We start from the raw sequence: 228562 nt of genomic DNA, 5'->3' as shown, positions 1-228562 counted from the left end.
AGCCGTGGTGTTCCTGCTGGCCATCGCCGTAGGCGCGAAGATCACGTCCGTCGTCAACGAGCAGCTCGCCAAGATCAAATGAACGGGCGTGAGCGAGGATCAGCGACGCTGGAGGCCGCGCTGGTCTATCCCGCGCTCCTCCTGCTGGTCCTGCTCGCGATCAACGCCGCGTTGTGGTTCCACGCCCGGAACCTCGCATTGGCGGCGGCTCAGGAAGGACTGCGAGCCGGGCGCGCGTATGGCTCCAGCCTTTCCGCCGGGCAGGCGACAGCCGAACGCTTCATCCGGCAGGTCGGCGGGTCGTTCCTCACCTCCGCCAGGGTCAGCGTCGAGCGCACCGCGGACAGCCTCAGCGTGGCGGTCAGCGGCCAGGCGATCAGCCTGATTCCGCTGCTGCCCCTCGATGTCGAGCAGGTCGCCCGGGCCCCGGTGGAGAAGTGGACATCCGAATGACGGACCTGCGTGAGCGCGGCTCGATGGCCTTGGAGACGGCGATCATCGCGCCCGCTCTGGTTGCTGTGCTGCTGATGGTGGTCGGGCTGGGCCGTGTGACGCTCACCCATGGCGCCATCGACGCCGCGGCGCGGGACGCGGCCCGCCAGGCTTCCATGGCCCGCGATCCAGCCGCGGCACGATCCGCCGGGCTGTCCAGTGCGCGGGCGGCGCTCGACCGTGAAGGACTGGCGTGCTCGCCATCGGTAACGGTCGACACGACAGGGTTCTCCACTCCGCTGGGGAGGCCTGCCGTCGTGGTCGCTCGTGTCACTTGTGACGTGGACCTGGCCGACCTCGCCGTGCCCGGAGTTCCCGGATCCAAGCGCCTGACCAGCAGCTTCAGCAGCCCGATCGACCCGCACCGCGCAAGGAGCGGACAACCGTGACCCGGACCAAGGAGCGAGGTTCCGTCACCGCGTTCACCGCGGTGCTCGGCCTGGCGCTGCTGATCTGCGCCGGACTCGTCGTGGACGGCGGAGCCAAGATCCAGGCATACCGCGAGGCGTACGCCGTGGCCGAGGAGGCCGCCCGCGCCGGAGCTGGACAGGTGGACATCGACCACGCCTACGCCGGCGGCCGATTCGAGATCGACACTTCCAAGGCGTTGGCCGCCGCCCGGGCCTACCTGTCCTCCAGCGGGCACTCGGGCAACGCCTCCCTATCCGGCAACCGCACTGTCCAGGTGACCGTCACGGTCTCCCGGCCGACCATGCTGATCTCCCTGATCGGGATCGGCAGCGTGACCGCCACAGCCAGCGCCTCAGCGCGCATGTTCCAGGGCATCGAGCAAGGAAGATCATGACGATGTACGGGCTGCGTCACCCCATCCTCGCCAAGGCGGCGGCGGTCGCGGTGCTCACTGGACTGCTCGCCGGAATCCCCGCCATCCTGCTTACCTTCTTCTGGCCGGTGGACCTGCCCACTCTCGACGACCTGGCCACGCCCGCCGAACCCGTTGTGATCAAGACGGTCCTGCTCGCGACCGTATGGACGTGCTGGGCCCTGTTCGCCGGGGCAGTGATCGCCGAGGTGGTGGCAACGGCCCGCGCCCGGCGCGGAAGGGTACGCATGCCGTTCCAGCGACTGGCGGCTTACCTGATCACCACGATCACCGTGGCGACCACAGCTCCGGTTGCCGCATCCCGCGGAACCATCCCAGCAGCAGCGGTGACAGTCACACCAGTGGCCTTGCCCTCGCACCACCTCATGGCGGCCGAGCCGAAGACCTCTGAGCCGGCCAAGCCGTACGCGACCTACGTGGTCCAGCCGAGAGACACCCTCTGGACGATCGCCGACAAGCAGCTCGGAGACCCGATGCGCTATCGGGAGATCGTCGCGCTGAACCAGGGACGCACCATGGACGACGGGCAGACCTTCACCCGAGGAGACTGGCTGAGGCCCGGATGGACCCTACGTCTGCCCGGTGACGCCGCCAGGAAGGAACCTCGCTCATCCCAACGCACCCATACCGTCAGGCCGGGCGAGAGTCTGTGGGAGATCGCCGAACAACACCTCGGAGACGGCAAGCGATACAAAGAGATCTTCAGGCTGAACAGGGATCGGCCGCAGCCAGACGGCGCCCGGCTGACCGATCCTGACGTGCTGGAATCCGGATGGCACCTCATCCTGCCCGAACGCGAACGGGACACCAGGAAAGCCGATCCGATCCGCCACCAAGCCCCTTCGCCTCTTCCCACGACTACAACGCGGCAACCCGCTCACCACGAAGACGCCTCACCTCGTCCCACGGCGGGCTTCTCGACGCAGCCAAGGAGATTGGCCGTCGGCTCCAGCGTGGTCGTACTGCCCGAAGGCGGCATGATGGCGATCTCCTTCGCCGCCGGCGTGGCCGTCGCGCTCGCCTCCGCCCGGCTCCGCCATCGGCGACGCCTACCCGTCCCGGCCGTCGACGAGCCGCTCACCGTGCCTGCCCCCGAACCGCAGGCGCCCGCCGTACGCGCGCTGGAGCAGTCACACCGCCGCAGCTTCGCCGAATCGGAAGATGGTCCGCCGGACGATTTTGAGCTGGTCACCTCCGCGTTCTCCATCGACCCACCGCTCATGCTCAAAGCCGGGATCCGTGGCGAGGAGCCCGTCTCCCTGGAGCTGTCCGGGCTGAATCTGGCGCTGACTGGTCCGGGTGCCGACGACTGCGTACGAGCGATCGTGCTCGACCTCCTCACCCAGGCCGACCAGCACCGCGCCGAGATCGTCATCCCCTCTCAGGACGCCGTACGGTGGTTCGGCGAGACCATCACCACGCTGACCGGCCACCTGCCGGGCCTCCGGCTGGTCGCCACCCTGGACGAGGCCATCGACCACCTGGAGGAACAGTTCGTCGCCCGCCGCCGGATCCTCCGCGACCACGTCACCGACGACATCCCCCAGCTCCGCGAGGCCGAGCCCGGCGAGCCGCTGCCCGCGTTGCTGTTGACCGCCTGTGCTGCGGACGGCCATGCGTACCTGGACACCCTCATGAGCTTGGGGTCCACCTTCGGCGTCGGGTCCGTCCTGATAGGGCGATCGTCGTCCGGAACCACCTGCGAGGTCGACCAGGACCACCGAGCGGCCGAGACGACCGGCCCTCTGGTGAAGGAACTCCGCGACGTCACGCTGTTCCACATGTCGGCCAATGCGGCGGCGACAGTGCTCCACACACTCGCCGTGGGGAACGGCATGCCGGCCGAGCGGCCCGAAAAGCCGGCGGAACTCGAGGTCCCACCGCCCAGCACCGCAGCCCAACCGGTCCGGTTCACCATCCTTGGCGCACCGGTCATCGAGGTGAACGGCACGCCGGTGGACATCTCCGGCCGCGCCAAAGCTCTGGAGCTGTTCGTCCTCCTGGCCGTCCACCCCAAGGGCCTGGATCGCGAGGAGATCTGCGAGCATCTCTGGCTGGACCTGGAGGAAACACTGGCCGGGTATCGCTTTCACGCCGCTCTCAAGGACCTACGCGCCGCCCTGCGCGGAGCCTCCGGCCTGGGCGAGAAGGAAGCCAGTTTCGTCGAAAGAAGCGGCAAGACGTACCGCATCGAGGCGCAGCGCGTCGACGTGGATCTATGGGCCTTCCACCGCGCGCTCGCCGACGCGCGTACCGCCGGGGACGAGGAGGCCAAGACGGTCGCACTGGAAGTGGTCGCAAGGCTGTGCCAGGGACGCCTGTGCCAGGGCCTCAGGTACGACTGGCTCGATCAGGACCACCGCTGGCCGCTGACCGTGACCAGCGTGAAGGCCCTCCTTCAGCTCGGAGTGCTCCACGAACGCGCAGGGCGGAACGAGCGCGCGTTGGAGGTTTACGACCAGGCGTGCGCTCTCGACCCGGACATGGAGAGCGCAGCCAGGTCGGCCATCCGGCTCCTGATCGACCTCGGCCGCGCTGACGAAGCCCGCATGCGCGCTCGCCATCTGAAGGCCCGCCTCGATGCCCTCGGGGTGGCCTGTTCCTCCGAAACCCAAGCCCTCCTGGACCGGATGAACTCAGCTCCAAAGTCGCCGGTCAGGCTTCAGACCCCACGGGCTTAGGGTTCGCTGTCGGTCGCGCCAGATTAGAGGGCGTTCCACCTGCGCGTGCTGTCTCCTGTCATGAGGGAGGACAGTCGGTTGAGCAGCTCCGTGCGGGCGGCGGGGTTGTGTTTGGCGCCGCGGATGAAGGCGCTGAGGCTGCGAACCTCACGAATCTGTGCCAGCAGGTTCAGGTCGCCGTCCTCCACTGGGTCGGTTCCGTAGGCCGTACAGAAGTCGTGCCATAAGGACTGCGGATAGCCGAAGCGGCGGGGGCGCAGGTAGATGGGCATGAAGTCGTACGCGGGCGGGCCGACGCCGACAGAGTCCCAGTCGATGAGCACCCAGCCGCCTTCGTGATGAGGGAGAAGGTTGTTGGTGTGGGCGTCGCCGTGCACGATCCCCCACGGCAGCGTGGCCGCGAGCCGCGCGAAGCCCTCCTCCAGCTCCTCGCAACGCGCGACCAGCCAGTGGCGCTCGCTCTGGGACAGGACGGTGGACGCCCTCGCCTCCGCTGCGGTGCTCCCCACTGGGCGAATGGAGGGAAGCAGTAACGGAGGCAGCGGATGACGGTGCAGCACGCGCAGCAGGCCGGCGAGATGAGTGACGTCGGCCGACCGTCCGTCGAGGGGCGGCAGGTACTCCCAGAAGGTCGCCAAGTGGTTGCCGACGATCACGGGCTGTGTCACGTCGAGCGGCCTTAGCGTGGGAAAGCCCTTCTCGGCGAGCCAGGCAGCGGTCTGAACGGCGATGCGCATCCGCTCCAGCGCCGAGGCGTTGCGGACGCGCGCGACGGCGTTCTCCCGGGGCAAGTGGTAGATCGCGTTGGCGTGAACGCGCAGCAGCCGAGCACCGTCACAGTCGAGCCCGGCCTGTCGACAGGCGCCTACCAGGGCTGTCCTGTAAGGGGCGTCGACCGGCTGCGTACTCATCGTGAGAGTTGGCGCTCCCCGTGTTGCCCAGCTCACCAGACGGCACCTTGTCGTCTGATCCCCGGAGCTCTACGCAACTCCGGCCAATTCATCATGCACGCGTTCATTGAACGCGACAACGCGAGGCTCCTTGGCCGGTAGCGATCGGCGGAAGCTCCGAAACCGGCTTCGGACCCGGGTGGAGGCGATGGTTCCTGCGGTGGGGAGGGCCTGTTCCGCAACGGCCAGGGCGGCGTCGAGGTCGTCGGTCTTGAGATGGGCTACTGCCAGGTTGAGCTGGCAGAACAGCCTGTCGCGAGCGCGGTCGCTGCTCTTGCCAGTGAGTGCTGCGTCGAGGTGGGGCAACGCGGCGGTGGTGTCGCCGATCACCACCAGCGAGTGCGCTACCTCCGCAGCGAGTTCGGGCGGGTCGAAGTAGCCGATCCATGCAGGCTCCCCGTCGAGATCTCCGACGTCGAGTTCACGTTCGGCGGCGAGGAGGGCCTGACGGCAGGCCGTGGCCGCGTGGGCGTCGCCTTTCTCGTACAGCCGAGCGCACGCCCGAGCCTCTGCGGCGTAGGCGAGTGCCCGTACGGCCGGCGTCGTGGCGGACGGGGCGACGTCGTCGTGGGCGGCACGCGCGAGGTAGAGGGCTTCGTCGGCGTGGTCGCGGTTGAGTGCCTGCTGGCTGAGTCGTACCAGTACGAAGGCGTCGAAGCCCCGCGACTCCACGCCGGACGCCTTGGCCAGACGCAACGCCTGGATGTAGTAGCGCTGGGCCAGGCCGTGCCGTTCGAGGTCGTAGGCCATCCATCCGGCCAGTTGCAGCATCTCGGCCGCTACGGCGAACAGGCTGCGGCCCACGGCATCGGTGTAGCTGCCGCGCAGCAGAGGGGCCAGGTGATCGTGCAGGTAGGTTGTCACCGCGCTGCGTACCAGTCCGCCGCCTCGGGCGTGGTCGAGCCCGGAGAACCATGCGCACGTCTCTCGGATCTGGGTGACCTGGCGGTGCGTCACATCCCGGCTTTCCGTCTGCCTGCCGGTCACCGAGTCGACCAGACCGTACCGCCAGCCGGTGATGGCCTCGGAAACAGCGGGAGGGGCGAAGTCCAACGCCGCCAGGGCCTGGGCGCGCGCATGGTCCACCTCACACGCCAGCAGCTCGGCGACGCATTCAACGGTGACGGGAAGAGACCGCTCGTATCGCAGGGCGAGATCGGAGACCGCCGGGGCGAAGGCCACCGGCCACACGTCGTTCAGCGTGACCGGCCGACCCAGGCGAGCGGCGAGCACGGCCACGATAACGCGGCCCACCGCCAAATCCGGCACGGTCGTCCCGGACAGGTAGCGCCCGATGCTCACCCGGCTCACGCTCACGCCCGATTCCCGGGCGAGCGGATGGGCGTTGACCGCCGCGGCGAAGCTTTCGTGCTTGCCGAAGCCGGCCTCCGCGTACAGGCGCGCAAGTCCAATCATTTCGTCCTTCCCTTCCTGATGAGGAGGACAACGGGGCCCGCAGGATAACAGGCTGCAATCGCCCCATCACTGTCATGTTCACCGTGTCAACGTCGCTCGAATGTGAGACCAGGGGCGACGCGCGAATCTGGACCCGTTTGTTGATCTAGTCGTTGGTCTTGGCCGCGGGCACGCGGCCCAGGTCACGGTCTTTGAGCCGGTAGCTGTCTCCTTTCAGCGAGACCACCTCGGCGTGATGGACGAGACGGTCGATCATGGCGGCGGCGACGACATCGTCGCCGAAGACTTCGCCCCAGCGGCCGAAGGGCTTGTTGCTGGTCACGATCAGGCTCGCCCGCTCGTAGCGAGAGGAGACGAGCTGGAAGAACAGGTTGGCGGCTTCGGCTTCGAACGGGATGTAACCGACCTCGTCCACGATCAGCAGCGGGATCCGGCCGAGCTTGACGAGCTCGTCTTGCAAGCGCCCGGCATGGTGCGCCTCGGCCAGACGGCCGACCCATTGGGCCGCGGTGGCGAACAGCACGCGGTGACCGGCCTGGCAGGCGCGGATGCCCAGCCCGATGGACAGGTGAGTCTTGCCGGTGCCGGGCGGGCCGAGGAAGACCACGTTCTCCCGGGCGGCCACGAAGTCCAGGGTGCCCAGATGGGTGATGACCTCGCGTTTGAGGGAGCGCTGGTGGTCGTAGTCGAACTCCTCCAGCGACTTGCGGGCGGGAAAGCGGGCCAGCCGGATGCGGCCTTCCCCGCCGTGGGCCTCGCGGGCGGCGACTTCTCGTTGCAGGCAGGCGGCCAGGAACTCCTCATGGCTCCAGTCTTCGGCGCGGGCGCGTTCGGCCAGCCGCTCAACGGCTGCGGCCAGGGAGGGTGCCTTCAGCACGCGGGTCAGGTAGGCGATCTCGGCGGTGGCGTCACGGCTGCCGGTGGCGTTCTTGGCGGTCATCGCGTCACCACCTGGTGCTCGCCCAGGCCGAACAGGCGGTCGTAGTCGGTGAGTTTGCGCTGCTCGACGTCGGCGTCCGCCGGCGGAGGCGGCGATGGCCGGTGGGCGAGTGCGCGCAATGCGCGGGCGGCCTGGTCGTGTTCGGGTGCGGTGATGGTCTGGTGGGCTGCCCAGCACCGCTGATGGGAGGCGACCAGCCGTCCCTCACAGGTGGCCCGCACCTGGTCCAGGTCGGCGGTGACTTCGATGCGGCGGCCGATGACCGAGGGATGCACCGAGTAGTCGTTGGAGTCCAGGCGCACGTAGTAGTCCCGCCCCAGACGGGTGGTCAGGTGCCAGCCGGTGACCGGCGGCAGCGGCGGAAGTTCCAGCATCGCGGCGAGGTCGGCGGCCAGCCGGTCGGCGGGCCGGCACTCGATGCGGCGGTGATGACGCTGGTTGGCTCGCTGCAGCCAGGCGGCCATCTGGGCATTGAAGTCGGCCGGGCCGGTGAAGGACCTGCCCGGCAAGAAGGAGGTCTCCAGGTAGCCGTTGGCGCGTTCGACCAGTCCTTTGGCCTCCGGGTCACCGGGGCGGCACTGGATGACCTTGATGCCCAGGCAGCCGCGGAAGGCGTTCATCGCCTCAGTCAGCTGCGGGCGCCCGCCCCGCCACTGGCCGATCGCCGCCTCGTTGTCCCACACCAGCGCCTTGGGAACGCGGCCCAGCTGCCGCAACAGCACCCAATGACCCGTGATCAGGTCCGCCGACTGGCGCGAGGGCAGCATCCGCGCGCTGATCCAGCGCGAGTATCCGCTGACCATGACCAGCACCGGCCGTCGCCCCTGTTGCCCGCATCCCAGCGGCACATCCACCGGCGGGAACCACAGATCACATTGGGCCAGCTCACCGGGAAGATAGCTGGTCCGCGACGCCGGGTCCGGCGGCGCATACAGCGGCCGCAACTCCCGGATGCGCTTCTTCAGCACGGTCAGCCCGCGCTGCCAGCCGATCCGCTCGGCGATCACCGTCGCCGGCATGTCCGGCCATGCCTGCAGCAGCTCCCGAATCTGCGGTTCCACCGCGTCCACGATCGATCCGGACGGCTTGCGCACGTATTTGGGTGGTCCTTGCGACTCCAACGCCCGCCGCACCGTGTTGCGACCCACACCCAGCTTGCGGGCGATCGCCCGGATCGGCATCTGCTCGGCTCTATACAGCCTGCGTATCTCCGCCCAGTCCTCCACGCTCAGCACCTTCCCGATCTAGGCCCATGAGGCCGGTAGATGGGTCCGTTTTCGAGCGTCGACACTGGTCCAGTATTGGAGCGCCGCCGTCACACCGATGAACACGGCGAACTTTCTGAACCTGCAGCAGACGCGAAACGCCTGGTCAGGGCGCTGCGGATGAGATTTCCTTGGGCCTCGGCAACCGAGCGGGAGTGCGGTTGGCCCTTCATTCCGAGGAGACAGCAATGACCCCTGGCTGGTGCCAGCGCGCCTTTCGCGGCGAGGCGCGCCAACTCCAGGAGGTACGCCGGTATGTCGGCGGCCTGCTGACGGACTGCCCGGACCGCGACGCCGTCATCACCTGCGTGGCCGAGCTGGCCTCGAACGCCATCATGCACACCCGCTCCGGAAACGGCGGCACCTTCGTTGTCCACGTGCAGCGCAGCACCAACGAGCTGCGCATCGCCGTCGCGGACGCAGGAGCCCCGACGCAGCCGGCCATCCGGGTCGCCCAGGCCGAGAACCTCCTTGAAGGCGGCCGCGGCCTTGCGATCGTGGCGGCCCTCAGCGAGCAGATGGGCGTCGACGGGGATGCGCGAGGCCGCACCGTGTGGGCCGAGTTCCGCTGGCCAGAGCAGCAGTCCGTCGCTCGGTTGTCGCCGGAGGTCGAGCCCGCCCGAGCCCTCGTCGAGCTGGGCACGAAGTTCGGTGCCTGGGTCTGCTGGTTCGGCAACCAGACGCGCCAGTGGTGGGCCATGCCCCGGAGGCCCAAACCGCTTCTGATCTCCGCTTCGTCCGCGCGCGACCTTGCACACCGAATCGCCGCCCTGGAGCAGAGCGGCACATAGACCGCCGCGTGGCCGGAGAATTGTCCACCCCCGGGACGTGCCCCCCGACTCCGGCCACGCGGCCACTCCGCGCTCTGCTGAGTGCCGTAATCGAGAGTTGGCCTGCACCTGCGGCAACGCTGAGGCAAGGCCCCAACAACCTCCATAGGTCTCTTGGTGCCACTTCCGCAATACACGAACTATGGGATCAGCTTAGCTTGAGCGAGCCGGGGGCTGTCCGGGTTGGGCAAGCCGCTCTGGCGCGTCATGGGGCAGCATGCTGGCTGGGTCAATCAACGGGATGATAGCCAGATATAAGTCGTCTCCAGCTAATGTAGGCTCGCCTTCGTGGCGCTTTGCCACAGCGAAGCCAGCACCCGAAATTAGATCGGCGAGCTGGAGAGAGGGATGGGACTTCGACTGCCCGCGGACCAGTTCCCCCAGCTGTACTCCCGTCATGAGATAGCGGAAATCTGGGTGCCCCAGGCCGCGTAGTTCGGCACTCATGAGATCGAGTTGGTCGTCCGTCAGAGCTCTCTGATCGTCAGCCAGGACGTTCAATTTCCCGATCCGCTCGGACCAGTTCCTAATTGCGGCGACTATGCAGGGAACGAGGGGTTCGAGCGCTTCGGCCATTCTGCCTTCCTGAAGGTCCCGCAAATAGGCGCTCGCCTCAGATCGGGTCGAACGGAGCAGTCCCAGCACGTCGGTTACCTTGCGCCGATAGGAGCGGGCCCAGGCTGCGTCCACGACGTCGAAGAACTCCTCGACCGTCACCTTCTGCCCGTCACGGTTCTTTTTTGAGGCAAAGGCAACGGTGGTCGTGAGGAGATGGGCGAAGCTGGAGGAGCCCAGTGCGCGTGGACCTTCTTCGAACAGGGTCCTCGCAAGCTGTCGGACAACGCCGGTGTTGCGGATGTCGACACTATTTGCATGGGCCCGCTCCTCCACGAATAGGTCGATCAGCTTGCTCACCACAAAGTAGTGCTTGTCGACGACGTAGACAGAAGCCCGACCTTCCAAAGGGCCTTTTGGTGCTAGTAGCTCCTTGAGTGCCTGACGCCGTGAAGCATGGCTCTGGGCGGTGAAGGACTTTGCAAACTTGAGCTCAGGGGCTTGAATTCGCGCCTCGCGGCGTAGTGTCTCGACGATGCCTGCGGCGTCATTGTCGCTGATAGCCACGGATCCGATGACTAAGTAGCGGCTTCGGTCACCGCCATGCAATTGATCGCCATCCCAGCCAGATTCGTCCAAGGCTATCCAGCGCCCCGGCGGGTTTCCGTCTTGGGTATGGCTAGGGTAGTTGCGACGACTGTAGCGGTCGCCGAGTAGTGCTGTGCCGTCGTTCGGTTGGTGAGAAGTATCAGGTACGTCACTCATACTAGAAAATCGGCTGCCAATCGGTAAATCTTTGAGTCAGCCAGTGCCGGCGGAATGGCTTCAGTGCTGCCAAAATGTTATATTAAATGGCCCTCGCAAACAAGGTCTGGTCGTTCGCTGTCTCGTCGGCGAGAAGCGCTCCAGACGCTTACGGCGACGGTGCCGACTGTGCCATTGCCAGTCACGGAGATGTCGGGGCGGATCGCTGTCAGCGCCTGCCGAGCGAAAGTGGCGCAGCAAGGCGGTCTGCTCGACGACTCAGCGTTGTCTGCCTAGGCCGGGGCGTGCTCGGTGTCGTGGCAAACGATCTTTGGACAGACGCCCGTCGCCCCGACAAGCTTGCGATATTCAGATCCGCGCGCCTTCCCCAAGGCGTGAAACGATCAAGGCGGCGTCCATATTGTTCGCGCCGCAGTGACTTATGAATGGCCCCGGGAGCGCGGCGCATTGTGCGGAGATCATGTGGTCGCGACTTGGCTCAGGGCGATCAAGCTATGCCTATTCGACGCTAGTTACGGGGAAGGGAATGAGTTCGTCGGTCCAGGTTGGCTCTTCCAGGGCGGGGAGTTGAGAGAGCGGCAGGGCCTGGTCCCGTGCGTGGTTCATCATCTCGTGCCAGGCGTGTATGGTGCCCGAAACCATGAACGGGCCGACGGCGATCTCGACAATATCCCCTTCTACGCGCACCGGGACGGACTGGCCGGCGATGTCGATGCCACTGTCGAGGCCGTTGTTCGCAGCGTCAATCGCTGTCTCCAGGTCGGCGAAGCTGAAGGAACCGATCCATGAGGCATCGTCGGCCTTCGCGATGGCTACGATCCGGCCGATGTCCCAGTGGCTCTGATAGAGGACGAACTCCAGTGTGCAACCTGGCCTGACCTCGACAGGCGCGCTGGCTTGGCTGAGCCAGGCAGGGCGGAAGCTGTCGAGGAGCTTAGTCATGGCCGCCGCGAGCAGCCGACGCCGTTCGACAAGGAACTCACGGTAATTGGCGGCGTCACGAAGCGGTTCGTCGTACGGGACGAAGTGTGCCGCAAGATCTTCCTGCGTCAGCGGCGGCAGTGCTGGGTCGACAAAGTAGACACTTGGCGACCGATCGCTGATCTTGCGGTTGGCCTTAGCGGAGATGAAAGCGAGGTTCGCGAGGTCGTTAATCTCGCCCTTGCTGTACTTTTTGGCGTGGTTCTTCAGGGTCGCCTGCGGGTGCACGTGGTGGTGTTCGAGCTTGATCTGGTCTTCTCCGATCGCGGAGATCTCCGTGCCGAACCACCAGTCCTGGGCGCCCGCCTTCTTGGCCACGAGGTAGCTCAGAGTGAAGTAGGCGCTCTCCCTAGACTTGCCAGCCAGGTCCTGCGGGGTGATGGCGATCCTGGTCCCGATCACGCCTAGGTTCGCGAGCAGCTTCTTGACCGGCTCCTGCTCGCGGGCCGCAGGGATATCGCGGCCGAGCATGGTGTCGGTCGAATTGTTGTACCGGTTCCGCAGGTTCGCCAGGAGGAACCAGTAGAGGATCCCGTCGCGGGTCTCCGCATCGAGCGGTGCGTCGGGTCGCTCGCCCAGGAGAATGGTCACCGGGAGCAGTGTCGCATGGGACGGAATGAGCGCGCTGCTGGTGATCTTCAGGTTCTCCGTAAGCAGCGGAACGAGGTGGCGCAGCCCACGTCGGACCGTCTCCCACCCCTGTTCAAGGTCACCGTCCGATCGGCCGATGACCGCCTTATTCAGAGCAAGAGCGAGGAACTGGACGTTTATGTCCGAGTAATGCCGGTCCGCCCAATGGGCGGCCTCTTCTTCAATTTTCTTAAGAATTCCCGGCCAGTGGACGGAAAGCATGGCAAGGGCGAGATCGACAGTCTTGAGTGGACGACCACTGTTAACGCGTTCGAAGATCTCAACGATCTCCTCATAGTCGCACCCCGTCACGATCTTCATGTCAATACTATGGGATTTGATTGAGGCCAGTCGGCTCAGCCTGCGTCCAATTTCTCGCGACCCAACCTGGAGCCCCAAATTCAATAAATCGTCTCGTATCTCGAATAGGTCAACATCATCCCGGAGTATGTCATAAACCTTGATCCATCGAGGGTCGTTCTTGCTCTCTGCAGTCTGATTTTTAAACTCCTCGGTTTCGATATTGAAGGCGATTTGTGCATCCTTGTGATCATTCAGGACACGGTGCAGCGAGGTTAATCGCTGTTGTCCGTCCAGCAGGTAAAGTGGTGGGACAGTCGGCTTCTTTGGGGTCATTCCGATCGCCAACTGTCGACTCCGTGGCGCTTCAGCGGGCTTCCACATCACCAATGTGCCCGAGGGATACTTTCGATAGAGCGAGTCGATCAGCTTGGCGACGTTCCATGTGTTCCACACATAGCCCCGTTGGATCTCCGGCAGCTTGATTTCGCCGCAAGAGATCTGGTGAACCAACATAGCGATAGGGCGCTCGGTCTTCTCCACGAGCATGGAGGGCGTTGCCTCGTTCCGAATGAATTAGGAGTGAACGTGGATAGATGAAATCTGAGTACGGCTACCGCCAGGCGAGCGGCAGCCGTACGGCCCTCAGATGTCTTCGAACTTGCCCTCAACCTTGAGGTGCCCGAGGTTCTCCATCACTTTCATGATGGTGTCGTCGGAAAAGCCCTCGGCACGCCGTGCAGTGATCTGAACCTCCACCTCAAGCTCAACACCGTCAGGCGCGGTGAGGAGCGCAAGCAGATCCTTGCTGAGGTTGTTAAGATCCCGAGAAAACCGCTCAGGATTGACTCGGTGGAAGCCCCAGAACCGAGTGTTCTTCACCGCCGACGGCAAGGGAGTCGGGTCCGGGTTGGGCGAGCCACCTGTATTCGTGTTTGCAGTCGGGCTGGATCTCTGGCTTGAGCCCGTTGTCGTGTTGTCCATAGGGTCGGTACCCTCGCCCGGCCCCGGGTCGGGCTGGCGCTGCTGCTCCTCGCGGAGGCGCTGCGCCTTGGCTCGGTCCAGCTCAACGAGCAGGGTCCGGTCGGTCAACTGACTGATGTACTCGCCGCTACCGGGAATGACGAGTTCGACGTAGCGACCATCCTGCTCGTCGTATCCGGCGGCTATGGCGAAGCCTTCAAACTCGCCCGTCGTCTCCTCTAGGACGTTGTAGATGCCCTCTTCCAGAACCCGTCGGTTACGTAGGCGGCTCAGGTACGGGAAGCGGCAGTAGTACTGCCACAGGTCACCCAGGGAGACGTGCCCGTTGGCCCAAACCTTAGAGAGCTTCTTCTCCAGGTCATGGCGGATCAGCCGGGAGCCCATGACCACACGGAGCTGGTCGAGGTTGCGAAGCTTGACGCCAACCCGGGCGGGGATGACATCGCCCTCGTCGTCGAGGGTGGCAGCACGCAGGCCGACACGGCCGGTCCTGTCGTCCCAGATCGGGTAGATCACCGTGTTGTATGCCTGAGTGAGTCGGAGCCAAACCGTGTCGTCGGCGGTCTTGCGGCGCTTGCGCGCCATGGCCATCTGATCGGGCACCAGCGGCAGGTCCCGGTCCTCGACGATGGAGTCCCAGGCGAGGTAGTCCCGGACGGCGTCCATGAGGTAGCCCAGCAGTTCCCGGTCCGCGGCGGCGAAGACCAGCATGTTTTGGTTGAGGCGGGGAGTTTCGCCGCGCGATTCCAGAGTCTTCGTTGCCCAGTCTCGCGCTGGGTTGACGGAGGTTGCCGCGGAGTAGTGGTAGCGCGGGTGGATCAGGGCCAGCGAGACCTCGGTGGTCTCGGTGATATCCCCGCTCTCCATCCCGGCGAAGACCCTGCCGAAGACGTCCTTGTGCTTCTTGTCGGCATCGCGCTTTCTCAGACGATCCACGATCTCGACGTAGATGTCCTCAGGATGGCTGCGGTACTCCTCGGCACGATCCCGAGCGAGGCGATTGACCGACTGCTGGGTGTCGTACCAGTAGGAGCTGCCGTCCACGTAGAAGTAGAGCGCCTGTTCACTGAGCAAGTGGATGGCCGAGGCGAAGTTGCCAACGACATCGCCGGGTAGCGCGGTGCCAAGCCAGATCCGCTTACGCTCGACCCCCTTCTGCTGCGCGCCGCTCCGGGCCGCTGAGGCCAGGAATGCGGCACGGGCCAGGCGTCGTGTGAGGTGGCGCTGGGAGAACGCGGGACGACTCTTGTCGATCTGCTCGGGCGTGGAGTTCGGCGCGTCCACGTCGGCCTCGATGACAGCCTTCCAACTGTCGGACAGGTAGTGGGTGACCTCGCCAAGCACCCACTCGTCACTCACTGGCACCGATCCCGGCATGATCAGCGGAGCAGGGTCCTGCTCCTGCCAGAGCCGGAAAATGACGGCACTCATCAGACGGAGCACGCCGCGGGTACGTTGGAAGCGTTCCAACGTCGACCAGTCCTCATAGAGCCGGTGGAACAGCTCGGGGTGGATGGGGTAGGCCCGCTTGATCTCGTCCTCGTAGTTCCGGTCGGTCACCGCGTGCGGGAACTCACCGGTGTGCTCTCGATAGAAGCTGATCATCGCCTTCGCGATGACGTCCCGGTCACGCTGGCCCTGCGGCGTCAGGTCCTCAAAGAGGCGCCGCCGCACAATCTCGAACGACTCGTCCGAAGAGGCCGGCCGCCAGTGCTTGGCCACCCGGCCGACCACGTTCTGCAGACGCTCCAGCGCCTCCTGCCCGCGGACGCCGCCTACCTCAGCCTCGTCGGCGCGGGCGTGCTTGTCCTTGGGATCATGAGAGGCTGGAACGGACACTACCAGTATGACGCCGGGGACGGCCTTGGCGACCTCGGTCAGCGTCTGGGCGAACGTGAACTGCCCCTCAAATGTGCCGCCAGGCAAGTCGCTGCGGCCGTGCAGCAACCGCGCGTAGGCCACCCATTCGTCGATGAGGATCACGCAGGGTGCGTACTTCTCCAGCAGGTCCTGTAGAGAGTCGCCCGGCGGGGTGCGTGCATGGTCGGCCGCGGCGATGATGTCGTAAGCATCCTGGCCGCCGAGCTGCCACGCCAGCTCGCCCCAAAGCGTGTTAATCCCCGGGCGGCCGTCCTTGAAGGAAGGCTTCGCCGCCTCGATGCGGTTGCCCACCAGCGCAACTCGACGCACCCCGGATCGGAGTGGGATGTCGCCAAGCATGTCCTGCACCGGCTGCGGGAAGTCGTGGACCGTAAGTCCCGGCGCGTACAGGTGCCACAGCGACAGCATGGAGTGCGTCTTGCCGCCACCGAAGTTGGTCTGCAGGTTGAATACCGGTTCGGCGTTACCGTCGCCGGCGATGCGTCGGGCCGCGTTGGTCAGCAGTTCCTTGATGCCCTCGGTGAGGTACGTCCGGTTGAAGAACTGGATGGGGTCGGAGTACTCCTCACTCGTACTCTTGCCGGTCGCCACCTGATGTAGGTCGGCGGCGAACTCGGCAGAGGCATACTGACCCGTGCGTACATCGGGATGGGGAATGACAACCTCGCGCCAGGACTTCAGCCCGTGGCCGTCCACGGAGAGCGCGACAGGTGACGACTTGCGGATTTTGTCGCGGGCCCGCTTGTCGTCGGTCTGGCTGCGGTGCTCTTCCCGCTGGGCGAGGACCTGCTCAGCAGCGTCGACTGCGCCGGCGGCGCGGAGCAGCCGCTCCATGGTGTCGAGCGCCCGGTCGGCGTCGTAGAAGGTGAACTTGTCGTTGTGAGCCCAGGCATTACGCACTTCCCGCAGCTCACTTGCGTAGCGGTAGCCATTGTGACCGATCAGCTCATGGAAGACGTTCTTATGATCGGTTATGACCTTGAGCTGGAGCTGCGGGTCGTGCTTGGACAGCTTCATCCCGCCGCCGTGCTTGGCGGCTTCCTTGGCTGCGATGAGGTCGAGCCAGTCCTTCCCCGCCGGGGCCGCAGCCTGCATCAGCCGCTCCACGACCGGCTCCAGCCCCTCGGCTAGGAGCTCGAAGCCTTTGCCTACCCGCTGAGCACGTGACAGTGCCATTGCGTCCTTGCCTAACCCCTCGTCACCCATGTCCGCCTACGTATCCGATCGTCAGTCGTCATCGTCGTCCAACCTCTCCTCCACATTGGAGAAGAGGCCATCGATCTCATCCGTAACGTATCGGGCGGGCGTGACATTTTGTGCCGCCGTCATGATGTCCGGCCAGGCGGTACCCAACTGATTGAACATGGCCGCGGTCCTCTGGAAGCGGCGATCGGAAACCTTAAAAAGCCGGTGAACGAGACGGTTAACCCGGTCTAGGCTGATTGCGGCGTCTGTACGGCTACGCACTCCGGCAGCTAACTGGGCCGCGCCGTCGATCCCCTGCTCGTTGAAGCGTTTGGCGAGGTGCATCGCGACCTCCCAGTGGGAGATCCGCTCGTCCTTGGCCGGGTCATAGTTGGCCGGCAGTTCATCGAAGTCGAGCAAACAGACCGTGCTCCGCGGGGTGTTGCTAACGATCCCGGCCTCAACGAGGTCACGGATCGCGGTGCCGGTCTGACGGAGCACGACGTCAGCATCGCCATATGCACCCCGGTCGAACGCGAACTGGCGGAACCACTTCAACGCGAATCTCGTCGGGGCGTCGAACTCGGCCTCCTCGCCGTCGATGATGGCAGTGGCGGCCTTGTCGATCTCGATCAGTGCCTCGCGTACGGTCATGGGCTTGCCGTCCGGCTGGAGGACTTCCTTATAACCCGAAAAGATCCGCATCCCCGGCCCGATGGCCGCCTGACCCATATCGAGCGGTGACACGCCGCCCTTGCGGAGCGCCTCGATGGCTTCAGGTAGTTCCTCCTGCAACCGAGCAAGGAAGCCCGACTTGTCGACGATCTCCTCGGCCTGTCGAGGACGGCAGATCAGGATGATGTAGGAAGCGAGCGCATTTGCACCCTGACTGACCTGACGAGTCGCCACCGTTGATTCGATCGGCATCGTGCCTACGACCGAAAGTCCCGAGGCAAGAACAGCTTGCAGCATAGAAACCCATGCCGAGGACACAGCTCCGGCGCCATCGGAATCGTCCTGTTTGGCGGCGTATGCAACGACAATCGGCAGATCCGGTCTTGATGCCTTCTGCAACGAGGTGAAGACTTCAGTAAATCCTTCGATGAAGTACTGCTGCGCGCCTTCTTTATTTCCACCATGGCGAGCGGGATTCGCCACTAACTCGACGGATTTCGGAGTTGCGATCGTTCCGAACAGGTCTGGGTGAACATTGCGAAGTGCGCGGCGTAGCCATAGATAGAAGTAATCGCTCAGGTCCGCGTAGTTGATCTGCCCGAAGTAAGGGGGATCTGTCACGATCAACGCAGTGCCAGGTTCGACGAGATCACCCGCACGGCGCGCGTCGACCTGAGCCACCCTCCCTGGCTTGGCATCGCGCGGCAGTTCTCTCAGAACGTACAACAGCCCATCGATCTGCGATTGCCAGCTACCACGGGAATGGCCAAATGGATAAGATTCCGCGAAATCCCACAGCATGGGCATTGCCTGCGTGCCGAAAGCCGGCTCGGTCTTGGAGGGGCCAACCCGTGTCCGCCAGCGAACCAGCGTTGAGTTGGACTGAGCCATCTTGCTTACGCAGATGCCAAGGAGCGTAGCGATTGCGCGGGCCTGCTCCAAGCTGCCCCCGTCCTCGATGACCCTGTCGTAGACCTCGGCCACCTCGTCGGCAAATGCCGCAAGCATGGCCAACTGGCGAGGCGTGTAGAGGTCTTCGTGCCGGGACAAGCCATAGAGCGGAGGGGCGAAGTTCTTTGTGTTGCCTCCGATTTCGAGCTCGTCCAGGTCGTCCGGCACCTCTACATCGAGAACCTGTTGGAGATCAGCGGAAGGACTTACGAAAGTCCGGCCGCTCTTCGTGTCCATACAGTAAGCCATGAGCTGGAGACCAAGCTCTCCTGACCGACCCAAGGCGCGTAGTTCCTTTTCACCCAAAGGAGACGAACACTTCGGGCATGCGAACTGGGCGCGCCCACTGCCCTTGGTCGCCTTAGCAGGACCGTTCTTGCCCTGGTGGACTATGAACCGAACCTCGTCACCCTCCACGAGGGGCTCCACCGTGGCCTCACGGCCAGGCTGCTTACTCACCCACGGTGAGCCAAATAGGGGGATGCGAACCGCGCACATAGGGTTCGAACAGGGCGCAGTTCTCGCCCAAAGCCAGGCAACCGGCTCCCCTCCAGGCGGAACCGGGTAATAGTGGCCAATTCTTTCCTTCACTGCTTCTTGTACTAGGGCACCATAATGACGGAGATCGTCACCGAGGCCGTCGTATGGCATGTCGCGCATGCGGGCCGCGTCATTACTCTTGGAGACGGCGGGCATCAGAGCGACGGCGGGAAGCAACTCGCCAAGAGCGCGGGTTACGAGTGCTGCGACCGGGTTCAAGTCTGAACTCACCGCTGGAAGTCCCAGCCGAAGGGCCTCCACGATGGTGGAGCCGCCTCCCGCGAAGGGGTCTATCACGATCGGTAGCTCCGGATTGGACTTCGCGATCAGCTCGCGTGCCATGCGGAGCACGTCACCTGACGGGGCCGTCCCCCCGGTTGGTACCAAGTCCTTGATGAGCTGGATGAGCCTGTCGCGCTCGGGACCTTGTCCTGGATCGTCCACGAGGGAAGCAAAGATCAGGGCCCGGAGCGCAGGGGTCGGCATGGGAGCAAACCACTTGTGAAGGTTCTTGACCGTCCCGACACTCCGCTTTTTCTCCGCGATGCTTGCATAGCTGATCTGTGTGAGAGGCAGCGTCACATCGATCAGCTTGCGCCGGTACTCACCGCTGGTTCCCTGGCTCATACCGGGGCTCCTCCTCGCTTCCAAGACTTCTTCCAGTCGCCACCCAGCTCGGTAGCGTCGAACTTGCCAAAATCCACGTCTCTAAAGGGGTCGACGATGTAACGCACATCATCGTGCTCAGGCCCCTCGGGATGCACGCTGACCAACGCCAGCCGGAAGCTCTGCCCCGAGTTCTTGCCGGTGAGGACCTCGGTCCGGGTGACGTGGAAAGCGTCCGCCCCGGCGATCCGGCCCTTAACCTCGATGAACACCCAGTGGTCATCCACCGTACGTGACCGAATGTCGTAGCCGGGGTTGTTGTGCGCCATCTCCTCCGGGATCCGGCCCAGCCTCCGCTCCTCCTGCAGCACCCGGTCAACCGCCCGCCGTTCCACTGCCTCGGTCTCTCTTGCGTATGCCTCCATCGGCTGGTCACGGAGCCCGGCCAGCCGGTCGAGCAACCCTTGTGGGACGACCAGAGCCGCCCCGCTGATCCGCGGCGGCCGGACCTGGAGTCGGGCGTCGCGGTCGAGCTCATCCATGCGACGCTCCAACCGCTGCTCCAGATTCCGGGCTTGCCGACCGGCGAACTCGGACTTCATCTTCACCGACTTGCCGGACGCCTCAGCATCCAGGAGGTCGGCATGGCGTGAGTCCCAATAATTGATCTCCTGGAGCAGGCGCTGTCGTACCAGCTTGCGGGTCCGTTCCGTCTCGCGGTCGACCCGCTTCTGCAGGTCGGCGACATGCGCGCTTAGTCCGTTCTGGACGGCCCAGCCGATCGCGATGTCCTCGACCCCGCTGGCCAGCCAGGGTTCCCTGAGTACAACCTGAACGAGTTCCCGCTCTTCCTTCGTCGCTGGGGCGTAGTCCAGATATGGCGCTGAACCGGCCATTCGCGTCGAGGTTAGACCGATCTCGACGAAGTCGAACCGCTTGCTGATGATCCGCGGTTTCTCGTGCCCGTCGGCGATCTCCTGGGCAACGGCGACCAGTAGCCGCGGCTCCTCACCGACGTCGCGCCGGTTGACCAGGATCGCGCCCTGCTTCAACTGCGTGCCGTACCGATCAACGATCAAGGCGATCACCGCATCGAGGAGCGGATGCCCCGGAGCGAGAAGGTCAGCGCGGGGCGCGCCGGGCTGGCGGACAAGCTCGCGATCGAAGGTGACCCGCTCATAGCGGTGCAGCACTGGGGCGCCGACTTTGATCAGTCGCTCGAACTGGCGCACGTCCGCCGGAACGTGGGTGATCTCATACCGGCCCTGCTCGCGTTCGGAGATCCGGCCACCGAGCAGCTTGAACGCGGCGATGAAGAACGCCTTGATGTAATGCGGCTGTAGGCGCCGTGCCCGTGCCTCCTCCATCCGCAGTCGCCACTCGGCGACATCCGCCTCGGCCAGCTTCTGGTGCGCGAGCGCGCGCTCAGCAAGCAGCTTCTCCAGGCCGTCGCCCACTGACGAGTCGATGACCTTGTTGAGCCGATTGCGTACCTCGGGACGGTCGCCGTACTGAATCGCCTCCATGAGCAGCGTCCGCAGCGGCCGGTCCTGGAACGCCTCGCCGAGGACGTCAAAGACCTTGCCCTTGTATGCCTTCCGCTGTTCCTCGATCTTGTCGAGAAGACGGATGAACACCGCACCTTCCCGGGTGTCCTGGGCGACCAAGTTCCACAGGTGGCAGACCTCGGTCTGGCCGATGCGGTGAATACGGCCGAAGCGCTGCTCAATCCGGTTCGGGTTCCACGGCAGGTCGTAGTTGACCATGAGGTTAGCGCGCTGGAGGTTGAGACCTTCGCCGGCGGCATCCGTTGCGATCAGGATGCGGCAGTCCTTGTCCTGGGTAAACAACTCTTTGATCTTTCGGCGGTTGTCGCGGGAGACACCGCCGTGGATCGTGACCACGGCTTCCTCGCTGCCGAGCAGGCCACTGATCCGGCCTCGGAGGTACTCCAGGGTGTCCTTGTGCTCTGTGAAGATGATCAGCTTGCGTGGGCTGCCGTCATTGTCGCGGACCATGGGGTTGCTCAGCAGGAGCTCGCGCAGCTCGGTCCACTTTTTGTCGGTGCCACTATGCCTCACCTGCCGAGCCACCTCGACCAGGTCGGCGAGGATAAGGATCTCCTTGTCCAGCTCGGCGATAGTCTGCGCAGTGGTGGCCGCGTCAACGACGTCGTCCTCCAGCTCCTCGAGTTCGGCGCTGGGCAGATCATCCAGGGCCTCGTCGTAGTCCGCCGGGCCCTTGCCGAGCATCGCGGCCAGCCGGTCGCGAAACTTGGCTTCCATAGGGCTGCGGCCGGCGGCCATCTCCTGGCGGAGCAGTTGTAGGCGCTTGTGGCGCCGGATGAGCGATTGCAGGATCGCCTCGGGGCTGGAGGCCAGGCGCCGCTGCAGGACCGTCAAGGCGAAGCCGACGGTGTTGCCACGCTTGCCGTCCGCCATCGCCTGCGCCTTGCCCATCTGGTCGCGAACGTAATCGGTCACGACCTCATACAGCTCACGCTCGGCGTCGGACAGAAGGTAGGGGACCGTGTAAGCGCGCCGTTCAGGGAAGAGAGGCTTGCCTTCGAAGGTGAGCAGATCCTCCTTGACCATCCGGCGCATGAGGCCGTCGGTGTCGGTCGAACTGACGCCCTCGCGGTACTTGCCCTCGAATCGGTCGGAGTCGAGCAGGCCCATGAAGAGCTGGAAGTTGGCCTCACTACCCGCATGCGGAGTCGCGGTCATCAACAGCAGGTGCCTGGTGTGCTTGCCGAGGACCTCGCCGAGCTGGTAGCGCTTGGTCTTCTTCAGCTCGTCCCCGAAGTAGCTGGCCGACATCCGGTGGGCTTCATCGACCACGACGAGGTCCCAGTCGGACTGCTTGAGCTGCTCTTGAAGCTCCTCAGAGCGGGAAAGCTGGTCCATCCGGGCGATGAGCAGCGGGAACTTCTCGAAGACGGTTTGGTCGAGCTGGGCGTTAATGAGGTCGCGGGTGAGCACATCGAAGCGGAGGCCGAACTTGTCAAGGAGCTCTTCCTGCCACTGGTCAACCAGACCGCCGGGGGCGACAATCAGACAGCGCTCCAGGTCACCGCGGAGCATCAGCTCCTTGACGTAGAGGCCGGCCATGATGGTCTTGCCCGCGCCGGGGTCGTCGGCCAAGACGAAGCGGAGCGGGCTGCGGTCGAGTAGTTCGCCGTAGACTGCCTGGATCTGGTGCGGAAGCGGCTCCAGGTCGCTGGTCGTAACCGCGAGCATGGGGTCGAAGCGCGCCGCCATGCGAATCCGGAGCGCCTCGGCGGCCAGCTTGAACAGCGCCCCATCGCCGTCGAAGCTGTAGGCGGCCGAGGCGGCGCGGATGGTGAGCCTGGCTTCCCAATCGCGATAGAGGAGTTGGTCTGCGACACTGCCATCCTCGGCGCGGTAGGTGAGATTCAGGGCGTTCTGGCCGTACCACTTCACCGCTACCACCGTGACCACACCACTGGTAGTCACGCCGCCCACGATGGCCCCAGGGGTCAAGTCCTCCAGCCTTACGCCTGCCATCTGCGCCTCTCCTGAGAGTCACGCTCGCGCTTCACGTTCACCCACAACCCTTCCGGCAAGTCGAGAGGAACGTATCGGGCAGGACTGACAAAAGCTCTCGGTCCTGCCTGAGCCATTCAACGCGACTCTCCGAAACTCTCTCATAGCGCACAGTGGTTGATCTGGTGATTTCGGGCTCAGCCTCTCCAACGAGGTGCCGACTGACTTGCATCGCCGCCACCATAGCGGCGTACGCGGATCGCGAACGACGGTCAGTCATCACTCAGTTCGAAGATCGAATTGATGCGGCGCAGGAGTGCTTCCCACTCTGTGCGGAGCATCTCCTCGAGGCGGTCCTCAAGGTCTTGCCGGTCACTCGCTCCGAACCACTCCTGGGTGTGCTCAAGAACGCGATCTCGGTAGCCGGGTCCGCGCCCCCACTCGCTTGTGCACTGCCCCCACAAGGTAGATTCCTGTTGGAGTTCGGACCCGAATAGGCTCACGCCAGCCTGCTGCATCTTCCGCAGCAGTTCTTCGTATCCCGATGCGATTAGGCGAGCGGTCTGCAGCAGCAATTCTTCGGCCTCGGAGCGAACCGTGCTCTCAGTGTTGCAGTAGTCCGTGATAGCCGCGACCTTGTCCTGAAGGACATCAACGGCCATCTTCCGGGCGCCGAATCCGAGGTGGTGCGAATAGCTGAGCGAGTGCCATTCCCCTTTCCTGCGCGCTGCGGCATGCACACTGCTGGCATATGCGCGACGGATCTCCGCGAAGAGCGGATCCGGGATGTTTGCGCGGATCCGACCAAGGTCCGACTTTTGGTCGATCCAAGCAGAGACGTACCGACCCACCGCTCGCTGAATCTCCCTGACCTGTTCCTTCTCCGCGTTTTCTAGGAGAGATTCAGCTCGATTCAGCACGTCTCTCAGCTTTTGCTGGAATCTGGCACGAGTCGCGTTGACGCAGTGGTGGACAAACTTCTTGAGATCCTCCGGGTCATCTTCTAGGGCATTAAAGAAATGTACGGGCAGGTGGGCGAGTTGGTACTGCGTGAGAGCGGCGGTAATCTGCTCGGCCTTAATCTCATAACCATCCTCGCTCGACTCGACCCGCAGCCCCGATTCGTCCTTTACTGCAAGCGCCTCCCCTGGGCGGGGCAGAACGAGAATACCGGCATGGGAATCAATCTGAGAGTTGCTGATCTCGCGCGCGCGACGGAGTAGATCCTGGACGTTCTGATCCGGAGCCGCATTGAACCCCGAGCACAGGATCGACACGGTGTGCGGGTTCTCAAGTTGCGCTTCGAGGTCAGCCCGAACGCCGGGACCGTCGATACCCCTGGTGTCCACCACGCTCACGTTAAGCCCGGCTACGGGGAGGAGTTCCGGTACGACCAGTTCGATCCGCGCAGGCAGGGAGAAGGCTGGGTGTCGACCATTGTTGATGTCTTCGAAAGTGGTTTTCAGCCATTCCAGGGGGCTCTCGGACTTGGAGGGCCCCCACCACTCAGCCCGAAGGTCTCTGCGGGGAAGATTCATCCGGGTGAGCACTTCCACGACGAAGTCGCGCTTCTCCGTATACTCTTCGGCCAGTACTTTTGCGGGGTCGGGCGTCTTGATCCTTTTACCATCCGGGCCCTTGGTGGCCGGCGGCCGCACGAGGCCTGCCATATTGCGAATGGCGCGAGCGAGTTCGCGTGAGACTCCTTCGCTCGGGTCGTTGGCGTCTTCCGGCTGATCCGATTTGAAGAAGAGGTCGGCGAAGTCCTCGACGCAAGCGCGGATCTCCTGCTCGGTACGCGGCTCAATACGGATGCCATGACCAGGCCCGACCTTCAGGTGAACCTCGCAGAGCGTGGTGCCGCCTCCGGCAGTCTCGAGCACGGTATGGCGTCCAGCCTGGTCCTCGATCTCGAGTCCCGTCACACGGCAGATGGCCGTGGACTTGCCGATGCCGATCGCTCCGATGAAGGCGATGAGGTGATCGCGCCGGAGAAGCAGTTCTGCCAGGTGACGAATCTCGTTGATGTACTCACCTAGGCGGGTCTGGAAGGCAGGATGTGCATGAGGCTTTCGAGCCAGATCGTCCAGCTCACGTGCTCGCTGCTCGGCCTCCCACAGCAGCTGCTGATCTGGGTGATCGAGCGCCGGCCTGGGCAGCATCGTCCACTTACGGGAAAGGATGTGGGCCAAACCAGCCGCCTCCTCAGTGCCGATGGCCTTGAGGATCGCCTGCAGTTCCTCAGCAGATACCGCTCTCTCACCTGCCTCAACACGGGACAGGACGGCCTGGCTCCACGTAATACTTCGAGCCAGCTCCGCCTGCTTGATCCCGGCCTGATCACGTAGCTGAGCCAGACGGTGGCCCAGCTGCGAGGGGCTTACTTCATCGGAAACCATGCGACTCTCCGTCCTCAAGCTTCCGACAAGCATTCAGCAACGTTTCTGCAAGGTCAAGAACTTTTGGGGAACCGACATCTCTGTCACCCGTCGCTCCGACGGCCGCCACCTTCAGTAGGAGCGACCCGCCACCATCCGCCGACGGCGACGACGACGGCGACGGCGACGGCGACGGCGACGGCGACGGCGACGGCGACGGCAATCTTTCTGGGGCACGACCGCCTGCCGCACTTCTACCGAGTAGGCCATCGATCTGGCTCAGACCTCTCCGAGATCAAGGCCGCCTCCGACCACGGGACATCGACACCTCGGGAAACGTCCCGTGGGCCGCAGCGTGCTCACCGAACAGAACCCGCCGGCACTGCGCGGACAGTAGCCGCAAACCGGACAGGCGGCGGGTCTCATCGAAGTGTTGCCGAGCTGACTCACCCTCCACCGGACAGATCCTCACGACTAAGCGAGCGGGGCGTGGACGATGTTGGCGCGGGTCTCAGCCGAGGCAGTTCGCGCGTCGTGGGTGACAAGGTCGAGGGTAAGAATGTCATGCCCAGGACCACCGTGGAGTTCTCGGACGGCTTCGGCGACGGTGAGGCAGGCGGCGATGGCACCGACGTAGGCGGCTCCGACGGCCTTACCTGCGAGTTCGACGACGCCACAGCGTCCGAGGCGGGACTCCGCGTCTTTGAAGGCGGGTTGATCGGGGACGGTGACCGTAAGAGTTGTGGAGTCGGCCCATGCCGGGACGCCTGTACTGGGGAAAGCTCCGGGGAAGCGGTGAATTGCGATCGCCGAAAAATCCCGAGGCCCAGCACCGAGGCCGGCGTCGATGGCAGTGCGCCATCCGATTGAGGAGATCAGCCTGCGGGCAGGGAGGTTGTCGACGCCGATCAGCGCCACGTGCGAGTCTGTAGGAGCTGCGATGGTGTGCGGCGTCAGTGGCCGTTCGACGAGGCGGGTCCGGTAGGACTGTCGATCGAGAACCGCCGCGACGAGCCTTGTCTTGGGCATGCCGTCGGAGTTTGCAGGGGTGAGCAGGCCGGTGCTGTGGTTGGCAGGGGTGGTGAGATCGGTGTCCTGGAGGATGATCTCGATGTCCCTGGGATTCCGATAAGGAAGCCAGGAGATTGCCCAGGCATTGGCCTGGCCGAGGTGGCCGAGTCCGACGAGCCACCAGGCGCACGGGGCGTAGCGCAGAAGCGGCGCGGGGGCCGCGACCTGTCGTCCGAGTGACCAGAGGTCCAGAGCGACATCGCGGAATCCGGCGTCGTTACCGGGCAGGCTCCGGCTGAAGGTGAAAGCCTCAGCCACGCCGAGCGCGCCAGCGGCGATCGGGGCGAGAACACATGTGTCGTCGCACAGGGCACCTTCGGTCCGGTCGCCAGCAGCCTGGATACGGGCGGTCCAGCCGCTCCAAGATGCCCGCACTACAGGAGCGTCGGGATGAGGCGCGGGCGGAGGCGTCTGAGCACCGATCAGAAGGACCGGCCACGCTGGGCAATCGTTGTCTGAGGGAACCGCTCCGATCTCCGTCAGGGCATGGCTGAGTGACACGCCGCAGAACGGGCCAGATTTGAGCTGTTCATCGGGTCCGTCGACGGCGACGAAGACGGTACCGAATGCACGCACGGCCGTTGCCACCGCGGTGAGCAGGGCCGCTTGACCGGCCACATCACCGCACGTCGTAGCGTCAGCGCAGATCGTGATACCTGTTCGCGCGTGGGCGTCGAGCGCGGCCCGTATGGTCGGCTGGGAACCGTCGTGCGCGGAAAGGAGTGCGGTCCGGTGGACGGCGTCGGAGCGGAGTTGCTCAATCATCGGCGGTGACCCCTGCTGAAGAGACGACGGATGAAGCGAAGAGGCGAGAACGAACCGCCGCCGATGGGTTCTAGTGAGACGACCTCGGTGACTGCGTGGCCGTACGAGGAGGTCCAGTTGCCGGCTCCGGCGAAGACGTGGACGCCGAGGTCCGTCGGTTCAATCACGCCTTGGGCGAAGCGGGGCGCGATGATCGCTACGTGTCCAGGGAGGGCGATCATCGGGTTGCTGCGGTCAAGGTGGCTCTGCCGCACCAACGTCCCGGGATGGGTGTGAATGTCGGCCGCCACCTGCAGGCCGTGGCGGCGGCAGTGTTCGTTCAACGCGCTGTAGCCGATCGCACCGAAGGTGATGCCACCGGTGAGGCAGGCGGGATCGAGATCGTCGTAGTAGGTGATTCCGGTGATGGGCCGAGATCCACACTGGGTCGCCGCGTCGAGGGGGGTCAGAAGGAAGGCGCCGGACTCTTGGACGCCTCCGCCGCGACGGGCGAGTTCTCGGAGCAGGGTCTCGTAACGGTCGACTCGGATGGTCAGCATTGGTCGGCTCGACGTCATTGGTGACCGTCCGGGAGGGAAGCGTTGCGAAGCTCACGGTGGATCTCGGACAGGTAGAAGGTGATCGTCCGGGTGGGGTTCCAGGCTCGGTCGGGACGCTCGGTGATCCAGTTCCCGTGGGTCAGCAGTCCCTGGCGATCGCAAGCCAGGTAGGGAGCGTTGCCCTGCGAGAGAGACCAGTCACTGCGAAAGACCAGCCCCGCGGTCCCGCCCACCGGCCACCGGTCGATGGACAGCGGGGCGTCCTTGTCGAGGTCCCACGGCTGCCCGCCAGGGGCGGTCGCGGGATACCCCTCGACGTTGAGGCACATGCCGAGCTCCCGTCCGTCGCCCGCGGTGACGGCGACGACGAGCGTGGGCCAGTCTAGTCGCACGAGGCGCCAAAGGCCGGCGTCGACCCCGCTGTCGAACTCTGCGGAGGCGAGGTCGCACTCGAGACGCACCAGCCCCGGATCGTGGACGGGGCCCGGCATGGCCGTCACCCCTGCGCCCGGACGTGCGGGGCCAGGTCGAGCGCCACCGAGCAGGTGCCCTCTGCGGCGTAGCCACCGATCGGATCCGTCTCAGGCAGTTCCTCACCGGACCCGGGCAGGCGCAAGACCAACTCCGCAGCCGAAGCCTCGTCGATCTGGAACGCGTTGATCGCCTCCCGGCGGACCTTGGCGACCCTCCACCCGGGCTTGGCCTGAACGATCCGCGACGAGCCGCCGTAAGTGACGGTGACGCGGACCTCCCGGCAGGAGTGGACGATCACGTGCACGTTGCCGCCACCGAACAGCTCCTCAACGGTCTTCGTGACGTCGAGCGCTTCGTCCTGGTCGAACCCATAGGCCAGGGAGCCGCTCCCGACCGCCACGATCTCGTTCAGCGGCGTGCCGGGCGCGATGTCAGTGTGTGTACGCGGCGTGACATCCGCCGCGACGTAGGTGTGGATGCGGGACATGAGGAACCCTCCCTCTCTGGATCTAGATGGCGTGATCGGTTTAGATCACGTCCTTGATCGAGGATATTGAAGCACAGAAAATCGCGGACATGGTTAAGGAATCATCATCGGCGTGTCGTGGAGCAGGCTTGGATCCTCAACCACCTGCGGGAATAATGTGCACATGACCCTGACGTTCCCGGACCCTGCTCTTGCGCAAGTCGTCAGTTCGTACCACCTGCTCAGCCAGACGTGGCCTGTCGCCATCGGCGAGGTGATGCTGCTGCTCCACGTGCTGCGTATGGCCACGCCCTGCCTGTCCAGCGCCCTTGCCACCGGTCTGGTCAGCGTCATCGCGCCGGGAAAGGTCGAGGCGTCCAGTCGGATCGTGCTCGCCCACAAGACCGTCATCCTTGACGCCGTGGCCATGGGAGAGAACGACGCAGAGGTGCTGAGCCCTCACCTCTTCCCGGCGAGCGTCTCCAAGCTTGAGGTCGCCGAGCTGGTTGTCGCCGGACGGTCCGAACTGCAGAGGGCGGCAGGATGACAACGCCAGCGAACATCCAGGAGTTCGCGCCGGACTGGTCGCTCCACCCTGGAGCGATCCTGCAAGCGATTCTCGACGAGCGGGGTCTCAAGCAGGCGGACCTCGCCGACCGCACCGGCCTGACGCCGAAGCACATCAACCAAATCGTCAAACAGAGCATCGGCATCTCCGGCGACGTCGCCCAAGTGCTCGAGCGTGCTCTTGGCCTGGATGCCCTGTTCTGGCTGCGTGCGGACGCCGATTACCAGGCTCACGTCAGCAGGCAGAGAGCCGTCAGCCGCCTGCCGGAATACGCGGAGTGGTTCAAGGCCTTTGACCGGCCGACGCTCGTCCGCCATGGAATCATCGCCCCTAGAGAGGTCAAGGAGTCCGCCGTCGAGAAGGTGTTGAAGCTCTTTGGGGTCGCGAGCCCTGCGGCGTTCGAGCAGACCTGGCAACGACCACGGGTTTCTTTCCGAAGAAGCCAGGCTTTCGAAGTCGTCGAGCAGAACATCGCGTTGTGGCTCCGCCTGGTTGACCTCGCTGGTCATGCGCAAGACGCCGCCCCGTTCAAGATCGGCGCGTTGCGCGCCCTTACGAAACAACTGCCCGCGATGACGAACCTGAGCGTTGTAGACGGCTTCACCGTGGCGCGCAACGCCCTGGCAGAGGTGGGGGTGAGACTGGTGTTCGTGCGGCAGGTGGCCGGATCTCGGTTGTCCGCCGCAACTTGGTGGCTCACGGTGGACCAACCGGTGATCGGCGTTACCGAGCGGCACCGCAGGCCAGACATTCTCTGGTTCAGCCTCATTCACGAGATCGGGCACATCTTGCTACATCCCAAGCGGACGACCCTGCTTAGTCTCGAGGGCGAGCGCTCCGAAAAGGATCCCGCGGAGCAGGAGGCTGACGCCTTCGCCGAAAGCGTTCTCTTCCCCGAAGACGCCTCCGCTGCTATCGCCCGGGCCACAACCAGAGAGCAGCTCTTGATGCTCTCGACACGATTGGGCATCAGTCCGGCGATCGTCGCGGGCAGGCACGGCCGAATAACCGATCGCTGGCAAATCGGCTCCGACCTGCGCGGCAAGATCACGGACTCGGATATCGAGGCTTTGGAAGATATCAGTGGCGCCAGGAGACTGGGTGGCCTCCTTCCCGGGCACAGGCTGTGAGACCGGTCCCGGGACCCGCCTCGCGACGGGTCCCTTCTATCCCTCGCGTCAACTCAGCTCGCCAGTAAGTCCTGCCTTCTTGACCAGACGCCCCCAACGAGGGCTACGAGCAAAGGCCCGGGCGATCGCGATCCCGCTGGGCAGACCTCCGTCTGCCTGGCGGTTCTGCTGTGCCCATCGCCACGCCTCTCGCTGCAACGCCCGGCCGTTCCCAGTGGGCTCAGCAGGCAAGCCCGCCTCTTCTTCTGGCGGGTCCTGCTGCTCCACGTGGTCAGCATCTGTGTCGGCGACAGGACCCATTCGGCCAGGGCTAAGAGCAAACAGACCCGGAGCTTCTGGCCGTCTTCCGGCGCACTGGCGTAGCTGGGACATCAAGAGCTCGTAGCTACCGACCAATGCCGCGCTCGGCCACGCCGCGATAATTCGGCCGATCACGCTGGGTTCGGCGACAGCGACGTTGGCCGCGAGGCTGACGAGGCTCCCGACCACGAGCAGGCTCCACGCCAGGATGCCGCCGCGGGAGCCGTTCCGGTTGGCCAGCAGGATGGACATCGAGGCGACGACGATTAGGCCGTCGACGGCGAGCGGGATGAGCACCGCCGCCAGGTGGTCCTCGCCGTAGCGCAGGCAGAGCTCGTGCATGTGCCGGAATGAGACGACCGCTGCGATCAGCGCCAGTAGCGCAACGCCTGCGATCGTCGTCCGCTGGATTCGGCGTACGGCGACAAGCTCTGGAGTCATCAGCGCCTCCTCGTCAGGAGGGCGCCAGTGTCGATGAACCACGAGCGCGTCCGAACGTCCTGGATTCTCTTTCTCCGCTACTTCCTTCACCTTGCGGACCGATTCCGGATCTTCGAGAAGGCGTCCAGAGCTGTCTCGTCGGCGTCATCGAGGGTGTGCAGGTACTTCTCGGTGGTGGCGATAGAGGCGTGGCCGAGCCGTTCCTTGACCACCTGAAGGTCGGCGCCGCCGGCCAGCAGCCATGAGGCGTGGGCATGCCGCATGTCGTGGATCCGCACGTGGATCCCCAGGTCGGCTTCCTTCAGTGCGGGCTTCCAGACCTGGCGCCGAAACCAGTCAGCCGGGATGTGGCCGTCGGTCTCCCGCTGTCGCGGCTCGCGCGGGCTGTCCTTACCTGAGGACCGCCGACCGGCGCGGTATATGGCGAACGCGGCACGGCAGTGCTCGCAACGGCACTTGCCCGCGGTGTAGGCACTGAGCGTCCCGTGCCGGTAACTCCGCCCCTTCTCGTTCGGCTCGGTGAGGCCCAGTTCGAGAGGATCGGGAGCGAGCCTGAGCTTCGGCTTGCCCTTGGGTTCGTGCCGCCAGACGAAGAAGAGGTCGTTCGACCCGAGTTTCTCCGCCTCGATGTGCGCCTCGATCTTCGCTGCGATCTGTGCCGTGAGCTTGAAGCGTCGGAACTCCCCGTCCTTCGGATAGTCCTTCACGATGAACCGCTCACCGTCGGGATGGAACTTGGGGTTGACCTCGACAACCGCGCGGGAAACGGTCAGGATTCTCGACCTTGGCGCCAGATCCTTGACCCGCAGCTCGGTCAGTTCTCCCCACCTCAGTCCGGTCTCGATCGCCGTCTCCACGAGCAGCTGCGAATCGGCATCGGGAAGCGCCCGATAGAGCACGTCGAACTGCTCCGGCGTGATGATCGTGCGCGGCTTCCTCGGTACGGTTGGCGTCTTCACCCCGCGGCAGGGATGCAGATACGTCACCTGGTCGTTGAGGGCGGTCGTGAAAATCGCGCTCAGCAGGACCTTGGCGTACTTGATGGTCGCCGGGCTGACGCCGTTCTTCTTCATGCTCGCGACCCAGGCGCGGACGTGCTCGGGAAGGATGTCGATCATCCGCATCGCGCCGAACTCGGGGATCAGATGCCGGTGGATCGTGTAGGTGTAGCTCTGCCGTGTGGTGGCCTCGATCTCGTGGTTCGGCAGCCAGGTGTCCAGCACGTACCGCTCGAAGGTCTGCCGGCCCCGCCGTGGGTCGCCCACTCGCCCCTGCGCGACCAGACTCTCGGCGTCCCGCCACGCCCTGTCGGCCTCTTTCTTGCTGGAGAACGTACCGGCGGATTTCTCCATCCCCTTGAGGTCCATGTAGTAGGCCGTGTACCGGGGCTTGCCGTCCCTGCCGACCCGCTTCCGGGAGTATCCCAACCTGTCGATCCCCTCCTTGATCGTTTGACCGTCGTTTGACCGTGAGACCCTTCGTCATCCGTGGGCACTCATGGTCACCACTGGGCACTGCAAAAGTGGCTTCTACCTGGGATTTTACGCGCCGAAAGCGATCTGACCAGGGGCTCGAATGAACGTGTCGTGCCCGTTCGGGACGAAGAGGCCGTGGGTTCAAATCCCGCCACCCCGACCAGGTAGTTGCAGGTCAAGGGCCTGATCGCTGGAGACAGCGGTCAGGCCCTTGATCGTTCGTTAGCGTGGCGTTAGTGGTTTGAACCCGATCACGTAGCCGTTAGCAACCCCAGGCAGCCCTAAAAACCATCCGATCCCGCGCCCGGTTGAACCTCGACCCCCAGGTCTCCGATACCCGTCCGCCAGCTTCACGGGCTCACTCTGCCGCTCAGCGCGGGGCCAGGACGTCCTGCTGGCGCCGTGGACCGAGCGGAGAGGATGAGCGTCGTAATTCATCGGCAGCGGCACAGCCGGGGCCGCCGCCACGGAGATGGCGGCTTCGTTCGGCACGAACCTCACGGTGCTGACACGGAGACCACGCGTCAGGAGGCGCGCGGAGAGCCAACTTGGGCTAGCGCAAGAAGTGTCGGCCGTCTCGGAGTGTGTCTGAACCGCGCCGAGTTTCGTGGAGGCCGGGTTAGCTGGCTGGGGTGAGGATAGCCGGGGCGGTTTGGGTTCGGTAGTGGGTCTCGAATTCGGCTGGTGGAAGGTCGTTGCAGGCGCTGTGGAGGCGCCGGTTGTTGTACCAGTCGACCCATTCCATGGTGGCGATCTCGACGTCGTCCAGGCCGTTCCACGGGCCGCGCCGGTGGATCAGCTCGGTCTTGTACAGCCCGATGGTGCTTTCGGCCAGGGCGTTGTCATAGCTGTCCCCTCGAGATCCGACCGAGCAGACCGCCCCGGCACCCGACAGGCGCTCGGTGTAGCGAATCGACAGATACTGGCAGCCGCGGTCGGAGTGGTGCACCAGGCCCTCCAGCCGCCGTCCGTCTCCGCGACGCCAGATGGCCATCTCCAGCGCGTCCAGCGCCAGGTCGGTGCGCAGATGATCGGCCAGACGCCACCCGACGATCATCCGCGAGAACGCGTCGATCACCAGCGCCGCGTACACGAACCCCGACGCGGTGGGGATGTAGGTCAGGTCGGCGACCCACAACCGGTTGGGGGAGGGGGCGGTGAAGTCGCGTTTGACCAGGTCGGCGGGCCGGTCAATGAGAGCATCGGGGATCGTGGTCGGTCGCTTGTGGTCCCCGCGAACCGCCCCGGCCAGCCCCAGGCGCTTCATCAGCCGGGCCACGGTACAGCGGGCCACGCGGGTGCCGCGCCGGTTGAGCTCCTTCCACATCTTGCGCACGCCATACACCTCGAAGTTCTCGTTCCACACCGTGGTGATCTCGGCCATGAGCTGGGCGTCCCGCACCTGCCGGGCTGAGGGCGGACGGGACTTGGCCGCGTAGTACGTCGACGTCGCCACCTGCAACACCTGGCAGATCGGCTCGACGCCGAAAGCGCCGCGGTGAGCGTCGATGAAGGCGACTACCTGGGCGGCCGGGGGTCGAGTTCGGCCGCGAAAAAAGCGGCCGCGGCCTTGAGGATCTCGTTGGCGCGGCGCAGCTCGCGCACCTCGCGCTCCAGCTCGGCGATCCGCTGGGCGTCGGTGGTCGAGGTGCCCGGCCGCTGCCCCTCGTCGATCTCGGCCTGGCGCACCCACCCGCGCAATGCCTCGCGGTGAACACCGAGCTGATCGGCCACCCGGGCGATCGCGCCGGGGGCACCGCCGGTCTGCCGGCGGACCTCAAAGACCATGCGCACCGCGCGCTCTCGAAGCTCTTGGGGATACTTCCTCGGGGCTGGCATCGTGACGTGATTCTCCCTTCCGCCAGCAGATGATGCTGGCTTCAGGGCCTCCACGAAAGTCGGAGTGGTTCAGGGATTTGGACCGACGCCGTTGACCCCGCTGCAACGTCCGTAGCCGATCCCGTCCAAATCTGGCCACTCCCCTGGGAGGTCACCTCGGGGTCGTGCTCGGCTTGGAACTCAACCGTCATCGCACGACCGTCGGCGTCATCCGCCCGAGCCTGCAGCGTGGGCGTAGTGGACGCCGTCGTCGGCGTAGGGCCGGCGGTGCCGGGCGGAAGGGCGGAAAGCTGCGAGACCACCGGTGTCGACGGAAGCGGAGGATGTCCCGACGTTCGTGGAACTTGATCGGCGGTCCCGCGGTCAGGCGACGTTCTCGTTGTAGCAGTTTGAGGTCGGGTTCTGGGCTGCGACGTGCCGGTCAAGCGCGCTGCGGAGTGTGGGCAGGTGCAGGAAGCCGTTGACGCGGCGGAACTGCTTGGTGGCTTCGGTCATGCCGGCCGCGCACCAGCGCAGCGCCATCTGCCCGTCCTTCCAGTTCTTGACGTTGGCGGCGTGGTCGCGGCAGATGGAGATCATCGATTCGATGGGGTTGGTCGAGCGCAGCGAGCGCGCGAGTGTCGGTGGCACGTCCAGCCGCAGGATGGTCAGCGTCTCGTCCATTCCCTCTCGCAGCGAGGCCGCGGCTCCGGGATACTTCTTGTCCAGTTCAGCGGCCAGCGTGGTCAGCTTGGCTTCGGCGGCGAGCGGGGTATCGGCGTGGTAGGCGTCGCGCATCCGCTTCTCGGCCACAGCGCGTAGCTTCTCAGGGAGCTTGTCCCGGACATTCCTGATCTTGTGGAGCTGACAGCGCTGAATCACCGGGTGGTCGAACACATCCAGTGAACGTTTTTCATCCGCCGGGCGGCTAAGCCGGTCACAGCATGATCGCGATGCTCGGGTTTTCCTCATGATGTGGCGAAGCTCCTGGTAGACGGGTTGATCACCACAACCATCACCGTCATCGCCAGGAGCTTCGGGTGCTGTTCTATCGTGCTGCCGTCGATTTGTCGCGTTCAACGCTGAACTACGTGGCCGGACTGATCCGCAGGCGGCGCAAGGCCATCGGATCGACGTGGCGGCGGCTCTACCCCGGGCAGCAGGCGCTCCTGGTGCTGGTCTATCTGCGCAAGGGCGAGACATTCGCCGAGGTCGGAGCGGGTTTCGGAGTGTCGGCGGCCACCGCGTGGCGGTATGTGGAGGAAACCGTCGCCCTGCTGTCGGCTCGATCACCGAAACTGGCGACGGCGCTGCGGAAGGCCACGAAGGACGGCCTGCACTACCTGGTCTTGGACGGCACGCTCATCCGCACCGACCGAGTGAAGGCCGACCGGCCCTACTACTCGGGCAAGCATCGCGTGCATGGGATGAACGTGCAGGTCATCGCGGGACCGGACGGGACCATCGTGTGGACCTCCGGTGCGCTGCCAGGCAAGACCCACGACCTGACCGCCGCCCGGATCTGGGGCATCCTGCGCGCGCTCGACCAAGCCGGGATCATCACCCTGGCCGACAAGGCCTATCAGGGCGCCGGGGCCGAGGTGCTGATCACGCCGTACAAGGGCAGGAACAAGCCCGAGTCTCAAAAGCAGGCCAACCGGTCACACGCCAAGCTCCGCGGGCCTGGTGAGCGCGCGAACGCCCAGCTCAAGAGTTGGCGCATCCTGCGCAAGCTGCGATGTAGCCCGAGCAAGACCGGCCACCTGGTCAAAGCCATCGCGGTCCTTCAGAACCATCGGGTAGCACACGCCTCCCGAGGATGAAATTGGCTCAGTACCGCCCGGCGCAGCGCTTTGGAGCCGTCGAGCACGACCAGGATCGGGCGGGTGACGTTCAGGCCGCGTTCACGCAGGCCGACGATCAACTCGCGGGCCAGGGTGGCGTTCTCGGTGGAGCCCTCCACCAACGCAAGAGGGTGCTTGGTGCCGTCGATGCCGATCCCCAGCGCCACGATGCAGGTGTGCTCGCCGAAGTGCACCCCGTCCAGCATGAGGGCGGCCAGATCCAGCCCGGACAGGTCGGCCGACATCAACTCCGCCAGGGCGCGCTCGGTGGCGACGACGAAGCGTCGCGAGATCGCCGACTTGGACGTGCCGGTGGAGGAGCGCTCGACGGCGCCGCCGACCGGCTCAAGCCCGAGCCGGTAGCGGCGGGTGGAGAGCTTGCCGAGCATCTTGCCGAGCGCCATCTCATCGAGGATCTCAGTGGAGGAGAACAGTTCATAGGCCGGGATGGCGACCTCGCCTGCGCCGTCTGCGGTGCGCACCCGGGGGCGGCGGATCGGCAGCCTGCGGCCGCCCAGCACCACCGATCCGGCGTCGCTGCCATGCCGGACCGCGAGGCGGTCGGGGTTGTGCTTGCCCCGGGGACCGCACAGCGCGGTGACGTCTTCCTCCAGCATCGCGAACATCACGGCCAGGCCGGACTGCACAGCCAGCGCGAGCAGGCCGTCCTTCATCGAGGCGGCGATCTGCTCCATGGCCACGCTCACGGTATGCGGAACGGCCACGTCTTCGGCGGCTTGCTGGGCGCGTCGGCGGTTGTTCTGGTAGGTCTTGCTCACGGTCCCCGTCTCCTTACTCGGAGTGATTTGGCGATTGCTCGAGACCTACCACCAGGTAGGGCCCGAGGCGGGGACCGCCACTTCAAGTTCTACGAGCTACGGGACAACCTCATAGTTACCCCACAACACCTCATGAAAGAAAAATTCCGCAACGCTCCTGTGCGTGAACGATGCGGTGCATCAATCTTTCGAATTCCAGAAAGACGCAGACCGAGAAGACGGCCCGACCGATTTATGAGACGACAAGAGTCTTGTTGATACTCAGTTATTTACACACTGGCCGACCAGGAGCACAACCGATCACCAGCGGATCGCCGATACTCCAGCGGCACTCGTCCCCCGTCCGCCGCCGACAACCTTCTCGCATAACAGCCCTCGAGTCGACGCTAACTGCCGTTAATCGGTTCCCAAGATGCATGATCGCCGCCATGATAAGCAGATGTCAATGAGTCATTCTCGGTAAGCAAAGATCACGTTGTGTGATTTCGTGAGGGTCCAGTTGCGCTGTAAGCATTCATCAGTTCTGCGACGCTTTGTGATGCTTGCTGGTCAATCGGTCGGGGTATGCATTCAGCAGTTCGTGATCACGCTGGTGTGAGCACCGCCTGGGTGGTGGATGATCTTTGGGTGCCGAAGACCCCGGATCGCCGCCCGTCGTATGACGAGCTGGCCTCGCTGGTGGTCCGGCAGATGGCCACGATCGAGGCCCAGCGGGAGACGATCGCGCAGCTGGAAGCGACCGTCGAGCGGTTGGGCGCGCGGGTCGCCGAGCTGGAACGCAGGCAGAGCCGCAACTCGGGGAACTCGTCGTTACCGCCGTCCAGCGACACCTTTGTCCGCCCCGACAAGAAGCCGCCGGCCAAGAGCGGGCGCAAACGGGGACCGCGCCGGGAAGCGGTCTGGCGATGGCAGACGACCCGGACGAGGTCGAAGACCACGTCCCGGCCGCGTGCGGCGGATGCGGGAAGGACCTGTCGGCCGGCGGCAGTGTCGACTACTCGCGCCGGCAGGTCCGCGATATCCCCCTGGTGACGGTCACGGTGACCGAGCATCGGGCGCATCGCTGCCGATGTCGCGGATGCGGCCGCCTCACCAGCGCGGACATGCCCGTCGGGGTGGCGGGCGCACCGTCGGTGATGATTTCTGCCAGAGCTTCTACACAGCCCCACCTCCTGATGGGGCCTACGGTCCCGGGCACCGTTGCGTACCGCTGATCCCCAAGAAGGGTGACCTGATCCTAGACGTTGTACGTAACCGAATCATGTATGTCGAGGTGTTGTACTACCCCAGTCTCCGGGGCGCGACGAGCCGGAGCACCGGCCCGGATGGGGCCTAGGACTGAGTGACGAACTGAGTGACAACGGCCGCGGACGGCCCCGGACACCGGTGGATCATCACCATGGAGCAAAACAGCAGGTCACCGACGCGGTAGGCCCATGTGCCAGCCTGATCTTGATTGCTTCGGGACGAAGGCCGTGGGTTCAAATCCCGCCACCCCGACCAGGTAGTACCAGCCAAGAGGCCGGTTCCGAAGATCGGAGCCGGCCTTCTGCATTGCCGGGCGACTATCAGAGGTTGCAACTTGACGTCCACCTCAAGGCGCTGATCGCCCACGGCAGCGTAGATCCCATCGAGCGCGGCAGCGTCAAAAAGCTCCCGTCGCTACGGAGGATGCCCACGGGACGAGCCGGAGCGACGAACGTTGGTTATAGTGCTTGCATATACCACCCGGCTCCTTGTGGGCCGGGTTTTCCATGTCCAGCTCACACGTACAGCCCGGCCAGGCGACCACGACCATCTCGCTGGCCGCGATCGCCAGATCATGGCGGATCGAGGCGGCCGTCATGGTGCGGGGTTGTCACGGGTTTGTGCTGGAGTAGGCGCGCCTGTCGCAGCACCTGCCGCACCGTCGCCTCCAGTGGGCTGTCCTCGCCGATGACCGTCTCGCACGCGTCCGGGAGCAGGTCGCGCTCGCGATACCACTCCCGCATCTCGTCGGGGGTGAACTCCGACCTCAGGGGGCGGCTGTCATGTCGCCGGAGCGTCTCCGGAAGGGACACGTCCAGGTAGAAGAAGGCGCTGGTCCCGGCATGGTCACGGTGTAGGGACTGCAGCATCTCCCCGTACCGGCTGGCGGTGAGGATGCCTTCGAGCAGGACGTGATACCCGTGATCGAGGGAATACCGGACGATCGTGTCGATGAGGCCGATGTTCACGCCGCCGTGTACGTCCCGCTCCCGCAGCAGCTCCCGCCGTACGACGTCCTGGCCGACCAGCGCCAGGCCACGGCCGTAGGCGGCCCGCACGGCCCGGGCGACGCTGGTCTTCCCGGAGCCGGAGTTCCCGCGAAGAACGATCAAACAGGTGTCCAGAGAGCCCGTACGCATCCGCTCAGGGTACGAGCAGTCCGCGGGCGACACGCTGCCTTTCCCTGCCGGCTGCTGACGTCCCGCCCGCCGGAGTATTCCAGGGCGGCCTGAAATTTCAGCGCCGGTCCGGCCGGGATGCGACCGCACTAGCACGGCGATTCAGCTCTTTCCGAGGCTCCCTTAACACGCAGCGCATTACATCTTTGACAAAGGTACTCACTACGAGATACCTGTGTGCGTAGAGCAGCAGGGACGCGGATCCCCTCTCCGAATTCGGACCGATACGGCGTTGGTTTTTGCCGATTTTCGAAACGTCGCGGCCATATTGGCCGGCCGCATTGACCCTGGTAACCGGGGAGGAAAGATGGGTTGCGAAAGAAGAGCCACCGAGAAAGCCGGTTTACGCGCCCTGCGGCGCATAACGGCGTGGCTGACCGCCGTGGTCGCGCTGCTGACAAGCCTGGTGGTGACGAATTCGCCGGCTATGGCGGCCGACCTTCCGTACGGGCCGTACACCTGCGCGAACGGGTACGTGTGGCGGGATGCCTACGCGGGCGATCAGGTCTGCGTGACGCCGGCGATCCGCACGCAGACCGCGACGGAGAACGCGCTGGGCCCGTCGCGCCGCGAGCCGGGCGGTGGCCCCTATGGGCCGGACACCTGCAAGCAGGGCTACGTCTGGCGTGAGACGCGGCCCTCGGACCACGTCTGCGTGCCGCAGTCGAGCCGCGACCAGGCCTACAGCGACAACTCCAGCGCCCACCTGCGGCTGGCGGACCCGGGCGCGACCCCGCGCGGCGGGGTGAGCATCTCCACCACGCTCAACCAGTTGGGCGGCCGCCTGTTCGCCAACGGCAGCGGGCTCACGCCCTACGGCGCGGTGACGTTCTCCGCGGTCGGGATCGGCACGACCGGGCCGTACGGGCTGGGCACGCTGTACGCCGACGCCTACGGCAATCTGCCGGGATGGCAGCACGTCGCGGACGTCTGGTGCCGCAGCTACCAGACGGGGCCGGCCACCATCGTGGTCCTCGACGTGAGGACGGGCCTCGTCACCACCGCGGGCACCACGACCGCGTTCCTTCACTGCGGCTGAGCTCCACGTCATCGACAAGGGCCGTACGGGGGGCATGGCATCTTTAACGGTGCCGCGTCCGCCGCGCGACGCCGTGCCCGGTGGGGCGAATTGAACCCCGCGCGTCCGGGGTGCCGGCGGGCTAACGTCGAAATCCCGAACGCGGAGCCGCCGATGACCTACCCTGCGCCGCCCTGCCGTCTCTATGTGCTCCCCGCCACCGCCGCGCCCGTCGCGCTGATCATGCGCCGAGGCCCGGCCGGCTGGTGGCACCTGATGAAATGGGACCTCCTCCGTTGCGAGGTGACCCCCGGCGCCTGGCTCCGGGGAACTCTTTATCCACGCCGGTGTGCCGTTTCCCCCGACGGCACGCTTCTCGGTTATTTCGCACTCGGGCGCGGGAAGTCGCCGTGGGACACCTATTTCGCGGTGTCGAAAACGCCGTGGCTGACCGCGCTCACGGCTTGGCAGACGCACGGCACGTGGACCGGCGGCTGCGAATTCGCCCCGGACAACAGCCTGACGATCTCCGCTTCGATGGACAAGAAGCCCTTCCACGGCAGCTATCCCTATCGGGTGACGGTGCGGGATCTCGACCACGACTGGGTGCGCCGGGCAGGGCCCAAGCGTTCTCGGCTGGTGAGATGGGCGCAGCCCTGGGACGGACGGGTAGTTGAGGGCGCCCCGGTGCGGAGATGACAAACGCGACCCCTCATGATCGTCGGTGTCTAGCCAGTCGATCAAGAACAGGGGTCGCGTTCGCGTGCCATCATCCCCGATCGACGTGCTCTCCCGCCACCTGGAGCGCGTCACCATCTGCGATCCGCTGTCCGACCTGCCCACCCTTGCCGAGGTGCTGGATGCCATACCGGACCCTCGCAGCCGCCGCGGGCGCCGCTACCGACTCGGCCCGCTGCTCGCGTTAGCCCTGCTCGCCGTGCTCGGCGGAGCGACTTCCCTGGCGAAGATCACCCGGTTCATCGCCGGATACGATCCCGAGCTACGCGCCCGGATCGGTCTCCCGGGCCCCGTACGGCTGGCCGCCTCCACCCTGGGACGGCTGCTGGCCCGCCTGGACGGCGACGACTTCGACGCTGCGACCTGCGCCTACCTGGCCAGGCTGGCCGCCGCGCCACCAGCGACCGGCACGAACGGCACGAACGGCACGAACGGCAGAACAGCGCTACTCGGCCTGGCCGTGGACGGCAAAACCCTGCGCGGCAGCCGCACCGGCGACCGTGTGACCCACCTGCTGGCCGCCACCCGCCACGACACCCAGACGGTGATGGCTCAAGCCCAGGTCGCAGCCAAAAGCAACGAGATCCCCGCGTTCACGCCCCTGCTGTCCGGGCTCGACCTCACCAGCGTGGTCATCACCGCCGACGCCCTGCACACCCAGCACGAGCACGCCAGGCAGATCGTCGCGGCCGGAGGGCACTACGTGTTCATCGTCAAGGGCAACCAGCCCACCCTGCTGCGCCGGCTCAAGGCCCTGCCCTGGCGCGAGGCCATCCTCAACGACCGCACCGACGAGACCCGGCACGGACGCCGCGAGATCCGCCGCATGAAGATCTGCACCGTCCGCCCAGGCCTGCCCTTCCCCCACGCCGCCCAGGCCATCCAGGTCAAACGACGCCGCACCAACAACGCCACCGGGAAGACCACCATCGTCACCATCTACGCCATCACCAGCCTGCACCCCGGCCAGATCACCCATGCCCACCTCGCCGGACTGATCCGCGGCCACTGGAGCATCGAAGCCCTGCACCACATCCGCGACGTCACCTACCGCGAAGACGCCTGCACGATGAGGACCGGGGCCGCACCCCGGATCATGGCGAGCCTCCGCAATCTGGCCATCGGCCTGGCCCGCCTGATCGGCTGGACCAACATCGCCGCCGCCACCGACCACTACCGCAGCCACCCCACCGATGCACTTCAGCTACTCGGTCTCACAACCTGAGAACGCTTCAGCCCTGGTGCGCCGGGACCTCCTGAACGAGCTCAATCGCGGCTGGCGCCCCCTGCCCCAGGAAGCGGCCAAGCGGCTGCCCCCGGAACTGCGTCAAGCCGTGCTCATCGAGCGCACCCGCCGGTGTGACGACCACGCCCTGGTATTGGCCCACACCGGCACCGACTTTCAGCGGCACGGCATCGAGGGCGTCCAGGTGAGCTATCTGCGGAGGGAGGCCGACGGTGCCTTCACTCCGCTGCCCGAGGCCGTCTGGGCCGATTGGGACAGTAAGGGAAGACTGCTCATGGCCACCCGCGACGGCCTCGTGACGATCACCGATCGGCAATCGGGCTCGTGGACGCGAACATGGTCCCAGGACCTGCGCGATTTCACTCCGGCCCCTGCGCCCTCCCCTCATTGGGCGCGGGAATGGTAGCCGCTTCCCCCAGGCATTGGTTCCGCTGGTAGCACAGGCCCCGACCGGTGACGCAACGGCGATATCCCGGAACGTGGAGGGAGTGCTGGCACCCCCAAGATCCTCAAGCTGACATCATCGACCCGTAAACCCCTCCGTCCTTATCTTTTTGAACGTCGGAAGGAATCACCGAAAAAGAAAAGGAAGGACGGGATTTCCATGAACAGGATTCGCCGGACGGCGGGCGCGGTCTCGATTCTCGCCACCCTGGCCGCGGGTATGACACTGCCCACCGCTGGATTGGCCAGCGCGTCCACGAGCGCGGTCAAGACGATCGTCTGGGACTACGACATCCACCGGGGCGACTGCACACTGTTCCACGAGGCCAAGCTGGTGCTGACCTCGGACGGCAAGGCCCGATTCGAGGGTGTGGTCACGAGCGGCGACGACAACGACGCCTGGCTCATGTGGCTGACGCTCAAGGACCGCGACGGGGCCGTGCTCGCATCCGTCTACAACGACGACCCGGTCCCCGGCGACAGCACCAAGTTCGTCAAGAACCTGCCCAACCACCGGAACCGGTACCGCTGGTTCGCGTACGGCACGTTCGACCGCGGCCTCTACCCGCTCATCAAGAGGGTGGGGATGCGCGCATCGTGCTGAGCCGGTCGGCACTCGCCGGATCGTGTTCCGGGGTCTGCGAGCCGTACGGCGACCTGCGCTTGCGGAGGCGGGCCCACATGATCAGCGCGATTTTCACCACGACGAGCACGATGTCGGCGGCAGCGGCGGTCCAGCGTGACTCCGCGACGGCCGTGCCGGCCAGGCCGACGTGCAGGCCGATGACGAGGAGGAGGGCCGACGCCAGGAGGACGGTCCGCAGGCGCGGACGGGAAATCCTCCGCCGGGGCGTGGCCGGGGTCGCACCGCCGACGGAGGCGTCCGGGGGTTCCTGCCGCTGCCAGGTCACGACCAGTGGCTCGCGGCGGCTGAACCGCTCGAAGTCGCGGGTGACGACGTCACGTATCCGGTCCAGGCCCTCCTCGTCCGGTGCGTCGATGCGAACCGTGAGGACGCCGGCCCCGGCGGTGAGTGTGCATTCGCCCCAGGGGATGAAGGTGACGGTTCCGCTGGTGTCCGACCATTCGGCCGTCACCCGCACGTCGCGGCGGGCGGCCGATCCGTGCGGATGTAGCCGGGCGGTGTGGCCGCCGCCACCCATGGCGGCCGCGTGCTTGCAGAACTGGGCGAGGTAGCGCCCGGCCCGTTCGGTCTGGATGCGAGCGTGCAGATGGGGCATCGGGGACTCGTCTCTGGTGAAGGGATCAGGCGATGCGGCCCTGTTCGTCGTTGGCGAGCGATCGAATTTATCGATACATAGTGTCTACGGCAACAGCACTATGTCGCGCAAGCGGACGTTCTGTATGATCTGGGCGTGCCCAAGCTGTGGACAGAGACGATCGACGCGCATCGCGCGGCGGTCCGGGATGCCGCCCTGAACGCCATGGCGGCGCTGGTGGCCGAGCGCGGACTGGTCGCGCTGACGATGTCGCAGATCGCCGAACGCGCCGGTGTCGGGCGCGCGACGCTGTACAAGTACTTTCCCGACGCCCAGGCCGTCCTCACCGCGTGGCACGAACGCCAGATCACCGACCATCTCGACCGGCTCACCGCCGCGGCCGACCCGGCCGAGCCCGCCGTCGTACGCCTGCGGGCCGCGCTGCGGGCCTTCGCCGAGATCCAGCACCACTCCGCGCGCCATCACGGCGGTGAGCTCGCCGCGCTGCTGCATCGCGGTGAGCACGTCGACCGCGCGCGGCATCGGCTACGGGAGTTCGTGGAGAACCTGATCACCGAGGCCGCACGGGACGGGGATGTCCGCGACGACGTGGCAGCCGGGGAACTGGCCGGCTACTGCCTGCACGCCCTCACCGCGGCCGGCACGGCCGACAGCCCCGACGCGGTCCACCGCCTGGTCACCGTCACCCTGGCCGGGCTGAGCGCCCCGCCTCCCCGGCCGTGATCCGACGGGGTTCCTGATCCGGATTCGGCCCGCGGGTCACGGCCGCCCGTACGGCCCGGTGGGCCAGGGTCTCGGGTTTGCCCAGGTCACAGCCTGACATCAATGTCTCCCGTCGTCGTGGCTTGGGCGGCCGGAGGTGGTGACCATGTGGTCATGACTTCCTCGCCACGCCCGCCGCACGTCGATGGCGGATCGGCTCCGGCGAGCGGGACTACCGCGCTCGGTGGACAGCCCGCTTCCGCCCGCGGTTACCTGCTGGACAACGCGCGCGCCGAGGCGGGCGAGCGATTCGTTTGGCTGGCCGAACTGTTCGACGGTGTGACGCGGGGGCACTTGGATCGGCTGGGGGTCGGGGCCGGCTCGCGGTGCTGGGAGGTGGGGGCCGGCGGCCCCAGTATCCCGGAGGCGCTCGCGGCGGCCGTCGGTCCTACCGGGTATGTGCTGGCCACGGACATCGACCCGTCGTGGCTGGAGGCAGGCGACGGGTACGAGGTGCGCCGGCACGACGTCGCCGCTGATCCGCCCCCGGAGCCGGGAACGTTCGATCTGGTGCACGCCCGGCTCGTGCTGGTCCATGTACCCGACCGGGCTCGGGCGTTGGCCACGATGGTCGCGGCGCTGCGGCCCGGCGGCCGGCTGCTGGTCGAGGACGCCGATACCGCCCTGCAGCCACTGGCATGCCTGGATGACAGCGGCCCGGCGCAGCGGCGGGCCAACCGGCTGCGCGACGCGGTCCGGGAGCTGCTGACGCGCCGCGGAGCGGACCTGCGCTACGGCCGGACACTGCCGCGGGCATTGCGCGAGGCCGGCTTGGTGGATGTCGGCGCGGCGGGCTTTTTCCCGGTCGGCGGACCGGCCTGCGACCGGCTGGAGGCGGCGACCATCCGGCACGTGCGCGGCGAGCTGCTCGCGGCCGGCCTGGCCGACGACGCCGAGATCGACGCGCACCTGGCCGCCATCCACGCGGGCGAACTCGACCTGACACTCGCGCCGCTGATCTCGGCCTGGGGACGCCGTCCAGATGAGGACCCGCCGGCACTCGGTTAGGCGCGGCTCCGGGCGTTGTCCGATCTGCCCGCAGCGCTGTTCATCGAGGGAGCGTAGAACGCCGCTGTCCGGATCCCCGGCACCGAGCGCGCAGCACGAGATCGGCACCGGGGAGGGGGATGCATCGCGGACTCGCGGTCACGTCGAGACGACCGTCAGACGGGCGTACGCGACCACTGCTGGTTGGCGCCGGTGTTGCACGAATACTGCTTGAGGATTACGCCGTCCGCCGTCGATGCGGCCGGTACGTCCACGCATTTGCCGCTGTGCCGTGCCCGGAGCTGGAAGTATCCACCGTTGGCGACCATCTGGAACTGCTGGTTGGCGCCGGTGCCACAGGTGTACTGGATGAGCTCGGCGCCGTCGGCGGTTGAAGCGCTCACCACATCAAGGCACTTTCCGCTGTGGCGGCTGACGATGCGCCAGTAGCCGCCGCCGGCGTCCTCGAACCGCCACTGCTGCCACGGGTTGCCGTTGTAGGGGTACTGGCCCACGCGCGCGCCGTTGGCGGTGCTCGCCTGCAGGACGTCCATGGTCTTGCCGCTGTGGCGTACGTCGATCCGGTAGAAGGGTTCGGTCTGCGGCGGAGACGAGGGTGAAGGTGAGGGGGTGGAGCCGCCGATGGTGTCACCCCAGGCGTAGCGGATCCGGTCGGCGCCGGATTGGTTGCGGACGCTCAAGGTGAGATTGGTGCCACTGCCGCCGAGGGCGTACATCGAGTACCAGTCGTAGCCGATGTCGCCCGGCTTGCCGCCGAGGGCGGGCCAGTAGGTGCCGCCCATCTGGTTGTCACGCATGACCTGGGCCACGGCGCGGAGGTAGCGCACGAAGTTGTCGGTGCTGTTCGCGTCGGCGTAGTTGAGGCCGGTGGACATCGGCGCGCCGAATTCCGTCACGACCGCGCGGGAGGCGCAGTTGCCCAGAAGCGTCTGGATGTGGCTCCGGAAAGCGTCGTAGGTCATCGCGCTGTAGAAGAAGGCGTAGTAGTGGAAGGACAGCAGCGTCGAGTTGAAACGGCTGTCGTTGCAGATGTCCCGGAGGTCCTGGCTGAATCCGGTGCCGCCGATGAGCACCCGGCCGGGCACCGCCGAGGTGTGAGTGTTGAGCCAGTTCGCTGCCACGTTGCGCCAGTCCGCCGACGAGTAGCCGTGCGGCTCGTTCATGGGCTCGAAGTAGACGTTGCCGTTGGAGCCGTACGTGTTGGTCACGGTGGACCACATCGAGTTCCACGCGGCGAGGTTCGTGATCCTGCCACCGGAGGCCGCGCCGTCCTCCCAATAGGCCAGGATGACCTTGAATCCACGCTCGGTGGCGGCGTCGATGGCGCCGCGATAGGAGTTCCACCAGGTCGTGTTGGCCACAGTGTGAGTGTTGATAGGCAACCGGACGGTGTTGACCCCCATGGTGGATTCCATGTAGTCGTAGAGCGCGTTGGCCTTGGCTCGCACTGTCGCGTTGCTGTCGGACTGGCTCAGTCCCTGCAGGACGAGCGTGCCGGTGCTGAAGTTGTCACCCAGCACGGCCCAGTTCATGCCTCGGAACTGGCTGGTGGCGGCGTTGGCCGACGGCGCGGGGATGAGGGCTGCCACTGCAGCGAGCATGGTCACCACAAGGGCGATCAGCAATCGGCGCAACGACCGGATGGTCCGCGTTGGTCCTGATAAGTAATCATCAGACGCCATGCTCAGTGCCATGAAATGTCCCATCACGAGATCCGAATTGCTGGGTCGAACTTTCACTTGCGCACAGTGTTAGCGATAACATAACCACAGAGGCCTCACGCTAGAGAGGAGGCGGGAGTGCGTCAACAGAAAGGGAGACGACGCGCTCGAACCGCTGGTCCCCCATGGGCGCCGCTGTAATTTTCAGGCCGGCTTCCTTCGTCGCGCCGACGCCCCGACGGCGCCGATGCGACTCCACCGCGCCGCCGTACGGCACCGCATCGAGCTCGCCACCCACCTGGTCGTACGCGGGAGCACCGCCTCACCCCGCTGACCGGCGGCGGCCGGGCACGACTCGACGGATCGATCTTGCCCGCCGGGGCGGACCGGAAGGGGCCGGGACGGGACAACGCGTCTCGTCCCGGCCCTCCAGTGGGTTCAGGCGAGCAGCGGATGCCAGCCGTCGCGATAGCGGACACCCCCGCGCCGCAGCCGGACCTCGTCGTGCCAGGTGCCGGGCACGGGTTCGACGCGGACCATTTCGGGCCGGTCCACGACGACGCACACCTCCTCGCCCGGCCACCACCAGCCGCCGGAGCGCACCAGTGTGGCCCAGTGGCCGAGGTGTTCCAGTTGGTCCGGCCCGTAGGAGGCCAGCCCGAGCCGGTGCAGGGCGTCGTAGTAGGCGACCCACGCCGCGTCCTGCTGCCCGTACCAGCAGGCCGGTAAGGGGCTGCTGCCGGTCAGGGCGCTGCGGATCGGGATGCGGTATCCGTGCGCGAGGCTCCGGTGCAGTGCCGTACGGATGCCCTGATGCAGCACCACACCCAGGGGAACGCCGGTGTCGAGCGCCCTCAGCGGTGGCAGTTCGGGCCAGGGCTCGCCCCGTTTGCCCCTTCGCATCGAGGACAGCTCAGGGTCGGTGTGGGAGACACCGGCGCTGAGCGCGCCACGCAGCTGGGATTCGAGCATGGCCAGATCGCCGGCCAGTGGCGGTGTCCCCTGCGGATGAGGATCGCGGATCCACCCGTAGAGCCGGTCGAGAGTGGGCAGACCGGCGACGAGCGGGATCGCCCGTGCCGGTGAGTCGACCCATTCGAACCGGGGCTTCGGGCGAGAGATCCTCGCGTAGATGGCGGTGAGGCTGTGTTCGACGGCCCGCCGGTCGGCCGGCTGTGTGGAAAGACCGTGGTCCAGCCACTCCTGTCGGATCTTGACTGCTTCCTGCCACCGGTCGTGAGCGCTCGTGCTCCGTACGCCGGCCACAGGTTCGGCGGCGGCATAGCGCCGCGTGAGCGCGGTCACCGCGCGTGGGCGTCGCCGCCCTTTCGGTTGGAGATCATGCCTTGATGATGACCTGTGATCCGCGATGCGCGCAACCGCTCGTACGGCCGGTCCCCGCCCCGGCCGCCGTTCGCTCCGCAGTGGACGGGCCGGTCGCGGCGGCCCGGAAAACACCCGCGAAAGCCGCACCATCGAAATCGATCGGGCGGCTTCGAGAAGGTGACCGGACGTCACTTGCGGCGTAAATTCGGCACGTGACCGACGACGAACTGCGGGCGGAACCGCTGAGTTTCCCGGAAGGAGGCGAAGCCCGCGCATCTCGCATATCTCGAAGATCGCATTCGAATGGGTTCCGGCCGTCCCCAGCTCTATGGAACGCAATTTTTCAGCGACGGCAACGGTTTCAGGCCATACCCGATCGAGGACGCGGATCACCTGGACGACCGCCGTGCCGCAATGGGCCTGGAGCCGTTCGAGCAGTATGAAGCGGAAATGCGGCGCCTGTACGAGGGCTCCGTCTGACGCCGTACCGGAAAAGTGCGCACCGGGCGGGGGCCCGGCGCCGAAGCGGATCTCTTAGGTGCACGCCTCAGGTGAGGACGCCGGCGCGGGCCGCCGCCAGGGCGGCCGCCGCGGCCCGATCGGCCGCCGCCTCGTCCAGTAGTTCTCCGGTGTTGAGCAGGGCGTAGTAGAGGGGTGCGGAGACGGCGGCGATCACCCGGCCAGGGTCGGTGCCGGGAGGCAGCTCGCCGCGTTCGATCGCGTCGGTGACGCAGCCGGCCCATTCGTCGATGCGTACGGCGTAGAAGCGGCGCAACGCCTGCGCGGCCTGGTCGTTGCAGAGCGAGGCGGCGATCAGCGCCTTGAACAGCCGTCCCTGGCGGGGATCGGTGAGGGTCTTGAGCACCAGGCGGGCGTTGTCGCGCAGGTCCTGGTCGATGTCGCCGTTGCGCGAGCGGGGCAGGGATCGCTCGGCCATGTCCTGGAGGAGGTCGGCGGCGAGCGCTGCGGGCGTGCCCCAGCGGCGATAGAGGGTGGTCTTCCCGACCCCCGCGATACGGGCGATCTCACCGAGGTCGAGCCCGTCGAAGCCCTTCTCGGCAAGGGTGTCGGCGGCGGCTTCGAGGACGGCCTCGCGGACGCGGGCAGTGCGTCCACCCGGGCGGACGGCACCGGGCGGTGGAGTTGCTGCCATGACGGCTCCTTCCCAAGGCCCACTATCGGGACCACTGTTCCCTTAAGGCGGCGCGTGGTGCTAGTGTCCCCCTCAGTTTAACGGGACGACAGACCCGTTAAGTCGCTTCCCTGGAGGGGTGTCCCCTGTCATGTCCACCACGAATTCCCTACCGGCCGCCGCTCACGAGGCGCCACGCCTGGCCGGCCGCTTGAAGGTCGTCCTCGCGGTGCTGCTGGTCGCCCAGTTCATGCTGGCCGTCGACTTCTCGATCCTGAACGTGGCGCTGCCCGCGATCGGCGACGACCTCGGGTTCTCCCTCGCCGATCTGCAGTGGGTCGCCACGGCCTTCGCCCTGTGCGCTGCCGGTTTCACCCTCTTCTTCGGCCGCATCGGCGACCTGATCGGCCGCAAGCGCATCTTCCTCGGCAGCCTCGCGCTCCTGGGCGCGGCCTCGCTCGCCGGTGGGCTCGCCCCCGGCCCCGAGGTGCTCATCGTCGCCCGCGTCGCCCAGGGGCTCGCCACCGCCGCAGCCACCCCGGCCGGGCTCGCCCTGCTCACCACGTCGTTCCCGGAGGGCCCGCTGCGCGAGAAGGCACTCGGCCTGAACGGCGCGCTCATGTCCGCCGGGTTCACCGCCGGCGCGGTCCTCGGCGGCGTGCTCACCGACCTGCTGTCGTGGCGGTGGGCCTTCTTCGTCAACGTCCCCGTCGCCGTGGCCGTGCTGCTCGTCGCCCCTGCCGTCATCGCCGAGTCGCGCCCCGCCGCCCGTCCCACGATCGATCTGCCCGGCGCGCTGTCGGTCACGCTCGGGCTGCTCGGCGTCGTCTACGGCCTGACGCGGGCGGGCGAACACGGCTGGGCCGATCCCCTCGCACTCACGGGCCTCCTTGCCGGGGCCGTCCTGCTGGTCGTCTTCTACCTCGTCGAGCGCCGGGCCGCCCAGCCGCTGGTGCCGGTACGCGTCCTGCGCAAGCGCACGGTGGCCTGGGGAAACGTGCTCGGGCTGCTCGCCTTCGTCACCGAGACGTCCCTGGTCTATCTGCTCACCCTCTACATGCAGAAGACCCTCGGCTTCTCGGCCCTCGCCGCCGGGCTCTCCTTCGGCGTCCTGGGAGCCGGCACCGTGACCGGCGGCGTGCTCGCCCCGAAGGCCATCGCCCGTACGTCCACGACGGCCGTCCTGGTCGGCGGCGGGCTGCTCCAGGCCGTCTTCACCGCCGTCCTGATCTTCCTGGGTGACACGCCGGCCTCGGTGGGGCTGCTGCTGCCCGCCACCTTCCTGGGCGGCGTGGGCAACATGCTCGTCATCGTCGGCTTCATGGTCACCGCCACCACCGGCCTCCCCGACCACGAGCAGGGCCTGGCCACCGGCCTGGCGTCGATGTCCCAGCAGGTCGGCATCACCATGGGCACCCCGATCATGTCGGCGGTCGCCACCGCCGCCGCCGGGGGCGTGGCGTCCGCCGGGGCGATCCTGCACGGGGTCACGACCGCGATCAGCGTCAACGCCGTCCTCGTCCTGCTGGGCGTCCTGCTCGCCGCGGTCTTCCTGCGGCGCGACCGCGCGTACGCGTGACCGGCCCCGGCCGCAGCCTCACCGGGAGGCGAGCCACCGCCAGCGGGGCAGTTCGAGCACCACGGTGACCACGGCCAGCACGGTCACCAGTACGGCGGCGAGCGTGGGCCAGGCGACCCACGCCGCCACGACCGCCGCGACGAGCTGAAGAAGGACCAGCGCGATGGTCACCGTGCCGGGCACCGCGACGATCACGTTCCGCTTGTCCCCCGGAGTGGAGAACAGCGTCGGCAGCCCGATCAGCACCACGACCGACAGCACCGCCAGCGGAACGGACCACGACGCGAGGGCCCACGGGGTCGCGACCCAGGCGACCAGCTCGCTGGCGAACCGGAACACGGACGCGAGACGGTCGTCCGGCCGCGAAGTGGAAGACATGCGGGCAATCTACCGTTTCGCCCCCATCGGCCGGTTCAGGCCGGGTACGCGTGTGTCTCGGTGGCCTTGACGGCGGCCCAGACGTCCCGGCCCGGGGTGAGGTCGAGATCGGCGGCGGCCGCCGGGGTGACGTCGGCGAGCAGCGGGATGGGCCCGCGCAGGTGCACCCGGACGTGGTCGCCGTGGCGTTCGATGCCGTCGATGACGGCCTGCCACAGGTTGCGGGGGCTGCCGTCGGGGCGGCTCCGATAGAGGGCGACGGCGGACGGCGGGAAGGCGACGAAGGCGGGCCCCGTCAGGCGTTCGGCGCTGCTGAAGCGCACCTCGCCCACGACGACCTGATCGCCGTCGGCCTGCCCCCGATAGAGGTTGAGGCCGACGAGGCGGGCGACGTAGTCCGTACGCGGATGACGGGCGATCTCGCTCGGCGTGCCGGTCTGCACGACGGCGCCGTTCTCGATCACCACGAGCCGGTGGGCCAGGACCATCGCGTCGAGCGCGTCGTGGGTGACCAGGATGGTCGCGCCGTCGAAGTCGGCCAGGTGGCGGCGCAGCTCGGCCCGGATCTCCAGCCGGGTGTGCGCGTCGAGGGCGGCCAGCGGCTCGTCCAGCAGCAGCAGGCGGGGCCGTACGGCAAGAGCGCGGGCGAGCGCGACGCGCTGCGCCTGGCCTCCGGACAGCCGCCCGGGACGGACGTGGGCGTGGCCGGCGAGCCCGACGCGATCGAGCAGCTCGGCGGCGACCCGGCGGGCCGCGGCCTTGCCGAGCCCCTGGCAGCGGGGCCCGAAGGCGACGTTGTCGAGGGCGGACAGGTGCGGGAACAGCAGGTAGTCCTGGAAGACCACGCCGATCCCGCGGCGTTCCGGCGGCAGGTGGTGCACCTCGGCGCCGTCCAGCTCGACGCGCCCGCCGTTCAGGGCGGTGAGCCCGGCGAGGGCGCGCAGCGCGGTCGTCTTGCCCGCGCCGTTGGGGCCGAGCAGCGCCACCACCTCACCGGCCGCCGCGCTGATCCGCAGATCCAGCCGGAAGGCGGGACGTTCGACGACCAGATGGGCCTTCACGCTCATGCCGCGCCCACCCAGCGGTCGCGCAGCCCGGCCAGCACGATCACCGAGACCGCGAGCAGCACCAGGCTGAGCACGATGGCTGCGTCCGGATCGGTCTCCAGCGCCAGATAGACGGCCAGCGGCATGGTCTGCGTGCGGCCCGGGAAGTTCCCGGCGAAGGTGATGGTCGCCCCGAACTCGCCGAGCGCGCGGGCCCAGCACAGCACGGCGCCGGCCAGCACGCCGGGGGCGACCATGGGCAGGGTGACCCGGCGGAAGACCGTCCAGCGGGAGGCCCCCAGCGTCGCGGCGGCCTCCTCATAACGCTGGTCGGCCGCGCGCAGCGCCCCCTCCACGGCGATGACGAGGAACGGCATGGCGACGAACGCCTCCGCGACGACGACTCCGGTGGTGGTGAACGGCAGGGAGACGCCGAAGGCGTCGTACAGCCACTGGCCGACGAGCCCGCGGCGGCCGAGCACCAGCAGCAGTGCGACGCCGCCGACGACCGGCGGCAGCACGAGCGGCACGGTGACCAGCGCGCGCAGCACCCGCCTCCCCGGCAGCGTCGTACGGGCCAGGAGCCAGGCGAGGGGCACGCCGAGCAGCAGGCAGACGACGGTCGCGATGGTCGCGGTCACCAGGGAGAGCCGCAGGGCCTCCAGCACCCGGGGCTCGGCCAGCCGCCCCGGCAGGGTCGCCCACGGGGCGCGGACCAGCAGCCCGGCCAGCGGGAGGACGAGGAAGGCCAGCCCCGCGAGCGCGGGCACCAGCAGCGGCCACGGCATGCGCGCCCGCGGGGCCCGCGCGCGTACGGACCTGGTCACGGCGCCTGGAAACCGGCCTTCGTCAGCACGTCCCTGCCCTGCTGCGACAGCACGAGATCGACGAACTGCTCGGCCAGATCGGGTGCGGGCGCCGTGGCGAGCGCCGCGATCGGATAGTCGTTGACGGCCTGGGCGGCTTCGGGGAAGTCGATGCCCCTGACCTTCCCGCCGGAGGCGATCACGTCGGTGCGGTAGACGAGCGCCGCGTCGACCTCGCCGAGCTGCACCTTGGTGAGCGTCGCCTTGACGTCCTGCTCCAAGGTGACGGGAGTGACCTTGAGGCCCGCCGCGTCGAGCGCCTTGACCGCCGCCGCGCCGCAGGGCACCTGCTCGGCGCACAGGGCGATCTTGACCTTCGGGTCGGTCAGGTCCTTGAGCGACTCGACCTTGGCCGGGTTGTCCTCGGGGACGGCGATCTGGAGCGTGTTCTTGACGAACACGGTGGGCGCGGAGGCCAGCCCCGCGTCGGTGACCGTCTTCATGGTGGCCGGGCTCGCGGCGGCGAAGACGTCGGCGGGGGCGCCCTGCGTGATCTGCTGCGCCAGCGTCGCGCTCGACCCGAAGTTGAAGGTGACCTTCGTGCCGGAGTGGGTGCTCTCGAACTGTTTGCCCAGCTCGGTGAACGTCTCGGTCAGGGACGCCGCGGCGAACACCGTCAGCGATTTCCCGGCGGCGGCGGAGGAGGCGGGAGCGGCCGTGTCCGAGGAGGACGAGCCGCACGCCGCCACGCTCAGCACCGAGGCGAGGACGGCGACCAGGCAGAGACGTCCGAGCACCACAGCTCCTTCTACTGACTCGCGACGCGCGCGTGGCCGGGGATCTCGACGACGACGTTGGTGGACTTGACGACGGCCACCGCCATCACCCCCGGCTCAAGGCCGAGCTCGTCGGCCGCCTGGCGGCTCATCAGCGAGACCACGCGGAACGGCCCGGCGGCGATCTCCACCTGGGCCATCACCGCGTCCCTGATCACCTCGGTCACGATCCCGCGCAAGCGGTTGCGCGCCGATGAGATGCCGGTGCGCTCGTCCGCCTCGGTCTGCGCCCGCGCGTACGCGGCGAGATCGGTGCCGGCGATCAGGCGATGGCCGTTCTCGTCGCGGTGCGCGGCGAGCCGGCCCCCGTCGACGAGACGCCGCACGGTGTCGGCGCTGACGCCGAGCACCGCGGCCGCCTCGCTGATCCGGAACGTCGTCACGGGCACCACCTTACGCCGCAATTGCGGGGTATTCGACACTCAGCCCCTTGCAGAAACATTACCGATTCCTTTCTTCGTATCTCATCTGCGAGCCAGTGCCAGATACCGCTCGTCGGTGTCGTGGTAGTCGAGCAGCGTCCAGCCGGCGGCCTCCAGCAGGGGACGGATGTTGTGCTCGGCCCGGATGTCGTCGGGGGTCAGGGTGCGGCCACGCCGGGCCGCGAGCACCGCACGGCCCACGGGGTGGAACAGCGCCAGCCGCCCGCCGGGGCGGGTCACCCGGGCCAGCTCGGCCAGCACGGCCGCCGGCCGCGGAACGTGGGAGATCAGCCCGGAGGCCAGCACGCCGTCGGCCACACCGTCACCGAGCGGGAGCCGTTCGACGTCGGCGATCAGCAGCAGTCCGAACTCGGCACGTCCCCGGTCGCGGGCCGACCGGATCATCTCCGGGGTGACGTCCATGCCCACCACCCGCCCGGCGGGCCCGACGGCGTCGCGCAGCAGGGGGAACGCGCGGCCGGTGCCGCATCCGGCGTCGAGGACCAGGCCCCCGGACGGCAGGGCCATCTCGGCGATCGCGGCGGCGAAGACCGGGCCGTCGTCGGGATACTTCTCCTCCCAGGTGGCCGCCTTCGCGGCGAAGAACTCCCGGGTCTCGCGGAGGGATCGTTCGTTCATCATCTCGGCTCCTCTGGAATGCGGCCGTCGGGGATCATAGGGGGTGGCAGGTTCCAGGGCAGGAAGGCGGGCTTATGGACTTCCGCGATGACGTCGACCTCGACGCGTCTCAGGTGGAGGAGGGCGGCGGCGGGTTCCCGGGCGGCGGGCTCGCGATCGGCGGCGGCGCCATCGGTGTCGTCGCCCTGGTCGTCGCCCTGCTCCTGGGCGTCAACCCGGCCGATCTTCTCAGCGGTGGAGGCTCCTCGTCAGGCGGGTCCACGGGCGCGCGCCCGGCCTCGGACCTGAGCGCCCAGTGCAAGAAGGGCAGCGACGCGGACCAGTCGGAGAAGTGCCGCGTGGTGGGTGTGGTCAACAGCGTCCAGGCATACTGGCGCGACGCCTTCGCCGAGCGGGGCAAGGAGCCGTACCGCATCGCGCGCACCGTGCTGTTCACCAACGCCGTGAGCACCGGTTGCGGCCAGGCGAGCTCGGCCGTCGGCCCCTTCTACTGCCCGGCCGACAGCAAGGTCTATCTCGACCTCGGCTTCTTCGCGGAGCTGGAGAGCCAGTTCGGCGCCAAGGGCGGGCCGTTCGCGCAGGCGTACGTGATCGGGCACGAGTACGGCCACCACGTGCAGAACCTCCTCGGCACCACCCGGCGGGTCGGCGGCGGCAGCCAGGGCGCCGGCAGCGCCTCCGTACGGCTGGAGCTTCAGGCCGACTGCTACGCGGGAGTGTGGGCGAAGAACGCGGTCGACACGGGGTTCTACGCGAGCCCGTTCACCGCGGCGGACATCAAGGAGGCGCTGGACGCCGCGGCGGCCGTCGGCGACGACAGGATCCAGCAGCGCACCCGCGGCAGGGTGGACCCCGAGGGGTGGACACACGGTAGCTCCCAGCAGCGGGTGAAGTGGTTCACCACGGGATACGAGACGGGCTCCCCCGCCCGATGTGACACGTTCTCCGGCGCCATCTGACGCTTGCTGAGGTTTTCCCGTCGCCGGCCGCACTGCGGTGAGGTGCCGGGGTGAGGTGCCGCGGTGAGGTGCCGGGGTGAGGTGCCGCGGTGAGGTGCCGGGGTGAGGTGCCGCGCTCACGACCGTGGGCGCGTGGTCAGCGACCAGATGCCCCAGGCGAACCAGCCGACGGGGATCTCGATCAGATGGGCGAAGAACCAGAACAGCAGCACCGCCGCCGCGGCCGCCCCCGGTGCGACGCCGAAGCCGATCAACGCGAGCGCGGTCGCCGACTCACTGATCCCCGACCCGCCGGGCGTGATGACCGCGGTGGTCAGCACCCGGTTGATCGCGAACGCCGCGACCGCCTCGGGGACGGCGACCTCGGCGCCGGTCACGTGCAGACACCCGACGAACAGAACGCACTGCAGCGCCATGTAGCCGACCATGCCGAGCGTGAGCCGGGGCCAGCGCGTACGAGTGATCTCGATGGTGGAGTGACGCAGGTCGAGCAGGAAGTCGCGGACGCACGGCTCACGCCTGAGCCGAAGGAATCGGACCAGCCGGTCCAGGCCCCGCCCCAGCAGGTCGGCCACCGCCTCCCGGCGGAGTGCGGCCGACATGGCGACGACCACGCCGATGAGCAGCACGCCGCCGACCCCGGCGGCCGCCGCCAGTTGACGGTCCGGCATGTATCCCGCGCCGAGCAGGCAGACGAGCCCCACGGCGGGGAGCAGGAAGCGGGACAGCAGGTTCCACACCCCGGTCACTACCGCGGAGGCCGCCACCGGCCGCCGTCCGAAGCCCCACCTGGTCATCATGGCGACGGTCATGGCCACGCCCACGGCCCCGCCGAACGGCAGCACATTGCTGGCGCCGCTGCCGACGCAGTTGACCAGCAGCGCCCGGCGCCTGCTCAACCCGGGCAGCGACTCGCTCACGACGTTCGAGTACGCCCACAGCCCGGCCAGCCACACCCCCGTGAGCACCGCCATCGCGCCCCAGCCGACCCGCACCAGGCGCTCGTCGAGCTGCCCCCAGGTGACTCCGGTGAGGTGAGGGAGGAACGAGATGAGCCCGGCCGCCAGCGCCAGGGAGATCAGCGACATGACGACCCTGCTCAGGGACGCGCGACCCGTCGCCATCTCCGTCTCCGCCGCGATGGTCTCCACGCCGGTTCGCCGCCTCCCTCTCGTTCGTCGCTTGTTCGTCGGTGAGCCAAGTCGGTGAGCCAAAGGGAGAACAAATCCGAACCGCCTGTTTGGGTAAACGGGCGGCAAATTCGCGGCAGCGTCGTGCCGGATCGCTCGCGGAGCCTCCGTACGGGCCGGGGTCGATCATCCCGAGGACGATCTCTGCCCCCGGCCGGAACCCGGCCACACCACTTGATCGTTCAGGTGGGCGGCTGACACCTCATCGACCGTCGACAGGGGAGAAACACGTGGTCTTCAAGCGGATGCTGGGCGCCCTCGGGGCGGGCGCCCCCTCGGTGGACACCGTACTGGCCACCCCGCGAGTCCGGCCGGGCGGCGTGCTCACGGGTGAGGTGAGACTGTCCGGAGGCGACTTCGACGCCGAGATCGAGAACATCACGCTCGGCCTGGTCGCCGGGGTGGAGATCGAGCACGGCGACGGCGAGAGCGCGGGGCTCGGCGAGCTCTCCCGCACCCGGGTGTCCGGCCCGTTCACCCTGCGCCAGGGCGAGAACCGGAGCATCCCCTTCCAGATCCCGGTGCCGTGGGAGGCCCCGATCAGCGAGATCGACGGGCAGCACCTGACCGGCATGGCGCTCGGCGTACGCACCGAGGTGGCCATCGCGAAGGCCGTCGACAAGGGCGACCTCGACCCGATCTCCGTCGAGCCGCTTCCCTCTCAGATGCGCGTCCTGGAGGCGTTCCTCCAGCTCGGTTTCGCCTTCAAGTCTGCCGACCTGGAGGCCGGCCGCCTGTACGGCGTACGCCAGGAGCTGCCGTTCTACCAGGAGATCGAGTTCTACCCGCCCCCGCGGCACGCCGATGTGGTGGGGGAGGTCGAGCTCACCTTCGTGGCCGACCCCGCGGGCCTGGAGGTGATCCTGGAGGCCGACAAGCGTGCCGGACGGTACTCCGGCGATGCCATCGGCCGCTTCCGCGTCGGCCACGAGGACGCGGTGCGCATGGACTGGCCCGGGGAGATCGATCGCTGGCTGAGCGGGCTCGCCCAGTACGGCGGCTACGAGCACGGCTACGGCCACGGGTACCACGGCCACGGCTATGGGCACGGCTATGGGCACGACTACGGGCCTGACCAGGGGTTCGGGCACGGCTATGGGCACGGTTATGGGCACGGCGGTCACCACGGGCACCACGACGGCCCCGGCTGGGGCGCGGTGGCCGCGGCCGGTGCGGCGGGCATCGTCGGCGGCCTGGTGGCAGGCGAGATCATCGAAGAGATCTTCGAAGGCGACGAGGGCGGGGACGGCGACTGGTGACCCCCCGCCCGGTGCCTCTCGGCCTTGAGGTAGATCCCTCGCACAGGACCGAGCGCCGGCGATGGTGTTCACGGCCCAGGCGGGCCGGGGACCGAGCCGGCGCCCGGCACATCATCGCGCTCGGCGTAACAGCGCGCCCGGCATCTCAGCGCCGCGTCATCGTCGCCGGAGTCGGGCGCGCGTCGAGCGGCACGGTGTCGAGCGGCACGGTGGAGTAGGCGTTGGCCGGCTCCAGGCCCTCCATGGCCTCTTCCTCGCCCCGGCGTATCAGCGCGCCCGGTGTATCAGTGCGGCAGTTGTGTCGGTTCGGCGGCTTTGTAGGTGCGGCAGCGCCGCCTGCGACATTGCCATCGCTTGGAGTGTCGCCGTCCACGTGCGTGATCAGAGGAGTTGTAGCGTGACAGCGGTCACAACCAGTGACTTCACGCATACAGGAGGTTACGCATGATCCGTCGACTGCTCCTGGCCGGCGCTGCCTGCGCCGCCGGAATCGTCGTCATGGCGCCGATCGCCGCCTCGGCGGAGACGGCGGCCCCGCGGCAGGCGGCCGCAACCGCACACGCCGGCGACTGGGGTAACGGCGGGTGGGGTCACCACTCGGGTCGTCCCTGGCACGGTGGCTACTGGGGCAGCCCCTACGGCTACTGGAACCGTCCCCTCGGCTACTGGAGCCGCCCGCTCGGCTACTGGACCACTCCCGTGGTCACCACGCCGGTAATCACCGCGCCGGTGGTCACCGCACCGGTGGTCCTGGTGGACAACAGTCTCGCCAGCAGCTGCGGGGCCGCCGATGACGCCGCCGCCACCGTCGCCGCCACGTCCTGCGGCTGACCCACGGTGATCGGGGATCTCGTCAGAGATCCCGCCTGAGGATCGGACGCATCACCCTCGATCGAGCACGGACTCGACGAGGGATTTAAAAACCCCAGGTTGTCAGCAGATTTTGCTGACAACCTGGGGCCAAAGCCGGTCGCGACCCTCAGATCTTCGGATACCGTTCGTAGCCATCCCCTCTCCCTCAGTGATGGCACGAACAATCTTCGATCCGGAGTGCGTGATGAACGGCCACGACAGACCTCGCTCTCCCCGGCGCATCGGGCGAGCCCCCTACGGCCCCGCCCGCACGGCGCAGCCCAAGCAGCCGCCGTACGCGTCCGTCCCCGGGCGGCGCGACAACCTCGGCGGCCGGCCTCATGGCCGATCCGAGCCGGAACCCGAGCCCTCCCCGATAGCGAAGTCCCGACGCCATCGCTCCTTCACGCGGCCGAAGCTGATCCGCGCCGCGATCCTGACCGGAGCTGTGGCCTTGACCGCGGTGGGCGTCTGGGCGAGCAGCGGCGCCTCGGGCCCGGCGCCGGGCCCGCCCCCACCCGCCGGCACAGTGGCCACGACGGCTCCCGGCACCACAGGTCCTGACGGCGCAGTCGAGCCCGACATCACGGCTCCTGACGGCGCAGTCCAGCCCAACGCCACGGCTCCTGAGGGCACGGTCCAGCCCGGCACCGCTCCGTCGAAGCCCGCGCGATCGCCGTCCGAGCACCGCGCCCGCTCGAAGAGGGGCAAGAAGGGCCTGCCGGCGGGAGCCCGCCGGCATCATGGCCCCGCTCACCCGTCAAAGCGCACCCGGCCTCCCACCGATCGCCCCCGCCCGCACGACTCCTGAACCACTGGCGTGACAAGCGCCCGCACCCCCCGCATGCCCCCTGACCGTGGACGCCGCGAGCGACCGTGCACACAGGACTCGCACCCCGCCTGCATCAGCCCTGCCCCCGAGCGTGACGAGCGGCCCACACACGCAAGCCACCCACCCCCCGAGTGAGTCCCGACCGTGGACGCCGCGAACGGCTCGCCCGTGCCGCACCCCTGCCCGCGCCCCGACCGTGAGCGCGGCAAGCGGCCGCCCACACTGCGCCCCCCGCCTGCACGAGTCCTGACCGTGGACGCCGCGAACGACTCGCCCGTGCCGCACCCCTGCCCGCGCCCCGACCGTGGGCGCCGCGAGCGGCCGCCCACAAGGCGTCCCCCCGCATGATTCTGATCATGGGCGCGACGCGCGGCTGCGCGCGGCGGCTGCCACCCTCCCCGCGTGAACCCTGACTTTCGCCGCCTCCTCCCCTCACTCCTCCGGCCTGCTCGCAGAGCCGCACTCCCTTCCTGACGCCGCCCGCGATCCCCGCGCCGCCGGGCGGCACGCCGTTCTGGCACGTTCCAGAACGACATTCACGTCGTCCGCCGGACAAAGGCGCGGGTGACCGTGGTGCCCGCCTCACCCAGGACGGCGGCCAGTTCCTCGGTGATGAGAGTCTTCTCGACAGCTACCGTGAGTTCCTCTGTCGCGTACTCGGCCACGACGAGCTCGTGGCCGAGATCTCCACTTCTTCTGATGCGGATGCGCAGCGCCGGCGTCGGGCGTGCGTCCTCGACGGGCTCAAGCCGCCTCAGCGTCGCCGCGCCGAGCTCGTCCATGGGGGCGATCAGCTCGGGAGCGAACTGGCTCTCGTCGACGAAGGCGATGATCCTGTTCTCGCCAAGTGCGTGGTGGATTACCACCGGGGAGCTATGCAGCAAGTGGGCGCGACGGAATTCCACTGATGGTTGCGACGGTGATGACACGAATCATCCACCATATCCTTTCTGTGCAATCACGTCCCCGATCGTTTCGCTGCTCGATGCCAGGAAAGTTTGACGCATCAGCACCCGCTAAGGCGACCGTGCATCCGGAAAATCACCTTTCTTCCCTTTCTGTCTCGGCTTCTGTCTCGGCCGCGCTATTGATCACCTGCATGAGTTCGTCGGCGAGGCGTGCGCACTGTTCAGTTGTATAACCCGCCGGCACGCGGAAGATCAGGCGTTCTCCGGGACCGGTCCGCACATCGGCGATGTCCCATCCGATCCACTGACTGATGGCCAGCGCCTTGACGCTGTCCGGATCCATCTCGAGCCCGGCCGCGAGAGCCTCCAGACGCCACAAATCAGGCATCCTCGACACCCGGCCGCTCAGCACGTCGGTAATCCACTGGGCAGTGAGGCCCTGACCTGTGCTTTCGCTCACCGACCTAAGGGCGAGCGTGCGGATGCTCATTCCCTTGTCCGCCACGTAGTCGCGGATGCAGTCGCTCAGGGGGGTGGGGGGCTGGGGTGTCACGCGCTGCGACGGCATTCGGTTGTCAGCTCCTCGACTCTTTCTGGCCGCGATCACCCCCATCATGCCCGCTAGATCCTGACGACAGGGAGCAAACCCCGACGAAGACGGGGACCAGTTGTGTCAACAAGATGCGTCACAAAAGGCCGGCCCCTACAAGATTTATTCGCGGAAACCTTGCGTTTTCACGTGCGGCCGCGCTCGGCCGGATTAGAGTGCGACCTGCAGTCGGGACGTCAGCAGAATCTGATGATGAAGTTTCCATCGGAGAGGTTCGCAATGGCGGGAAAGCCGCAGATGCACCTTCGGAGCGTGGCGCTCTTGCGCGCCTTGATGGTCGGTCGCAGTGAGAGCGTGGCCGATTTCGCTCGCCGGGCAGCCCTTACCAGGCAGTGCATCGACGGTCTGCTCAAGCGAGGCACATGCCGCCGCACCACGGCGGACGCCATCGCGGCAGCGGCGGGGGTGCGGACTCTCGACCTGTTCCGGCCCTCCGTGTCGTCAAAATCTGCTGACACGAGCGAGGACGCGTAATGGCGTCATGTGTTTCCGGTCCGGGGTCACTCCCGATCCCGGCGGAGACTCTCGCGGCGAGTCCGGCCGGAACCGCCTCGACTGCGGTCCTGCGCATCCCTCCTCGCCGTCGCCGCACCGCCGGCTTACGGGATGCGCATTCGATCCGACAGCAGCACACCTCAGGAAAGGATCGTCTCTTGACGATGAAGAAGGCCCTCCTCACGGGGGCACTCACCACCGCTGCCCTGGTCACTCCCATGGTGGTGGCCGCCGAAGCCGCGAGCGCGGCGAGCACCGCCTCGCAGGCCTCAGGCAGCGTTGTCCGTCCGGTCGACACCGCCAGACACGTTCCGGCGCCGCGCTCGGACATCCGCGTCCACCAGTTCATCCTCAAGGGCAAGACGTACATCCTCCCCAGCTGCCAGTACGTCGTCAACGGCGGGGTCCTCGTCTCGCCGTCCTGCGGGGCCGGGCTGACCCGGCCGGTGTACGTCCTGTCCGGCCGCACCTATGCCCTGCCGGGCGTCTGGCGCGACCAGATCGTCACCGGCCTGCCCGGCCGCTGGTACGGCCTCCCCGGCTACGAGCTCGGCACCGGCGTCCACGAGTACGTCGTCGGCACCCAGACCTACGTGCTCCCCAGCTGCCAGTCCGTGGTCAACGGCGGGATCTACGTCTCGCCGTCCTGCGGGGCTGGGATGACCACGCCGGTCTACGTCGTCGAGGACCGCTACGTCCCGCTGCCCGGCAGCTGGGGCTGCGACACGACCCTCGGCCTGCCCGGCCGCTGGTACGGCCTGCCCGGCCGCGGCTACTGGAACCCGGGCCACAACTGGGGCGGCAACCACTGGGGCGGCCACTGGGGCCGTGGCACCTGGGGCGGCTGGGGCAACGGCAACCACGGCGGCCCCGGCGGCTGGGGCAACGGCAACCACGGTGGTCCGCGGGGCGGCTCGAACAGCGGCGGTCCGCGGGGCGGCTCGAACCACTTCGGTCCGGGCGGCTTCGGCAGCCACTTCGGCTCTTCCAGCCACGGCGGGGGCCGGTAGCTGGGGCGGCCACGGCGCCGGGCGGCGCGGCTAACCGCTCGCCCTGGTGTCAGCCGGCGCGGTGAACCGACATCCCACCGCGCCGGCGACGACAGCACCGAAATGCTCTCGGCGATGCGCGCCACCGCCGAGAAAGACGAGGGACGTGGGGGTTACTAGTGGACGTCCCTCGTCCGGTTCGCGGCGGAGTTGCCATCTGGAGCACCGGATGATCGTTTCCATTCGCGCCCCGCTACCTGGGGCAGGGTCGCGGATGGAAACGCGCCGCGAGAGAGCGGCTGCGACCGGCATCGTCGCAGCCGCTCTCCTTGTTTCGTCTCACCTCCTGGACCGCACCCGCGTCCCGATTCCGACATCCCGCGACACGACAGAAGCAAGGCGGTGTGCGCGGTCGGGCTTCGCCCGGGGACGAATGCCGGTGCGGCCTCCGACGAAGGGAACCCCTCCGATGACTTTGGACTGGTGCATCGAGGTGGCACTGCTCAGCCTGCTCGCGTTCTCGTCCTGGCCCCCGCCCCGAGCCCACCTGATCCTGCGGCAGCCACGCCTGCTCAGCGACATGGTCGAAGCCGAATTCGACCAGCACACGCGCCTGTACGTTGTGACGCACGTCCGCGCCGGAGGATCCACCACCACCACACCGCTCGTCGCGAACTGGCACCAGATCGCGACGTACGCCGCGCAGTGCTCCAGCGAGATCGGCACTCTCTATGTGTGCGTGCTGCACGGCGTGCAGAAGTGGTACTGGCAGTGGGGCCTCATGACCGACGCACCCGCCGACGCGGCCCGGAACAGGCGGGACGGGCGCCTGCGGCACACGAAGCCGTATGACTGCCGGCAGCGGATCGACGCGGTGCTGGAAGCACTGGAAGATCGGCGCACGCCGTCGCCCTGCCGCTTCCGCCGTCGCCCCAGAACCACCAGCTGAGCCCCCCACCGGCTGGGAAATCCCACCGGCGAAGACCCGAGCACGACAGGCCCCGCACGGCACGCCCCGCACGACAGGCCCCGCACGGCACGCCCCGCATGACAGGCCCCGCATGACAGGCCCCGCACGACAGGCCCGGCATGACGGGCCAAACCGACTCGCACGCACCCCCGGTTGGAGCACCACCCGCACCCACCGCCCGGCCGGGCCGCCACGCGCACGAGCCACCAGGCCCGGCCTCCACGCGTACGAACCACCGGGCCTGAGTGTCACCCGCACGTGCCGCCGGGCACCGGGCCGGTCGGCGGCGACTGCGGGGTGGAGGCGGAGCCGGTGTAGGGGGCACCGCCGTCTATATCCACATCGACCTCGACGTACTCGACCCCGAGGAGTTCGGGTCGCTCAGCTACCCGGAGGCGGGCGGCCTGTCCGTCGCGACGCTGCGAGACGCCGTACGCGCGCTGACGGCCCGCTTTCCCCTGGCCGGTTCGGGGATCACCGAGTATGCCCCTCGGCGTGAGGAGGACCGGGCCGTCCTCGCCTCGCTCGTCCCCGCCCTGCTCGCCGACGCCACCACTGAGTGATCGCGGACCACTGAGTGAGCGCGGGCGTCACCGGCGGAGCAGGGCCGCGACCGCGCCGGTCGTCGCCGGGTGCCGGGTGAGCAGGGCCCGCACCTCGCCGTGCTCCGAACGGTGCTCCGAACCCCGCTCCGCACCGTGTTCCGAACCCGGCTCCGGCCCGGCGCTCCCCCACTCCGCCGTACAGCCGAGCAGCGCGGCCATGGCGTCGCACGCCTGCGGATGCCGGGTGAGCAGCGCGGGCACCGGACCTCTCGGCGCGGGCGCTGTCCGGGGCTTCCGGGCCGGCGCGGCCGGCCGTTCCCAGGGCGGGGTCCAGGCGTCCAGCTCGGCCAGCGTGCCGGGGAAGGTCCGCCCGGCCTCGCGGACGAGCACGGGGACCAGCTCCGGCGCGTGCCTGCGCAACGTGGTGATCAGCTTCGGCAGCCACGGCAGCAGGACGGGGTCGGGCAGCCGCGCGAACGCCTTCGAGAGCGCCTCGACCACGAACGGCGCGAGGCCGGGGACGGGTTCGAGCGCCTGGACGAACCCGCTCACATAGAGCGGATAGGCCGGGACGACGAGCGGGTTGGCCAGCAGCTCGTCGCAGCGGGCGCGCAGCTCCTCCCGGGTGAGCAGGCCGAGCTGCGTCTGCGCCGCCCACAGCAGCGCGACCTTGGCCGGGGCTCGCGGGTGCGACTGCCGTACGGCGAGTTCGAGCTGGGCGCGGTCGCAGCCCAGCGACAGCGCGAGGCTCTCCAGTGTGAACAGGAAGCCGAGCATCGCGCCGACCTGGCGCACGCCCGTGTCGTCGTCGGCGAAGGCGGTGGGCAGCAGCGTGCAGTAGTGGGCGTATCCGGCCGTGACGAAGTCCTCGCACCAGGCGGGCAGCTCGGGTTCGCTCGACCGGTAGTAGGTCAGCAGCCGCCTGATCCGGCGCAGCACCTCGGGTGCGTCGTCCACCGTGCGTTCGGCGGCCAGCAGCTCGACGGCGCGGGTGCCGAGCTCGCCGGCGAGGCGGCGGCCGCCCAGGTAGAGGATGGCGTCCTCGACGGCCGCGAGTGCGACCCCCGCCGTGGCCTGGGGGTCCCACGCCGTGCGGCGCAGCCGCTGCTCCAGCACCTGTTCGACCGTGACGCCCTCGTAGCCCAGTTCGATGATCTCCCGCTGGTGCTTGCCGAGCGCGACGTCCCAGCTCTCCTGGATCGGACGCTCGCCGAGGCGGCGTGCCCCCATGATCGGCCGGACCGCGCCCTCGGGCAGCAGGTAACGCAGCGTCCACAGCAGATCGGAGCACGGCTCCAGCTCGGGATCCGCTTTGAGGTCGAGCAGCACCCGTTGCTGGGTGCGCCTGGTCAGGTCGAGCCCGAGAGGCTCCAGCCGGTCGTACACGTCGCGGACCAGCGGGGGCAGCGCCTCGTAGCCGACCATCCCGATCTTGTCGCCGCCCAGGAGGATCTCGCACAGGCGGCGGACGTCCCGGCGGCCCGGCACGGCGTCCTTCTCGATGCAGGTGACGGCCGCGTCGGCGAAGTCGTACGGCGTGGGCCTGGCCCGCCCACGCAACCCCGCCAGCAGGATCGACGTCTCGAACACGGCGATGGCGTCGGCCGTGCTGGCCAGATAGCCGTTGCGGCGGGCCAGCCGCACGATGTCGACGCACCATCCGCGCAGTTCGTCCTCATCCAGGCCGTCGAGCGCTGGCGGGCCGGCGAGGAATCCCGACAGCCGGTCGTCCACCGGCTCGGCGACGGCCGGTGTGGCCGTGGCCGAGCCGGTTTCGGCGGCTCCCGCACCGGTTCCCGTACCGGCTCTCGCAGCGGCTCTGACACCGGACTTGGCGGCCTGGGTGGTTTTGCCGGCCCGTTTCCCCGGCCCGTCCTGCTGCCCGGCCAGCCGGTGGGGCGTGAGGCCGCCGCGCTTGACCGCCTTGGCCCAGGTGGCGGCGGCGATGGACACCGAGCCTTGGGCCAGGCCGAACTGCGCCTCGATCGCGGAGTGGCTGGAGGGGATCAGCCCGTAGAGCCAGCGCGTGCCCGTACGCGGACCGATCTCGTACGGCACCGCCTCGGAGCGCAGGCCGAACTCGGCGACGTCGCTGACGGCGTGGAAGGCCCCGCACACGTACAGGCAGTCGGCGGGGTCGGCACCCGACGCGGCGAGGTGCTCGCGGATCCGCGTCCACATGTAGCGCTCGCGTTCCTCGTCGACGGCCACACGCCCGTCCCCGTCGGGCCGCAGCCGCCGGAACAGGCTGCCGACCAGCGCCATCGCCTGACGGTAGGTGGCGTAGTCGGCCCCGGTCAGCGTCTGCTCGACGTACTGGTCCCACCACTCCGACCAGTGCCGCACCTTGCCGTGGTGCAGCAGGTGCCTTTCCAGCTCGGCGAAGCGCGGCCGCAGGTCACCGATCTCGACGCCCACGGCGTCGCCGTGCAGCGCCGCCTCGTCGCCCTGCCCGTCTCCGGCCTCACCGGGCTCCTGCTGGGGAGCCGAACCGTCGCCTTCCTTGGGCAGCCATTGGAAGACGTGGTCCACCGAGCGGTCGACCAGCACGATCTCGACGCCGGGGGTGTCGAGCGCGTACGCGATGGCCTGATACTCCGCCGACGCTTCGGTGACCGGCGCGATCACGCTGAGCGGCCCGGAGCCGGGCGGGAATCCGTCGAGATCGGTCGCGAACGCCTGCAACGCCACCGGCAGCCGGCAGTTGCGCAGCTCGTCGAGCAGCGGACGCAGGTCTTCGCACAGCTCCAGGTAGACGACCTTGGGCCGCTTGTCGCGCAGCCTCCGGGTCATGGCCAGGGCGGAGGCCGGTGAGTGGTGGCAGACCGGGAAGATCTCCAGCTCCTCGCGCAGCATGCGGTCGACGTCGTCGACCATGCCGGACAGGATGCCCGCCAGCGTCCGGGCAGGCGGCGCGTCCCCGCCACCCGAGAAGGCCGCGGCGGCGTCGAGGAGCTGCTCCCGAAGGGCGTCGAAGGTGCTCATGACAGCGTCGAGATCGCCTGGCGGCCACCGTCGAGGAACCGTGTCCACTCCCCGCCGTCGTTCTTGCTGCGGGGTTCGACCACGCCGTGCCAATACTTGTTGAGGATGGCCAGGTCCTCCGGAGAGCGCCTGGCCAGCGAGCCCACCAGGGCACCCGCCAGCGTCTCGGCGCGCAGCGTCCGGTCGCCGAAGAAGTGGCTGTGCAGGATGGCGTCCTCCAGCACGCCGATCTGCTCGGCGGTGGACAGGGCCGACTCCAGCTTCTCGTCCTCGCTCGTGGCCGACGCCGCCGCGGCGCGCAGGTCGGCGAAGCTCTGCAGCAGGATGTCCAGGAGCGAGGGCGGCACGTCCAGCTCGATGCGGTGCCGGCGCAGCAGTTCGGTGGTGCGGAAGCGGACGATCTCCGCCTCGCTGGTCTTGCTCGTCACCACCGGGATGCGGACGAAGTTGAAACGCCGTTTCAACGCCGAGGACAGGTCGTTGACGCCACGGTCGCGGCTGTTGGCGGTGGCGATGATCGAGAACCCGGGCCTGGCGAACACCGTGTTGTCGGTGTCCAGCTCGGGGATCGAGACGTACTTCTCCGACAGGATCGAGATCAGGGCGTCCTGCACGTCGCTGGTGGCGCGGGTCAGCTCCTCGAACCGGCCGATCATGCCCTGCTCCATGGCCGTCATGATCGGCGAGGGGATCATCGACTCGCGGGACTGGCCCTTGGCGATCACCATCGAGACGTTCCACGAATACTTGATGTGGTCTTCGGTGGTGCCCGCCGTTCCCTGCACCACCAGGGTGGAGTCGCGGCAGATGGCGGCCGACAGCAGCTCGGCCAGCCAGCTCTTGCCGGTGCCCGGGTCGCCGATCAGCAGCAGGCCGCGGTCGGAGGCGAGCGTCACGATGCTGCGCTCGACGAAGCCCCGGTCGCCGAACCACTTCTGCGGGATCTCACGGTCCAGGCCGTCCGACCGCTCGCTGCCGAGCACGAACAGCCGCACCATTCGGGGGCTGAGCCGCCAGGAGAACGGCTTGGGGCCGTCGTCGATCGACTCCAGCCAGTCGAGCTCCTCGGCGTACTTCACCTCGGCGGGCGCGCGGAGCATCTCGTTGGTCATGTGAGGGGGTCTCCTAGGCGAGGAAGTTCTTGAGTTCGAACACGAGCTTGCGGATGTGGCCCGAGATCACCGGCGTGCCCAGGTCTTTGAGCTTCTGCCGGAACCACGGGTTGACGCTCTGCTGGCCGCCGCTGTCCACCGAGCCCACCGGGATGAGCCGTACGCCGGACCGGTGCAGCGCCTCCATCCCGGCGAAGACGGCGGGACTGTTCCATTCGTAGAAGTCCGAGATCCACACGACCACCGTGTTGCGGGGGTCGGCGACCTTCGGCTGGGCGAGTGCCAGGGCGGCGGTGCCGTCCGTGCCGCCGCCGAGCTGGGTGCGCAGCAGCACCTCGAACGGATCGTGCACCCACGGGGTGAGGTCGAGCGCGCGGGTGTCGTACGCCACCAGGTGCACGTCGACCTTGGGCAGCCCGGCGAAGATGGACGCCAGGATGGTGCAGTTGACCATCGCGTCGACCATCGAACCCGACTGGTCGACCACCACGATCATCCTGGCCGGCGTCGTACGCCTCGCGGTGCGCCGGTAGTAGAGCCGGTCGACGTAGAGCCGCTGGTCTTCGGGGCTGTAGTTGGTGAGGTTCTTCCAGATCGTGCGGTCGAGGTCCAGGTTGCGGAACACCCGCTTCGGCGGCACCGACCGGTCGATCGCGCCCACGCTGGCCTTCTCGACCTGGGTGCGCAGCACTTCGGCGACCTCGTCGACGAACCTGCGGATCAGCGCCTTGGCGTTGGCCAGCGCCACCCCCGACAGGTTGGCCTTGTCGCGCAGCAACTGCTCGACCAGCGACATGCTGGGCGTGAGCTGCCGCGCCAGGGCCGGATCGGCCAGGACCTCGCGCAGCCGCATGCGGCTGACAAGTTCGGCCTCGATGCCGGCCAGCGCCTTGGCCAGGTCGTCGTCGCCGATCCTGAACCCGGCACCCGGCCCGTGCCCCGCCGTGGGCCCGGCCCCCGGACCGCTCTCGGCCTCCGCTCCCGAGTCGCCGCCCGCCGCTCCCGGCGCGGTGCCTGGCCCTGCGCCCGGTCCGGCGCCTGATCCCGGTCCGGGCACCTGCCCCGCGCACAGGGCCCGCTTGAGCCAGGCGGCGTCCTTCTGCCAGGTCGCGAGCCGGGTGGCGCTGACGTCACCCGAACCGGTGGCGAAGACGTTGAGCAGCAGCTTCGACACCAGCGCCGCCCGGCGCACCTCGCCGCCCGGCACGTGCTCGCCCGGCGTGAGCAGGGTCTCGAACTCGGCGGCCAGTTCGGGGAAGCGCTGCACCAGCGAGTCGACCGAAACGGCCGGGTCGAGCAACCCGGCGGGCAGGCCCAGGTCGCCGACGACCGCGACGTTGGCGGTCTCGAGCGCGGGCTGCTCGTCGTGGTCGAACAGCCGCGCGAGCAGCCGCCAGTAGAGCACCTGACGCCGGTTGCGCTCGGCGCCCGTCAGACCGCCTTCGCCTGCCACGGAGATGCCGCCGCTCGTCAGGTCGCTTTCCCCGGCGGTGGGGACGCCGGTCGCAGAGCCGCTGGTCGCGGGAACGCCAGTCGCGGAGACGCCTGCGGCGGGGATGTCGCTCGTGGAGCTGCCGGCGCTCGGCAGTCCCTCTTCACCGGCCGTGGGGACGCCGGTCGTGAGGGCACCGGCTGCGGGGATGCCGGTCGTGGGGGTGTCGTCGCTCATCGTCGCAGCAACCGTCCGGCTCGTTCCTGCAGTACGGCGACCGCGTCGGCGGCCCTGGCCTCGGCCTTGGCCGCCTTGGGGTCGGTGGGGCCGAGCGCCCAGTCGCCGGTGGCGACCACGACCGCCTCGCGCTTGACCTTGGCCTGTACGGCGAGCGGCTGCAGCGTCCATCGGCCGCCGTCCCACCGCATGAGTCCCACGCACACCGACGAGGCCGCCACCAGCTTGGGCGTGAGCGGGCCGCAGTCGGGCAGCCGTTCCGTGTCCACGGCGAGCAGGGTGCCGTCCAGGTCGAAGGAGCCGTCCTTGGTGACCTTGTAGCCCTCCACCAGCACGGGTTCGGCGATCCGTACGGGAACGCGATCGAGGGGCGGCACCGCCGGGGCGAGCGCGCCGGGCAGGCACAGCCGGGCGGTCGCCAACGGGTCGGCGGGCTTGCTCACGAAGGCGCGGTCGTCGTGCCAGACGAGGTCGCCGCTGTCGAGCAGGGGCACGTCGGCGATCTCGATGCTGCGGCGGTCGGCCAGCGCGGCCAGCAGCACCTTGTGGCGCTGCGGCAGCTTCCACAGCGCGGTCCCGACGATGGTGTCGACCTTCGCGGCCGTGACCGAGGTGCGCACAAGCCGGGGCGTGCCGCCGTCGGCGGGCTCCAGAACGGCGTGCACCTGGAACTGTACGGCGGTGCCGTGCTCGTGCACGTCGACGCCGAGCACCAGCAGCCGTCCCGACACCATGGCGGCGGGCCCGGGTTCACCGGTCGGCTCTCCGGTCAGCACGCCGTCCTGCGACAGCAGCAGGGCGCGGGTCCACAGATCCGCCCAGCGCCGCACCGGCAGGTGCTCCGCGGAGCCGATCGGGCAGGAGGCGCGCAGCTCGGCGGCGAAGCCGTCGATCAGCACCGCGAGCCTGCGCAGACCCGGCGCGGCGAGCAGGGCCTCGATGACCTGGTCAGCCGCGGAGACGAGGTCGTGGTCGACGCCGCGCCAGCCGGTGATGGCCAGCTCGCGCAGCCAGGACCGGACGCCGCCGAGCACGTTCCCGGCAGGCTGAGCGGCCGGCCGACCAGCCGGTTGAGCGACCTGTTGACCGGCCGGTTGCGCGGCAGGCTGAGCGGCCGACTCGCTGGCGGGTGGCGCGGCAGGCTGAGCGGCCGGTTGCGCAGCCGGCTCAGCGGCCGGCCGACCAGCCGGTTGCGTGGACGGCTCAGCGGCCGGCCGACCAGCCGGTTGGGCGCCGGAGTCGCTCGCCGCCTCAGGGATGCCGGGCGTCGGCGGCCATTCCGCTCGCTCCCGTCCTAGGGCCGTGTCCAGGCTTTCGAGCAGGGCGTCGTGTACGGCGCCGGACAACGCGACCCGGCCGCCCGCCAGCGCCGTCAGGTGCTCCTGCGTGATCGAACCGGACACGACCGCGTCGGCGGCCTCCGCCAGCCGGTCGCCGAGAGGCGTGGCGGCGAACGCCGCGGCCAGCGCGGCCACCGCTTCGGCGCGCTCGTCGGCGAGCCGGGCCAGGCCGTGCACCAGGACGTCGTCGAAGCCGTCGAGCAGCGCGAGCGCCTCCTCCGTCCCCTCACCGGCGTTTCCCTGGTCGCCGCCGAGCAGGGCGGCGAGCTGTACGGCGAGCATCAGCCCACCGTCCCCGTGGCCGGGAACCAGTGCAGCTCCGGGATCGGCAGGGTCGTGCCGGGCACCTCCAGATAGGCAAGGTGGCGCAGGAACCGGCTGAACACGACCGCGGCGGGGGCGGGCTCGTGGACGCCGCCCAGGCAGTCGGCCAGATCCGCGCCCTCGGGGACCTCGACCCGCAGATAACGGGACACCCGGTCGGCGCCGTACTGCACGACGGCCTCGGCGACCAGGGCCCGCAGGTGTTTGCACGGCGAGCCGTACAGGCCGCCGCAGGGGCGGTTGTTGTTGGTGCTGCAGTTGTAGTTGTGAGTGCCGGCGGCGATGGAGGAGACGTAGACCCGGCCGATGTCCGAGCCGCTCGACACCACGCCCTGCAGCCTGCCGTCCGCCAGCTCGACGAAGGGGACCTTCGCCAGCTTGCGCGGCTGGACCTGCGGCACCACCCGCAGCCTGCTGTGTCGCGCCCACACGGCGGCGCTGTTGGGGGAGCCGTTGGGGGAACGGTCTGTCATGATCCGGAACGTAGCCGAGCCCTACGACATTTAGCCGCGCACGTGGGGCTGCCAGGCATTATGCGGTCACGTACGTGTCCGGGCCGGTCCTTCCACGTACGGCTCCCGCACCGGCCGGCGGCCCTGACCTGCTCGGGCCGGACGAATCGACCTCGTCGCCGCCGTACGCAGAGGGCATGCTGCTTCGGCATTCGTCTTGACATATCTGGTCAATTCCAGAAAGATCCATCTGTCGATTACTGTCCCGGTCGCGATGCCGAGAGGTCGCCTTGCGGTTGCCCCGTGTGAGAACCCAGCACCGCCCCCACCGGTACGGCAACGACCGGATCCGGATCGGCGGCACCACCCGGGAGATCAACGACCCGGAAGGGCACGTCTGGGCGGCTCTGAACGCGATGGACGGCACCAGGACTCCGCAGGAGGTCGTCGCCCGCCTGCGCCGTGCGTACCCTCGGCTCACGGAGGCCGAGGCGACCGGCATCGTCGATCGCCTGCTCACCTCCGGATATGTGGAGGACGCCGCCGGCTCGCGGCCCGAGGAGCTCAGCCCGCGGGAGCTGGAACGCTACTCGCGTAACGCGGCGTTCTTCCACGGCAGCGGCCTCGCGCCACGCGATCACGGCTGGGATGCCCAGGTGCGCCTCAAACGCTCGCGCGTGCTCGTTCTCGGGCTCGGCGGCACCGGCAGCCACACGGCCTGGGCACTCGCCGCGTGCGGCGTCGGCGCGATCCACTGCGTGGACCGCGACCTGGTCGAGCTGTCCAACCTGACGAGGCAGGCCCTCTATCGGGAGGCCGACATCGGCAGTCCCAAGGTGGACGTGGCCGTCGCCCGGCTGGCCGAGGTCAACTCCTCCGTCCGCGTCACCGGTGAGACCCGCGCGGTCGAATGCGAGGAGGACATGCTCGACCTCGTACACGGGTTCGACGCGGTGGCGATGTGCGCCGACGAACCGGCAGGCCGGGGCGGCATCCGCATCTGGGTCAACCGGGCCTGCCTGACGGAGAAGATCCCGTGGGCGCTCGGCGGTTACAACGGCCCGCTGGTGAGCGTGGCGGCGTTCACACCCGAGGGCCCGTGCTACGAGTGCCTGACCGCGAGCGTCGACGCCCCGCTCGCGCCGGGAATCCCCCTCGACCTCGGCGGGCCGGACGTCATCGCGCCCTCCGCCGGGGTCTCGGGTCACCTGACCGCCCAGGCGGTCATCGCGTTCCTGACCGGGATGCCCACGACCTCGGGGAGCTACGTCACGGGCGTCAACCTCGTCGCGCCGGACCAGCACGTCTACACACGCCATCCGGCGGCGCCCGACTGCCCGGCCTGCGCGCCGGACGCGCTCCGCACGGGCCCCCTCGGCGCCGGGCCCCTCGGCAGCATGATCGGGTGACCCGGCCCCAGGCGGCCGGTGCGGACAACCGGCCGCCGACAAGGCGGGCACGCCTCGGCCGGGCGCGCCGTGCCACCCCGGCCGGTTCAGGGACCGCGCCCGATCAGGGGACCACGCCCGATCAGGGGGCCACGCCGCCCGGCCGATCACCCGAGCGGCGTCCCCGATCGGACGACCGCGCCCCGGATCAGGCGGGCCGCACGATCCGGCCGGTCAGGCGCACTCACGATCAGATGACCGAGCGCATGGTCAGGCGAGCGGGATGGCCGCCCCGCGTTCGGACTCGGGGCGCGGGCCGTGGATGCGCCGCTCGCTCTCCTCGATCGGCACGTCGTTGATGCTCGCCTCCCTGCGGCTCATCAGGCCGTCTGCGGTGAACCCCCACAACTCGTTGCCGTAGCTGCGCCACCACCGGCCCTCGGCGTCGTGCCACTCGTACTGGAACCGTACGGCGATGCGGTCGCCGCCGAAGGTCCACAGGTCCTTGCGCAGGGCGTAGTCACGCTCGCGCTCCCACTTGCGGCGCAGGAAGGCGACGATCTCCTCTCGCCCGGTCAGGAACTCCGAGCGGTTGCGCCACACCGAGTCCTCCGTGTACGCGAGCGCGACGCGTTCGGGATCTCTGGTGTTCCAGGCGTCCTCGGCGGCCTGCACCTTCTGCCTGGCGGTCTCCTCGGTGAACGGCGGAAGCGGGGGACGTGTACTCATCAGGCTCTCCTTCCCAAGCTGGAGAACGATCGTTCTCCATACGTATCCTAGAGAACGACCGTTTTCGCGGGCGAGGAGGGGGTCGGTGGCACCACAGAGCGCGGGCACCGCTCGGGGCGGGTCGGCGGACACCCAAGGCACGGACACCGCTCGCGGCGGTCCGGTGCACGACCGAGGCACGGACCCCGCTCGGGGCGGGTCGAAGGTCGTACGGCACGCGGACGCCGGCCGGGGCGGGTCGGGGGACACCGATGGCACGGGCACCGCTCGGCGCGGGCGGATCGACGGCGACGAGGCGCGCCGCCGCATCCTCGACGCCGCCGAGCGGCTGTTCTACGCCCAGGGCATCCAGGCCGTGGGCATGGACCAGATCCGCGACGCGGCCGGGGTCTCGCTCAAGCGGCTCTACCAGAGCTACCCCTCGAAGGACGCGCTGGTGGAGGCCTACCTGGAGCATCGCGACCGGCGGTGGATGCGGTCCCTGGACGAGCACGTCGCCCGCGCCGCCGCACCCGGCGACCGGGTGACGGCCGTCTTCGGCTTCCTCGCCGAGTGGTTCGGCACGGCGGACTTCCGCGGCTGCTCGTTCATCAACGCCTTCGGCGAGCTCGGCCCGACGTCACCGCCCGTCGCCGCGGCGGCGCGGGCGCACAAGAACGGGCTGCGGGAACGGCTCGGCACGCTCGCGGCGGAGGCGGGCGCCGCCGACCCGGACGCGCTCGCCGACCAGCTCCTGCTGCTGGTGGAGGGGGCCATCGTCGCCGCCGCCATGGGCACGGCCACCGGCCCCGCCGAGCGGGCCCGGTCCGCGGCGCTTGCCCTGCTGTCGGCGGCCCGCCGACCGGCCCCATCCCGCCGCTGACCTGTCCCGCCGCTGACCTGTCCCGCGGCTGACCCGTCCCGCGGCCGACCCGTCCCGTATCCGCCCCCCTGCCCGCCTCCGGGTCTCGCAGCCGGCCGCGTACGGCCCGTGCCCGGAAAACGGCGCGGAGGACTACAGGTCGGAGGACTACAGGGAGGCGTCGCCGTGGCCGGAGGTGGTCGCCTCGGGCGTTCGGTTCGTCTCGCCGTGCGCCTGCTGGGGCAGGAGGACCCGGGCGAGACGCGGCGCGGGGTCCGGCGCCGCCCGGGGGAGGCGGATGGTGAAGGCGGCCCCGGCTCCCGGCCGCCCGTCCACCTCGATCGTGCCGCCGTGGGCGTCCATCACCTCGCTCACGAGGGCCAGGCCGATGCCGAGACCTCCGGCGTGGGGCAATCCGGCATGCCTGCCGAACAGGCGCTCGCCGTCACGCGGGTCCAGACCCACGCCGTCGTCCCGGACGCTGAGCCGTACGGTCTGTTCCTCCGAAGACACGGTCACCTTGATGTGGCCGCCCGCCGAGGTGTGGCGGAGCGCGTTGTCGAGGAGCGCGGAGATCACCCGGCGCAGCGCGGACGGCGCTCCGCGCACGACATGGTCACCCGGACCCCGCCGCACGTCGATCGTCACCCCGCGCTGCCCGGCGCGGGCCGCCTCGGCGTCGGCCGACTCCTCGGCCAGCGCGCCCAGGTCCACCGGCTCGAACGGCCGGCGGCGCTGCCTGAGCTGGGCCGACAGCAACAGGTCGTCGATCACCTCGCCGAGTTGCCCGATGCCGGTGACCAGCCGGTCGACGTCGCCTGCGACGAGATCGGGATCGGGCTCGCGCCGCAGGCGCCGGGCGGCGAGCTGCGCGCGGACGTGCAGCCGGGCCAGCGGGCTGCGCAGCTCGTGACTGACGTCGGCGGTGAACCGGCGCTGCCGGTCGAGTGCCTCGCCCAGCGGCGCGATCGCCCGGCGGGCGAGGACCTGGCCGATCAGCAACGCCGCCAGCAGAGCCGCGATCTCGGCCGCGCAGAGCGTGCGCAGCAGCCGCTCCCGCTCGGTGACGGGGTAGTACAGGTCCATCACCGCCTGCTGCAGCGCGTCGCCGCGCCACTGCGTACGGACCAGGTAGGTCGCGCCGCCGATCTCCGCGACCTCGACCCGGGTGCGGCCGTCGGCGGCGACCCGGTCGAGCTCCTCGCGCACCGGCAGGTTCTCCGGCGCCCCCGGGGTGCTCCGCAGGGTGCCCGCCCGGAGCTCGAACAGCCATACGCAGGGCGGCGGGTGGTCCATCGGGGCCGACATCGCGGCCACGGCCAGATCACGCCGGGCGGTGGCGTCCTGCTCGTCCACCACCACGCAGTAGACCAGCGTGCCCAGGAGGGCGATCGCCAGCGAGAACACGGCCGCCACCTGCGCGGTGATCCGGCGGCGTGTCCGGGTCAGCAGGCGCCGCTCGGGGTCGTAGGACCGCAGGGCCGTCACAGCTCACCCAGGCGATACCCCACGCCCCGCACCGTACGGACGACGTTGTGCCCCAGTTTGGCGCGCAGGTAGTAGACGTAGGTGTCCACGATGGCCTCGGTCCTGGCGCCGTCGAAGATCCGCTGCCGCAGCGACGTACGCGTGTGCACCTGCCGGGGGCGGGCCGCCAGCGCGTGGAGCAGCCGGCACTCCCGGCCGGACAGCGGCACCTGCTCGCCGGACGGCAGCCGTACGGTGCAGGACGCGGAGTCGAGCCAGCCGTCGCCGAGCGGCAGCAGCGCGGCCTGGTCCAGGTTTCTGCGGTGCAGGGCGCGCACCCTGGCCAGCAGCTCCTCGATCTCGAACGGCTTGACCAGATAGTCTTCGGCGCCCGCGTCGAGTCCGGTGACCCGGTCGGCGAGGGCGCCGAAGGCGGTGAGCATCAGCACCGGAGCGGTGACGGCCTGCTTGCGCAGCCGCCGCAGCAGATCGAGCCCGTCGACCACTGGCAGCCCACGGTCGATGATCATCACGTCGTAGCCGCGGCTCAGCGCCAGATGCAGGCCCCGCTGGCCCTCCAGCGCCAGGTCGACCGTGTAGCCCTGGTCGGCGAACACCTCGACCAGCATGTCTCCCAGCTCGCGGTCGTCCTCCACGAGCAGCAGGCGCATGGAGCGCGGTTCGGATGTCCCCGATATCCGTGCCACCGGACCACCGTGGCACCACAATTGGGAAATTTCCAGACTTCGGAACGCCTTCCCCGGAAACCTCCCTCCGTGTTCTGCGAATGTCCGAATTCACACATGAAATTAGTTGAAACCGGTTTCGCCGGCCGCCGCGCCCACCGGGGTCGCGCTCCCCGTGGTCGCCGCGCCTGCCCGCTCGTGGCGCTCCGGCAGCGCGAGCTTGTACAGGGGCATGGCCCCCGCGGTGGTGAGCACCGCCACGAGGACGAGCATGGCGAAGAGCTCCTGCGTGATCATGCCCTGTGCCAGGCCGATGTTGATGAAGATGAGGATCATCAGTCCGCGGGCGTTCATCATCGCGCCCATGGCCCAGGATTCACGCCAGCCGAATCCCAACGCCCGCGTCGCCAGCGAACAGCCGAAATACTTCCCGGAGAAGGCCAGGGCCAGAATAAGCGCGAACGTCAGGAGCGCGGAGCTTCCGGCGATGCCGCCGAGATGGGTGTTCAGCCCCGAGAACGCGAAGAAGACGGGCAGCAGCAGGGTCGATACGACGTCCATCATCCGGCCGTGCAGAACGGCGCGGAACGCCGGATCGCGCGGCATCGACAACCCGGCGATGAAGCCGCCGAAGACCGAGTAGACGCCGATCGCGTCGGTGATCCATCCGGCCGTGAGCGGCACCAGCACGATCACGTACACGGCTCCGGCGCTGAGGCTCCCGGTCCGCGCGACGCGGCGGCCGAGGGGGCGCAGCAGCGGGGCCACCACCCCGAGCATCACCACCGCGAACAGCGCCGCCAGGGCGATGGTGCGCAGCGTGTCACCGGTGCCGCCGCCCAGGTGCACCGCCGACAGCGCCGCGAGCAGGCACCACGCCGCGGCGTCGTCGATCGAGGCGGCCAGCAGGGCGACCCGGCCGATACGGGAGTTCTGCAGCCCGCGCTCGTACAGGATCCTGGCGAGCATGGGGAACGCGGTCAGCGACAGCGCTCCCCCGAGGAACAGGGCGAACTCGATCCGGCCGACGTCCGGGCGGGAGAGGCTGTCCCACAGGGCGAGACCGGCGGCGCCGCCGAGCACCACCGGAGAGAGGATGCCCGCCGCCGCGAGCACGCCCGCCTTGCGCAGCTCGCCCGGCTCCCGGGCGTCGTGGTCGATCCCCGCCCCGACCAGGAACATGTACAACGTCAGGCCGAGGGTGCTGAGCACGTACAGGACCGGCCTGACCTCGTCGGGGAACAGTGCCTCCTGCGCGTCGGGAAACACCGCGCCGAGCAGCGTCGGCCCGAGCAGGACGCCGGCGACCATCTCGCCGACGACACGCGGCTGCAGCACCATGTTGGCCAGCCGGCCGCACACCGCGGCGGTCAGCAGGATGACGGCCAGGGCAGGCAGCACCCTGAGGACCAGCTCCAGGTTGGGATCGACCGCTTGGGCCTGCTCGGCAAGGGCGGCGAGGGCGGGGGGAGAATCAGGGGCGGAAACGGAGAGAAGGGCCGGAACGGGCATGGCAAGTGCCTCCGCTCGTGGTCGGAACCTGTGACTCGTTCGGAACCTGTGACTCGTTCGGGGCCTGAAATCGGCGGGCCGGAGCCGGAGATCCGGCGGGGCCTGAGATCTTGACCGGAGCCGGAGATCGGCGGGTCGTCTACGTGCCCTCGGGACGGGCGTGGCCGGAGAAGTGGCGCTCGCACAGCCGCAGCCGCCGCGCGTCCCACACCATGTACGTGCCGAGGACGAGCTGGACCAGGCTGCGCCAGACGTCCTCCCAGCCGTCCTTGAGCCGCATGTACAGCAGCGTCAGGCGGCGTCCCGGCCCGTGCCGCGCCGCCGCCGAGCCTGCTGGATCCAGGGGGGTGAGCAGGCACGGTCCCCGGTTGGGCAGCGACCGGGTGTGCGCGGCGGTGGAGTCGAGCTCGTACGCCCGCAGGATCTCCCGGACCGCGACCCGCAGGGCGAGCGGCGCGAGCCGCCACGCCGGGCAGGGACGGTTCGCCGGCATGCCGAACGGGATGTGGTTGAGCTCCCTGACCGGGGCGTGCCCGGGGGCGAAGCGGCCGGGATCGAAACGCCCGGGGTCGGGGAAGCCCGCGCGGTGGAAGGCGGGGTAGTCGAAGCACAGCACCGAACCGGCCGGGATGACGACGTCCTCGCCGAGGGGGATGTCGCCTGTGGTGATCCGGTGGGCGATGCCGAAGAGCGGATAGAGCCGCAGCGTCTCCGCGATCACCTGGTCGAGGTAGCGGTCGTCTCCGGCCCGCGCCCTGGCCTGTACGTCCGGGTGCCGGGCGAGCGCCATCAGCACATGGGCCGTGGCCTCCGACATCTGCACGACGGCCGTGTTGAAGAAGGCGCCCTGGAGATACAGCGCGCACTCCCGGGTGGTCAGGCCCGCGGGCAGCTCGTGTTTCACGCGGGGCAGCGACTCGACGAGATAGGCGGTCAGCCGGTCGCGCCGGTCCATGTGCCGCAGGCCGCAGCACTTGAGCGCGGTCACGACGTCGTCCGCGTTGCCGACGATGAGATCACGGGCATGCGGCGGGCACGGCTCGCCGAAGACGAGCTCGTAGGAGAACTCCGCCCAGACCGGCATCATCAGGTCGCGCAGCCGGACCACCCGACGTCTGTCCCCGCGCCCGCCCTCCAGTGCCCGTACGACGCACGATCGGGTCAGCTCCTCCACCCGCGCCCGCGGCACGGACAGGATGCGGCGCGTGGCGAGGGCGACGGCGTCGTACCGCTCCCCGGCCTCCAGGTGCTCCTGGTGCATCTCGGGCCCCGGCGACAGCCAATACCAGAACAGGTCCGACAGGGCGGCGCCCTCGCTCCGGCCGGAGGCGGCCGGATGGGAGTAGACCTCCCTGAACCGGTCGACGCCGACGAGGTCGCCGGGCACCGTGATGCTCTCCTCGCCGTTGATCCTCGTGAACACCCAGCCGCGCAGCGCGACGACCCGCCCGGGCAGCCACCGGGGCAGGCTGATCACGACCACGACGGCCGCGGCCGCCCACACCGCCGTCAGCATCGCCGCACCAATCCCGGTTCGAGGTCACGGACCGAGGCGAGGCCGCACAGGGTGAGCGCGTGCTCGACCTCGTCCCGCAGCATTTCGAGCACGCGGGCCACGCCGCACTCGCCGCCCGCCGCCAGGCCCCAGATCACCGGACGGCCGACCGCGACGGCGGACGCGCCCAGCGCCAGCGCCTTGACCACGTCGGTGCCGCGCCGGATCCCGCCGTCCACCAGCACCGGGACGGCCCCGCCGACGGCGGCCACGATCTCCGGCAGCAGATCGACGGTGGCGGGAACGGTGTCGAGCTGCCGTCCGCCGTGATTGGAGACGTACAGCGCCGAGACGCCGTGGTCGAGGGCGAGGCGCGCGTCGGCGGGATGCGTGACGCCCTTGAGCACGATCGGCAGCCGGGTCATCCGCCGCAGCAGATCGACATGCTCCCAGGAGATCGCCGGTGACATGACGATCGGCCGCACCGGGCCCCGGTCGCCGTCACCGTCAGCGTCGTGGTCGCCGTCGCCGTCGCGCAGGTTCTCGCAGTGCATGCCCTCGGGCAGGTCGTCGAAGCCGTTGCGTACGTCCTGGTCCCGGCGTCCCCGGGCAGGCGAGTCCACGGTGACGACCAGCGCCGCGCAGCCGGCCTTCTCGGCACGCCGGACGATCGCCTCGGTGAACGCCATGTCGGGCTGCACGTAGAGCTGGAACCACAGGGTGGCGCCCGGCGCCGCCGCCGCGACGTCCTCGACCGCGACCGTGGCGGCCATGCTCACGATCATGATGGTCTCCGCGGCGGCCACCGCGCGGGCCGTGGCCTTCTCCCCCTCCGGGTCGGCGAGCCGGTGGAACGCGGTCGGCGCCACCAGCACCGGCATGGCCATGCGGCTGCCCAGCAGGGTGACCCCGATCTGCGGGGTTCCCGCGCCGCGCAGGACACGCGGCAGCAGCCCGAGCCGGGCGAACGCCGCCTCGTTGGCCTTCACCGTGACCTCGTCGCCGGCCCCACCGGCGAAATAGTCGTAGTGGGCGGGGTCCAGCCGGGCGCGGGCCGCCGCCTCGAAGTCCCGGATCGTCGCCAGCACGGCCGTCACACCGAAACAGGGAGGCTCTGACGCTGGAAGAAGTCCCGGAGCGGGCGCAGGTGCACCTCTTCCGAGGTCCAGTCGTTCTCCAGGTTCTCGGTCACGTGGTGGACGGCCTCCACCACGCCGCCTCTGTAGCGGCGTACGACCGGGTGGAGATAGTGGCCCTCGTCCGCCCGCTCCGCGTCGCTCTGCCTGATCCGCCCCACGCTGATGTCGAAGGGGTCGATCTTGTCATGGTGCGGGCCGTACTCCAGGGTGATCGCGTAGTGGCCCGCGTCGCCGAGCGGCGGGCCCTGCAGGTCGAGCGGCAGCTCCTCCAGGTAGCGCATGCCGCCGTTCCCGTCCGGGACGATCATGTCGGCGAGCACTCCGAACTGCTGCCACAGCGCCGAGCTGCGGTTGACCCGTTCGAGCACGGCCGCCGCGAGGGCGTCCGGGTCGGCGGGCAGGTCGCGGCCCGGCCAGGGGACGCCGTGATTCCGGTGCTCCAGCAAGCGGTGCAGGGCGCGCACGCCGTAGCGGAAACCGTGGATGAACGCGTTGGTGCCGCGCTTGAAGTCGAGCGACTGGGTGAGCGTGCCGGCGAAGTGGAGACCGGGCACGTTGACCGACTCGTACGCCGGGGTCAGCGCGGGGAACCGGTCCCCGATCGTCAGCTCGGGACGGCACTCGGGCGAGAAGATGGCGGCGTCGAACCGGAATCCGGTGCAGACGATCACCTTGTCGTACGGGATGTCCTTGGTGACCTCGTCGGCCCGGACGAAGGCCACCGTGACCAGGTAGGAGCCGTCGGCCCGGCGCTCGATGCGCCTGACGTCGCCGTCCAGCACGGCGTTCTGCAACTTGAGCTGATAGGTGTCGAGGAAGTTGGCGTTGAACGCGCGCAGGTGACCCACGAAGTGGGTCCGCCAGGCCAGGCGCACCGAGCGCGGCCCGGCCACGTGGATGACCGCGGCCGTCTCGACGAGGTTGTCGGCGGTCTCGAAGGCCGAGTTGCCCTTGCCGATGATCAGCACCCGCAGGTTCGTGTAGTCCGCGGGGTCGGTCGAGTGCGTGCCGTACGGCTCGGCCGTCTCGATGCCGGGGATGGGCGGGACGTTGGGCCGGGTGACCCCCGTCGCGACGATCACCCGCCGCGCCCGGTAGGTCCGGCCGTGCTCGTCGGTCACCGTGAACGGCCCCGCGGCGTCCGGGCGCGTGATCTCCGCGACCCGGGCGTCGTACGTGACGTGCAGGCCGTGGAAGGCGGCGAAGTCCTCCAGATAGCGGAGGAGGTCCTCGGCGGCGGGGAAATACCGGTCGCTGTAGTGCGTGAACAGGAGACGGGGGTCGTCCGACAGCAGCGAGTTCCAGTCCATCCGGAGGTTGAGCTCCGGGTCGTCCCATCCGGTGTACTTCTTGTTGACGGAGATGAGCGTGCGATGGCGGGGAAAGGTCCGGAAGAACGCGCCGGGCTCGGGCGCCGCCTCGAGAATCCGGTAGCTGCGCCCCGCCCGGTGCAGGAAGTGGCCCATCTGCAGGCCCGCCGGTCCGGCACCGATCACCAGGTAGTCCAGGATGTTGTCCGGCACTGACGCCTCCCTCACTGGGGTGCTTGAAGTTTCACCAGTGTTGGCGGGTGATTCTCAGAGACGGATCAGAGCGCAGACGACAGATGCCGCTCCAGCAGGGCACGCTTGTCCGGTTTTCCGCTCGGCGCGACCGGCACGGAGGACACCGTCGTGATCGTCCGGGGCACGCTGTCGGCGCCGAGCTCGGCGCGCACCAGCTCCGTCAGGGCGGCGTGGTCCGGGGCGCGGCCCGGAGCGGGCACGACGAACGCGTGGACGGCCTCCCCGGTCCGCTCGTCCGGCGCGCCGGTCACGTACGCCTCGGCCACGTCGGGGTGACCGGCCAGCACCTTCTCGATGGGACCGGCGTAGACGACGATCGCGTTCACCATGATCACGTCTCTGGTGCGGCCGGCCAGGTGCAGCAGGCCGGTCTCGTCGAGATGCCCGAGATCGCGGGTGCGCAGCCAGCCGTCCCGCAGCACGTCGCCGGTCTCCTCCGGCAGGTTCCAGTAGCCCGCCATCAGGAAGGGACTGCGCACGTGGATCTCGCCGGGGCGTCCCGTGCCGACCGGGCGGCCCTCCTCGTCGCGCACGCTGATCTCCACGCTGGGGTGCGGGCGGCCTACCGAGGTGAGCGCGTCGCGGCCTTCCCCTGGCGTGAGCAGGGAGATGATCCCGGCCTCGGTCGCGCCGTACGCGACATGGACGACCGGGCCCAGCCGGTCGAGCGCCTCCAGCAGCCGGTGCGGGCTGAAGGGCGACCCCGAGACCGTCAGCGCGCGCAGGCTGCCGACGTCCACCCGCTCCTCGCGGAGCAGGTCGAGCATCTGGCACACCCGGGGCACGGTCACGATCGCGCCGGTGATCCGGTGCCGCTCGATCGCGTACGGGAACAGGGGACGGCCGTCCTCCTCGGGGATCACCGCGGTGCCGCCGGACAGCAGGCACGGCGCCAGGAACTCCAGCACCACCAGGCTCGACAGGGTGCCGAAGAGCAGGTAGCGCTCGAAGGACTCCGCGAAACCGGGCGCGATCGACGACCAGCCGCGATAACTGGACCAGTGCGCCGCCATGGCCCGATAGGTGAGCACGCAGCCCTTCGGCCGGCCCGTGCTGCCGCTGGTGAAGGTCAGCAGGGCCACGTCGTCCGGGCGTGCCGTCACGCCGGGGAAGCGGCCGTCGCCGGGATGAGCCACCAGGTCTTCTGCGCCGGGAACGGGCCCCAGCGACAGCACCGTGGCCGGTCCGGCGGCGTGGAGCAGGTCCGGCGTCGCCGTCGATCGATCAAGGATCACCGCGTCAACGCCCACGCCGAGGACGTCGGCGAGCTGCCCGGGCGTATACCCGGGCCGTACGCTGACGACGCGGCAGCCCAGCACGTGCGCGGCCGTCTGGGCGGCGAACGCCTCCGGTGACAGCCCGGTGCGGATCGCGACGCCCGTGCCGGGGCCGAGCCCCGCCTCGCGCATCGCACCGGCCATGCGTCCGATGAGGTCCAGCAGCTCGCCCCGGGAGACGATCCTGTCGCCATGTTCGAAGGCGGGGGTGCCGGGCGCGCCGCGCAGCGCCTCCAGCAGCAGGCGCGGGAAGGCATCCGCGGCCTGCTCGTACGGCCCACCGGAGTCCGGCGGCACGGCATCCGGTACGGCATCCGGTACGGCATCCGGCGCAGCAAGTGACGCAGCGCGGGGCCCGGCGTCCGGCGCAGCAAGTGACGCAGTGCGGGGCCCGGCGTCCGGCGCAGTGTGCGGCAGGGCCTGCGGCGCGGTGGGTGGTGCGGTGTGCGGCGCGGTGGGTGGTGCGGTGTGCGGCAGGGTGTGCGGCGCGGTGGGTGGCGCAATGCGCGGCTCGGCGCGTTCCGGGTGCGTGGCGTGGATGACGGGATCGTTCACGTCCGGCTCCTTCGTCTCGCGAGGCACCCGCCCGCGGCGACGACACGACCCGCCGCGGCGCGGGCGCCGGTGTGCCACCGGCTGTCGCGACGGTAGGCGGCCCAGATCAGAGCCGGATCAGAGCCGCCCAGACCAGAGCCGCCCAGACCAGGGCCGCCCGGATCAGGGCCGCCCGACTCAGAGCCGCGTCGCGCCCGCGCCGCCCGCTGGCAACGGCCCAGGTGGGGGCGGCCCGGCGAGAGCAACCAGGGGAAGCGGCTCCGTGGGAGCGGCTTCCCGGAGGCGGCGGCGGGAGCAGCCCGGCCGGAACGGCGATCGGAGCGGCCCGATCGGAGCGGCCCGATGAGGATCGACCGAGGTCAGCCCATCGCGAGCATCATCGGGGCGAACATGCGGGCGCGGTCGCCGGGCATCGGCCTGCCGCCGCGGACCATGAAGCACGTCGAGAACGCCTCTGAAAGGCCCCGCTCGCCGAGCCGGTGCAGCAGGCTCGGCCGGGAGCGGTCGGCGTCGATCCGCACCAGCCCGTCGGCCCGGCGTGCGAGGTCGATCACGAGCGCGTGGGCGGCCTCCTCGTCGTCGGCGACCACCGGCCCGATGAACAGGGTGCCGCCGTTGCGCCACGACACGGCGTAACCGGTGAGCCCCGTCTCGTCCTCGGTGACCCTTACCTCCTCGGCGAAGGCGAACAGCCGCGCCAGCAACTCGGCCCGGTCGGCGCCGAAGACCTCCCCGTCGAGCGCCAGCAGGGCGCCGAGATCGGCGTCGAGGTCGGCGTCGAGGTCGGCCGGCCTCGTCCGTACGGGGTCGTCCCCGACGCGCAGGCGCCCCACGCGCGCCTCGGTCACGCCCACGGTCTCGAAGCCGAGCTTCTCGTACAGCGGCCGGCCGAACTCGGTGGCCCAGAGGAAGACGGTCGCGTCACCGGCCGTGTCGAGCACGTGCGTCATCAGCCGGCGGCCCAGGCCGCGTCCGCCATACCGCGTGGCGACGAGCATCATGCCGATGCCCGCCGCTGTCGTGCCATATCGGGTGAGCGTGACCGTGCCCGCGAGATCTCCCGAAGGGGCGTCGATCGCGTAGACCTCGGCGTTCTCCAGGAGGAACAGCCACTTGCGCTCCTCCGGGGCCCAGTGCCTGTCCACGCTCAGGGCGACGCATCGATCCAGGTCCCCGGGTCCGAGCCGGCGTACGGGAAGCTCGGCGGCCGGCGTGTTGAGCGGGTCGGGCATGCGGTTTCTCGTCCCCGGTTTCTGTCCGCGTTCTTCGTTCTTCGTCCGCGTTCTCCGTCCGCGTTCTCCGTCCGCGTTCTTGGTCGGCGCTCTTGGTCGGCGCTCTTGGTCGGCGCCGGGCTCGTCGGCCCCGGCGCTCAGGGCGGCACCAGAGACTAGCCGCACCCCCGGACCGGCGGAAACCGATTATTTCGGCAAAAACCGCTGTCCAGCGGGCGGCCGATCTTGTCACGATCGTGCCATGCGACACTGGCCGCTCCTGGCACTACGACTGACCACCCCACGGCTGGAGCTGCGCCTGCCCGGCCTCGACGACCTGGACGCGCTCGCCGATCGGGCCGCCGAGGGGGTGCACGACTCGGGCGAGATGCCGTTCGGCGAGCCGTGGACGGACGCCCCGCCGCACGAACGCGCCCGCTCCACCGTCCAGGTCCACTTCCGGCAGTGGGGCACCTGGTCTCCCGGCCACTGGGCGTGCTCGTTCGTGACGGTGTGGGAGAGCCAGGTGGTCGGCGTACAGGAGATGCGGGCCGTCGACTTCGCCGTCACCCGGGAGGTCGCCACCGGCTCGTGGCTCGGCAGGCGCTTCCACGGCAAGGGCATCGGCACCGAGATGCGCGCGGCCGTCCTGCACCTCGCCTTCGCCGGGCTCGGCGCGCGGTACGCCCGGTCGTCCGCCTTCGCCGACAACGCCGCCTCGCTGGCGGTCTCCCGCAAGCTCGGCTATCGGGAGGACGGGATCGGGGTCTTCAACCGCAGGGGCGAGGCCGTCGTCCAGCAGCGGGTGCGCCTGTCACGCGACGAGTGGAGGACGCCGGACGGGTTCGAGATCCACAACCTCGCACCCTGCCTCCCCCTGTTCGGAGTCGCGGAGGGGATCACGGATGCAGGGGGAGCCCCTTGAGCGTCTTGTCCACGGCGTTCCTGGGACCGTAGACGGCCAGCCCGACGAGCGGCATCTCCTCGGCCGTGACGGCCCGTACGGCGGCGCGGTTGTCCACGTCGTTGCCGGTCTTGAACATCTCCTCGATGTAGACGGCCGCGGCGAGCCCGCGTTCGACGGCACGGGCGCGCACGCGGGCCAGCCCGGCGGGGTCGGCGGCGTAGACGAGCACGGGCTGGCGGAACATCGGCAGATAAGAGGTGCCCGAGCCGTCCTCGTACCGCTCCCCGATCACCTCGGGGGCTCCCCCCGCGACCGCGCTCGCCAGGAACGCCGTCACGTTCAGCTTCTGCCACACGGCGAGGTCCTCCCGGACCACGATCCCGATCTTGGTGTCGAAACGCATGCGCCCCAGCCTGCCCGCACGCACCCGGGCGGTCTTGTACGCTCGTGCGCCCCGCACAATGGTGGGGTGGCACAGGATTGGTCCCGCTACTGGCGCTCTCCCGACCGGTCGCTGGAAGCCATGCACGCCCACTTCGCGCAGCACGTCTATCACCGGCACAGCCACGAGACCTATTCCTTCGGCGTCACCGAGGAGGGCCACCAGGCGTTCACCTGCCGTGGAGCCGCGCACACGAGCGTGACGGGCATGGTCATGGCGTTCAACCCGGACGACCCGCACGACGGGCACGCCGCCGACGCCCTCGGGTTCACCTATCGGATCGTCCACATCGGGCCCGAGCTGGTCACCGGCGTGCTGGGCGACGTGGCCGGGCGGGAGACGGGGCCGCCGTTGTTCCCCCACCCCGTCGTACGCGACCCGGCGCTCGCGGCCGGGCTCCGGGCGCTGCACAGGGCCCTGCTCGGGGGCGCCGGCGTCCTCCGCCGCGACGAGTTGCTGACCGCCGTCGTCTCCTCGATCGTCCGGCGTGCCGCCACCCGGCCGGTGCGGGCTCGGGAGGCCACCTCCGCGGACGCCCGCCGCATCGCCGAGCGGGTGCGCGGCCACCTCCAGGACGCCCCGCTCGCCGACGTCACCGCCGACGACCTCGCCGCCGTGACCGGGCGCAGCAGGTTCGCGGTCTATCGCGCCTTCCGTGCCGTGTACGGCATGGCGCCCAGCGACTACCAGCGCCTGCTCCGGTTGCGTACGGCCCGGCGGCTGATCGCGCAGGGCCGTTCACTGAGCGACGCGGCGGCCGAGGCGGGGTTCGCCGACCAGAGCCACCTCACCCGCTGGTTCGTCCGCTGTTATGGCATAAGCCCGGGCAACTACCAGGCGGCCGCGGCGGCCTGATTCACGCCGCCCTCGAGCACCGGGCGCGGGCCGATCCGGTCGGCCGGGGTGCCGAACGCCGGTTCGAGCACGACCTCGGCGCCGTCATACAGGGCGAGCAGCAGGCCGGGCCGGAGCGGGGACGCTCCCGCGCCGTCACCGGCCACGCCGAGACCGGCCGCGATGCCGTGCGCGCCGAAGGCGGTGGTGAACCCGGCGGCGTACAAGGGCCACAGGCACGCGCGGCTCACAGGCCGGTGCGATGGGTCACGCCAGGCGCGGCGGGAACCCGCCGGTGGCCACCGGGCCCCAGGACGTCGGGGTGATCCGCACCAGCGACTTGCCCTGGCGGACCATCGCCGCGCGATACTCCTCCCAGTCGGGGTGCTCGCCGGAGATCGAGCGGTAATACTCGACCAGCGGCTCCAGGGCCTCCGGCAGGTCGAGCACCTCGGCGGTGCCGTCCACCTGCACCCACGGCCCGTCGAAGTCCTCCGACAGCACCACGACGCTCGTGCGCGGGTCACGGCGGGCGTTGCGGGTCTTGGCGCGCTCGGGGTAGGTGGACACGACGATGCGGCCCTCGGCGTCGACTCCGCACGTCACCGGAGACGCCTGGGGACCGCCGTCACGCTTCGTCGTGATCAGGATCGCCCGGTGGCGACCCCGGATGAAGTCGAGCAGCTCCTCACGGGAAACCTTCTCTGCGGTCGCGATCCTCGGACTCATGCTGTCTCCTCGCCTCCGGCTCGAAGTGGCATGAGCCAGGCGCCGTGCCTCTCGCTCCGCTCACTCATGCGCTCTCCTCGCCTCCGATGCGGAGCGGCATGTCGTGCCCATTTGATCCGCTCCGCTCATTCATGCCCGTCACTTTAGTGACCGTCCGGAGGCGGGGCTCCGCTCCACCAGGCAGGTGACGCCGCCGAGCAGGAGCCGGAGGCCGAGAACCAGGCGCCGGCCACGGAGAACCCGGGCCGTGGGGCGTCCGAGGCGTCCGTTGACCGGGCAAAGGACCCGATCTCCCTGGACGAGTGAGGGACCCGTGGCTCTTTACCTGTCCTCTACCCGACTAGCACCCACTACGTACGTATGTCGCGAACAGGTATCGATACGGGTGTTTTCCCCCTCCTCGCACCAAGGCACAAGAGGGCAGTCTGAAAACGTCCTAAAGAGTGCATGAGAGTCAGGGGGACCGATCATGTGCCAGCACCACCCGCAGTGCCCGTCAGCGGACGCACCTGACCGCGACGCGGCCTGTCTGATCGCTTTCCACCCGGAGCAGGGATGGGGCCTGCTCTGCAACGGCGTGGTGCTCTTCGACGACAGCGGTGAGCTCATGCCGGATGGTCGCAGCATCCCGGCTCGCGCTTCTTTGGGGTGTGCCGCATGAGTCTGCTCACTCCTGTTCAGGACGATTCGTTGTCATCCGTGTCACCGTCAGCGCAGAGCGGCGAGACGCAGACCGCCCGGCAGCACCGGCACTCCGCGATCCGGCACCGCTGGGACGCGCTGCGGAAGCGGGTGGGCGACCTCGCGATCCGGCTTGTGGAGGAGCCCGACGTGGAGACGGCGTCCTGGCGACTGCCCGCCGACGTCACCTCCGCCGGGCTGGCCCGGCGGCTGGTCCACGAGCGCCTCACCACCTGGGGCATGGAGGACCTGTCCGACGTGACCCAGCTCCTCGTGACCGAGCTGGTCACCAACGTGGTCTGCCACACCTGCTGCGGTGACCTCGTCGTACGGCTGTCGGCCGTCGAGGGGCTGCTGCGCTGCGAGGTGGAGGACACCGACGGCACGATGCCCCAGATGGCCCAGCCCTCCTCGGGCGAGGAGCACGGGCGCGGACTGCGGCTGATGGACACGCTGGCCTGCTGCTGGGGCGCGGAGCGCACCCGCCAGGGCAAGATCACTTGGTTCGAGCTGCCGGCTTACGCCCTCCACTGACCGGCCCGGTCTTCGGGCCTGCGGCACCGTCCGCGACCTGGCCGTCCGCGCCCTCGCTCAGTCTTTCCTTCACCCAGGCGGCGACCTGGGCGCGCGACTTGAACCCCAGCTTGTCGAGGATGTGCTCGATGTGGCCTTCCGCGGTGCGCTGAGAGATCACCAGTCTCCCCGCGATGTCCTTGTTGCTCAGTCCCTCGGCGACAAGGTGCGCGATCTCCGTCTCTCTGCGCGTCAGCGGCGCGATCCGGCCCTCGAACGGCGCGGGCCCCCGCGCGGCGGCGGGCGCCCGTTCGAGCAACGCGTATTCCAGGGCCTCTTCCCTCGTCAGGGCCGCGCCCCGGGAGAACTCGGCCTGGAAGGCGCGCTCGCCCAGCGCCTCCCGGGTCACCGCCTCGCACTCGTCGTGATATCGGCTCATGTGGCGGAACTCCGCCAGCCGCGCCCCGACGGCCTGCCAGCAGGTCTGTACGACGCCGAGCATCCGGGCCGCCCGCTCGTACTTCTGCTCACCTGCGGCGAACCAGGCGTGGGCCTCCAGGTTCATGCCCATGCCGAGCTGGTCGCCCAACGCCGTGTTATAGCGCAGGCTCTCGTTGTCGATCGCGCAGGCCGCGCGCACGTCGCCGCGGTGCCAGGCGTCGATCGCCAGCGCCAGCAGCGCGTACGCCCGGTGCCAGACCTCGCCGTGCAGGTCGCAGAGGGCCACGCATTCCTCGGCGAGATCACGGGCGGCCGGACGGCCGAGGAACGCGTTGGCCAGGGCGAGCCGGTTGAGTGCCAGCGCGAGGCCGATGGGGTTGCCGGCGGCGCGGTGGATGGCCTCCGCCTCCTCATATCGCCGCATGCCGCTTTCCAGGTCGCCCCCGGACACGGCCGCCATGCCGTACAGGAACGCGATGTAGCCGAGCGTCACCCGCAGCCCGAGCCGCTCGGCGATCGACGCGGCCTCATCCAGCCGGGCGAGCGTGGTGGTGTAGTCGCCCCTCAGCAGGGAGATCCAGGCGCCCGCCCACAGCGCGTGGGCGCGCACCTCGCCGGGTTCGGTCGCGGCGGCCAGGCTCCGGTCGAACCAGCCCGCCCCCTCCGACAGGTGGTAGCCGCTCCAGTGGTAGAGCAGTTCGGCGGTCATCGCCAGGCCCGTCTCGGCCTCTCCCGGCTCGCGCAGCGACCAGTCCAGGGCCTTGCGCAGGTTGGCGTGGTCGCGCTGGAGACGTTCCACCCACGATTGCTGGGCGGCGCTGAACAGCTCCGCCCAGGCCCGCGAGGTGATCTTCCGGTAGTAGTCGCGGTGGCGCCGGTGCAGCGTCGCCTCCTCCCCGGACTCGGCCAGCCGTTCCCGGCCGAACTGCCGCACGGTGTCGAGCAGGCAGTAGCGGACCATGCCGTCGGACTCCCTGCGGAGCAGGACCGACTTGTCGACCAGGCCCGCGATGAGTTCGAGCACGTCCTCGCGGGCGATCCCGTCGCCGGCGCACACCTGCTCGGCCGCCTCCAGGTCGAGGCAGCCGACGAAGACCGAGACCCGCTGCCACATCAGCCGTTCCTGCTCGGTGCACAGGTCGTAGCTCCACTCGAACAGCGCCCGCAGCGTACGCTGCCGGGGCAGCGCGGCCCGCGAACCCCCGGTGAGCAGCCGGAACCGGTCGTCCAGCCGCTCCAGCACCTGCCGCACCGACAGGGCGCGCAGCCGTACGGCCGCCATCTCGATCGCCAGGGGCAGGCCGTCGAGCCGGCGGCAGATCTCGGCCACCGCGTCCTCGTTCTCCTCGGTCACCTCGAACCCGGGGACGACCGCCGCGGCCCGCTCGGCGAACAGCCTGACCGCGTCCGACTCGGCGAGCGGCACCGCCGAGTCGCCGTCCGGGGTGGGCGTCGAGAGCGGCGACAGCTCCACGATCTGCTCGCCGGCGATGCCCAGCGCCTGCCTGCTCGTGGCGAGGATCCGGAGCTCGGGAAGCGCGCGGACCAGCGTGTCCACGAGCACCGCGCACTGGGCGAGGAGGTGCTCGCAGTTGTCGAGCACGATCAGGGTCTGCCTGCCCCGCAGGCGTTCGATCAGCGCGTCGAGCGGCGACCGGGTCGAGTGCTCGTTGACCGGCAGCGCCTCGGCCACGGCCTGCACCAGAAGATCCGGATCTTCGAGCGCGGCCAGTTCGATGAACCGCACGCCGCCGGGGAAGGTGGTCCTGCGTACCTCCTCGGCCACCCGCAGCGCGAGGCGGGTCTTCCCCACCCCGCCCGCGCCGATCAGCGTGACCACGTGCGAGATCCCTATCAGGCGTTTGAGCTCGGCCAGCTCGTGGCGCCGCCCCACGAAGCTGGTCACCTCCGCGGGCAGCCCGTCCAGTTCCCCCCTGGCAACTCTCGTTCGCATCGCGGTCATGACGCCCACGCCGCCCCCGTCGTCCTGGCACAAACCACCACGTCGTGGCACATACCAGCGTACAAACGCAGGTCAGGCCGTGCTCTGCCCGCTCGTCGGGGCGTACGCCCCGCCCTTCGCCGGGTGGGGCGCCCGGGCGGCGGGCTCAGCCCTTCATCCGCCGCAGGATCTGCTCGCGCCTGAGCTCCAGGTCGTCGATGAGCGCCTCCTGCTGCTCGACGTTGGTCAGCAGGGTGGCCCTTTCCGCCGGATCCGTGGGCGCGTCCCAGCTCTGCCCGATCTCCTCGCGCATCTGCACGGTCTCCCTGCGCAGGCGCTCGATCTGGGCCTCCAGCTCTTCGAGCTCCTTCTTGAGCTCCGGATCGTCCATGCCTCACCGTCCCGTCGCGTCACGCGCGTTCACCGTGGCGTGTTCGTCCACCCCATTCCACGGGGACGGCAAACTATTCGGCGACGGTGACAGGGAGATAGACGGTCTCGCCGGTCGCGCGGGCCCGCTGCGCGGCCCTCAGCCGCGCCACCAGGTAGGCCGGCATGAGGGTGGCGGCCTGCTCCGCCGTGAAGAACCCGTAGTCGTCCAGCTCCTCCTCCTGGAGGACGACGCCTGTGCCGTCTTCGAACGTGCCGCAGTCGAACAGGAAGTGGACCAGGGGGATCGGCCGGTCGTCCAGCGGCGGCACCCACTGGACCACGAGGAGGCGGCCCACCTGCCGGGTGAGGCCCAGCTCCTCGGCCAGCTCGCGGCCACAGGCCGCCTCGGGCGACTCGCCCTCGTCGATGTGGCCCCCCGGCCAGCCCCAGTGGTCGCGATAGCCGGGCTTCACGAGCAGGACCCGCCCGGAGGAGTCGGTGAGGAAACCGGCCGCAGCGGCGGCCACCTTGAACAGCCCCGCGTAGAAGGCGTCCGCCGGGATCATCGCAGCTCCGATCTCATGCCCCGAGCCTAGCTACGCGCCGGTGGTGCGGAAACGCGACCGATATGCGGCGGGCGGCACGCCGATCTCCCGGACGAACGCCCGCCGCATGGTCTCGGGCGTGCCGAACCCGGCATGCCGCGCGACCACGTCGAGCGGGTCGTTCCCTGCCTCCAGCAGGCCCCGCGCCGTCTCGACCCTCACGAGCTCGACGTACCGGGCGGGGGTCATGCCCGTCTCCCCCTTGAACAGCCGGGTGAGCTGGCGGACGCTCAGCCCCGCCCGGGCGGCCATCGCGGTCAGCCCGTGATCCGCGGCCGGGTCGACGGTCACCGCGTCGAGCACCTGCCGCAGGGTCCCGCCGCCCGTGCCGCCGGAACGCAACCGCACGCTGAACTGCGACTGGCCGCCCGGCCGCTGCATGAACACCACCATGTGCTTGGCGACCGTCCGGGCCAGGCCGGGGCCGTAGTCCTCCTCGACCAGACCCAGCGCCAGGTCGATTCCGGACGTCACCCCCGCCGAGGTGATCACGCGGCCGTCCCGGACGAAGATGGCGTCCGGGTCGACCGTCACACGGGGATAGCTGAGCGCCAGGCGGTCGGCCAGGTCCCAGTGGGTGGCCGCCCGGCGTCCGTCGAGGATCCCGGCCGCCGCGAGAACGAACGCCCCGGCGCACACCGACGCCGTGCACCCGGCCCGCTCCGACAGCCGGCGGATCTGGTCGAGCAGCACCGGGTCGCGTTCGGTGGCCGCGACGTCCGGGCTGCCCGGCACGAGCAGCACGTCGGGAGACTCCCCGCCCAGGTCCTCCAGCGCCAGGTCGGCGCCGAGCCGGACGCCGCCGCTGGTCCTGATGTCCCGCCCGCCCGGGGAGGCCGTCCGCAGCCGGTACGTCGCCCCGTGCTCGTTGGCGACGGTGAACACCTCCAGGGGGCCGGTCACGTCCAGCAGCCGGACGCCGTCGTACACGACGACGACCACGCAGTGACCCGCCCGCGTCCGGACGCCCATGCGTCCAGTCTGCGCCACCCCCTTCCGCATCGCCGACCCCGCCGGAGAGCCGGTCAGGACGGGGTGTGCTCGCGCTGGAACAGGGCGGCGACGGCGGCGAGGACGAGCAGGACCGCCGACAGCCACAGGCCCCGGGCGATGCCGCCCTGGCCGTCGGACAGCAACCCCGACACCAGGGGCCCGGCGGCCTGGCCGAGCGAGAAGGCCACGGTCAGCACCGCGATGCCCGCCGTCCAGCCGTACGCGGGGAGCATCCGCCGGGCGATCACGGTGGCGGCCGTGGGACCGGCCATGAAGCTCGCGCCGAAGACGACGGCCGACAGCAGCGCGGCGGCCGATCCGGGGCTCATGAGCAGCACGGGCAGCACACCGAGGAAGACCAGCGCGGCGACGAGGGCGGGGGCGCGCCCGCCGCGCAGCCGTCCCGCGAGGTGGCTCCACACCGTCAGCGTGGCGACCGCCGAGGCCGCGCCGAGCACGACGAAGAACACGGAGACGATCGAGGAGCCCAGTCCCTGGGTGCGCAGCAGTGCGACCGCGAACGTCATGTAACTGACGTATCCGGCGCCGAACAGCACGTACCAGACCAGTGTGGGGGCGAGGCGGCGCACCTGACCTGCGGTGAGCATGGCCGCGTGCGGGCCGGTGGGCTCCGCGACCGCGCGGGCGCCGAGCCAGGCGGGCAGCAGGGCGGCGACCGAGGCGAGGCCCATGAGCAGCCAGCCGAGCCGCCAGCCCGCGTCCTGCCCGGCCGACAGCGCGGCCGACACGACAAGCCCGGAGATCACCACGCCCGCGCCGACGCCCGCCATGTAGATCGCGACCGGCAGCGCCGCACGGCCGCGGCCGGCGCCGGTCGCGACACGTGAGGCGAGAGCGGAACCGACCACGAACGCGACCGCAGTGGTGAATCCCCCGGCGAAGCGCAGGGCGAGCAGCACGGGGAAGTCCGCCGTGGCCGCCGTCGCGCACAGGGACAGCGCGCTCACCACGAGCCCCCACAGGAACGCGGCGCGGTTGCCGAGCCGCCGCGCCCAGAAGGCGGCCGTGCCCGCACCGATGATGTAGCCCAGCGCGTTGGCCGTGTTCATGCCGCCCGCCTGCGCGTACGACCAGTGCAGCCGCTCGTGCATGGCGGGGAGCAGCAGCGCGTAGGCGAAGCGGGTGAAGCCGAGCGCGACGACCGGTCCCGCGGCCAGGCCGAGCGCGGTGAGGGCCTGCCGGGCGGGTGACGCGCCGACGGGCGCGGGGGATCCGGCGACGACGCCGGGGGAATCGACAGGACGCATGCCATGTCCTCCTGATGAACGGGTGCAGGAATCACCTGGCATCAATGCGCCCGGCCGGGCGATCCATCGCCGCCGTATGGGACACGCATCCCTCGGATCCGGCCATAGGGGCATGTGCCCGCACATACGCTCGCCGGGGTCCGTGCGGGAGAAGACCCGTCAGGCGGTCGGGTCGAAGGTCAGCGGCATGCGCAGCCCGAGCTGCGTGTAGAGCTCCAGCTGGTCGTAGTAGTAGCGCTGGCTGACGATGAGGTCGTTCGCTATGTGCCAGAACCAGGAGACGCGCAGAGAGGTGAAGCGTCCCGTCGGCTCCAGGACCTGGCCGTCGGCGATCAGGTAGGGCCCCCGATGGGTCCCCGTGGCCAGCAGCTCCGTCGCCAGCGCGTCACCGTGGCCGACCCTCCCCCAGAGCAGGAGCCGCAGATCCGGAAATCCCTCCCAGATCTGCAGGAAGTAGGAAGCGATCTCATTCGGGTTCCCCGCCTCGAACTCCGGCCCGACCACCACCGCGTCCAGCGTGAAGCACCGCAACACGGCGTCGATGTCATGGTCGTTCATCGCGGCGATCATGCGGTTCACGACGTCGGACATCGGAGCCCCCTCTCCGGACAAGCGTATCGAAATGCCGACAAACAAGGAGGAAAATCAACGCCACCGGCCTCCCGGAGACCGTCGCCGGGAGGGTGCTGGTCGGCTTCGACTACGCCCGCACCTTCAACCCGGCCGAGCACATCGGCGTGGCGACCGGCATCGTCAACGGCGGTGGTTTTCGCCGCCTCGATGTCCCTGATCGCGCTCGTCGGGATCGTCATGGACCTGCAGAACGACTTCCGCTGGGCGTTCGCCGTGCAGTATCCGATCTGGCTGCTCGGGGCCGTACAGGTGATCCGCTATCGCGCCCGCCGCCGCGCCGCTCCGCGCACCCCCGCCGTCCCGGCCCCCGCCTCACCAAAGCCCGCCCGCGTCAACTGTCGCGGCCGTTCTCCACGTCAACCGCCACCGTGCAGCCGGGGATCGTCCCCGGCACGTCATCCCACGCACCGCCGGGAACTGCCCGTCGCAGGTCCTTCATCAGCAGCAGGAGGTGCAGCGGGTCGCTCGGGCTCTGCTCGAACGCGGCGAGCCGCAGATAGAAGGCCCGTGCCGTCTCGCTCTCACAGTGGATGAGCATGGCTCGCACACCGATCTGATCTGCGACCCGCACCACTCTCCGGAGAGCGTCCACCACGAGCGCCCGTCCGAGCCCAATGCCCTGTGCGGCTCTGTCCACTCCCAGCCTGGCCAGGATCACCACGGGTTGTGCGTGACGACCGGCCCCCTTGGGCAGCCGCGCAGGAGCCTCGCCGAGCCTGACGCTCCCGGCCGCGAGCGCGTAGTAACCCACCACCTTGCCAGAACCGATGTCGCGGACGACATAGACGCGACATCCCCCGCTCGCGTGCGCCTGTAGCGCATGGCGCGTCAGCCACTCACTCTGGGCGGGAGAACCACAGTCGAAGCCGTCGAGGTCGTCGTCTTTGGTGACGGGGGCAACCTGAGACAGCTTCACGGGCCTTCGTCCAGGATCGTCGGAGCCCTCATGAGCTCGGCGAGCCCCGGCACGTCACGGGACTCCCGGGACAGGGCCGCGTCAAAGGCCTGCCACTGCTCCTCATCAAGCCGGAAAACCGTCCGGTCCGCCAGCAACTCGCGGGCGGCCGTGGTAGCCGCACCGAGGACGAATGAGGAGACGGTGTCCCCGGCAGCCTCGCTCGCGTTCTCCAGCAGCCGCTTGGTCTCCGCATCCACGCGCAGGTTGATGCGCTCCTCCTTGGCACCCACGATTAGAGCGTACGTACGTTGTGCAGCCATAACCAAGATCTTAACAAGAAGATGAGCGAAGAGCGACCGGATGATTACTTCACGTACACGAAGGGGTCGGGGAAGTGGGCGGGGGCGAGGACGGCGGCTCGGGCGAGGACGTCCGTGCGCGTCCGTACGGCGAGGCCGGGGTCCTCGTCGTACACGTAACGGATCGTGGGATCGGCGAGCTGCACGGGGTGGTGCAGGACGTCGCCGCTCATGACGACGTCGCCCGCCTCGACGCACTGGTGGCCGGGCGTGTGCCCGGGGGCGTGCAGCACCCGGACGCCGGGCACGGCTTCCACGTCGCCGTCGGCGACGTCGAGCAGGTCCCGCAGGGGATCGAGGATCAGCTCGCGCACCGGGGCTGAGGCCCACTCGACCTCCGCTCGCTGCACGATGTGGCGGGCGTTCGGGAAGACGGGCGCGCCACCCGCCACCGCGCCGCCCATGTGGTCGCTGTGCAGGTGGGTGAGCACCACGACGTCCACGTCCTCCGGCGCGGTCCCGGCGGCGGCCAGCTCCTCGGTCAGGCGGCCGGGCAGCGGCGCCCAGGTCGCGGGCGAGTCCGCGCCGCCGATCCCGGTGTCCACCAGGACCGTACGGCCCGCCGCCCGCACCAGGTAGCAGTGGAAGTGCAGCACCCACTCCTCGTCGGGCGCGAACGCGGCACCGGCGAACATCTCGGGCAGCGGTTTGCGGACCGGATCCTTCATCGGCCCCACGGCATCGCAGAGCGGCACGATCTCGGCACCGGACACGATTCTCGGCTCATGGTGCGACATCGCACCACCATAGAGGCCAATGTCGGTCTCCCCTGGGAAAGCCGGCTTGCCGCCGGTTCGCACTCCGCTCGGGGTGGATGATGGACGGGTGCTCGCCGACGTCATCGACCACCTCGTCTGCCCGGCCTGCCGTACGGCGATCCACCTGGCCGAGGGGTCGGTCAGATGCGCACACGGCCACTCCTTCGACGTGGCGCGCCAGGGATACGTGAACATGCTGACCCGCCCGGCCGGCACGGCCGACACGCCCGCCATGGTGGCCGCGCGGGCGCGCTTCCTGGAGGCGGGCCACTACGCCCCGCTGGCCGGCCGCCTCGCCCGGCTGTGCGAGGGCGCCGCCGTGGTGGCCGACGCCGGCGCGGGCACCGGCTACTACCTGGCCGCGGCGCTCGGCGACGCCGCCGTGGGCATCGCGCTCGACGTGTCCAAGCACGCGCTGAAGCGGGCCGCCCGCGCGCATCCCCGCATCGGCGCCGTGGTGGCGGACGTGTGGCGGCCGATCCCCGTCGCCGACGACCGCGTCGACGTGCTGCTCAACGTCTTCGCGCCGCGCAACGCGGAGGAGTTCGCCCGGGTGCTGCGGCCGGGCGGCACGCTGGTCGTCGTCACGCCCGGCCCCGGCCACCTGAGCCCGCTCGTCGAACGGCTCGGCCTGCTCAACGTGGACGAGGACAAGGACCGCCGCCTGGACGACGCCCTGGGCGGCCGGTTCACCCGCGTCGCGGAGGAGACCCAGGAGATCGCGCTCTCCCTCGGCCACGAGGAGATCGAGGCGGTGGTCGGGATGGGCCCGAGCGCCTGGCACACCCGCCCGGAGGAGCTGGCCGCGAAGATCGGCGCGCTGCCCGACCCGGTGCCGGTGACCGCGTCCTTCCACATCACCCGCTGGGCCGTCACCCGCTGAACCCTCACCCGCTGAACCCTCACCCGCTGAACCTTCACCCGCTGGATCATCACCCGCTCCTTCACCCACAGGACCGCCACGTCCTGACCACGCGGCACCGGTCACGCGCGCAGGATCGCCACGCCCCTGGTGGGATGGTGCGATGGCACGGATGGCGCGGATCGCGGGGGTGACCGCCGTTTCCGAAGCTCGACGTGGCGAGCCGCGCCCAGCTCGCCGGGCTGGACCTGTCCTGAGGGGCACACCGCCGAACTTGTGGCCCGACATCACCTGTTTGTCAGGCATTGTCGCGTCTGGCGGGACATACTGAACCCGACCCCGTAGAAGCGCAGGGGAGGGCCGGCATGAAGGCCGAGGAACGCTGGCAGGCCAGGTTCCGGGCACCCCGCGTGACCCTGCCCACGTGGGCGCGCCAGGCGCCGCAGCGGGCCGTCTATCGCGGCAACGCCTCGGGCTCCTGGGAGATCTACGCCTGGGACCGGGCGAGCGGCCAGACCCGCCAGGTCACCGACCACCCCCACGGCACCCGCCATGGCGCGATCGACCCCACCGGCCAGTGGATCTGGTGGTTCGGCGACACACCCGGCGACACCGACGGTTATGACGATGGGTTCGGTGTGTGGTCGCGCCAGCCGTTCCACGGCGGCCCGGACGTGCCCCTGGCCATGCCGCCCGGCCACCCCTGCGGCCTCGCGCTCGCCTCCGACGGCGCCGCGGCCGTCGGCCGCTCCTCCCGGGACGGCTTCGAGATCCTGCTGGCCAGGCCGGGAAGCGAGCCGGTCACGCTGTATCGCCACGACGAGTACGCCGCGGTCGCGGACATGTCGCTCGACGGCTCGCTCATCGCCGTCAACCACAGCGAGCACGGCGACGTCATGCACCCCGCCCTGCGGGTGATCAGGGCGAACGGCTCGACGGTCGCCGAGCTGAACGACGGGCCGGGCCGCGGTGTGACCGGCGGCAGGTTCGCCCCCGTCCCCGGCGACCGGCGCCTGCTCGTCCTGCACGAGCGCCGGGGCCGCCGCGAACCGCTCGTGTGGGACCCGGTCACCGGCGAGCAGCGGGAGATCTGGCTGCGGGTGCGCGGCGAGATCTCCGCGGACTGGTACGACGACGGCCGGGCGCTGCTCATCATCCACACCCAGCGGGGACGCACCGAACTGCTCCGCTACGACCTCGCCGGAGGCGGCCTCACCCCGATCGAGAGCCCGCACGGGGTGATCGAGGCGGCCGCGCCACGCCCCGACGGCACCGTCGAGTACGCCTGGTCGAGCGCCGCCCACCCGCCGGTCGTCAAGTCGAGCAACGGCCACGTGGTCTTCAGCCCCGGGCGCACGCCGCCGCCGTCCGTGCCGCTGGAGGACATCGACGTGGAGGGCCCCGGCGGGCGCATCCACGCCCTCGTCTCCCGGCCGGAGCGGGTGGCCGCGCCCTACCCCACGGTGTTCCTCCTGCGCAGCACGCTGCCGGGGTTCGGCGGCGGCCCGGGCGGCCAGGACGACGACTCGTTCCGGCCGCAGGTCGCGGCATGGGTCGACAGCGGCTTCGCGGTGATCAGGGTGAACCACCGGGGTTCGGCCGGGTACGGCTCGGCCTGGCGCGATGCCCTGCGCGGCGACATCGGCCACATCGAGCTGGCCGACGTGGCGGCGGTACGCGAGTGGGCGGTGGAGCGCGGCATCGCCGACCCCGACCGTCTCGTGCTCGCCGGCCGGGCGTGGGGCGGTTACCTGACCCTGCTGGCGCTCGGCACCCAGCCGAAGTCGTGGGCGGCGGGGATCGCCGCCATGCCGATCGCCGACCACGCGGCGGCGTACGAGGACGAGGCCGAATGCCTGCGCGCGGCCCACCGGGCGCTGCTGGGCGGCTCCCCGGCCGAGGTGCCCGAGCGATACGCCGCGTCCTCCCCGATCACCTACGCCGACATGGTGCAGGCGCCGCTGCTGATCCTCACGGGCGCGAACGACCCGCGCGGCCCGGCGCGGCAGGTCGAACGCTACGTGCGGGCCCTGGCGGACCACGGCAGGGAGGCGTGCGTCCACCGGTGCGGCGCCGGGCCGGGCACGTCGATGGTGGAGGAGCGGGTGCACCAGATGGCCGCGTCGATCGACTTCGCCGTCCGCACCCTGGGCCGTTCCTAGCGGCTGTCCCGCGAACCTCTGCCGGCCGGTCACCGCGCCGGAAGGAACCTCCGTCTTCGGCGGGGCGGCAGCCGCGCGCCGGAAGAAAACCCTCCGGCTAGGGCGCGCGCAGGACGAGGATGGCCAGGTCGTCGGCGCTCGGCTCGGGCGCGAAGTCCTGTACGGCGCGGCGGATGCGCTCGGCCACCGCGCGGGCGGACAGATCGACGCACTCCGCCAGCAGCTTGGCGAGGCCGCCGTCGTCGTCGAGCAGCCGATCGCCCGCGCGCCGCTCGGTCACCCCGTCGGTCACGCCCAGCAGCACGTCGCCGGGGGTGAGCCGCAGGTTGTCCTCCTGGAACTTCGCCTCGGGGAACACCCCGAGCAACGACTGCGGCGAGGCGACGACCTCCACGATGCCGTTCGGCCGCAGCCGCAGGGCCTCCGGATGCCCGGCCGAGACGAGGCGGATGTCGAGGCCCTCCGGCACGACCGTGATCTGCCCGTGCAGCAGCGTCAGGAAGCGGGCGCGCTCCCCCTCCTCCAGGATGGCCTGGTTGAGCCGGCCCACGACGGCGGCCACGCCGTACCCCTCGCGGGCCAGCAGCCGCAGCGTGTGCCGGGCCAGGCCGGTGACCGCGGCGGCCTCGGGTCCGGTGCCGCAGACGTCGCCGATCGCGAAGCGCCAGACCCCGTCGGCGATCGGGAACAGGTCGTAGAAGTCCCCGCCGACCTCGTTGTTCTCCCCGGCCGGCTCGTAGATGACGTGGAAGTCGAGCCCGGGGGTCGTGGGCTCGTCGGGCGGCAGGAGACTGCGCTGCAGCGCCCGGTTGGCCGCCGCCTGCTGCGCGTACAGGCGGGCGTTGTCGAGCGCGAGCGCCGCGCGCCTGCTGAGGTCCTCGGCGATCTGCATGGCCTCGTCGGGGAAGCGGTCGCGCCGGCCGAGGCACATCACGCCGAGCCGCCGCCCCCGGGCGGTCAGCGGGTAGGCGAGCGCCTGCCAGTCGCTCATCGGCAGCACGGCGGGGTCGTCGTCGCCCGGCAGCGCGATCTCCTCCAGCTCGTCGCGCATGGGGTCGATCTGGGTCTCGTCCGCGTGCCAGAGGTAGGCGGGCCGCAGCTCCCCCATCCCGTCCTGGTCGGTGTAGACGGCGCACCAGCTCGCCAGGCGGGGCACCACGATCTGGGCGATGATCGCCGGGACCATGTCCGGGTTGAGCGTGCCCGCGAGCAGGTCGCTCGCGTCGGCGAGGAAGCCCAGCCAGCCGGGGCCGTGCGCGGCCTCCAGCAGCCACTCGTCGCTCTGCACCGGCTCCCCGCCCGGCAGCTCCAGGCGGGCCCAGCGGGTGCGCAACGACGAGGTGAAGGTGACGCCCCACGTGATCGCGTCGGCCGGCGGCCCGAAGTCGTGGCCGTCCGCCTTCTCCCGCACCTCTATCTGGACGGACTCGCCGTGGTGGAGCCACACGACCTCGAAGGGCGCGCCGACGGCGTCCGCGACCAGTTCGCCCACCAGGCGCTCGGCTTGGGGATACACGGACATCGCGGCCCACGCGGTCATCACCTCGCGCGTGAACCGCTTTACTTCGGGTACGGCCGTCTCGCCCGGCGTGAAGGACGCCGCGAGGACGGCTCGAGGGGTAGTCGCCACCACCATTGTGCTTACCACACTTCCTGCTGACTTCGGGTCAAGCAAGGGGCCCCGCACCCCACGGAACGTGACAGACTGGCATGGAGTCCGCGGCTGGACAGGCCGTATCAGGCCGAACGCCTTGGTCGCGTCAGCCCCGTCGGGGTAAAGGAGGCTAAATGTCGCCCGCCAACGCCGAGCTGGCCGGGACCGAACGGGTCTACCGCGAATCCGATCTCGTGCCGTTCCTGGAAACGCTCATCACATGGCGTGACGGCGACTTCCGCCGTCGCGTCTCCCACGCCCCGCCGGGCATCCTCAGCGAGATCCGGCTGCTGCTCAACGAGGTGGCCGACCGGCGCGAACACCTCGCCAACGAGCTCGCCCGGGTCCGCCGCGAGATCGTCAAGGAGGGCCGTTTCACCGAACGGCTGAGCCCCGGGCCGGGCGTCGGCGCGTGGGCGGAGAGCGTGGGCTCGGTCAACGAGCTCATCGATGCCATCGTGACGCCGGTCAGCGGCGCCGCCGACGTCATCGACGCGGTGGCCAAGGGCGACCTGTCCCGCCGGATCGACGTGGACCGCGCGGCCCGGGGCGAGGTACGCCGCCTGGGCAAGGCCATCAACGGCATGGTCGACCAGCTCTCCCTGTTCACCTCCGAGGTGACGCGGGTCACCCGCGACCTCGGCACCGAGGGCAAGCTGGGCGGCCGGGCCAACCTGCGCGGCATGTCGGGAAGCTGGCGCGATCTCACCGAGGCCGTCAACACGATGTCCGACCGCGTCTCCGCGCAGGTCCGCGACATCGCCGAGGTGACGACCGGAGTCGCGCGAGGCGACCTGAGCCGCAAGGTCACCGTCGACGCCGTCGGCGAGATGCTGGAGCTGAAGCACACCGTCAACACGATGGTCGACCAGCTCTCGGCGTTCGCCGAGGAGGTCACCCGCGTCGCCCGCGAGGTCGGCACCGAGGGCAAGCTGGGCGGCCAGGCACAGGTGCGCGGTGTGTCGGGGGTCTGGAAGGACCTCACCGACAACGTCAACTTCATGGCCAACAACCTGACCTCCCAGGTGCGCCAGATCGCCGTCGTCTCCACCGCCGTCGCGCAGGGCAACCTGACCAAGAAGATCACCGTAGACGCCCAGGGCGAGATCCTCGAACTCAAGGAGACCCTCAACACGATGGTCGACCAGCTCTCGGCGTTCGCGGACGAGGTCACCCGCGTCGCCCGCGAGGTCGGCACCGAGGGCAAGCTGGGCGGCCGTGCGGAAGTGAAGGGCGTGTCGGGCGTCTGGAAGGACCTCACCGACAACGTCAACTCGATGGCCAACAACCTGACCTATCAGGTGCGCAACATCGCCCAGGTCACCACCGCCGTCGCCAACGGCGACTTCACCCGCAAGATCGACGTCGACGCCCAGGGCGAGATGCTCGAACTCAAGAGCACCATGAACACCATGGTCGACCAGCTCTCCTCGTTCGCCTCCGAGGTGACCCGCGTCGCCCGCGAGGTCGGCACCGAGGGACGGCTGGGCGGCCAGGCACAGGTGCGCGGCGTGTCGGGGATCTGGAAGGACCTCACCGACAACGTCAACTTCATGGCGAACAACCTGACGTCGCAGATCCGTCAGATCGCCGTCGTGTCCACCGCGGTGGCGCAGGGCAACCTGTCCAAGAAGATCACCGTGGACGCCCAGGGCGAGATCCTTGAGCTCAAGGACACGATGAACACGATGGTCGACCAGCTCTCGGCGTTCGCCGACGAGGTGACCCGCGTCGCCCGCGAGGTCGGCACCGAGGGACGGCTGGGCGGCCAGGCGCGCGTTCCCGGCGTGTCGGGCGTCTGGAAGGACCTCACCGACAACGTCAACTCGATGGCCAACAGCTTCACCTATCAGGTGCGCAACATCGCCCAGGTCACCACCGCCGTCGCCAACGGCGACCTGACCCGCAAGATCGACGTCGACGCCCAGGGCGAGATCCTCGAACTCAAGAGCACCATGAACACCATGGTCGACCAGCTCTCCTCGTTCGCCTCCGAGGTCACCCGCGTCGCCCGCGAGGTGGGCTCGGAGGGCCAGCTCGGCGGCCAGGCCCGGGTCGAGGGCGTCGAGGGCACCTGGAAGCGGCTCACCGAGAGCGTGAACGAGCTGGCCGGCAACCTCACCACCCAGGTGCGCGCGATCGCCCAGGTGACCAGCGCGGTCGCCCGCGGCGACCTGACCCGGTCGATCACCGTCGAGGCGCCCGGCGAGCTGGCCCAGCTCAAGGACAACATCAACACGATGGTCGCCACGCTGCGCGAGACGACCAAGACCAACCAGGAGCAGGACTGGCTCAAGTCCAACCTGGCCAGGATCTCCCGCCTGATGCAGGGCCACCGCGACCTGATCGAGGTCGCCCGCCTGATCATGAGCGAGCTCACCCCGCTCGTCTCGGCCAGCCACGGCGCCTGCTACCTGTACGACGACGGCCGGCTCAACCTCATCGCCGGGTACGGCATCCAGCCGGGCTCCACCCCCAAGCCGAGCTTCGAGCTGGGCGAGGGCATCATCGGCCAGGCCGCGCTGGAGGCCAAGCAGGTCATCCTCGAAGGCGTGCCGGTCGACTCGATCACGGTCGAGACCGGGCTCAGCCGGTCGAACCCGGCGCAGATCGTCGTGCTGCCGATCCTCTTCGAGAACAAGGTGCTCGGCGTCCTGGAGATGGCCTCGTTCACCCAGTTCAGCGAGGTCCACCTGGCGTTCCTCACCCAGCTCGTCGAGACCATCGGGGTCACGATCAACACGATCATGGCCAACTCCCGCACCGAAGACCTGCTCACCGAGTCGCAGCGGCTCGCGATCGAGCTGCAGGAGCGCTCCGACGAGCTGCAGCGCCAGCAGGAGGAGCTGCGCCGGTCCAACGCCGAGCTGGAGGACAAGGCGGCGCTGCTGGCCAAGCAGAACCGCGCGATCGAGATCCAGAACTTCCAGATCGAGCAGGCCCGGCGGACGCTGGAGGAGCGGGCCGAGCAGCTCGCGGTGTCCTCGCGCTACAAGTCCGAGTTCCTCGCCAACATGTCCCACGAGCTGCGCACCCCGCTCAACAGCCTGCTCGTGCTCGCCAAGCTGCTGACCGAGAACGACGAGGGCAACCTCACCCCGCAGCAGGTGGAGTTCGCCCGGACCATCCACGACGCCGGCTCCGCGCTGCTCCAGCTGATCAACGACATCCTCGACCTGACGAAGGTCGAGGCCGGCCGCATGGACATCCATCCGCAGACGATGTCGCTGTCCGCTCTGGTCGACTACATGGAGGCCACCTTCGCGCCGCTCGCGCAGGACAAGGGCCTGTCGTTCACGGTCCAGGTCGACCCCTCCGTTCCCGACGACCTGAGCAGCGACGAGCAGCGGCTGCAGCAGGTGCTGCGCAACCTGCTGTCCAACGCGGTGAAGTTCACCCACGAGGGCGAGGTCAGGCTGGAGGTGACCCGCGCGCCCGCCGACGTCACCTACGTGGACGAGAAGCTGCAGGGCTCGCCGGAGGGCATGCTGGCCTTCCGTGTCGTCGACACCGGCATCGGCATCGCGCCGGACAAGCTCGAAGTGATCTTCGAGCAGTTCCGCCAGGCCGACGGCACGACCAGCCGCAAGTACGGCGGCACCGGCCTCGGCCTGTCGATCTGCCGGGAGATCGCCCGCCTGCTCGGCGGCGAGATCCACGTGCAGAGCGTCCCCGGAGAGGGCAGCACGTTCACGCTCTATCTGCCCTCGGACTACTCGGGGCCGCTCGCCGCGCCCGACGGCGGCGCGATCGCCACCCCCACGGAGCCGGACGTCCGTGAGGACGAGGTGCCCGAGCTGCACATCAAGGACATCCTCCCGGAGATCCCCCTCCCGACCGACCTCCCGGTCCCCCCGTACACGCCGCTGGTGGACGGCAACGACTGGCAGGGTGAAGATCCGCTGTCCGGGGCAAAGATCCTCATTGTGGACGACGACATCCGCAACGTCTTCGCGCTGACCAGCGTGCTGGAGCGGCACGGCTCGACCGTCGTGTACGCCGAGAACGGCCGCGAGGGCATCGAGCAGCTCGAACGCAACGAGGACGTGGCGCTCGTGCTGATGGACATCATGATGCCCGAGATGGACGGCTGGGCCACGACCTCGGCGATCCGCACCATGCCGCAGTTCGCCGACCTGCCGATCATCGCGCTGACGGCGAAGGTCATGCGGGGAGACCGCGAGAAGAGCATCGCGTCGGGCGCGTCAGACTACGTGCCCAAGCCCGTCGACGTCGACCGGCTCCTTGAACGCCTGCGCGGATGGCTCATGCGCGGGCGCAGCGGGGGCACAGAACGATCAAGGGGCGTGCCGTCCCCAGAGTCCCGAGACTCCCAGGAGGCATGATCAATGCCCGACCGCGCCAGGGTCCTGCTGGTCGACGACCGCGAGGAGAACCTGATCGCCCTGGAGGCGATCCTCAGCTCGCTGGACGTCGTGCCCGTACGGGCCCGGTCCGGTGAGGAGGCGCTGAAGGCCCTCCTGTCCACCGACTTCGCCCTGATCCTGCTCGACGTGCGCATGCCGGGCATGGACGGCTTCGAGACCGCCGCGCACATCAAGCGGCGAGAGCGCACCAGGAACATCCCGATCATCTTCCTGACCGTGGTCGACAGCGCCCCCGACTACGCCTTCCGCGGGTACGCCGCGGGGGCCGTCGACTACCTCACCAAGCCGTTCGACCCCTGGGTGCTGCGGGCCAAGGTCGCCGTGTTCGTGGAGCTCTACACGATGAACCGGCGGCTCGCCGAGCAGGCCGCGTTGCTGCGCGAACGCCTGTCGAACGAGCTGCCGGGCGGCGGCGACCACACCTCCGTGCTGGCCGAGCTGTCCAGCCGCGTCACCGCCGTGGAGGACGAGCTGCGGCGGGTGCGGGAGCTGGCGGACAAGTCCGGCGACACGCCCCTGAACGGCGCCGTCACCGAGCTGGGCGAGCGCGTCGCCCACCTGCGCGCCGGGTTCGACGCCCTCGGCTGACGACCGCGCGTCGCGACCGGACCGTTACGGTCGGTCACGGCCCGGCGTTTCGAGGGGATCAGCGGCGGGCGCGCTCCAGGGCGTCCCAGAAGCCGCGGCGCAGGGCGTGCCGGACCTCGTCGTGCAGCAGGAAGTCGATCGGCAGCGAGGACCCCTGCAGCAGGCGGGCCTCCAGGTCGGACGGCATCCGCGGCTTGCGGGCGAGCACGGCCTCCAACCAGAGCGCGGGGGCGTCCCTGGCGACCGACTCGCCGAAGTCGTGGCCCTCCTTGTGCGCCGCCTTCACCGCCTCGGCGAGCGTCGTGGTGCCTCCCGTGTGGACCGGCACCGGCGCGGGCTGCGGACCCGTGTACGGCCCGAGCTGCGAGGGCGAGTAGCCCGTGGAGCCGGAGCCGTACTGGCTCTGCGCCGGGCTGCCCACCGGGCTGCTCGGTGGGGTCTGGACGGGCGGCGACGGCGGTGACGGAGGGGTGGACGCCGGTGGGGCAGGCAGCGGGGTGCTCGCGGACGGCTGGGCCTGGCGCTGCTGCTGGGGCGGCTGGGCGGGCTGCTGCGACTCGGGCGAGTAGCCGTTGTAGACCGGCGGGGACGGCTGCGCGGGCAGCGCCGGACGCGCGTGGGCGGCCGAGGACCGCCCACCGCTGTGCGCCCCAGTGCTGCCGGCGGAGCCGGCATTGAGAGAGCCCGTGCCGTGCGAAGCAGTGCCGTGAGAGCCCGTGCTCTGGGAGCCCGCGCCGTGAGAACCCGAACCGTGAGAACCCGAACCGGGGGAACCCGAGCCGGGGGAACCAGCGCCGCGAGAACCCGTGCCCTGGGAGCCGACGCCATGAGAGCCGGCACCGTGGGCACCGGAGTCGTGCGTGCCCATGCCGTTGACACCCATGCTGTTGGTGCCCATGCCGTTCGCGCCTGGACCGGGAGCACCGATGCCGGGGACACCCGAGTCATGAGTGGCCATGCCGTTGACGCCCATGCCGGACGCACCCATGCCATGGGCGCCCGAGTCGTGCGTGCTCATACCGGGAGCGCTCATATTGGGGGCGCTCATATTGGGGACGCCCGTGCCGTGAGCGCCGCCTCTCTGCGCACCGCTTCCCTGGGCGCTGTCCGCGGGAGTGCCGCTCCCGGGGACGCCGGTGCCATGCGAGCCGCCGCTGGGGGTGCCCGTGCCGGGCGCTCCAGTGGCGTTCGGCTGGGGGAGGTTCGACACCCCGCCGGAAACGCCCAGGTCGTACGACGCGCTCTGGGGGAGGGCGCCGTGCGCTCCCGCCACCGGGGCCGTCCCACTGGGAAGGCCGGGAGAGTGGCTCCCCTGCGACGGGATGCCGTTCTGCTGGGAGCTGTTCGGCTGTGTCCCGTTGTGCTGTGTCCCGTTGTGCTGTGTCCCGTTGTGCTGTGTCCCGTTCTGCAGGGAGCCGTTCTGCAGGGAGCCGTTCGGCTGGGAGCCGTTGAGGTGCGTCCCGTTGGACAGCGAGCCGTTGCCGAGGGGAACGAGGCCGTTGCCGTGCGACTGGCCGTTGCCGAGGCCGGGGCCCGGGTCCGCTCCGGTGAGCATCGTGACGTACGGCCGGAGGTGGCCGCTCGCGATCTCGACGAGGTCGTCGCACTCCTGCCGCAGAGTGCGGGCCGCCGACCATGCGCCGTCGGCGGCGATCTGCATGACGGTCACGCGGATGCCGAGGTCCTGCGCGTCGCTCACCACCTGGGCGAGGTCCTCGTCGCCGCTCACCACGACCGCGTCGCAGACCGCGTTGTTGCGCGCCAGCGTCATGAGGTCGCGGTGGACCTGGGCGTCCACGCCCTCCCGGCGGCCCGGCCGGATCCGGCCGAGGCGGAGCTTGAGCCCGGGGATGTCCGCCAGCACGTCGTGCTCCGGCGTGCGGCGGCCCTCGACGGTCGCCTCATACCAGTAGCAGCGCAGGAGCGGAAGGCCCGTGCGCTCTCTTGACAGGTTGGTCAGGAGCTGCAGCAGGCCCGGATAGTCCCAGGAGACGGACTCGCGATGGCGAGTCCCGTGGACGGCCATCGCGCCGTCTGCCAGCAAGTAGCCGGCGTCAACGAACAGCGCGCAGCGATCCACGCGACACCGCCCTTCCTACGTGGCTCTCTCAGGGTAGACAAGCGTGTCTTCCCGCGAGGGTGATTCCCGGCGATTCAGCCCTCGCCCGCCTGGTGGGGGATCAGGACGCCGACAACCCTGGGATCGCAAGCGTTCACGCCGACCGTACCAGTTTGTCCGGGTATCGCCTCTCACCAATTTGGTATGGAAAAAAGCACCCCGGGAACGACCGGCCACGGCTCGAAATCCCCTTGCGGCAAGGGCTGTGCAGCAAGGGAGGCTGTCAAGACCACGTTCTCGCGCTCACGACCGCGACGCCGAAGAAGACGGGGTCGCGCCGGGTGGCGAGCTGGAGCGCGGGGCGAGGTCCCAGCAGGGCGTGCAGGGTGTCGACCGCGACGCCTCCGGCGTCTCCCTGGCCGAGGACACCCTCCGGGCTCCGGTCCGCTCCGCCGCCGGACGCGCGATCACTCATCTTGACGACCCCCGCCTTGACCCCCTCGCCGTTCCACACCATCAGGTCGATGCGCGCGGGCGCGCCGCCGGGGGCCAGCCCGTCGAGCGGGAGCCGCAGGGCCTTCTCCTCGCTCCCGATGACCGCCGCGGCGTCCAGGACCACGGCCCGGGTGTACGGCTGCCGCTCGTCCTCGGCCATCACCACCAGGCCCCAGGCCGCGTGCCGGACCGATCCCGTACGCGCCGGGGTTCCGGCGACCCACCAGCGGCCCCCGCCCGCCGTACGGACGAGAGAGGTCACGTCGGCGAACGCCTGATAGCCGGACCCGGAGGGCAGATCCCTCCGGGTGACCTCGGCGGCGTGCAGGGTCGCGTATCCCGGCGCTTTCGGCGCGCGCACCTTGATGTCGCCCGCGGGGGCCGCACCCCGGCCGCCGCCGGACCAGTAGAGACCCGCCCACAACACCCGGCTTCCGGCGGGCAGGTCGAGATCGGCGCAACTGGACGTACGCGTCGAGGGGTCTTTGTCGAGGTCCACCGGCACACTCACGCCGGAGGCCCGGCCCCGGCCGCCCGTGGCGACCCCGCAGGGAGCGGCCGGCGCGGTGCCCACGAGCGTGTTGCCGACGACCCGGGCGAGGAGGCGGCCGTCCGCGGCGAAGCGCGCGGCCGCGCCCGAGGCCCGCACTCCCACGGTCGACGAGGCGGTGGTCTCCAGCCGCCCCGACCGTATCCGCACCGTGAAGGCCCGTCCCGTGGGCGCGTCCGCCGCCACGGCCACCTTCAGGAAGATCGCCGTCACCTCACCGGCGGCGAGCGGTCCCCGGACGCACCGCACCACCTGGCCCGTCACCGAGCGGCCCGACGCCTCACACGACCAGCCGTCACCCACCGCGCTTCCCGCGTTCGCGCCCTGGCCGCTCCCTGCCGCACGCCCCTGACCGGCCCCGCCGCTCGCCCCGCTCCCCGCGTGCGCGCTCTCCGTGCCCCCGCTGGCGGCGCGCCCCTGACCCGCGCTACCGCTCGCCCCGCTCCCCGCGTTCGCGCCCTCCGTACGCCCCGGACCGACCCCGCTTCCCGCGTTCGCGCCCTGGGTGCTCCCTGCCGCACGCCCCTGACCTGTGCCGCCGCCCGGCTCGGGGGCTGCACCGTTCTGCCCGGTGACGCCCGGCTTCGTCTCGTGGCCCTGTCGCTTGCCGCCGCCCGCCGCGCGGCCTCGACCTCCGTCCTGACCCAGGTAGCGGACGCCGGGCGGCAGAGTCACCGTCGCGGTGATCTCGCCGGTGGCCGCATCACCCGCGTTGCGCAGCCGTACGGCGACGAGCCCGGTCTGGCCGCGCAGCAGGGCGCCGAGCGGATCGACGGCGGCGACGAGCGCCTCCTTCGCCTTCTTCCCGCTCCCTGCGGCCTTCTGGGCTCCGGGATGGCTCCCGCCCGACTTGGCGTGTTCACGGGCCTCACGGCCTCGCTCACCGGCCTGCCGGGGGCCCTGAGCGGTTCCTGGCCGCACTTTCGGGGCGCGATCCGCTGCCGGACGGCCCGCCTGCGGCTCGCGCCGCTCACGAGCCCCCTCCGACGTCTGCCGAGCCCCGCCCTTCGCACGGGCCTCGGCACCGCTCGCGTCCGCCTTCGAGCGAGGCTGCCCGCCCTGAGCGCTGCTCCGCGCCCCAGCCTTGGCGCTGCTTCCGGCACTGCCCTGAGCACTGCGCTGAGCGCTGCCTTGAACACTGCGCTGCGCGCTGCCAACGCTGCCTCTCGCCCCGGCCTGGCCGCCTTGGGCACCACCCTGCGCCCCGGCCTGGGCACGGTGGTCCTGGTACGGGTGACGAGAGAGCTGACGTCGCACCTGTTCCCGTTCCGGAGTCGAGGCTTTCGCGGCATCCGCAGGGCGGGAAGCCCGCTCACGATCGGCGAGGACGGTCGTGTCCGGCTCGCTCACCGGTCGCCTGCCCGCCTGCCCTGTGCTCTTCCCTGTGCTCTTCCCTGTGCCCGCCCGCTCCGAGCCCGTCTGCCCCCTGCTCGCCTGCCCTGTGCTCCCTGTGCCCGCCTGCCCCGTGCCCGTCTGCTCCGTGCCTGCCTGCGCTCTGCTGCCCTGTCCCCTGCCGTCCTGCCCGCGACCCGTGAGACGACCGCTCTCCCGACCTGCGTCCGCGTGCTGTCCGCCCTCGCGGCCTTGGACACCGGGGGCCGCCGATCGTCCGTCGTCGTGACCTGTGGCCGACGGAAGCTCACCCGAGCTACCACGGCCTTCCGCGCGTGGCGACCGCTGATCGGCACCAGGCGTCACCTCGCCGGTGATCTCGGGCATGCCGAGCGCGATGCCCGCGCCCGGCCCATCGGCATCGCTCTCCGCCGCCGGGTCGTCCACGATCTCCGGCGCCGGGCCGCTCGCGGCCGTATGGGACGCCTCCCCGCTCGGGGTCTGCGGATCGGACGGGACGCCGGCCGCGCTGGTGTCGCCCGTGGCGGCCTGCGAACGCGAGGGGCCGGCCGCCGGCTGCGGGCGGTCCAGGGCCCGTGTTCCGTCCTGTTCCCTCGTGCCGCCGGTGAAGAGCACGCCCGTCGGCTGGGCGACGAGCAGGAAGGCGGCCGTCGCGAGGGCCGCCACGGCGATGCCTCCCAGCACCGCCCGATGCGGCGTCGGCACGCTCCGCACCAGCTCGGACAGCCACACCAGCGCCGCACGCACCCGCGCGAACGCCATCCTCAGCGCCCTGCCGATCGCCGGGCCCACTTTCGAGCCCGTCTTCAGGCCCGCGATCAGGCCCGTGGTCAGGCCCGCTCGCGAGCCCGGTTCCGGGCCGACCTTCGCGTACACGCGCCCGGTCATCGCCCGCGCACGGCCCCACACCGTGCCCCAGATCGTGCTCCAGACCGTGCCCCAGACCGCGCCCGGCGCCGCGCTCGCCTTCGCCCACGCGCGCCGGATCATCGCCAGGGCCCGGCCGCAGGCCGCGCGCAGCGCGTCCGCCCGGCCGCGCGTGGGCCCCGCTGTGCCCGTCCCGTCCTCGGCTGCCCGGACGGCGCCCCGCATGCGGAGGTCCGCCCGGCCTGCCAACGCCCCGATGTGCTGGCGCACGGCCTCCAGCCGCGCCCGCGCCCGGGTGCCCACGCTGCCCACTGCCCCGCCTACTGCCCTGCCCACGGCCCTGCCGCCCACCCTGCGGCCCACCCTGCCGCCTGCCCTGCCGTTCGGCCCGCGCCCGCTCGTGCCGCCCGTCATGCCGCCGCCGTACGACCGTGCTCCCGTGACGGTCGCGGTGGCGAGATCGGCGAGGTAGCCGTCCACGGCGGGCCCGGCGACGAGCTGCCCGACGACGGCCCGCAGCTCCTGGGTGAGATCGATCATCTGGAGGAAGACCGACCGGCAGTCGATGCACTCGGCCACGTGGGCGTCGACCTCACCCGCCTCCTGCTTGGGCAGGCCGTTCTCGACGTACCGCAGGATCATGGACAGGATCGGGCGGCACTCGGCGCGCGGGCCGTTCTCCAGATGCAGCCGCAGGTACGCCTCCCGCAGCCCCTGGCGTGCCCTCCGGACGAGAAGGGCCGCGGCCCTGCCCGACAGGCCGAGCAGCGGCCCCGCGTCGGCGGGCCTGCCGCCTTCGATCTCCACGTGCCACAGCAGCGCGCGCCAGCGCTCCGGCAGCGAGCGGTACGCACGGGCGAGCGGCGAGCGCTCCAGCCCCGTGAGCTCGGGGTCCACGTAGAGGGAGTCACCGTCGGCCAGATCGGCCACTCCGGCGGCGGCGTAGCGGCGCACGGACGCCAAGAGGTAGGGCCGGAACGCGCAGGCGGGCCCGCCGCCCCGCCGCACCGCTTCGAGAACCCTCGCGAAGGCCTCGACGAGGAGATCCTCGACCGCGTCCTCGCCTTGCACGACCTGCCGCGCCAAGGACCGGGCGGCGGCCGAGTGACGCCGGTAGAGGGTCCCGAAGGCCGCCGTGTCGCCTCCCCGCACGGCCTCAAGCAGTTCCATGTCGGTATGCCGGACTTCTCTACGCATTGCGACCTCGCGATTACGATGAGTTGCACGGCCATACATTCCGCAGTCCATGTCCTGGCTAAACCGCTGGACCCTCTTTACTCTCAGTAGTCATCGCACGCCACGCCCACCCCACCCGCCCCGTACGGCCCGCACCGCGGGGCCGGCCGTACGCTGAGGCTCATGAGTGACCGCGAGAGACTGCTTGACGAGATCAAGAACAAGGCCGTGGTGCACGGGCGGGTCGTGCTGTCCTCCGGCAAGGAGGCCGACTGGTACGTCGATTTGCGCCGCATCACCCTGGACGGCGTGGCGGCCCCGCTGGTGGGCCGCGTGATGCTGGACCTCACCGAAGACCTGGACTACGAGGCGGTCGGCGGGCTCACGCTGGGCGCCGACCCGGTGGCGACGTCGATGCTGCACGCCGCGGCGGCGCGTGGCCGCAGGCTCGACGCGTTCGTGGTGCGCAAGGCGGGCAAGGCCCACGGCCTGCAGCGCAGGATCGAGGGCCCGGACGTCGCCGGGCGCCGGGTGCTCGCAGTGGAGGACACCACCACGACGGGCGGGTCCGTGCTCACCGCCGTGGAGGCGTTGCGCGAGGCCGGCGCGCAGGTCGTGGGCATCGCGACGATCGTGCACCGGGGCGGCGACGAGGCGCTGGCCGCGACGGGAATCCCCTACCGCTCCGCCTACTCGCTCGCGGACCTGGCGCTCACTGATCCTCAGACCGCTTCACGCTGAACGCCTGCCGCTCACCGGCCGGCCCGGGTGACCTGGCGGTTCCGTTCTCGAAGACCTGGACCGTGCTCGCGTCGTCGAGGACGATGTCGAGCTCGGGCTGGAAGTAGGACGCCTCCTCGCCCCGGGCCAGGTCGCGGTCGATGAGCACGTCGCCACCGGGCACCCGGACGAACACGGGGCACAGGTCGGCCTTGCAGACCACGCGTACGGTGGGCACGCGAGGCTTGGAGGATTCGGCGGTGGGCCGCGCCGGCGAGGTGGAGGCCGTGTCGGAGGCGGGTTCCTCCGAGCCGAACGTGGACAGCAGCGCTCTCGCGCCGACCACGATGACCGCGAGCAGCAGCACTGCCGCCAGGCCGACCAGCGCCAGCCTGGCGACACCGAGGGGATCAGACCTGTGGCGTCCCACAATCGGGAGAGTAGCGGGTGTGAGGCATATCTCAGTACTGACCGGTCACTTCTTGTGCGGTAGCACTTTCCCGCAGGTCATCCCCGGCTCCCCCGTACGGACGGCCCACGGCGGCACCGCCCCGCCGGACGCTTTACCGAGGGGCGTGGTGTCGGCCCTTGGGGACGGCGGCGGCGGCCTTGCGGTTCTTCAGGACCTCGCGCACGATCGGGATCACCGACAGGAGGACGACGACGAAGACGCCCGGAAGGATGAACCTGTCGATGCCCTCGACCTTGCTGCCGAGGAAATAGCCGAGCAGCAGCAGGGCCTCGACCCAGACGACCCCGCCGAGGGCGTTCCAGACGAAGAAACGGCGCGCGTCCATCTCCAGCACGCCGGCCACCGGGTTCATGAAGGTGCGGACGATCGGCATGAACCGCGCGGCGACCACGGCCTTCGCGGGGCCGAACTTCTCGAAGTAGTACTCCGCCTTCTCGACGTGCTCCCTCTTGAACAGCCGGGAGTCGGGCTTGTCGAACATCTTTCGCCCGACCTTCGCCCCCAGGAAGTGGCCCAACTGCGCTCCGGCGATGGCCGCGAGCGGTGCGCCGATCAACAGAGTGGGCAGTGACAGCGGCGCGATCCCGAATCCCTCCGCTGCGGCGACGGTGCTGAAAATTCCAGCGGTCACCAACAACGAGTCACCGGGCAGGAAGAACCCGACGAGCAGCCCGGTCTCGGCGAATACGATGGCGATGACGCCGATCGTCGCGAAGGCGCCGAGCATGCTCAGCCACCACTTCGGGTCAAGAAGGTCCAAGAGCACGTCCACGGGGCGAGCCTACCCGTCCCGGGTGAGATCAGACTGAGAAGCGGCAGGGCTGTGGAAAACCGTGAATCGCGGAATGACCGCGGCTTTCCCGGTGCCCCGCATACCCGGCTTTCCCGATCGGCCCGCCCTTCGGGATACTTGCCACGCCGCATACCGTCAGAAGGAGATGACTTCGCATGCCTATCGCGACTCCAGAGGTCTACGCCGAGATGCTCGACCGCGCCAAAGCGGGCGGTTTCGCTTACCCGGCGATCAACGTGACCTCGTCGCAGACCCTGCACGCCGCGCTGCGCGGCTTCGCGGAGGCGGAAAGTGACGGGATCATCCAGGTGTCGACCGGTGGCGCGGAGTTCCTCTCCGGCACCACCGTGAAGGACATGGTCACCGGGTCGGTGGCGTTCGCCGAGTTCGCCCGCGTGGTCGCCGAGAAGTACCCGGTGACGGTGGCGCTGCACACCGACCACTGCCCGAAGGACAAGCTCGGCTCCTTCGTCCGCCCGCTGCTGGAGATCTCCGCCGAGCGCGTCGCGCGCGGCCAGGACCCGCTGTTCCAGTCGCACATGTGGGACGGCTCCGCCGTGCCGCTGGACGAGAACCTCCAGATCGCGAGCGAGCTGCTCGACAAGACCGCCGCCGCCAAGGTCGTCCTCGAGATCGAGATCGGCGTGGTCGGCGGTGAGGAGGACGGCATCGTCGGCGAGATCAACGAGAAGCTGTACACGACGCCGGAGGACGCCCTGGCCGTCGCCGAGACCCTCGGCCTCGGCGAGCGTGGCCGCTACATCGTGGCCGCCACCTTCGGCAACGTCCACGGCGTGTACAAGCCGGGCCACGTCAAGCTGCGCCCGAGCGTGCTCAAGGAGATCCAGGAGGCCGTCGGCGCCAAGTACGGCAAGGAGAAGCCGTTCTCGCTGGTCTTCCACGGCGGCTCCGGCTCCACCCTGGAGGAGATCCGCGAGTCGATCTCGTACGGCGTGGTGAAGATGAACATCGACACCGACACGCAGTACGCCTTCACCCGCCCGATCGTGGACCACATGTTCCGCAACTACGACGGCGTGCTGAAGGTCGACGGCGAGGTCGGCAACAAGAAGGCCTACGACCCGCGCTCGTACGGCAAGGCCGCCGAGGCCGGCATGGCCGCGCGCATCGTCGAGGCGTGCCAGCAGCTCAAGTCCGCGGGCACCAAGCTCAAGTAGTCAGGGCACGGCCCGGCGGGAAACGCGAAGCCGCATTCTTGTATCGGTCTTCGGTTCCCACCGGGCCGCCCATACCCGTGTGGCTCTTGGACGGGTAAGACTGTCCCCATGGAATCGCACGAGAACCTCCTTGCCGGCCCGCCGCCCACCCTGCTGCCGGACAACCCCGAAGCGCGGCAGATGCTCGAGTCGGGCGCCAAGGCGGCCGACGTGGCAGCCCGTTTCCCCGCCTACTCCGCGGCCTGGGCCGCTCTCGCCGACGACTACTTCGCCGCGGGTCACGCCGTCACCTCGTACGCGTTCGCGCGCACCGGTTATCACCGGGGTCTCGACCAGCTGCGCCGGGCGGGCTGGAAGGGGCACGGGCCGATCCCGTGGGAGCACGAGCCCAACCGGGGGTTCCTGCGCTGTCTGAACGCCCTGGCCCGGGCGGCACAGGCGATCGGCGAGAAGGACGAGGCCGAGCGCTGCGCCCAGTTCCTGCGTGACAGCAGCCGGGAGGCCGCGGAGGCGCTCGCACCCAACCCCTGAACGATCTCTTTAACGAATTGCCTGGATGACTCCTGGACAAACCGCCCAAACGGGGCATTAAGCGGGACAATCAATCCGTCTTGTGACTTAAGACTCCGTTCACCGTCGGCATGCCCCTCAGGTAGTCTCTGTGTGCAAGAGGCCCCTGCCGCGCTTGCGTCAGGGGCTTTTCGTCTTGGTGCGGGAGTTGAACCATGCCGGCTGTCGTTCTCGTTGGCGCCCAGTGGGGCGATGAGGGCAAGGGGAAGGCCACCGACCTGCTTGGTGGTGACGTCGACTACGTCGTGCGTTACCAGGGTGGCAACAACGCGGGCCACACCGTCGTCATCGGCGACCAGAAGTACGCGTTGCACCTGCTTCCGACGGGCGTGCTCTCCCCCGACGTGGTCCCGGTGATCGGCAACGGCGTGGTGGTGGACCCGGGCGTGCTGCTCGGCGAGATCGACGGGCTGGCCGAGCGGGGCATCTCCTGCGACCGGCTGCTGATCTCGGCCAACGCTCATTTGATCATGCCCCAGCACAAGGCCATCGACAAGGTCAGCGAGCGTTTCCTGGGCAAGGCCAAGATCGGCACGACCGGCCGCGGCATCGGCCCGGCGTACGGCGACAAGATCTACCGCATGGGCATCCGGGTCCAGGACCTGCTCGACCCCGGCATCCTCGGCAAGAAGATCGAGGCCGCGGTGGGCGAGAAGAACCAGATCCTCACCAAGATCTACAACCGCCGCGGGATCGACCCGGCGAAGGTGCTGGAGGAGTACCTCGGCTACGCCGAGCGGCTGCGCCCCCACATCGCCGACACCTCGCTCGTGCTCTCGCGGGCGCTCGACCAGGACAAGGTCGTGCTTCTGGAGGGCGGGCAGGGCACGCTGCTCGACATCGACCACGGCACCTATCCCTTCGTGACCTCCAGCTCGCCCACCTCCGGCGGCGCCTGCGCCGGCTCCGGCATCCCGCCCACCCGCCTGACCAGGATCATCGGCATCCTCAAGGCGTACACCACGCGCGTGGGGTCCGGGCCGTTCCCGACCGAGCTGCTCGACGAGCAGGGCGACTGGCTGCGCCAGACCGGCGGCGAGTACGGCGTCACCACCGGCCGCAACCGCCGCTGCGGCTGGTTCGACGCGGTCATCGCGCGGTACGCCACCCGGATCAACGGCGTGACCGACTTCTTCCTGACCAAGCTCGACGTGCTGTCCGGCCTGGAGCGGATCCCGGTCTGCGTGGCGTACGACGTGGACGGCGTCCGCCACGACGAGATCCCCATGACGCAGACCGAGTTCCACCACGCCACGCCGATCTACGAGGAGCTGCCCGGCTGGCAGGAGGACATCACCGGTGCCAAGACGTTCGAGGACCTGCCGCCGAACGCGCAGGCGTACGTCAGGGCGCTGGAGGAGATGAGCGGCGCCCCGATCTCCGCCATCGGCGTCGGTCCGGGCCGCACGCAGACCATCCAGATTCGTTCCCTGATCTGATGGTTCGTGGGGTACGCGCCCGGAACCGGCGGGTTCCGGGCCGCGGACAGGCGAGGCGGTAAGGTACGCCGCTGTGCATGGATACGTTGAGCTGCACGGGCACCGTGGAGCGCGGGGCCTGCGGCCCGAGAACACCCTGCCCGGCCTGGCGTTCGCGCTGGAGCTGGGGGTCGACGCACTCGAGTTCGACGTCGCCATGTCCGCGGACGGACAGCTCGTGCTCACCCACGACCTGCACGTGTCCGCGGTCACCAGCGCCGACACGGGCATGGCCGTTCCCGGCGACGAGATGTTCCCCTACGTCGGCAAGCCGATCATCGCGCTCACCCTGCCGCAGCTGCGCACCCTCGACGTCGGCGTACGGCTGCCCGAGCGGCCGGACGACCGCTTCGCGCTCACGCAGGTGCCGCTGCCGGACACCCGGATGCCGACGCTCGGGGCGGTGCTCGGCCTGATCGGCGCCCTCGGTGCCGACCACGTGCGCCTCCACGTGGAGCTGAAGTCCGATCCGACCCGTCCCGACCTGTGCGCCGACCCGCGCCGCTTCGTCGAGGAGGTCGTCCACGAGCTCGACCGGCACGACCGGCTGTCGAGGGCGGCGCTGCTCAGCTTCGACTGGCGCCTCCTGGAGATCGCCCGGCCGATGCTGGAGCGGCGGTACGCCCTGGTCGAGCGCGACACGATGACCCCCGCCTGGATGAACGGCATCCGTCTCGGCGAGGTCGGCGGCGACCTCGCGGCGGCGGCCGCGGCGGTGGGGGCGACGGCGTTGTCCCCCGACCGCGTGCTCGTCGACGAGGCGCTGATGACGGGGGCGGCCCGGCAGAACCTGCCGGTCGTCGTCTGGACGGTCAACGACGCCGACGAGGCCGCCCGGCTGATCGACATGGGGGTGGCCGGGATCGTCACCGACTACCCCGACCGCATGCGCCGCCTCTGGAAGGCCCGCGGCCTGCCGCTGCCCGGCCCGGTGACCCCGCTACGGCCCGTAGGAGCCTGAGCCGTACAGCGCAAAGGAAGAGCCCCGCCGTGGGCGGTTTCACAACCACCGAGGCGGGGCTCCAGGGTCACCCACAAGAATGGCTTCACAGCCGACGTACAGCCAAGCGCACCGGACCGTGCCCGTCAAGTAGCCGAGCGTCACCCGCCCCTGCGTGTCGCCGTCACACGGCCCGCTCGGCTCACTCCTCCACGGACAGCGCGCCGGACGGGCAGAGCTGCACGGCCCTCTTCACCCCGGACTCGAGGTCGGCCGGGGGCTCGGCGTCGAGCACCACGACCGTGCCGTCGTCCTCGCTCTGGTCGAACACCCGGGGCAGCGTGAGCACGCACATCCCCGCACCGATACACCGTCCGGTGTCCGCCTTGATCTTCATCGTTCCCCCTGCGACCTTCCTCACCACAGCACCGGCAGGCGGTGCACACCATAGATGGCCATATTGGACCGCATCGGCACCTCGTGCGCGGGCACGGCCAGGCGCAGGTTGGGGAAGCGGCGCAGCAGGGCGGGATAGGCGATGCGCATCTCGATCCGGGCGAGCTGCTGGCCGAGGCACTGGTGGATGCCGTGCCCGAAGCTCAGATGCCCGTGCGCCGGCCGGGTCACGTCGAGCGTGTCGCCGCCCTCGAACCGCTCGGGATCGCGGTTCGCCGCCGCCACCGACAGCGTCACGGCCTCGCCTGCCCTGATCAGGCAGCCGCCGACCTCCACGTCCTCCAGGGCCGTACGGGTGGGTCCGATGTGCACGATGCTGAGGTAGCGCAGCAGCTCCTCCACCGCGTTCTCGACGGCGGCCGGGTCGTCCCGCACGACGGCGAGCTGGTCGGGGTTCGTCAGCAGCGCGAACGTGCCCAGGCCGAGCATGTTGGCGGTCGTCTCGTGGCCCGCGATGAGCAGCAGCAGCCCGACGCCGCCGATCTCCTCGTGCGTCAGCTCCCCGCCCGCGACCAGGCCGCTCAGGATGTCGTCGGCGGGCTCCTTGGCCTTCGCCAGGACGAGGCCGTGCAGGTAGGAGTACAGGTCCTGCACCGCGGCCCGGACCTCCTCGATCGAGGAGCTCAGGTCCAGCAGCACCGCCGAGTCGTGCTGGAACTTCCCCCGGTCCTCGTACGGCACGCCGAGCAGCTCGCAGATGACCAGCGAGGGGATGGGGAGTGCGAACGACTCGACGAGGTCGGCGGGGGCGCCCTCGCGCTCCATGGCGTCGAGGCGGCTCTCGGTGATCTCCTGGATCCTCGGTTCGAGCTGCTTCATCCGCCGCACCGTGAACTGCCCGGTCAGCAGGCGGCGATAGCGGGTGTGGGCGGGGGCGTCCATGCGGATGAAGAACCCCGGCGTCAGCGGCTCACTGCGGAACTCGCTGCGCTGGGGGATCGGCGAGTGCAACAGTTCGGGGCGGGTGCTGAAGCGGTTGTCGGCCAGGATGGCACGCGCCTCGGCATAACCCGTCACCAGCCAGCCCTCGTGCCCGTCCGCGTACGTCATCCGCTGGATCGGCGCCTCGGCGCGGCGGCGTGCCAGTTCGTCCGGTGGGTCGAAGGCACGTTCGCGAGCGAGGGGATAGGTGGCCAGCCGGGGTGTCGCCTCTGTCATGACACGCTCCTGCGAGAGTGGAAACGGTCGATGTGTCGAGCGGCCCGCTCCCCCCACCTAACAACATCATTTGACAGATAGCAATGACCGATTGTTCATGATTCCGGTCACGAAGCGTACGCAGTCCGAAACGGTCGGCACCCGCCGGGACGCCCGTGGGGCGGCGTCCCGGGGGAAAAGGGGAGGTCAGAGCCAGCCGTTGCGGCGGAAGGCGCGGTGCAGGAGCGTGCAGGCGACGACCATCACGCCGATGACGATCGGGTAGCCGTAGACCGACCGCAACTCGGGCATGTGCTCGAAGTTCATCCCGTAGATGCCGGCGATCATCGTGGGGACCGAGATGATCGCCACCCACGAGGAGATCTTGCGCATGTCCTCGTTGGCGAGGGCGTTGGAGCGGGCCAGCGCGGCCTGGAGGATCGAGTCGGACAGCTCGTTGGACGCCTGGACCGCCTCGCACACGCGGGACAGGTGGTCGCCGACGTCGCGGAAGTACTCACGCATCTCGGAGGGGATGCTGCGCCGCTGGGGAAGGGCGTTGAAGGGGGTCTGGAGCGGTCCGACCGCGCGCTTGAGCTCCAGCATCTCGCGCTTGAGCTGGTAGATCCGGTTGATGTCGCGGGAGCTGACCTCCGCGAAGACGGCCGCCTCGACCTCTTCGAGCTCGGCCTGCATGAGGTCGGCGACCTGAAGGTACTTGTCCACGACGTGGTCGGCGATGGCGTGCAGGACGCCGGTCGGGCCGCGGGCGATCAGCTTCGGCTTGGCCTCCAGCTTCTCGCGGATCTCACCGAGCGGGCAGTAGCGGCCGTGCCGTACGGTCACGACGAAGTCGGGCCCGACGAACACCATGATCTCGCCGGTGCCGATGATCTCGCTGCTCGCCGCCGACACCTCGTGGTCGAGGAACGCGACGGTCTTGAGCACCACGAACAGCGAGTCGCCGTAGCGCTCGACCTTGGGACGCTGGTGGGCCTTGATGGCGTCCTCTACGGCGAGCGGGTGCAGGCCGAACACCTCGGCGAGCCACTCGACCTCGGGCGCGGCGGGCTCGTGCAGCCCGACCCAGACGTACGCGTCGGGCACCTCGTTGACCTCGTTGTGCTCGCGTACCAGGCGCACGGCCTCGGGAATGCCGCCGGCCTCGACCTTCTTGCCGCCGACGTACGCGCCGAACTCGACGAGGGAATTGCTCGGCGGCACACAGCGGACGATCGGCTCCACGTTCTTCATCGGCGCCGCGCCGAGGCGCGTGGGCATGACCCGGGTGTGCCTGTTGATGCGGGGAAAGAGCAGAGAGGAGCGCATGGCGGTCCCTTCCCGCCCGAGCCGGCACGCTCTACGCGCGACGTGATGTCACCCCTTCATACAGGCGTGAGCTGCCCCTCGGGCTTCAGTTTCGGAGTGGTCGGGAATGCGCACGACGTACGTGCGCGAGCACGTACTGACGGGATCACCAGAATTCATCCCAGACCACCTCCAATCGCCACGAGACAGCGCGAAGCCTGTCTAACCTACCACACGGCCGTTGGACACCTGTTCCAGCGTACCCGCGTCAAGTGCCGTCGATCATGCACTTCTTGCCAAAAAGCGCCCGTACAAACTGGCCATCGATGTGTATCCACCCCCAAACCGCTCCGCCTGGGCGCGGGGACGGCGCGACGCCGGGGTCGCCGCGCCGGCGGGTGTCGGGGGCGGCGGCGCGGGGACGGCGGCGCGGGGACGGCGGCGCGGGGACGGCGGCGCGGGGACGGCGGCGCGGGGACGGCGGCGCGGGGACGGCGGCGCGGGGACGGCGGCGCGGGGACGGCGGCGCGGGGGCGATGGCGCGGGGGCGATGGCGCGGGGGCGATGGCGCGGGGGCGGTGGTGCCGCGCCGGAGGTGTGGCGGGCAAAGACTGCGACAATGGTCGGGTGCGCGTACTTGTCATCGGTTCCGGGGGTCGTGAGCACGCTCTGTGCCGGGCCCTGCGGCTCGACCCCGCCGTCGTAGAGGTCCACTGCGCCCCCGGCAACGCCGGGATCGCCGAGGTGGCCACCCTGCACCAGGTCACGCCCACCGACGGGGCGGCCGTGACCGCGCTCGCCGAACGGCTGGGCGCCGACCTCGTCGTGATCGGACCCGAGGCGCCGCTGGTCGCCGGGGTCGCCGACGCGGTCAGGGCCGCCGGGATCGCCTGCTTCGGCCCGTCGGCGGAGGCGGCGCGGATCGAGGGGTCCAAGGCGTTCGCGAAGGACGTGATGACCGCCGCCGGGGTGCCGACCGCCCGTGCGTACACCTGCACCACGCAGGAGGAGGCCGCGGCGGCGCTCGACGCGTTCGGCGCGCCGTACGTCGTGAAGGACGACGGGCTGGCCGCGGGCAAGGGCGTGGTCGTGACCGACAGCCGCGAGGAGGCCCTGGAGCACGCCAGGGCATGCGGCCGGGTCGTCATCGAGGAGTTTCTCGACGGCCCCGAGGTGTCGCTGTTCGCGCTGTGCGACGGGACCGATGCGGTTGCGTTGCAGCCCGCCCAGGACTTCAAGCGGGCCTACGACGGCGACAAGGGCCCCAACACCGGCGGCATGGGGGCCTACACCCCGCTGCCGTGGGCCCCGGAGGGCCTGTCCGAGCGGGTGATGGCCGAGATCGTGCGCCCGACCGTGGCCGAGATGGCGCGCCGCGGCACGCCGTACACGGGAGTGCTGTACGCCGGGCTGGCGCTGACCTCGTCCGGGCCGCGGGTCATCGAGTTCAACGCGCGGTTCGGCGACCCGGAGACCCAGGTCGTGCTCGACCGGCTGGAGACCCCCCTGGGCGGGCTGCTGCTCGCGTGCGCGACCGGCACGCTCGCCGGGCATCCGCCGCTGCGGTGGCGGGACGGCGCGGCCGTGACCGTGGTGCTCGCCGCCGAGAACTACCCGGCCGACCCGGTGAAGGGCGACCCGATCGCCGGGCTCCCTGTGACGGTCGAGGGCGCGTACGTGCTGCACGCGGGCACGGCCCTCGACGAGGCCAACCGGGTCGTGTCGAACGGCGGGCGGGTGCTCAACGTGGTCGGCACGGGCGCCGACGTCGCCCAGGCCAGGGCCCGGGCCTACGAGGCGCTGGAGCAGATCACGATGCGCGGCTCCCACCACCGCTCCGACATCGCCCTCGCCGCAGCGTCCTCCTGACGCCTGACGATCGGTGATGTCCGCGTAACGGTTGGTGCACGACCGGTGTGCGGACATACGATCTGATCAGCGGAGGGGAGGGCGCATGGCCGCGGTCGCCAGGCCACGGGTCGAGGAGATCCGTCTCGTGCACCTCCCTGGCCTGGTGCGCGACGGACGGCTGCGCATTCCGTCCTTCCAGCGTTCCTTCCGCTGGGACCGGGACGACGTCGTCAGGCTGTTCGACAGCGTCCTGCGCGGCTATCCCATCGGCGCCCTGCTCATGTGGCAGCGTCCGGCCGCCGCCGCGCGTCCAGACATCGGGCCGCTGAGGATCGACGCGCCCGAGGCGGCCGACGCGTGCTGGGTGGTGGACGGCCAGCACCTCGTTCATCCTCGTGACGTCCCCGCTCGGGCCATCCGTGCGGCGATCGGCCAGGCGGACCCCGAGATTCTGCGGAGCCACGTCATCGACGAGGCCGCCCTGCGCGATCTTCCAGAACACGAGGACCTCTTCCTCGCGCGCCGTTTCGACCAGCTCGCGACGGCGATCGAGGAGCACGTCCAGGAGAACGCGCTCTTCGGTTTCCCGGACGGTCCCGATCTGATCAGGCCAGAGTGAGCGCATGAGCACACAGACCACCGCTCAGGTGTTGCTCGGCGAACGCCCGGTCGGCATGCTCACGATGCGAGCGGGCCGGGTGACCTTCGAGTACACGGACCGAGGGCCCGTTCCCGCCGTTCGTGGGTGATCACATCGAGGTGCGGCCGCGGACGCTCCCGCTGCTCAAGGCGCGGTGAAGAGCTGGGAAGATGGAACGGTGAAGCACCTGCACTCCGGCAAGGTACGTGACCTCTACGAGACCCCCGACGGGCTGCTGCTGATGGTCGCCTCCGACCGCATCTCGGCCTTCGATTACGTGCTCGAACCCGGTATCCCCGACAAGGGGGAGATCCTCACCCGGCTGTCCCTGTGGTGGTTCGAGCAGCTCAAGGACGTGGTCCCCAACCACGTGGTCTCGACCGACGTCCCGGCGGAGTTCGCCGGCCGCGGCGTGCTGTGCCGCAGGCTGCGGATGGTGCCGGTGGAGTGTGTGGCACGCGGATACCTCACCGGCTCCGGGCTGGTGGACTACCGCAGGGAGGGCGTCGTCTCCGGCGTGCCGCTCCCCGAAGGGCTCACCGACGGGTCCAGGCTGCCCGAGCCCATCTTCACGCCGTCGACCAAGGCCCCCATGGGCGAGCACGACGAGCCCATGACGTACGAGGAGGTCGTGGGCGAGGTGGGCGAGGACGTGGCCGAGCAGCTGCGCCGGATCACCCTCGACGTCTACAGCCGCGGCGCCGAGATCGCGTTGGAACGCGGCATCATCCTGGCCGACACGAAGATCGAGCTGGGCTGGGACGCCGAAGGCGTGCTGACGCTGGGCGACGAGGTGCTGACGCCCGACTCATCCCGCTTCTGGCCGTTGGACGAGTGGGAGCCCGGCCACTCCCAGCCGTCGTTCGACAAGCAGTTCGTCCGAAATTGGCTGCTGTCCCCCGAATCGGGCTGGGACAGGTCGTCCGGCGAGGCGCCCCCGCCGCTGCCCGACGAGATCGTCGAGCGCACCCGCAGCCGTTATGTCGAGGCGTACGAGCGGCTCACCGGCGAGCGTTTCCGCGGCTGAATCACACAGGTCACGCAAGTAGTCTCAAGTGACTCGTTCCCCCATGCGTTCTGGGGGTAGTTCCTCCCCGAAACTCCTGGAACAGCGGCTACTCTAGGCCGATCGTCCTCGCCGACGCGTCGGGTGCCGGCTGACGGGAGTCCCCCATCCTTCCCCCGAAATAGGAGCAATTCATGGTCCGTTACCGCGTGCGCGGTGGCAACGTACTGCGTGGAACCGCCTTCATCCAGGGCGCGAAGAACGCCGTACTGCCCATGATCGGGGCGGCGCTGCTCGCGGCCGAGGGCCGCACGGTGCTCCGCAACGTGCCCGTCATCGAGGACGTGCGCCGGGCGGTCGAGCTCGCGCAGGCCGTGGGCGCGAAGGTGGAGTTCCACGAGAGCGAGCGGACGCTCGTCATCGACGCCTCCCGCCTGACCAGCCCGGTCCTGCCCGCGGAGATCGCCCGCCGGTTCCGGGGGTCGGTGCTGTTCGTCCCCGCGCTGCTCCACCGCCTGGGCGAGGCGATCATCGAGGGCATCGGCGGGTGCAACCTCGGCAGCCGCAACCTCGACTTCCACTACCTGGGCTACAAGCGCCTGGGCGCGATGGTGGACGAGGGCGAATCCGTCATCCACATCAAGGCCGGCGGCCTGATCGGCGCCCCGCTCTACCTCGACACCCCGTCGCACACCGGCACCGAGAACCTGATCATGGCCGCCTCGCTGGCGCGGGGCACCACCGTCATCGAGAACGCGGCCCTCGAACCCGAGGTGCTCGACGTCATCACGATGCTGACCCGGATGGGCGCGCGCATCCGCGGCGGCGGCACGGGCTTCATCACGGTCGAGGGCGTCGACGAGCTGACCGCGGTCGAGCACACCGTCATGCCCGACCGGCTCGACGCGGGCGTCTTCGCGATGGCCGCCGCGATCACCGGTGGCGAGGTCAGCCTGGTCGGCGCCTCCCTGGAGCACCTCGGCGTGGTCCGGTGGAAGCTGGAGCAGATGGGCGTCGAGTTCGAGACCCACGGCGCGGTCCTCCAGGTGCGCCGCAACCGCCCGCTGCGGCCGATCAACGTCATCACCGACACCTACCCCGGCTTCGCGACCGACCTGCAGTCGCCGCTGATGACCGTGGCCTGCCTCGCCGAGGGCTCCAGCTACATCCACGAGCGGATCTTCGACGGCCGCTTCGCGCTCGCGGGCGAGCTGAACAAGATGGGGGCGAACGTCGAGGTCGAGGGCAGCCGGGCCGTCGTGCACGGACCGACGCCGCTGCACGGCACCGAGGTGACGGCGCACGACCTGCGGTCGGGCATCGCGCTCGTGCTGGCCGGGCTCGCGGCGGAGGGCGAGACCACGATCGGGTCCGGATATCTGATCGACCGGGGCCACGCCGCGCTCGCGCAGCGTATGCAGGCTCTCGGCGCAGATGTGGTGCGTGAAATTTCCACTTCGGACGAGGGGTGAGTCCGGAAACCTTTACTAATGCCCTGACCAGCGCAGATCTTCCGATTTAAGGAACCCCCCAGACCACCCAGAATGGTATTCCGGTAAATCTGGGCGTGACATTACGGCCTTAACCAGCGATCGTTCCAAAGAGAAGCCACAACAACGAGGGCGACGTGGGATGGGACGAACATTGGTCGAACGCACGGAAGACACTCCGCGCGGGTCACGTCTGGGCACGGTGACACCCGACCTCACCATCGGCGTGGTGGGGTCACACGATCTGGTCGAGCGGGTGATGCTCATGGGGCACTCGGCTGCCCCGGTGCCCTGCCGGCTGGTCGCCGCCGCATACCGGGACGAGCAGGAGGCGGCGGACAAGGTGACCCGGCTCGGTCCGGGTGTGGACGCATGCCTGTTCGCGAGTCCGGTGCCTTTCGAGCTCGCCCGGCGAGCCGGCGTGCTCACGATGCCGGCCACGCATGTGCAGCTCGGCGGGGCCGCGCTCGTGGCGGCGATCGCACGGGCCGCGCTGGACGAGCGGATCGATCCGCGCCGGGTGAGCCTCGATGTGCTCGGCCGGCCGGACATCGACGAGGCGTACACGGACCTCAACCTCTCCTCCGGTGAGGTCCACAGCCGAGACGAGCCGGGCCCGGTGGGCACGATCACCGCCTTCCACGAGCGGTTGTTCCGCCAGGGGGCCACGACGGGCGCGCTCACGTGCGTCCAGGGCGTGGCCGACCGGCTGACCGCCGCCGGGGTGCCGGTGGTGCCCGTCAGGCCGACCTCCGCGGCCGTCCGTACGGCACTGCACACGGCGGCGCTGCTCGGCGCCCGCCACCGGCTGGAGGAGTCGCAGCTCACGGTCGTGCTGGTCGAGGTGCCGACGCTGCGCGAGCCCGTACGGCGGGCCGCGCCGCGCTACTGGCGCGACGAGCTGCGGCTGTCGCTGCACCGCCTGCTGGTGCAGGAGGCCAACCGGATCAACGCGAGCGTGTGGCCGATCGACGACCACAGCTATCTCGTGGTCGCGACGAAGGGCTCGATCTCGACGGCCACGGACGGGTTCCGGGTGCTGCCGTTCGCCGCCAGGATCCGCGAGGAGCTGGGTCTGGCGGTCGAGGTGGGTGTGGGGATGGGCCGCACCACGCACGAGGCCGAGACGCACGCCAGGGGCGCGCTCGCGCGCACCCAGGGCGGCAAGCAGCCGCAGGGCTTCGCCGTGGACCGGGAGGGCCGCGCACTGGTGCCGCCGCCCCGGATGCCTCCCCAGCCGGGCGGACCGGTCAAGCCCAAAGGGGTCGAGGTGCTGGCGCGCCTGGCCGCCAAGCTGGAGGGCGGCGACACGGTCGTCGACGCGGAGGGCGCCGGACGCATGCTCGGGGTGACCCCCCGCACGGCCAGGCGGTTGCTGCGCACGCTGGTTGACGAGGGACTCGCGTGGCCGCTTCCGCCCAACCGCACCCCCCAGCCGGGCCGGCCGCGGCAGCTCTACCGGCTGATCGTGGAGAAGCTGAACCGGTAATCGCCGTCCGGAAACAACGGTCTATTGTCATGACCCATGGAACGAAACGGTCATGACGCACGGGTGTGGCTGGCGCTGGCCGCCGTGTACGTGGTGTGGGGCTCGACGTACCTCGGCATCGCCATCGCCATCCAGACCCTTCCGCCGATGACAAGCGGTGGACTCCGTTTCGTCGCGGCGGCGCTGGTTCTCGGCACGGTCCTGCTCGTCAGGGCCGTGCCGCTCCGCATGCGGTGGAAGGAGTTCGGCGGCGCCGCGCTCGTCGGGCTGCTGCTCCTCGCCGGAGGCAACGGCATGGTCGCCGTGGCCGAGCAGCACATCTCCAGCGGCCTGGCCGCGCTGCTCGTCGCCTCCACCCCGCTGTGGCTGATCGTGCTCAGGACGGTGTTCAGGGACCGGCCGCACGTGCTGACGCTGGCCGGCGTGCTGGTGGGCTTCGCCGGGGTCGCCTTCCTCTCCCTGCGGGGCGGCGGCGCGTCCGGCAGCGGCGTAGGCATCACCATCGTGCTGCTGGGCTCGCTGTCGTGGTCGGTGGGGTCGTTCATCTCCCCCCGGATCCCGATGCCGAAGAACCCCTTCGTGGCCAGCACGGTCGAGATGGCCGTGGGCGGCGTCGCCCTGCTGGTCATGGGTCTCGTGCAGGGCGAACGGCTGCACCTCGCCGAGGTGAGCTGGCAGTCGTGGACGGCCCTGGCCTACCTGGTGCTGGTGGGCTCGCTCGTGGGCTTCACCTCCTACATCTGGCTGCTCGGCCACGCGCCGATCTCGCTCGTGTCCACCTACGCGTACGTGAACCCCGTGGTGGCGGTGCTGCTCGGGATGGCGGTGCTGGCGGAGCCGGTCACCGCGGCCATGCTCGTGGCGGGGGTCCTGATCGTCGTGGGTGTCGCGCTGGTGGTCTCCACCGAGCGCCGCGGGAGGCCCGCGACGCCGCCGGAGGAGGAGGCCCCCGCGGGCCCCGGACGCGTCACGGCGTCCCAGCCGGCCGTCGAGCCGTGAATGCGAGCCGCCGGACCGTGAGCGTGAGCCGGGCCGGGAATCCGAGCCGGACCTGGAACCCGGGCCGAACCGGAACCCGGGCCGAACCGGGAACAGAGCCGGACCGGGAAACGGGGCCGGACCGGGAAACGGGGACCGAACGGGAAACGGGGCCGGCTTGGCGAGGCATGAGAGCGAAATCGGTAATTCGAGGCCGCGCGCGAATCGGACGCATGATTTCGCTGCGATCCGCCGACTATCCCGCGATATTCGCACGACAAATGCGAGGGCATCCCGCGGCGGTCAGGGTGGGCGACTCCATGGACGGCCGCACGCGATATACAAGATCGCTGACAACCGGATCATGACAGGACCCGGAAGGGTTCACTGACACTGCTTTGCGAGGAACCGCGCGATGTTCGAGAAGTTCACCGATCGAGCACGACAGGTCGTCGTCCTGTCCCAGAACGAGGCCCGGACGCTCGGCCACTCATCCATCGACACCGAGCACATCCTGCTCGGTCTGCTCCGCGAAGGCGGTGGCCTGGCGGCCCAGGTTCTCACGAGCCTGGGCCTGAGCCTTGAGGACGCGCGCCTCCGGGTCAAGGAGACCGTCGGCCACGGCCGGTCCGCCACGGCGGAGCCCCTGCCGTTCACCCCGGCCGCCTCCGCGGTCCTCCAGGCGTCGAACGAGGAGTCCGTGCGGCGCGGCCACGACCGCATCGGCACCGAGCACATCCTGCTCGCGCTCCTCCGCGATCACGAGACCGTGGCGACGCGGGTGCTGGTCGCCTCCGGAGCCGATCCCGGCCACGCGGCGCGGGCCACGGAGGAGCTCATCCGGCAGTACTACCCGGCCTCCTAGCGGGGTGCGGAAACCCCGCCCCTCGCGAACGGCCCCCTGGCGGGGTGCGGAAACCCCGCTCCTCGCGAAGCCTGGGGGACGTTCACAGATCTTGGGCAAGCCGGCAGGTGGCGGAGACCGTTGCCGGTCTGCACCAGACGTATCCACGGGCCTGGGGCAAGTCGGTCACTGCGCCGGAAGGAAACTCCGGTCCTCGCGAAACCCGCTCCGCTGGGCCTTCGCTGCGGTCCTCGTTCCCTTCCGCTCCGCTCCCTCCACCCCGTGGACGTTGCTAGGAGTCCTTCCGGAACGCCTCGGCGGCGGCGAGGAAGACGTCGTTGGCCTCGCTGTCGCCGATGGAGATCCGGGCCCCCTCGCCGGCGAACGGGCGCACCGCGACCCCGACGGCCGCGCACTTCTCGGCGAACTCCATCGTGCGCTCGCCGAGGCGCAGCCAGACGAAGTTGGCCTCGGTGGGCGGGACGGTCCAGCCCTGCGACAGCAGCGTCTCCCTGACCCGGGCGCGCTCCTTGATCACGGTCTCGACCCGCTCGTGCAGCTCGTCCTCGGCCTTCAGGGACGCGATCGCGGCCGCCTGGGCGAGGTGGTTGACCGCGAACGGCAGCAGCGTCTTGCGGACCGCGGCGGCCACGGGCTCCTGCCCGATCAGGTAGCCGACCCGCAGCCCCGCCAGGCCGTACGCCTTGGAGAACGTGCGCAGGACGGCGACGTTGGGGCGCTCGCGATAGAACGTGAGACCGTCCGGCACGTCCGCGTCCCTGACGTACTCCCGGTAGGCCTCGTCGAGGACGACGAGGACGTTCTCGGGCACGCGGTCGAGGAACCGCGTGAGCTCGTCGGCCCGGTTGACCGTGCCGGTCGGGTTGTTGGGGTTGCAGACGAAGACCAGGCGCGTCTCCGGCGTGATGGCGTCGGCCATGGCGTCGAGGTCGTGCGTCTCGTCGCGCAGCGGCACCTCGATCGAGGTGGCGCCCGCGAAGCCGACCAGCATCGGGTAGGCCTCGAACGAGCGCCAGGCGTACATCACCTCGGCGCCGGGCTCGCCCACCGCCTCCAGGATCTGCTGGGCGACCGCGACCGATCCGGCACCCAGCGCCACGTGGTCGTACGGCACGCCGAGCCGCTCGGCGAGCGTCTCGGTGAGCCGGACCGCGCCGGGATCGGGGTAGCGGTTGACGTCCGTGGCCGCCCGCGCGATCGCTTCAAGCACCGACGGCAGGGGTCCGAAGGGGTTCTCGTTGGAGGACAGCTTGTAGGAGCGGCCGTCCGGTGAGACCACGGCCTTGCCCGGCTTGTAGGCCGGCACGGTGTCGAGGATCGAGCGGAATCGAGGCATGCCCTAACGATAGGAGATCCGCCTGTCCCGGCGGCACCCCGCACGCCCCCTGTGGATAACTCTCCTGCCCCGGTCTTACTGGTAGTAGGCGTAGAGCGTCTTCCAGCTACCGGCGTACTGACAGGTGAGGGACGGCTTGGTGGCCTTGCGCTCGGAGCAGACCTTGAGCTCGACCTCGCCGACGTTCTTGATGGTGAAGGCGAAGGTCTTCTTCGCGCCGTACGAGCAGGTGCGGTAGTTGCGGTAGGCCAGGTGCGGCTTGTTGGCGGCGTCGAAGTAGCTGACGCGGAACAGGGCCCAGCCGCAGGTGGACGACGTGTGGTTCAGGCTGGTGACCTTGCCGGTGACCTTGACGTACGGCGCGGGCCGGCTCCGGTCGCTCTTGGCCGCGGCGATCAGCGAGCCGCTGACCTTGGCCTTCGACCCGGTGGCGTAGTAGGGGCCCCAGGACTTGGCGGCGGTGGCCTCGGCGGCCGTCGCGGTCGCGAGCGGGGCGAGGGCCAGGATGCCGGCAGCGAGCGTGATGCCTGCGAGGGAGCGGGTGAGGGTCATGGCTGGGGGTCCTTTCCTCGTCGTTGCCGGCAGTGTGTCCCGGGCCGCTTTCAAGGCCCTTGACGCCCGCTGAACCGACGACGCCCGCCGCCCGCATGCGGCCGCGCGCTTCGCCGCTCGCGCACGCGGAAGCGCCCACGAACAGCCAGGGGGAACAGCCAGGGGGAACAGCCACCCGCCGAAACGGTGAAGCGTGTCCCAGGCTTGTGTCTCGCCAGGGGAAGCGGACGACTCCGAGGACCGCGCAGAACCGCAGCAGGTCGCGCACGCAACCGGGACGGTCCGGGGGAACGGCCGGCGCGGCCGGTCAGGTGCGCAGCATGGGCGGATGGAGCAGCACGGCGGGGCCCCGGCGGTAGAGCATGGCGGGACGGCCGCCGTCGCGGGTCGTGGTGCGCCCGGTGGGCACGAGGAAGCCCTCGGTCTTGGTGACCTTCCGGTGGAAGTTTCGCGGGTCGAGCGGGCGTCCCCAGACGATCTCGTAGACGCGGCGCAGCTCCGCGACGGTGAACTCGGGCGGGCAGAAGGCCGCGCCGAGCGAGGTGTATTCGAGCTTGCCCCGCGCCCGCTCCACGCCGTCGAGCATGATCCTGCGGTGGTCGAAGGCCATCTCGGTCAGCTCGGCCACCGGCTGCCAGCTCATGTGGGCCTCGGTGGACGCGGGCAGGTCGGGAGCGAGACCCAGATAGGCCACGCTGACCACCCGCTGGCGCGGGTCGCGGTCCGGATAGCCGTAGGTCTGAAGCTGTTCCAGATGGACCGGGGCCCCGGGAAGACCGGCCCGTTCGGCCAGCACGCGGGCCGCCGCGGCGGGCAGGTCCTCCTCCAGCTTGATGAACCCGCCGGACAGCGCCCACCGGCCCTCGTACGGCGGCCGGTCGCGCCGCCAGACGAGTGCGCTGAGCTGCTGGGACCTGACGGTGAGCACGACAAGATCCACGCTGACAGGAATACGCGGGATCATGCCCATGACGCTACAGGACGCGGGCCTCGGCTCGAGCCGTCCTGGGTAGGCCGGCCGGGCCCCGCACGGGAGCTTCATCACCGCTCCACACCCTCGTAACCCCCGTCGGGCGTCGCCCGGCACCGTACGGCCGATGCCGGGCCACGCACGGCCGGGTGGGTCAGAACGCGTTCGTGGGCTTGACGTAGGTCACCCGGAGGTTGAGATAGGTCGCCACGCCGCCGTCATGGCCGCGTACGGCGATCAGGTTGCAGCAGTCGAGGTCGGCCACGGGCACCACGACGTCGATCGCCCCGGCGGCGCACTTGCCGCTCTTGACGCTCTGCACGAGGTGGCCGTTGAAGTAGACCTGCGCGTCGTTGTCCACCGTGCCCTGGATGCGCACCTGCTGGGCGTCGCGCGGCAGGTGGATCCAGTGGCGCACGAGGATGTCGGTGTCGACCGCCCACGGGGTCTTGACGGTGTTCTCGTTGTTCCACGAGCAGGTGCCGTTGGTGGTGCCGAAGCCGGCCTGTCCCAGCGGCCAGCCGCTGTCGTCGAACCCCCGGTCGGCGAAGTCCGGCACCTGGGTCGTGGGGGGCACCTGGCGGTAGGTCCAGCCGGTGCTGTTGTAGTCGAGCGCGGTGACGACGTTCGCACGCCCGCTCGCGGTCTGGGCGGCGGTGGCCGCCGGGGCGGCCAGAGCCATCCCGGTCACCAGCGCGCCCGCCGCGATACCCGCGGGCAGGAGGTTACGAAGTCGGTTCATGTGCGGTCTCCTTGTCGATCGTCGGGTGCCCTGTTGCGGAGGCACCTCGGCGCCGGCGGGGATGGGCCGGCCATCACGCCGCCGCGACATGGAGATCCACTGGCGGCGGCGCAGGCAAAGGAGATCAGCGGGCTGGGCGCGCCGCGCGCGAGCCCCGCCGCGGCATTGCCCGTTCCTTGCCCGGACATTGCCGCACCCTACGCTTGACACGCGCATCACACCCCTGCACCGCACGCGCCTCCGGCGCGTACCCACTGCGCGCCTCCGGCGCGACACGGCGGCAGGGAGATCAGCCGGTGTTGTGGTAGTAGACGGGCTCGGCGGACTTCCTGCCGTCGGCGGAGGTGACCTCCACCCGCACCCAGACGTCGCCGGGGACCGTGGCCCAGTCCACCGGGATCCAGATCTTCTCCGTGCCCGCGGGCAGCCCCGGGATCGGGGTGGTGTCGTGCCAGCCGACCGTGGCCGAGTCGACGACGCGCGGCGTGTCCAGGCCCGGCCAGCTCAGCGTGACCTTGGCCGAGCCGAGGTGGTAGCCGCGGATCTCCAGGCCGTCCTGTATCTGCCGCGCGCGCCGTTGCGCCTCGATCGGGATCGGGCGGTCCCAGTCGGCCGCGATCTCCTCCGACAGCGACGGCGAGCCGCAGGTGAAGAAGTCGCTCCACATGTACGAGATGATCTTCGACACGTACGGCGCGGCGAGCGTCACCTGGGTGTCCAGCCGGGGCTTGTCCGTACGCCCGCGGGTGCCCTGACGGCCGCAGGGCTCCGCCGAGGTGGACGGCTCGAACGCCTCGACGTTGGCCCACAGCTCCACCTGGATGCCCTCCTGGACCAGGTCCTGGCGGGCCTGCGACATCGCGCGGTAGTAGTCGCGGGTGCTGCCGTAGTAGGCCGTGGCGTACGTGCTCTCCCCGACGACCGGTTTGAGGGTGTCGTCCACCGGCTTGTTCTTCCAGTTGGGCCAGAACAGGCCGACCTTGCCCGTGCCCCGGCCGTCCTGCGGCGCGATGATCTCGACTCCGGTGCGTGCCAGTTGCTTGAAGCCCTGCGCCACCTGGGCGGGCGTGGAGGTGTACTTCACCCGCCTGCGGCTGTCGATGTAGGGGCTCACGAGGATCGGCTTGTCCGGCAGCTCCTGCTCGACGATCAGGTGCTGCTCGGCGTACACCTGGAGCGTGTCGACCTTGCTCGGGTCGGGCCAGTCGCGCAACTGCAGCTCGAACGGCTGATAGACGCCGCCCAGCGACTCGCGGCCCTTGAACCGGTCGCCGTAGTCCTGGAGCACCCGCCGGGTCAGCGTGGTGAGCGTGCCGATGTGGCGGGGGTCGGCCCGGGTCGACTCCTCGGGGTCGCGCGGGGCGAGCGGCAGGGCGGGGAAGACCTTGATGCCGAACCGGTCGCCGAGGTCGAGGAGCTCGCTGAGGCTGTCCCTGGTGCCCGCCGAGACGAGGATCAGGTGATAGCCGCGCCCCTCACGGCTGAAGTCGCAGGTGGGGTCGTCCGAGCCGTCCTCGGGCGCGATGAGCCGGAAGAAGACGGCGTCCCCCACCACGACCTCGTGCTCCATCTGGGGGCAGCGGAAGATGCCGGGGCCGAAGCGCTCGTCGGTGCGGTAGACGTACGTCCTCGTGATGCGGTTGCCCGGGTTGGCCGCCTGGAGCTCCTTTTCCGCCGCCTTCATGCACGGCAGCCCGTTCTCGACGCAGCGGGCGAACCTGGCGTCGGGCTTGGGCGCCTTGCCCTCGGGGGTCGAGGCCTCCAGGACCTGCCCCTCATCGTCGGTCTTGCGCGGCGACAGGCCGAACCCGAGACGTACGACGGTGTCCCCGCCAAGGCGGTGGATGGCCTCAAGCTGGCGTCGCCAGGTGCAGGGGTCGGAGGTCGGGATGAGCCAGTAGCCGCTCACGGCGTACGGCGTGGTCGCCGCGGTCTCGAACGTCCCGCAGGGGTCGGTGAACACGCTGTGCGTCGGCGACCCCACCATGGGGGTCGAGGGGACGGTCTGCCCGGCGCTGGCGGTGCCGGAGCCGGTGCTTCCGTCACGGAGGACGATCACCACTGATGCGACGCCGGCGAGGATCGCCACACCCAGGATCAGAGTGAGCCAGCGCACTTTCAGGACACTACCGCCCGTCGTTCAAATGATCTTGCCGCGCCCAGCCTACCCGGATGTGCGCACTGCCGGGCCGGCCTCAGCGGCCGCCTGCGGGAGTGTTCACCACGCGTTCAGCTCTTGACGCCCGCCCACGCCTCTAACTGGGTGACGAAGCGGCGTGCGGAGTTGGGCCAGTGGTGGTTCGCCCGCGCGGCGGCGTAGCCGCGTCCACCGGTGCCGATCCGCTCGAAGGGGTTGTCCCTGAGCTTGAGCACCGCCCGCGCCACCGCTTGAGGGTCCTGCCAGGGGACGACGAGGCCGCACTGGTAGCGCTCCACGAGCTCCACGGCCCGCGGCGAGGGGGTGGTGATGACCGGGATGCCGTGCGCCATGTACTCCACGATCTTCGTGGGCATCGAGTGGCGATAGTTGGGCTCGTCGTGCAGCAGCGAGAGCCCGGCGAGCGCGCCGTCGAGCCGCTTGAGCGCCTCGTCGTTCGGCATGAAGTCGCGCCATTCCAGCACGCCCTGGGCGACGGCCTCGTTCAGCAGGGGGCGGCTCTGCGGGTCGGCGTAGCCGATGAGCTCCACGGCCACCCGATGGGGCTGGAGCAGGCGCGCCACCTCGACGGCCTCCTGGACGCCCCGGGCCTCCGACAGCCAGCCGAGATAGACGACGCGGTCGTCGCCGGGCCGGCTGACCCGGTCGGGCACCCAGGTCTCGTTCGGCACCACGAGGTGCTGCTGCTTGAACCGGCCCGCGTACGCCGCCTCGGCCAGCAGCAGGTGCAGCCGCCGCTCGGCGGTGGTCTCGAGGAGCCGGGCGAGGAAGCGCACCGGCGGGCGCAGGAACGCCGGCAGCCACGGCTTGAGCGACAGCGTCGCGGGCGTGTCCTCGTGGACGTCCCAGACGACCGGCGGGCGGCCGCGCACCCCGGCGACCGCGAGCAGCAGCTCGGGGTCGTGGATGAGGGCCAGGTCGACCTTGCCCCGCATGCTCTTGAAGAGCTTGCGGGCGGCCCGCACCGCGGTCACGCGGCGCCGCTCCGCGGCCCGGGGCAGGTCCACACCCGTCACCCAGGAGCGCGGCACGACTCCCCGCGCGGTGTACGGCGCGGCGTACGTGACCTCATGACCGGCGTCGACGAGTGCCCGGATCTGCCGGTGCAGGATCCGGGCGTCCTCGGGGTGATGCACCACCGTCATGACGAGCACGTGCACGCGCGAAACCCTTCCTACAACCGCTCGACGCGTTCGCTCGTGGCCAGCACGCCGCGAGTGTCCAGGACGAGAGGGGCTCGCTCCTCCACGATGTCGAGGTCGAAGGCCGAGTGCTGCTGGAGCAGGACCACCACGTCGGCGGCGGCCACGGCCTCGGCCAGGTCCTCCTCGCGGGGGATCCGCCTGCCCTCGACCGACCACTCCTTCACGTACGGATCGCAGAACGCCAGCTCGGCGCCCAGTTCGAGGAGCGCCTCGGCCACGGGGATGGCCGGTGTCTCCCGCTCGTCGGCGATGTCCGGCTTGTACGTCACGCCGAGGAGCAGCACGCGCGAGCCGTTCACGGGCTTGCGTGCCCGGTTGAGCAGCCGCTGCACGCGGGCCACCACGTACGACGGCATCCGCTCGTTGATCTCCTGGGCCAGTTCGACGAACCGGAAGGGATAGCCGAGCTTGCGCACCGTGTACGACAGGTACGACGGATCGACGGGGATGCAGTGCCCGCCGACGCCGGGGCCCGGCAGGAACTTCTGGAAACCGAACGGCTTGGTGGAGGCGGCCTCGATGGCCTCCCACAGGTTGACGCCGAGCTCGTCGCAGAAGATCGCCATCTCGTTGACGAGGGCGATGTTGACGTGCCGGTAGGTGTTCTCGAGCAGCTTGGCCATCTCCGCCTCGCGGGTGCCGCTGACCGGCACGACCCGCTCGACGAACTGCGAGTAGAAGGCGGCGGCCCGCTCCTTGCAGGCTGCGGTGTAGCCGCCGACGACCTTGGGAGTGTTGCGCAGGCCGAACTTGGCGTTGCCCGGGTCGATCCGCTCCGGCGAGAACGCCAGGTAGAAGTCCTTGCCCGCCACCAGACCTGACTGCTCCAGGATCGGCCGCGCCAGCTCGTCGGTGGTGCCGGGCCACGTGGTGGACTCCAGCACGACGAGCGTGCCCTCCTGGAGGTGCTCGGCGACGGCCTTGGTGGCGCCCTCCACGGCCGACAGGTCCGGACGGTGGTCCTCGTCCAGCGGCGTCGGGACGCAGATGACGATGGTGCGCGACTTCGACAGCACCGATGCGTCCAGCGTGGCCGTGAAGCCGGCGGCGAGCATCGCGTCGAGGTCGGCGTCGGTCAGGTCGTCGATGTAGGAGCGGCCGGCGTTCAGGGCCTCGACCTTACGGGGGTCGACGTCCAGACCAGCCACCCGCAGGCCCGCCGCCGTGGCCTCCTTGGCCAGCGGCATGCCCACGTATCCCAGCCCGATGATCGTGAGATCGAAGGCTGTCACGACGAGGCCTTGGGGGGAACCTGGGGGCGGAAACAACACTTCATGGTGGCAAAGGTTATCTCAACTCGGAACCAAGCATGCCTGATGCAACACATCCGACTTTCTGCTGTTTATCGGTTTTCGGTCAAGGACTGGTAGATCCCTTGGTACGTGCGGGCCAGGCTGCTCCAGGTCCGGTGCGCGGCGACCTCGGCCTTGCCCGCCTCGCCCATGATCCTCCGGCGCTCCGGATCGTCGCGCAGCGCGGCGAGCGCCTTGGCCAGCGCGGCGGGATCGCCGGGCGGCACCAGCAGGCCGGCGCCCTCACCGCCGACGAGCTCCGACAGCGCGGGCAGGTCGCTCAGCACGACCGGCTTGCCGAGCGCCATCGCCTCGACCGGCTTCAGCGGGGTGACGAGACGGCACACCCGCAGGTCCTCGCGCGGGCAGACGAAGATGTCGATGGCCGCCTGCGCCTGCAGCGCCTCGTCCGGGCCCACCCGGCCGGGCAGGATCGCGTCCGTCAGGCGCAGCTTCTCGACCTGTTCGAGCAGCGCGGGCCGCTCGGCGCCGTCCCCGACCAGCAGGACCTTCACCGGCGTCCCGGCCTCGCGCAGCAGCGCGGCGGCGCTCAGAAGTGTGGCGAAGCCCTCATAGGCGACGATGCTCGACACCGAGCCCACGACGATCTCGTCGCGCCCGATCCCGAACCGGTCGCGGAACGCCTCGCCGTCGTAGTCGGCCGTCAGCAGGGCGTCGTCCACGGCGTTGGGCGCGAGGAAAATGCGCTCCCTGGGCACGCCGCGCTCCACGATCTCGGCGGCCATCGTCTCGGCGAGCGTCACGACCGCGTCGGCCTCGCGCATGATCTGCGCCTCACGCTCACGCTGCAGCCTGTGCCGCTCGCTGCCGACCCTCGCCGGGTCGCGGGAGACCCAGGTCTCCTCCAGGAAGCCGCGCACCTCGTACACGAAGGGCGTGTTCGTCCGCTCGCGCACGGCGAGCGCGACGGAGCCGTTGCGGTGGTCGGTCGCCGCGTGCAGCACCTGCGGGCGGAGGGTCCTGACCAGCTCGGAGACGTCCGCGGCGCCGCGGATCATCCGGCCCTGGCTCTCGAACGGCACCTCGCCCTTGGGCAGGAGCCGGTAGTAGGGGATGCCGTCGATCTCCTCGTACGGCTCGGCGTCGGTGTGGCCCTGGAGCATGGGCCAGCCCCAGCTCGTCACGACGTGGGGGTCGAGCCCCGCCGCCTTCTGGGCGGTGACGATGCGGTGGGTGCGCACGGTGTAGCCCGCCTGCGTGTACGGCAGGGCGTTGGTGACCATGTGCAGCACCCGGCCGGTCACCCGCTCACCCATGATGATCTTCGGCTTGGGCGGGATCGGGTTCGGGCCGAGCGCGGCCTTCTCCCCCTCGTAGTAGGCCATCCTGCGGCGGACGAACGGCCACCGGGACTGCGGCTTGAGCACCTGGACCGCCTCGGTGAGCCGGCCGGCGTCGAAGTGGGCCTTGGCGTCCCGCAGCGGGCCCTTGGCCGCGCGCTGCAGGATCTTGCGGGTCCTGACCTTGACGAACCGGGCGGCGGGCCAGGCGACGCGTCCGACGACCGGGCGCATGCCGGGAGGGATCGCGTCGGCGGCGGCCTGGGCTACCCGCATCGGGTCGGACTTGACCTTGCTGACGAAGATCCGGGAGACGAGGACAGGGTTCCTCGCGAACCCCCGGAGGAAGCCGCCGAGGCCGGCCTTCGCGGACGCGGCGGACACGGCCTTTGCGGGCTTGTTGGCCTCGGTTTCCACGGCGCGACCGTACCATAGGCAACGTTTGTGCCAGGGAGTGCGAAAACGCGCGGCAGGGCACGGCTTGTGAGCACGACCAGAGACGAAAGGCGAGGCAGATGAGAGACAACCCCCTCGTCCTGCACGTACTGGGCGCCCGGCCGAACTTCGTCAAGGCGGCCCCGGTCGTCAGGGGGCTGGCCGAACTCGGGGTCCGGCAGGGCATCATCCACACCGGCCAGCACTACGACGCGCTGATGTCGGACGTGTTCTTCGCCGACCTGGGGCTGCCCGAGCCGATCGCCAACCTCGGCGTCGGCAGCGGCACCCACGCCCGGCAGACGGCCGCCCTGCTCACCGGGCTTGAGGACGTCGTGCTCGAACACCGCCCGGCGCTCGTGGTGGTGTACGGCGACGTGAACTCGACGCTCGCGGCGATCCTCGTCTGCGCCAAGCTGCACGTGCCGACCGCGCACGTCGAGGCGGGCCTGCGCTCCTTCGACCGGGAGATGCCGGAGGAGGTCAACCGGGTCGTCACCGACGCGCTGTCGGACCTGCTGTTCGCCACCTCGCCCGAGGCGCTGTCGCACCTGGCCAACGAGGGCGTGGACCCGGCGAAGGTGCACCTCGTCGGCAATCCGATGATCGACAGCCTGTTCGCCGCGCTGCCCAAGCTCGACCCGGCGCCGGTGCGGGAGCGGCTGGGGATCGAGGGCGACTACGCGGTGGCCACGCTGCACCGACCGGCCAACGTGGACGACCCCGAGGCGGCCCGCGAGCTGGTCGAGGCCGTGCTCGGCGTGGCCGAGCAGGTGCAGGTCGTCGTGCCGCTGCACCCCCGCGGCCGGCAGCGGCTGGCGGACGCCGGTCTCGTCAACCGGCCGAACCTGAAGATCGTCGACCCGCTCGGCTACGTGGACTTCCTGTCCCTGGTGCGCGGGGCCGCCCTGGTGGTGACCGACTCCGGCGGCGTGCAGGAGGAGACGACCATGCTGGGCGTCCCCTGCCTGACCGTCCGGCCCAACACCGAGCGGCCGATCACCGTGACCCACGGCACGAACCGGCTCGTCACGCCCGCCTCGCTGCCCGCCGCGGCGTCCAAGGCGCTCGCGGACGGCGCGGCCACGCCGAGCGGCGACCTGCCGCCGCTGTGGGACGGCGCCGCCGGGCCGCGGATCGCCCGCGTCATCGAGGCCTGGCTGCGTGGCGACAACCTCTCCCCCGCCGCCAAGGGCATCCTGCGTTAGTTCTCAGGACGGTTCAGGACGGGGGGAAGACCTCGCTCGTTTGAATCCCCTATATCGGCACAAAGGTCTCTGTGGCCCTTTACGATGGCTTGTCCGTAAGGGGGAGAGGTATGGCTGAGACCGAAGAGACTCCTGAAGAGCCCCGTTTCCAGCGACTGGGGCCGGTGAACTGGCTGCCCGAGGAGCGCAAGCACATCGAGCAGTACGAGCAGCGGATCCGCGACCTGGAGAACCGGCTCGCCTACCAGGAGGCCCGCGCCGACTACGCCCTCTGGCGGCTGCAGGCCACCCAGACCCAGAAGCCCTACCGGGTCGCGCAGGTGCTGACGAACGCGGCGAAGCCCAAGAAGATCGTCCGGCTGCCGCGTGATCTCAGCAAGGCGATGAAGGACGGCAAGAAGCCGCCGCAGGCGCCGCCGTCCGCGATCGAGGTCGCCGCCGAGGCCGAGAAGCGCGGCCCCGAGGTCAAGATCCCCGGCCTCAAGTGGCCCGACGGCCCGGTCGTACGGCCCGACCTGCGCGTCGCGGTCATCCTCGACGACTTCTCCCGCATGGCGTTCAAGTACGAGTGGGACCAGATCGAGTTCGGGCTGCAGGACTGGCGGGAGATCTTCGCCGAGAAGCGGCCCGAGATGCTGTTCTGCGAGTCGGCCTGGCACGGCAACCAGGGCCGCTGGCGCTACCAGATGACCGGGACCAACGCGCCCAAGCAGGAGCTGCGCGACCTGATCGCCTGGTGCCGCGAGGAGGGCATCCCCACGGTCTTCTGGAACAAGGAGGACCCGCCCAACTTCGACTTCTTCATCGAGACGGCCAAGCTGTTCGACTACGTGTACACGTGCGACGGCGACATGATCCCGAAATATCGCGAGATGCTGGGTCATGACCGTGTCGGTGTGCTGCAGTTCGCCGCCCAGCCCCGGATCCACAACCCGATCCAGACCAAGCAGGGCCGGCCGTACGACGTGGTCTTCGCGGGGATGTACTTCCGCGACAAGCACCCCGAGCGGCGCGAGCAGATGGAGACGATCCTCGCGCCGGTGCGCCCGCTCGGCCTGCACATCTACGCCAGGAACGCCTCCGTGGCCGACAAGTACGCCTGGCCGGAGGAGTATCGCCCCCACATCGTGGGCGAGCTGCCGTACGAGCAGATGCTGGCCGCGTACAAGATGTACAAGGTCTTCCTGAACGTGAACTCGGTGATCGACTCGCCCACCATGTGCGCGCGCCGGGTCTTCGAGCTGTCGGCCTGCTCGACCACCGTGCTGTCGGGGTGGTCGCGGGCCATCGAGGAGACGTTCGGCCCGCTCATCCCGGTCGCGCACTCCCAGGAGGAGGCGTACAACCGGGCGATCTACCTGATCAACAGCCCCGAGCTGCGGGCGCGCCAGGGCCACCTGGCGATGCGCGAGGTGTTCGACAAGCACCTGTTCTCCCACCGCGTCGACCAGATCCTCACCGACCTCGGCCTGCCGGTCGTCTCGCGCTCGCGGTCGATCTCCGTGGTGCTGCCGACCAACCGGGCCGGTCAGCTCGAACACGCGATCAGCCAGGTGGCGCGGCAGCGGCACCGCAACCTGGAGCTCGTGCTGGTCATGCACGGCCTGTCGGAGGACCCGGCGGTCGTGCGCGACAAGGCCCTCGCGGCGGGCATCCCGGCCGTGAAGGTGCTGACCGCCGACCCGTCCTGGACGCTGGGCGAGGTGCTCAACCACGGCATCGCCCACGCCGAGGGCGAGCTGATCTCCAAGATGGACGACGACAACATCTACGGCGAGCACTACCTGTCCGACCTGGTGCGCGCGTTCGACTACGCCGACGCCGAGATGGTCGGCAAGGGCGCGCACTACACCTACTTCCCCGACCAGGACGTCACGATCTTCCGCCTGCCGGGGCTGGAACACCGCTACGCTCACCTCATCCAGGGGGCTACGATCCTGGCCAAGTCCGACCTGCTGCGGGCGTTCCCGTTCGAACCGGTCAACGCGGGCGAGGACACCCGTCTCGTACGGCGCTGCAAGGCGGAGGGCGTCCGGATCTACTCGGCCGACCGATACAACTTCATCTACATGCGCGGCTCGGACGCCACCGCCCACACCTGGCAGGCGGCCGACTACAAGCTGACCCGCAACGCGCAGTTCTGCTTCGCCGGCAACCCCGAGGCGCACGTCCTCATCTGACCCGGCGTTCCTGTGGGAGGAGACCGCTCAGGGCCTGTCGCGGCTCTGGGCGGTCTTCGCTTGGTACCCCTGGCTGTACCTCCATTGGGCAGCATGCGGGAGCGACCGGGAGGGCCTCCGGCTGGTGTGCTGATCACTGTCAGTCGGCACTCCCACAGGAGACGTGAAATGGCACTCGACAGCCGGCCGCGGGCCGGGCACCACACGAACGAGACCGGGATCAAGGGCTTCATCCGCCGCCACCCGCTGGTCGCCTTCTTCACCCTGGCCAACCTCATGAGCTGGGTGGCCTGGTCACCCTACGTGCTCTCGAACAACGGCCTGGGGGTCTGGGACTTCGACTTCCCCGCCGTGCTCGGCACCACCCAGTTCGCCGGCGTTCTCCCCGGCGCCTATCTCGGCCCCATCTTCGCCGCGTACGTCGTGACGAGGGTCGCGGACGGCAGGGAGGGCGTCCGCCGGTGGGTCGGCCGGATGACCAAGTGGCGGGTCGGCCGGCTCTGGTACCTCGGGACCGCCCTCGGTGTGCCCGCCCTCATCATCGTCACCGGTCTCGCGCTCTCCGGCGAGAACATCCACATGCCGCCCGTCGCCGCGCTGGTCGCGTACGTGCCCGGCCTGCTGCTCCAGATGGTCACCACCGGTCTCGCCGAGGAGCCCGGCTGGCGCGACTTCGCCCTGCCCCGCATGCAGCGGAGGTTCGGCCCGCTGGGCGCCACCGCCATCCTGGGCCCGCTGTGGGGCGTCTGGCACCTGCCGCTGTTCCTGAGCGAGTGGGGCGGCTGGCCGGACGTCACCTGGACGAGGATCGGCGAGTTCGTCGCCTTCGCCACCGTCTTCAGCGTGGTCGTCACCTGGGTGTTCAACCGCACCGGCCAGAGCCTGCCGCTGATCATGGTGCTGCACGTCAGCGTCAACAACTTCATGTCGATCGTCTACTCGGACATGTTCCCGTCGCTCGGCACCCCCGAGCACGCGAGCCACGTCACCCTGCTCGCGGGCACCACGGCGGCGGTCCTGGTGCTCATCGCGACCCGCGGACGCCTCGGCTACCGTCCCGCCGAGGAGCCCGCGCCGGAGCGCACGGCGGAACTCACACCGGAGCTCACACCGGAGCTCACACCGGGACTCGCCGCGCAGCGGTGAACGGCCACCGCGCGAAGACCCTAAGCTCGTCAGCCCGAGGGGGTGCATGATGGCGGCGCGTCAGCGGAAACCGGCCAGGGGCGTCGCCGCGTACGCCCGCGGCCTCTTCGACGCCTTCGAACACCTCGTCGGCGGTCTCGGCACCGCGCTGCTGGCGTTCGCCGCTCTGCTGTGGCTCGTCGTGGTCGCGCTCACCTGCGTGATCGGTGTGGGCCTGCTCCTCGCGCCCACCGTGCCACGGGTCGTACGGTCCGTCGCCGAGCGGGAGCGCGGCCGGCTGTCCCGGTGGGGGCCGGAGATCGTCGCCCTGGGGCCCGCGCCGGCCGGTGTGCGCGCGGCCTTCGCCGACCGGGCGGTGCGGCGGGAGCTGGGCTGGCTCCTCGTGCACGCCACGCTGGGCCTGTTCCTCGGCCTGGCGGCGCTGACCCTGGTGGTGGACGCCGTGCAGGACGTCACCTATCCGCTGTGGTGGCGGACGCTGCCCGCGGAGGACCCCGCCCCGACGCTGGTGTTCTGGGACGTGCGCGACGACGCCGACGCCTGGGCGGTCGCGCTCCTCGGCGTGGGGCTTGCCGTCGGCTTCCTGGCGCTCGGGAGCGGAATGGCCCGGTTGCAGGCGTGGCCGGGACGCCGGCTCCTGGCGCCCACCGCGGACATGGACCTCTCCCTGCGCGTCGCGGAGCTGTCGGCCACCCGCGCGGCGGCGCTGGACGCCCACGCCGCCGAGCTGCGGCGGATCGAACGCTCCCTGCACGACGGGACGCAGAACCGGCTGGTCGCCGTCACCGTGCTGCTCGGCGCGGCCCGCCGCGCGCTGTCGCAGAACCGGCCGGGCGCGGAGGACATGCTCGAACGCGCGCAGGAGACCGCCGAGCAGGCGCTGGCCGAGCTCCGTACGGTCGTGCGCGGCATCCTGCCGCCCGTGCTGGCCGACCGGGGGCTCGCCGACGCGCTCGCCGGGCTCGCGGCCAACTGCGGGGTGCCCTGCCGGGTCGACGTCGACGCGCCCGGCAGGTGCGCCGCCTCCATCGAGGCGACCGCCTACTTCGTGAGCGCCGAGGCGCTCACCAACATCTCCAGGCACAGCCGGGCCCGGCACGCCACCGTGACCGTACGGCGTGAGGGCGGCCGGCTGCGCCTGCGGATCGAGGACGACGGCGTCGGCGGCGCGGACGAACGCCAGGGCTCCGGGCTCACCGGCATGCGCAGCCGGATCGAGGCCCACGACGGCCGTCTCACCCTGACCAGCCCACCCGGTGGGCCGACCACCATCGACGTGGAGTTGCCGTGCGGATCGTGATAGCCGAAGACGACCCGCTGCTGCGTGAGGGGGTCGCGCTGCTGCTGCGCGCGGAGTCCCTGGACGTGGTGGCGACGACCGACTCCCCGGACGCCTTCCTGGCGGCCGTCGACGCCCACCGGCCCGACGTGGCCATCGTCGACGTCCGGATGCCGCCGACCCACACCACCGAGGGGATCGCCGCGGCCGTGGAGGCCAGGCGCCGGCTGCCCGGTCTGGCGGTGCTCGTGCTGTCCGCGTATGTCGAGCAGGCGTTCGCCACCGAGCTGCTCGCCGGGGGGACCGACCGGCTCGGCTATCTGCTCAAGGAGCGGGTCGGCCGGGTCGGCGAGTTCCTCGACGCCCTGCACCGGGTCGCCGCCGGAGGCACGGCCATCGACCCCGAGGTCGTCGCCCAGTTGCTCACGCGCACCCGCTCCGACAGCGGGCTGGAACGGCTGACCGCCCGCGAGCGCGACGTGCTCGCCCTGATGGCCGAGGGGCTGGGCAACACCGCCATCTCCGAGCGGCTGTTCATCAGCGAAGGCGCCGTGCACAAGCACATCCGCAACATCTTCGCGAAGCTCGACCTGGCGCCCACCGACCGCGCGGACCGGAGGGTCACGGCCGTCCTGCGCTACCTGGAGGACACCCAGCGCCGCGGCTGAGGGTGCCAACGAGGAATGCCGGGCGGTTTGCGATAGTTGCCCTGTTTCGGGACTCTTCCGCTCTCAAGCGGAAGGGTCCCGTGTACGTGCGCGAAGGGACAGGGGAGCCACCACGTGACCACGAAGTCGACCACGACGACGGCATCGAAAGGCATCGGGCTACGGTCGGAGCGCGGTCCCGTGCTCGCCGCCATCATGCTCTGCACCGCTCTGGTGGCGCTGGACAGCACGATCATCGCCACCGCGGTGCCGTCCGTCGTCACCGACCTCGGCGGGTTCTCCCAGTTCCCCTGGCTGTTCTCGATCTACCTGCTCACCCAGGCCGTGACCGTGCCCATCTACGGCAAGCTCGCCGACGTGTTCGGGCGCAAGCCGGTGATGTTCTTCGGCATCGGGGCGTTCCTGCTCGGGTCGGTGCTGTGCGGGGTGGCCTGGAGCATGCCCGCGCTGATCGCGTTCCGCGCGATCCAGGGCATCGGCGCCGGGGCGGTGCAGCCCATCAGCATGACGATGGCGGGCGACCTCTACACGGTCGAGGAGCGGGCCCGCGTCCAGGGCTACCTCGCCAGCGTGTGGGGCATCTCGGCGGTGGTCGGCCCGACGCTCGGCGGCGTCTTCTCCGAGTACGTCTCCTGGCGCTGGATCTTCTTCATCAACCTGCCGCTCGGCGCCCTGGCCACCTGGATGCTCGCCCGGCGCTTCAAGGAGCAGGTGAAGCGGGGCTCCCACCGGATCGACTACACCGGCGCCGTGCTGCTCACCGGCGGCTCCTCCCTGCTCATCCTCGGCCTGCTGGAGGGCGGCGTCTCCTGGGACTGGGACTCGGCGCCCAGTCTGCTGATCTTCGCGGCGGGCCTCCTCCTGATCGCCGCCTTCGTGCTCGTGGAGCGCCGCGCGGCCGAGCCGGTGCTGCCCCTGTGGGTGTTCCGCCGCCGCACGCTGACCGGCGGCAACCTGACCTCCCTCGGCATCGGCGCCCTCACGATCGGGCTCACCTCGTACGTCCCGACGTACGCGCAGGGCGTGCTGGGCACCGGCGCGCTGGTGGCGGGCTTCGCCCTCGCCGCGCTCACCGTCGGCTGGCCCCTCGCGGCGACGTTCTCCGGCCGCTTCTACATGCGCATCGGGTTCCGCGACACCGCGCTGATCGGCATCGTCGTGGTGGTGGCCGGCTCCGTGCTGTGCGCGCTGCTCGGCCAGAACGCCATGATCTGGCAGGTCGCGGCCGCCTGCTTCGTCGTCGGCGTCGGCCTCGGCCTGTCGGCCAGCCCCACGATGGTCGCCGTGCAGTCGGTCGTCGGCTGGGAACGCCGCGGCGTGGTCACCGCCACCAACATGTTCTGCCGCTCGCTCGGCAGCACGGTCGGGGCCGCCGTGCTCGGCGCCATCGCCAACTCGACGCTGTCGGACCGCTTCGCCCACCCGCCCGCCGACGTCGCGGGACACCTGCCGGACAGCCTCGACGCCACGAGCCTGGTGCTGAAGGCCCAGGGCGCGGCGGCCCACTCCGCCGCCGCGACCTTCGTCCGGGGCGCGTTGTACGACGCGGTCCACCACATCTTCATCGCGCTCGTCGTCGTGGCCGTGCTCAGCGTCGCCGCGCTGCTGCTCATGCCCCGCCGTACGACCGAGTTGTCGTTCGACTGACGGGACGGCCCGCCGCGGCCGATCAGCCGCCCGGTGTCCGCGCCGCGCGTTCGGGGGCATGGGAGCCGCTCCGCCACGTCGCACGCGCGGCGGCGGCGCTCAACGCCCCGGCCGCGAGCAGCGCGGCGACGGCCACCAAGGCGAAGCCGAGGCCGGTGCTGAGATAGAGGCTGCCGAGCCCGGCGACGGCGCTGACGCCGGCCAGCACGGGCCCGGTCGAGTTCAACGCCGACAACGCCGATGCGCGCTCCGGGCCCACGATGGCGGCCACCCGTGCCACCAGCGGGCTGTAACCGGCCGCGTGCCCCGCGCCGGCCAGGAACAACACCGGGATCATGAGCGCCGGGGGCCACTCGTCACCGGGCAGCGCGGCCACTGTCAGGGCGCCCGCGGCGAAGACGGCCGGCCCGGCGACCGGAAGGACCGACTGCGCCCCCTCGGGCAGCCGGGCCCAGGTCAGGCTCAGCGTGGCGAACCCGATCGCGTACGGCACGAAGGCGAGCCCGGCGGCGAGCGGGCCGAACCCGAGCTCGTTCTGGAGATGCAGGGTCAGCACGAACAGGAACGCGGTGTAACAGCCCATCACCGCGACACAGGTGGCGAGCGCGGCTCCCACCCCCGCAGGCCGCAGGACAGAGAGATCGAGAAGCGGCAGGCCGCCCCGGCGGACGACCCGGCCCTCGAACCTCACGAGGACCACCAGCAGGAGCAGGCCGGCGAGCAGCGAGGCCCAGGCCCACTCCGGCCAGCCGTACTGCCTGCCGAAGATCAGCGGGACGATCACCGCCGACATCGCCGCGGTGAGCAGCGCGACCCCGCCCAGGTCGAGCCTGCGGGCCACCGGCGCGCTCTCCGGGAGCGCGCGCAGCCCCACGACCATCAGCACGGCCCCCACCGGGACGTTGACCAGGAAGACCGGCCGCCAGGTCAGCCCGAGCAGGTCGGCCCCGACCACCAGGCCGCCGATCACCTGACCGAGGGCGACGCCCAGGGCCAGCACCATCGAGTAGACGCCGATGGCCCGTTTGCGGGCGGAGCCGTCGAAGCGAAGCTGGATCAGCGAGAAGACCTGCGGCACCATCAGCGCGGCCGCCACGGCCTGGGCCACCCGGGCCGCCACCAGCACCGGCGCCGCCGGTGCGAGCCCGCACAGCAGCGACGCCAGTGTGAAGGCCGCCAGTCCGCCGAGGAAGGCCCGCCGATGGCCGATCAGATCCCCCGTACGGGCGCCGGTCACGTTGAGCACCCCGAGCGTGAGCAGGTACGCCGACGGGACCAGTTGCAGGACGGCGTCATCGACCCGCAGATCGTGCTGTATCGACGGCAGCGCGACCGTGACGATCGAGCCGTCCATCGACGCCATCATCTGCCCGGCCAGAAGCACGGTGAGCACCACCCACGGCCGTGGCCTCGTCAATCTCGACATGGCCCTCAGGCTCCGCGATCGCGGGCCCCGGGGTCTTGAACATTTTTGCCCGTGCGGGGATCCGTACAGTGGACCGGTGCGGACATCGAGGTCAGTCATCGATACGCCGGATTTCTCCGTCCACGTGGTCTCCTGCACGGCCCGGCATCACACCTGGTCGACGCCCGAGGAGGGCGGGTCGTACGGCATCGTCCTCGTGCGCCGCGGGATGTTCCGGGTGCGCGGCGACGGTCACCGCATGGTCGCCGATCCCACGATGGGCTACGCGCAGTGGCCGGGCGGCGAGTACGCGTTCGCGCACCCCGCCGGCGGCGACGTCTGCACGTTCGTCGGGGTGCGGCCCTCGCTGTGGCACGCGGTGGTGGGCGACGAGCCGCCGCATCCGTCGCTGGCGATCGACGGCCGGGCCGAGCTCGCACACCGGCTTCTCCTGCGCACCGCGCACGACTCGGCCGACCCCGCGGAACGGCTGGTGCACACGCTCGTCACGACGATCCGCCCGCGAGCCGACCGGCGAAGCCCGGACCGCGGCGGAGTCCTGGCGGACCGGGCGCGAGAGGCCATCCTGGCGGACGACCCCGACTCGGCCGATCTCGTACGGCTGGCCCGGGCGCTCGGGGTCTCGCCCTCCCACCTGAGCCGGACCTTCCGCAGGCAGGTCGGCATGACGGTCAGCCGCTACCGCAACCGGGTGCGGGTCGGCCGAGCCCTCGCCCGCATCGAGGAGGGAGAGCAGGACCTGGCGGGCCTCGCCGCGGCTCTCGGCTTCGCCGACCAGGCCCACCTCACCCGCACCATGCGGGCCGAGCTCGGCCGCCCGCCCGGCCACATCCGTCGGCTGTTGTCACCGAACGCCTGCCTGGTGAGCTCACCCGCCGAGCAGCGGCACCAGGCTGATGTCATCTAACCAGGCTGATGTCATCTAGCTGATGTCATCTAAGCGGATGCGCTCCATCGGCAAGATCGACGTCTCGGCCACGCATTACGCCGTCTTCAGCGAGTCCGGCTTCGCGGCCGACCTGCTCGCGGAGGCGAGCCGCAGGGACGACGTCCATCTGGTGGATCTCGACGACCTTCACGACGAATGACCACGTCGTACGGGAGGTTTCAGGCCGCGGCGCGTTCGGCGAGGGGACGGCGGCGCAGGCTCTCCTGCTGGAGCGCCGGGGGCACGTACGCCTGGTCGAGCGTGCCGACGTCGGTGCCGGGCGGCACGATCGCGTCGATCCGGTCGAGGATGTCGTCGGTGAGCGTGACGTCGACGCCCGCGAGCAGGTCGTCGAGGTGGCTCATCGTGCGCACCCCGAGGAGGGCGCTGGTCACGCCGGGATGCGCGATGACGAAGGCCAAGGCGAGATGGGTCAGCGGCAGGCCCGCCTCCTCGGCGAGCGCGATGAACCGCTCGACGACCTCGATGCGCTGCTCGTCCTTGACGTGCGTGACGAAGCCGGCGCGGCGCAGCTCGTTCTGCCGCCCCTTGCGGACCCGTCCGGTGAGCAGTCCCTGCCCGAGCGGGCCCCACACGAGCGTGCCCATTCCGTAGCGCTGCGCGGCCGGCAGCACCTCGCGTTCGATGCCGCGGTTGAGCAGCGAGTATGCGGGCTGCTCGGTGCGGAACCGGGCCAGGCCGCGCCGCTCGGCGACCCACTGGGCCTCGACGATGTCGGACGCCGGCATGCCGGACGTCCCGATCGCGCGGACCTTCCCGCTGCGGATCAGGTCCGAGAGCGCGGAGAGCGTCTCCTCGATGTCCGTGGCAGGGTCGGGCCGGTGGATCTGATAGAGGTCGATGTGGTCGGTCTGCAGGCGGCGCAGCGAGTTCTCGACGGCGGTCATGATCCAGCGCCGCGAGGCGCCCTGCTGGTTGGGATCGTCGCCGACGGGGCGGCTGACCTTGGTCGCGAGCACGACGTTGTCCCGCCGTCCCTTGAGCGCCCTGCCCACGATCTCTTCCGAGTCGCCGTAGGCGTCGGCGGTGTCGATGAGGTTGATCCCCGCGTCCAGCGCCTTGTGGATGATGCGAACCGTGTCGTCGGGATCGGGGTTGCCGATGGACGTGGCGAACATCAGCGCGCCGAGTCCGAAGGGGCTGACCTTGATGCCGGTGCGGCCGAGCGTGCGGTAGTGCATGCGAACCATGCCTTCTTTCGTCGAAGGATGCGGGTCGTCCGTGGCTCCGGCGCGGGTCCGCCGAGCCGTTTCCCAGCCTCCGGCGGTGCGGGCGCCGGCGGGAGAGACGCCCTTATCCGGGGACAGGCCGTCCCTGGCAACGTCCGGTTTCCGGGGGCATGGTGAAGGGTGTGGACAGAACCGAACTCGCCGACTTCCTGCGCCACTGCCGCGCCCGGGTGACCCCCGCCGACGTGGGGCTGTCGCAGGGCGCGCGGCGGCGTACGCCCGGACTGCGCCGCGAGGAGGTCGCGCAGCTCGCGGGCATGTCCACCGACCACTACACGCGGCTGGAGCAGGCCAGGGGCTCGCACCCGTCCCGCCAGATGCTCGCCGCCGTCGCCCGCGCGCTGCGGCTGACCGGCGACGAACGCGACCATCTCTTCCACCTGGCCGGCGAGGAGCCGCCGCGGGACCGTACGGCCACGGAGCATGTCCGTCCCGGCCTGCTGCTCGTGCTCGACCGGCTGGTCGACACCCCCGCCCAGGTGGTGAACGACCGCGGCGACGTCCTCGCGCAGAACGCGATGGACAAGGCACTGCACGGTGACACGTCCGCCCGCCCCGAGGCGGAGCGCAACATCATCTGGCGTTACTTCACCGACCCGTCGGCGCGGGAGCTCTTCCCGCCCGAAGACCGTGACAACGCCGCCCGCACGGCGGTGGCGGATCTGCGCGCCACGGCCGCCCGCCGCCCGGGCGACGCGCGGCTGGCCGCGCTCGTACGCCGGCTCCGGGCCCGCAGCGAGGAGTTCGCGGCGCTGTGGGAGGCCCACGACGTCGCCGTACGCCGCTCCGACGTCAAGCGCTTCCTGCATCCGGTGGTCGGGCTGATGGAGCTGGACTGCGAGGTGCTGCTGAGCCCGGAGCACGACCAGCGGCTGATCGTCTACACCGCTCGCCCGGGCAGCGAGTCGTACGAGCGGCTGGAGCTGCTGCGCGTGGTCGGCCTCCAGGACCTGACCCACGGCTGAACGTCCCCGTCCCGGCGAACGGAGACGGGACGGGGACGGACGTGGGCCGTCAGGAGGCGGCGTCGATGGCGTCCTTCGTGGGCGGCTCGGCGCCGTTGACGCTCGCGCCGTCCTTGGCCGAGCCGGGGGTGCCGCCGGACAGCAGGGCGCGGGCCAGGCCCAGCCCGGTGCCGCCCAGCGTGAGCGCCTTGGCCAGCATCTCCTCGATGCCCTGCGCGCCGTTGAGCACCACCATGTGATCGACGTTGCCGAACGCCTTGGAGGCGGCCTCCACGATCTGCGGCCAGTTCTCGGCGAGCTGCTGGGCGATGACCGCCTCCTGGTTCTCGCGCAGCGCCTCGGAACGGGCCCTGATCGCGTCGGCCTCGGCCAGGCCCTTCGCCTTGGCGGCCTCCGCCTCCGCGAGACCCTTCGCCCTGGCCGCCTCTGCCTCGGCGAGACCCCGCGCCTTGGCGGCCTCCGCCTCGCCGAGACCGGTCGCCTTGGTCGCCGCCGCGGCGGCCTCACCACGCACGCGCACGGCCTCGGCGTCCGCCGCCGCCGCCTGCTTCACCTGGGACGCCTGGGCCGCGGCGCGCAGCTCGGTCTCCCTGGCCTCGGCCTCGGCCTGGGCGATGCGGGCGTCGCGCTCCGCCTGCGACAGCGTGACGGTCTCGTACGCCTTGGCGTCGGCGGGCTTGCGGACCTGCGACTGGAGCCGCTGCTCGGCGAGCTGGGCCTCCAGCTCCGCTGCCCTGGTCTCCTGGACGACGACCTCCTGCCGCGCGGTCGCCTCCGACAGCGGGCCTGCCTGCCGGGCCTTGGCCGCCGCCTGGTCCACCTCGGCCTGATAGCCGGCCTGCTGGATCTGCGACTCGCGGACGGCGGCGGCCTTCTTGGCGGCCGCGATCTGCTCGGCTTCGGTGGCCTCCTGGTCGCGCTGTGCCTCGGCGATGCGCGCCGCGGCGGCGATCTTCGCGGCGTGCGGCTTGCCGAGGTTGGTGATGTAGCCGGTCTCGTCCTCGATCTCCTGGATCTGCAGCGAGTCGACCACCAGGCCGAGCTTGCTCATCTCGTCGGCGGCGGAGCTGCGGGTCTCGCTGGTGAGCCGCTCGCGGTTGAGAATGAGATCCTCGACGGTCAGGTTGCCGATGATCGAGCGCAGGTGACCGGTGAACAGCTCGTGGATGGCGCCGTTCATCGAGTCCTGCTGGTCGAGGAAGCGCCGGGCGGCGTTCGCGATGCTGGTGAAGTCGTCGCCCACCTTGTAGATGATCACGCCGCGCACCTGGACCGGGATGCCCTGCTGGGTCACGCAGTTGACCTGCAGGTTCGTGGCCCGGCTGTCGAGCCGCAGCCGCCGGGCGGTCTGGAAGCCGGGCAGCACGGCGGTGCCCTTGCCGGTTATGATCTTGAAGCCGAGGCTGTCGGCCAGCTCGTTCTTCGTGTGGGCGCCGAGGCCCGAGATGATCAGCGCCTCGTTGGGTTCGGCCACCCGCCAGATGGCCTTGAACAGGAGAATGAGGACGATGACGGCGACAATGGCCACACCGCCCACGACCAGGATCTCCGGTGACATTGGAGCCTCCGTGTAGTGGGGGGATCAGGGAGTGGAGGAGGGGCGCGGGTCAGACGACCGCGCGAGCGACGTAGACGGTGCGCGGGGGTGAATACTCCACGACGACGACGATGGACCCCACCGGGATCTCCTCGTCCGGAATGCTCGGATAGGCGTAGAACGCCTCGACACCCCCGCGGATAGGCACCATCACCTCGCCGACAAGGCCCGGGCCGATCCTGCCCGTGACCCTGCCCTGTCTGCCGACCACCCGCGTCACCCCGTCGTTTCCACCGCTCCTGGCTGCACCGCGAATGCGCAGGTTACCCCGTATCACCGCGCCGTGACAGAGCCGAGTTCCGTTCCCGGGCCCGCCGGCTGCGCAATCCGCCCTACTTCGCACCATCACTTGACAGAACGGGAAGGCGCCGTCGGAAGTTCCGTACGCGGCCGGGGCCGGGCCCCGAATCGGAGCCCGGCCGGATGCGCCGGATGAATGCGCCGGATGAATGCGGAGGTCAGTAGCAGACCCGCATGCCCTGGGAGATCCAGTCGTAGTAGCCGCCGCCGCAGCCCAGGTGGTAGAGGTGCCGGGGACGAGCGCTCTGCCCCGCCGTACACGCCGCCCGCCGCGGTGATGGAGGCGTTCTTCACCAGGGAGAAGTGCAGGTGGGCCTCGGACGTGCCGGTGGACCCGACCAGGCCGATGATCGTGTTGTTCGTGACCGTCTGGCCGGTCCTGACGTACACGGCGCTGAGGTGGCACACGACGCTCCACCACCCGCCGCCGTGGTCGACGACGATGTACTGCCCGCAGCTCTCCCACCCGGAAGGCGCCCAACCGGCGTACCTGACCGTCCCCGCGCCACCGGGGGACAGCACCGGGTCAGTCCGTCGACCTGGTCGCCGTTGTTGATCTGGCAGGTCACGTTGAGGGCGGTGCCGTTGGGCACGTAGCGGATCACATGGTTGACGTGAGGCTCGCTCTGGATGGCGAGGCCCTGGGCGTCCGCACCGGTCACGTGATAGGTGGCCGCCTGCGCGGGAACGGCGACCCCGAGCACGCCGGCGACCAGTGCGGCGAGCAGGATCAGGCCTCTCACCGCTGCTGACGAAGCGTTCATCGTCGTCCTTTCTGCTTCCTGTGCGCCTCCTGTGGACTGAGTTCCGGTGTACGAGCGTGATCGTTGGTGCGCACCGGCCACGCCGTGGCTCGCACCAACGAAACAATCCGCGGTGCCGTCTATCGGGCCGGCGCGGCGGGCTCCCGCTTCCCGGGCCGGCGCAGCCGGGTGAACGCCCAGGAGATGTCGGGCTCCACCGCCCACCGGAAGGCCCTGCGTACGGGAGACGTGCAGAGCAGGGCCGCGAGCCCCACCCCGGAGACCGCCATGGCGGTCACGCCGAGCGGGTTGACGAGGACGTCGTGGAAGCGCTCGGCGACCTTCACGACGAACCCGTGCAGCAGGTAGGCGTACATCGTGGCGACGCCCAGTCCGGTGAACCAGGTGCGGCGGCTCGGCGCGACCGCCAGGAACGCCGCCACCAGCAGGGCTCCGGCCGCGAGCAGCGCGAGCCGGATCAGCGTGCCGGTCAGGTCGTCCACGCCGATCTGGTGGTTGGAGTGACGCCAGCGGATCCACTCCGTCGGCACGAGCCTGTGCACGGCGAACGCGGCGGCGAGCGCCGCCGCCAGGACGGCCCCGCCCGCGATCCTCGCCCGCCGCCCGCGCAGGAGGTCGAGGTGCTCCGGCGTGAGCATGAGGCCGAGCACGTAGAACGGCAGCAGGCCGAACGTGCGGTTCATCGACAACTCGTCGGGCAGGGCACTGGTGCCCGACAGCAGGCACAGCCCGACCGCGATCACCAGAGGGTGACGCAACTGCTGCCAGACCGGCGTGGACAGCCGCCACAGGAACAGCGACATCAGGAACCAGGTCAGGTAGTACGGGTCGAGCAGGCTGATCTCGAGCTTGCCGTACAGGAAGTAGCGGGGCAGCGAATAGGCCACCTCGAAGATGACGTACGGCACCGCGAGGCCGCTGATGAGCTTGCGCGCCTTACCAGGAGAAAACGTGAAATTTCGGGACAAATAGCCGCTGACGACGATGAAGAGCGGCATGTGGAAGAGGTAGACGAAGAAGTAGAGCGCATGCGCCGCGGGAACGTCCCGCAGGTCCTCGACGAGATGCCCGGAAACGACCAGCACGATGGCCAGGAACTTGGCGTTGTCCAGCAGCGGGTCACGAGCGGCGGACCTTCCGGCCGGGCGGACGGGGGCGATCACGGTCATGCGCCCGGACCCTAGTCACCGTCCGTGAGCACCGGCGCAACCGCGGGCGAACAGTCCCCGAACTCTTCCCGCGCCCGTCCGCACCCCGCCATCCCCGCCATCCCCGCCATCCCCGTCACCCCCGCCCTGCGCCACCACCCGGACCCGGCCCGCCGGGTCGGGCGGTCCGATAGCGGGTGGCGAAGCCGGACGCTCTGGCCGCCGAAGGCGGCGAGTTCCGCCCGGAAGCGACTCCAGGGTGCGGAGGCGGCAGGGTGAACAGCCGGACGCCCCGTCTTCCTGGTCTTCCCGCGACCGGCGATACAGGCGGGAGCCCTATGAGGCGGCCAGGCCGGTGGCGGCGAGGCTCGCGTCCCACAGTGCGGCGGCGAGGGCGGGGTCGGACATCCTTTCCGGCACCCGCGCGGGAGCGTTCTTGACGAAGTACCGGCCCGGGTGATCGACCCCGTCGGGGTGGGTGGCGAGATGGACGATGCGCTCGGCCCCGGCCTCCGGCGGCTCGCCCATGCCCGGCAGGAGCCACACCAGCTTCATGAAGAACGTGCCCTCGGCGAACGAGGTCTTGAGCACGCCGGGGTGGAGGCACGTGGCGGCCAGGCCCCTCTCGGCGAGCGACACGGTGAACAGCGCGTTGGCCTGCTTGGTGTCGCCGTACTGCAGCCAGCCGTTCCAGCGCCGCCGCTCCCTCGACAGGTCGGCCGGGTCGATGCGGCCCGACTTCCCGGCCCGGGACGAGGTGGTGACGACCCTGGCGGAGGACGCCGTGAGCCGGTCGAGGAGCAGGTTAGTCAGCAGGAACGGCGCCAGGTGGTTGACCTGGATCATCATCTCGTTGCCGTCCACGGTGGTCCGGCGGTCGGGCGTCATCACGCCGGCGTTGTTGATCAGCACGTCGATGCGCTCGTAGCGCGCGAGCAGGTCCGCGGCGAGCCGGCGCACCTGATCGAGGGAGGAGAAGTCCGCGACGAGCGTGTCCGGACGGCTTCCGCCGGCCTGCTCCGCGCGGTCCGCGACGGCGCGGAGCTTCTCCGGGGTGCGTCCGACGAGCACGATTTGGTGACCTCGCCGGGCGAGATCAAGGGCAGACGCTGCACCGATTCCGGCACCTGCCCCAGTGATTACAGTAATCATCAGTTCCTCCCACTGCGCCAGAACTGTATCGGTGCTAGCCTTCTGTGCGATCTTCCGGAGGTGCATTCCCCCATAAATGCGGCGCGAGCCTCCAGCAATGCAGGAGTGGCCATGGGTTCGAGAAACCGGTCGATTCGGTTCAAGATCTTCTTGTTGCTGCTCCTGCCATTGCTCATGTTGAGTGCTATGTGGGGGTTTGCCCTAAAGCTCACGGTCGGGGACGGCCTCGTCCTCCTGCACTCCAAGACGCTGTACGACACCATCGGAGTCACCTCCACCGACCTCGGCACCCAGATCCAGGCCGAGCGCGCGCTGACCGCCGGCGTCCTCAGCAGCGGCCGCACGACGTCGGCCGCGCTCACCGCCCAGCAGGCCAAGACCACCGCCGCCGCGGAGAAGTTCAAGAAGTCCGCCGCCGACGAGGCCACCCGCGACGCCATGAGCGAGGAGCTCGAGGCGCCCCTGAAGTCCCTGCTGTCCTCCCTCGAACGCCTCCCCACGATCCGGGAGGGCGTCTCGCTCGGCAGGTCCGACCGGCTGACCACGATCACCGCGTACAACGCGATCATGGACGACCTGTTCGCGCTCTACGAGCGGCTCGTCTCGGTGCCCGACCTGACCACCTTCCAGCAGGCCAGCGCCATGCAGGGGATGGGCAACGCGCACGAGATGATCACTCGTGAGGACGCCCTCGTGCGCGGCGCGCTCGCCAGCGGCACGATGACGGCCGACGAGCAGAACGCCTTCAGCGAGTGGGTCGCCACCCGGCGGTTCCTCTACAGCAAGAACCGGCCCATCCTCAGCGGTGAGATGCGGGCGCCGTACGAGCAGGTGCTCACCTCGCCGCTGTTCGACCGGTTCACCGCCCTGGAGAACGAGATCGTCAACCAGGTGCGCTCCGGCGGCCCGCTCCCGGCGGACGCCGAGAAGTGGTCGCCGACCGTCGACCAGCTGATCCTCCGGCTCGACTCGGCCCGGGTGAAGGCCTCGGACGCGCTCAGCGGCTCCGCCACCACGGTCGCCACCGGGATCATGCTCCGCATCCTGATCGCCGGCGGGCTCGGTCTCGTGGTGATCATCGCCACGATCATCTTCTCCGTACGGTTCGGCCGCCGGCTCGCCCGCGACCTCGCCGGCCTGCGCGACGCCGCGCTCGAACTCGCCCTCGTACGGCTGCCGCAGGTCGTCGGCAAGCTGCGGCGGGGCGAGGACGTGGACGTCGAGACCGAGGCGCCCCCGATCAAGGCGACGGGGTCCAACGAGGTCGAGGACGTCGCGCGGGCGTTCAGCTCCGTCCAGCGCACGGCGGTGGAGGCCGCGGTCGGCCAGGCCGCGCTCCGCCGCGGCGTCAGCCAGGTCTTCCTCAACCTGGCCCGCCGCAACCAGACCCTGCTGCACCGCCAGCTCACGCTCCTCGACACGATGCAGCGCCGCACCGAGGACCCGGAGAGCCTGGAGGACCTCTTCCGGCTCGACCACCTGACCACCCGCATGCGCCGCCACGCGGAGAGCCTGATCATCCTGTCCGGCTCCGTGCCCGGACGGGCGTGGCGCAAGCCGGTGCCGTTGATCGACGTGGTCCGCGCCGCGATCTCCGAGGTCGAGGACTACACCCGCATCACGATGGCCCCGATGCCGGAGATCGCCATCGCCGGTGCGACCGTGGCCGACGTGGTGCACCTGATCGCCGAGCTGCTGGAGAACGCCACGATCTTCTCGCCTCCGCAGACCAGGGTGGAGGTGCGCGCGGAGGTCGTCGCCAACGGGCTCGCGGTGGAGGTCGAGGACCGTGGTCTCGGCCTGGCGCCCGAGGAGTACGACGAGATCAACCGGCGTCTGGCCGACCCGCCGGAGTTCGACCTGGCGGACAGCGACCGGCTCGGGCTCTTCGTCGTCGGCCAGCTCGCCGCCCGGCACGAGATCGGGGTGGTCCTGCGCGGTTCGCCGTACGGCGGGACGACGGCGATCGTGCTCATGCCCCGGTCCCTGGTGGTGGACGAGGGCTCGCCCGCGGCGCTGGCGGGCCCGCCCTCGCGCGGCTCCCACGCGAAGCCCGCGCTGGCCGCCGGCGGCAGCGACACCGACATTTCGCTCAGCGACACGCTCCAGGCCGATCTCGGGCTGCGCGGCTCCGCCCCCACCGGAGAGCCCCGCGAGGTCCGTACGCTCGTCGGGGAGGTCGCGAAGGACGTTCCCGACGACGCTCCCGCATCGGGTGACGCTTCCGGGAAGACGGGCGACCGGGAGGAGCGCACGGGCGCGTCCGAGCCGTCCCCGTTCTTCACGCCGGCCGCCCTGCGGACCGACGCGGTGCCCTCCGCCGCGCGCGACGACCTCTCCCCGCGGCCCAACGGCTCCGGCCCCACCCCCGCACCGGCCGCCGAGCCCGCGACCGCCGCCGCCGGGGTGGGCGCGAACGGCCTGGCGCAGCGGACGAGCAGGCAGCGGGCCAGGGGCCCCGTCTCCAACGGCACCCACGCCGGCCTGCCGCGCCGGGTCCGTCAGGCCAACATCGCCCCGCAGCTTCGCGCCCAGTCGCAGGAGACCGGTCCGCAGACGCCGCCGCTGTCCGCCCCGACCGTGGAGGAGCGGTCACCGGAGGAGGCCAGGGCGATGTTCAGCGCCTTCCAGCGCGGCGCGCTGCGAGGCCGGGAGGACTCCGATCAGCCGGGTGGGGCCGCACCCGGTGATCACGCACACAACACGCACGGCGAGAAGGGTGACGAATGACCGGCAAAGCGACGTCGACCGGCGAACTGAACTGGCTGCTCGACGATCTCATCAGCAGGGTCGCCGCCGTCCGCCAGGCGGTGATCCTCTCCACCGACGGTCTCGTCGTTGGAGCCTCCCAGGGGCTGAGCCGGGAGGACGCGGAGCACCTGTCCGCGGTCGCCGCCGGGTTCCAGAGCCTGGCGCGAGGCGCGGGACGCCACTTCGGCGGGGGCGAGGTCAGGCAGACCATCGTGGAGATGGAGGCCGCGTTCCTGTTCGTCACGGCCGCCGGCCAGGGCACCTGCCTGGCCGTGCTGGCCGCCTCCGACGCCGACGTCGGGCACATCGCTTACGAGATGGCGATGCTGGTCAAGCGGGTGGGGCAGCACATCTCCACCAACCCGCGGCGGATCTCCCCATGAGATTGGTGGCCACATGACGGGACCCCAGTGGATGGACGAGGAGGCCGGGCCGTTGGTCCGGCCCTACGCGCTGACGGGGGGCCGGGCACGGCACTCCGGGGCCAAGCTCGACCTGATCACCATGGTGACCACCAAGGGCTCACCGAGGGACGTCCCCGGCATTGGCCCCGAGCAGCGGCGGATCCTCGATATCGCGCGCAGAGGCGCGTCGGTGGCGGACATCGCATCCGACATCGACCTGCCGCTGGGCGTGGTCCGCGTCCTGATCGGGGATCTGCACGACCTCGGACTCGTCGACGTACGGGCTCCGGGCAAGGTGGCGCCGCTGCCAAGCGAGCGCATTCTCAAGGAAGTGATCAATGGCCTTCGCGCCCTCTGAGGAGCCGGTCGCCCTCAAGATATTGGTGGCCGGCGGCTTCGGCGTCGGCAAGACCACGCTGGTCGGCGCGATCAGCGAGATTCGCCCCCTGCGCACCGAGGAGGTGCTGTCCGATCGCGGCGTCGGCGTCGACGACACCGACGGCGTGGAAGGCAAGACGACCACGACGGTGGCCATGGACTTCGGCCGCATCACCATCAGGGAAGGGCTCGTGGTCTACCTGTTCGGCACCCCCGGACAGGAACGGTTCTGGTTCATGTGGGACGAGCTGTCCTACGGCGCGCTCGGGGCCGTCGTGCTGGCCGACACCCGCAGGCTGACCGACTGCTTTCCGTCGATCGACTACTTCGAGCAGCGCGGCACGCCGTTCATCGTCGCGGTCAACTGCTTCGACGGCGCCGAGCAGCACGAGCCCGAGGACGTGCGGATCGCCCTCGACCTCGACCCGGACGTCCCCGTCCTGCTCTGCGACGTACGGCGCCGCGCCTCGGCCAAGGTCGTGCTCGTCACGCTCGTGGAGCACGCGCTCAAGATGCTGACGGCGGCCCAGCGCTAGCACCGGGCCCACCCCCGTCAATGTTGGACTGACCACTCCGTACGCGCCGGCGGGCGGTGCTCCCGTCCGTCAGCCGTCGTCGATGACGAGCGCTCCGGCTCTCACCAGTGGCGGGCCTCCTGCACCAGCCGGTCTCGGACGAGGGTGACCTGGCGGCGTACGGATGCGCCCGCCCGTTGCGCGAGGAAGCCGGTGTTGATGGGCGGGTCGTCCGGGTCGAGGAGCAGGACGAGCTCGCCGCTGTCGAGCTCGCCGGCGCACAGGTAGCGCGGCAGCACGGTGACTCCGGCTCCGGCGACGACGGCCGCCAGCACACCGCGCAGATCGGGCACGGTCACCGCGGGCGACCTGGTCAGGCGCGTACGGAAGACGTGGCGCCAATATCGGCGGAGGATGGGCACGTCCTCGGCGTAGGCGACCAGCGGGGCGTCGTTCAGGGCGCCGGGATCATCGCAGGCGACGGGGCCGATCCGGTCCGCCCAGGCGGGCGCGGCCACCAGCACGAACTCCTCGTCCATGAGCGGTGTGGCCACCACGGTGCGGCCCCTCGGCCGGATCGCCGAGAAGACCAGGTCGAAACGCCCCGCGCGCAGGCCTTCCAGCAGGTCGTCGGCCAGCCCGGCCGTGACGCGCAGCCGCAGGCCCTGCTCGACCAGCGGTGCCAGGGCGGGCAGCACCCGGACGCTCAGCATCTCGGCCGGACCCCCGAGATGCACCGGCTCGGAGGACTCCCCGCCCAGGCGTCCTCGTCCGGCCACCACCGCCAGCTCGTCCAGCGGGCCCGCGACCTGTGCGGCCAGCTCGTCGGCCACCGACGTGGCGGCCACTCCTCGCGGCAGCCGTTCGAACAACTGGCGATCGAGCTGCTCCTCCAGCGTGCGCACCTGACTCGTCACGGTCGGCTGCGACAGCCCGAGCAGTGCGGCGGCCGCGGTGAAGGAGCCGGCGCGATAGACGGCGAGGAAGGTCCGCAGCAGCATCAGATCCAGGGGCCCGCCCGCCGCCCGGTCTCCCGACGCATAGGCGTTCCTATGGCTCATGCAGCGAATGCTATTGGTTCTCTGATGCCTGAGCCGCCTACGATCCAGCTCGTTCCCTCGCCGACGGGCCGCAGGGCGTCGTCGGCTCACCTCACCCTCGCCTTGAGCGAGGACTCCGGAAAGAGCACGAGTAATGGCGAAGATCCTTTTTGTGATGACCGGTGCGCGCCACCTGACGCTGGCCGACGGGACCGAGCATCCGACCGGCTTCTGGGCCGAGGAGTTCGCGGCTCCCTACCTGGCGTTCACCGAGGCCGGGCACGAGGTGGTCGTCGCCACCCCCGGCGGCGTCGTGCCCCCGGTCGACCAGGCGAGCCTCGCCCCCGAGGTCAACGGCGGCCAGGAGGGCGCGGACGCGATGGCAGCCACGCTCCGGTCCGCCGCGGAGCTCCAGAACCCGATCGCGCTGGAGAGCGTCGATCCGGCCGAGTATGCCGCGGTGTTCTACCCCGGCGGGCACGGCCCGATGGAGGATCTGGCGGCCGATCCGCACTCGGCTCGCCTGCTGACCGACGTCATGGCCGCGGGCACGCCGGTGGCCCTGGTCTGCCACGGCCTGGCCGCCCTCCTGGCCACCGAGGGTCCGGACGGCGCCTCGCCCTTCACCGGCTATGAGATCACCGGCTTCACCAGGGCGGAGGAGACCCTGGCCGGGCTCGCCGACCGGGTGAAGTGGGTCCTGGAGGACCGGCTGGTCGCCCTGGGCGTGCGGTTCTCCGCAGGCGAGCCCTGGGCGCCCGTCGTGGTCGTCGACCGCAACGTCCTCACCGGGCAGAACCCCGCCTCCTCCGCCCCGCTGGCCGCCGAACTGCTCAAGACCCTCGGCTGATCGGGGCGGGCACCGGAGCGACGTCCGCCGCGATCGGCCGCCGTCTGCGGGCCCATGGCCTGGGGGGAAGGCCGGCCGTGCCACGACGACGCCTGGGCGGCGGCCAGGGGCCTCGACTGGCGCCCGTACGCCGAGCGCCTGCGCGACCTGCTCGGCGATCCGTGATCCCCGCAGGTCACTGACGGCGCGGCCGGATCGTGCGGCGCCCCCGCGCCCGCACGATCCGGCGTGCCGCCCCCTCCAGCGGACGCTGCTCAGCGGTGGACCAGGAAGTCGCGCGCGGCGCGCCGTCCGCCGATCCACGCCCTGAGCGTCGGCCCCCAGACGAGCTGCGCGAGCCGTACGGCGAGCACGCCGAGGACGGCCACCTCGGCGGTCAGCAGCAGCCGCTCCACCAGGCCGATCATGACGCCGTGGCCGGGCAGCGCGACGTACGTGATGGCCGCCAGGCCGAGACCGGAGGCGAGCGTCAGCCACTCCAGCGGCCGGGCGACGGCCTTCCACCGCTCGTCCTGTCCCAGGCGGCCCACCAGCTGGATGGCGGCGGCGGGCACGCTCACGAAGGCCGCCACCGACAGGGCGCCGTGAACGTCCCCCTGCCAGACCGTGCCGGACGGGATCACGGCCGCACCGACGAGCGAGACGCTCCACAGGCCGATCAGGCGGGCGGGCCAGCCGTGCACCGGCGCGTCGAGCGCGCGCATCCCGGCCAGCAGCGCGAGCGAGGCCAGGCCGAGGACGGCCATGGCCGTCTCGATGGCGCCGCCCCCGTCGCGGGCGGCGTACTGGCTGATCGTCATGGAGACGGGGTCCAAGGAGGAGTCCCCGGCCACCTGCGCCGCCACCACGGTGACGACCGCGAACAGGATGCCGCCACAGGCGAGCAGGGGATAGATCCTCTTGACCATATGGTCAGGATCCCGCGCACGGCCCGTTCCCGACATCCGGGACAACGCGTAGATGCCCCCGAGAAAGGGTCAGGGTCGTCTCAGGGTGGGGCCCAGACCTGCGGCCCGGGCCCCACCTCGGACGGCTACTGCTGCGCGGCCTCGTGGTAGCGCTCGCGCAGGTCAGGCGTCAGATCGGCCTCGTAGGACTCGGTGTCGCCCGTGTCCCAATGCGGGGGTTCCGGCTGCCCCGACAGCAGCCAGGCGGCCTGCTTGGCCGCGCCGTCCGCGACGTACTCCCCGGGGGTGGGGACGAGCACCGGACGCCCGAAGACGGTCGGGGCGATGCGGCGCACCGCCTCCGACCGCGCACCGCCGCCGATGAGCAGCACCCGCTGCGGTTCGAGACCGAGGGCGTCGAGCGCGTCGGCGAGCCCGCAGAGCATGCCCTCCACCGCCGCCCGGGCCAGGTGCTCCGGCGTGGAGTTGCCCAGCCGCAGGCCGTGCAGCGAACCGGTGGCGTCGGGCAGGTTCGGCGTGCGCTCCCCCTCCAGGTAGGGCACGAGCACCAGCCCGTCCGCGCCCGCCGGGGCCCGCAGCGCCAGGTCGCTCAGCTCCTGGACCGTGACCCGGAGCATCCGGGCCGCCGCGTCCAGCACCCGTGCCGCGTTCAGCGTGCAGACCAGCGGAAGGTAGCGCCCGGTGGCGTCGGCGAACCCGGCGACCGCCCCTGACGGGTCGGCGGACGGCCCCTCGGCGACGGCGAACGCCGTCCCGGAGGTGCCGATCGACACGACCACGTCACCGGGCCGCATGCCGACGCCGAGCGCCGCCGCCATGTTGTCGCCCGTGCCCGGCGCGAGCAGCGCGCCGCCCTGCTCGGCCGTGCCCGCCTGCTCGGCGGGACCGAGCACACGGGGCAGCTCCGGCACCCTGCCCATGGCCAGTTCGAGCAGGTCGGTGCGGTATTCACCGGTCGCCGGCGACCAATAACCGGTGCCGGAGGCGTCGCCCCGGTCGGTCGTGATCGTGCCGGGCCGCCCGGCGAGCCGCCAGGTGAGCCAGTCGTGCGGCAGGCACACCGACCGTGTGCGGGCGGCGTTGTCCGGCTCGTTGCGGGCGAGCCAGCGGAGCTTCGTCACGGTGAAGGAGGCCACCGGGACGCTGCCGACGGCCTCCGCCCACGCCTTGGGGCCGCCCAGCTCGGCGACCAGGTCGGCCGCCGCTCCGGCCGAGCGGGTGTCGTTCCACAGCAGCGCGGGCCGGACCACCTCGCCGTCCTCGTCGAGGCAGACCATCCCGTGCTGCTGGGCCCCCACGCTCACCGCCGCGACGTCCGCGAGCCCTCCCGCCTGCTCGATCGCGCTCTGCAGCGCGGACCACCAGTGCTCGGGATGGACCTCGGTGCCGTCGGGGTGGGAGGCGCGGCCCTCGCGCACGAGGGCCCCGCTCTCCGCGTCCCGGATGACGACCTTGCAGCTCTGGGTCGACGAGTCGACCCCCGCGACCAGCGTCACAGTCGTCCCTCCGCTCTCGTCGTACCGGTCAGCCGCGCACGCCGAGGAGGTGCTCCAGCGCGAGCTGGTTGAGCCGGGTGAAGTGGAAGCCGCGGGCCGCCACCTCGTCCACGTCGATCGACTCGGCGAGGATGTCGTCGTAGGTCTCGCCCTCGGCCAGGGTCGGCTGGGCCAGCTCGGTGAGCTTGCTGGCGGCCAGCGCCTCCTGCACCTCGGGGTCGGCGCGGAAGGCCTTCGACTTCTCCTTGAGGATGAGGTAGGTCCGCATGTTGGCGGCGGCCGACTCCCAGACGTCGTTCTTGTCCTCGGTGCGCAGCGGCTTGTAGTCGAAGTGGCGCGGGCCGTCGTAGCCGCCGTTCTCCAGCAGGTCGACGAGGAAGAACGCGTTCTTCACGTCGCCGTGGCCGAAGATGAGGTCCTGGTCGTACTTCGGGCCGTGCTGGCCGTTGAGGTCGAGGTGGAAAAGCTTGCCGTGCCACAGCGCCTGGGCGATGCCGTGCACGAAGTTCATCCCGGCCATCTGCTCGTGGCCGACCTCGGGGTTGAGGCCCACCATCTCGGGGTGCTCCAGCGAGTTGATGAACGCCAGGGCGTGGCCGATCGTCGGCAGCAGGATGTCGCCGCGCGGCTCGTTCGGCTTGGGCTCGACGGCGAACCGGATGTCGTAGCCCTTGTCGATCACGTACTGGCACAGGAGGTCGAAGCCCTCCTTGTAGCGGTCGAGCGCGACCCGCACGTCCTTGGCGGCCTCGGACTCGGCGCCCTCACGGCCGCCCCAGCACACGTACGTCTTCGCGCCCAGCTCGGCGGCGAGGTCGATGTTGCGCATGACCTTGCGCAGGGCGTAGCGCCGGACGTCGCGGTCGTTGCTGGTGAACCCGCCGTCCTTGAAGATCGGATGGGTGAAGAGGTTGGTCGTGGCCATCGGCACCTTCATGCCGGTCTCGCTGAGCGCCTTCTTGAAGCTCTCGATGGCCTTGGTCCGGTCCGGCTCCACCGCGAGGAGGTCGTCGTCGTGGAAGGTCACACCGTACGCGCCGAGCTCGGCAAGGCGGTGGACGCTCTCGACCGGGTCCAGCGGGGCCCGGGTGGCGTCGCCGAACGGGTCGCGCGCCTGCCAGCCGACGGTCCACAGCCCGAACGTGAAGCGGTCCTCGGGAGTGGGGGTGTACATGGGTCGCCTCCGAATTAGTCTATGTTGTGGACTAAATATCGGACGTGAGGAGCCGCAGGGTCAAGGGGGTGTGTCCGGGTTATCAACCTCCGGCAGTGGAAGATGTGATGGCACAGCCCGTCGGGCGTGCGGCGGGAGTCGCGTGGAGGGGTGCGATGACGCGGGCGGGAACGGCGTGAGGCGGGCCGCACGTGTGCAGGAGCGCGAGCGCAGCCGGCGGTACGAGCACGAGCACGAGAGCTACGGACGGCACGGGCGCGAGAGCCGCGACCGTGATGAGGTGGCGTGGAGGGTGCGATGACGCAGGCCCTGCGGCATGACGCGATGCGCGCCCGCAACCTGGCGCTCGTCCTCGCCGCGGTCGGCGCCCGGGAGTCGGTGACCCGGGCCGCCCTCGCCGAGATGACCGGCCTGACCAAGACCACCGTGTCGAAGCTCGTCGGCGACCTCATCGAAGGCGGGCTCGTGGTGGAGACCGGCGCCGTCCGGGACGGCGAGCGCGGCAGGCCCGGCGTCGAGATCCGGATCAGCGGTCAGCACGTCGCCGCGCTCGGTCTGGAGGTGAACGTCGACTATCTCGCGGTGTGCGTGGTCGATCTCGCCCGGACGGTACGGCTGCGTCGTACACAGGCTGTGGACAACCGGGCCGCACCCCCTGTGGATGTGATCGCGCGACTTGGGGATTTGGCCTCCGCGGTTGTGGATGAAGCTGTGGAGAACGGCCTGCGGGTGGTCGGCGGCGTGCTGGCCGTACCCGGCCCTGTGGACATGACCAGCGGCGTCGTCCACAACGCGCCGAACCTGGGCTGGCGCGACGTGCCGCTGGCGTCGCTCCTGCGGTTCCCCTTCCCCGTACGTGTGGAGAACGAGGCCAACCTGGCCGCGCTCGGCGAGCTGTGGTTCGGGTCGGGGCTGCCGGACTTCCTGCATGTGTCGGGAGAGATCGGCATCGGTGCGGGCCTCGTGGTCCGCGGCCGGCTCTTCCGTGGCGCGCACGGCTTCGCCGGGGAGCTCGGACATGTCGTCGTCTCCCCCGACGGCCCGCCGTGCCGCTGCGGCGGGCGGGGCTGCCTCGAACAGTACGCGGGCCAGGACGCCCTTCTGACCGCCGCCCGCGCCGCCGCCTCGGTCCGGCCCGCCCCCGTGCCCCCGGCTGCGGCGCCCGGGAACCCGCCGGGCGGGATGCCGCCGCGCGAGGATGCCGGCAAAGCAGGAGAGACGGACAAATCGCGAGAGACGGGCACATCGGGGAAGACGGGCGCGTCGTGGGAGACACGCACGTCGGAGGAGACGGGCACGTCGGGGGAGCCGCGCGAACCGTCGTCTTCACCCGAGATGCTCCTGCCCGCTCAGCAGGGCGTGGCGTGGGTGCTGTCCCGGCTCCAGGAAGGCGACGCGGACGCGCGTGCCGCCTGCGAGCGGGCGGCCTGGGCGCTCGGCGTGGCTCTGTCGTCGGCGGTCAACCTCGTGGACCCCGACGCGATCGTCCTCGGCGGCATCTACGCGCCGCTCTTCCCCTGGATCGGCCACATGGTCGCCGACACGCTGAAGGACCGGCTCGGCCAGATGCGCGGCGCCGTGCCGCCCGTGGTCGTGTCACGGCTCGGCGCAGAGGCCGCCGCCCTCGGCGCGGCCGGCCAGGTGATCGAGCAGGTCATGGCCGACCCCGCCGCGCTCCTGCACACCTGACCGCGAGCACCCCGGCCGGGCACCGTGGACCGGGGCGCCAAGAAGCCGTAAGGACCTGTGCCGATCTTGCCCAGCACAGGTCACGGACCCGCGCCGGCCGGGTATGAGGCCGCCGATCCACGGAACCCGGACGGCCGGCGCTCTTCGCCGGCCGTCCAGCAGGAAGGCGTTATAGCGATATGTCCCGCTACTGGACGCGGCCCCCCGTCGACGCCGTAGTCCTCACGGCCCGGCGGCTGGCCATGGCCGCACTCATGATCCCGGCGGCGGGAATCTGCGCCGCACAGCCCGCGACGGCGCATCTCGCCTCACCGCCGGCAGCGACGCATGGCCCCCGACCGTCCGCAGCAGTGCGTGCCACCCCGCCGCCCGTACACGAGGAGCCCACGGCCGGCCGCGTCCGCAGAACCGGTGGAGGCGGACGTCAGATGATCGCAGGAGGGCGCGCGAACGCCGTCCAGGGCAGGTCCGCCTCGGGCCGGTTCAACCAGAGCCTCAACGGATCCGTCTCCCCCGCCTTCGTGATGGGGCGGTCGCAGGGACCGATCACCAAGACACACTCGCTCAAACTGCAGGCCGCGTTCTGCGGATCGCAGCCCACCGCCTGCACCATGGAGCAGAGCATGCCGGTCCGCGAGATGGACTGACACCTCGCCGTCCGCTCCGCGCCACCCGTGGGCATTGCGCGCCGACAGCGGCGACCGGCAGCACGCCGGTCAGGCGAGTGCCGGCCTCGGGCGGTGGAGGCTCACAGCGTCAACCATGGCGGTCCCTGAGCCCGACGCCTCGGCACGCGTTCGCGATGCCGCAGGCGGCGGCTCACAAGCCCGAGGGGTCGCGGCCGAGGGTGATCTCCTCGGCGATGCGCCGCAGTTCGTCGTCGGCCAATCGGGGAGTGTCGGGCAGGCAGGCGGCCAGCGCCGAGATCACCTGGTGGTACGGCGCGCCGGCATGACGGACCGCGACCTCGTGCACCGCCCGGAACAGGACCAGGTTGTCCTCGTGCTCCCGCGTCGCCCTGTCCACGATCATGTCGTCCCCCTCCGCCGGCCTCTCGCCGGCACCGATCTCCGGACCGCTCCCGGGCAGCGCCCCCGGCGCTGCCCGGTGGCAACCGTACGACCTGGCACCGACAGTTTCCGGGAAACCCACCGAGGTACAATTACTTGAGCGTTCAAGTTTTCGGGAGGGCGTCATGCCGGTCCAGCGACTCAACCACGCCGTGCTGTACGTGCGGGACGTCTCCCGCAGCGTGGCCTTCTACCAGGAGGCCCTCGGCTTCCGCGTCGTCCAGTCGTTCCCCGGGGCGGCCTTCCTGCAGGCCGAGGGCTCCTCGAACGACCACGACCTCGGGCTGTTCCAGATCGGGGCGCAGGCGGGGCCGTCGGCCGCCGGGCGCGCGACGGTCGGCCTCTATCACCTCGCCTGGGAGGTCGACACGCTCGCCGAGCTGCACCGGATCGCGACCAGGCTGACGGAGATGAACGCCCTGGTCGGCGCGTCCGACCACTCCACCACCAAGGCCCTCTACGCGAAGGATCCGGACGGGCTGGAGTTCGAGGTGTCCTGGCTGGTGCCCGCCGACCTGATCACCCAGGAGGTCCTCGACGGACGCGCCCAGATCAGGCCGCTCGACCTCGCGAAGGAGCTGGAGCGCTACGGCGCGCAGACGCGCGGCGGGGTCGGCGTCAGCGTCTGATCCGGCACTCGTGCGCACCCGTGGGCGGCCCGCTGTCCACGGCCGCCCGCCACGACCGCCCTCGCCCACCGACCGGACACTTCACCTCCGACCGGACACTTCACCCTCCGACCGGACACTTCGCCGGCCGATGCTGTTCGCTGGCCGACCGGTTCGCGCCATTTAGCGCAAACATCCTTCTCTGCGGCCCCGGAAGCTCATAGCATGATCACGATCTGAACCGGCACGGCGAGGAACAGGACGGATCATGGCCGACAACGACCAGCACCCGGGCGACGACCCTGCCGGACGCGCCCAGGCGTTCGCCAGGATCGACACGAGCAAGCCGAGCATCGCCCGTGTCTACGACTTCTTCCTCGGCGGCAAGGACAACTACGCCATCGACCGGCAGGTGGGCGAGGCCACGCTGCGGATCGCCCCGGACGCCCCCGCGGCGGGCCGGTCGAACCGCGCCTTCCTCCGGCGCGTCGTACACCATCTGGCCGCCGAGGCGGGCATCCGGCAGTTCCTCGACATCGGCTCGGGCCTGCCCACGCAGGGCAACGTGCACGAAGTGGCCCAGAAGGTCGCCCCGGAGGCTCGCGTCGTCTACGTCGACAACGACCCCATCGTGCTCCTGCACGGCAGGGCGCTGCTCGCGACCAACGGGAGCACCACGGTCGTCGAGGCCGACATCCGCGACCCGGAGTCGATCCTGGGGCACCCCGGGGTCCGCGCGCTCATCGACTTCGACCAGCCGGTGGCCCTGCTGCTGTTCGCGATCCTGCATCACGTCAACGACCACGAGGACCCCCAGGGGATCGCCGCGCGCTTCCGCGAGGCCCTGCCCTCGGGCAGCTATCTGGCGCTGTCCCACTTCCACAACCCGGGGCCGAGCATGCCCGATGTGTCGGCGCAGGCGACCACGGCCGAAAAGCTGTTCAACGAGAACCTGGGCACGGGCCGGTGGCGCACCCGCGAGGAGATCTTGGCCTACTTCGGCGACCTGCCGCTCCTCGAACCCGGCCTGGTGCCGCTCCCGGAGTGGCGGCCGGACCCGGGTGAGGTCTTCGAGCCCGGCATCACCTATCACACGTTCGTCGGCGGCGTCGCGCACAAAGCCTGAAACGTACGGCCGGGAGCGCGTCGCCGCAGGCAGCGGGCCATTCGGCGACGGAACCGCTCTCGGCCGTACGGCGCGGCCGTACGGCGGCCGGGTTGACACCGGTGAGCGGCGACGGTGATGCTCGGAGGTGGCTGCCCCTCTACATGGAAGGCGGCACCGACATGATGATCGTCAATGGGTCGCTCGAATCGGCCCAGAGCAAGAGAACTCTGCTCTATCTCGACGAGCAACTGGTCGTACGCTCCTCCGAAGACGGCGGCGTACGGCTGATCGGACAGATCGACCTCACCAACGGCGACGCGATGGCCGACGCCCTGCACCGGCAGTGGGCGAGCCCGGGCACGGGAACCGTGGACGTCGCCGAGCTCCAGTTCATCGACCTCTCCGGCCTGCGCGCCCTGGCCCTGCTGTCCGACTCTCCCCTAGGCCGGCCGATCCGGCTCGACAACGTCAAGCCGAGCCTGCGCAAGCTGCTCACCCTGCTCGACTGGCCCGCGTTCACCATCGGGTGACTCCGCGGCCCGGCGCGCCCCCTCGGCGCGCCGATCAGTTTCCCTCACTCCCACCTCATCCGGATTTTCCCCTCACGCCCGTATTCCCGCGTTTCTCGCATTCCCGCGTTTCTCGGGCTCCGGATGGAGGAAAAGTATCCGAGGACGGTCGCACACGACCGTTATGACCGCCGCCTGAGCCTTCGTATGGGTTCAGGCGGAATCCATTCGTGAGTTCCCCCCGACTCTCGCGAGGAGGGGGATGAGGTGTTTCCGGGCACTCCGGCAGCCCGCCACCGATGTCTGCGGCCGTCCGCCGACGTGGCACAGCCGCAGCCGCGCGCTCGCGCCGCGGTGACGAGGCGACCTGGCCCCCACCGGCTGACCCTCCGGTGCGGCCGCCCGTTCCTTCCCGGACCCGGCGTCCGGGCTCCCATCTGCTGGAGAGCCGAATGTTCCTGAACCAGGCGCTCACGACGTCCCTGACCCTGTTGCGCGGCGTGCTGCCCGAGCCGTTCCGGGAGCTGCTTCCCTGCCCGCGCGACATGCACGTCTGCCCCGGCGGGGTGCGCATCGACCTGCGCGGGATCGGCCGGCCGGGCTCCGAGGACGCGGCGAGTCATCTGGAGGAGCGGCTCGAGGCCCTCCCCTGCGTCGAGCGGGCGGAGGTCAACGGCCGCATCTCCGCCGTCTTCGTCGCCTGCGACCCGGACCGGGTCGACCACGACAAGCTGCTGACCCTCGTCACGGAGCTGGACGAGCAGGAGGAGCACGCCCACGAGAGCCCCGTCCAGCTCGTCGAGGAGCACCTGCGGGCGACCGTACGGCTGACGGCCGGCATCGCCGGAATCGGGCTGATCTTCCTGGGAAGGGCCATCCGGGCCCCGCAGCTCCCAGTGGCCGTGCCCGCGTTGCTGCAACTGGTCAACGCCACGCCCGCGATCCGCGAACAGCTCGACCGCAGGCTGGGGCATGGTCCCACCGACGCCCTGTTCAACACCGCCAACCTCGTCACCCAGACCCTCACGCTCCGTCCCACCGCGCTGTTCGTGCAGGCCGTCGCCAACGTGGGCCGCTATGTCGAGACCAGAGCCAGCCGGCACGCGTGGGAGAGGCTGGAGGAGCGGCTCGCCACGCGTCCGGGCGCCTACCACCACATCAGGGCCGAGACCCGGCAGCGGCCGACCCACCTGCCGCACGGGCCGATCGAGCGCTACGCCGACGTGGTCGCCCCGATCAGCGCCGCCGCGTACGCGCTGACGCGGGCGCTCATGCGGGGCGAACGGGCCGTGTCGATCCTCGTCGCCGGCACTCCACGGGTCGCCGACCTCAGCCGCGACGCGTTCGCGGGCGCGGTCACCCGCGCGCTCGGCAAGCACGACACGGTCGTCTTCGACGCCGACTGCCTGCGCAAGATGGACCGCGTCGACACCGTCATCCTGCACGCCGACGCGCTGACGACCGGCTCGTGGACGATCGACCGGGTCGAGCCGCTGCGTGAGGGGGAGGACACCGGCGAGCTGTACTCCCGGCTCTACTCGCTCATCGACTTCTCCGACCCCGGCCACACGGCGACCGTGGAGGACTGGTCGGTCCGTCCGCTGCCCGACCCCGATCTCCTGCTCTCGGACGCCGACCTCTGGCGGTCACGCGGACTGCGGGCGGTGGAGGTGTCGAGGGACGGCTCACGGGTCGCCGTCGCCGGTCTCGCCCCGGAGATCGACGCCCTGGCCGTGCCCGTCGTCAGCGCCGCCAAGGCGGCCGGCACGGTCATGCTCGCGGGCGGCGACGAGGGCCTCGCCCAGCGCCTCGGGATCGTCCGTACGCTGCCCGGAGGCCCCGAGCTCGCCGGGCACGTGCACGACCTGCAGGCGGCGGGCCACTGCGTGGCCGTCGTGTCGAAGAACGCCTGGCACGCGCTCGCCCAGGCCGACATCGGCGTCGGTGTGGTCGATCCTGCTGCCGAGGAACCCGGCCACGTGGTGCCGTGGGACGCCGACATCGCCGGCGAGCTGAACGGCGTCCACCTGTTCCTGCGCTGCCTGCCCCGGGCGCGCGGCAACAGCGCGAACGCCGTACGGCTCGGCGCGGCCGGCGCGTGCGTCGGCACCCTGCTGGCCGTCGCGGGCCCGGCCGCCACCGCCCTGCGCCGGGCGCAGCTCGCCAGCGCCGCCGTCTCGCTGGGCGCCATCGTGCTCGGCGAGTGGGACGGGCAGAACGCCGGCCGCGTCTCCACCCCGGCCCGCGCCGACAGCACACCATGGCACGCCATGTCGGCGCGTGAGGTGCTCGCGCGGCTCCGTTCCTCGTCGGAGGGCATCGGCGAGCAGGAGGCGGGCAGGCGCCGCGCGCAGGCCGTGCCCGAGGAGGCGGAGGGGCCGCACTCGCTGGCCCGGGCCACGCTGGAGGAGCTCGCCAACCCGCTCACGCCCGCCCTCGCGACCGGCGCGGGCATCTCGGCCCTCGTCGGCTCGGTGCTCGACGCCGTGCTGATCAGCGGGGTCATGGTCATCAACGCGTTCCTCGGCGGCGTGCAGCGGTTCAAGGCCGACCGGGCGCTGCTGAGCCTGACCGAGTCGACCGAGGTCCTCGTACGGCTGCGCCGCCCCGGCGGCGTCGTCGAGACGACGAAGGCCGACCTCGCGCCCGGCGACGTCATCGAGCTGCGGGCAGGGGACGCCGTGCCCGCGGACGCCCGCGTCATCAAGGCCGTCGGGCTGGAGGTGGACGAGTCGACGCTCACCGGCGAGTCGCAGCTCGTCACGAAGACGGCCGCGCCGACCGTGGCGGCGGCCGTCGCCGACCGCAGCTCGATGGTCTACCAGGGAACCTCGATCGCGGCGGGCAGCGGCCGGGCGGTGGTCGTCGCGACCGGCGACATGACCGAGTCGGGGCGCAGCGCCAGGCTCGCGGGCGAGCCGAGCCCGCCGACCGGCGTCGAGCTGCGCCTTCGGGACCTGAGCCGGCGCATCCTGCCGCTGTCGATCGCCTCGGGTGTGGTGCTGCTCCTCACCGACCTCCTGCGCGGACGGCCGCTGGCCGCGGCGCTCACGCCCGCCGTCAGCCTGACGGTCGCCGCCGTGCCCGAGGGGCTGCCGTTCGTCGCCACGGTGGCGGAGCTGGCCGCCGCACGGCGGCTGTCCAGGCGCGCCGCCCTGGTGCGCAACCCGTCCACCATCGAGGCCCTGGGCCGGGTCAACGTGCTGTGCTTCGACAAGACCGGCACGCTGACCGAGGGCCGCATCAGCCTGCGGCACCTGTCGAACGGGTGGTCGGGCCGTCCGCTGGAGGAGGCGGACGCGTGGCTGCGGCGCGTCCTCGCCGCGGCCGTCCGGGCCAGCCCCAAGTCCGGCGGGGGACGGGTGATCGCCCACCCGACCGACCGCGCGGTGCTCGAAGGCGCCCACCGGCTCGGCGTCACGCCGGCCGAAGGGTTCGAGAGCTGGGAGCGCGTGGACGAGCTGCCGTTCGAACCGGGCCGGGGCTACCACGCCGTGCTCGGCCGCACCGAGCATGGGCACCTGCTCAGTGTGAAGGGCGCGCCCGAGATCGTGCTCACCCACTGCACCACCGTGCACCGCGACACCGGGGCGGTGCCCTGCGACGAGACCGTGCGCGCGGAGCTGGTGCACGAGGTGGAGCGGCTGGCCCGGCAGGGCTACCGGGTGCTCGCCGTCGCGCAGCGGCCCGCCTCCGACCGGAGCGACCTCGACGAGTCGCGCATCGACGAGCTGTGCTTCCTCGGGTTCCTCGGCCTGGCCGACCCGGTCAGGTCCACGGCCGCGGAGAGCGTCGGGCGCCTCATGCGGGCCGGAGTGCGGATCGTCATGGTCACCGGCGACCACCCCAGCACCGCCGAGGCCATCGCGGTCGAGCTGAACGCGCTGAACGGCCGGCGCGTCATGACCGGTCCCGAGCTGGACGAGCTCGACGACGAGACGCTGACCAAGGTGCTGCCCCAGGTGGCGGTCTTCGCCCGCACCACCCCCGCGCACAAGGCCAGGATCGTCACGTGCCTGCGCCGGGCCGGTGAGGTCGTCGCCGTCACCGGTGACGGCGCCAACGACGCGCCCGCCATCCGTACGGCCGACGTCGGGATCGCCCTCGGCTCCCGCGCGACGCCCGCCGCGCGGTCCGCCGCCGACCTCGTCGTCACCGACGACCGCATCGAGACGATCGTGGACGCCATCGTCGAGGGCAGGGCGATGTGGACCTCGGTGCGCGACTCGCTGAGCATCCTCCTCGGCGGCAACATCGGCGAGATCGCGTTCACCGTGGGGTCCAACCTGCTGGCCGGCGGGAGCGCGCTCAACGCCCGGCAGCTCCTGCTGGTGAACCTGCTCACCGACATGGTGCCGGCCATGGCGGTCGCCGTACGGCCGCCCGCGTCGACCGATCCGGACGAGCTGCTGGCCGAGGGCCCCGAGGCGTCGCTGGGCGCGTCGCTGACCCGCGACATCTACCTGCGGGCGGCGGTCACGACGGCGGCGGCGACGGTCGCGTGGATCCTCGGACGCATGACGGGCACCCGCGGGCGCGCGAACACGATCGGCCTGGTCGCCCTCGTGTCCGCGCAGCTCCTGCAGACGCTCGCGGGGGGCGGCCGGGACAGGATCGTCGTGCTCGCGTCGCTGTCGTCGCTGGCCGTCCTGTGGTTCATCGTCACGGTGCCGGGGGTCAGCGCCGTCTTCGGCTGCCGGCCGCTCGGCCCGGTGGGCTGGGTCATCGGGCTGGGCAGCGCGACCGCTGCCACACTGGCCGGAATGCTCGTGCAGCGCCCGGTCAGGGAGGCGGCGACCCGCGCCGAGGCCGAACGCCGCAGGGCCGCCGCCCACCTGCCCGCACCGGCAGCGTGATCGGTCAGCACGTGATCGGTCAGCACGTGATCGGTCAGCACGTGATCGGTCAGCACGTGATCGGTCAGCACGTGATCGGTCAGCGCGTGATCGGTCAGCGGCCGCGGTGTATGCCCTTGCCGCCGTGGCGGTGCTTCTTCTTCCCCCCACCGCGGACGGCCGTACGGTGCTGGGCCTTCTTCGGCTTGTGCGCACGCTGCTTGGTGTGGGCGCGCGGCTTGTTCGCCACGTGGAACGTCTTGAAGCCGAAGTCGGGCAGCGTGATCGGCTGGGAGGGATCATCCGAAATCGGGACGACGTACACGTCGTGCCGCACACCGTCCTTGCCCTTCGTGTGATAGACGGCCTGCTTCGGCTCCATGGCCTGACTCGTGACGGGCCTCGTGACGGGCCTCGTGACCGGCATGGTGACGGGCCTCGTGACGGGCCTCGTGACGGGCAGCGCGGCGGGTGCGGTGCCGGCCATCCCCAGGCCGTCGGGGCCGGAGGGGCCGTACTCGCTGGTGTAGCGGGGGTCGTAGACCGCCGTGTCGAGCGGCGCCGAGATCGTGGTCGCGACCGGGATCGCGTCGTCCCCGGAAGCTCCCCCGGGCGGCGCTGGGTCCGCGAACGCGACCGGTCCGGCGATCAGGGTTGCGGCGAGGGCGGCGGCGGCCGAGCTGATGATCATGAGTCTCCCCCGAGGTGACGGATCGTACGAGAAAGACCGTAGGCAGCACGTCACCGCCGATCGCGCGCCCCGCGCTCAGTGTCGGGTCAAAGCTCAGAATCTCTTGACAGCCGGTCCCGGTGATCGACTCAGGGGAGCGGGCTCAGATGGACGACCTTGGTATGGGTCATCTCGTCGAGCAGCTCGGGGCCGTACCCGAACCCGTGCCCGCTGGCGCGCACCGGCTGGGCCGCGCCGCCGGGCGCTCCGCCGAAGACGGCGTTGATCTTCACCGTGCCCACCGGCAGCTCGCGCCAGGCCCGCTGGGCGTTGGCCATCGACGGGGTGAGGACGGTGGCCGCCAGGCCATACCGCGACTCGCGGGCCAGCTCGAGCGCCTCGTCGAACGACGACACCACCCGCACCGCCGCGACCGGGCCGAACGTCTCCTCGCGTATGACGTCCATGTTCTCCGTGCAGTCGGCCAGGACGGTCGGCGGATAGAACGCCCCCGGCCCCTCGGGCACATATCCCCCGGTCAGCAGCCGCGCCCCCGCCTCGATCGCGCCGCGTACGTGCCGGTCGACGACGTCGCGCTGCGCCCGGTCGACGAGCGGGCCGAGCGTCGTCTCCTCGTTCATGCCAGGCCCCATGCGCAGCTCCTCGGCCCGCTGCACGAGCGCGGCGAGGAACTCCTCGGCGACGTCGCGGTGGACGTAGACCCGCTCGACGGAGGTGCAGATCTGCCCGGCGTTGGCGAAGCAGCCGGTCGCCGCCTGTCCCGCCGCCCACTTCACGTCCACGCCCGCGTCCACGATCAGCGGATCCTTGCCGCCGTTCTCCAGCAGGGTCCTCGCGCCGGTGCGCGCGGCGACGGCGGCGATGGCCCGGCCCGCGGCGGTCGAGCCGACGTGCGCGACGAGGTCGATACCCGGGTGCGCGGCCAGGGTCTCGCCCGGATGCCGGTCGCCCGGCACCATCGTCAGCACGCCCGGCGGCAGCTCCGCCGCCATCAGCTCCGCGAGCAGCGCCCCCGTGTGCGGTGTGCGCTCCGACGGCTTGTGCACCACCGCGTTGCCGGTCACCACGGCCGCTCCGACGAGCCCGCAGGCGATGGCCACCGGGTCGTTCCACGGTGTGATCACCGCGACCACGCCGAGCGGCTCGTGGACCATGAGATCGGTGGCGTCCCAGCCGCCCTGCAGGCTCCGTCCCCGGTGCAGCGGCCCCAGCTCGGCATACTGCCGGAGCGTGCCGATCGCCGCCGCCACACCGCCGCGGCTGTCGCCGATCGGCTTGCCCATCTCCCTGGTCACCAGCGCGGCCAGCTCGTCCGCGCGGGCCTCGATCCGGCCGGCCATCCGGTGCAGGCACGCCGCCCTGTCGGCGGGAGCCGTACGGGCCCATGCGGGCTGGGCGCGGCGAGCCGAGTGGACCGCCCGCTCCACGTCCTCGGCGCACCCGGCGGGGAAGTCGCCCACCGGCTCTCCGGTCGCCGGGTCGGCGACCGTACGGTCACGTTCGCTCGCGCTCGCCGTCCACGCGCCGTCGGTCAGCACCCAGCGGTCCCTGTCCCGCACCCCGGTTCTCCCCCCGCTGCTCGCTCCACCCGTGCTCGCCTACCCGTGCTCGCCTCTACCCGTGCTCGCCTACCCCCGGGTCCGTACGGTTATCACCAGGCTTCCTAGACTTCCCGTATGCGACGGCTGAGCAGCACGGTGGTCGTGGTGGTGGGTGACCGGGCGGCCGAGGTGATCGCGGGGCTCGACGGCCTGCACAACGTGCGGGCGATTCTGCGCGGGGAACGGACGCCCGCCGAGATGACCGACGTGGTGACGCGCGCGAGCGCGACGTACGTACTGCACGACGCCGATCCGCTGGCCGACGTCGGTGAGGCGTGGACCGGCTTCTTCGACGGTACGACGCCGGTGGGCGGCCTGGAGGTGGCCATCGAGGCGGCGGCCGGGGCGCTGCGTGCCTACCGGCTGGTGCTCCCCGACTACTACATCGTCCTCGACCCCGACAGCCTCACGCCCACGTGGCGGCACTGGTGGCTCGGCGTGCTCGCCGGGGCCGCGCCGACCCGGGTGGTGCCGAGCCCCGCCTCGGCCGGCGCCGTCAAGGAGACGCTGCGCGGGCTGTCCGCGGGCCGCTGGTGGCCCGCCGACGTGGAAGGGTGGCTGCGCGGCCTGCCCCGCCAGGTGCCCGACCGAGTCGGCCTCCCCGGCACCACCACCTGAGCCGCACCACCTCATGAGCAGCGCAACCTCATGAGCAGCGCAACCTCATGAGCAGCGCAACCTCATGAGCAGCGCAACCTCATGAGCAGCGCAACCTCATGAGCAGCGCAACCTCATGAGCAGCGCAACCTCATGAGCAGCGCAACCTCATGAGCCGCGCCACCTTATGGACACAGGGGCGACCCGTCACTGGACGCGGCGCAGCCGACCTCAAAGCACGGTGAATCAGCCTCAGAGCACGGTGAAGTCGGGCCTCAGAGCGCGGTGAAGTCGGCGAAGTCGAAGCCGGGTGACACGACGCAGCTCACCAGCACGCCCTCGTCTCCCGCCGGGCGGGCCGCCTGCCAGGTGCCCGCCGGCACCACCGCCTGCGGGACCTGCCCGTTCTCCACGTCCGGCCCCAGGACGATCACGTCCTCCCGGCCGGGCCGCTCGCCCGCACCGCCGAGCACGAGCGTCAACGGCCCGCCCCGGTGCCATAACCACACCTCGTCGGACCGTACGGCGTGCCAGACCGACTCCTCGCCCGGCTCCAACAGGAAATAGATTCCCGTCGCCGTCGCCCGCGTGCCGCCGTACCCGGGAGGCTCGACGGAGGCGGCCGTCCGCCACGTCTCGCGATACCACCCGCCCTCGGGGTGCGGCAGCAGGCCGAGAGCCTCGGCGATCGGGGGACGCGTCTGGATCGCCACGAACGCGCCGGTGACGTCACGCCGCAGGAAGCGGAGGGGCGCGTCCCGGTCGTCCTCGTCCACCGCCACGACGGGATCCGTCCCGGAGAAGGCCTCGGCGGCGATCCGCAGCGCCTCCTCGTCGTCGCGGGCGGAGAGTCCGGGCCCGCCGGGACAGGCGTCCAGCGTCATCAGCAGCACGCGGCCGATCGTACGGCAGAGCGGCCCGGCAAATCCGACCGGGACCACCCATATCGGTGTTACTTGATCGTTACAGAATCGGCCGCACAAAACCACCGTTTCGCACGTTCCAACTCAGTGCAATTCGCTGTGAACACCCCCTATGAGGAGTAGACCGTGAATACCCTCCGGCGGGCGGCCCACGTAACACTCAGCGTTGCCGCCATCGCCGTCGCTACGGCCTGCTCGGCGGGAGGCACAACCGCTCCCGCCGCATCAGTCACTGGTGCGGCCGGTACGACCACTCAGGCCCCGGCCACTCAGGCCCAGGGCGTCGAGGCGGCGGCACTCGCCCCGCGCGCGGCGTCCAAGACGGCACGCAAGACAGGAAAGCCGAAGCTCGGCATCGCCGACATCACGCCCATGGGCGAGAAGGTCGAGCGGGTCGGCGTCGGTTTCCCGATCATCGTCACCTTCGACCGCGCCGTACGAAACAAGGCGGCCGCGGAAGCGGTGCTGCAGGTCCAGGCCCAAAAGCCCGTCGAGGGCGCATGGCGCTGGGTCTCCGACCGCAAGGTCATCTATCGCACCAAGACCTACTGGAAGCCGCACCAGAAGGTCCTGTTCACCGCCAGGCTGAGCCAGATCCCCGGCAACGAGGCCGCCAAGGACGTCTCGCGCCGCTTCGCCGTCGGCACCGCCAACATCTCGGTGGTCGACACCAAGAGGCACGTGATGAAGGTGCGCCGCGACGGGAAGCTCGCCAAGACCATCCCCATCAGCGCGGGCCGCGGCGGCCTTAAGCGCAACGGCGTCGACGTCTACCTCACGACCACCGGCGTGCACCTCGCGATGGGCAAGAAGCGGGTCGAAACGATGACCTCGTCCTGGCTCGGCGTCACCGACCCCAAGGACCCGCTCTACTACAAGCTGGAGATCCCCTGGGCGGTCCGGATCTCCGACAGCGGCGAGTACGTCCACCAGAGCGCGGGCGACTACCAGTTCCTGGGCAAGTCGAACCAGAGCCACGGCTGCGTGCGCGCCACCCCCGCTGGAGCCCAGTGGTTCTACGGCATCAGCCAGCGCGGTGACGTCATCACGGTCACCGGCACCAAGCGCAAGCTCGACTGGCGCAACGGCTGGAGCTACTGGCAGCTGAGCTGGAACCAGTGGAAGCGCGGCAGCGCACTGCCCGCCGGCTCGGCCTCGGCGTCAGCGTCCGCTTCGCCCTCCGCGTCCCCGACCCCCGACCAGGACGCCCCGCAGGGACAGGACGCCCTCCAGGGATAGGACGCCCTTCAGGGAAGGCCCACCACCCCGCAGGGCGCTTTCCCCAGCACCGCGCGGTGCGCCCTTCCGCGCTCCGCGCGGTGCCCATTCCCTTTGCCCCGCACGGGCGCTCCCTTCCGCGCTCCGGGCGGTGCCCCGTCCATGGTCCGTACTACCCCCCCGCGGTGCCCCTTCCCTTGCTCCGCGCGGCGCTCCCCGCCCTCGGTCCGTACTACCCCCGCGATGTCCTTTCGCTTGGCTCCGCGCGGCGCTCCCGCCCTCGGTCCGCACGACCTGGGCAGGGCGCCGCCTGCTTCCGGCACCAGGCGGGGCTCGGCTTCGCCGTCCACCCCACGGGGCTTCACAGTGCCGCCCAGCGGCTCAGATCTGCGGTCAAGGCGTCGTGACCCCGGACGCCATGCTGCGGTGCCACGCGACGCCGTGTTCCACAGTGGTCCGCCAGGCTCGAGGGAGCGGAGCGGACGGGAGCGATGACCGAACTCCGGCGCGCGTGAAGCATTGCAGCACGCTGCGAAGCCCTACGGCGCACGGCGAAGCCCTGCGCCGCGCTGCGAAGCTTCGTGCACAGTGTGAGAACCGTCGGCGCACGGTGAGGCCCAGCGGCGCACTGTGAAGGACTGTGAGCCCAGTGGCCAGCGCACCGGCGACTCTTTCCTCACGCCTCCCGTCGATCCCCGTGTTGCCCCTCGACCCTCGGCTCGGGTGGTCACGCGCGCAGCCGGCGGGGCCTGTCCGCGCGCCGCCCGGATTTGCCCGTGCGTGCGCCCGGGCCTGCCCTGCGCATCGCTCACCCCCGTGCCTTCGGCCTTACTCGTGTAGTCGTCGGGCTCGTCCGAGGCGGTGGTAGGTGAAGGCCCAGCGGTCTTCGCCGACTTTGCGGCGGGTGTAGCGGTCGGGGTGCTGGTAGCGGTCGCGGTTGTGGAACTGGCAGGCCGGGCCCAGCAGCTTCAGATCCGTGAGGCCGCCGGTGCTCCAGTTGTCGGCGTGGTCGATCTGGCACATGGTCGCCGGGAGCGGGCAGCCGTCGACCCAGCAGGTGGCGTACCGGGCGAAGATGGCCCGCCGCTGGGCAGGAGTCGCCAGGCGGACTTTGCGGCCCATGTCGAGGACCTGCCCGTCGGCGTTCATGACGATCCGCACCAGAGTCGAGGTGCGGGCGAGGCGGTGCACGCTGGAGACGGGCAGCACTTGCCCCGTCGCCAGCAACAACCCCGGCGGCACCATCCCCAGCGGCCCTCCCAGCGAGGCACCCAGTGCCGACCCCAGCGACGCTCCGGGCATCGTGCCCGCCGACGCACCTGGCGCTGCTCCGGGTGACGCCCCGGGAGCTGATCCCGGTGACGCACCCCGCGATGCCCCCTGTGCCGCTCCTTGCGATGCTGCTTGCGCCGTCCCCGGCGTCCCACGCCCGGCTCCCGGTGCCGTTCCCGATGCCCATCCGGGTGGTGTCTCCCGCTCCGGTCCGGACCCGCCGGGCGTCGCTCCCGACGGTCCCGATGTCCCCGGCACCTGCGTCGCACGCGAGCAGCGCACCTCGCCACTGCACCGCCACGCGCCCTGGCCGTCGCACCGGCACGTGCCCTGGCCACGCCGGCAGTCCCCCGCAGGCCCAGGCCCGGCGTGGGTGTGACGTGCGGAGGCGTCCTCGGGAGGAGGATCCGTCCACACCGCCTCCGAAGGCGCTGCCTCCGAAGGCGTTGTGTGCGATGGAGCAGCCTCCGAGCACGCTGCCTGTGATAGCCGCGCGTCCGAAGCCGTCGCGCCCAAAACCGTCGCACCCGAAACCGTCGCGCCCGAAGGGGCTGTGTCCGAAGGGGCTGTGTCCGAAGGGGCTGTGTGCCAATGCTCGCCACCGTCGGCAGGCCATGCGGAGCCGCCCCGCGTGGCGTGCGGTGCTCCAGACTGAGTCGCGGCACGGTCGCCGTCTCCGCCCTTAGCGGGCGCACTCTCGTCGCTCTCAGCGGAGCCGGTGCGCATGGTGTCGTCGCTCTCGATGGAGGCAGCGTTAGCTCCATCACGCTGCTCGCACTCGCCGGGCCGCCGCTCACAGGCCTCGCGCTCACCGACCCCGCAGCCGAGAGATTCCTCATCACGAAGTCCGGTCGCGGCGTCGCCGGAGCCAGAGGCGGAGTCGGTGGCAGAGGCGGAGTCGGTGGCAGAGGCGGTGGCGTACTTGGTGGCGGGGCCGGGTTCGGCTTCGCGCACGTCACCGAGGCCGGTCTCTGCGGTAGCGCAAGCGTCGTCGGCGCTTTCGGCGTCGCTGTCGCAGTCGCCGGTGGCAACGGCCTGGCTCGGGGCCTCGGAGCATCCGGCAGGGTCGGGGACGTAGTCGCTGGGGGCGCTGTCGCCGAGGTCCACGAAGTGGTCGCTGACGTCGTCATCGGCGGCAGGGTCAGCAGGGTCTTCGGTGGCCGGGTCGGCCTGGCTCGGCTCGTCAGTGCATCCGGCAGGGTCGGGGACGTAGTCGCTGGGGGCGCTGTCGCCGAGGTCTGCGAAGTGGTCGCTGACGTCGTCGTCGGCGGCAGGGTCGGCGGGGTCTTGGGTGGCCGGGTCGGCGGTGGGGTCGGTGGTTTCGGGGTCGGTGGGGAGGGATTCGGCGCTGACCACGACGAGGAGCTCGGCGGCGATCTTCTGCTCCAGCAGGGCGATCAGCGCGTCCGCCTGACGTACCGTCAGCGGGCGGTCATCCCCCTGCGCCCTCAGCTTGGCGTACGCCTGCAACAACGCCATCAACCGGGCACCGGCCTCACGCGGCAGATAGAACTCCCCTTCCACGCCGCCGCCCTTGCCCGGGCGGACCCGCAGGAACCGCCGCCCATAGTCGGCTTGCTCGCCGCGTTCTTCCCCATCGGGGTCGAGCACCGCCCGCAGGTGGCGGCCGGCCTTGGCGACCTCCGCCGCCCCGGCCTTGCCCGCCAGGTCCACCAGGATCGGCTCCGCCAGCGCGGCCTGCTCGTCGGTCAGTCCGGCGACGGCGGCGCAGATGGCCTCCACCACCCCGGCCGCCAACTCCCCTGTGGCGAACTTCTCCCGCACCACCGGCAGGCGGGGCAACTCCGCGCCCAGGGTGAGCAGGCGGCCCGCGCCGCCCACCGTCATCCCCCCACTCGTGCGCAACCAGCACCGGGTGGAGGCATGCCCATGCTGCCTGGCCTGACCCGCACGATGCACCCGCCCCACCCGATCGGCCAGCGCGCTGGTGATCCGATCCCGGGCGAACAGCAACTCCTCCGCCTCGGCCAGGCACACATCCACGTCATCGGGAAGCGGCGTCAGCGCCAGCTCTTGGGCCACCTCACGAACCGACCCCACCACCACCCACGACGACCGCACACGACCCCGACCACGACCACGACCACGATCACGCCCACCCACACCGCCGGAAGCACCCGCACCCGCACCCGGGCCGGCCGCGCCAGAACCATCCGCGCCAGCAGCGTCCGGGCCAGTGGTACCTGCGCCGTCGGCAGCTCCACGCTCGGCATCTGCGCCAGCGCCGTTCGTGCCACCGACATTCTCACCGGCGGATGCCGCACTGTCGGCAGCCCCGCACGCGGCACCAGAGCCAGCGCCATACGCGCCAGCGGCAGCCGCACCAGCACAAGCCCCACGGGCGGCACCAGCGTCAGATCCCGCGCTGTCGGCGGTCCAACACGCGGCGTTCGCGCCAGCGCCGTCCGTGCCAGCACCGCTCATGCCAGCGGCATTCGTACCGGTGGCAGCCCCACTCGTGGCATCCGCGCCGTCGTTGGTTGTGCTGTCGGGATCGGTGCCTGGAACGTCCGCGCCCGGGGCGTCCGTGCTTGCGGCATCGAGTGCGTCGCCGCGCTGCCGGAGCCCGAAGTTGATGATCGGGAAGGGCTCCCGGGCGGATGAGCCATCAGAGGACCACAGCGGCGAGTTGGCGATCAGACGGTCCCACCAGCCGTCGTCGGGGCCATTCGAATGACGAAGGCGCTCAGGATCGATGTCGAACAGATCCATCACACCTCCATCAAGCGATTCGAAAATTTGTATTAATTCTCTCCTCCCTCCGGAGCTTGTGCAAGATCAACTAAGAATCTCTTGGGATCACAGATTGAGGGAATCGCCCTGGTCACGGGGTAGTTCGCCGCGGCCGGGCGGGCCAGCCAGATGCTGTGGCTGGACAAGCCATGCCAAGAGTCTCTGGCCGACGACCGCGAAGGCGGCCATGAAGGTGGCTACCGAGATGCCGCGCTTGAGGCGGTCCCGCATCGGTGCCACCGAAGACTGGTAGCGCGCGGCCAGTCGGGCCGAAGAGGTCTCGTTGCAGGCCGTCCAGGATCGCGTTGAGGTAGCCCGCGACGAACGCACCGCCGACCTCGGAGGGGCCGACAGAGGTCTCGTTGGCGGCCCACACCGGGTACAGATCGTCCGGGATCGCACCGAGGTAGCCCGCGACGAACGCGCCACCGACCTCGGAGGGACCGACAGAGGTCACAGGGGCGGCCCGGGTGCCGTAGCGCCGACCCTTGACAGTGGCGCTGGCCCCCTTCAACGCGACGGGTCCGGGGGTGAACCCGAGCACGGGCTCCACGGGCGCGAACTCGTCCTGCGTCGCGGAGAGCAAGCCGAGGCGAGTGAGTTCGGTGAGCCCCTTGCCCACATCAGCCCGTGAGGGTTCTCCAGGACTCCACGGTCGCTGCGGCGATGCTCTCGATGCGGCTGCCGTACGCCGGATATCCGTCGGCAACGAGGCTGCCGTCCCTGAACGGCAACCCGCAGAAGCCCGCACGGAAGGGTCCGGGGGACACACTCTGCGGGAGCGGCGTGTACGCCTCCAGCGGGGCCATGTCGTAGCCCGACCGCGATCCACGCCTGTTGCGCGCCACCTGATGCGCCGCGGCGCGGAGCAACGCGTCGAGGCCCTTGTCCAGGTAGAACTGCAGCAGGCGGAACTGACCGTCGAGGTGCTTCTCGTGGCCCCTGGCGGGGTGTTGCAGGAGATAGGCGCAGACCACGACCGTGTGCCACCTGACCATCTCGGGATCGGCCTGCTCCTCGGCCAGGATCGCGTGATAGTAGTCCGCGCACTCACCCAGCGGACCGGGGGTCGCGCCGCAGTCGCACCGGCCCGCACGGGAGCTGTCCGCCATGGCCCGCACCCTAGGCAACCGGCGACGGCCGCGTCTACGGCATTTCACGACTCCGAGAGCACTGCTCTTGACATGTCCATGCGCATGAGAGAGCATCGCTCTCGTTAATGAGCACTAATCTCAAGGAGCCGTACATGTCGCTGCTCTACTCGGGTCCGTCCCTGGCCGTGCTGCACGAGGAGTACGCCGCACGGGGACGCGTCGATCCCGACGCCCAGCTGACCTCCTCGTCCACGCTGGTCATGGACGCGCCTGTGGACCGAGTCTGGAAGGTCATGGCCGATTTGCGGACGTGGCCGTCGTGGGTCTCCGGCATCCGGATCCTCGAACTCGGCGAGGTGCGCCCCGGCGCGTCCTTCCGGTGGCGCCTGAACGGCGTGCCGCTGCGGTCGCGGTTCGCCGTGGTCGAACCCCTGCGGGAGCTCACCTGGACGGGCACCTTCCTCGGCTGCTATCGGGCCGTCGACAGGCACGTGCTGGAACCCCTGGATGACGGGCGCACGAGGGTCACCGTGGAGGAGTCGCTCGCCGGCCCACTGCTGCCGCTCTTCTACCGGGAGCCCATGCTCCGGGCCAACCACGAGCGATGGCTCTCCGATCTCGCTCGCGCCGTCGCCTGAGCCGCTCCGCGCCCTCCCGTCGTCCCGTACGGGGAAGAAACGCGGGTACACCAAAAAGGAAAATTCGGCTTTTCGGGTAATTCGAGCTACCCGGAGGGCCTGTGGAAAACGTCAGCGAGTGATGTCTGGTGATGCTTTGATGAGCGGTAGCGAAACAATCGCCGGTCAAAGGGCAAAATCATGTTTAAGATGCTTCTCCAGCAAATGGTGGCACTGCTCGACGAGGACGACCTGCACCTGGGCGACGATGCGCATGCGCTCGACCCGGACGACTATGCGGACGAAATGGACGATTTGGACGACGACTTCTGACGTTTTACCCAAAATCCCCCCATAATCTAGAAAGCCCCCAAATGACGTTCACGCTTCACGACGTACGCTCTCGGACATATAAGGCGCGCGACGCCTGGTGGACCGTTTTCCTGGTGGATCCCCTGGCGGGCCGGTTGGTGGTGACGACGGCCAATCGCACGTCCATCACCCCGAACCAGATCACCTGGGGCGCCTTCGTGCTCGGTCTGGGCTCGGCCTGGTGCTTCCTCCAGGCCGAGTGGCGGTGGCTGGTGGCCGGGGCCGTCGTCTACCACGTGAGCTTCGTCCTCGACTGCATGGACGGGAAGATCGCGCGGCTCAAGGGGACAGGGACGGTCCTCGGCGGCTGGCTCGACTACGTCTTCGACCGGATCCGGGTGCTGGCCTGCACCGCCGCGCTGATGTGGGGGCAATATCGCGCGACCGGGCAGGAGGTCTACCTGCTCCTCGGCATCGCCGTCGTGTTCCTGGACATGCTGCGCTATGTCGACGCCCTCCAGATCGCGAAGGTGCGGCGCCAGATGCGCCGCACGCTGCGGCTCGCCTACGAGGAGTCGGCGTCCGGGGGTGCGGCCGCGCTGCCGGCGTCCCTGCTGAACGACGACCTCGACGGCGACCCCGACGAGATCAGGGTCCGCCTGACCGAGGCCGTGGACCTGCAGCAGGAGTTCCGCAGCCGCTTCTCCTGGTATCCCGGCATGCGCGAGTGGCTGCGCGAGCACCGGATCCGCACACACCTGGTGAGCGGCATCGAGTTCCAGATGGCGGTGTTCATCATCGGCCCGCTGCTCGGCGCGGTCGTCCCGGTCACGATCGGCGCGGCCGCCCTGTTGCTGCTCTTCGAGGCCCTCATCATGTACAAGCTCGTGCTGTCGTCACGGGACCTGAACCGCGCGCTGGCCGCGATCCGCTCGTCCGCCGAGCCGTCCGCCTCGGGGACGCCCGCCGGTTGAGCGTCTCACCGCTGCTCAGACCGATAGAGGCACCGTTGCGAGGGGTAGCGGTGGGACATGATGACCGAACGTGAGGAACCCACCGGCCTGCCCGATCCCGACCACCGCCGCCCCGAAGGGCTGGACGACATCACGGTCGACGCGCTGGGCAGGCTCAGCAAGGCGCTGGAGACGATCCACCGGGTCAGGGGCCACCTCTACTCCTTCCACCAGCTCACCGGCACGGCCGACTTCGAGCTGGACAACGCCGTACGGCTGCTGCGCCAGGCCGGGCACGACAAGTGGGCCGACCGGATCGAACGCGAGCTGATCGGCCGCAACGTCATCCAGGGCCGTTGGACCTTCCAGATCGTGGAGGAGTACGACGACGGCTACTACGCAACCTTCCAGGAGCTGGAACGCCAGGCCCGCAACGAACTGGCCGGAGGCCGCCGTCACCTCTACGAGGCCGAGCTGAAGCAGCAGCGGCGCACACCCGGGCAACCGGGTCACGAGACCACCCCATGAAACCCAGGTCCTCGGCTGGCCGACCACGAACTGTCACCGGCTGCGAGGGGCCGGCGCACGTCCAGGCTGCCCGCCGAGCCGGATATGCCCGCCCTCCCCGGCGGACGACGTTCCCGCCGTCAGGACGACGTGCCCGCCCGTCACCGGAGCCGGATCAGTGACCATCACGCCCGGCGAGGAGGTCCCCACACGCCGAGCGCACCAACGCCGCGCCGAACGCGATGGCCGAACCAGGTCAGTGGACCCTCACGCCCGCACAGGAGGCCCCACGTGCCGAGTGGTGCCAACGCCGCGCCGAACGCGATAGCCAAGCCGGAGTCAGTGAGCGTCACGACCGCCGAGGAGGTGGTCCCGGCCCCACGCGCCGAGCGGCGCAAGCGCCTCGTTCAGCGTGACGCCGAGCGGGGTCAGCGAGTATTCGACGTGCGGCGGCACCTCGTCGTACACCTCGCGGCACACGATGCCGTCGGCCTCCATCTCGCGCAGGTGTGAGGCGAGCACCTTCTCGGTCACGCCCGGGAGCATCCTGCGCAGTTCACCGAAACGGCATCGGCGTTCGTTCAGCGCCCAGAGGATCGAGCTCTTCCACTTGCCGCCGATCACCTCCATGGCCGCGTCGATCCCGCATTCGGACGCTATCGGACGCCGCGCGGTCCGCATTGCCCATCCCCTCCCGGCTGCTTGCTCACCCCGGGGTAAGCACCCACTTCAAAGTGCGTACTTGATCCTCTCGGGGCTCGTGACCAGCCTAATCGGCATGACTCACACCGCTGAAAAGCCTGCGTTGTCCCTTCTCGGGCTGGGCGCGATGGGCGGCGCGCTCGCCCGTGCCTGGCTCGCCGCCGGGCATCCCCTGACCGTCTGGAACCGTACCCCGGGGAAGGCCGAGGCCCTGGACGGCGCCCGCGTCGCCGCGACCGCCGCCGAGGCCGTGGCCGCGAGCGACCTGGTGGTCGTCTGCCTGCTCGACCACGCCTCGGTGGACGACGCCCTCGCCGACGCCGACCTGTCCGGCAAGGACCTCGTCGACCTCACCACCGGCACGCCGGAGGAGGCCCGCGCCCGGGCACGTTGGGTGCAGGAGCGCGGCGCCCGGTTCCTCGACGGCGGCATCATGGCGGTCCCGCCCATGATCGGGGTGCCGGGCTCCGGGGCGTACGTCTTCTACAGCGGCTCCCCGGCGGTGTTCGAGGCCCACGCGGACACGCTGGCCGCACCCGCCGCCACCGTCTACACGGGTGAGGACCCCGGGCTCGCCGCCCTCCACGACGTGGCGCTCCTCAGCGCGATGACGGGCATGTTCGCGGGTGTGTCGCACGCCTTCGCGCTCGTCCGGGACGAGATCCCGCCGAAGGCGTTCGCCGACCTCGTCGCGGGCTGGCTGCAGGCGATGGTCCCGTACGCGTACGGGGTGGCCGAGCACCTGGACAGCGGCGACTACACGAAGGACGTCACCTCCAACCTCGCGATGATGGTCAGGGGCAACGCGACCCTGCTGCGTACGGCCGAGGAGCAGAAGGTCAGCCCCGAACTGCTCACGCCGTTCATGACTCTCATGGCGCGGCGGCTCGCGGACGGCCACGGCGACGAGGGCACCACCGGGGTGATCGACCTGCTGCGGCCCTGATCCGGGGCCCTGATCCGGGGCCCTGATCCGGGGCCCTGACCCAGACATCGGCCCGCCGATCTCGGTGGTTATCCTCACAAGAGGATTGCGAGGTGAGGCTGTGACCGAACGCAAGCCCCTCGGAGTGAGCTTCGAGTCGTGGATCGACCGGCAGATTCGCGAGGCCACCGAGCGTGGCGAGTTCGACGACCTGCCAGGCGCAGGCAAGCCCATCCCCGGTCAGGGCAAGCCCCACGACGACATGTGGTGGATCAAGCAGAAGATGCAGGCGGAGAACCTGTCGTTCCCGCTGCCGGGGACGCTGGCGCTGCGCAAGGAGGCCGAGGAGGCGAGGGCGGAGGCGCTGGGCGCGCGCACCGAGGCCGAGGCACGCCGGATCGTCGAGGAGATGAACGACAAGATCCGCGACAGCTACCGCAGGCCCCTGTCCGGTCCGCCCGTCGTGCAGCCGCTCATCGACGCGGACGAGGTCGCCGCCGAGTGGCGGGCCCTTCATCCGGTCGCCGAGCGGAAACCCGCCCCCGCGCCCGCTCCCGAGAAGCGTCAGAGGCGTTCCTTCCTCCGGTGGTTCGGCCACCGCTGACCCGCCGAGGCCGCTGACCGGGCCGGGCGACCTGACGAAAGTCAGGTGAGGACCTCCCGATCGCCCGATGTGCCGCCCCTCCGGCCGCTCCTACCGTTCATGACCTGCGAACGGAAAGAGCCCGGAGGGGAAACTCGGTGCGAATGCGCAGGATCGCGGCGACCGCCGCCATAAGCGGTGTGCTGCTCACGACAGGACTGCTCATGACGGGACTGCTCATGACGGGACTGCTCATAACGGGATCGGGGGCGGTCGCCGCCACGACGCGGGCGGCGCCCTCGGACGGACGGCCCGGCCTGACCGCGGAGTCCGTCGACCGATACGTACGCGACTACATGCGGCGTACGGACCTGCCCGGCGCCGTGGTGACGGTCGTCAAGGACGACACGGTCGTGTACGCCGCCGGGCTCGGTCACACGGCCGGCGGCGAGGCGATCACCGCGGACACCCCCATGCCGCTCGCCTCGTTGTCGAAGTCGTTCACCGCCCTGGCGGTGCTGCGCCTCGCCGACCAGGGCAGGATCGACCTCGACGCGCCGGTGCGGCGTTATCTGCCCGAGTTCACCATGGCCGATCCCCGGGCCGGGCAGATCACCGTACGGCAGTTGCTCCAGCAGACCTCGGGCATGAGCGACCGGACCTTTCCCGAGCTGACGCTGCCCGCGCCGGACGACCTCAAGGACGCCGTCGCGATGCTCAGGACCGCGCCGCTCGCCGCCCCGCCGGGCACCCGGATGATCTATCACAACCCCAACTACGCGGTCGCGGCGCGGCTGGCCGAGGTGGTGTCGGGGACGCCGTTCGCCGACTTCATGGCCGCCACGGTGTTCAGGCCGCTCGGCATGACCTCCACCCGCACGGTGGACACCACGGAGGAACTGCCCGGCGCGGGCGCCGGATACATCCGCGCGTACGGCCGGCTGATCGAGCGCGCGCACCCGAAGTGGTTCGTCAACGGCTCCTACGGGGTCGTCAGCACCACACACGACCTGGGCAAGTGGCTGATCACGCAGAACGGCCACGGTGACGCCCTCCCCCGAGACCTCGTCACGGCCACCCAGACCCCGTCCGGCGTGGGCGGCAGCACGTACGGCATGGGGTGGTCGGCCGAGCGGACGGCCGGAGGGGCCCCGATGCTGCGGCACACCGGCTGGCTGCTCACGCACAACTCGGCGCAGACCCTCCTGCCCGCGAGCGGGTGGGGCATCGCGGTCGTCACCGACACCGGGATGATCTCCGGTGACGATGCGCTGATCATCAGCGACGGCCTGGTCGACATGATCGAGGGACGTCCCGACGCGCACGCCGTGCCGTTCACCACGAGTGCGGACCCCTGGCTGGGCGGCCTGTCGCTGCTCAACCTGGCCCTCGGCCTGACCGGGGTGCTGCGCTCCCGCCGCTGGGCCGCCCGCCGCGCGCGGCGGCGCACCTGGCGGATGGCCGCACGGCTGGCCCCGTACGCGCTGCCGGTCGCGTTCTATCTGGGGCTGGCGGAGCTGGCCGGGCTGCTGCTCAACCGGGTGGGCACGCTGGGCCAGCTCACCTACGTGTGGCTCGCCCTCTACGTCTGGGCCGCCACCGGGGCGCTGGCCGCCGTCGCCGTCGTGGCCGCCCGCCTCGTCCACACCGCCCGCCTCGTCCACACCGCCCGCCTCGTGCACGCCGTACGGCTCCGGCGACGGGCCGTTGGTAGCGTCCCCGCATGGGCGAGCGAAACACACTAATCAGTCCACAAGGCGCAATAGGCCGGATTGAGGGAGAAACGCGATGATCCGCGTCCTGCTGGCGGACGACGAGGCGCTGATCCGCGCCGGCATCGCGAGCATCCTGGCCACGGCCGGTGACATCGAGGTCGTCGCCGAGGCGGCCGACGGGCACGAGGCCGTCGACCTCGCCCTGCGGCATCGTCCCGCCCTCTGCCTGCTCGACATCCGGATGCCGCGGCTCGACGGGCTCGGGGCCGCCGCGGAGCTGCGCCGGGTCCTCCCCGACGTCGCCGTGGTGATGCTCACGACGTTCAACGAGGACGACTACGTGACGAGCGCGCTCGGCTCCGGCGCGTCCGGTTTCCTCCTCAAGTCGGGCGACCCACGCGAACTGATCGCAGGGGTCCGCGCCGTCGCCGCAGGCGGCGCCTATCTCTCCCCAGCCGTCACGCGGCGGGTCATCACCCGCCTCCGGGAGCGCCCGCTCGGCACGGAGTCCGCCGCCCGCGCCCTCGTGGACGGGCTCGGCGACCGCGAACGCGAGGTGCTCGCCCTGGTCGGGGCCGCCCTGTCCAACGCCGAGATCGCCCGGCGCCTGCATCTCGTCGAGGGCACGGTCAAGGGGTACGTCAGCCAGATCCTCGCCCGTCTCGGCCTTCGCAACCGCGTCCAGGCCGCGATCCTGGCGTACGAGGCGGGTCTCGTGCCCGGCAGTCCGCTCGACCGGAGGGCGTGAGGTGGTGCGGCCGTCCCGTCTGCTCGACCTCGCGCGGTGGCTCGCGGTGTGGATAGCGGTGTGCGGGCCGCCCGTCGCGCTGGCCCTCGACGACCACGACGCCCGGGGGATGGCCGTGGCGGCCGTGGCCGTACCGCTGTTCGGGGCCGCCACGGCGGTGAGCCGGAGGTGGCCGCTGGCGGCGCTCGCCATCCCGGTCGCCGTGAGCCTGGCCCTGGACGCGCAGATGTTCGGCCCCCTGTCCTGGACGTGGGCGGCGCTGGTGGTCTTCGGCTACCTGGCCGGGCACCGGATGGCGAGCGCCCGCCCAGCGCTGTGGTTCTTCTCGGCCGTCGCCCTCGCGGGGTTGCCGCTGTCCGGGCTCGTCCTGCGCGACCTGTGGGGCTGGCCGACGCAGCTCGTCACGCTGCTGCTCGCGGTCGTGGTGCCCTGGCTGCTCGGTCGCTGGCGCCGTCAGCACGCCGAACTGGTCCGTACGGGCTGGCTGCTCGCCGACCGGCTCGAACGCGGACAGCAGGCCGTCGCCGACCGCGCCCGCCTGCGGGAGAGGGCGCGGATCGCGGGCGACATGCACGACTCGCTCGGTCACGACCTCACGCTCCTCGCGGTGCGCGCCGGCGCTCTGGAACTCGGCCCCGGCCTCGATCCGCGGCGGCAGGCGGCCGTACGCGAGCTGCGCGAGGCCGCCGCCGCGGCGACCGAGCGGCTGCGCGAGATCATCGGCGTGCTGCGCGCGGACGATGAGGACGTCGGCACACCCCCGCGTGAGGAGAGCGTCGAAACGATCGTCGAACGCGCCCGCGAGTCGGGTGTGCCGATCGTCATCGAGCATCCGGCAGGCGACGCCGGCGTCATCGACGAGCTGCCCCCGATGACCGCGCTCGCCGTACGCCGCGTGCTCCAGGAGGCGCTGACGAACGCCGCCAAGCACGCCCCCGGCGCGACCGTACGCGTCCGGGTCGGGTCCGACGACGGCGTGGTCATCCTCAGGGTGGTCAACGACCCAGCTCCGGCTGGGGCCCCGACCGGCGTGGCCTCGGGTGGTTCCGGTCTCGTCGGGCTGGCGGAACGGGTGCGGCTGGCGGGCGGCGTCCTGCGAGCGGGCCCGGTTCCCGGCGGAGGTTTCGAGGTCGCCGCCGAGCTGCCCGTCACCGGGAGCCGGGCGGCGCCTGAACAGGCGCGGACGACGGCAGGCCTCGGCGTGCCCGAGACCACGGCGGCCCGGGAGCTGCACCTCGCCCGGCGGCGGGTGCGGCTGCGGCTCGCGCAGGCGGCCGGGGTTCCCGTGGCCGTGCTGACGGGGATCTTCGCGCTCCTGATCCCCCTGAGCTTCGTCAGCTCGTCGTTCTCCGTCCTCGACCCGGCGACGTACGAGGGGCTGAAGGCGGGTCAGTCACGCCACGACCTGCGGCTGCCCGTGTTCACCCGGGACGGCGCGCCGGACGGCGCTCCCGATCCGCCGCCGGGCCAGGACTGCGTCTATTACACGATGACGGCCGATTCCGGCCGGGCCTACCGCCTGTGCTTCGTCCGCGACCGGCTCGTCTCGAAGACCCTCGTGCCATAAGCCTCGTGCCATAAGAGCTCTCGTGCCGTATGAGCGCATCGCGATGCTCCTGACGTCGGCGGCGTCCCGCTGCCGGATGACGGAAACGCGACGAATGGTCTCGGCCCCCGGTTTTTGTCGGCGGCGGCTGCCACGATGTCGTGAAACGACCAAGGGAGCCCAGGTGCCCGATCGTCTCGCCACCTTCCGGTGGCTGACGGCCCCCGCGACGGACAACGTGCACACCCCGCTGGGTGACGTCTTCAGCGTGTCGTTCTTCCATGGCCTGGAGCCCGCCGACGTCGCGGCCCGTTTCGAGCCGACCGCGGCGGCGGTCCGTTCGATGACCCTGGACGAGCTTCACGACGAGGTCGCGGAGTTCATCGAGGAGACCGACGGCGACGACGGCGGCGGATACGTCGGCATCACCCGCATCGGCGAATGGAGCGTTGCAATCGAGCCGTGCGGCCGGCACACCGCGCTGGGCGACAACCTGGCGCGCCTCGCCCAGGAGTGCGAGGCGGTGGCCGTCGGACGCCACGACTACGCCGAACACGCTTTCCTGTACGCCGTGGACGGCGAGATCGTCACCGCCTTCACGCCGCACGCGTCGGTCAACCGCTGGGGCAGCGACCCCGATCGGCTGAAGGAACCGATGCGCAGGGTCGGGCTGCCGCTGACCGCCACGGCCGGCAAGGCGGCCTGGGACACGCGCTGGGACGACGCGCTGCCGAAGGCGTTCGCGCTCGCCGCCACGATCACCGGGGTGACCCTCACCCCGCGCTCCTTCGACGGGCCGCTGCTGGTGGCCCCCATCACCGAGTGGGCCCAGGTCTAGACGCCGGCGTCTTGGCGGGTGTCTTGTCGGGGTGTCTTGTCCGGGTGTCTTGTCGGGGGGCTCTGCTACACACGTGTCATGACCTCACCCGCCGCCCAGAAGCTCGGCATCGTGCCGTCCGTGTTCGCCGTCCAGCACCTGCCGCAGGCGACGTTCCCCGAAGACGACGACTGGATCGCGCTCGTGCGCGCCCCGGAGGGCCTCACCGTGATCCGCGAGGCCTGGCCGACGGGCTCCGGTGAGCGGTGGATCGGCCTGTACGGCGGGGGCACCGGACACGCGCTCGACGTCCCGGGCATGCTGGCGGCCATCGTCGGCCCGTTGGCCGAGGCGGCCATCCCGGTGTTCGTCGCCTCGACGTTCCACGCCGACCTGATCCTCGTGCCCGAGCCGAGGGTCAAGGAAGCGGTCACCGTCCTGGAGGAGGCGGGCCACCAGGTGGACACCCGCCACCTGCACGCACCCGGCTCGTAGCGCTCGACGTCGTCGTCATCCGGGGATGCCGGACGGCAGGCGAAGCGAACGCGTTCAGCCGATCGGGTTCCAGCCGTCGGATCCGGCCAGGTACTTCTGCGGGGTGTAGTTCGCCGCCTGTGAGTCGCTCATCTGTGGGCGGTTGGAGTTCACCGTGGCGCCGGCTCCGGTGTTCCGGTATTCGAAGAAGCGGGCGTTCTTCCAGGAGTTGCCGGACATGTCGGTCCAAGGCTGCGAGGTCTTGATCGTCGAGCTGAGCGACGATTCCCGATAGAGCACCTGGGCGTCAGGGCCCCAGGGCCTCCCGAGCTGGGTGGTGTTTCCGGTCGCGCCGGTGATGCGGGACCGGTAGACGAGGAAGCCGTAGGTCTTGGCGGCGTCGGTCCTGGCGGCGGTGATGGGGGCGCCGCTGCTGCGCTTCTCGTAAATGTCGCAGTCGTCGAGAACCGCGGTGCCACCGCCGAAAATGAAGTCGACGGTGCCCTCGATGTAGGAGCTCTTGACGTAGGCGCGGGCGGAGTCGTTGATCAGGAAGGTGTCCTGGTCGCCGAGCAGGCGGACGTTCGACAGGACCGCCCGGTCGGCGTTGAGGTTCAGCGCGACGGCCTGCTGGTTGACGGTGCTGCCGTCCTCCACGTAGTCGTTGGAGATCGTCAGGTTGGTGAGGGCGGAGTCGTGGCCGTTCACGAACGCGGTGGCGCTGTTGAAGGTGCCGCCGTTCCCCCCGGCGTAGTGATTGTTGACGATCACTACGTCCCCGGGCGACGAGCCCAGACCCTGCAGCGTGATGTACGGCTTGTTCGCCGGGATCGTGACGATCTCCCGGTAGGTGCCCGGCTTGATCGTGATCACCTTCCGGCTGGAGTTGCCCGATGCCACGGCGTCGATCGCCGCCTGCACGGTCCGGTAGGTGCCGGTTCCGTCGGCGGCCACCGTGGGCTTCCCACCGGTGGGCGACGGCGAGGGCGAGGGTGAAGGCGAGCGCGTGGGCGTGGCGGAGGGCGAGGGCGAGGGCGTGGCGGAGGGCGAGGGTGAGGGTGAGGGTGAGGGTGAGGGCGTGGGGGTCGGCGAGGGTGAGGAGGTGGTGACGGAGCCGGTGCAGGTGACGCCGTTGAGCGTGAACGACGCAGGCTTGGGGTTGGACCCCGACCAGCTGCCGTTGAAGCCGATGGACACCGACGCGCCGGTGGCAATGGCCGCGTTGTAGTCCACGTTCGTGGCCGTGACGTTCTGCCCGCTCTGACTGAAAGTGGCCGACCACCCGGTGTCCACCTTCTGACCACTCGCCGGGAACGCGAACCCGAGACTCCAGCCGTTGATCGCGCTGCCCAGGTTCTGGATCGTGATGGCGGCGGTGAACCCACCCGGCCAGTCGTTGGTCGTATAGGTCACGGCACACCCGGTGGCGGCCTGCGCCGCCGGGGCGACGGCCACACCGGCCAGGGCGACCACACCGGCCAGCGCACCGATCACCCCGGCACCCGTTCTGGTTCTGCTTGTCACAACCGAGCTCCTTGCAGGTCACGCAGGGCCCCTGACCGAGGGAAGACTCCCGACCCCACAAGGCTTTTCGTGCACCCGAACGATATCCACACCCAGACATCCACACCCAGGAACACCGCACAGCAACGTACGACCCCACCGATCACCGGTCAACGACACCCCACAGCGGCAACCGCGTACACCGGCCCCCACAAGCACAGAAACCACCGGAGACGGCACACCGGAACCCGGGAATGGATGAAACTTGCACCCCGAGCCGGCACCGTCCCGGTGCTGGGTCACGGCATCAGGGGCAGCTTTCCCACGATCTTGTCCACGCGGTTGCGCGGGCCGACGACGCCGACCGCGCAATACTCGACGTCGTCGGCCGCGGTCTCCTTCATCGTGGCGAGGTAGTCGGCGTAGACCCGCGTCCGCTGGGCCGCGGCGGGCATGTCCGCCACGAAGCACCCGGCGGACGACGCGGCCTTCGCGCGAATGGCGCGCAGCGTGGCGGCGTCCGCGGCCAGCACGGAGCAGCCCGCCCACGGCAGCCCGGGATGGGCGCCACCGTCGGCGTCCACCGCGTCGTCGCCGAGAAGCCCGGTCACCGCAGTCGAGGTCGCCGCGGCCACGCAGACTGCGGCGTTCACGGCACGGCCCGCGGGAAGGTCGCGGTCGACCACGATCACCCACTTCAGACGTGCCGCCCGGGTCGGGAGGGCCGGGTCGATCTCCTCGGGGGCGAACCCGACACCCGAGGTCGTCTGTTCATCGGCCGTCATCCGGTCCTCCTGTGCATGCGTTCGGACGTACGCCGATGATGCTAGGCACTCGTACGATTGACCTGCAAGAAGTCCGTATTTATATCGGAAACAAGGGCGAACAGGCGGTCATGGACGAACTTGATAAGGCGATCCTGGCGGAACTGCAGTCGGATGCACGGAAGACCAACCGCGACGTGGCCGCCGCGGTCGGGGTCTCGCCGACCACGGCACTCGACCGTACGCGGGCGCTCCGGCAGCGCGGTGTCATCCGGGGTGCGATCCTCGACGTGGACCTGGCGGCGATCGGCCGCCCGGTCCAGGCCCTCATCGCCATCCGGGTGCGTCCCCCGTCGCGGCGCAACATCGAGGGATTCCGGAACTGGGTCAGCGCTCTTCCCGACACCCTGGGCGTCTACGTGACGGCCGGCACGGAGGACTTCATCGTGCACGTGGCCGTGCCGGACAACGCCAGCCTGTACGCGTTCGTGATCGACAAGCTCACCGAACGGCCCGAAGTCGCCGACGTCCGCACGTCTATCGTCTACGAGCACATCCGCAACAACCGGATCAGCCCGATGTGAGGCGGCATCACCCACCTGACGCCGTCCGAGTCGGCCGATTCCCGGCCTCCGCCAAGTGCCGCGCCGCCCAGGACCCGGCCCGAGGGCCCGGCGATGCTCGCCGGCATGCGCGAGCGCACAGTGCATCCACGAGTGCGTCCGCTGCCGGCGGCCGGACGTCGCCTCTCGCGGTTTTGTCAGTGGCGGGACGTAGCATGACCTGGGTCAACGGCCCAGGACACGGGACCGCACGACCATGTTCCGCGACTCAGGCATGTTCCGCGAGTCAGGCGTGTTCCGCGAGTCAGGGAGGAGTCACCCGGATGGGCCTGCACATCGAGAGCCGCTCGTCCGACTCGCCCTACATCGAGCGGGTGTGGCGGAGCAGCAGCCGTGACGTGGCACAGATGACGGCGGTCGCGACCGCCCATTGGGACCTGGTCTTCTGGGAGCAGCGCGGCCAGGTCAGCGCCTCCGTCCATGGGCCGGAGACGAAGGCGAGCCAGGCCCCCGTACCCGAAGACGCCACGTTCTTCGGGATCAGCTTCGCGCTCGGCACCGCGATGCCCCATCTTCCGCTCGGCCGGCTCGTGGACGGGTCCGCGGAGATCCCCGGCACGACCCACACGTCCTTCTGGCTGAAGGGCTCCACCTGGCATCTGCCCGGCTGGGACAACGCCGAGACGTTCGTACGGCGGCTGGTGCGCGAGGGTGTCGTCGAGCGCGATCCGCTCGTCGCCGCGGTGCTCGGCGGCGCGCCGCCGGACGTGTCGGAGCGCACCGTGCAACGACGCTTCCTGGCGGCCACCGGGCTCACCCGTGGCGCGATCCGGCAGATCGACCGCGCCAGGCGGGCGGCGGTCCTGATCCAGGACGGCGTGCCGATCCACGACGTGATCCACCGCCTCGGATACTTCGACCAGCCCCACCTCGCACGGTCCCTGAGCCGTTACATCGGGCGAACCGCCACACAACTGGGCGATCGGCGGCCTGCCCAACCGCTGTCGCTCCTGTACGCGACCTGACCGCCCGCCCCGGCGGGATCGATCTTCTTGCCAGGCTCGGCGTCAGTAACGTACGTGGGCGGCGATGGCCCGCGCGCATGCCAGGGACTCGGTGTGCGTGGTGTCCACCACGAGGTCGTAGACCACGCCCTCGTGAACCACTTCCGCCTGCAACACGGCCATCCCCTCGACGCGGTCGCCCCGCGCGATCTCGCGTCCCGCGGCGACCGCGCTGTCGCACTTCACGCCGACCCAGAGCACCTCCAGCCCGGCGAGGGCCTTCTGCCAGCGTTGCTGGGAGGCCGCCCCGCCGAGGAACACGTCGTCCACGATGACCCGGGCGCCCGCGCGGGCCATGGCGGCGATCCCCTCCGTCCACGCCGCGTCCAGCGCCTGGAACGCCGGCCCGACATCGACCTGGCCGTCCGGTGCGAAAGTGATCCCCGCGTCCGATCCGCGCATGGAGGCGGGCAGCGCCTCGACCATGGTGTCGACCGAGAGGGCGAGCCACGGATCCGGCAGGACCGCCTGCAAACACCGGGAGATCCCGGACTTTCCCGAGCTGGAACCGCCATTGAGGACAATCACCTGCGTAGCCACTGCGCCACGTTAAGGGCGACCCCTCGCGGCTCCAACACCTTTTCCCCTGACCCGCCCTTACCGTCCACGACTTACCGGGAGGCGCCCGGCACACGCGATTTCCCGTACGGCGACAGGCGTCGGACGAGCCACGACGGGACGTGCGCGAGATTCTCCGTTCGCTTGAGCGAATACCGTGGGCGCTGTTAGCTTCACCCGGGTGGACGACATGCGTGCACGGGCGGAGGCGATCGAGGACTTCGCGGCGGCACTGCGAGAACTTCGCAAATCAGTCGGGAACCCACCTTTTCGCGAAATGTCCGGCCGGTCAGGCGCGATTTCCCATACGACATTGCACGAGGCCACCAAGGGCAACCGGCTCCCGAGCTGGGAGACCACCGTCGAGTTCGTCAAGGCGTGCGGCGCCGACCCGGCCGCGTACCGCGAACGCTGGGAGAGCGCGAACCTCGCGGTCAGGTCGGCGAGCGCCGGAGCGCCGTCGAACCGCGCGGGCGCCGTGGCGGCCCTCCCGCCTCACGAAATCGAAACCGCCGCCACGGACGTCGTACAAGGTCCGTGGCCGGCCGCTGAGACCCCGGCGACGAACGGGCCGGTTCCGTCCGCGCCAGGAGGCCGGGGACGGTTCCGCCCGGCCCGCCCGGCCGCGGCCGCACTCGCCGTAGGGGCCGTCGGTGTGGCGACAGTGGTCCTCGTCGCGGTCACCGGTGATCGAGGCGCCGGGACCGACGGGCAGAGCGCGAATCCGCCCGAGAGCCCGTCGAACGCGAAACTCTCGGCAGCCGACTGCCCGGTGCACCCCACCAGTCCTCCGTGGAGCCCGCCCGCGCACGCGGGCGATTCGGCGAAGTTCATCGGGGACATCACGCTGCCCGACTGCTCGCACGTCGGCCCCCGCCAGACCGTGACCAAGGTGTGGCGGCTCAAGAACGCCGGGACGGTGCCGTGGAAGGGATATTCGCTGCACCGCCTCGATCTCCCGCAGCAGCCCGACCAATGCCAGACCATCTCCGACATACCGATCAAGGACACGCGCCCCGGAGAGATGGTCGACATCCAGACCGACATCATCACGCCGAAGAAGCCGGGCCTGTGCTACGTACGGTTCAAGATGATGGAGGGTTCGGGACGGGTCGCCTTCCCCGGCGGCCGGCCGCTGAACTTCCAGATCATCGTCGACTGACTGCCGTAAGACGCCGGTTCCCCGCCGTGCATGGCGGGCACGGCGGGGAACCGAAGGCGTACGCGGGGTCAGGATCCGAGAGTGATCCCCGTGTAGTAGTACGTGAGGATCCTGCGGTAGCTCCAGCCCGCCTCGGCCTTGTCGCGAGAGCCGGTCTGCGACATCCAGTCGCCGGTGACCCAGTGACGGCACTTCGTCGTCGTGGAGCAGTACTGGGCCTTGAAGATCTTCCCGTCGCGGGTCATCCGGACGCCCCAGGTCGCGTCCACCGCGGCGTTCGTGGCCGCCGTCGCGGAGCCGGGCTTGTACACCTGGCTGGCCGTGTCGTCGGTGACGTCGTAGCACTGGCCGCTCGGCGTCTTGCTCGCCGACCTCAGCGCCCAGTACCAGCCGAAGTGCTTGACCGCGATCGCCCCGGCCTTGAGCGACTCCGCCGGCCAGTGCGAACGCCACTCGTTGGGCAGGACGTTCTTGATGTACGTCTTGAAGTCCACCCGGTCGACGCGGTCGAGGGCCTTCCGGTAGACGAGGATCGTCGTGGGCAGCCTGGTGTGCGTTCCGTCGGTCTTGCACCCAATCGGCGGTGCGGAGCTCAGGAACCGATGCGAGGCGTTCTGGTTCTTGAGGCCGGGCTTGAGGTTGCCCTTGGCCCCGGGCGCGAAGTCCTGGTAGACGCTGCCGCCGTAGTCGCTGTTGTAGTAGACGCGTACGGTCTTACTGCTGCGGTTCCAGACCGAGGCGGCCTCGTTCTTGATGCACTTGCCCTTGCCGGCGCCGGGCCCCTTGAAGTCGTAGCAGGACGGCTGCTTCGTACCGTAATCGGCCACAGACCCGGTGAAGTCGGACACCGACCCCTGGTTGTCGCTGTTGAAGTAGTAACAGAACTCACCGGCCTCGCACACGCCGTTGCGCGTGGCCGCCGACGCCGGCGAAGCGGCCGCGAGCACCGTCCCGCCGAGCGCCAGCGCGGCGGCAGCCGCGGTGAACGGCGAGATCAGCCGTGCAGTTCGTGGAGACACAGGTGTCTTCCTCCTCATCGCAGGCCGCGATCCGCTAGCGGATGTTGTAGCCCTGGGAGATCCAGAACGAGTTCGGGTTCGGGTTGCTCAGCGTCGGGTCGCCGACGCTCTTGGCGGCGAGCGTCTTCCGTCCGGGACGCATCTCGACGTGGGTGTGCGCGGCCGAGCTGGACGAGATCCCGTGCCACGCCTCTTCCGCGATGAGCTGGCCGCGCGCGATCTGCTGGCCCACGCGCAGCGAGGACAGCGGATCGGAGTGGAGATAGATGATCGTCTTGTTCAGCGAGGCGTTGTAGATGGCGATCGTGGAGAGCCCCTTGCCGCCGTTGCGCCCGCGCACGACGTTGATGACCTGGCCGCTCACCAGGGCGTGGACGTCCGAACCGATGCTGCGGGCGATGTCGATGCCCTCATGCCGCCCGGAAGTGTGGACGTAACCGTCGAAGCCGCAGCTGATGCGACCACCGCTGGTCTTGTACAGCGCGTACGACATGTCGACGCGCGCCGACGACGACGGGCCGAACTGGTGGGAGGCGTTCTGGTTCTTGAGGCCGGGCTTGAGGTTGCCCTTGGCCCCGGGCGCGAAGTCCTGGTAGACGCTGCCGCCGTAGTTGCTGTTGTAGTAGACGCGTACGGTCGTGCTGCTGCGGTTCCAGACCGAGGCGGCCTCGTTCTTGATGCACTTGCCCTTGCCGGCGCCGGGCCCCTTGAAGTCGTAGCAGGACGGCTGCTTCGTACCGTAATCGGCCACAGACCCGGTGAAGTCGGACACCGACCCCTGGTTGTCGCTGTTGAAGTAGTAACAGAACTCACCGGCCTCGCACACGCCGTTGCGCGTGGCCGCCGACGCCGGCGAAGCGGCCGCGAGCACCGTCCCGCCGAGCATCGTCGCGGCGGCAGCCGTGGTGAGGATCTTGCCGAACGTTCCCATGGTGTTCTCCTTCGTGTCTGTGCGGGCTGGGTTGTGGATCAGTGGCGCCGGTACTCCTCCCAGGTGCGGATGGGCACCTTCGGGCCGTCGTCCGGGGCACGCCCGGCGAGCCCGTTCAGGCCGAGGTAGTAGTCGCCGATCTGGTGCTGGGCCTGGCTGGAAAGGTCGGTGTCGCTGATGGCGGCGGCGTGGATGTGCCACGGCCAGTCGTCCTGATCGGGGTTGCGCAGCCATGCCGCGAAGCCGACACGCCGCAACGCCCGGACGGCGGCCGTACGAGTGGCGGAGCTCATCCCCTTGACCGAGATGTCCACGACGCCCCCGCCGTCGTGGGTGCCCGCGGACGTGGGGTCACCGCCGGGGTTGTACGACCCCTGCAACAGCACGAGGTCGCGGCCGAGCAGCCGCTTCGCCTCGGCCAGCATGCTCCGCGTACGGGCGTCCACGACGACGCCGCCGGTGGACACCCGGGCCCCCGGCCCGATGACGTGGGTGACCGTGAACCGGCCGGCTCCGAGCCTGGTGAGCGACGCCGTGTCCGGAAGGCCGCTGGCGGCCAGACCGGTGCGGCCGAGCGACCTCTGGAACTTGGCGAAGGCGGCGATCGTCGTGGTGCCGAAGTAACCGTCCACCCACTTCGCGTCGAGCAGGCGCCGGTCGCGCAGCGCCCTCTCCACGAGCAGCACGCTGGCCCTGGCCCCCGGGGTCAGCGTGTTGTCAGGCCGCCGCGGGTCGATCTGGGCTGCCTTGACGGTGGCTTCCATGTCCACGCTCGGCAGTGCCCCGGCCTCGGCCGCCCGTGCCGCCGGTGCCCCGGGCATCCCGGTCAGGCAGGCGAGCACGGCGGCCGCCATGAGGCCGGCGGCGCGTGGAGGCAGCTTCATCGTTTCTCCTGGTGTCCAACGCCGGCAGGTGACTCCTGCGGCGGGACCCACGGTTTCGGATCACGAGCTGCGTCCACAACGCGATCGTGTTGTCAGCCTGTACGGCAGGCACTCCGTACAGGCCGTACGAGCCGCCTGACAGGGCGGCGTCGCCCGGACTCCGGTGACGGGCCTTCTGAATGACGGAGACCAGGCCGCATTGCGCGCCTTACGGGATAGCGATGACGAACTGCCCCAAGTGGAGTGGAGGCAATCGCTCGCTCCACATACCGCTGAGACCCTCGCCGAGTCCGTCCGGCCGGTCCGCCGAACCGGGGGCGGCTCACGCTCGGGCGAGCAGACCGGCGAGGGTGGTCTGCAGGATCTCGCCGTACATGGTGGCGAAGTCCACCCGGGAGCCCGCGAGCCGGGGGTCGGACGTGGCCTCGACGATGGTCGGGGTCGGGTTGCTGAACGACCACAGGCCCACCAGCGCGACGACGGCGTACTCCGTCAGCGTGAGAGCGTCATCCGCGCCGAGGGCCGGCACCCGCTCCCTGACCAGCTCCGCCAGCCGGGTGCGGTGCTCCAGGTCGATGAACTTGTAGGCGCGCACGGTGCCGGCGGAGACGTTCCGCTCCAGGACGGTCGGCAGCAGACTCCACAGCTGGCACAGGACCGGCCGGGCGGCGAGCGAATCGGCCCAGGCCCGCATCACCTGGTCGGGCTCGCACGGCGCGGCCGGCCACTCGTCCGCCAGCGCGTCGAGCCAGGCCAGCCGGAGCCTGGCGAGCAGCCCCAGGAAGACGCCCTCCCGGCTCTCGAAATAGCGCACCACATGCGTCTTGGACACCCCGAGCCGGCGCCCCAGCTCCCGGAGGCTGATCTCCTCGGCGGGCATCTCGGCCAGCAGCGCCTCCGCGGCGTCCAGGATCTCCTGCTTGCGGAGCTCCCGGTGCTCGGGCCGCCTGGCCCGCTGGAAGGACGGCGTCTCCACCTCGTCCATCGAACCTCCTCGCGCACCGCTGATCATGGCAGCCCCATATTAGCGGTCCATCGGACACTTGTTACGTGTCCACTGGACCGCTATAGTCATAAAGGTCCGATGGACACCTACATGAAGGGTATTTCCGTGATCACCTACCCGAACCTGTACATCGGCGGCCAGTGGGTCGCCCCGGCCACCGCGGACGTCCTGGAGGTGCGTTCCCCGCACGACCGCTCGCTGGTCGGGACCGCGCCGCACGCCGCCCCCGCCGACGTCGACCGGGCGGTCGCCGCCGCCCGCCGGGCGTTCGACGAGGGCCCCTGGCCCCGGATGAGCCCGCAGGAACGGAGCGCCGTCGTGGAGCGGTTCTCCAAGCTCTACGCGGTCCGCGCCGAGGAGTTCGCGGCCCTGGTCACCGCCGAGAACGGCTCGCCGCTGTGGTTCACCCGCTGGACGCACGTGCAGTCCCTCCCGGAGATGACGGAGGCGTACGTGCGCGCCGCCGCCGCTCTCGGCTGGGAGGAGGAGGTGGGCGCCGTCGGCGACGCCACGACGCGGCTGCGCCGGGAACCCGTCGGCGTGGTCGCGGCGGTGATCCCGTGGAACGCTCCACACCAGTCGGCCCTGGTCAAGCTGGTTCCCGCGCTGCTCGCCGGCTGCACGGTCGTCCTGAAGGCCTCCCCGGAGACGGCGCTGGACGCCCTGGCGCTCGCCGAGGTCTTCGACGCGGCCGGGCTGCCCGAGGGAGTGGTGAGCATCCTGCCCGCGGGCCGCGAGACCAGCGAGTATCTGGTCGCCCACCCCGGCGTCGACAAGATCGCATTCACCGGCTCCACCACGGCCGGCCGGCGCATCGCCTCCGTCGCCGGGGAGCAGCTCAAGCGGGTCAGCCTGGAGCTGGGCGGCAAGTCCGCCTCGATCATCCTTGAGGACGCCGACCTGACGGCGGTCGTGGCAGGCCTCAGGGCCCTGTCGCTGGGCAACAACGCCGAGAACTGCGTGGCCCACACCCGCATCCTCGCCCCGCGCAGCCGCTACGAGGAGGTCGTCGCGGCGCTGGCCGCCATGATGGAGGACGTCCGGGTCGGCGACCCTTCCGACCCCGAGACCTTCATCGGGCCCATGGTCCGCGCCGACCAGCTGGAGCGGGTGCGCTCCTACATCGAGCTCGGCATCGCCGAAGGCGCCCGGATGGTGACCGGCGGACTCGAGACCCCTGACGGGCTGGAGGGCGGGTACTACGTCCGTCCGACGCTGTTCGCCGATGTCGACAGCGACATGCGGATCGCCCGCGAGGAGATCTTCGGCCCGGTCCTGGTCGTCATCCCGTTCGACGACGAGGACGACGCGGTCCGCATCGCCAACGACTCCGAGTACGGACTCGGCGGCGGCGTCTGGGCCGCCGACCGGGAGCACGGCATCGAGGTCGCCCGCAGGATCCGTACCGGGTGGATGACCGTCAACGGCGCCGCGCCTACCTACGACGGCGCCTTCGGCGGCTACAAGAGCAGCGGCATCGGCCGGGAGTTCGGCGTCGCCGGCCTCGCCCAGTACGTCGAGTACAAGACCATCGCCGCCTGAGGACCAGGAGAACCATCATGAGCGAAGCCCGTGTCACCCTCGGGCACACCGACATCTCCGTCCGGCCGATCGGCCTGGGCTGCATGGGGATGTCCCAGTTCTACGGCGACGCCGGCGAGGCGGAGTCCGTCGCCACGATCCACGCCGCCGTCGAGGCCGGCATCGACTTCTTCGACACCTCCGACATCTACGGCGCCGCCGGCGCGGCCACCGGACAGCCCCAGAAGGGCTTCGGCCACAACGAGGAACTGCTCGGCCGCGCCGTGCGCGGCCTGCGCGACCGGGTGGTCCTGGCGACCAAGTTCGGGGCGCGGCCATCGGAGGAGGGCGGGGTGGTCTACGACGGCCGCCCCGAGTACGTGGCCGCCGCCTGCGAGGCCAGCCTGCGCCGCCTGGGCGTCGACCACATCGACCTCTACTACGTCCACCGCCACGACACCACCGTGCCGATCGAGGACACCGTCGGCGCGATGGCCGAGCTGGTGACCGCGGGCAAGGTGCGCGCGATCGGGCTCAGCGCGGTCGGTCCGGACATCCTGCACCGGGCGTCCGCCGTGGCGCCGATCTCGGCCCTCCAGAGCGAGTACTCGCTCTGGGCCCGCGAGGTGGAGCAGGAGGTGCTGCCCGCCTGCCGCGAGCTGGGCATCACCTTCGTCCCGTACAGCCCGCTGGGGCGGGCCGCGCTCGCCGGCCGCTTCACCCGCGAGACCTCGTTCACCAGTGACGACTTCCGCTCGACCCTGCCCAAGTTCCAGGCGGAGAACTTCGCGGACAACCTCCGCCTCATCGAGGGGCTGAAGGCGTTCGCCGACGAGCGGGGACACGCCCCGGGCCAGGTAGCCCTGGCCTGGCTGCTCGCCCAGCCGTACGACATCGCGCCCATCCCCGGCACCAAGCGGCCGGAGTACGCGCGCCAGAACGCCGCCGCGACGGCCGTACCGCTGAGCGCGGACGACGTCGCCCACCTGTCGGTCCTGTTCGACCCCGCGCGGGTGCGCGGCGGCCAGTACGGCGCGCTCAACGCGCGCCCCAGCACTGATCCGGAAGGAACCACATGACCGACACCCAGCGGGAACCCGGCTACGAGGCCGCGCTCGACACCGCCGCGCACCTGCTCGGCAGGAGGCTGGAGCCGTTCCTGGAACCCGGCCCGGGTGAGCCGGCCAACGCCGCCGACTTCATGCGCCTGGCCACCCAGCACACCTTCGGCGACGCGTGGCCGCGCACCGATGTCCTCGACACCCGCACCCGCGCCCTCGTCTCCGTGACGATCGCCGCGACCCTGGGCACGCTCGAACCGCTGCGCGGGCAGCTGCGCATCGCGCTCAACAACGGCGTCACCCCGGAGGAGATCGTGGAGGCGTTCGTGCACATCGAGGCGTACGCCGGCGCGGCCCGGGCCTTCGATGGTTACCGCGTCGCCCGGGAGGTCTTCCAGGAGGTCCACCAAGCGTAGGCCCGTTGCCGGGGGCGGCCTCATGATCGACACCGACAGGGACCAGAAGAATGTTCTCTTCGGCTGGAGGAGCTCCGGATGAGGATACGCGGGGGTCGTCGCCTGGCGGCGGCGTTGTCGGCGGTCGTGGCGGCCTGCGTCCCGTGGGCGCCCGCCTCGTGGGCGGGGACGCACAAGCACCGGCCCGTGATCTTCATGCACGGTTTCAGCGGGCCGGGCGCCCACTTCGAGACGCAGGCCAGGCGGCCGACCCGCAACGGCTGCTTCGAGTTCTTCGGCAACCGCGGGCGACGTCACCCAGTTCATCCGCCTGCTGGAGGCCATCCCGCCCGTCCGCGGCAAGCGCGGAGCTTGCCGCGGACGGCTCCGCCGACGCCCTGACGTCGTCGTCGGTGACCGCGGCTACGACCACGACAAGTACCGCAGGCACGTCCGGGCACCGGGCGTGCGCCCGCAGATCGCCCGCCGCGGCACCGAGCACGGCTCCGGCCTGGGCAAACAGCGCTGGGTCGTCGAGCAGACCATCGCACTTGCTGCACAGCTTCCGCAGACTGCGCACCCGCTGGAAAGTCCGCGAGGACATCCACCACGCCTTCCTCAGCATCGGCCGGCGCCGCCTCACCTCATTGTGCTGGTTTGTCAGTGAGGGATCTTGCCGTGACGACATGATCATCAATTGGACACATCATGTATGGCCTGCATATAGTCGCGACCCCGCCGGTATCCAGCGCGGGAAGACAGGGGGGGATCTTCCCGATGAGTAGCCGCTTCGGTCCGATCGCAAAACTCAGCGGTTGGTGGACATCCGCACTGCTGGCGGGCCTGGGATTCGGTGTTGTCACCAATCTTGCCCAGGGCTGGCTTCCAGGCGCCTGGAACCAAATCGCCAACTCCGGTGCCGTCTGGTGTGTCCCGGCGTTCGTCGTCGGCGCCCTGCTTGCCGGCTGGGCGTCAGCGCGGTCAGCCGCCGTCGCCGGCCTGTGCGCCTCGGTCGGTCTGGTCGTCGGGTATTACGGGTACGCGGAGTTCGGCCGTGACGGCATGGGCAGCCTCGCCTATCCGCTGATGTGGCTTGTGATGGCGGTCATCAGCGGCTCGTTGTTCGGTATGGCTGGGCTGTGGTGGCGGAACGGACGCACCATCCGTAGCCGTGTCATCGGGCTCGCCGCGCTGGGAGGTGTCTTCGGGATGGAAGGCATCTTGTATGCCTTCGTCCTGCACTACGCCCCGCAAGCATGGGCCTGTCTGGCCGTCCTCGTCCTTGTACCGCTGGTGATGGCGCGTCGGCGAAGAGAGCGGGTGCCGACCCTGCTGACAGCCCTGGTCCTCGCGCCACTGGCGTACTTGGTCATCGGATTCCCACTTCAGTACGTGTCGATGTGAGGTGGATCGCAGACCCGCAGGCACTGTGGGGCCGCCTGGCTCCCAGTATCGCCGTCACCTTCTGTGACGCTACGGCATCATCTGGCGAGCCGTGCACGGGCACCTCATGGAGGGCGACGAGCGAGCGGCGACGGAAGCCATTTCGAGCGCTCTACTGGGCGGACCGAAACGGGTGGCTCCCAAGGTGGCTCCCACAGACACGGAAGAGACCGCGTGAAGCCCGAAAACACTAAGGCCCGTTTCCAGGTTTTCCCTGGTCACGGGCCTTCTATGATGTGCGCGGCCGAGAGGACTCGAACCCCTAACCTTCTGATCCGTAGTCAGATGCTCTATCCATTGAGCTACGGCCGCTTTGCTGCTTGTTCACCTGCGGTGCCCTGCAACGGGTGTAACTCTACCAGACCCGTCACCCCTGCTTGCGCCAATAAGGCGCTCCGCCCCCGGTCAAGCCGTCCCGTACGCGCGGGTCGGGTCACTCCTGAGGGACGAAGAGCGTGAGCGTGTCGGCGACGCAGGCCGGCCTGTCGGCTCCCTCGATCTCGATCGTGACGCGGAGGTTCGCGAGGGTGCCCGAAGGAGTGCCCTTGACGTCGACGATCTCCGCCCCCGCCCGTACGCGGGACCCGACGGGAACCGGCCGCGAGAAGCGCACCTTGTTGAGCCCGTAGTTGATGGCCATGCGCAGGCCGTCCACGCGGTAGAGCTCGCCGAGCAGCGACGGCAGCAGCGAGAGCGTGAGATATCCGTGGGCGATGGTGCCGCCGAACGGGCTCTCCTTCGCCCGGTCCAGGTCCACGTGGATCCACTGGTGGTCGTCCGTCGCGTCGGCGAAGGCGTTCACCCTCTCCTGGCTGATCTCTCGCCAGTCGGTGTATCCGAGATGCTCGCCCTTGGCCGCCTTGAGTTCCGAGAGGTTCGTGAAGATCCGCATGTCCGCAGCCTATTCACGCGAACCCGGGACCGGCCGGAATCGGAGGACCCGGAACGCGTTACCCTCCACACTGGTTCCATCGGGGGAGCGAGCGCGTGCTGCCAATAGGCAACAAACACATCACTGTGGGTGACGAACGGGCCATTGCCCGCGGGGGTATCTGCACAAGGCGGGGCGTACGCCGGAACACGCCCCGACGTGGAGGGAACGTGGACGAGCCATCCGGTCCACCCGGCAAACGGTATCGGCTTCGCGGACTCATCGCGGTCGTCGTCGCGGGTCTTGTCTGCTGGGCGCTCATCATCCTGCTGCTGGTCAAGCTGTTCGGGTGAGCATCGGGGGGACGTGCCGGCCGGAGACCAGCCCCGGCCGGCACCGGTCGTCGCTCACCGCTCCTGAACGCGCTTCCGGGCCACCACCCGCGACAGACGCGACCAGGACGATGCGCCGGCTCAGTATCAGAACATGACGCCCTAAATGCCTCATACCCACCAGTCGCGTTTCAGTCCACCACCGGCCGGTAGCCCCGCACGTAGTCGACCACGAACTCCTTGGGGTACGGCCCCACCCGCTCGGGCCCCTCGGCACCGAGAGCGTCGGGAAGGTCGGGAAACTCGTAGATGCCGAGCATGAGCTGCATCGGATAGTCCGGGGACTGCCGGATGGTCTTGACGTGCCGGCCGTCCACGAAGAACGTCACCCGGTCCGGGGTCCACTCGGCCGCGTACACGTGGAACTCACGCGCGTCGATGGGGAGGACCTCGGCGGCGAACTCGTCGGTGATCGTGGGGTCGCCGAACGGGTGGACGCCCATGCCGACCGCCGTCGCGTCCGGGCGTACGTCACGTCCGAAGATCTCGCAGACGCAGATCTCCGCGGACCGCTCGGGCGCGTCCTCGAAACCGATCATCCACAGTGCGACCATGGCGCGCGGATCGTCGGTGGCCCGGGCGCGCATCTCGATCAGGCCGAAGTGCGGGGTGTAGAGCCGCGCCTCGTCCTGTGCCTCGCGGACGACGGCCCGGCCGCCCCGGCCGTGCTGGCCGACGGCGCTGCCCACCGGCCCGGAGAACACGCCCGTCTGCAGTGAGGACACCCGCATCCGGCCCTCCATCTCCGGCGACCACGGCGGCTGGTCCTCCTCGATCAGCAGGCGCAGGTGGCCGTCCGCCACGCGATATCGGGCCGCCGAGGCGGCGCGTGTGGTCCATTGGGGCAGATAACGCGGGATCCAGCGGCTCTCGTCGAGCTCGTCCCCGTCGAAGGTGTCCTCGAACTCCAGCACGTAACCGGCCTTCGCCGCCGGATCCAGCGCGTACGTGTCGTTCATGCGTCAATCCTGGATCTATCCGTGGGGGGAACGAAGCCTGCACAAGGGCATATCGGAAAAGGACGACGGGAGTTCACCGATCTCTATCTTGGTTCGTCCCGGTTTCGAGGTGATGCTGGCGAATGTCTGTCCCCTCGCCCCCACAAGGAGGTCTCGTGCAGACTCCGCGACGCTTCCGGCCGTCCTGGCCGGGACGGCTCGCCGTCGTGATCGCCGCCATCGTGTCCCTCACCGGGGTGACCGGCACCACCCCCGCCCACGCGTCGGTCTACAACTCCTGCACCATCTCGCGCTGCGCGGACGCCCGCTCGGCGAACACGATCTGGGCCGGGAAGGGCTATCCCACCAGCAGCGGCTGGTACTCCTGGCCGGACGGCAGGTACAACTACACCGGCGGGCGCTTCTACAACCGGGAGGGCCGGCTTCCGGCCGGCGCCACCTACTACGAGTACGACGTCTACTCCCGTGCGCGGGGCGCCTCGCGTGACGCGTACCGGATCGTCGTCAACCGCAGCACCGGCGTGACCTGGTTCTCGCCCAACCACTACACCGACTTCTACCGGCTTTAAGGACCCCTATGGCCTCCGCCGAGCGTCCGCTGCCCCCGTGGCTCACGGTGACCACCGACACGGCCCCGGCGGTCGTCGACGGACGGGCCTGCCGGACCCGTGCCGCCTTCTTCGACGAGGTGGCACGGGCCCTGCGGCTCCCGGCGTACTTCGGCCGCAACTGGGACGCCCTCACCGACTCCCTGCGCGATGTCGGGCCGGTCCATCTGGCCGTGGAGCACGCCGAGGAGCTGCTCGCCGCGGAGCCTCCCGGGCAGTTCGCCACCCTGCTCGCCGTCCTCGCCGACGCCGCCGAGGCCGGGCTGACCCTGACCCTCCACACGGACCCCGCTCACGAGCCCCGGCTCCGCCGCCGCCTGACCGAGTCTCTGCCCTGACCTGCCCGTACGGCCCTTCACTCAGCAGGCGGGACGAGGAGCGCCTCGGCGCCGATCGGCACGTATCCCGCGGCGAGGAACGCCCGTACGCTCGCGGCGTTGCCCGGGGCGATCTGCGCCCAGAGCGGGTGGGGGGTGAGATGCCGGGCCGCACGGGCGAGGGTGCGGCCGAGGCCGCGCCCACGAGCGGCCGGCTCGACCTCGATCGCGACCTCCCACCGCCCGCCCACTCCCCGTCCGACGAGCACGAGCCCGCCCGGACAGGTCCAGACGCGTACGTCGTCGCGATAGAGATGGGCACGCTCGACGCGCGGATGGGCGGCGTCGGTGACTTCGGCCAGCTCGACGGGCGGGGGACCTTCGGCGGGGGCGGCCAGGGCGAGCATGTCGATGTTGTTCACCCGGCGTCCCGTGCGTTCCTCCAGGTCGCCGAGGAACGGCGGGTTGAGCGGCGCCGACAGATCGTCGGCGGGCAGCCGTGACCTGATCCAGTCCTCGCCGACATCGGCGAAGATCACGTTGTGCGCGGTGAAGGCGATGACCCCCGCGTGCCGCGCGGACGGCTGCGGAACGACGGTCGGACCGCCGCCCGGCTCGGGCGGGTGCCCGCAGGCCGCGCGAGCGAGGACGTCAGCCAAGGTGATCACCGGAAAACGGTAGCCACCGGCCGCGACCCGCTCAAAACGGTCTCGGCAGCCACCACTACGCCTGTCACCACGGCACGGGCCCGGAACGGTCGATGAACCGGCCGGTTCCGGCGTCGGCCCCCTCGGTCGCCAGCGTCACGATCGCGTCGGTCCCCTCCGTCACGGTCTGGTGGCCGCTGTGCCCGTTGAGGTCGGTCGCCGTGTAGCCGGGGTCGGCGGCGTTGACCCGGATGCCGGGCAACGCCTTCGCGTACTGCGTCGTGAGCATCGTCACCGCGGACTTCGACGACGTGTACAGCGGCCCCACCACCGTCGACTCCACCCGGCCGGGGTCGTGGGTCAGCGCGAACGAGCCCGTGCCGCTGCTCACGTTGACGATCGCCGGGTGCTCCGACTTGCGGAGAAGCGGCAGGAAGGAGCTGGTCACGCGGATGATGCCCACGACGTTCGTCTGGTAGACCTCCAGGGCGTGGGCCGAGGTCAGCTCGTCGGCGGGCACGTGCGCGCCGATGATCCCGGCATTGTTGATCAGGACGTCGACGCGGCCCTCGTGCGCGGCGACGTCTTCCGCCGCGGCGGCGACGGACGCGTCGTCCGTCACGTCGATTCGCACGAACCGTACACCGAGCTTGCCGGCCGCCGCCTGCCCGCGCTCGGGGTCCCGGGCACCGAGGACGACGGTGTGGCCGAGGTCGACGAGGCGGCGGGCGGTCTCGAATCCGAGGCCCTTGTTGGCCCCGGTGATGAAGGTGATGGTCATGCGTCGAGCGTCGTCCTTCCGGGTGCGCACAGCCAGGGAGAGCTCGCCGGTAGGACAGGCAGTACCACCCTGGCCTCCGGCCGCCGCCGCAGAATGGGGCACATGACGACAGACGAGACGAGCCTCGGCGCGACGATCCGCGCCTGGCGCGACCGGCTCTCGCCCGCGGCTGTCGGACTGCCCGCCGGTCGCGTACGCCGTGCGGCCGGGCTGCGCCGCGAGGAGCTGGCCGACCTCGCGGGCGTCTCGGTGGACTACGTCGTACGGCTGGAGCAGGGCCGGGCGACCACGCCGTCCGCGCAGGTCGCCGCCGCGCTGGGGCGGGCGCTGCAACTCGACGCCGCCGAGCGCGACCACCTCTATCGGCTCGCCGGGCTGCAGCCGCCCTCGGACGGCGTGATCAGTGACCACGTTCCACCCGGGATGCAGCGGGTGCTCACCCGCCTGGGCGACGCGCCGGTCGCCGTGTTCGCCGCCGACTGGCGGTTGCTGTGGTGGAACCGGAGCTGGGCGGCGCTCCTCGGCGACCCTTCCGTGCTCGCGCCGGAGGAGCGCAATCTGGTGCGCTCGCGTTTTCCCGTGCCGTCCGATCGGGGGCGCCTCGCGGCATGGCCTGTGATCTCGGAGAACGTGGAGGCGACCGACCGGGCCATCGTCGCCGACCTGCGCCGCGCCTCCGGCCGTTATCCGCAGGACGCCCGCCTCAGCGGGCTGATCCGCCGGACGCTGGACGGCAACCCGCGGTTCGCCCGGTTGTGGCACTCCGGCGCCGTCGGCCGCCACGCCGAGGAGCGCAAGACGATCCGCCATCCGATGATCGGCGACATCACCGTCGACTGCGACGTGCTCGCCGACCCGGACAACGACCTGAAGATCGTCATCTACACGGCCGTCCCGGGCAGCGAGGACGAGACCAAGCTCGACCTCGCCCGCGTCGCCGGTGTCACGGCCCGGCTGTGAAGTTTCAGGCTTCCTCGGGGTCGCGTCCGAGTATCGACCGGCCTCCGTCGACCGGGATGGTCGCGCCGTTGACGAAACTCGCGTCGTCGGACAGCAGATAGGCGATGGCGGCGGCCACTTCCTCAGGGCGTCCGACCCTGCCGACCGGATGCAGCAGGCTCATCTCGTTCTCGATGCGTGCGGCCGCCGCGGGCTCCTGGCTTTGCAGGAACGCCTCATAGCGTTCGGTGCCGATCGAGCCGAGGGCGACGGCGTTGACCCGTACGCCTTGGGGTCCGTAGTTGACGGCGAGCGCCCGGGTGAGCCCTTCGACCGCGGCCTTCGCCGTCGCGTACGGCAAGGAGCCGCGCACCGGCCGCTGCGCCTGGTGAGAGGAGACGTTGACGATCGCCCCGCCCGCGCCGGCGCTGAGGAAGCGGCGGATCGCCGTCATGCAGCCGACGACCGCGGGGGCGAGGTTGGCGTCGATGTGCTCCAGGACCTCGCGCGCCGGCGGGCAGTCCAGTGACGCCTCGCGGAACACGGCGGCGTTGTTGACCCAGCCGGCCAGCGGGCCCGCGGCCTGCGCCAGGTCGGCGGCCCGCTCCGCGACGGCCTCGTCCGCGGCGTCCCCGGCCACCGCGATGACCCGCGAACCGGCCGGGTGGGTGCGGGTCCACTCGAGCGCCGACGGGTCGAACTCGATCACGACGACGCTGTTCCCGTCGGCGCTGTTCGCGGCGGCGCTGTTCGCGGCGGCGAGGAGCCGTTCGACGACCGCACGTCCGACTCCGCGGCCGCCTCCGGTGACAACGTACGAAGAGCCCACTTCCGCCCCTTTCGTGGATTGAGATCTACGGGAGCTTGCTGCGGCCTGCGCGGGCGCTGCCTGCACGAGCGGCGCCTCCACGGGCGACGGCGAGAGGCCGGAAGAGCGTAATAGGAACACTTATGCTTCATCGGCCTGCCGGGCGTCGCCGGTCAGAGCGGCCGCGGTCTGGGTGAGGTGCCGGGCCAGGACCTCGGCGGCGGTATCGGCGTCGCGGGCCAGCGCCGCCTCCTCCAGCCTGCGATGCTCGCCGATGCCGTCCCTGCCGGGGTCGCGCTGCGCCGCCCAGCGGCGGGCCAGCTCGCTCGCGGTCCACATCCGGTCGAAGGTCTCCAGCAGGACGGGGTTGCCGCAGCCCTCCAGCAGCGTGCGGTGGAAGACCCGATGGGCCTCCGACCATGCGCTGCTGTAGTGCTCGCCCTCCTCCCGTACGAACGCAGGGGTGCGGGCCAGACGGTGGTGGGCGGCTCGCACCCGGGCCTCCCAGTCGACGTCACCGCGCTCGATGGACATGCGCAGCACGACCGGTTCGATGGTCCGGCGGGCCTCGGCGATCTCCTGCCAGCGGCGGTCGGAGAAGGCCGGGACGGCGAAGCCGCGGTTGGGCAGCCGGTCGGCGAGCCCCTCACCGACCACCCGTACGAGCGCCTCGCGCACCACCGCCAGGCTCACGCCCTGTTCCTTGGCGATGTCCTGCGGTTTGAGGGCGTCACCGGGAGCGTAGACCCCGCGCATGATCGCGTCCCGCAGGTGGGCGTAGACCTGCTCGGAGAGCATCTGCTTCCCCGGGGAAGCCGGAGGGGCGACCTGATCCATGCACACATCATAGACGATTACACAAATAATCGATTATTGATGCTCGCCCAACGACGTCCGCGAGGTCCGCTTCATCGGCGCCGCGCCGCCGGCGGGGCACGGCCTGCACCGCTACTTCGTCGTCGTACACGCCCTCGACGTCGAGTCCATCGGCGTCCCGGCCGACGCCACCCCGGCCCTCCTCGGCTTCACCATGGCCGGCCACACCCTCGGCCGCGCGGTCCTGATCGCGACCGCCGAAACCCCCGCCTGACGAACCGCATGTCCGGGCTCATCGACACCACGGAGATGTATCTCCGTACCGTCCTGGAGTTCGAGGAGGACGGCGTGGTCCCCCTGCGTGCCCGCATCGCCGAGCGCCTGCACCCGCGTGGCCCCACCGTCAGCCAGACCGTCGCGCGCATGGAGCGCGACGGTCTGCTGTACGTCGCGGGTGACAGGCGCCTGGAGCTGACGGAGCAGGGACGGCGGATCGCCACGCGCGTGATGCGCAAGCACCGCCTCGCGGAGTGCCTGCTCGTCGACGTGATCGGGCTGGAGTGGGAACACGTCCACGCGGAGGCCTGCCGCTGGGAGCACGTGATGAGCGAGGCCGTCGAACGCCGCGTCCTCGACCTGCTGGGACACCCGGCCGAGTCGCCGTACGGCAACCCGATCCCGGGCCTGGAGGAGCTCGGCGCGAGGCCGACCACGGATCCGTTCCTCGGCGAGGGCGTCGTCAGCCTCGGCGATCTGCAGCCCGGACCGAGCATGAGCGTGGTCGTACGGCGCATCGGGGAGCCGCTCCAGACCGACCCCCGGCTGATGTACGCCCTGCGGCAGGCAGGGGTACGGCCCGGCGCGGTCGTGAACGTGACGTCGTCACCCGGCGGCCTGCTGGTCGGCAGCAGCGGGGAGCGCGCCGAGCTCCCCACACGGACCGCCGCCCACATCTTCGTGGCCAAGCGCTGAGCCCAGCCGGTCCGACCGGCGGGCGCGCGCCGGGCCCTGGCGCGGACGGGGATCCTGGCGCGCGGCTGTGGCCCAGCGGCGGTCAGGACAAACCGGGCGCGCGATCAGACGGTGTCGCCCAACTGCTCGGCCACCCGCTCCAGGCCGCCCTTGATGAGCCGCCCATACTCGTCGTCGCCGAGCGCGCCGATCCCATCCCGGGCCCGCTGGAGTGCTCACGCGCACGGGGGGAGGCCGTCACCGAGGCCGCCCACGGCTGAGTCGTCAGGATCGGCGGACCAGCAGGGAGACCAGCGACAGCACCACGAGGACCGCGGCCAGCGCGATCGCCGTGTACCAGCCGTAGGAGATGGAGACGTGGAAGCTCGTTCCGAGCTCGCGCAGATCATCGGCCGTCAGCATCCCCGCGCTGGGATGCTTGGAGTGCAGGTCGTCCTGACGGATCCAGAACGCGGCCATCGACGCGGCCGCGACGCCGCCGGGCACGACCGCCCAGGCGGCGGACAGACGCCGGGTGAGCGCGTCGGTGACGGCGACGGCCATCGCGGCCACGGCCATGACCAGGGTGATGACTCCCCACTGTGTCGCGAGACCGGCGACGTCGGCATTGTCGATGGGCTGAGTGATCGACCCGAGCAGCTTCCCGACCCTTCCCCAGGGAAGGAACGTCGCGGCGCCCAGGAAGAGGGCCGCGGCCGCGACCGCGTATGCCGTCGCCCGGCGGCCCGCACCGGTCCGCTCGCCGCCTGGCGCCGCCGGTCGCGCGACCTGCCGGGTAGGCGGCTCCCCGAGCGGCCGGGTGGGCTCAGCGGAAATCAGGGTGCCTGATGCCGAGGCCCGCGCACCCGCGATGAGCAACGTCTCCGGTGCCGACGAGGACTGCGTCCCGCCGAGCAGACGGAGCAGGATCGCGCGTGCGCTGGGGCGCCGGGCAGGGTCCTTGGCGAGGCATTCGGTCACGATGCCGTGCAGCGCTCCCCCAAGCCGGCCGAGGTCGGGCTCGCCGGTCAGGATGCGGTGCATCACCGCGGGGATCGAGTCCTGCCCGAACGGCGTGACGCCGTTGGCGGCGTAGGCGATGGTGCACGCCCAGGCGAAGACGTCTGCGGCCGGGCCGACCTCGCCCCCCTCGATCTGCTCGGGTGCCATGAAAGCGGGCGTGCCGACGATCGCACTCGACAACGTGCCGGTCGCGTCCAGGACTCGCGCGATGCCGAAGTCGATGACGCGTGGCCCATCGGCGCCCATGATGACGTTGCTGGGCTTGAAGTCGCGGTGCACGATCCCGGCCTCGTGGATGGCGGCGAGCGCGGTCACCGTCGCGATCGCCAGCCTCTCCAGTGCGGGCCCCTGAGGCGACCGGCCGGCCGCGATCACCTGGGAGAGCGCCGGACCGTCCACGAACTCGCTGACGATGTAGGGCCTGTCGCCTTCCACGTCCGCGTCCAGCACGCGTGCCGTACAGAACGCGGCGACCTTTCCGGCGTGCGCCAGCTCAGCCGCGAACCGCGCTCGGGCCTTGGCGTCCCCGCTGAACCGCGCGTGCAACAACTTGACCGCGACAGGCTCGGCGTTCACCCCCACGCCCCGGTACACCACGCCCTGGCCGCCTTCACCGAGCAGACCGACGATCCGGTACGCACCGACCTGACGGGGATCATCCGTGCGAAGCTGCTGCGACCCTTGCAACTCATCCTCCACGGGTACGCGGAAACGGAGGCGACGTTACCGGAGCCGGTGTTCTTTCCGACACGAAACGATCGTCAACGCGGACGGGGTCCAGTCAATACGATCCCGCTTCGTAGAGGAACCCGCCGGTGTGATCGCCGCTTCCACCGTCAGGGCCGGCCGAGGGGAGCCGCGCCTGCTTCCAGACCCACGAGCCGTCCGCGTCCAGAGGGATGACGTCAACACTCCGGAGCCCTCTGCACAGGTTCCCCTCGGCCGGTGGACGATCCGTAGCAAACCCTCGCCGAAGCGCACCCTGTCTGCGGCCGTCTGGACGCTCCTCGTTGAGCAGGGCGTCCATGTCTGGGTCGTACAGGAGATCCTCGGCCACGCGCGCGTGACGCCGACCCAGCGTTACACCTACGTCGCCAGTCCCCAGGTGAAGGACACCGGCGAGCGCAAGCGGCGCCGCTCTCGGGGAGACGACCACCAATTGCAACTGGAACTGCAACCCGCACGGGTCTGGAAATCAAAAGCCCCTCTCACTGGAGTCAGCGAGAGGGGCTTTGAACTGCGGAGGCTCGGGGATTTGAACCCCGGATGGGCTTAAGACCCAAACCGCATTAGCAGTGCGGCGCCATAGACCTGACTAGGCGAAGCCTCCTGGTAGCGCGTTGCTCAGCACAGCGTACCGGCGATCGTCCAAGGCGGCAAAGCGGATTGCCGAGCGTCGTACGGGATCATTCCAGAGATCCCACGCTGCGGGCGTTTGGATGGATGCACAGCCCCTGTCCACAGGATGTGGACAAGGGCTGTGTACGCAGTGTGGATAACCCGCCTCAGCCTCAGCACGGGCTACGCCTGGCGGACGGCCTCGCCCTCGATCTCGATCTTGACCTTCTTGCCGACGAGGACGCCACCGGTCTCCAGGGCCTGGTTCCAGGTCAGGCCGAACTCCTCGCGGTCGATCTCGGTCGACGCTTCGAACCCGAAGATCTCCTGGCCCCACGGGTTGTTGGCGGCGCCGTTGAACTCGACCTTGAGCTCGACCTCCTTGGTCACGTCACGCACCGTGAGGTCGCCGACGAGCGTGAACTCGTTGCCCGACAGGTTGCTCACCCGCTTGCTGCGGAAGGTGATCTCGGGGAACTTGTCGGCGCTCAGGAAGTCGTCGCTGCGCAGGTGGCCGTCGCGGTCGGCCGCGCCGGTCTCGATGGTGCCCGCCTTGATCACGACGTCCACGCTCGACTCGAGCGGGTTCTCGGCGATGGCGATCTTGCCGTCGTAGTCGGCGAAGTGGCCGCGGACCTTGCTGACCATCATGTGCTTGACGACGAAGCCGACGCGCGTGTGGGCCTTGTCCAACGCGAACTCGCCGGCCGACGGGACCTTCAGGCCCTCCCACTCACGGATGCTCATGGCTGCTCCCCTGATTGTTGCTGTGCGGATGTCTCACTCAGCAAATGTCTACCGGAGAAATATTCCTCGCGTCAACTATCGTGGCGTAGACTTGGACCATGGACCCATTCGACGACCCCCGGCTCACGGCGATGGGCCTGTTGGCGGAGGTTTACACCGGGCTGTGCAGCAAGACCAGCCCGACGCTGGCCGCCGCCGGACTCTCCGAGGTCGACTTCGAGACCCTGCTCCGTCTTGCCCGCTCGCCCGAACGGCGGCTGCGGATGAGCGACCTCGCCGCCCAGACCTCACTGTCCACGAGCGGGATCACGCGCGTGGTCGACCGACTGGAACGCGACGGGCTCGTCGAGCGGCATGGCTGTGCCACCGACCGCCGTGCCTCTTACGCCGTGCTGAGCGAGGCGGGAGCGGAACGCCTGCGGGCCGTGCTCCCCAGGCACATCGACGACATCGAGACCTGGTTCACCGGGCTGCTGCCCGAAAACCGGCTCGCCGACTTCCTGGAGACGCTGCGGATGATCCGCGACGTCGTACGGCCCTGCGCGACCGCCGGCGTACGGGAGGTGAGCAGGGCGCCGAGGGCCAAGACAGGCTGATACACCCCGGAACGTGATTCCTGGGAACCGACCGGACGGGGTGGCGTAAACGATCGTTTTCTGGTGGACTCCATAATCCAGGAAACGGCTTTCCGACAGCCGACGCAGCCCCCCGTACCCGAGCCCATGGAGCACCCGTGCGTTTCCCCTCGCACGCACTCGCCATCCTCGCCACCGCCGTCCTCGCGGTTCCGGTCGCCGCTTCCACCTCCGCGTTCGCCGCGGCCGCGGCCTCACCGAGCCCGAGCCCCAGCCCGACGCCCGCTCAGACGCAGACGCAGACGGCCGCCGCCACGAGCCCGAGCCCGCAGCCGGTGGTCACCGTCACCAAGACGATCACCCCGAAGCCGGCCCCCAAGACGACCAAGACCACGACGGCCAAGACGCCGAAGACGACGACGGCCCGGCCGAAAGGCGTGCCGAAGGACACCGTCCAGGTGACCGTCAAGAAGATCCTGGACGGCGACACCGCGGACGTCGTCACCGCGAGCGGCAGGACCGTACGGATCGGCCTGCTGGAGGCGGACGCCCCCGCCAAGGGCGCCTGCTGGTCCGAGGAGGCGCTCGCCCGCCTCATGACCCTGCTCCCGCCGGGCAAGCCGGCGTACGTCCAGGCCGCCGAGCAGGTGCCCGATCAGGGGCGCATCCTGATCTACCTGTGGTCGTCCACGGGGGTCTACGTCAACGGCGACATGGTCAGGACCGGCCTGGCCCAGGCCGTGAACTCCTTCCCCGAGCACAGCTTCACCGAGTGGCAATACTGGGAGCAGGTCCGCGCCCAGATGGACAAGCAGGGCCTGTGGTCGGGGTGCTGGGCGGCCGACACCTACGACAAGCGCTCGGGTGTGCAGACCCCCTCGGGGACCGGTGGCGACGCCCTGACCCCGGCGCCGATCGAGCCGGTGGACGCGTCCCCGGCCCCGCCCGGCACGTCGTACTCCCCCGAGCCCATCCCGCAGGGCGACACCAACTCGGTCGCGGTCAGCCCGTCTCCGACTCCCAGCCCCAGCCCGGGCGCCACGACCGACCCCAAGTTCGGCACCTGCGCGGAGGCGAACGCCAACGGCTACGGCCCGTACTACCGCGGGAGAGACCTCGAGTACGAGTGGTACGACGACCGCGACGACGACGGCATCGTCTGCGAGAGATGACGGTCAGTTGACCCTTTTGCGGGCGTCGGGCACGACCAGGTCGCCGCGCAGTTTGGCCATGCCGCGCGAGACCGAGCTCTTGACCGTGCCCACGCTGATCCCGAGGGTCCTGGCGATCTCGGGCTCGGTCATGTCCTCGTAGTAGCGCAGCACGATCGCCGTACGCTGCCGTGCGGGGAGGCGGTCGAGCGCCTGCTCCAGCTCGTCGTACCGGTGCCGCGCGTCCTGCTGCACCGGTACGTCGGGGAGCTCCTCTGAGGGGTATTCCTCCAGCTTGCGCCGCCGCCACCAGGAGATGTTGATGTTCACCATCGCCCGCCGCACGTAGCCGTCGAGCGACGACCGATCACGGATGCGGTCCCACGCGAGGTACGTACGCGCGAGAGCGGTCTGCAGAAGGTCTTCGGCGTCGCAGGGATTGCCGGTCAACTGGTTGGCCACGCGGAGCAGGGCCGCCCCGCGAGACTGGACGTACGTGCGAAACTCCTCATGGTTCACGATCTGGGATCACCAACCCGGCCAGAGAGGCATCTCGTGCCAGAATCGCAGCCGCGCTGCTGGATCCGGCTGAACCGAAATCCAGGTTTCGCACCTGCCTGGGCAAAGAGCGGGCAAGCCGGTGGCGGCCCGTCGCCCGTGCCGTACGTCCTGCCGGGCTGTGGTTTGCCCGAAACAGGTGGCAACGCCTTGCACCGGGAGGAGGAATATTGATCCCGGACGCCACCATCGCCCGGAAAACTACCTCTCCATCCCCCTCCGGCATGTGAGGCTGGAGAGCGTGGAAGGGGCGAAGCCGTACCGGGCCGGAGAGCGCAGGCGGAAGCTGGCGGCGGCCGTTCTCGGCCGCGACCCCCGGCCCGCGCCGCGGTCGCCGGAGGAGACGGAGCCGTTCGACGTGGTCAGCGGCGAGCTGCTCGACGTGAGCCCGCATCTGCTCATCGTCGAGACCGCAGGCGGCGAGCAGCGGCGCCTGGTGATCGCGCCGTGGGCGACCGCCTGGCGCGGGGGCACAGTGGCGCCCGCCGACCTGCCGACCGGGGCGCAGATCGTCGTCCGGGCGCTGCGCGGCGGCACGGTCGCCGAGCGCATCTGGGCGGACATCACCCGGATCACCGGCGTCATCCGGGAGGTCGGCGGCAGGCGCGACCTCACCGTCGAGCTCGACTGCGGCCCGCACCGAAGGGAACGGTCCATCGTCGTGCCCTACCGCTCGTCCGGTCGCATCCGGGTGCGGCATCCCAAGCTGGAGCCGGGCTACCTGTTCGACGCGATCGGGCTGCTCGACCAGGGCACGGCGCTCGCGCATCTGCCCGCGACCTCGCAGCCGCCGTACCGGGCCACGGCCGTGCCCCCGCCGCAGGCGACGTACGGCGGGAACGAGACGGGCATCTCGGGAACGGCGGTGTGGGCCGATCTCACCGACTTCGCGGACCTCCCGGACCTCCCGGATTTCGCTGAGAAGGGCGTCGCGGAGAACGGCGTCGCCTATCCCATGCTCGAACGGGAGGACACCGGCTGCGGCGACGCGGGCGTCTCCTGCGCCGGCCTGCCCTATCTCGCGCTGGGCTCGGTGCTGCGCGTACGCAACGTGTGCGACGGCCGGGCGGACGTGCTGCCGATCGTCGCGTGCGGATGCCTCACGGGGCGGTTCTGCGACCGATGTCTGGAATGCGGCACGTCCCCGCGCGGGAGGATCGTGGAACTGACCGCGTCCTCGTACGT

205 protein-coding genes, 2 tRNA genes, 5 pseudogenes and 1 other annotated feature (2 of these 213 cut by a window edge) are annotated in these 228562 nt (G+C 70.1%); of the genes and pseudogenes, 99 read left to right on the top strand and 113 right to left on the bottom strand.

All coding sequences use genetic code 11. From position 1 onward, the window contains the following. The 5 genes in view from OHB01_RS12685 to OHB01_RS12665 are tightly spaced (each overlapping or abutting the next) and all read left to right on the top strand, a layout consistent with a single transcriptional unit that may run on beyond the window. Positions 1 to 82 carry the 3' portion of a hypothetical protein gene (locus OHB01_RS12685; RefSeq protein ID WP_328855399.1) on the top strand. The gene continues 131 nt to the left of window position 1, outside the view, so 82 of the gene's 213 nt are visible here — the last part of the coding sequence; its start codon lies off the left edge, out of view; it ends in the stop codon at positions 80 to 82. After that, positions 79 to 453 carry a TadE/TadG family type IV pilus assembly protein gene (locus OHB01_RS12680; protein WP_165900640.1) on the top strand — a complete coding sequence of 125 codons (375 nt, stop codon included), beginning with the start codon at positions 79 to 81 and terminating at the stop codon, positions 451 to 453. Before OHB01_RS12685 ends, OHB01_RS12680 begins: the two co-directional genes overlap by 4 nt. Next, a complete protein-coding gene (locus OHB01_RS12675; RefSeq protein ID WP_328855398.1) occupies positions 450 to 881 on the top strand; it encodes a TadE/TadG family type IV pilus assembly protein in 432 nt (143 codons plus the stop codon). The genes OHB01_RS12680 and OHB01_RS12675 overlap by 4 nt, the downstream gene beginning before the upstream one ends. Then, positions 878 to 1297 carry a pilus assembly protein TadG-related protein gene (locus tag OHB01_RS12670; RefSeq protein ID WP_079313180.1) on the top strand — a complete coding sequence of 140 codons (420 nt, stop codon included), beginning with the start codon at positions 878 to 880 and terminating at the stop codon, positions 1295 to 1297. Before OHB01_RS12675 ends, OHB01_RS12670 begins: the two co-directional genes overlap by 4 nt. Further along, positions 1294 to 4017, top strand: coding sequence for a LysM peptidoglycan-binding domain-containing protein (locus OHB01_RS12665; protein WP_328855397.1), 2724 nt, complete (start codon positions 1294 to 1296; stop codon positions 4015 to 4017). The genes OHB01_RS12670 and OHB01_RS12665 overlap by 4 nt, the downstream gene beginning before the upstream one ends. Positions 4018 to 4040: 23 nt before the next feature. On the opposite strand, the gene OHB01_RS12660 is transcribed toward OHB01_RS12665, so the two are convergent. From OHB01_RS12660 to istA, 4 genes are all read right to left on the bottom strand, one after another. Beyond that, a complete protein-coding gene (locus tag OHB01_RS12660) occupies positions 4041 to 4928 on the bottom strand; it encodes an aminoglycoside phosphotransferase family protein (RefSeq protein WP_328855396.1) in 888 nt (295 codons plus the stop codon). Between the two features lie 69 nt (positions 4929 to 4997). Further along, positions 4998 to 6383: a hypothetical protein gene (locus OHB01_RS12655; protein WP_328855395.1), complete on the bottom strand. Its 1386-nt coding sequence runs from the start codon at positions 6381 to 6383 to the stop codon at positions 4998 to 5000. A 145-nt stretch (positions 6384 to 6528) separates the two neighbouring features. After that, complete coding sequence (gene istB / locus OHB01_RS12650; protein WP_142649220.1) at positions 6529 to 7323, bottom strand: IS21-like element helper ATPase IstB; 795 nt, start codon at positions 7321 to 7323, stop codon at positions 6529 to 6531. Further along, positions 7320 to 8558, bottom strand: a complete 1239-nt coding sequence (istA, locus tag OHB01_RS12645; RefSeq protein ID WP_142649219.1) for an IS21 family transposase — start codon at positions 8556 to 8558, stop codon at positions 7320 to 7322. Before istA ends, istB begins: the two co-directional genes overlap by 4 nt. Positions 8559 to 8776: 218 nt before the next feature. On the opposite strand from istA, the gene OHB01_RS12640 reads away from it, so the two are divergent. Beyond that, positions 8777 to 9379, top strand: coding sequence for an ATP-binding protein (locus tag OHB01_RS12640; RefSeq protein WP_328855394.1), 603 nt, complete (start codon positions 8777 to 8779; stop codon positions 9377 to 9379). 192 nt (positions 9380 to 9571) lie between these two features. Here the strand turns inward: OHB01_RS12640 and OHB01_RS12635 are convergent, their stop codons facing one another. The 10 genes from OHB01_RS12635 to OHB01_RS12590 all read right to left on the bottom strand — a co-directional run bounded on the left by OHB01_RS12635 (position 9572) and on the right by OHB01_RS12590 (position 28691). Beyond that, complete coding sequence (locus OHB01_RS12635; RefSeq protein WP_328855393.1) at positions 9572 to 10738, bottom strand: hypothetical protein; 1167 nt, start codon at positions 10736 to 10738, stop codon at positions 9572 to 9574. A 498-nt stretch (positions 10739 to 11236) separates the two neighbouring features. After that, a complete protein-coding gene (locus tag OHB01_RS12630) occupies positions 11237 to 13198 on the bottom strand; it encodes a GmrSD restriction endonuclease domain-containing protein (RefSeq protein ID WP_328855392.1) in 1962 nt (653 codons plus the stop codon). 96 nt (positions 13199 to 13294) lie between these two features. Continuing rightward, positions 13295 to 16720, bottom strand: coding sequence for a Swt1 family HEPN domain-containing protein (locus OHB01_RS12625; protein WP_328855391.1), 3426 nt, complete (start codon positions 16718 to 16720; stop codon positions 13295 to 13297). Positions 16721 to 16741: 21 nt separating this feature from the next. Beyond that, positions 16742 to 19492 carry a DUF1156 domain-containing protein gene (locus OHB01_RS12620; RefSeq protein WP_328855390.1) on the bottom strand — a complete coding sequence of 917 codons (2751 nt, stop codon included), beginning with the start codon at positions 19490 to 19492 and terminating at the stop codon, positions 16742 to 16744. After that, complete coding sequence (locus tag OHB01_RS12615; protein WP_328855389.1) at positions 19489 to 22947, bottom strand: helicase-related protein; 3459 nt, start codon at positions 22945 to 22947, stop codon at positions 19489 to 19491. Before OHB01_RS12615 ends, OHB01_RS12620 begins: the two co-directional genes overlap by 4 nt. 302 nt (positions 22948 to 23249) lie before the next feature. Further along, positions 23250 to 25376 carry a helix-turn-helix transcriptional regulator gene (locus tag OHB01_RS12610; RefSeq protein WP_328855388.1) on the bottom strand — a complete coding sequence of 709 codons (2127 nt, stop codon included), beginning with the start codon at positions 25374 to 25376 and terminating at the stop codon, positions 23250 to 23252. Between the two features lie 453 nt (positions 25377 to 25829). After that, on the bottom strand, positions 25830 to 27191 hold the full coding sequence (locus tag OHB01_RS12605) for a hypothetical protein (RefSeq protein ID WP_328855387.1): 1362 nt from the start codon (positions 27189 to 27191) through the stop codon (positions 25830 to 25832). After that, positions 27188 to 27730 carry a hypothetical protein gene (locus OHB01_RS12600; protein WP_328855386.1) on the bottom strand — a complete coding sequence of 181 codons (543 nt, stop codon included), beginning with the start codon at positions 27728 to 27730 and terminating at the stop codon, positions 27188 to 27190. Before OHB01_RS12600 ends, OHB01_RS12605 begins: the two co-directional genes overlap by 4 nt. A gap of 14 nt (positions 27731 to 27744) precedes the next feature. Beyond that, positions 27745 to 28221: a DUF7665 family protein gene (locus OHB01_RS12595; protein ID WP_328855385.1), complete on the bottom strand. Its 477-nt coding sequence runs from the start codon at positions 28219 to 28221 to the stop codon at positions 27745 to 27747. 5 nt (positions 28222 to 28226) lie between these two features. Continuing rightward, positions 28227 to 28691: a hypothetical protein gene (locus OHB01_RS12590; RefSeq protein WP_328855384.1), complete on the bottom strand. Its 465-nt coding sequence runs from the start codon at positions 28689 to 28691 to the stop codon at positions 28227 to 28229. A 163-nt stretch (positions 28692 to 28854) separates the two neighbouring features. On the opposite strand from OHB01_RS12590, the gene OHB01_RS12585 reads away from it, so the two are divergent. Together OHB01_RS12585 and OHB01_RS12580 are read left to right on the top strand one after the other, a co-directional pair. Then, positions 28855 to 29217, top strand: coding sequence for a hypothetical protein (locus OHB01_RS12585; RefSeq protein ID WP_328855383.1), 363 nt, complete (start codon positions 28855 to 28857; stop codon positions 29215 to 29217). After that, the gene (locus OHB01_RS12580; RefSeq protein ID WP_328855382.1) at positions 29214 to 30368 is read left to right on the top strand and encodes an ImmA/IrrE family metallo-endopeptidase; all 1155 of its coding nucleotides are present in this window, start codon (positions 29214 to 29216) and stop codon (positions 30366 to 30368) included. Before OHB01_RS12585 ends, OHB01_RS12580 begins: the two co-directional genes overlap by 4 nt. A gap of 48 nt (positions 30369 to 30416) precedes the next feature. On the opposite strand, the gene OHB01_RS12575 is transcribed toward OHB01_RS12580, so the two are convergent. The 4 genes and pseudogenes from OHB01_RS12575 to OHB01_RS12560 all read right to left on the bottom strand — a co-directional run. Further along, a complete protein-coding gene (locus tag OHB01_RS12575) occupies positions 30417 to 31109 on the bottom strand; it encodes a DUF2637 domain-containing protein (protein ID WP_328855381.1) in 693 nt (230 codons plus the stop codon). Between the two features lie 86 nt (positions 31110 to 31195). Beyond that, positions 31196 to 32476 carry a tyrosine-type recombinase/integrase gene (locus OHB01_RS12570; RefSeq protein ID WP_419197573.1) on the bottom strand — a complete coding sequence of 427 codons (1281 nt, stop codon included), beginning with the start codon at positions 32474 to 32476 and terminating at the stop codon, positions 31196 to 31198. 727 nt (positions 32477 to 33203) lie between these two features. Continuing rightward, positions 33204 to 34423, bottom strand: a protein-coding gene (locus OHB01_RS12565) for an IS3 family transposase (protein ID WP_328853951.1) whose coding sequence is annotated in 2 segments (ribosomal slippage) — positions 33204 to 34144 and positions 34144 to 34423 — 1221 coding nt in all. Because the reading frame shifts where the segments join, the coding sequence is not laid out codon by codon here. Beyond that, positions 34032 to 34145 (bottom strand) — a sequence feature (AL1L pseudoknot). Its footprint overlaps the gene before it by 114 nt. Positions 34424 to 34786: 363 nt before the next feature. Next, positions 34787 to 35314, bottom strand: a pseudogene (locus tag OHB01_RS12560) (transposase); the annotation flags it as partial. Positions 35315 to 35442: 128 nt separating this feature from the next. On the opposite strand from OHB01_RS12560, the gene OHB01_RS12555 reads away from it, so the two are divergent. Further along, the gene (locus OHB01_RS12555; RefSeq protein ID WP_328708509.1) at positions 35443 to 36225 is read left to right on the top strand and encodes a transposase family protein; all 783 of its coding nucleotides are present in this window, start codon (positions 35443 to 35445) and stop codon (positions 36223 to 36225) included. On the opposite strand, the pseudogene OHB01_RS12550 reads toward OHB01_RS12555, so the two are convergent. Then, positions 36219 to 37025, bottom strand: a pseudogene (locus OHB01_RS12550) (transposase); the annotation flags it as partial. The gene OHB01_RS12555 and the pseudogene OHB01_RS12550 sit on opposite strands and share 7 nt — an antisense overlap. Positions 37026 to 37589: 564 nt before the next feature. Here OHB01_RS12550 and OHB01_RS39895 point away from each other — a divergent pair. Both OHB01_RS39895 and OHB01_RS39890 read left to right on the top strand, forming a co-directional pair. Next, the gene (locus tag OHB01_RS39895) at positions 37590 to 38057 is read left to right on the top strand and encodes a DUF6444 domain-containing protein (protein WP_419197572.1); all 468 of its coding nucleotides are present in this window, start codon (positions 37590 to 37592) and stop codon (positions 38055 to 38057) included. Beyond that, the gene (locus tag OHB01_RS39890; protein WP_419197585.1) at positions 37997 to 38239 is read left to right on the top strand and encodes a hypothetical protein; all 243 of its coding nucleotides are present in this window, start codon (positions 37997 to 37999) and stop codon (positions 38237 to 38239) included. Before OHB01_RS39895 ends, OHB01_RS39890 begins: the two co-directional genes overlap by 61 nt. A gap of 606 nt (positions 38240 to 38845) precedes the next feature. Here the strand turns inward: OHB01_RS39890 and OHB01_RS12540 are convergent. Continuing rightward, the gene (locus OHB01_RS12540) at positions 38846 to 39412 is read right to left on the bottom strand and encodes a kinase (RefSeq protein ID WP_328855379.1); all 567 of its coding nucleotides are present in this window, start codon (positions 39410 to 39412) and stop codon (positions 38846 to 38848) included. Positions 39413 to 39758: 346 nt separating this feature from the next. On the opposite strand from OHB01_RS12540, the gene OHB01_RS12535 reads away from it, so the two are divergent. The 5 genes from OHB01_RS12535 (at position 39759) to OHB01_RS12515 (ending at position 43501) form a co-directional block, all read left to right on the top strand. Beyond that, the gene (locus OHB01_RS12535; protein ID WP_328855378.1) at positions 39759 to 40490 is read left to right on the top strand and encodes a hypothetical protein; all 732 of its coding nucleotides are present in this window, start codon (positions 39759 to 39761) and stop codon (positions 40488 to 40490) included. A 153-nt stretch (positions 40491 to 40643) separates the two neighbouring features. Beyond that, positions 40644 to 41168, top strand: coding sequence for a hypothetical protein (locus OHB01_RS12530; protein WP_328855377.1), 525 nt, complete (start codon positions 40644 to 40646; stop codon positions 41166 to 41168). A 64-nt stretch (positions 41169 to 41232) separates the two neighbouring features. Next, on the top strand, positions 41233 to 42432 hold the full coding sequence (locus OHB01_RS12525; RefSeq protein ID WP_168066700.1) for an ISAs1 family transposase: 1200 nt from the start codon (positions 41233 to 41235) through the stop codon (positions 42430 to 42432). Beyond that, positions 42401 to 42859: a hypothetical protein gene (locus OHB01_RS12520; RefSeq protein WP_328855376.1), complete on the top strand. Its 459-nt coding sequence runs from the start codon at positions 42401 to 42403 to the stop codon at positions 42857 to 42859. Before OHB01_RS12525 ends, OHB01_RS12520 begins: the two co-directional genes overlap by 32 nt. A 198-nt stretch (positions 42860 to 43057) precedes the next feature. Continuing rightward, positions 43058 to 43501, top strand: coding sequence for a DUF6294 family protein (locus OHB01_RS12515; RefSeq protein ID WP_147942934.1), 444 nt, complete (start codon positions 43058 to 43060; stop codon positions 43499 to 43501). Here OHB01_RS12515 and OHB01_RS12510 read toward each other — a convergent pair. Further along, positions 43470 to 44138: a DUF2218 domain-containing protein gene (locus OHB01_RS12510; protein WP_328855375.1), complete on the bottom strand. Its 669-nt coding sequence runs from the start codon at positions 44136 to 44138 to the stop codon at positions 43470 to 43472. The two genes, OHB01_RS12515 and OHB01_RS12510, sit on opposite strands and share 32 nt — an antisense overlap. A 135-nt stretch (positions 44139 to 44273) precedes the next feature. Here OHB01_RS12510 and OHB01_RS12505 point away from each other — a divergent pair, with 135 nt between their 5' ends. After that, positions 44274 to 44861: a TetR/AcrR family transcriptional regulator gene (locus tag OHB01_RS12505; RefSeq protein ID WP_328708591.1), complete on the top strand. Its 588-nt coding sequence runs from the start codon at positions 44274 to 44276 to the stop codon at positions 44859 to 44861. Positions 44862 to 44963: 102 nt separating this feature from the next. Further along, on the top strand, positions 44964 to 45908 hold the full coding sequence (locus OHB01_RS12500; RefSeq protein WP_222709464.1) for a methyltransferase domain-containing protein: 945 nt from the start codon (positions 44964 to 44966) through the stop codon (positions 45906 to 45908). A gap of 155 nt (positions 45909 to 46063) precedes the next feature. Here OHB01_RS12500 and OHB01_RS12495 read toward each other — a convergent pair whose 3' ends face one another. Continuing rightward, a complete protein-coding gene (locus OHB01_RS12495; protein ID WP_328855374.1) occupies positions 46064 to 47497 on the bottom strand; it encodes an RICIN domain-containing protein in 1434 nt (477 codons plus the stop codon). Between the two features lie 510 nt (positions 47498 to 48007). Further along, positions 48008 to 48874 (bottom strand): DUF6745 domain-containing protein, encoded by an 867-nt coding sequence (locus OHB01_RS12490; protein WP_328855373.1) that lies wholly within the window; start codon positions 48872 to 48874, stop codon positions 48008 to 48010. Positions 48875 to 49180: 306 nt separating this feature from the next. Here OHB01_RS12490 and OHB01_RS12485 point away from each other — a divergent pair. Beyond that, a pseudogene (locus OHB01_RS12485) lies at positions 49181 to 49375 on the top strand (DUF6624 domain-containing protein); the annotation flags it as partial. A 67-nt stretch (positions 49376 to 49442) separates the two neighbouring features. On the opposite strand, the gene OHB01_RS12480 reads toward OHB01_RS12485, so the two are convergent. Beyond that, complete coding sequence (locus OHB01_RS12480; protein WP_328855372.1) at positions 49443 to 50048, bottom strand: TetR/AcrR family transcriptional regulator; 606 nt, start codon at positions 50046 to 50048, stop codon at positions 49443 to 49445. A gap of 130 nt (positions 50049 to 50178) precedes the next feature. Here OHB01_RS12480 and OHB01_RS12475 point away from each other — a divergent pair, with 130 nt between their 5' ends. Then, on the top strand, positions 50179 to 51606 hold the full coding sequence (locus tag OHB01_RS12475) for an MFS transporter (protein ID WP_147942929.1): 1428 nt from the start codon (positions 50179 to 50181) through the stop codon (positions 51604 to 51606). 18 nt (positions 51607 to 51624) lie between these two features. Here the strand turns inward: OHB01_RS12475 and OHB01_RS12470 are convergent, their stop codons facing one another. The 6 genes from OHB01_RS12470 to OHB01_RS12445 form a co-directional block, all read right to left on the bottom strand. After that, positions 51625 to 51984: a hypothetical protein gene (locus OHB01_RS12470; RefSeq protein ID WP_142649074.1), complete on the bottom strand. Its 360-nt coding sequence runs from the start codon at positions 51982 to 51984 to the stop codon at positions 51625 to 51627. A 35-nt stretch (positions 51985 to 52019) separates the two neighbouring features. After that, positions 52020 to 53051, bottom strand: a complete 1032-nt coding sequence (locus OHB01_RS12465; protein WP_142649073.1) for an ABC transporter ATP-binding protein — start codon at positions 53049 to 53051, stop codon at positions 52020 to 52022. After that, entirely contained in the window at positions 53048 to 53818 is a 771-nt protein-coding gene (gene modB, locus OHB01_RS12460; protein ID WP_142649105.1) for a molybdate ABC transporter permease subunit, read from the bottom strand. Before modB ends, OHB01_RS12465 begins: the two co-directional genes overlap by 4 nt. Positions 53819 to 53853: 35 nt before the next feature. Further along, positions 53854 to 54633, bottom strand: coding sequence for a molybdate ABC transporter substrate-binding protein (modA, locus tag OHB01_RS12455; RefSeq protein ID WP_261985719.1), 780 nt, complete (start codon positions 54631 to 54633; stop codon positions 53854 to 53856). An 11-nt stretch (positions 54634 to 54644) separates the two neighbouring features. Beyond that, positions 54645 to 55055 (bottom strand): TOBE domain-containing protein, encoded by a 411-nt coding sequence (locus OHB01_RS12450; RefSeq protein ID WP_147942926.1) that lies wholly within the window; start codon positions 55053 to 55055, stop codon positions 54645 to 54647. 81 nt (positions 55056 to 55136) lie between these two features. After that, complete coding sequence (locus tag OHB01_RS12445) at positions 55137 to 55736, bottom strand: class I SAM-dependent methyltransferase (RefSeq protein ID WP_328855371.1); 600 nt, start codon at positions 55734 to 55736, stop codon at positions 55137 to 55139. A 71-nt stretch (positions 55737 to 55807) separates the two neighbouring features. Between OHB01_RS12445 and OHB01_RS12440 the strand changes: the two genes are divergently transcribed. After that, entirely contained in the window at positions 55808 to 56692 is an 885-nt protein-coding gene (locus OHB01_RS12440; protein WP_142649070.1) for a neutral zinc metallopeptidase, read from the top strand. A gap of 116 nt (positions 56693 to 56808) precedes the next feature. On the opposite strand, the gene OHB01_RS12435 is transcribed toward OHB01_RS12440, so the two are convergent. Then, positions 56809 to 57843 carry a lysylphosphatidylglycerol synthase domain-containing protein gene (locus tag OHB01_RS12435; RefSeq protein ID WP_142649069.1) on the bottom strand — a complete coding sequence of 345 codons (1035 nt, stop codon included), beginning with the start codon at positions 57841 to 57843 and terminating at the stop codon, positions 56809 to 56811. 269 nt (positions 57844 to 58112) lie between these two features. Between OHB01_RS12435 and OHB01_RS12430 the strand changes: the two genes are divergently transcribed. Continuing rightward, the gene (locus tag OHB01_RS12430; protein ID WP_328855370.1) at positions 58113 to 59141 is read left to right on the top strand and encodes a sporulation protein; all 1029 of its coding nucleotides are present in this window, start codon (positions 58113 to 58115) and stop codon (positions 59139 to 59141) included. A gap of 444 nt (positions 59142 to 59585) precedes the next feature. Further along, the gene (locus tag OHB01_RS12425; RefSeq protein ID WP_142649067.1) at positions 59586 to 59972 is read left to right on the top strand and encodes a hypothetical protein; all 387 of its coding nucleotides are present in this window, start codon (positions 59586 to 59588) and stop codon (positions 59970 to 59972) included. A 360-nt stretch (positions 59973 to 60332) separates the two neighbouring features. Here OHB01_RS12425 and OHB01_RS12420 read toward each other — a convergent pair whose 3' ends face one another. The 3 genes from OHB01_RS12420 to OHB01_RS12410 form a co-directional block, all read right to left on the bottom strand. After that, positions 60333 to 60530 (bottom strand): hypothetical protein, encoded by a 198-nt coding sequence (locus tag OHB01_RS12420; RefSeq protein ID WP_142649066.1) that lies wholly within the window; start codon positions 60528 to 60530, stop codon positions 60333 to 60335. An 831-nt stretch (positions 60531 to 61361) separates the two neighbouring features. Beyond that, positions 61362 to 61730 carry a hypothetical protein gene (locus tag OHB01_RS12415; RefSeq protein WP_328855369.1) on the bottom strand — a complete coding sequence of 123 codons (369 nt, stop codon included), beginning with the start codon at positions 61728 to 61730 and terminating at the stop codon, positions 61362 to 61364. 136 nt (positions 61731 to 61866) lie between these two features. Continuing rightward, the gene (locus OHB01_RS12410) at positions 61867 to 62349 is read right to left on the bottom strand and encodes a helix-turn-helix transcriptional regulator (RefSeq protein WP_142649064.1); all 483 of its coding nucleotides are present in this window, start codon (positions 62347 to 62349) and stop codon (positions 61867 to 61869) included. A gap of 647 nt (positions 62350 to 62996) precedes the next feature. Between OHB01_RS12410 and OHB01_RS12405 the strand changes: the two genes are divergently transcribed. From OHB01_RS12405 to OHB01_RS12395, 3 genes are all read left to right on the top strand, one after another. After that, positions 62997 to 63848: a hypothetical protein gene (locus OHB01_RS12405; RefSeq protein ID WP_142649063.1), complete on the top strand. Its 852-nt coding sequence runs from the start codon at positions 62997 to 62999 to the stop codon at positions 63846 to 63848. Positions 63849 to 64296: 448 nt separating this feature from the next. Then, on the top strand, positions 64297 to 64776 hold the full coding sequence (locus OHB01_RS12400) for a hypothetical protein (RefSeq protein ID WP_142649062.1): 480 nt from the start codon (positions 64297 to 64299) through the stop codon (positions 64774 to 64776). Positions 64777 to 65042: 266 nt separating this feature from the next. Beyond that, positions 65043 to 65360, top strand: a complete 318-nt coding sequence (locus OHB01_RS12395) for an arginase family protein (RefSeq protein ID WP_142649061.1) — start codon at positions 65043 to 65045, stop codon at positions 65358 to 65360. A gap of 27 nt (positions 65361 to 65387) precedes the next feature. Here the strand turns inward: OHB01_RS12395 and OHB01_RS12390 are convergent, their stop codons facing one another. Genes OHB01_RS12390 through OHB01_RS12370 form a run of 5 tightly spaced genes read right to left on the bottom strand, consistent with a single transcriptional unit; the run spans position 65388 to position 73245 of the window. Further along, positions 65388 to 68327, bottom strand: a complete 2940-nt coding sequence (locus tag OHB01_RS12390; protein ID WP_328855368.1) for a DUF5682 family protein — start codon at positions 68325 to 68327, stop codon at positions 65388 to 65390. Next, the gene (locus tag OHB01_RS12385) at positions 68324 to 69439 is read right to left on the bottom strand and encodes an ATP-binding protein (RefSeq protein WP_142649059.1); all 1116 of its coding nucleotides are present in this window, start codon (positions 69437 to 69439) and stop codon (positions 68324 to 68326) included. The genes OHB01_RS12390 and OHB01_RS12385 overlap by 4 nt, the downstream gene beginning before the upstream one ends. Positions 69440 to 69452: 13 nt before the next feature. Further along, positions 69453 to 71108: a VWA domain-containing protein gene (locus OHB01_RS12380; protein WP_328855367.1), complete on the bottom strand. Its 1656-nt coding sequence runs from the start codon at positions 71106 to 71108 to the stop codon at positions 69453 to 69455. Next, positions 71105 to 72730 (bottom strand): hypothetical protein, encoded by a 1626-nt coding sequence (locus tag OHB01_RS12375; RefSeq protein WP_328855366.1) that lies wholly within the window; start codon positions 72728 to 72730, stop codon positions 71105 to 71107. Before OHB01_RS12375 ends, OHB01_RS12380 begins: the two co-directional genes overlap by 4 nt. Then, positions 72730 to 73245: a hypothetical protein gene (locus tag OHB01_RS12370; RefSeq protein WP_328855365.1), complete on the bottom strand. Its 516-nt coding sequence runs from the start codon at positions 73243 to 73245 to the stop codon at positions 72730 to 72732. Before OHB01_RS12370 ends, OHB01_RS12375 begins: the two co-directional genes overlap by 1 nt. Before the next feature lie 284 nt (positions 73246 to 73529). Here OHB01_RS12370 and OHB01_RS12365 point away from each other — a divergent pair, with 284 nt between their 5' ends. After that, on the top strand, positions 73530 to 74633 hold the full coding sequence (locus tag OHB01_RS12365) for a HesA/MoeB/ThiF family protein (protein ID WP_205830505.1): 1104 nt from the start codon (positions 73530 to 73532) through the stop codon (positions 74631 to 74633). A gap of 249 nt (positions 74634 to 74882) precedes the next feature. Here the strand turns inward: OHB01_RS12365 and OHB01_RS12360 are convergent, their stop codons facing one another. Further along, positions 74883 to 75344 carry a nuclear transport factor 2 family protein gene (locus OHB01_RS12360; protein WP_328855840.1) on the bottom strand — a complete coding sequence of 154 codons (462 nt, stop codon included), beginning with the start codon at positions 75342 to 75344 and terminating at the stop codon, positions 74883 to 74885. A gap of 82 nt (positions 75345 to 75426) precedes the next feature. Between OHB01_RS12360 and OHB01_RS12355 the strand changes: the two genes are divergently transcribed. Beyond that, positions 75427 to 76203 (top strand): TetR/AcrR family transcriptional regulator, encoded by a 777-nt coding sequence (locus tag OHB01_RS12355; RefSeq protein WP_328855364.1) that lies wholly within the window; start codon positions 75427 to 75429, stop codon positions 76201 to 76203. A gap of 147 nt (positions 76204 to 76350) precedes the next feature. Here the strand turns inward: OHB01_RS12355 and OHB01_RS12350 are convergent, their stop codons facing one another. The 8 genes from OHB01_RS12350 to OHB01_RS12315 all read right to left on the bottom strand — a co-directional run bounded on the left by OHB01_RS12350 (position 76351) and on the right by OHB01_RS12315 (position 87110). Beyond that, entirely contained in the window at positions 76351 to 77670 is a 1320-nt protein-coding gene (locus OHB01_RS12350) for a sensor histidine kinase (RefSeq protein ID WP_205830504.1), read from the bottom strand. After that, positions 77667 to 78320: a response regulator transcription factor gene (locus OHB01_RS12345; RefSeq protein WP_205830503.1), complete on the bottom strand. Its 654-nt coding sequence runs from the start codon at positions 78318 to 78320 to the stop codon at positions 77667 to 77669. The genes OHB01_RS12350 and OHB01_RS12345 overlap by 4 nt, the downstream gene beginning before the upstream one ends. A 138-nt stretch (positions 78321 to 78458) precedes the next feature. Then, positions 78459 to 79847, bottom strand: a complete 1389-nt coding sequence (locus tag OHB01_RS12340) for a cation:proton antiporter (protein WP_147942918.1) — start codon at positions 79845 to 79847, stop codon at positions 78459 to 78461. Between the two features lie 139 nt (positions 79848 to 79986). After that, a complete protein-coding gene (locus tag OHB01_RS12335) occupies positions 79987 to 81363 on the bottom strand; it encodes a cytochrome P450 (RefSeq protein WP_147942917.1) in 1377 nt (458 codons plus the stop codon). Further along, entirely contained in the window at positions 81357 to 82439 is a 1083-nt protein-coding gene (locus OHB01_RS12330) for an alpha-hydroxy acid oxidase (RefSeq protein WP_205830502.1), read from the bottom strand. Before OHB01_RS12330 ends, OHB01_RS12335 begins: the two co-directional genes overlap by 7 nt. Beyond that, the gene (locus tag OHB01_RS12325; RefSeq protein WP_328855363.1) at positions 82436 to 84004 is read right to left on the bottom strand and encodes an NAD(P)-binding domain-containing protein; all 1569 of its coding nucleotides are present in this window, start codon (positions 84002 to 84004) and stop codon (positions 82436 to 82438) included. The genes OHB01_RS12330 and OHB01_RS12325 overlap by 4 nt, the downstream gene beginning before the upstream one ends. A 65-nt stretch (positions 84005 to 84069) precedes the next feature. Next, complete coding sequence (locus OHB01_RS12320) at positions 84070 to 85878, bottom strand: class I adenylate-forming enzyme family protein (protein ID WP_328855362.1); 1809 nt, start codon at positions 85876 to 85878, stop codon at positions 84070 to 84072. Between the two features lie 359 nt (positions 85879 to 86237). Further along, a complete protein-coding gene (locus OHB01_RS12315; protein ID WP_328855361.1) occupies positions 86238 to 87110 on the bottom strand; it encodes a GNAT family N-acetyltransferase in 873 nt (290 codons plus the stop codon). A 241-nt stretch (positions 87111 to 87351) separates the two neighbouring features. On the opposite strand from OHB01_RS12315, the gene OHB01_RS12310 reads away from it, so the two are divergent. Continuing rightward, positions 87352 to 88014: a GNAT family N-acetyltransferase gene (locus tag OHB01_RS12310; protein WP_142649053.1), complete on the top strand. Its 663-nt coding sequence runs from the start codon at positions 87352 to 87354 to the stop codon at positions 88012 to 88014. Here OHB01_RS12310 and OHB01_RS12305 read toward each other — a convergent pair. Then, positions 87989 to 88399 carry a DUF2000 domain-containing protein gene (locus tag OHB01_RS12305; RefSeq protein ID WP_142649052.1) on the bottom strand — a complete coding sequence of 137 codons (411 nt, stop codon included), beginning with the start codon at positions 88397 to 88399 and terminating at the stop codon, positions 87989 to 87991. The two genes, OHB01_RS12310 and OHB01_RS12305, sit on opposite strands and share 26 nt — an antisense overlap. Positions 88400 to 88465: 66 nt before the next feature. On the opposite strand from OHB01_RS12305, the gene OHB01_RS12300 reads away from it, so the two are divergent. After that, on the top strand, positions 88466 to 89293 hold the full coding sequence (locus OHB01_RS12300) for an AraC family transcriptional regulator (protein ID WP_261985717.1): 828 nt from the start codon (positions 88466 to 88468) through the stop codon (positions 89291 to 89293). On the opposite strand, the gene OHB01_RS12295 is transcribed toward OHB01_RS12300, so the two are convergent. Next, positions 89269 to 89523, bottom strand: a complete 255-nt coding sequence (locus tag OHB01_RS12295) for a hypothetical protein (protein ID WP_222709459.1) — start codon at positions 89521 to 89523, stop codon at positions 89269 to 89271. The two genes, OHB01_RS12300 and OHB01_RS12295, sit on opposite strands and share 25 nt — an antisense overlap. A 16-nt stretch (positions 89524 to 89539) precedes the next feature. Further along, entirely contained in the window at positions 89540 to 90001 is a 462-nt protein-coding gene (locus OHB01_RS12290) for a PPOX class F420-dependent oxidoreductase (RefSeq protein WP_142649051.1), read from the bottom strand. A 469-nt stretch (positions 90002 to 90470) separates the two neighbouring features. Here OHB01_RS12290 and OHB01_RS12285 point away from each other — a divergent pair, with 469 nt between their 5' ends. Further along, on the top strand, positions 90471 to 90662 hold the full coding sequence (locus OHB01_RS12285) for a DUF5999 family protein (protein WP_142615988.1): 192 nt from the start codon (positions 90471 to 90473) through the stop codon (positions 90660 to 90662). 38 nt (positions 90663 to 90700) lie between these two features. Beyond that, entirely contained in the window at positions 90701 to 91216 is a 516-nt protein-coding gene (locus tag OHB01_RS12280; protein ID WP_142649050.1) for an ATP-binding protein, read from the top strand. Here the strand turns inward: OHB01_RS12280 and OHB01_RS12275 are convergent. The 9 genes from OHB01_RS12275 to OHB01_RS12235 form a co-directional block, all read right to left on the bottom strand. Beyond that, positions 91179 to 93590 (bottom strand): ATP-binding protein, encoded by a 2412-nt coding sequence (locus tag OHB01_RS12275; protein ID WP_328855360.1) that lies wholly within the window; start codon positions 93588 to 93590, stop codon positions 91179 to 91181. The genes OHB01_RS12280 and OHB01_RS12275 overlap by 38 nt on opposite strands. Before the next feature lie 154 nt (positions 93591 to 93744). Beyond that, complete coding sequence (locus OHB01_RS12270) at positions 93745 to 93969, bottom strand: hypothetical protein (RefSeq protein WP_142649048.1); 225 nt, start codon at positions 93967 to 93969, stop codon at positions 93745 to 93747. Positions 93970 to 94042: 73 nt separating this feature from the next. Continuing rightward, entirely contained in the window at positions 94043 to 94516 is a 474-nt protein-coding gene (locus OHB01_RS12265) for an NUDIX domain-containing protein (RefSeq protein ID WP_142649047.1), read from the bottom strand. Positions 94517 to 94546: 30 nt separating this feature from the next. Then, positions 94547 to 95527, bottom strand: coding sequence for a GlxA family transcriptional regulator (locus tag OHB01_RS12260; RefSeq protein WP_328855359.1), 981 nt, complete (start codon positions 95525 to 95527; stop codon positions 94547 to 94549). A gap of 53 nt (positions 95528 to 95580) precedes the next feature. Beyond that, complete coding sequence (locus OHB01_RS12255) at positions 95581 to 96816, bottom strand: YbfB/YjiJ family MFS transporter (RefSeq protein WP_328855358.1); 1236 nt, start codon at positions 96814 to 96816, stop codon at positions 95581 to 95583. A gap of 159 nt (positions 96817 to 96975) precedes the next feature. Next, the gene (locus tag OHB01_RS12250; RefSeq protein ID WP_142649044.1) at positions 96976 to 97407 is read right to left on the bottom strand and encodes an ester cyclase; all 432 of its coding nucleotides are present in this window, start codon (positions 97405 to 97407) and stop codon (positions 96976 to 96978) included. A 373-nt stretch (positions 97408 to 97780) separates the two neighbouring features. Then, positions 97781 to 98365, bottom strand: coding sequence for a GNAT family N-acetyltransferase (locus OHB01_RS12245; RefSeq protein WP_147942907.1), 585 nt, complete (start codon positions 98363 to 98365; stop codon positions 97781 to 97783). After that, positions 98362 to 98637: a DUF1778 domain-containing protein gene (locus OHB01_RS12240; protein ID WP_260617352.1), complete on the bottom strand. Its 276-nt coding sequence runs from the start codon at positions 98635 to 98637 to the stop codon at positions 98362 to 98364. Before OHB01_RS12240 ends, OHB01_RS12245 begins: the two co-directional genes overlap by 4 nt. Positions 98638 to 98711: 74 nt before the next feature. Beyond that, on the bottom strand, positions 98712 to 99443 hold the full coding sequence (locus OHB01_RS12235) for an MBL fold metallo-hydrolase (RefSeq protein ID WP_328708608.1): 732 nt from the start codon (positions 99441 to 99443) through the stop codon (positions 98712 to 98714). Between the two features lie 88 nt (positions 99444 to 99531). Here OHB01_RS12235 and OHB01_RS12230 point away from each other — a divergent pair, with 88 nt between their 5' ends. Beyond that, the gene (locus tag OHB01_RS12230; RefSeq protein WP_419197584.1) at positions 99532 to 100347 is read left to right on the top strand and encodes a zinc finger domain-containing protein; all 816 of its coding nucleotides are present in this window, start codon (positions 99532 to 99534) and stop codon (positions 100345 to 100347) included. Positions 100348 to 100691: 344 nt separating this feature from the next. Further along, the gene (locus OHB01_RS12225; RefSeq protein ID WP_142649041.1) at positions 100692 to 102488 is read left to right on the top strand and encodes a prolyl oligopeptidase family serine peptidase; all 1797 of its coding nucleotides are present in this window, start codon (positions 100692 to 100694) and stop codon (positions 102486 to 102488) included. Positions 102489 to 102585: 97 nt separating this feature from the next. Here OHB01_RS12225 and OHB01_RS12220 read toward each other — a convergent pair whose 3' ends face one another. Further along, entirely contained in the window at positions 102586 to 104124 is a 1539-nt protein-coding gene (locus OHB01_RS12220) for a PP2C family protein-serine/threonine phosphatase (protein ID WP_328855356.1), read from the bottom strand. Between the two features lie 152 nt (positions 104125 to 104276). Between OHB01_RS12220 and OHB01_RS12215 the strand changes: the two genes are divergently transcribed. Both OHB01_RS12215 and OHB01_RS12210 read left to right on the top strand, forming a co-directional pair. After that, positions 104277 to 108488, top strand: coding sequence for a HAMP domain-containing protein (locus OHB01_RS12215; protein WP_142649039.1), 4212 nt, complete (start codon positions 104277 to 104279; stop codon positions 108486 to 108488). A 3-nt stretch (positions 108489 to 108491) separates the two neighbouring features. Next, positions 108492 to 109118 carry a response regulator gene (locus OHB01_RS12210; RefSeq protein WP_142649038.1) on the top strand — a complete coding sequence of 209 codons (627 nt, stop codon included), beginning with the start codon at positions 108492 to 108494 and terminating at the stop codon, positions 109116 to 109118. Positions 109119 to 109176: 58 nt separating this feature from the next. Here the strand turns inward: OHB01_RS12210 and OHB01_RS12205 are convergent, their stop codons facing one another. Together OHB01_RS12205 and OHB01_RS12200 are read right to left on the bottom strand one after the other, a co-directional pair. Further along, the gene (locus tag OHB01_RS12205; RefSeq protein WP_328855355.1) at positions 109177 to 111198 is read right to left on the bottom strand and encodes an NYN domain-containing protein; all 2022 of its coding nucleotides are present in this window, start codon (positions 111196 to 111198) and stop codon (positions 109177 to 109179) included. 262 nt (positions 111199 to 111460) lie between these two features. Continuing rightward, positions 111461 to 115612, bottom strand: coding sequence for a sigma factor (locus OHB01_RS12200; protein WP_328855354.1), 4152 nt, complete (start codon positions 115610 to 115612; stop codon positions 111461 to 111463). A 189-nt stretch (positions 115613 to 115801) separates the two neighbouring features. On the opposite strand from OHB01_RS12200, the gene pyrE reads away from it, so the two are divergent. After that, positions 115802 to 116359 (top strand): orotate phosphoribosyltransferase, encoded by a 558-nt coding sequence (pyrE, locus tag OHB01_RS12195; RefSeq protein WP_142649036.1) that lies wholly within the window; start codon positions 115802 to 115804, stop codon positions 116357 to 116359. Here pyrE and OHB01_RS12190 read toward each other — a convergent pair. After that, positions 116331 to 116768, bottom strand: coding sequence for a hypothetical protein (locus OHB01_RS12190; RefSeq protein WP_328708614.1), 438 nt, complete (start codon positions 116766 to 116768; stop codon positions 116331 to 116333). The two genes, pyrE and OHB01_RS12190, sit on opposite strands and share 29 nt — an antisense overlap. 133 nt (positions 116769 to 116901) lie before the next feature. Then, positions 116902 to 117582, bottom strand: coding sequence for a DedA family protein (locus tag OHB01_RS12185; protein ID WP_260617350.1), 681 nt, complete (start codon positions 117580 to 117582; stop codon positions 116902 to 116904). A gap of 176 nt (positions 117583 to 117758) precedes the next feature. On the opposite strand from OHB01_RS12185, the gene fbaA reads away from it, so the two are divergent. The 4 genes from fbaA (at position 117759) to OHB01_RS12165 (ending at position 121790) form a co-directional block, all read left to right on the top strand. Further along, a complete protein-coding gene (gene fbaA, locus OHB01_RS12180; RefSeq protein ID WP_142649034.1) occupies positions 117759 to 118781 on the top strand; it encodes a class II fructose-bisphosphate aldolase in 1023 nt (340 codons plus the stop codon). 108 nt (positions 118782 to 118889) lie between these two features. Continuing rightward, on the top strand, positions 118890 to 119312 hold the full coding sequence (locus OHB01_RS12175; RefSeq protein ID WP_142649033.1) for a DUF3151 domain-containing protein: 423 nt from the start codon (positions 118890 to 118892) through the stop codon (positions 119310 to 119312). 194 nt (positions 119313 to 119506) lie between these two features. Beyond that, on the top strand, positions 119507 to 120790 hold the full coding sequence (locus tag OHB01_RS12170) for an adenylosuccinate synthase (protein WP_142649032.1): 1284 nt from the start codon (positions 119507 to 119509) through the stop codon (positions 120788 to 120790). A 73-nt stretch (positions 120791 to 120863) separates the two neighbouring features. Further along, a complete protein-coding gene (locus tag OHB01_RS12165; RefSeq protein WP_142649031.1) occupies positions 120864 to 121790 on the top strand; it encodes a glycerophosphodiester phosphodiesterase family protein in 927 nt (308 codons plus the stop codon). A 181-nt stretch (positions 121791 to 121971) separates the two neighbouring features. Here OHB01_RS12165 and OHB01_RS12160 read toward each other — a convergent pair whose 3' ends face one another. The 3 genes from OHB01_RS12160 to corA form a co-directional block, all read right to left on the bottom strand. After that, positions 121972 to 122166 (bottom strand): ferredoxin, encoded by a 195-nt coding sequence (locus OHB01_RS12160; RefSeq protein WP_142649030.1) that lies wholly within the window; start codon positions 122164 to 122166, stop codon positions 121972 to 121974. A gap of 20 nt (positions 122167 to 122186) precedes the next feature. Continuing rightward, positions 122187 to 123383 carry a cytochrome P450 gene (locus tag OHB01_RS12155; protein ID WP_142649029.1) on the bottom strand — a complete coding sequence of 399 codons (1197 nt, stop codon included), beginning with the start codon at positions 123381 to 123383 and terminating at the stop codon, positions 122187 to 122189. A gap of 186 nt (positions 123384 to 123569) precedes the next feature. Beyond that, positions 123570 to 124691: a magnesium/cobalt transporter CorA gene (corA, locus tag OHB01_RS12150; RefSeq protein ID WP_142649028.1), complete on the bottom strand. Its 1122-nt coding sequence runs from the start codon at positions 124689 to 124691 to the stop codon at positions 123570 to 123572. Between the two features lie 606 nt (positions 124692 to 125297). Between corA and purD the strand changes: the two genes are divergently transcribed. The 8 genes from purD to OHB01_RS12110 all read left to right on the top strand — a co-directional run bounded on the left by purD (position 125298) and on the right by OHB01_RS12110 (position 132989). After that, positions 125298 to 126539 carry a phosphoribosylamine--glycine ligase gene (purD, locus tag OHB01_RS12145; RefSeq protein ID WP_147942899.1) on the top strand — a complete coding sequence of 414 codons (1242 nt, stop codon included), beginning with the start codon at positions 125298 to 125300 and terminating at the stop codon, positions 126537 to 126539. 85 nt (positions 126540 to 126624) lie between these two features. Next, the gene (locus OHB01_RS12140; RefSeq protein WP_328855353.1) at positions 126625 to 127140 is read left to right on the top strand and encodes a DUF262 domain-containing protein; all 516 of its coding nucleotides are present in this window, start codon (positions 126625 to 126627) and stop codon (positions 127138 to 127140) included. A 4-nt stretch (positions 127141 to 127144) separates the two neighbouring features. Then, positions 127145 to 127270 carry a hypothetical protein gene (locus OHB01_RS12135; RefSeq protein ID WP_260617349.1) on the top strand — a complete coding sequence of 42 codons (126 nt, stop codon included), beginning with the start codon at positions 127145 to 127147 and terminating at the stop codon, positions 127268 to 127270. A gap of 69 nt (positions 127271 to 127339) precedes the next feature. Continuing rightward, positions 127340 to 128188 (top strand): phosphoribosylaminoimidazolesuccinocarboxamide synthase, encoded by an 849-nt coding sequence (locus OHB01_RS12130; protein WP_147942897.1) that lies wholly within the window; start codon positions 127340 to 127342, stop codon positions 128186 to 128188. Positions 128189 to 128361: 173 nt separating this feature from the next. Continuing rightward, on the top strand, positions 128362 to 129639 hold the full coding sequence (gene murA / locus OHB01_RS12125; protein ID WP_142649025.1) for a UDP-N-acetylglucosamine 1-carboxyvinyltransferase: 1278 nt from the start codon (positions 128362 to 128364) through the stop codon (positions 129637 to 129639). A gap of 262 nt (positions 129640 to 129901) precedes the next feature. Further along, positions 129902 to 131146 (top strand): transcriptional regulator, encoded by a 1245-nt coding sequence (locus OHB01_RS12120; protein ID WP_167530236.1) that lies wholly within the window; start codon positions 129902 to 129904, stop codon positions 131144 to 131146. A gap of 36 nt (positions 131147 to 131182) precedes the next feature. Continuing rightward, on the top strand, positions 131183 to 132145 hold the full coding sequence (locus OHB01_RS12115) for an EamA family transporter (protein WP_328855352.1): 963 nt from the start codon (positions 131183 to 131185) through the stop codon (positions 132143 to 132145). Positions 132146 to 132539: 394 nt separating this feature from the next. Then, positions 132540 to 132989 (top strand): Clp protease N-terminal domain-containing protein, encoded by a 450-nt coding sequence (locus tag OHB01_RS12110; protein ID WP_328855351.1) that lies wholly within the window; start codon positions 132540 to 132542, stop codon positions 132987 to 132989. A gap of 271 nt (positions 132990 to 133260) precedes the next feature. Here OHB01_RS12110 and hisC read toward each other — a convergent pair whose 3' ends face one another. The 8 genes from hisC to OHB01_RS12070 form a co-directional block, all read right to left on the bottom strand. Further along, positions 133261 to 134325 carry a histidinol-phosphate transaminase gene (gene hisC / locus OHB01_RS12105; RefSeq protein ID WP_142649022.1) on the bottom strand — a complete coding sequence of 355 codons (1065 nt, stop codon included), beginning with the start codon at positions 134323 to 134325 and terminating at the stop codon, positions 133261 to 133263. Positions 134326 to 134400: 75 nt separating this feature from the next. After that, positions 134401 to 134877: a hypothetical protein gene (locus tag OHB01_RS12100; protein WP_142649021.1), complete on the bottom strand. Its 477-nt coding sequence runs from the start codon at positions 134875 to 134877 to the stop codon at positions 134401 to 134403. Positions 134878 to 135184: 307 nt separating this feature from the next. After that, positions 135185 to 135841: an NUDIX hydrolase gene (locus OHB01_RS12095; RefSeq protein ID WP_079314646.1), complete on the bottom strand. Its 657-nt coding sequence runs from the start codon at positions 135839 to 135841 to the stop codon at positions 135185 to 135187. 160 nt (positions 135842 to 136001) lie between these two features. Beyond that, positions 136002 to 136589 carry a hypothetical protein gene (locus OHB01_RS12090; RefSeq protein WP_142649020.1) on the bottom strand — a complete coding sequence of 196 codons (588 nt, stop codon included), beginning with the start codon at positions 136587 to 136589 and terminating at the stop codon, positions 136002 to 136004. A 289-nt stretch (positions 136590 to 136878) separates the two neighbouring features. Continuing rightward, on the bottom strand, positions 136879 to 138705 hold the full coding sequence (locus OHB01_RS12085; protein ID WP_147942894.1) for a DUF4434 domain-containing protein: 1827 nt from the start codon (positions 138703 to 138705) through the stop codon (positions 136879 to 136881). A gap of 113 nt (positions 138706 to 138818) precedes the next feature. Beyond that, complete coding sequence (locus OHB01_RS12080; protein ID WP_185949005.1) at positions 138819 to 139907, bottom strand: glycosyltransferase; 1089 nt, start codon at positions 139905 to 139907, stop codon at positions 138819 to 138821. A 14-nt stretch (positions 139908 to 139921) separates the two neighbouring features. Beyond that, positions 139922 to 141184, bottom strand: a complete 1263-nt coding sequence (locus OHB01_RS12075) for a nucleotide sugar dehydrogenase (protein WP_147942893.1) — start codon at positions 141182 to 141184, stop codon at positions 139922 to 139924. A 110-nt stretch (positions 141185 to 141294) separates the two neighbouring features. Then, positions 141295 to 142962, bottom strand: a complete 1668-nt coding sequence (locus OHB01_RS12070; RefSeq protein ID WP_147942892.1) for a glycosyltransferase family 4 protein — start codon at positions 142960 to 142962, stop codon at positions 141295 to 141297. Positions 142963 to 143060: 98 nt separating this feature from the next. On the opposite strand from OHB01_RS12070, the gene wecB reads away from it, so the two are divergent. The 6 genes from wecB to OHB01_RS12040 all read left to right on the top strand — a co-directional run bounded on the left by wecB (position 143061) and on the right by OHB01_RS12040 (position 151108). Then, on the top strand, positions 143061 to 144188 hold the full coding sequence (wecB, locus tag OHB01_RS12065; RefSeq protein ID WP_142649016.1) for a non-hydrolyzing UDP-N-acetylglucosamine 2-epimerase: 1128 nt from the start codon (positions 143061 to 143063) through the stop codon (positions 144186 to 144188). Positions 144189 to 144298: 110 nt separating this feature from the next. Then, complete coding sequence (locus OHB01_RS12060; protein WP_142649015.1) at positions 144299 to 146368, top strand: glycosyltransferase family protein; 2070 nt, start codon at positions 144299 to 144301, stop codon at positions 146366 to 146368. 168 nt (positions 146369 to 146536) lie between these two features. Continuing rightward, positions 146537 to 147514, top strand: coding sequence for a CPBP family intramembrane glutamic endopeptidase (locus OHB01_RS12055; RefSeq protein WP_328855350.1), 978 nt, complete (start codon positions 146537 to 146539; stop codon positions 147512 to 147514). 46 nt (positions 147515 to 147560) lie between these two features. Continuing rightward, a complete protein-coding gene (locus OHB01_RS12050; protein ID WP_185949004.1) occupies positions 147561 to 148814 on the top strand; it encodes a sensor histidine kinase in 1254 nt (417 codons plus the stop codon). Beyond that, positions 148802 to 149461, top strand: a complete 660-nt coding sequence (locus OHB01_RS12045; protein WP_142649013.1) for a response regulator — start codon at positions 148802 to 148804, stop codon at positions 149459 to 149461. The genes OHB01_RS12050 and OHB01_RS12045 overlap by 13 nt, the downstream gene beginning before the upstream one ends. A gap of 114 nt (positions 149462 to 149575) precedes the next feature. Then, the gene (locus tag OHB01_RS12040) at positions 149576 to 151108 is read left to right on the top strand and encodes an MDR family MFS transporter (RefSeq protein ID WP_221889947.1); all 1533 of its coding nucleotides are present in this window, start codon (positions 149576 to 149578) and stop codon (positions 151106 to 151108) included. A gap of 22 nt (positions 151109 to 151130) precedes the next feature. Here OHB01_RS12040 and OHB01_RS12035 read toward each other — a convergent pair whose 3' ends face one another. Further along, positions 151131 to 152534, bottom strand: a complete 1404-nt coding sequence (locus OHB01_RS12035) for an MFS transporter (RefSeq protein ID WP_328855349.1) — start codon at positions 152532 to 152534, stop codon at positions 151131 to 151133. A gap of 76 nt (positions 152535 to 152610) precedes the next feature. Between OHB01_RS12035 and OHB01_RS12030 the strand changes: the two genes are divergently transcribed. Continuing rightward, positions 152611 to 153441: an AraC family transcriptional regulator gene (locus OHB01_RS12030; RefSeq protein WP_328855348.1), complete on the top strand. Its 831-nt coding sequence runs from the start codon at positions 152611 to 152613 to the stop codon at positions 153439 to 153441. 22 nt (positions 153442 to 153463) lie between these two features. Further along, the gene (locus tag OHB01_RS12025; protein ID WP_168066120.1) at positions 153464 to 153622 is read left to right on the top strand and encodes a hypothetical protein; all 159 of its coding nucleotides are present in this window, start codon (positions 153464 to 153466) and stop codon (positions 153620 to 153622) included. 19 nt (positions 153623 to 153641) lie between these two features. On the opposite strand, the gene OHB01_RS12020 is transcribed toward OHB01_RS12025, so the two are convergent. Continuing rightward, the gene (locus tag OHB01_RS12020; protein WP_328855347.1) at positions 153642 to 154673 is read right to left on the bottom strand and encodes an aldo/keto reductase; all 1032 of its coding nucleotides are present in this window, start codon (positions 154671 to 154673) and stop codon (positions 153642 to 153644) included. A gap of 161 nt (positions 154674 to 154834) precedes the next feature. Here OHB01_RS12020 and OHB01_RS12015 point away from each other — a divergent pair, with 161 nt between their 5' ends. Continuing rightward, complete coding sequence (locus OHB01_RS12015) at positions 154835 to 155677, top strand: helix-turn-helix transcriptional regulator (RefSeq protein ID WP_185949003.1); 843 nt, start codon at positions 154835 to 154837, stop codon at positions 155675 to 155677. Between the two features lie 49 nt (positions 155678 to 155726). Here OHB01_RS12015 and OHB01_RS12010 read toward each other — a convergent pair whose 3' ends face one another. The 3 genes from OHB01_RS12010 to OHB01_RS12000 all read right to left on the bottom strand — a co-directional run bounded on the left by OHB01_RS12010 (position 155727) and on the right by OHB01_RS12000 (position 158096). Next, entirely contained in the window at positions 155727 to 157235 is a 1509-nt protein-coding gene (locus OHB01_RS12010; protein ID WP_147942888.1) for an SPFH domain-containing protein, read from the bottom strand. A 49-nt stretch (positions 157236 to 157284) separates the two neighbouring features. Beyond that, complete coding sequence (locus tag OHB01_RS12005) at positions 157285 to 157485, bottom strand: hypothetical protein (RefSeq protein WP_030507699.1); 201 nt, start codon at positions 157483 to 157485, stop codon at positions 157285 to 157287. Between the two features lie 134 nt (positions 157486 to 157619). Next, positions 157620 to 158096 (bottom strand): M23 family metallopeptidase, encoded by a 477-nt coding sequence (locus OHB01_RS12000; RefSeq protein ID WP_328855346.1) that lies wholly within the window; start codon positions 158094 to 158096, stop codon positions 157620 to 157622. Positions 158097 to 158188: 92 nt separating this feature from the next. Between OHB01_RS12000 and OHB01_RS11995 the strand changes: the two genes are divergently transcribed. Beyond that, positions 158189 to 158326, top strand: a complete 138-nt coding sequence (locus tag OHB01_RS11995; RefSeq protein ID WP_168066116.1) for a hypothetical protein — start codon at positions 158189 to 158191, stop codon at positions 158324 to 158326. Positions 158327 to 158457: 131 nt separating this feature from the next. Here the strand turns inward: OHB01_RS11995 and OHB01_RS11990 are convergent, their stop codons facing one another. Then, complete coding sequence (locus tag OHB01_RS11990; RefSeq protein ID WP_142649007.1) at positions 158458 to 159507, bottom strand: acyltransferase family protein; 1050 nt, start codon at positions 159505 to 159507, stop codon at positions 158458 to 158460. A gap of 315 nt (positions 159508 to 159822) precedes the next feature. Then, positions 159823 to 160638 (bottom strand): SDR family NAD(P)-dependent oxidoreductase, encoded by an 816-nt coding sequence (locus tag OHB01_RS11985; RefSeq protein WP_142649006.1) that lies wholly within the window; start codon positions 160636 to 160638, stop codon positions 159823 to 159825. Positions 160639 to 160824: 186 nt separating this feature from the next. Here OHB01_RS11985 and OHB01_RS11980 point away from each other — a divergent pair, with 186 nt between their 5' ends. Genes OHB01_RS11980 through OHB01_RS11965 form a run of 4 tightly spaced genes read left to right on the top strand, consistent with a single transcriptional unit; the run spans position 160825 to position 164707 of the window. Continuing rightward, the gene (locus OHB01_RS11980; RefSeq protein WP_168066114.1) at positions 160825 to 163368 is read left to right on the top strand and encodes a nitrate- and nitrite sensing domain-containing protein; all 2544 of its coding nucleotides are present in this window, start codon (positions 160825 to 160827) and stop codon (positions 163366 to 163368) included. Next, the gene (locus OHB01_RS11975) at positions 163365 to 163772 is read left to right on the top strand and encodes a roadblock/LC7 domain-containing protein (RefSeq protein ID WP_030507694.1); all 408 of its coding nucleotides are present in this window, start codon (positions 163365 to 163367) and stop codon (positions 163770 to 163772) included. Before OHB01_RS11980 ends, OHB01_RS11975 begins: the two co-directional genes overlap by 4 nt. Positions 163773 to 163785: 13 nt before the next feature. Further along, on the top strand, positions 163786 to 164151 hold the full coding sequence (locus OHB01_RS11970; protein ID WP_142615892.1) for a DUF742 domain-containing protein: 366 nt from the start codon (positions 163786 to 163788) through the stop codon (positions 164149 to 164151). Further along, on the top strand, positions 164132 to 164707 hold the full coding sequence (locus tag OHB01_RS11965; RefSeq protein ID WP_142615891.1) for a GTP-binding protein: 576 nt from the start codon (positions 164132 to 164134) through the stop codon (positions 164705 to 164707). Before OHB01_RS11970 ends, OHB01_RS11965 begins: the two co-directional genes overlap by 20 nt. Positions 164708 to 164808: 101 nt before the next feature. On the opposite strand, the gene OHB01_RS11960 is transcribed toward OHB01_RS11965, so the two are convergent. Then, entirely contained in the window at positions 164809 to 165747 is a 939-nt protein-coding gene (locus OHB01_RS11960) for a LysR family transcriptional regulator (protein ID WP_142649004.1), read from the bottom strand. A 133-nt stretch (positions 165748 to 165880) separates the two neighbouring features. On the opposite strand from OHB01_RS11960, the gene OHB01_RS11955 reads away from it, so the two are divergent. Next, the gene (locus OHB01_RS11955) at positions 165881 to 166576 is read left to right on the top strand and encodes a type 1 glutamine amidotransferase domain-containing protein (protein WP_328855345.1); all 696 of its coding nucleotides are present in this window, start codon (positions 165881 to 165883) and stop codon (positions 166574 to 166576) included. Positions 166577 to 166830: 254 nt separating this feature from the next. Here the strand turns inward: OHB01_RS11955 and OHB01_RS11950 are convergent, their stop codons facing one another. From OHB01_RS11950 to xylA, 3 genes are all read right to left on the bottom strand, one after another. Beyond that, positions 166831 to 167484 (bottom strand): DUF998 domain-containing protein, encoded by a 654-nt coding sequence (locus tag OHB01_RS11950; protein WP_142649002.1) that lies wholly within the window; start codon positions 167482 to 167484, stop codon positions 166831 to 166833. Between the two features lie 125 nt (positions 167485 to 167609). Next, positions 167610 to 168980 (bottom strand): xylulokinase, encoded by a 1371-nt coding sequence (gene xylB / locus OHB01_RS11945; protein ID WP_142649001.1) that lies wholly within the window; start codon positions 168978 to 168980, stop codon positions 167610 to 167612. Positions 168981 to 169008: 28 nt separating this feature from the next. Then, the gene (gene xylA / locus OHB01_RS11940) at positions 169009 to 170154 is read right to left on the bottom strand and encodes a xylose isomerase (protein ID WP_142649000.1); all 1146 of its coding nucleotides are present in this window, start codon (positions 170152 to 170154) and stop codon (positions 169009 to 169011) included. A gap of 297 nt (positions 170155 to 170451) precedes the next feature. On the opposite strand from xylA, the gene OHB01_RS11935 reads away from it, so the two are divergent. Both OHB01_RS11935 and OHB01_RS11930 read left to right on the top strand, forming a co-directional pair. After that, the gene (locus OHB01_RS11935; RefSeq protein WP_328855344.1) at positions 170452 to 171843 is read left to right on the top strand and encodes an ROK family transcriptional regulator; all 1392 of its coding nucleotides are present in this window, start codon (positions 170452 to 170454) and stop codon (positions 171841 to 171843) included. A 428-nt stretch (positions 171844 to 172271) separates the two neighbouring features. Next, a complete protein-coding gene (locus OHB01_RS11930) occupies positions 172272 to 172490 on the top strand; it encodes a hypothetical protein (protein ID WP_142648999.1) in 219 nt (72 codons plus the stop codon). A gap of 172 nt (positions 172491 to 172662) precedes the next feature. Here OHB01_RS11930 and OHB01_RS11925 read toward each other — a convergent pair whose 3' ends face one another. Beyond that, on the bottom strand, positions 172663 to 172875 hold the full coding sequence (locus OHB01_RS11925) for a hypothetical protein (RefSeq protein ID WP_147942883.1): 213 nt from the start codon (positions 172873 to 172875) through the stop codon (positions 172663 to 172665). A gap of 163 nt (positions 172876 to 173038) precedes the next feature. Here OHB01_RS11925 and OHB01_RS11920 point away from each other — a divergent pair, with 163 nt between their 5' ends. The 4 genes from OHB01_RS11920 to OHB01_RS11905 all read left to right on the top strand — a co-directional run bounded on the left by OHB01_RS11920 (position 173039) and on the right by OHB01_RS11905 (position 179994). Next, positions 173039 to 173542 (top strand): VOC family protein, encoded by a 504-nt coding sequence (locus OHB01_RS11920; protein ID WP_142648997.1) that lies wholly within the window; start codon positions 173039 to 173041, stop codon positions 173540 to 173542. A 247-nt stretch (positions 173543 to 173789) separates the two neighbouring features. Beyond that, on the top strand, positions 173790 to 174647 hold the full coding sequence (locus OHB01_RS11915) for an SAM-dependent methyltransferase (RefSeq protein WP_142648996.1): 858 nt from the start codon (positions 173790 to 173792) through the stop codon (positions 174645 to 174647). A 161-nt stretch (positions 174648 to 174808) separates the two neighbouring features. After that, positions 174809 to 175159, top strand: a complete 351-nt coding sequence (locus OHB01_RS11910) for an STAS domain-containing protein (RefSeq protein WP_187280584.1) — start codon at positions 174809 to 174811, stop codon at positions 175157 to 175159. Between the two features lie 431 nt (positions 175160 to 175590). Beyond that, complete coding sequence (locus tag OHB01_RS11905) at positions 175591 to 179994, top strand: HAD-IC family P-type ATPase (RefSeq protein ID WP_328855343.1); 4404 nt, start codon at positions 175591 to 175593, stop codon at positions 179992 to 179994. Between the two features lie 94 nt (positions 179995 to 180088). On the opposite strand, the gene OHB01_RS11900 is transcribed toward OHB01_RS11905, so the two are convergent. Together OHB01_RS11900 and OHB01_RS11895 are read right to left on the bottom strand one after the other, a co-directional pair. Further along, complete coding sequence (locus OHB01_RS11900; RefSeq protein WP_168066110.1) at positions 180089 to 180664, bottom strand: hypothetical protein; 576 nt, start codon at positions 180662 to 180664, stop codon at positions 180089 to 180091. 128 nt (positions 180665 to 180792) lie between these two features. Then, positions 180793 to 182223 (bottom strand): aldehyde dehydrogenase family protein, encoded by a 1431-nt coding sequence (locus OHB01_RS11895; RefSeq protein WP_221889946.1) that lies wholly within the window; start codon positions 182221 to 182223, stop codon positions 180793 to 180795. A gap of 117 nt (positions 182224 to 182340) precedes the next feature. On the opposite strand from OHB01_RS11895, the gene OHB01_RS11890 reads away from it, so the two are divergent. Then, entirely contained in the window at positions 182341 to 182883 is a 543-nt protein-coding gene (locus OHB01_RS11890) for a hypothetical protein (protein WP_147942879.1), read from the top strand. Between the two features lie 254 nt (positions 182884 to 183137). Here OHB01_RS11890 and OHB01_RS11885 read toward each other — a convergent pair whose 3' ends face one another. After that, positions 183138 to 183746, bottom strand: coding sequence for a cupin domain-containing protein (locus OHB01_RS11885; RefSeq protein ID WP_142649085.1), 609 nt, complete (start codon positions 183744 to 183746; stop codon positions 183138 to 183140). 165 nt (positions 183747 to 183911) lie between these two features. Between OHB01_RS11885 and OHB01_RS11880 the strand changes: the two genes are divergently transcribed. After that, positions 183912 to 185024 carry a L,D-transpeptidase gene (locus OHB01_RS11880; RefSeq protein ID WP_142648991.1) on the top strand — a complete coding sequence of 371 codons (1113 nt, stop codon included), beginning with the start codon at positions 183912 to 183914 and terminating at the stop codon, positions 185022 to 185024. Positions 185025 to 185831: 807 nt separating this feature from the next. Here OHB01_RS11880 and OHB01_RS11875 read toward each other — a convergent pair. The 3 genes from OHB01_RS11875 to OHB01_RS11865 form a co-directional block, all read right to left on the bottom strand. After that, positions 185832 to 188318, bottom strand: a complete 2487-nt coding sequence (locus OHB01_RS11875; protein ID WP_328855342.1) for a DUF222 domain-containing protein — start codon at positions 188316 to 188318, stop codon at positions 185832 to 185834. Beyond that, positions 188297 to 188635 carry a hypothetical protein gene (locus OHB01_RS11870; protein WP_328855341.1) on the bottom strand — a complete coding sequence of 113 codons (339 nt, stop codon included), beginning with the start codon at positions 188633 to 188635 and terminating at the stop codon, positions 188297 to 188299. Before OHB01_RS11870 ends, OHB01_RS11875 begins: the two co-directional genes overlap by 22 nt. Before the next feature lie 1017 nt (positions 188636 to 189652). After that, positions 189653 to 190141: a DUF5946 family protein gene (locus OHB01_RS11865; RefSeq protein WP_142650274.1), complete on the bottom strand. Its 489-nt coding sequence runs from the start codon at positions 190139 to 190141 to the stop codon at positions 189653 to 189655. Positions 190142 to 190248: 107 nt separating this feature from the next. Here OHB01_RS11865 and OHB01_RS11860 point away from each other — a divergent pair, with 107 nt between their 5' ends. From OHB01_RS11860 to OHB01_RS11850, 3 genes are all read left to right on the top strand, one after another. Then, positions 190249 to 190761, top strand: a complete 513-nt coding sequence (locus OHB01_RS11860) for an SRPBCC domain-containing protein (RefSeq protein ID WP_261986054.1) — start codon at positions 190249 to 190251, stop codon at positions 190759 to 190761. 353 nt (positions 190762 to 191114) lie between these two features. Then, entirely contained in the window at positions 191115 to 192026 is a 912-nt protein-coding gene (locus OHB01_RS11855; protein WP_142650273.1) for a CDP-alcohol phosphatidyltransferase family protein, read from the top strand. A 57-nt stretch (positions 192027 to 192083) separates the two neighbouring features. Next, the gene (locus OHB01_RS11850; protein WP_142650272.1) at positions 192084 to 192533 is read left to right on the top strand and encodes a hypothetical protein; all 450 of its coding nucleotides are present in this window, start codon (positions 192084 to 192086) and stop codon (positions 192531 to 192533) included. Positions 192534 to 192851: 318 nt separating this feature from the next. On the opposite strand, the gene OHB01_RS11845 is transcribed toward OHB01_RS11850, so the two are convergent. Beyond that, positions 192852 to 193193, bottom strand: a complete 342-nt coding sequence (locus OHB01_RS11845) for a winged helix-turn-helix transcriptional regulator (protein WP_142650271.1) — start codon at positions 193191 to 193193, stop codon at positions 192852 to 192854. Between the two features lie 97 nt (positions 193194 to 193290). On the opposite strand from OHB01_RS11845, the gene OHB01_RS11840 reads away from it, so the two are divergent. From OHB01_RS11840 to OHB01_RS11810, 7 genes are all read left to right on the top strand, one after another. Continuing rightward, positions 193291 to 194160, top strand: coding sequence for an NAD(P)-dependent oxidoreductase (locus OHB01_RS11840; RefSeq protein ID WP_142650270.1), 870 nt, complete (start codon positions 193291 to 193293; stop codon positions 194158 to 194160). A 100-nt stretch (positions 194161 to 194260) separates the two neighbouring features. Next, a complete protein-coding gene (locus tag OHB01_RS11835) occupies positions 194261 to 194743 on the top strand; it encodes a DUF1992 domain-containing protein (RefSeq protein WP_328855340.1) in 483 nt (160 codons plus the stop codon). 143 nt (positions 194744 to 194886) lie between these two features. Next, complete coding sequence (locus tag OHB01_RS11830; protein ID WP_328855339.1) at positions 194887 to 196467, top strand: serine hydrolase domain-containing protein; 1581 nt, start codon at positions 194887 to 194889, stop codon at positions 196465 to 196467. 43 nt (positions 196468 to 196510) lie between these two features. Beyond that, positions 196511 to 197185, top strand: coding sequence for a response regulator (locus OHB01_RS11825; protein ID WP_142650268.1), 675 nt, complete (start codon positions 196511 to 196513; stop codon positions 197183 to 197185). A gap of 4 nt (positions 197186 to 197189) precedes the next feature. Next, the gene (locus tag OHB01_RS11820; RefSeq protein WP_328855338.1) at positions 197190 to 198752 is read left to right on the top strand and encodes a sensor histidine kinase; all 1563 of its coding nucleotides are present in this window, start codon (positions 197190 to 197192) and stop codon (positions 198750 to 198752) included. A 163-nt stretch (positions 198753 to 198915) separates the two neighbouring features. Further along, complete coding sequence (locus tag OHB01_RS11815) at positions 198916 to 199569, top strand: DUF6461 domain-containing protein (RefSeq protein WP_147945413.1); 654 nt, start codon at positions 198916 to 198918, stop codon at positions 199567 to 199569. 78 nt (positions 199570 to 199647) lie between these two features. Further along, a complete protein-coding gene (locus tag OHB01_RS11810) occupies positions 199648 to 200043 on the top strand; it encodes an ACT domain-containing protein (protein WP_328855337.1) in 396 nt (131 codons plus the stop codon). A 54-nt stretch (positions 200044 to 200097) separates the two neighbouring features. On the opposite strand, the gene OHB01_RS11805 is transcribed toward OHB01_RS11810, so the two are convergent. Next, positions 200098 to 201546, bottom strand: coding sequence for a pectinesterase family protein (locus OHB01_RS11805; protein ID WP_328855336.1), 1449 nt, complete (start codon positions 201544 to 201546; stop codon positions 200098 to 200100). 278 nt (positions 201547 to 201824) lie between these two features. Beyond that, on the bottom strand, positions 201825 to 202310 hold the full coding sequence (locus OHB01_RS11800; protein ID WP_142650264.1) for a DUF2000 domain-containing protein: 486 nt from the start codon (positions 202308 to 202310) through the stop codon (positions 201825 to 201827). Between the two features lie 110 nt (positions 202311 to 202420). Here OHB01_RS11800 and OHB01_RS11795 point away from each other — a divergent pair, with 110 nt between their 5' ends. Both OHB01_RS11795 and OHB01_RS11790 read left to right on the top strand, forming a co-directional pair. Continuing rightward, the gene (locus OHB01_RS11795; RefSeq protein ID WP_076443313.1) at positions 202421 to 202873 is read left to right on the top strand and encodes an Lrp/AsnC family transcriptional regulator; all 453 of its coding nucleotides are present in this window, start codon (positions 202421 to 202423) and stop codon (positions 202871 to 202873) included. Between the two features lie 302 nt (positions 202874 to 203175). After that, complete coding sequence (locus OHB01_RS11790; protein WP_142650263.1) at positions 203176 to 203877, top strand: helix-turn-helix domain-containing protein; 702 nt, start codon at positions 203176 to 203178, stop codon at positions 203875 to 203877. 42 nt (positions 203878 to 203919) lie between these two features. Here OHB01_RS11790 and cpt read toward each other — a convergent pair whose 3' ends face one another. Next, on the bottom strand, positions 203920 to 204444 hold the full coding sequence (cpt, locus tag OHB01_RS11785; RefSeq protein ID WP_142650287.1) for a chloramphenicol phosphotransferase CPT: 525 nt from the start codon (positions 204442 to 204444) through the stop codon (positions 203920 to 203922). Between the two features lie 343 nt (positions 204445 to 204787). On the opposite strand from cpt, the gene OHB01_RS11780 reads away from it, so the two are divergent. Further along, positions 204788 to 205636 carry an NBR1-Ig-like domain-containing protein gene (locus OHB01_RS11780; protein ID WP_168066305.1) on the top strand — a complete coding sequence of 283 codons (849 nt, stop codon included), beginning with the start codon at positions 204788 to 204790 and terminating at the stop codon, positions 205634 to 205636. 68 nt (positions 205637 to 205704) lie between these two features. On the opposite strand, the gene OHB01_RS11775 is transcribed toward OHB01_RS11780, so the two are convergent. From OHB01_RS11775 to OHB01_RS11760, 4 genes are all read right to left on the bottom strand, one after another. After that, positions 205705 to 206655: a SpoIID/LytB domain-containing protein gene (locus OHB01_RS11775; RefSeq protein ID WP_205830769.1), complete on the bottom strand. Its 951-nt coding sequence runs from the start codon at positions 206653 to 206655 to the stop codon at positions 205705 to 205707. A gap of 34 nt (positions 206656 to 206689) precedes the next feature. After that, positions 206690 to 207586, bottom strand: coding sequence for a peptidase inhibitor family I36 protein (locus OHB01_RS11770; RefSeq protein WP_147944512.1), 897 nt, complete (start codon positions 207584 to 207586; stop codon positions 206690 to 206692). Between the two features lie 38 nt (positions 207587 to 207624). Next, complete coding sequence (locus tag OHB01_RS11765) at positions 207625 to 208470, bottom strand: peptidoglycan-binding domain-containing protein (RefSeq protein WP_147944513.1); 846 nt, start codon at positions 208468 to 208470, stop codon at positions 207625 to 207627. Between the two features lie 322 nt (positions 208471 to 208792). After that, the gene (locus tag OHB01_RS11760; protein WP_142650259.1) at positions 208793 to 209455 is read right to left on the bottom strand and encodes a TetR/AcrR family transcriptional regulator; all 663 of its coding nucleotides are present in this window, start codon (positions 209453 to 209455) and stop codon (positions 208793 to 208795) included. Between the two features lie 99 nt (positions 209456 to 209554). Here OHB01_RS11760 and OHB01_RS11755 point away from each other — a divergent pair, with 99 nt between their 5' ends. The 5 genes and pseudogenes from OHB01_RS11755 (at position 209555) to OHB01_RS11735 (ending at position 213857) form a co-directional block, all read left to right on the top strand. Continuing rightward, complete coding sequence (locus OHB01_RS11755; RefSeq protein WP_328708636.1) at positions 209555 to 211018, top strand: aldehyde dehydrogenase; 1464 nt, start codon at positions 209555 to 209557, stop codon at positions 211016 to 211018. Between the two features lie 17 nt (positions 211019 to 211035). Continuing rightward, on the top strand, positions 211036 to 212076 hold the full coding sequence (locus OHB01_RS11750) for an aldo/keto reductase (RefSeq protein ID WP_142650258.1): 1041 nt from the start codon (positions 211036 to 211038) through the stop codon (positions 212074 to 212076). Further along, a complete protein-coding gene (locus tag OHB01_RS11745) occupies positions 212073 to 212474 on the top strand; it encodes a carboxymuconolactone decarboxylase family protein (RefSeq protein WP_328855335.1) in 402 nt (133 codons plus the stop codon). The genes OHB01_RS11750 and OHB01_RS11745 overlap by 4 nt, the downstream gene beginning before the upstream one ends. Before the next feature lie 283 nt (positions 212475 to 212757). Then, positions 212758 to 213120, top strand: a pseudogene (locus OHB01_RS11740) (transposase); the annotation flags it as partial. Positions 213121 to 213230: 110 nt separating this feature from the next. After that, the gene (locus tag OHB01_RS11735) at positions 213231 to 213857 is read left to right on the top strand and encodes a DUF6518 family protein (RefSeq protein ID WP_328855334.1); all 627 of its coding nucleotides are present in this window, start codon (positions 213231 to 213233) and stop codon (positions 213855 to 213857) included. 278 nt (positions 213858 to 214135) lie between these two features. Here OHB01_RS11735 and OHB01_RS11730 read toward each other — a convergent pair. Both OHB01_RS11730 and OHB01_RS11725 read right to left on the bottom strand, forming a co-directional pair. Then, a tRNA-Arg gene (locus OHB01_RS11730) sits at positions 214136 to 214208 on the bottom strand. Positions 214209 to 214329: 121 nt separating this feature from the next. Then, a complete protein-coding gene (locus tag OHB01_RS11725; protein ID WP_142650257.1) occupies positions 214330 to 214788 on the bottom strand; it encodes a MaoC family dehydratase in 459 nt (152 codons plus the stop codon). A 209-nt stretch (positions 214789 to 214997) separates the two neighbouring features. Here OHB01_RS11725 and OHB01_RS11720 point away from each other — a divergent pair, with 209 nt between their 5' ends. Continuing rightward, positions 214998 to 215120: a hypothetical protein gene (locus OHB01_RS11720; protein ID WP_260617419.1), complete on the top strand. Its 123-nt coding sequence runs from the start codon at positions 214998 to 215000 to the stop codon at positions 215118 to 215120. Between the two features lie 170 nt (positions 215121 to 215290). Here OHB01_RS11720 and OHB01_RS11715 read toward each other — a convergent pair whose 3' ends face one another. Beyond that, positions 215291 to 216118 (bottom strand): glycoside hydrolase family 16 protein, encoded by an 828-nt coding sequence (locus tag OHB01_RS11715; protein ID WP_187280758.1) that lies wholly within the window; start codon positions 216116 to 216118, stop codon positions 215291 to 215293. A 155-nt stretch (positions 216119 to 216273) separates the two neighbouring features. Here OHB01_RS11715 and OHB01_RS11710 point away from each other — a divergent pair, with 155 nt between their 5' ends. Together OHB01_RS11710 and OHB01_RS11705 are read left to right on the top strand one after the other, a co-directional pair. Beyond that, a complete protein-coding gene (locus OHB01_RS11710) occupies positions 216274 to 216687 on the top strand; it encodes a ribonuclease domain-containing protein (protein ID WP_328855333.1) in 414 nt (137 codons plus the stop codon). Positions 216688 to 216695: 8 nt separating this feature from the next. Further along, a complete protein-coding gene (locus OHB01_RS11705) occupies positions 216696 to 217064 on the top strand; it encodes a barstar family protein (protein WP_328855332.1) in 369 nt (122 codons plus the stop codon). 17 nt (positions 217065 to 217081) lie between these two features. Here the strand turns inward: OHB01_RS11705 and OHB01_RS11700 are convergent, their stop codons facing one another. Both OHB01_RS11700 and OHB01_RS11695 read right to left on the bottom strand, forming a co-directional pair. After that, positions 217082 to 217711: a GNAT family N-acetyltransferase gene (locus OHB01_RS11700; RefSeq protein ID WP_142650254.1), complete on the bottom strand. Its 630-nt coding sequence runs from the start codon at positions 217709 to 217711 to the stop codon at positions 217082 to 217084. 64 nt (positions 217712 to 217775) lie between these two features. Further along, entirely contained in the window at positions 217776 to 218471 is a 696-nt protein-coding gene (locus OHB01_RS11695) for an SDR family NAD(P)-dependent oxidoreductase (protein ID WP_147944515.1), read from the bottom strand. A 102-nt stretch (positions 218472 to 218573) separates the two neighbouring features. Here OHB01_RS11695 and OHB01_RS11690 point away from each other — a divergent pair, with 102 nt between their 5' ends. Further along, the gene (locus tag OHB01_RS11690) at positions 218574 to 219431 is read left to right on the top strand and encodes a helix-turn-helix domain-containing protein (RefSeq protein WP_205830765.1); all 858 of its coding nucleotides are present in this window, start codon (positions 218574 to 218576) and stop codon (positions 219429 to 219431) included. Positions 219432 to 219435: 4 nt separating this feature from the next. Here the strand turns inward: OHB01_RS11690 and OHB01_RS11685 are convergent, their stop codons facing one another. Both OHB01_RS11685 and OHB01_RS11680 read right to left on the bottom strand, forming a co-directional pair. Beyond that, positions 219436 to 220239: an SDR family NAD(P)-dependent oxidoreductase gene (locus OHB01_RS11685; protein ID WP_147944516.1), complete on the bottom strand. Its 804-nt coding sequence runs from the start codon at positions 220237 to 220239 to the stop codon at positions 219436 to 219438. Between the two features lie 120 nt (positions 220240 to 220359). Then, on the bottom strand, positions 220360 to 221055 hold the full coding sequence (locus OHB01_RS11680) for a GntR family transcriptional regulator (protein WP_142650250.1): 696 nt from the start codon (positions 221053 to 221055) through the stop codon (positions 220360 to 220362). Positions 221056 to 221116: 61 nt separating this feature from the next. On the opposite strand from OHB01_RS11680, the pseudogene OHB01_RS11675 reads away from it, so the two are divergent. Both OHB01_RS11675 and OHB01_RS11670 read left to right on the top strand, forming a co-directional pair. Further along, positions 221117 to 221308 (top strand): annotated as a pseudogene (locus OHB01_RS11675) (YbhB/YbcL family Raf kinase inhibitor-like protein); the annotation flags it as partial. Positions 221309 to 221316: 8 nt separating this feature from the next. Then, positions 221317 to 222006: a metal-dependent transcriptional regulator gene (locus tag OHB01_RS11670; protein ID WP_328855331.1), complete on the top strand. Its 690-nt coding sequence runs from the start codon at positions 221317 to 221319 to the stop codon at positions 222004 to 222006. Between the two features lie 264 nt (positions 222007 to 222270). On the opposite strand, the gene OHB01_RS11665 is transcribed toward OHB01_RS11670, so the two are convergent. The 3 genes from OHB01_RS11665 to OHB01_RS11655 form a co-directional block, all read right to left on the bottom strand. Next, a complete protein-coding gene (locus tag OHB01_RS11665; RefSeq protein ID WP_328855330.1) occupies positions 222271 to 223707 on the bottom strand; it encodes a serine/threonine-protein kinase in 1437 nt (478 codons plus the stop codon). 541 nt (positions 223708 to 224248) lie between these two features. Further along, positions 224249 to 224338: transfer RNA gene (locus OHB01_RS11660), tRNA-Ser, on the bottom strand. A gap of 191 nt (positions 224339 to 224529) precedes the next feature. Next, a complete protein-coding gene (locus OHB01_RS11655) occupies positions 224530 to 225093 on the bottom strand; it encodes a YceI family protein (RefSeq protein WP_142650248.1) in 564 nt (187 codons plus the stop codon). A 98-nt stretch (positions 225094 to 225191) separates the two neighbouring features. Between OHB01_RS11655 and OHB01_RS11650 the strand changes: the two genes are divergently transcribed. Together OHB01_RS11650 and OHB01_RS11645 are read left to right on the top strand one after the other, a co-directional pair. Beyond that, complete coding sequence (locus tag OHB01_RS11650) at positions 225192 to 225689, top strand: MarR family winged helix-turn-helix transcriptional regulator (RefSeq protein ID WP_147944559.1); 498 nt, start codon at positions 225192 to 225194, stop codon at positions 225687 to 225689. Between the two features lie 137 nt (positions 225690 to 225826). Continuing rightward, on the top strand, positions 225827 to 226840 hold the full coding sequence (locus OHB01_RS11645; RefSeq protein ID WP_328708642.1) for a thermonuclease family protein: 1014 nt from the start codon (positions 225827 to 225829) through the stop codon (positions 226838 to 226840). A 3-nt stretch (positions 226841 to 226843) separates the two neighbouring features. Here the strand turns inward: OHB01_RS11645 and OHB01_RS11640 are convergent, their stop codons facing one another. Next, the gene (locus OHB01_RS11640) at positions 226844 to 227341 is read right to left on the bottom strand and encodes a SigE family RNA polymerase sigma factor (RefSeq protein WP_142625083.1); all 498 of its coding nucleotides are present in this window, start codon (positions 227339 to 227341) and stop codon (positions 226844 to 226846) included. 277 nt (positions 227342 to 227618) lie between these two features. Between OHB01_RS11640 and OHB01_RS11635 the strand changes: the two genes are divergently transcribed. Further along, positions 227619 to 228562, top strand: partial view of a hypothetical protein gene (locus OHB01_RS11635; RefSeq protein ID WP_142650246.1) — the 5' portion only. The gene runs 58 nt beyond the window's last position; 944 of the gene's 1002 nt are visible here — the first part of the coding sequence; the start codon lies at positions 227619 to 227621; the stop codon falls past the right edge of the window.

Origin of the sequence: Microbispora hainanensis (assembly GCF_036186745.1) — a bacterium.
Lineage (GTDB): Bacteria > Actinomycetota > Actinomycetes > Streptosporangiales > Streptosporangiaceae > Microbispora.
The sequence above is the reverse complement of the archived record's forward strand: the minus strand, read 5'-3'. Positions and strand labels throughout refer to the sequence as shown.

Coding starts and splice junctions, on each gene's coding strand:
- OHB01_RS12680 (WP_165900640.1), top strand. CDS start 79: ATGAACGGGCGTGAGCGAGGATCAGCGACGCTGGAGGCCGCGCTGGTC.
- OHB01_RS12675 (WP_328855398.1), top strand. CDS start 450: ATGACGGACCTGCGTGAGCGCGGCTCGATGGCCTTGGAGACGGCGATC.
- OHB01_RS12665 (WP_328855397.1), top strand. CDS start 1,294: ATGACGATGTACGGGCTGCGTCACCCCATCCTCGCCAAGGCGGCGGCG.
- OHB01_RS12660 (WP_328855396.1), bottom strand. CDS start 4,928: ATGAGTACGCAGCCGGTCGACGCCCCTTACAGGACAGCCCTGGTAGGC.
- OHB01_RS12655 (WP_328855395.1), bottom strand. CDS start 6,383: ATGATTGGACTTGCGCGCCTGTACGCGGAGGCCGGCTTCGGCAAGCAC.
- istB (WP_142649220.1), bottom strand. CDS start 7,323: ATGACCGCCAAGAACGCCACCGGCAGCCGTGACGCCACCGCCGAGATC.
- OHB01_RS12640 (WP_328855394.1), top strand. CDS start 8,777: ATGACCCCTGGCTGGTGCCAGCGCGCCTTTCGCGGCGAGGCGCGCCAA.
- OHB01_RS12635 (WP_328855393.1), bottom strand. CDS start 10,738: ATGAGTGACGTACCTGATACTTCTCACCAACCGAACGACGGCACAGCA.
- OHB01_RS12630 (WP_328855392.1), bottom strand. CDS start 13,198: ATGCTCGTGGAGAAGACCGAGCGCCCTATCGCTATGTTGGTTCACCAG.
- OHB01_RS12625 (WP_328855391.1), bottom strand. CDS start 16,720: ATGGGTGACGAGGGGTTAGGCAAGGACGCAATGGCACTGTCACGTGCT.
- OHB01_RS12620 (WP_328855390.1), bottom strand. CDS start 19,492: ATGAGCCAGGGAACCAGCGGTGAGTACCGGCGCAAGCTGATCGATGTG.
- OHB01_RS12610 (WP_328855388.1), bottom strand. CDS start 25,376: ATGGTTTCCGATGAAGTAAGCCCCTCGCAGCTGGGCCACCGTCTGGCT.
- OHB01_RS12605 (WP_328855387.1), bottom strand. CDS start 27,191: ATGATTGAGCAACTCCGCTCCGACGCCGTCCACCGGACCGCACTCCTT.
- OHB01_RS12600 (WP_328855386.1), bottom strand. CDS start 27,730: ATGCTGACCATCCGAGTCGACCGTTACGAGACCCTGCTCCGAGAACTC.
- OHB01_RS12595 (WP_328855385.1), bottom strand. CDS start 28,221: ATGCCGGGCCCCGTCCACGATCCGGGGCTGGTGCGTCTCGAGTGCGAC.
- OHB01_RS12590 (WP_328855384.1), bottom strand. CDS start 28,691: ATGTCCCGCATCCACACCTACGTCGCGGCGGATGTCACGCCGCGTACA.
- OHB01_RS12585 (WP_328855383.1), top strand. CDS start 28,855: ATGACCCTGACGTTCCCGGACCCTGCTCTTGCGCAAGTCGTCAGTTCG.
- OHB01_RS12580 (WP_328855382.1), top strand. CDS start 29,214: ATGACAACGCCAGCGAACATCCAGGAGTTCGCGCCGGACTGGTCGCTC.
- OHB01_RS12575 (WP_328855381.1), bottom strand. CDS start 31,109: ATGACTCCAGAGCTTGTCGCCGTACGCCGAATCCAGCGGACGACGATC.
- OHB01_RS12570 (WP_419197573.1), bottom strand. CDS start 32,476: ATGGACCTCAAGGGGATGGAGAAATCCGCCGGTACGTTCTCCAGCAAG.
- OHB01_RS39895 (WP_419197572.1), top strand. CDS start 37,590: ATGCATTCAGCAGTTCGTGATCACGCTGGTGTGAGCACCGCCTGGGTG.
- OHB01_RS12540 (WP_328855379.1), bottom strand. CDS start 39,412: ATGCGTACGGGCTCTCTGGACACCTGTTTGATCGTTCTTCGCGGGAAC.
- OHB01_RS12535 (WP_328855378.1), top strand. CDS start 39,759: ATGGGTTGCGAAAGAAGAGCCACCGAGAAAGCCGGTTTACGCGCCCTG.
- OHB01_RS12530 (WP_328855377.1), top strand. CDS start 40,644: ATGACCTACCCTGCGCCGCCCTGCCGTCTCTATGTGCTCCCCGCCACC.
- OHB01_RS12520 (WP_328855376.1), top strand. CDS start 42,401: ATGCACTTCAGCTACTCGGTCTCACAACCTGAGAACGCTTCAGCCCTG.
- OHB01_RS12515 (WP_147942934.1), top strand. CDS start 43,058: ATGAACAGGATTCGCCGGACGGCGGGCGCGGTCTCGATTCTCGCCACC.
- OHB01_RS12510 (WP_328855375.1), bottom strand. CDS start 44,138: ATGCCCCATCTGCACGCTCGCATCCAGACCGAACGGGCCGGGCGCTAC.
- OHB01_RS12500 (WP_222709464.1), top strand. CDS start 44,964: ATGTCTCCCGTCGTCGTGGCTTGGGCGGCCGGAGGTGGTGACCATGTG.
- OHB01_RS12480 (WP_328855372.1), bottom strand. CDS start 50,048: ATGGCAGCAACTCCACCGCCCGGTGCCGTCCGCCCGGGTGGACGCACT.
- OHB01_RS12475 (WP_147942929.1), top strand. CDS start 50,179: ATGTCCACCACGAATTCCCTACCGGCCGCCGCTCACGAGGCGCCACGC.
- OHB01_RS12470 (WP_142649074.1), bottom strand. CDS start 51,984: ATGTCTTCCACTTCGCGGCCGGACGACCGTCTCGCGTCCGTGTTCCGG.
- OHB01_RS12465 (WP_142649073.1), bottom strand. CDS start 53,051: ATGAGCGTGAAGGCCCATCTGGTCGTCGAACGTCCCGCCTTCCGGCTG.
- modB (WP_142649105.1), bottom strand. CDS start 53,818: ATGCCGTGGCCGCTGCTGGTGCCCGCGCTCGCGGGGCTGGCCTTCCTC.
- OHB01_RS12445 (WP_328855371.1), bottom strand. CDS start 55,736: ATGATGAACGAACGATCCCTCCGCGAGACCCGGGAGTTCTTCGCCGCG.
- OHB01_RS12440 (WP_142649070.1), top strand. CDS start 55,808: ATGGACTTCCGCGATGACGTCGACCTCGACGCGTCTCAGGTGGAGGAG.
- OHB01_RS12425 (WP_142649067.1), top strand. CDS start 59,586: ATGATCCGTCGACTGCTCCTGGCCGGCGCTGCCTGCGCCGCCGGAATC.
- OHB01_RS12410 (WP_142649064.1), bottom strand. CDS start 62,349: ATGATGGGGGTGATCGCGGCCAGAAAGAGTCGAGGAGCTGACAACCGA.
- OHB01_RS12400 (WP_142649062.1), top strand. CDS start 64,297: ATGACTTTGGACTGGTGCATCGAGGTGGCACTGCTCAGCCTGCTCGCG.
- OHB01_RS12390 (WP_328855368.1), bottom strand. CDS start 68,327: ATGAGCACCTTCGACGCCCTTCGGGAGCAGCTCCTCGACGCCGCCGCG.
- OHB01_RS12385 (WP_142649059.1), bottom strand. CDS start 69,439: ATGACCAACGAGATGCTCCGCGCGCCCGCCGAGGTGAAGTACGCCGAG.
- OHB01_RS12380 (WP_328855367.1), bottom strand. CDS start 71,108: ATGAGCGACGACACCCCCACGACCGGCATCCCCGCAGCCGGTGCCCTC.
- OHB01_RS12375 (WP_328855366.1), bottom strand. CDS start 72,730: ATGCTCGCCGTACAGCTCGCCGCCCTGCTCGGCGGCGACCAGGGAAAC.
- OHB01_RS12370 (WP_328855365.1), bottom strand. CDS start 73,245: ATGACAGACCGTTCCCCCAACGGCTCCCCCAACAGCGCCGCCGTGTGG.
- OHB01_RS12345 (WP_205830503.1), bottom strand. CDS start 78,320: ATGCGCCTGCTGCTCGTGGAGGACGACCGCGAGCTGGGAGACATGCTG.
- OHB01_RS12340 (WP_147942918.1), bottom strand. CDS start 79,847: ATGCCCGTTCCGGCCCTTCTCTCCGTTTCCGCCCCTGATTCTCCCCCC.
- OHB01_RS12335 (WP_147942917.1), bottom strand. CDS start 81,363: ATGCTGACGGCGGTGTGGGCGGCCGCGGCCGTCGTGGTCGTGATCAGC.
- OHB01_RS12315 (WP_328855361.1), bottom strand. CDS start 87,110: ATGCCCGACCCGCTCAACACGCCGGCCGCCGAGCTTCCCGTACGCCGG.
- OHB01_RS12310 (WP_142649053.1), top strand. CDS start 87,352: ATGCGACACTGGCCGCTCCTGGCACTACGACTGACCACCCCACGGCTG.
- OHB01_RS12305 (WP_142649052.1), bottom strand. CDS start 88,399: ATGCGTTTCGACACCAAGATCGGGATCGTGGTCCGGGAGGACCTCGCC.
- OHB01_RS12290 (WP_142649051.1), bottom strand. CDS start 90,001: ATGAGTCCGAGGATCGCGACCGCAGAGAAGGTTTCCCGTGAGGAGCTG.
- OHB01_RS12285 (WP_142615988.1), top strand. CDS start 90,471: ATGTGCCAGCACCACCCGCAGTGCCCGTCAGCGGACGCACCTGACCGC.
- OHB01_RS12275 (WP_328855360.1), bottom strand. CDS start 93,590: ATGCGAACGAGAGTTGCCAGGGGGGAACTGGACGGGCTGCCCGCGGAG.
- OHB01_RS12270 (WP_142649048.1), bottom strand. CDS start 93,969: ATGGACGATCCGGAGCTCAAGAAGGAGCTCGAAGAGCTGGAGGCCCAG.
- OHB01_RS12265 (WP_142649047.1), bottom strand. CDS start 94,516: ATGATCCCGGCGGACGCCTTCTACGCGGGGCTGTTCAAGGTGGCCGCC.
- OHB01_RS12260 (WP_328855359.1), bottom strand. CDS start 95,527: ATGGGCGTCCGGACGCGGGCGGGTCACTGCGTGGTCGTCGTCGTGTAC.
- OHB01_RS12255 (WP_328855358.1), bottom strand. CDS start 96,816: ATGCGTCCTGTCGATTCCCCCGGCGTCGTCGCCGGATCCCCCGCGCCC.
- OHB01_RS12250 (WP_142649044.1), bottom strand. CDS start 97,407: ATGTCCGACGTCGTGAACCGCATGATCGCCGCGATGAACGACCATGAC.
- OHB01_RS12235 (WP_328708608.1), bottom strand. CDS start 99,443: ATGTCGCACCATGAGCCGAGAATCGTGTCCGGTGCCGAGATCGTGCCG.
- OHB01_RS12225 (WP_142649041.1), top strand. CDS start 100,692: ATGAAGGCCGAGGAACGCTGGCAGGCCAGGTTCCGGGCACCCCGCGTG.
- OHB01_RS12220 (WP_328855356.1), bottom strand. CDS start 104,124: ATGGTGGTGGCGACTACCCCTCGAGCCGTCCTCGCGGCGTCCTTCACG.
- OHB01_RS12215 (WP_142649039.1), top strand. CDS start 104,277: ATGTCGCCCGCCAACGCCGAGCTGGCCGGGACCGAACGGGTCTACCGC.
- OHB01_RS12210 (WP_142649038.1), top strand. CDS start 108,492: ATGCCCGACCGCGCCAGGGTCCTGCTGGTCGACGACCGCGAGGAGAAC.
- OHB01_RS12200 (WP_328855354.1), bottom strand. CDS start 115,612: ATGGAACTGCTTGAGGCCGTGCGGGGAGGCGACACGGCGGCCTTCGGG.
- pyrE (WP_142649036.1), top strand. CDS start 115,802: ATGAGTGACCGCGAGAGACTGCTTGACGAGATCAAGAACAAGGCCGTG.
- fbaA (WP_142649034.1), top strand. CDS start 117,759: ATGCCTATCGCGACTCCAGAGGTCTACGCCGAGATGCTCGACCGCGCC.
- OHB01_RS12175 (WP_142649033.1), top strand. CDS start 118,890: ATGGAATCGCACGAGAACCTCCTTGCCGGCCCGCCGCCCACCCTGCTG.
- OHB01_RS12170 (WP_142649032.1), top strand. CDS start 119,507: ATGCCGGCTGTCGTTCTCGTTGGCGCCCAGTGGGGCGATGAGGGCAAG.
- OHB01_RS12160 (WP_142649030.1), bottom strand. CDS start 122,166: ATGAAGATCAAGGCGGACACCGGACGGTGTATCGGTGCGGGGATGTGC.
- OHB01_RS12155 (WP_142649029.1), bottom strand. CDS start 123,383: ATGACAGAGGCGACACCCCGGCTGGCCACCTATCCCCTCGCTCGCGAA.
- corA (WP_142649028.1), bottom strand. CDS start 124,691: ATGCGCTCCTCTCTGCTCTTTCCCCGCATCAACAGGCACACCCGGGTC.
- OHB01_RS12140 (WP_328855353.1), top strand. CDS start 126,625: ATGGCCGCGGTCGCCAGGCCACGGGTCGAGGAGATCCGTCTCGTGCAC.
- OHB01_RS12135 (WP_260617349.1), top strand. CDS start 127,145: ATGAGCACACAGACCACCGCTCAGGTGTTGCTCGGCGAACGCCCGGTC.
- murA (WP_142649025.1), top strand. CDS start 128,362: ATGGTCCGTTACCGCGTGCGCGGTGGCAACGTACTGCGTGGAACCGCC.
- OHB01_RS12115 (WP_328855352.1), top strand. CDS start 131,183: ATGGAACGAAACGGTCATGACGCACGGGTGTGGCTGGCGCTGGCCGCC.
- OHB01_RS12110 (WP_328855351.1), top strand. CDS start 132,540: ATGTTCGAGAAGTTCACCGATCGAGCACGACAGGTCGTCGTCCTGTCC.
- hisC (WP_142649022.1), bottom strand. CDS start 134,325: ATGCCTCGATTCCGCTCGATCCTCGACACCGTGCCGGCCTACAAGCCG.
- OHB01_RS12100 (WP_142649021.1), bottom strand. CDS start 134,877: ATGACCCTCACCCGCTCCCTCGCAGGCATCACGCTCGCTGCCGGCATC.
- OHB01_RS12095 (WP_079314646.1), bottom strand. CDS start 135,841: ATGATCCCGCGTATTCCTGTCAGCGTGGATCTTGTCGTGCTCACCGTC.
- OHB01_RS12090 (WP_142649020.1), bottom strand. CDS start 136,589: ATGAACCGACTTCGTAACCTCCTGCCCGCGGGTATCGCGGCGGGCGCG.
- wecB (WP_142649016.1), top strand. CDS start 143,061: ATGAGAGACAACCCCCTCGTCCTGCACGTACTGGGCGCCCGGCCGAAC.
- OHB01_RS12060 (WP_142649015.1), top strand. CDS start 144,299: ATGGCTGAGACCGAAGAGACTCCTGAAGAGCCCCGTTTCCAGCGACTG.
- OHB01_RS12055 (WP_328855350.1), top strand. CDS start 146,537: ATGGCACTCGACAGCCGGCCGCGGGCCGGGCACCACACGAACGAGACC.
- OHB01_RS12050 (WP_185949004.1), top strand. CDS start 147,561: ATGATGGCGGCGCGTCAGCGGAAACCGGCCAGGGGCGTCGCCGCGTAC.
- OHB01_RS12035 (WP_328855349.1), bottom strand. CDS start 152,534: ATGTCGAGATTGACGAGGCCACGGCCGTGGGTGGTGCTCACCGTGCTT.
- OHB01_RS12025 (WP_168066120.1), top strand. CDS start 153,464: ATGTCATCTAAGCGGATGCGCTCCATCGGCAAGATCGACGTCTCGGCC.
- OHB01_RS12020 (WP_328855347.1), bottom strand. CDS start 154,673: ATGGTTCGCATGCACTACCGCACGCTCGGCCGCACCGGCATCAAGGTC.
- OHB01_RS12010 (WP_147942888.1), bottom strand. CDS start 157,235: ATGTCACCGGAGATCCTGGTCGTGGGCGGTGTGGCCATTGTCGCCGTC.
- OHB01_RS11990 (WP_142649007.1), bottom strand. CDS start 159,507: ATGACCGTGATCGCCCCCGTCCGCCCGGCCGGAAGGTCCGCCGCTCGT.
- OHB01_RS11985 (WP_142649006.1), bottom strand. CDS start 160,638: ATGATTACTGTAATCACTGGGGCAGGTGCCGGAATCGGTGCAGCGTCT.
- OHB01_RS11980 (WP_168066114.1), top strand. CDS start 160,825: ATGTGGGGGTTTGCCCTAAAGCTCACGGTCGGGGACGGCCTCGTCCTC.
- OHB01_RS11975 (WP_030507694.1), top strand. CDS start 163,365: ATGACCGGCAAAGCGACGTCGACCGGCGAACTGAACTGGCTGCTCGAC.
- OHB01_RS11970 (WP_142615892.1), top strand. CDS start 163,786: ATGACGGGACCCCAGTGGATGGACGAGGAGGCCGGGCCGTTGGTCCGG.
- OHB01_RS11965 (WP_142615891.1), top strand. CDS start 164,132: ATGGCCTTCGCGCCCTCTGAGGAGCCGGTCGCCCTCAAGATATTGGTG.
- OHB01_RS11960 (WP_142649004.1), bottom strand. CDS start 165,747: ATGAGCCATAGGAACGCCTATGCGTCGGGAGACCGGGCGGCGGGCGGG.
- OHB01_RS11955 (WP_328855345.1), top strand. CDS start 165,881: ATGGCGAAGATCCTTTTTGTGATGACCGGTGCGCGCCACCTGACGCTG.
- OHB01_RS11950 (WP_142649002.1), bottom strand. CDS start 167,484: ATGGTCAAGAGGATCTATCCCCTGCTCGCCTGTGGCGGCATCCTGTTC.
- xylA (WP_142649000.1), bottom strand. CDS start 170,154: ATGTACACCCCCACTCCCGAGGACCGCTTCACGTTCGGGCTGTGGACC.
- OHB01_RS11935 (WP_328855344.1), top strand. CDS start 170,452: ATGACGCAGGCCCTGCGGCATGACGCGATGCGCGCCCGCAACCTGGCG.
- OHB01_RS11930 (WP_142648999.1), top strand. CDS start 172,272: ATGATCGCAGGAGGGCGCGCGAACGCCGTCCAGGGCAGGTCCGCCTCG.
- OHB01_RS11925 (WP_147942883.1), bottom strand. CDS start 172,875: ATGATCGTGGACAGGGCGACGCGGGAGCACGAGGACAACCTGGTCCTG.
- OHB01_RS11920 (WP_142648997.1), top strand. CDS start 173,039: ATGCCGGTCCAGCGACTCAACCACGCCGTGCTGTACGTGCGGGACGTC.
- OHB01_RS11915 (WP_142648996.1), top strand. CDS start 173,790: ATGGCCGACAACGACCAGCACCCGGGCGACGACCCTGCCGGACGCGCC.
- OHB01_RS11910 (WP_187280584.1), top strand. CDS start 174,809: ATGATGATCGTCAATGGGTCGCTCGAATCGGCCCAGAGCAAGAGAACT.
- OHB01_RS11905 (WP_328855343.1), top strand. CDS start 175,591: ATGTTCCTGAACCAGGCGCTCACGACGTCCCTGACCCTGTTGCGCGGC.
- OHB01_RS11900 (WP_168066110.1), bottom strand. CDS start 180,664: ATGATCATCAGCTCGGCCGCCGCCGCCCTCGCCGCAACCCTGATCGCC.
- OHB01_RS11890 (WP_147942879.1), top strand. CDS start 182,341: ATGCGACGGCTGAGCAGCACGGTGGTCGTGGTGGTGGGTGACCGGGCG.
- OHB01_RS11885 (WP_142649085.1), bottom strand. CDS start 183,746: ATGACGCTGGACGCCTGTCCCGGCGGGCCCGGACTCTCCGCCCGCGAC.
- OHB01_RS11865 (WP_142650274.1), bottom strand. CDS start 190,141: ATGGCGGACAGCTCCCGTGCGGGCCGGTGCGACTGCGGCGCGACCCCC.
- OHB01_RS11860 (WP_261986054.1), top strand. CDS start 190,249: ATGAGCACTAATCTCAAGGAGCCGTACATGTCGCTGCTCTACTCGGGT.
- OHB01_RS11855 (WP_142650273.1), top strand. CDS start 191,115: ATGACGTTCACGCTTCACGACGTACGCTCTCGGACATATAAGGCGCGC.
- OHB01_RS11850 (WP_142650272.1), top strand. CDS start 192,084: ATGATGACCGAACGTGAGGAACCCACCGGCCTGCCCGATCCCGACCAC.
- OHB01_RS11845 (WP_142650271.1), bottom strand. CDS start 193,193: ATGCGGACCGCGCGGCGTCCGATAGCGTCCGAATGCGGGATCGACGCG.
- OHB01_RS11840 (WP_142650270.1), top strand. CDS start 193,291: ATGACTCACACCGCTGAAAAGCCTGCGTTGTCCCTTCTCGGGCTGGGC.
- OHB01_RS11830 (WP_328855339.1), top strand. CDS start 194,887: ATGCGCAGGATCGCGGCGACCGCCGCCATAAGCGGTGTGCTGCTCACG.
- OHB01_RS11825 (WP_142650268.1), top strand. CDS start 196,511: ATGATCCGCGTCCTGCTGGCGGACGACGAGGCGCTGATCCGCGCCGGC.
- OHB01_RS11810 (WP_328855337.1), top strand. CDS start 199,648: ATGACCTCACCCGCCGCCCAGAAGCTCGGCATCGTGCCGTCCGTGTTC.
- OHB01_RS11800 (WP_142650264.1), bottom strand. CDS start 202,310: ATGACGGCCGATGAACAGACGACCTCGGGTGTCGGGTTCGCCCCCGAG.
- OHB01_RS11795 (WP_076443313.1), top strand. CDS start 202,421: ATGGACGAACTTGATAAGGCGATCCTGGCGGAACTGCAGTCGGATGCA.
- OHB01_RS11790 (WP_142650263.1), top strand. CDS start 203,176: ATGGGCCTGCACATCGAGAGCCGCTCGTCCGACTCGCCCTACATCGAG.
- OHB01_RS11770 (WP_147944512.1), bottom strand. CDS start 207,586: ATGGGAACGTTCGGCAAGATCCTCACCACGGCTGCCGCCGCGACGATG.
- OHB01_RS11765 (WP_147944513.1), bottom strand. CDS start 208,470: ATGAAGCTGCCTCCACGCGCCGCCGGCCTCATGGCGGCCGCCGTGCTC.
- OHB01_RS11760 (WP_142650259.1), bottom strand. CDS start 209,455: ATGGACGAGGTGGAGACGCCGTCCTTCCAGCGGGCCAGGCGGCCCGAG.
- OHB01_RS11755 (WP_328708636.1), top strand. CDS start 209,555: ATGGACACCTACATGAAGGGTATTTCCGTGATCACCTACCCGAACCTG.
- OHB01_RS11750 (WP_142650258.1), top strand. CDS start 211,036: ATGAGCGAAGCCCGTGTCACCCTCGGGCACACCGACATCTCCGTCCGG.
- OHB01_RS11745 (WP_328855335.1), top strand. CDS start 212,073: ATGACCGACACCCAGCGGGAACCCGGCTACGAGGCCGCGCTCGACACC.
- OHB01_RS11735 (WP_328855334.1), top strand. CDS start 213,231: ATGAGTAGCCGCTTCGGTCCGATCGCAAAACTCAGCGGTTGGTGGACA.
- OHB01_RS11725 (WP_142650257.1), bottom strand. CDS start 214,788: ATGCGGATCTTCACGAACCTCTCGGAACTCAAGGCGGCCAAGGGCGAG.
- OHB01_RS11715 (WP_187280758.1), bottom strand. CDS start 216,118: ATGAACGACACGTACGCGCTGGATCCGGCGGCGAAGGCCGGTTACGTG.
- OHB01_RS11705 (WP_328855332.1), top strand. CDS start 216,696: ATGGCCTCCGCCGAGCGTCCGCTGCCCCCGTGGCTCACGGTGACCACC.
- OHB01_RS11695 (WP_147944515.1), bottom strand. CDS start 218,471: ATGACCATCACCTTCATCACCGGGGCCAACAAGGGCCTCGGATTCGAG.
- OHB01_RS11690 (WP_205830765.1), top strand. CDS start 218,574: ATGACGACAGACGAGACGAGCCTCGGCGCGACGATCCGCGCCTGGCGC.
- OHB01_RS11680 (WP_142650250.1), bottom strand. CDS start 221,055: ATGGATCAGGTCGCCCCTCCGGCTTCCCCGGGGAAGCAGATGCTCTCC.
- OHB01_RS11670 (WP_328855331.1), top strand. CDS start 221,317: ATGTCCGGGCTCATCGACACCACGGAGATGTATCTCCGTACCGTCCTG.
- OHB01_RS11655 (WP_142650248.1), bottom strand. CDS start 225,093: ATGAGCATCCGTGAGTGGGAGGGCCTGAAGGTCCCGTCGGCCGGCGAG.
- OHB01_RS11650 (WP_147944559.1), top strand. CDS start 225,192: ATGGACCCATTCGACGACCCCCGGCTCACGGCGATGGGCCTGTTGGCG.